The sequence below is a fragment of the Microbacterium trichothecenolyticum genome, from assembly GCF_030818955.1.
In the GTDB taxonomy this organism is placed as follows: domain Bacteria; phylum Actinomycetota; class Actinomycetes; order Actinomycetales; family Microbacteriaceae; genus Microbacterium; species Microbacterium trichothecenolyticum_B.
Map to the genome: position 1 here is coordinate 740,040 of NZ_JAUTBF010000001.1, position 230,686 is coordinate 970,725.

The 230,686-nt window shown below is 69.9% G+C and carries 205 protein-coding genes, 8 tRNA genes, 1 other RNA gene and 12 pseudogenes (2 of these 226 only partly in view); 133 read left to right on the forward strand and 93 right to left on the reverse strand.

The annotated features are described in order from the left end of the window. Positions 1–108, forward strand: the final stretch of a protein-coding gene (locus tag QE412_RS03530) for a DUF3145 domain-containing protein (protein ID WP_307480223.1). Its footprint begins 396 nt before the window's first position; only the last 108 of its 504 coding nucleotides appear in the window; its start codon lies beyond the left edge, outside the window; the stop codon is at positions 106–108. Positions 109–253: 145 nt separating this feature from the next. Here the strand turns inward: QE412_RS03530 and QE412_RS03535 are convergent, their stop codons facing one another. The 7 genes from QE412_RS03535 to QE412_RS03565 all read right to left on the reverse strand — a co-directional run bounded on the left by QE412_RS03535 (position 254) and on the right by QE412_RS03565 (position 8,265). Beyond that, positions 254–1,492 carry a beta-ketoacyl-[acyl-carrier-protein] synthase family protein gene (locus QE412_RS03535; protein WP_307480225.1) on the reverse strand — a complete coding sequence of 413 codons (1,239 nt, stop codon included), beginning with the start codon at positions 1,490–1,492 and terminating at the stop codon, positions 254–256. A gap of 69 nt (positions 1,493–1,561) precedes the next feature. Beyond that, on the reverse strand, positions 1,562–1,810 hold the full coding sequence (locus QE412_RS03540) for an acyl carrier protein (protein WP_013586517.1): 249 nt from the start codon (positions 1,808–1,810) through the stop codon (positions 1,562–1,564). Between the two features lie 69 nt (positions 1,811–1,879). Continuing rightward, positions 1,880–2,884: a beta-ketoacyl-ACP synthase III gene (locus tag QE412_RS03545; protein WP_307480227.1), complete on the reverse strand. Its 1,005-nt coding sequence runs from the start codon at positions 2,882–2,884 to the stop codon at positions 1,880–1,882. Further along, entirely contained in the window at positions 2,881–3,801 is a 921-nt protein-coding gene (locus QE412_RS03550) for an ACP S-malonyltransferase (protein ID WP_307480229.1), read from the reverse strand. Before QE412_RS03550 ends, QE412_RS03545 begins: the two co-directional genes overlap by 4 nt. A gap of 82 nt (positions 3,802–3,883) precedes the next feature. Next, positions 3,884–5,128, reverse strand: a complete 1,245-nt coding sequence (locus QE412_RS03555) for a PucR family transcriptional regulator (protein ID WP_307487008.1) — start codon at positions 5,126–5,128, stop codon at positions 3,884–3,886. Between the two features lie 76 nt (positions 5,129–5,204). Continuing rightward, positions 5,205–7,931 carry a pyruvate dehydrogenase (acetyl-transferring), homodimeric type gene (aceE, locus tag QE412_RS03560; RefSeq protein ID WP_307480231.1) on the reverse strand — a complete coding sequence of 909 codons (2,727 nt, stop codon included), beginning with the start codon at positions 7,929–7,931 and terminating at the stop codon, positions 5,205–5,207. Between the two features lie 261 nt (positions 7,932–8,192). Then, positions 8,193–8,265: transfer RNA gene (locus QE412_RS03565), tRNA-Val, on the reverse strand. 90 nt (positions 8,266–8,355) lie between these two features. Here QE412_RS03565 and QE412_RS03570 point away from each other — a divergent pair. From QE412_RS03570 to rnpB, 3 genes are all read left to right on the forward strand, one after another. Further along, positions 8,356–9,084, forward strand: coding sequence for a zinc ribbon domain-containing protein (locus tag QE412_RS03570; protein WP_307480233.1), 729 nt, complete (start codon positions 8,356–8,358; stop codon positions 9,082–9,084). A 15-nt stretch (positions 9,085–9,099) separates the two neighbouring features. Next, entirely contained in the window at positions 9,100–10,806 is a 1,707-nt protein-coding gene (locus tag QE412_RS03575; protein WP_307480236.1) for a bifunctional 3'-5' exonuclease/DNA polymerase, read from the forward strand. A 31-nt stretch (positions 10,807–10,837) separates the two neighbouring features. Then, positions 10,838–11,205, forward strand: an RNA gene (rnpB, locus tag QE412_RS03580) — RNase P RNA component class A. A gap of 64 nt (positions 11,206–11,269) precedes the next feature. Here rnpB and QE412_RS03585 read toward each other — a convergent pair. Further along, on the reverse strand, positions 11,270–11,515 hold the full coding sequence (locus QE412_RS03585) for a hypothetical protein (RefSeq protein WP_307480237.1): 246 nt from the start codon (positions 11,513–11,515) through the stop codon (positions 11,270–11,272). A gap of 81 nt (positions 11,516–11,596) precedes the next feature. After that, on the reverse strand, positions 11,597–12,007 hold the full coding sequence (locus tag QE412_RS03590; protein WP_307480239.1) for a DUF732 domain-containing protein: 411 nt from the start codon (positions 12,005–12,007) through the stop codon (positions 11,597–11,599). Positions 12,008–12,386: 379 nt separating this feature from the next. On the opposite strand from QE412_RS03590, the gene QE412_RS03595 reads away from it, so the two are divergent. After that, entirely contained in the window at positions 12,387–13,022 is a 636-nt protein-coding gene (locus tag QE412_RS03595; RefSeq protein ID WP_307480242.1) for a hypothetical protein, read from the forward strand. Next, positions 12,926–13,513, forward strand: a pseudogene (locus tag QE412_RS03600) (transposase); the annotation flags it as partial. The gene QE412_RS03595 and the pseudogene QE412_RS03600, both read left to right, overlap by 97 nt. Before the next feature lie 453 nt (positions 13,514–13,966). Here the strand turns inward: QE412_RS03600 and QE412_RS03605 are convergent. Further along, entirely contained in the window at positions 13,967–14,329 is a 363-nt protein-coding gene (locus tag QE412_RS03605) for a hypothetical protein (protein WP_307480245.1), read from the reverse strand. Positions 14,330–14,705: 376 nt separating this feature from the next. Beyond that, positions 14,706–15,491 carry a polyphosphate--glucose phosphotransferase gene (gene ppgK, locus QE412_RS03610; RefSeq protein ID WP_307480248.1) on the reverse strand — a complete coding sequence of 262 codons (786 nt, stop codon included), beginning with the start codon at positions 15,489–15,491 and terminating at the stop codon, positions 14,706–14,708. Between the two features lie 98 nt (positions 15,492–15,589). Here ppgK and QE412_RS03615 point away from each other — a divergent pair, with 98 nt between their 5' ends. Genes QE412_RS03615 through QE412_RS03625 form a run of 3 tightly spaced genes read left to right on the forward strand, consistent with a single transcriptional unit; the run spans position 15,590 to position 20,167 of the window. Further along, on the forward strand, positions 15,590–15,799 hold the full coding sequence (locus QE412_RS03615) for an SPOR domain-containing protein (protein WP_307480251.1): 210 nt from the start codon (positions 15,590–15,592) through the stop codon (positions 15,797–15,799). 26 nt (positions 15,800–15,825) lie between these two features. Next, positions 15,826–17,166 carry a type I glutamate--ammonia ligase gene (gene glnA, locus QE412_RS03620; protein ID WP_307480254.1) on the forward strand — a complete coding sequence of 447 codons (1,341 nt, stop codon included), beginning with the start codon at positions 15,826–15,828 and terminating at the stop codon, positions 17,164–17,166. A gap of 10 nt (positions 17,167–17,176) precedes the next feature. Then, entirely contained in the window at positions 17,177–20,167 is a 2,991-nt protein-coding gene (locus QE412_RS03625) for a bifunctional [glutamine synthetase] adenylyltransferase/[glutamine synthetase]-adenylyl-L-tyrosine phosphorylase (RefSeq protein ID WP_307480257.1), read from the forward strand. 49 nt (positions 20,168–20,216) lie between these two features. Here the strand turns inward: QE412_RS03625 and QE412_RS03630 are convergent, their stop codons facing one another. Beyond that, complete coding sequence (locus QE412_RS03630; RefSeq protein WP_307480261.1) at positions 20,217–21,908, reverse strand: long-chain-fatty-acid--CoA ligase; 1,692 nt, start codon at positions 21,906–21,908, stop codon at positions 20,217–20,219. 153 nt (positions 21,909–22,061) lie between these two features. Here QE412_RS03630 and QE412_RS03635 point away from each other — a divergent pair, with 153 nt between their 5' ends. Both QE412_RS03635 and QE412_RS03640 read left to right on the forward strand, forming a co-directional pair. After that, complete coding sequence (locus tag QE412_RS03635) at positions 22,062–22,904, forward strand: GNAT family N-acetyltransferase (RefSeq protein ID WP_307480264.1); 843 nt, start codon at positions 22,062–22,064, stop codon at positions 22,902–22,904. Positions 22,905–22,949: 45 nt separating this feature from the next. Further along, positions 22,950–23,216, forward strand: a pseudogene (locus tag QE412_RS03640) (DUF2277 domain-containing protein); the annotation flags it as partial. A gap of 985 nt (positions 23,217–24,201) precedes the next feature. On the opposite strand, the gene QE412_RS03645 reads toward QE412_RS03640, so the two are convergent. The 16 genes from QE412_RS03645 to QE412_RS03720 form a co-directional block, all read right to left on the reverse strand. Beyond that, positions 24,202–25,518, reverse strand: a complete 1,317-nt coding sequence (locus QE412_RS03645; protein WP_307480267.1) for a hypothetical protein — start codon at positions 25,516–25,518, stop codon at positions 24,202–24,204. 341 nt (positions 25,519–25,859) lie between these two features. Next, a complete protein-coding gene (locus QE412_RS03650) occupies positions 25,860–26,186 on the reverse strand; it encodes a hypothetical protein (protein WP_307480269.1) in 327 nt (108 codons plus the stop codon). Between the two features lie 65 nt (positions 26,187–26,251). Continuing rightward, complete coding sequence (locus tag QE412_RS03655; protein WP_307480272.1) at positions 26,252–27,007, reverse strand: hypothetical protein; 756 nt, start codon at positions 27,005–27,007, stop codon at positions 26,252–26,254. Next, complete coding sequence (locus QE412_RS03660) at positions 27,004–27,387, reverse strand: hypothetical protein (protein ID WP_307480275.1); 384 nt, start codon at positions 27,385–27,387, stop codon at positions 27,004–27,006. Before QE412_RS03660 ends, QE412_RS03655 begins: the two co-directional genes overlap by 4 nt. 67 nt (positions 27,388–27,454) lie before the next feature. After that, the gene (locus tag QE412_RS03665; protein ID WP_307480277.1) at positions 27,455–27,772 is read right to left on the reverse strand and encodes a hypothetical protein; all 318 of its coding nucleotides are present in this window, start codon (positions 27,770–27,772) and stop codon (positions 27,455–27,457) included. Then, complete coding sequence (locus QE412_RS03670) at positions 27,772–28,053, reverse strand: hypothetical protein (RefSeq protein ID WP_307480279.1); 282 nt, start codon at positions 28,051–28,053, stop codon at positions 27,772–27,774. The genes QE412_RS03665 and QE412_RS03670 overlap by 1 nt, the downstream gene beginning before the upstream one ends. After that, positions 28,050–28,226: a hypothetical protein gene (locus QE412_RS03675; protein ID WP_307480282.1), complete on the reverse strand. Its 177-nt coding sequence runs from the start codon at positions 28,224–28,226 to the stop codon at positions 28,050–28,052. The genes QE412_RS03670 and QE412_RS03675 overlap by 4 nt, the downstream gene beginning before the upstream one ends. A 32-nt stretch (positions 28,227–28,258) precedes the next feature. Further along, positions 28,259–28,331 (reverse strand) — tRNA-Arg (locus QE412_RS03680). A gap of 37 nt (positions 28,332–28,368) precedes the next feature. Next, entirely contained in the window at positions 28,369–28,752 is a 384-nt protein-coding gene (locus QE412_RS03685; RefSeq protein WP_307480284.1) for a hypothetical protein, read from the reverse strand. Further along, the gene (locus tag QE412_RS03690; protein ID WP_307480286.1) at positions 28,752–29,099 is read right to left on the reverse strand and encodes a hypothetical protein; all 348 of its coding nucleotides are present in this window, start codon (positions 29,097–29,099) and stop codon (positions 28,752–28,754) included. Before QE412_RS03690 ends, QE412_RS03685 begins: the two co-directional genes overlap by 1 nt. Next, positions 29,096–29,866, reverse strand: a complete 771-nt coding sequence (locus QE412_RS03695; RefSeq protein WP_307480289.1) for a hypothetical protein — start codon at positions 29,864–29,866, stop codon at positions 29,096–29,098. The genes QE412_RS03690 and QE412_RS03695 overlap by 4 nt, the downstream gene beginning before the upstream one ends. A gap of 49 nt (positions 29,867–29,915) precedes the next feature. Then, a complete protein-coding gene (locus tag QE412_RS03700) occupies positions 29,916–30,365 on the reverse strand; it encodes a hypothetical protein (protein ID WP_307480292.1) in 450 nt (149 codons plus the stop codon). Further along, on the reverse strand, positions 30,362–30,877 hold the full coding sequence (locus QE412_RS03705; protein ID WP_307480294.1) for a hypothetical protein: 516 nt from the start codon (positions 30,875–30,877) through the stop codon (positions 30,362–30,364). Before QE412_RS03705 ends, QE412_RS03700 begins: the two co-directional genes overlap by 4 nt. Next, entirely contained in the window at positions 30,874–31,137 is a 264-nt protein-coding gene (locus tag QE412_RS03710; RefSeq protein ID WP_307480297.1) for a helix-turn-helix domain-containing protein, read from the reverse strand. The genes QE412_RS03705 and QE412_RS03710 overlap by 4 nt, the downstream gene beginning before the upstream one ends. A 3-nt stretch (positions 31,138–31,140) precedes the next feature. Beyond that, positions 31,141–32,082: a hypothetical protein gene (locus QE412_RS03715; protein WP_307480299.1), complete on the reverse strand. Its 942-nt coding sequence runs from the start codon at positions 32,080–32,082 to the stop codon at positions 31,141–31,143. Between the two features lies 1 nt (position 32,083). Then, positions 32,084–32,257: a hypothetical protein gene (locus QE412_RS03720; protein ID WP_307480302.1), complete on the reverse strand. Its 174-nt coding sequence runs from the start codon at positions 32,255–32,257 to the stop codon at positions 32,084–32,086. Positions 32,258–32,379: 122 nt separating this feature from the next. Between QE412_RS03720 and QE412_RS03725 the strand changes: the two genes are divergently transcribed. Together QE412_RS03725 and QE412_RS03730 are read left to right on the forward strand one after the other, a co-directional pair. Further along, positions 32,380–33,090, forward strand: coding sequence for a helix-turn-helix domain-containing protein (locus QE412_RS03725; RefSeq protein ID WP_307480304.1), 711 nt, complete (start codon positions 32,380–32,382; stop codon positions 33,088–33,090). Then, on the forward strand, positions 33,065–34,147 hold the full coding sequence (locus tag QE412_RS03730; RefSeq protein ID WP_307480307.1) for a tyrosine-type recombinase/integrase: 1,083 nt from the start codon (positions 33,065–33,067) through the stop codon (positions 34,145–34,147). The genes QE412_RS03725 and QE412_RS03730 overlap by 26 nt, the downstream gene beginning before the upstream one ends. Before the next feature lie 46 nt (positions 34,148–34,193). Here the strand turns inward: QE412_RS03730 and glnA (QE412_RS03735) are convergent, their stop codons facing one another. Further along, positions 34,194–35,618 carry a type I glutamate--ammonia ligase gene (gene glnA, locus QE412_RS03735; RefSeq protein WP_307480310.1) on the reverse strand — a complete coding sequence of 475 codons (1,425 nt, stop codon included), beginning with the start codon at positions 35,616–35,618 and terminating at the stop codon, positions 34,194–34,196. A gap of 102 nt (positions 35,619–35,720) precedes the next feature. On the opposite strand from glnA (QE412_RS03735), the gene QE412_RS03740 reads away from it, so the two are divergent. Next, entirely contained in the window at positions 35,721–36,179 is a 459-nt protein-coding gene (locus QE412_RS03740) for an RDD family protein (protein ID WP_307480313.1), read from the forward strand. 48 nt (positions 36,180–36,227) lie between these two features. Here QE412_RS03740 and QE412_RS03745 read toward each other — a convergent pair whose 3' ends face one another. Further along, positions 36,228–36,938: a DUF4191 domain-containing protein gene (locus QE412_RS03745; RefSeq protein ID WP_307480316.1), complete on the reverse strand. Its 711-nt coding sequence runs from the start codon at positions 36,936–36,938 to the stop codon at positions 36,228–36,230. 120 nt (positions 36,939–37,058) lie between these two features. Here QE412_RS03745 and QE412_RS03750 point away from each other — a divergent pair, with 120 nt between their 5' ends. Then, positions 37,059–38,054 (forward strand): hypothetical protein, encoded by a 996-nt coding sequence (locus tag QE412_RS03750; protein WP_307480319.1) that lies wholly within the window; start codon positions 37,059–37,061, stop codon positions 38,052–38,054. Positions 38,055–38,071: 17 nt separating this feature from the next. Here the strand turns inward: QE412_RS03750 and sucB are convergent, their stop codons facing one another. From sucB to QE412_RS03765, 3 genes are read right to left on the reverse strand one after another with little or no spacing between them, the layout of a single operon-like run. Beyond that, a complete protein-coding gene (gene sucB / locus QE412_RS03755) occupies positions 38,072–39,772 on the reverse strand; it encodes a 2-oxoglutarate dehydrogenase, E2 component, dihydrolipoamide succinyltransferase (RefSeq protein ID WP_307480321.1) in 1,701 nt (566 codons plus the stop codon). Positions 39,773–39,826: 54 nt separating this feature from the next. Then, entirely contained in the window at positions 39,827–41,200 is a 1,374-nt protein-coding gene (lpdA, locus tag QE412_RS03760) for a dihydrolipoyl dehydrogenase (protein ID WP_307480324.1), read from the reverse strand. Beyond that, positions 41,197–42,663, reverse strand: coding sequence for a leucyl aminopeptidase (locus tag QE412_RS03765; RefSeq protein ID WP_307480327.1), 1,467 nt, complete (start codon positions 42,661–42,663; stop codon positions 41,197–41,199). Before QE412_RS03765 ends, lpdA begins: the two co-directional genes overlap by 4 nt. A gap of 86 nt (positions 42,664–42,749) precedes the next feature. Between QE412_RS03765 and QE412_RS03770 the strand changes: the two genes are divergently transcribed. From QE412_RS03770 to QE412_RS03780, 3 genes and pseudogenes are all read left to right on the forward strand, one after another. Beyond that, positions 42,750–43,676 (forward strand): proteasome assembly chaperone family protein, encoded by a 927-nt coding sequence (locus QE412_RS03770; RefSeq protein WP_307480329.1) that lies wholly within the window; start codon positions 42,750–42,752, stop codon positions 43,674–43,676. Positions 43,677–43,956: 280 nt separating this feature from the next. After that, positions 43,957–45,292: pseudogene (locus QE412_RS03775) on the forward strand (RNA polymerase sigma factor). Beyond that, the gene (locus QE412_RS03780; RefSeq protein ID WP_307480333.1) at positions 45,289–45,987 is read left to right on the forward strand and encodes a coenzyme F420-0:L-glutamate ligase; all 699 of its coding nucleotides are present in this window, start codon (positions 45,289–45,291) and stop codon (positions 45,985–45,987) included. The pseudogene QE412_RS03775 and the gene QE412_RS03780 overlap by 4 nt, the downstream one beginning before the upstream one ends. Before the next feature lie 310 nt (positions 45,988–46,297). Here QE412_RS03780 and QE412_RS03785 read toward each other — a convergent pair whose 3' ends face one another. Beyond that, positions 46,298–47,320: a sugar-transfer associated ATP-grasp domain-containing protein gene (locus QE412_RS03785; RefSeq protein ID WP_307480336.1), complete on the reverse strand. Its 1,023-nt coding sequence runs from the start codon at positions 47,318–47,320 to the stop codon at positions 46,298–46,300. Positions 47,321–47,365: 45 nt separating this feature from the next. Here QE412_RS03785 and QE412_RS03790 point away from each other — a divergent pair, with 45 nt between their 5' ends. Continuing rightward, positions 47,366–48,001, forward strand: a complete 636-nt coding sequence (locus QE412_RS03790) for an alanine racemase C-terminal domain-containing protein (RefSeq protein WP_307480339.1) — start codon at positions 47,366–47,368, stop codon at positions 47,999–48,001. Continuing rightward, a complete protein-coding gene (locus QE412_RS03795) occupies positions 47,998–49,041 on the forward strand; it encodes an alanine racemase (RefSeq protein WP_307480342.1) in 1,044 nt (347 codons plus the stop codon). Before QE412_RS03790 ends, QE412_RS03795 begins: the two co-directional genes overlap by 4 nt. 148 nt (positions 49,042–49,189) lie before the next feature. Here QE412_RS03795 and QE412_RS03800 read toward each other — a convergent pair whose 3' ends face one another. Then, positions 49,190–49,411 carry a DUF7455 domain-containing protein gene (locus QE412_RS03800; protein ID WP_292891556.1) on the reverse strand — a complete coding sequence of 74 codons (222 nt, stop codon included), beginning with the start codon at positions 49,409–49,411 and terminating at the stop codon, positions 49,190–49,192. Positions 49,412–49,574: 163 nt separating this feature from the next. Between QE412_RS03800 and QE412_RS03805 the strand changes: the two are divergent. Continuing rightward, a pseudogene (locus QE412_RS03805) lies at positions 49,575–51,648 on the forward strand (DNA gyrase/topoisomerase IV subunit B). 251 nt (positions 51,649–51,899) lie between these two features. On the opposite strand, the gene QE412_RS03810 reads toward QE412_RS03805, so the two are convergent. After that, entirely contained in the window at positions 51,900–54,368 is a 2,469-nt protein-coding gene (locus QE412_RS03810; protein WP_307480347.1) for a DNA gyrase/topoisomerase IV subunit A, read from the reverse strand. Positions 54,369–54,439: 71 nt separating this feature from the next. Between QE412_RS03810 and QE412_RS03815 the strand changes: the two genes are divergently transcribed. Continuing rightward, positions 54,440–55,567 (forward strand): alkaline phosphatase family protein, encoded by a 1,128-nt coding sequence (locus tag QE412_RS03815; RefSeq protein ID WP_307480349.1) that lies wholly within the window; start codon positions 54,440–54,442, stop codon positions 55,565–55,567. 29 nt (positions 55,568–55,596) lie between these two features. Here QE412_RS03815 and sepH read toward each other — a convergent pair whose 3' ends face one another. Next, positions 55,597–56,628 carry a septation protein SepH gene (gene sepH / locus QE412_RS03820; RefSeq protein WP_307480351.1) on the reverse strand — a complete coding sequence of 344 codons (1,032 nt, stop codon included), beginning with the start codon at positions 56,626–56,628 and terminating at the stop codon, positions 55,597–55,599. A 221-nt stretch (positions 56,629–56,849) separates the two neighbouring features. On the opposite strand from sepH, the gene QE412_RS03825 reads away from it, so the two are divergent. Next, entirely contained in the window at positions 56,850–57,143 is a 294-nt protein-coding gene (locus QE412_RS03825) for a DUF4193 domain-containing protein (protein ID WP_307480354.1), read from the forward strand. Here QE412_RS03825 and QE412_RS03830 read toward each other — a convergent pair. Beyond that, positions 57,118–57,609 carry a DUF3093 domain-containing protein gene (locus tag QE412_RS03830; RefSeq protein ID WP_307480357.1) on the reverse strand — a complete coding sequence of 164 codons (492 nt, stop codon included), beginning with the start codon at positions 57,607–57,609 and terminating at the stop codon, positions 57,118–57,120. The two genes, QE412_RS03825 and QE412_RS03830, sit on opposite strands and share 26 nt — an antisense overlap. A gap of 12 nt (positions 57,610–57,621) precedes the next feature. Between QE412_RS03830 and dut the strand changes: the two genes are divergently transcribed. From dut to dxs, 5 genes are all read left to right on the forward strand, one after another. Next, on the forward strand, positions 57,622–58,077 hold the full coding sequence (gene dut / locus QE412_RS03835; protein WP_307480360.1) for a dUTP diphosphatase: 456 nt from the start codon (positions 57,622–57,624) through the stop codon (positions 58,075–58,077). Further along, positions 58,074–58,682: a DUF3710 domain-containing protein gene (locus QE412_RS03840; protein WP_307480363.1), complete on the forward strand. Its 609-nt coding sequence runs from the start codon at positions 58,074–58,076 to the stop codon at positions 58,680–58,682. Before dut ends, QE412_RS03840 begins: the two co-directional genes overlap by 4 nt. Further along, a complete protein-coding gene (locus tag QE412_RS03845; RefSeq protein WP_307480367.1) occupies positions 58,679–59,434 on the forward strand; it encodes a DUF3159 domain-containing protein in 756 nt (251 codons plus the stop codon). Before QE412_RS03840 ends, QE412_RS03845 begins: the two co-directional genes overlap by 4 nt. 133 nt (positions 59,435–59,567) lie before the next feature. Continuing rightward, complete coding sequence (gene acnA / locus QE412_RS03850; protein ID WP_307480370.1) at positions 59,568–62,408, forward strand: aconitate hydratase AcnA; 2,841 nt, start codon at positions 59,568–59,570, stop codon at positions 62,406–62,408. 282 nt (positions 62,409–62,690) lie between these two features. Then, positions 62,691–64,640 carry a 1-deoxy-D-xylulose-5-phosphate synthase gene (dxs, locus tag QE412_RS03855; RefSeq protein ID WP_307480371.1) on the forward strand — a complete coding sequence of 650 codons (1,950 nt, stop codon included), beginning with the start codon at positions 62,691–62,693 and terminating at the stop codon, positions 64,638–64,640. Between the two features lie 369 nt (positions 64,641–65,009). On the opposite strand, the gene QE412_RS03860 is transcribed toward dxs, so the two are convergent. From QE412_RS03860 to QE412_RS03875, 4 genes are all read right to left on the reverse strand, one after another. Further along, positions 65,010–67,148 (reverse strand): 3-hydroxyacyl-CoA dehydrogenase NAD-binding domain-containing protein, encoded by a 2,139-nt coding sequence (locus QE412_RS03860; protein ID WP_307480374.1) that lies wholly within the window; start codon positions 67,146–67,148, stop codon positions 65,010–65,012. Further along, positions 67,145–68,353: a thiolase family protein gene (locus QE412_RS03865; protein WP_307480376.1), complete on the reverse strand. Its 1,209-nt coding sequence runs from the start codon at positions 68,351–68,353 to the stop codon at positions 67,145–67,147. Before QE412_RS03865 ends, QE412_RS03860 begins: the two co-directional genes overlap by 4 nt. Before the next feature lie 71 nt (positions 68,354–68,424). Next, positions 68,425–69,621, reverse strand: a complete 1,197-nt coding sequence (locus tag QE412_RS03870) for a ribonuclease D (RefSeq protein ID WP_307480378.1) — start codon at positions 69,619–69,621, stop codon at positions 68,425–68,427. Beyond that, positions 69,614–70,204 (reverse strand): DUF3000 domain-containing protein, encoded by a 591-nt coding sequence (locus QE412_RS03875; protein WP_373426525.1) that lies wholly within the window; start codon positions 70,202–70,204, stop codon positions 69,614–69,616. Before QE412_RS03875 ends, QE412_RS03870 begins: the two co-directional genes overlap by 8 nt. Positions 70,205–70,229: 25 nt before the next feature. Here QE412_RS03875 and QE412_RS03880 point away from each other — a divergent pair, with 25 nt between their 5' ends. Then, the gene (locus QE412_RS03880) at positions 70,230–71,447 is read left to right on the forward strand and encodes an alpha/beta hydrolase family protein (protein WP_307480384.1); all 1,218 of its coding nucleotides are present in this window, start codon (positions 70,230–70,232) and stop codon (positions 71,445–71,447) included. Positions 71,448–71,462: 15 nt separating this feature from the next. Here the strand turns inward: QE412_RS03880 and QE412_RS03885 are convergent, their stop codons facing one another. Then, entirely contained in the window at positions 71,463–71,903 is a 441-nt protein-coding gene (locus QE412_RS03885; protein ID WP_307480386.1) for a SufE family protein, read from the reverse strand. Between the two features lie 47 nt (positions 71,904–71,950). Next, positions 71,951–72,853, reverse strand: a complete 903-nt coding sequence (locus QE412_RS03890) for a sulfurtransferase (protein ID WP_307480388.1) — start codon at positions 72,851–72,853, stop codon at positions 71,951–71,953. A gap of 119 nt (positions 72,854–72,972) precedes the next feature. On the opposite strand from QE412_RS03890, the gene zapE reads away from it, so the two are divergent. From zapE to QE412_RS17665, 4 genes are all read left to right on the forward strand, one after another. Beyond that, complete coding sequence (gene zapE, locus QE412_RS03895; protein ID WP_307480390.1) at positions 72,973–74,010, forward strand: cell division protein ZapE; 1,038 nt, start codon at positions 72,973–72,975, stop codon at positions 74,008–74,010. A gap of 166 nt (positions 74,011–74,176) precedes the next feature. Continuing rightward, a complete protein-coding gene (locus QE412_RS03900) occupies positions 74,177–75,454 on the forward strand; it encodes an ammonium transporter (RefSeq protein WP_307480392.1) in 1,278 nt (425 codons plus the stop codon). 221 nt (positions 75,455–75,675) lie between these two features. Next, on the forward strand, positions 75,676–76,200 hold the full coding sequence (locus QE412_RS03905; RefSeq protein ID WP_307480394.1) for a type II toxin-antitoxin system PemK/MazF family toxin: 525 nt from the start codon (positions 75,676–75,678) through the stop codon (positions 76,198–76,200). A 174-nt stretch (positions 76,201–76,374) separates the two neighbouring features. Beyond that, positions 76,375–76,602, forward strand: a complete 228-nt coding sequence (locus tag QE412_RS17665) for a hypothetical protein (protein ID WP_373426526.1) — start codon at positions 76,375–76,377, stop codon at positions 76,600–76,602. A gap of 149 nt (positions 76,603–76,751) precedes the next feature. Here QE412_RS17665 and QE412_RS03915 read toward each other — a convergent pair. Continuing rightward, a tRNA-Val gene (locus QE412_RS03915) sits at positions 76,752–76,827 on the reverse strand. Between the two features lie 163 nt (positions 76,828–76,990). Here QE412_RS03915 and QE412_RS03920 point away from each other — a divergent pair. The 5 genes from QE412_RS03920 to QE412_RS03940 all read left to right on the forward strand — a co-directional run bounded on the left by QE412_RS03920 (position 76,991) and on the right by QE412_RS03940 (position 78,734). Further along, positions 76,991–77,063, forward strand: a tRNA-Gly gene (locus QE412_RS03920). Between the two features lie 65 nt (positions 77,064–77,128). Beyond that, positions 77,129–77,199, forward strand: a tRNA-Cys gene (locus tag QE412_RS03925). Between the two features lie 27 nt (positions 77,200–77,226). After that, positions 77,227–77,301 (forward strand) — tRNA-Val (locus tag QE412_RS03930). Positions 77,302–77,702: 401 nt separating this feature from the next. Next, positions 77,703–78,158: a PPOX class F420-dependent oxidoreductase gene (locus tag QE412_RS03935; RefSeq protein WP_307480396.1), complete on the forward strand. Its 456-nt coding sequence runs from the start codon at positions 77,703–77,705 to the stop codon at positions 78,156–78,158. Between the two features lie 192 nt (positions 78,159–78,350). Next, on the forward strand, positions 78,351–78,734 hold the full coding sequence (locus tag QE412_RS03940) for a DUF7882 family protein (RefSeq protein WP_307480398.1): 384 nt from the start codon (positions 78,351–78,353) through the stop codon (positions 78,732–78,734). A gap of 15 nt (positions 78,735–78,749) precedes the next feature. On the opposite strand, the gene QE412_RS03945 is transcribed toward QE412_RS03940, so the two are convergent. Then, positions 78,750–79,901, reverse strand: coding sequence for an SLC13 family permease (locus QE412_RS03945; RefSeq protein WP_307480400.1), 1,152 nt, complete (start codon positions 79,899–79,901; stop codon positions 78,750–78,752). Between the two features lie 9 nt (positions 79,902–79,910). Between QE412_RS03945 and thrS the strand changes: the two are divergent. From thrS to QE412_RS03960, 3 genes and pseudogenes are all read left to right on the forward strand, one after another. Beyond that, positions 79,911–81,973, forward strand: a pseudogene (gene thrS / locus QE412_RS03950) (threonine--tRNA ligase). Continuing rightward, on the forward strand, positions 81,970–82,536 hold the full coding sequence (locus QE412_RS03955; RefSeq protein WP_307480402.1) for an HIT family protein: 567 nt from the start codon (positions 81,970–81,972) through the stop codon (positions 82,534–82,536). The pseudogene thrS and the gene QE412_RS03955 overlap by 4 nt, the downstream one beginning before the upstream one ends. A gap of 55 nt (positions 82,537–82,591) precedes the next feature. Beyond that, positions 82,592–83,194, forward strand: a complete 603-nt coding sequence (locus QE412_RS03960; RefSeq protein WP_307480403.1) for a hypothetical protein — start codon at positions 82,592–82,594, stop codon at positions 83,192–83,194. Between the two features lie 75 nt (positions 83,195–83,269). Here QE412_RS03960 and pdxY read toward each other — a convergent pair whose 3' ends face one another. Both pdxY and QE412_RS03970 read right to left on the reverse strand, forming a co-directional pair. Continuing rightward, a complete protein-coding gene (pdxY, locus tag QE412_RS03965) occupies positions 83,270–84,124 on the reverse strand; it encodes a pyridoxal kinase PdxY (protein ID WP_307480405.1) in 855 nt (284 codons plus the stop codon). Next, entirely contained in the window at positions 84,121–85,464 is a 1,344-nt protein-coding gene (locus QE412_RS03970) for an aminotransferase class I/II-fold pyridoxal phosphate-dependent enzyme (RefSeq protein WP_307480408.1), read from the reverse strand. The genes pdxY and QE412_RS03970 overlap by 4 nt, the downstream gene beginning before the upstream one ends. A gap of 120 nt (positions 85,465–85,584) precedes the next feature. On the opposite strand from QE412_RS03970, the gene pdxS reads away from it, so the two are divergent. Beyond that, on the forward strand, positions 85,585–86,469 hold the full coding sequence (gene pdxS, locus QE412_RS03975) for a pyridoxal 5'-phosphate synthase lyase subunit PdxS (RefSeq protein WP_307480411.1): 885 nt from the start codon (positions 85,585–85,587) through the stop codon (positions 86,467–86,469). Then, entirely contained in the window at positions 86,459–87,076 is a 618-nt protein-coding gene (gene pdxT, locus QE412_RS03980; RefSeq protein ID WP_307480414.1) for a pyridoxal 5'-phosphate synthase glutaminase subunit PdxT, read from the forward strand. The genes pdxS and pdxT overlap by 11 nt, the downstream gene beginning before the upstream one ends. 120 nt (positions 87,077–87,196) lie before the next feature. Here pdxT and QE412_RS03985 read toward each other — a convergent pair whose 3' ends face one another. Beyond that, positions 87,197–87,619 carry an NUDIX domain-containing protein gene (locus tag QE412_RS03985; RefSeq protein WP_307480418.1) on the reverse strand — a complete coding sequence of 141 codons (423 nt, stop codon included), beginning with the start codon at positions 87,617–87,619 and terminating at the stop codon, positions 87,197–87,199. Positions 87,620–87,935: 316 nt separating this feature from the next. On the opposite strand from QE412_RS03985, the gene QE412_RS03990 reads away from it, so the two are divergent. Together QE412_RS03990 and QE412_RS03995 are read left to right on the forward strand one after the other, a co-directional pair. Beyond that, positions 87,936–88,745, forward strand: a complete 810-nt coding sequence (locus QE412_RS03990) for an alpha/beta fold hydrolase (protein WP_307480421.1) — start codon at positions 87,936–87,938, stop codon at positions 88,743–88,745. 415 nt (positions 88,746–89,160) lie between these two features. Further along, positions 89,161–89,544, forward strand: coding sequence for a thiol-disulfide oxidoreductase DCC family protein (locus QE412_RS03995; RefSeq protein ID WP_307480424.1), 384 nt, complete (start codon positions 89,161–89,163; stop codon positions 89,542–89,544). A gap of 450 nt (positions 89,545–89,994) precedes the next feature. On the opposite strand, the gene QE412_RS04000 is transcribed toward QE412_RS03995, so the two are convergent. Genes QE412_RS04000 through QE412_RS04010 form a run of 3 tightly spaced genes read right to left on the reverse strand, consistent with a single transcriptional unit; the run spans position 89,995 to position 91,261 of the window. Next, positions 89,995–90,426, reverse strand: coding sequence for a MepB family protein (locus tag QE412_RS04000; protein ID WP_307480427.1), 432 nt, complete (start codon positions 90,424–90,426; stop codon positions 89,995–89,997). Then, positions 90,416–90,868: an acetyltransferase gene (locus QE412_RS04005; protein ID WP_373426527.1), complete on the reverse strand. Its 453-nt coding sequence runs from the start codon at positions 90,866–90,868 to the stop codon at positions 90,416–90,418. The genes QE412_RS04000 and QE412_RS04005 overlap by 11 nt, the downstream gene beginning before the upstream one ends. Positions 90,869–90,895: 27 nt before the next feature. Then, positions 90,896–91,261, reverse strand: coding sequence for a VOC family protein (locus tag QE412_RS04010; RefSeq protein ID WP_373426528.1), 366 nt, complete (start codon positions 91,259–91,261; stop codon positions 90,896–90,898). A gap of 85 nt (positions 91,262–91,346) precedes the next feature. Between QE412_RS04010 and QE412_RS04015 the strand changes: the two genes are divergently transcribed. The 4 genes and pseudogenes from QE412_RS04015 (at position 91,347) to QE412_RS04030 (ending at position 94,017) form a co-directional block, all read left to right on the forward strand. Next, positions 91,347–91,487: a hypothetical protein gene (locus tag QE412_RS04015; protein WP_307480435.1), complete on the forward strand. Its 141-nt coding sequence runs from the start codon at positions 91,347–91,349 to the stop codon at positions 91,485–91,487. 104 nt (positions 91,488–91,591) lie between these two features. Next, positions 91,592–92,005, forward strand: coding sequence for a hypothetical protein (locus tag QE412_RS04020; protein ID WP_307480438.1), 414 nt, complete (start codon positions 91,592–91,594; stop codon positions 92,003–92,005). A 418-nt stretch (positions 92,006–92,423) separates the two neighbouring features. Continuing rightward, a complete protein-coding gene (locus tag QE412_RS04025; protein ID WP_307480443.1) occupies positions 92,424–92,594 on the forward strand; it encodes a hypothetical protein in 171 nt (56 codons plus the stop codon). Between the two features lie 229 nt (positions 92,595–92,823). Further along, positions 92,824–94,017 (forward strand): annotated as a pseudogene (locus QE412_RS04030) (IS3 family transposase). An 83-nt stretch (positions 94,018–94,100) separates the two neighbouring features. Here the strand turns inward: QE412_RS04030 and QE412_RS17670 are convergent. From QE412_RS17670 to QE412_RS04050, 5 genes are all read right to left on the reverse strand, one after another. Beyond that, entirely contained in the window at positions 94,101–94,322 is a 222-nt protein-coding gene (locus QE412_RS17670) for a PLDc N-terminal domain-containing protein (RefSeq protein ID WP_373426529.1), read from the reverse strand. A gap of 163 nt (positions 94,323–94,485) precedes the next feature. Then, complete coding sequence (locus tag QE412_RS04035; RefSeq protein WP_307480446.1) at positions 94,486–94,938, reverse strand: hypothetical protein; 453 nt, start codon at positions 94,936–94,938, stop codon at positions 94,486–94,488. Then, positions 94,935–95,219: a hypothetical protein gene (locus QE412_RS04040; protein ID WP_307480449.1), complete on the reverse strand. Its 285-nt coding sequence runs from the start codon at positions 95,217–95,219 to the stop codon at positions 94,935–94,937. Before QE412_RS04040 ends, QE412_RS04035 begins: the two co-directional genes overlap by 4 nt. Positions 95,220–95,222: 3 nt before the next feature. Continuing rightward, complete coding sequence (locus QE412_RS04045) at positions 95,223–95,645, reverse strand: hypothetical protein (RefSeq protein ID WP_307480451.1); 423 nt, start codon at positions 95,643–95,645, stop codon at positions 95,223–95,225. Further along, complete coding sequence (locus QE412_RS04050; protein WP_307480454.1) at positions 95,636–96,520, reverse strand: hypothetical protein; 885 nt, start codon at positions 96,518–96,520, stop codon at positions 95,636–95,638. Before QE412_RS04050 ends, QE412_RS04045 begins: the two co-directional genes overlap by 10 nt. A gap of 228 nt (positions 96,521–96,748) precedes the next feature. Here QE412_RS04050 and QE412_RS04055 point away from each other — a divergent pair, with 228 nt between their 5' ends. The 10 genes from QE412_RS04055 (at position 96,749) to QE412_RS04100 (ending at position 107,389) form a co-directional block, all read left to right on the forward strand. Beyond that, on the forward strand, positions 96,749–97,147 hold the full coding sequence (locus QE412_RS04055; protein WP_307480457.1) for a hypothetical protein: 399 nt from the start codon (positions 96,749–96,751) through the stop codon (positions 97,145–97,147). Next, the gene (locus QE412_RS04060) at positions 97,144–98,649 is read left to right on the forward strand and encodes a recombinase family protein (protein WP_307480458.1); all 1,506 of its coding nucleotides are present in this window, start codon (positions 97,144–97,146) and stop codon (positions 98,647–98,649) included. Before QE412_RS04055 ends, QE412_RS04060 begins: the two co-directional genes overlap by 4 nt. A gap of 72 nt (positions 98,650–98,721) precedes the next feature. Further along, on the forward strand, positions 98,722–99,480 hold the full coding sequence (locus tag QE412_RS04065) for a YebC/PmpR family DNA-binding transcriptional regulator (RefSeq protein ID WP_307480461.1): 759 nt from the start codon (positions 98,722–98,724) through the stop codon (positions 99,478–99,480). Between the two features lie 48 nt (positions 99,481–99,528). Beyond that, positions 99,529–100,131, forward strand: coding sequence for a crossover junction endodeoxyribonuclease RuvC (gene ruvC / locus QE412_RS04070; protein WP_307480464.1), 603 nt, complete (start codon positions 99,529–99,531; stop codon positions 100,129–100,131). A 9-nt stretch (positions 100,132–100,140) separates the two neighbouring features. After that, the gene (gene ruvA / locus QE412_RS04075; protein WP_307480466.1) at positions 100,141–100,761 is read left to right on the forward strand and encodes a Holliday junction branch migration protein RuvA; all 621 of its coding nucleotides are present in this window, start codon (positions 100,141–100,143) and stop codon (positions 100,759–100,761) included. Beyond that, on the forward strand, positions 100,754–101,800 hold the full coding sequence (ruvB, locus tag QE412_RS04080) for a Holliday junction branch migration DNA helicase RuvB (RefSeq protein WP_307480468.1): 1,047 nt from the start codon (positions 100,754–100,756) through the stop codon (positions 101,798–101,800). Before ruvA ends, ruvB begins: the two co-directional genes overlap by 8 nt. 80 nt (positions 101,801–101,880) lie before the next feature. Then, entirely contained in the window at positions 101,881–102,339 is a 459-nt protein-coding gene (locus tag QE412_RS04085) for a preprotein translocase subunit YajC (RefSeq protein ID WP_307480471.1), read from the forward strand. 47 nt (positions 102,340–102,386) lie between these two features. Further along, positions 102,387–104,093: a protein translocase subunit SecD gene (secD, locus tag QE412_RS04090; protein ID WP_307480474.1), complete on the forward strand. Its 1,707-nt coding sequence runs from the start codon at positions 102,387–102,389 to the stop codon at positions 104,091–104,093. Beyond that, entirely contained in the window at positions 104,093–105,079 is a 987-nt protein-coding gene (gene secF, locus QE412_RS04095; RefSeq protein ID WP_307480477.1) for a protein translocase subunit SecF, read from the forward strand. Before secD ends, secF begins: the two co-directional genes overlap by 1 nt. Before the next feature lie 60 nt (positions 105,080–105,139). After that, positions 105,140–107,389 (forward strand): RelA/SpoT family protein, encoded by a 2,250-nt coding sequence (locus tag QE412_RS04100; RefSeq protein WP_307480478.1) that lies wholly within the window; start codon positions 105,140–105,142, stop codon positions 107,387–107,389. A gap of 32 nt (positions 107,390–107,421) precedes the next feature. Here QE412_RS04100 and QE412_RS04105 read toward each other — a convergent pair whose 3' ends face one another. From QE412_RS04105 to QE412_RS04115, 3 genes are all read right to left on the reverse strand, one after another. Continuing rightward, positions 107,422–107,961 (reverse strand): hypothetical protein, encoded by a 540-nt coding sequence (locus QE412_RS04105; RefSeq protein ID WP_307480481.1) that lies wholly within the window; start codon positions 107,959–107,961, stop codon positions 107,422–107,424. Positions 107,962–108,026: 65 nt separating this feature from the next. Continuing rightward, positions 108,027–109,265 (reverse strand): DUF349 domain-containing protein, encoded by a 1,239-nt coding sequence (locus QE412_RS04110; RefSeq protein ID WP_444875326.1) that lies wholly within the window; start codon positions 109,263–109,265, stop codon positions 108,027–108,029. 390 nt (positions 109,266–109,655) lie between these two features. After that, the gene (locus QE412_RS04115) at positions 109,656–109,934 is read right to left on the reverse strand and encodes a dioxygenase (protein ID WP_307480484.1); all 279 of its coding nucleotides are present in this window, start codon (positions 109,932–109,934) and stop codon (positions 109,656–109,658) included. A gap of 119 nt (positions 109,935–110,053) precedes the next feature. On the opposite strand from QE412_RS04115, the gene QE412_RS04120 reads away from it, so the two are divergent. From QE412_RS04120 to QE412_RS04345, 46 genes and pseudogenes are all read left to right on the forward strand, one after another. Further along, entirely contained in the window at positions 110,054–111,472 is a 1,419-nt protein-coding gene (locus tag QE412_RS04120) for a replication-associated recombination protein A (RefSeq protein WP_307480486.1), read from the forward strand. Positions 111,473–111,658: 186 nt separating this feature from the next. Beyond that, positions 111,659–112,288 carry a 30S ribosomal protein S4 gene (rpsD, locus tag QE412_RS04125; protein ID WP_013586600.1) on the forward strand — a complete coding sequence of 210 codons (630 nt, stop codon included), beginning with the start codon at positions 111,659–111,661 and terminating at the stop codon, positions 112,286–112,288. Between the two features lie 256 nt (positions 112,289–112,544). Then, a complete protein-coding gene (locus tag QE412_RS04130; protein WP_307480489.1) occupies positions 112,545–112,829 on the forward strand; it encodes an ATPase in 285 nt (94 codons plus the stop codon). A gap of 61 nt (positions 112,830–112,890) precedes the next feature. Beyond that, positions 112,891–115,561, forward strand: a pseudogene (gene alaS, locus QE412_RS04135) (alanine--tRNA ligase). Beyond that, the gene (gene ruvX / locus QE412_RS04140; protein ID WP_307480493.1) at positions 115,558–116,040 is read left to right on the forward strand and encodes a Holliday junction resolvase RuvX; all 483 of its coding nucleotides are present in this window, start codon (positions 115,558–115,560) and stop codon (positions 116,038–116,040) included. The pseudogene alaS and the gene ruvX overlap by 4 nt, the downstream one beginning before the upstream one ends. Continuing rightward, positions 116,033–117,811: an endolytic transglycosylase MltG gene (gene mltG, locus QE412_RS04145; protein WP_307480495.1), complete on the forward strand. Its 1,779-nt coding sequence runs from the start codon at positions 116,033–116,035 to the stop codon at positions 117,809–117,811. Before ruvX ends, mltG begins: the two co-directional genes overlap by 8 nt. Then, the gene (locus QE412_RS04150; protein ID WP_307480497.1) at positions 117,805–118,641 is read left to right on the forward strand and encodes a shikimate dehydrogenase; all 837 of its coding nucleotides are present in this window, start codon (positions 117,805–117,807) and stop codon (positions 118,639–118,641) included. The genes mltG and QE412_RS04150 overlap by 7 nt, the downstream gene beginning before the upstream one ends. A gap of 4 nt (positions 118,642–118,645) precedes the next feature. After that, on the forward strand, positions 118,646–119,872 hold the full coding sequence (aroC, locus tag QE412_RS04155; RefSeq protein WP_307480499.1) for a chorismate synthase: 1,227 nt from the start codon (positions 118,646–118,648) through the stop codon (positions 119,870–119,872). Positions 119,873–119,969: 97 nt separating this feature from the next. After that, positions 119,970–120,458: a shikimate kinase gene (locus QE412_RS04160; protein ID WP_307487013.1), complete on the forward strand. Its 489-nt coding sequence runs from the start codon at positions 119,970–119,972 to the stop codon at positions 120,456–120,458. Beyond that, positions 120,455–121,531: a 3-dehydroquinate synthase gene (gene aroB / locus QE412_RS04165; RefSeq protein ID WP_307480502.1), complete on the forward strand. Its 1,077-nt coding sequence runs from the start codon at positions 120,455–120,457 to the stop codon at positions 121,529–121,531. Before QE412_RS04160 ends, aroB begins: the two co-directional genes overlap by 4 nt. Before the next feature lie 73 nt (positions 121,532–121,604). Continuing rightward, complete coding sequence (locus QE412_RS04170) at positions 121,605–122,063, forward strand: type II 3-dehydroquinate dehydratase (protein ID WP_307480505.1); 459 nt, start codon at positions 121,605–121,607, stop codon at positions 122,061–122,063. A 95-nt stretch (positions 122,064–122,158) separates the two neighbouring features. Beyond that, positions 122,159–122,719 carry an elongation factor P gene (gene efp, locus QE412_RS04175; protein ID WP_076675522.1) on the forward strand — a complete coding sequence of 187 codons (561 nt, stop codon included), beginning with the start codon at positions 122,159–122,161 and terminating at the stop codon, positions 122,717–122,719. A 2-nt stretch (positions 122,720–122,721) separates the two neighbouring features. Then, a complete protein-coding gene (gene nusB / locus QE412_RS04180) occupies positions 122,722–123,132 on the forward strand; it encodes a transcription antitermination factor NusB (RefSeq protein WP_307480509.1) in 411 nt (136 codons plus the stop codon). Positions 123,133–123,367: 235 nt separating this feature from the next. Then, positions 123,368–126,316 carry a DEAD/DEAH box helicase gene (locus QE412_RS04185; protein WP_307480512.1) on the forward strand — a complete coding sequence of 983 codons (2,949 nt, stop codon included), beginning with the start codon at positions 123,368–123,370 and terminating at the stop codon, positions 126,314–126,316. A gap of 103 nt (positions 126,317–126,419) precedes the next feature. Continuing rightward, entirely contained in the window at positions 126,420–127,982 is a 1,563-nt protein-coding gene (locus QE412_RS04190) for an MBL fold metallo-hydrolase (RefSeq protein ID WP_307480515.1), read from the forward strand. A 79-nt stretch (positions 127,983–128,061) separates the two neighbouring features. Then, a complete protein-coding gene (locus tag QE412_RS04195; RefSeq protein ID WP_307480518.1) occupies positions 128,062–128,520 on the forward strand; it encodes a GNAT family N-acetyltransferase in 459 nt (152 codons plus the stop codon). A 392-nt stretch (positions 128,521–128,912) separates the two neighbouring features. Next, entirely contained in the window at positions 128,913–129,377 is a 465-nt protein-coding gene (locus QE412_RS04200; RefSeq protein ID WP_307487015.1) for a DUF1345 domain-containing protein, read from the forward strand. 308 nt (positions 129,378–129,685) lie between these two features. Further along, positions 129,686–130,219, forward strand: coding sequence for a bifunctional pyr operon transcriptional regulator/uracil phosphoribosyltransferase PyrR (gene pyrR, locus QE412_RS04205; RefSeq protein WP_307480521.1), 534 nt, complete (start codon positions 129,686–129,688; stop codon positions 130,217–130,219). Positions 130,220–130,229: 10 nt separating this feature from the next. Beyond that, the gene (locus QE412_RS04210; protein ID WP_307480524.1) at positions 130,230–131,198 is read left to right on the forward strand and encodes an aspartate carbamoyltransferase catalytic subunit; all 969 of its coding nucleotides are present in this window, start codon (positions 130,230–130,232) and stop codon (positions 131,196–131,198) included. After that, complete coding sequence (locus tag QE412_RS04215) at positions 131,195–132,517, forward strand: dihydroorotase (protein WP_307480527.1); 1,323 nt, start codon at positions 131,195–131,197, stop codon at positions 132,515–132,517. The genes QE412_RS04210 and QE412_RS04215 overlap by 4 nt, the downstream gene beginning before the upstream one ends. Next, positions 132,514–133,017, forward strand: a complete 504-nt coding sequence (locus QE412_RS04220; RefSeq protein WP_307480529.1) for a PH-like domain-containing protein — start codon at positions 132,514–132,516, stop codon at positions 133,015–133,017. Before QE412_RS04215 ends, QE412_RS04220 begins: the two co-directional genes overlap by 4 nt. Continuing rightward, positions 133,014–134,183 carry a glutamine-hydrolyzing carbamoyl-phosphate synthase small subunit gene (carA, locus tag QE412_RS04225; RefSeq protein ID WP_307480532.1) on the forward strand — a complete coding sequence of 390 codons (1,170 nt, stop codon included), beginning with the start codon at positions 133,014–133,016 and terminating at the stop codon, positions 134,181–134,183. Before QE412_RS04220 ends, carA begins: the two co-directional genes overlap by 4 nt. Next, on the forward strand, positions 134,176–137,463 hold the full coding sequence (gene carB / locus QE412_RS04230) for a carbamoyl-phosphate synthase large subunit (RefSeq protein ID WP_307480534.1): 3,288 nt from the start codon (positions 134,176–134,178) through the stop codon (positions 137,461–137,463). Before carA ends, carB begins: the two co-directional genes overlap by 8 nt. Next, complete coding sequence (pyrF, locus tag QE412_RS04235) at positions 137,460–138,320, forward strand: orotidine-5'-phosphate decarboxylase (RefSeq protein ID WP_307480537.1); 861 nt, start codon at positions 137,460–137,462, stop codon at positions 138,318–138,320. Before carB ends, pyrF begins: the two co-directional genes overlap by 4 nt. After that, positions 138,313–139,218 carry a guanylate kinase gene (gene gmk / locus QE412_RS04240; RefSeq protein WP_307480539.1) on the forward strand — a complete coding sequence of 302 codons (906 nt, stop codon included), beginning with the start codon at positions 138,313–138,315 and terminating at the stop codon, positions 139,216–139,218. Before pyrF ends, gmk begins: the two co-directional genes overlap by 8 nt. A 166-nt stretch (positions 139,219–139,384) precedes the next feature. Continuing rightward, a complete protein-coding gene (rpoZ, locus tag QE412_RS04245; RefSeq protein WP_055837405.1) occupies positions 139,385–139,639 on the forward strand; it encodes a DNA-directed RNA polymerase subunit omega in 255 nt (84 codons plus the stop codon). Between the two features lie 121 nt (positions 139,640–139,760). Then, positions 139,761–140,954: a methionine adenosyltransferase gene (gene metK, locus QE412_RS04250; protein ID WP_307480541.1), complete on the forward strand. Its 1,194-nt coding sequence runs from the start codon at positions 139,761–139,763 to the stop codon at positions 140,952–140,954. A 69-nt stretch (positions 140,955–141,023) separates the two neighbouring features. Beyond that, positions 141,024–143,006, forward strand: a complete 1,983-nt coding sequence (locus tag QE412_RS04255) for a primosomal protein N' (protein ID WP_307480543.1) — start codon at positions 141,024–141,026, stop codon at positions 143,004–143,006. A 55-nt stretch (positions 143,007–143,061) separates the two neighbouring features. Further along, positions 143,062–143,979, forward strand: coding sequence for a methionyl-tRNA formyltransferase (gene fmt / locus QE412_RS04260; protein ID WP_307480547.1), 918 nt, complete (start codon positions 143,062–143,064; stop codon positions 143,977–143,979). Continuing rightward, complete coding sequence (locus QE412_RS04265) at positions 143,976–145,346, forward strand: RsmB/NOP family class I SAM-dependent RNA methyltransferase (protein WP_307480550.1); 1,371 nt, start codon at positions 143,976–143,978, stop codon at positions 145,344–145,346. The genes fmt and QE412_RS04265 overlap by 4 nt, the downstream gene beginning before the upstream one ends. Positions 145,347–145,486: 140 nt before the next feature. Then, positions 145,487–146,146, forward strand: a complete 660-nt coding sequence (gene rpe / locus QE412_RS04270) for a ribulose-phosphate 3-epimerase (protein WP_307480552.1) — start codon at positions 145,487–145,489, stop codon at positions 146,144–146,146. A gap of 262 nt (positions 146,147–146,408) precedes the next feature. Then, the gene (locus QE412_RS04275) at positions 146,409–146,672 is read left to right on the forward strand and encodes a phosphoribosyl-ATP diphosphatase (RefSeq protein WP_307480554.1); all 264 of its coding nucleotides are present in this window, start codon (positions 146,409–146,411) and stop codon (positions 146,670–146,672) included. Between the two features lie 43 nt (positions 146,673–146,715). Further along, positions 146,716–147,558, forward strand: a complete 843-nt coding sequence (gene hisG, locus QE412_RS04280) for an ATP phosphoribosyltransferase (protein ID WP_307480556.1) — start codon at positions 146,716–146,718, stop codon at positions 147,556–147,558. Next, positions 147,558–148,322 carry an imidazole glycerol phosphate synthase subunit HisF gene (hisF, locus tag QE412_RS04285; RefSeq protein WP_307480558.1) on the forward strand — a complete coding sequence of 255 codons (765 nt, stop codon included), beginning with the start codon at positions 147,558–147,560 and terminating at the stop codon, positions 148,320–148,322. The genes hisG and hisF overlap by 1 nt, the downstream gene beginning before the upstream one ends. Then, positions 148,319–148,657, forward strand: a complete 339-nt coding sequence (gene hisI / locus QE412_RS04290; protein ID WP_307480560.1) for a phosphoribosyl-AMP cyclohydrolase — start codon at positions 148,319–148,321, stop codon at positions 148,655–148,657. Before hisF ends, hisI begins: the two co-directional genes overlap by 4 nt. Further along, entirely contained in the window at positions 148,657–149,244 is a 588-nt protein-coding gene (locus tag QE412_RS04295; RefSeq protein ID WP_307480565.1) for a Trp biosynthesis-associated membrane protein, read from the forward strand. Before hisI ends, QE412_RS04295 begins: the two co-directional genes overlap by 1 nt. A 163-nt stretch (positions 149,245–149,407) precedes the next feature. Beyond that, positions 149,408–149,638, forward strand: coding sequence for a DUF6704 family protein (locus QE412_RS04300; protein WP_307480567.1), 231 nt, complete (start codon positions 149,408–149,410; stop codon positions 149,636–149,638). Between the two features lie 2 nt (positions 149,639–149,640). After that, positions 149,641–150,417: an indole-3-glycerol phosphate synthase TrpC gene (gene trpC, locus QE412_RS04305; RefSeq protein ID WP_307480570.1), complete on the forward strand. Its 777-nt coding sequence runs from the start codon at positions 149,641–149,643 to the stop codon at positions 150,415–150,417. Beyond that, on the forward strand, positions 150,414–151,745 hold the full coding sequence (trpB, locus tag QE412_RS04310) for a tryptophan synthase subunit beta (RefSeq protein ID WP_307480572.1): 1,332 nt from the start codon (positions 150,414–150,416) through the stop codon (positions 151,743–151,745). The genes trpC and trpB overlap by 4 nt, the downstream gene beginning before the upstream one ends. Further along, positions 151,742–152,533 (forward strand): tryptophan synthase subunit alpha, encoded by a 792-nt coding sequence (gene trpA / locus QE412_RS04315; protein WP_307480575.1) that lies wholly within the window; start codon positions 151,742–151,744, stop codon positions 152,531–152,533. The genes trpB and trpA overlap by 4 nt, the downstream gene beginning before the upstream one ends. Positions 152,534–152,543: 10 nt before the next feature. Beyond that, the gene (gene lgt, locus QE412_RS04320) at positions 152,544–153,548 is read left to right on the forward strand and encodes a prolipoprotein diacylglyceryl transferase (protein WP_307480578.1); all 1,005 of its coding nucleotides are present in this window, start codon (positions 152,544–152,546) and stop codon (positions 153,546–153,548) included. A gap of 51 nt (positions 153,549–153,599) precedes the next feature. After that, entirely contained in the window at positions 153,600–158,177 is a 4,578-nt protein-coding gene (gltB, locus tag QE412_RS04325; protein WP_307480581.1) for a glutamate synthase large subunit, read from the forward strand. Next, a complete protein-coding gene (locus QE412_RS04330) occupies positions 158,170–159,636 on the forward strand; it encodes a glutamate synthase subunit beta (protein ID WP_307480584.1) in 1,467 nt (488 codons plus the stop codon). The genes gltB and QE412_RS04330 overlap by 8 nt, the downstream gene beginning before the upstream one ends. A 55-nt stretch (positions 159,637–159,691) precedes the next feature. Then, the gene (gene pyk / locus QE412_RS04335; protein ID WP_307480587.1) at positions 159,692–161,137 is read left to right on the forward strand and encodes a pyruvate kinase; all 1,446 of its coding nucleotides are present in this window, start codon (positions 159,692–159,694) and stop codon (positions 161,135–161,137) included. Between the two features lie 79 nt (positions 161,138–161,216). Next, positions 161,217–161,297, forward strand: a tRNA-Leu gene (locus QE412_RS04340). Positions 161,298–161,368: 71 nt separating this feature from the next. After that, a complete protein-coding gene (locus QE412_RS04345; protein ID WP_307480589.1) occupies positions 161,369–161,989 on the forward strand; it encodes an ANTAR domain-containing response regulator in 621 nt (206 codons plus the stop codon). 57 nt (positions 161,990–162,046) lie between these two features. Here QE412_RS04345 and QE412_RS04350 read toward each other — a convergent pair whose 3' ends face one another. Next, the gene (locus QE412_RS04350) at positions 162,047–162,478 is read right to left on the reverse strand and encodes a hotdog fold thioesterase (RefSeq protein ID WP_307480592.1); all 432 of its coding nucleotides are present in this window, start codon (positions 162,476–162,478) and stop codon (positions 162,047–162,049) included. A 72-nt stretch (positions 162,479–162,550) separates the two neighbouring features. On the opposite strand from QE412_RS04350, the gene polA reads away from it, so the two are divergent. From polA to QE412_RS04375, 5 genes are all read left to right on the forward strand, one after another. Next, the gene (polA, locus tag QE412_RS04355) at positions 162,551–165,190 is read left to right on the forward strand and encodes a DNA polymerase I (protein ID WP_307480595.1); all 2,640 of its coding nucleotides are present in this window, start codon (positions 162,551–162,553) and stop codon (positions 165,188–165,190) included. Between the two features lie 50 nt (positions 165,191–165,240). Continuing rightward, the gene (locus tag QE412_RS04360) at positions 165,241–166,917 is read left to right on the forward strand and encodes a DUF885 domain-containing protein (protein ID WP_307480598.1); all 1,677 of its coding nucleotides are present in this window, start codon (positions 165,241–165,243) and stop codon (positions 166,915–166,917) included. Positions 166,918–167,014: 97 nt separating this feature from the next. Further along, a complete protein-coding gene (locus QE412_RS04365) occupies positions 167,015–168,067 on the forward strand; it encodes an LLM class flavin-dependent oxidoreductase (RefSeq protein WP_307480601.1) in 1,053 nt (350 codons plus the stop codon). Next, the gene (locus tag QE412_RS04370; RefSeq protein WP_307480604.1) at positions 168,064–169,398 is read left to right on the forward strand and encodes an MFS transporter; all 1,335 of its coding nucleotides are present in this window, start codon (positions 168,064–168,066) and stop codon (positions 169,396–169,398) included. The genes QE412_RS04365 and QE412_RS04370 overlap by 4 nt, the downstream gene beginning before the upstream one ends. A gap of 112 nt (positions 169,399–169,510) precedes the next feature. Continuing rightward, a complete protein-coding gene (locus QE412_RS04375; protein WP_307480607.1) occupies positions 169,511–170,275 on the forward strand; it encodes an SGNH/GDSL hydrolase family protein in 765 nt (254 codons plus the stop codon). A 35-nt stretch (positions 170,276–170,310) separates the two neighbouring features. Here QE412_RS04375 and QE412_RS04380 read toward each other — a convergent pair whose 3' ends face one another. After that, complete coding sequence (locus QE412_RS04380) at positions 170,311–171,372, reverse strand: hypothetical protein (protein ID WP_307480610.1); 1,062 nt, start codon at positions 171,370–171,372, stop codon at positions 170,311–170,313. Between the two features lie 97 nt (positions 171,373–171,469). Here QE412_RS04380 and QE412_RS04385 point away from each other — a divergent pair, with 97 nt between their 5' ends. The 6 genes from QE412_RS04385 (at position 171,470) to QE412_RS04410 (ending at position 175,281) form a co-directional block, all read left to right on the forward strand. Then, entirely contained in the window at positions 171,470–172,273 is an 804-nt protein-coding gene (locus QE412_RS04385; protein WP_307480614.1) for an SDR family oxidoreductase, read from the forward strand. Positions 172,274–172,567: 294 nt separating this feature from the next. After that, complete coding sequence (locus QE412_RS04390) at positions 172,568–172,933, forward strand: DUF7882 family protein (protein ID WP_373426531.1); 366 nt, start codon at positions 172,568–172,570, stop codon at positions 172,931–172,933. Between the two features lie 145 nt (positions 172,934–173,078). Beyond that, positions 173,079–173,318, forward strand: a complete 240-nt coding sequence (locus QE412_RS04395) for a hypothetical protein (protein WP_307480616.1) — start codon at positions 173,079–173,081, stop codon at positions 173,316–173,318. A 9-nt stretch (positions 173,319–173,327) separates the two neighbouring features. Beyond that, the gene (locus tag QE412_RS04400) at positions 173,328–173,609 is read left to right on the forward strand and encodes a hypothetical protein (protein WP_307480618.1); all 282 of its coding nucleotides are present in this window, start codon (positions 173,328–173,330) and stop codon (positions 173,607–173,609) included. Positions 173,610–173,717: 108 nt separating this feature from the next. Beyond that, positions 173,718–174,647 (forward strand): AEC family transporter, encoded by a 930-nt coding sequence (locus QE412_RS04405; protein WP_307480620.1) that lies wholly within the window; start codon positions 173,718–173,720, stop codon positions 174,645–174,647. 85 nt (positions 174,648–174,732) lie between these two features. Then, a complete protein-coding gene (locus QE412_RS04410) occupies positions 174,733–175,281 on the forward strand; it encodes an HdeD family acid-resistance protein (protein ID WP_307480623.1) in 549 nt (182 codons plus the stop codon). Positions 175,282–175,330: 49 nt separating this feature from the next. Here the strand turns inward: QE412_RS04410 and QE412_RS04415 are convergent, their stop codons facing one another. Beyond that, positions 175,331–177,301 carry a S9 family peptidase gene (locus tag QE412_RS04415; RefSeq protein WP_307480626.1) on the reverse strand — a complete coding sequence of 657 codons (1,971 nt, stop codon included), beginning with the start codon at positions 177,299–177,301 and terminating at the stop codon, positions 175,331–175,333. Between the two features lie 2 nt (positions 177,302–177,303). Then, positions 177,304–178,069: pseudogene (locus QE412_RS04420) on the reverse strand (SDR family oxidoreductase). 184 nt (positions 178,070–178,253) lie between these two features. On the opposite strand from QE412_RS04420, the gene QE412_RS04425 reads away from it, so the two are divergent. Next, the gene (locus QE412_RS04425) at positions 178,254–179,051 is read left to right on the forward strand and encodes a glycerophosphodiester phosphodiesterase family protein (protein ID WP_307480628.1); all 798 of its coding nucleotides are present in this window, start codon (positions 178,254–178,256) and stop codon (positions 179,049–179,051) included. Positions 179,052–179,159: 108 nt separating this feature from the next. Continuing rightward, positions 179,160–179,531, forward strand: coding sequence for an RNA polymerase-binding protein RbpA (locus QE412_RS04430; protein ID WP_307480630.1), 372 nt, complete (start codon positions 179,160–179,162; stop codon positions 179,529–179,531). Between the two features lie 15 nt (positions 179,532–179,546). Here QE412_RS04430 and lnt read toward each other — a convergent pair whose 3' ends face one another. The 9 genes and pseudogenes from lnt to QE412_RS04475 form a co-directional block, all read right to left on the reverse strand. After that, entirely contained in the window at positions 179,547–181,142 is a 1,596-nt protein-coding gene (gene lnt, locus QE412_RS04435) for an apolipoprotein N-acyltransferase (protein WP_307480632.1), read from the reverse strand. Next, positions 181,139–183,613, reverse strand: coding sequence for a DEAD/DEAH box helicase (locus QE412_RS04440; protein WP_307480635.1), 2,475 nt, complete (start codon positions 183,611–183,613; stop codon positions 181,139–181,141). The genes lnt and QE412_RS04440 overlap by 4 nt, the downstream gene beginning before the upstream one ends. After that, entirely contained in the window at positions 183,610–184,371 is a 762-nt protein-coding gene (gene tatC, locus QE412_RS04445; protein ID WP_307480638.1) for a twin-arginine translocase subunit TatC, read from the reverse strand. The genes QE412_RS04440 and tatC overlap by 4 nt, the downstream gene beginning before the upstream one ends. A gap of 63 nt (positions 184,372–184,434) precedes the next feature. Then, positions 184,435–184,689, reverse strand: a complete 255-nt coding sequence (tatA, locus tag QE412_RS04450) for a Sec-independent protein translocase subunit TatA (protein ID WP_307480641.1) — start codon at positions 184,687–184,689, stop codon at positions 184,435–184,437. Between the two features lie 113 nt (positions 184,690–184,802). Continuing rightward, positions 184,803–185,792, reverse strand: coding sequence for a helix-turn-helix transcriptional regulator (locus QE412_RS04455; RefSeq protein ID WP_307480643.1), 990 nt, complete (start codon positions 185,790–185,792; stop codon positions 184,803–184,805). After that, entirely contained in the window at positions 185,789–186,781 is a 993-nt protein-coding gene (locus QE412_RS04460; RefSeq protein ID WP_307480645.1) for a helix-turn-helix transcriptional regulator, read from the reverse strand. The genes QE412_RS04455 and QE412_RS04460 overlap by 4 nt, the downstream gene beginning before the upstream one ends. A 30-nt stretch (positions 186,782–186,811) precedes the next feature. Beyond that, entirely contained in the window at positions 186,812–187,759 is a 948-nt protein-coding gene (locus QE412_RS04465) for an FKBP-type peptidyl-prolyl cis-trans isomerase (protein ID WP_307480649.1), read from the reverse strand. Between the two features lie 9 nt (positions 187,760–187,768). Next, positions 187,769–188,828, reverse strand: a pseudogene (locus tag QE412_RS04470) (tRNA (adenine-N1)-methyltransferase). Beyond that, on the reverse strand, positions 188,825–189,523 hold the full coding sequence (locus QE412_RS04475) for an HAD family hydrolase (RefSeq protein ID WP_307480652.1): 699 nt from the start codon (positions 189,521–189,523) through the stop codon (positions 188,825–188,827). Before QE412_RS04475 ends, QE412_RS04470 begins: the two are co-directional and overlap by 4 nt. Positions 189,524–189,622: 99 nt before the next feature. On the opposite strand from QE412_RS04475, the gene QE412_RS04480 reads away from it, so the two are divergent. Continuing rightward, positions 189,623–190,489, forward strand: coding sequence for a PAC2 family protein (locus QE412_RS04480; protein WP_307480655.1), 867 nt, complete (start codon positions 189,623–189,625; stop codon positions 190,487–190,489). Positions 190,490–190,543: 54 nt separating this feature from the next. Here QE412_RS04480 and QE412_RS04485 read toward each other — a convergent pair whose 3' ends face one another. Next, complete coding sequence (locus tag QE412_RS04485) at positions 190,544–191,392, reverse strand: undecaprenyl-diphosphate phosphatase (RefSeq protein WP_307480657.1); 849 nt, start codon at positions 191,390–191,392, stop codon at positions 190,544–190,546. Between the two features lie 8 nt (positions 191,393–191,400). Beyond that, complete coding sequence (locus tag QE412_RS04490) at positions 191,401–192,702, reverse strand: M20/M25/M40 family metallo-hydrolase (RefSeq protein ID WP_307480659.1); 1,302 nt, start codon at positions 192,700–192,702, stop codon at positions 191,401–191,403. Positions 192,703–192,973: 271 nt separating this feature from the next. Here QE412_RS04490 and QE412_RS04495 point away from each other — a divergent pair. The 5 genes from QE412_RS04495 (at position 192,974) to QE412_RS04515 (ending at position 196,667) form a co-directional block, all read left to right on the forward strand. Beyond that, positions 192,974–193,059 (forward strand) — tRNA-Leu (locus tag QE412_RS04495). Positions 193,060–193,277: 218 nt separating this feature from the next. Continuing rightward, complete coding sequence (locus tag QE412_RS04500) at positions 193,278–194,219, forward strand: metal ABC transporter solute-binding protein, Zn/Mn family (RefSeq protein WP_307480661.1); 942 nt, start codon at positions 193,278–193,280, stop codon at positions 194,217–194,219. Further along, on the forward strand, positions 194,216–195,007 hold the full coding sequence (locus QE412_RS04505) for a metal ABC transporter ATP-binding protein (RefSeq protein ID WP_307480664.1): 792 nt from the start codon (positions 194,216–194,218) through the stop codon (positions 195,005–195,007). The genes QE412_RS04500 and QE412_RS04505 overlap by 4 nt, the downstream gene beginning before the upstream one ends. After that, positions 195,004–195,873 (forward strand): metal ABC transporter permease, encoded by an 870-nt coding sequence (locus tag QE412_RS04510; protein WP_307480667.1) that lies wholly within the window; start codon positions 195,004–195,006, stop codon positions 195,871–195,873. Before QE412_RS04505 ends, QE412_RS04510 begins: the two co-directional genes overlap by 4 nt. Then, positions 195,873–196,667 (forward strand): metal ABC transporter permease, encoded by a 795-nt coding sequence (locus QE412_RS04515; protein ID WP_307487020.1) that lies wholly within the window; start codon positions 195,873–195,875, stop codon positions 196,665–196,667. The genes QE412_RS04510 and QE412_RS04515 overlap by 1 nt, the downstream gene beginning before the upstream one ends. 117 nt (positions 196,668–196,784) lie before the next feature. On the opposite strand, the gene QE412_RS04520 is transcribed toward QE412_RS04515, so the two are convergent. Both QE412_RS04520 and QE412_RS04525 read right to left on the reverse strand, forming a co-directional pair. Continuing rightward, positions 196,785–197,864 (reverse strand): VIT1/CCC1 transporter family protein, encoded by a 1,080-nt coding sequence (locus QE412_RS04520; protein WP_307480669.1) that lies wholly within the window; start codon positions 197,862–197,864, stop codon positions 196,785–196,787. A 150-nt stretch (positions 197,865–198,014) separates the two neighbouring features. Beyond that, positions 198,015–199,956, reverse strand: a pseudogene (locus QE412_RS04525) (DEAD/DEAH box helicase). Positions 199,957–200,576: 620 nt separating this feature from the next. On the opposite strand from QE412_RS04525, the gene QE412_RS04530 reads away from it, so the two are divergent. Next, positions 200,577–201,437 carry an SGNH/GDSL hydrolase family protein gene (locus QE412_RS04530; protein ID WP_307480671.1) on the forward strand — a complete coding sequence of 287 codons (861 nt, stop codon included), beginning with the start codon at positions 200,577–200,579 and terminating at the stop codon, positions 201,435–201,437. Between the two features lie 194 nt (positions 201,438–201,631). Here QE412_RS04530 and QE412_RS04535 read toward each other — a convergent pair whose 3' ends face one another. The 9 genes and pseudogenes from QE412_RS04535 to QE412_RS04570 form a co-directional block, all read right to left on the reverse strand. Continuing rightward, positions 201,632–201,979, reverse strand: coding sequence for a phosphopantetheine-binding protein (locus tag QE412_RS04535; protein ID WP_307480673.1), 348 nt, complete (start codon positions 201,977–201,979; stop codon positions 201,632–201,634). Between the two features lie 3 nt (positions 201,980–201,982). Continuing rightward, positions 201,983–202,426, reverse strand: a pseudogene (locus tag QE412_RS17675) (non-ribosomal peptide synthetase); the annotation flags it as partial. 16 nt (positions 202,427–202,442) lie between these two features. Continuing rightward, positions 202,443–204,698 (reverse strand): annotated as a pseudogene (locus QE412_RS04540) (condensation domain-containing protein); the annotation flags it as partial. Next, entirely contained in the window at positions 204,695–209,263 is a 4,569-nt protein-coding gene (locus QE412_RS04545) for a condensation domain-containing protein (RefSeq protein WP_307480677.1), read from the reverse strand. The gene QE412_RS04545 and the pseudogene QE412_RS04540, both read right to left, overlap by 4 nt. Next, positions 209,256–212,636: an amino acid adenylation domain-containing protein gene (locus tag QE412_RS04550; protein ID WP_307480679.1), complete on the reverse strand. Its 3,381-nt coding sequence runs from the start codon at positions 212,634–212,636 to the stop codon at positions 209,256–209,258. Before QE412_RS04550 ends, QE412_RS04545 begins: the two co-directional genes overlap by 8 nt. Before the next feature lie 8 nt (positions 212,637–212,644). Continuing rightward, positions 212,645–213,424, reverse strand: coding sequence for a 4'-phosphopantetheinyl transferase family protein (locus QE412_RS04555; RefSeq protein ID WP_307480681.1), 780 nt, complete (start codon positions 213,422–213,424; stop codon positions 212,645–212,647). After that, complete coding sequence (locus QE412_RS04560; RefSeq protein WP_307480684.1) at positions 213,421–214,188, reverse strand: thioesterase II family protein; 768 nt, start codon at positions 214,186–214,188, stop codon at positions 213,421–213,423. Before QE412_RS04560 ends, QE412_RS04555 begins: the two co-directional genes overlap by 4 nt. Then, positions 214,185–215,978 (reverse strand): AMP-binding protein, encoded by a 1,794-nt coding sequence (locus QE412_RS04565; protein WP_307480687.1) that lies wholly within the window; start codon positions 215,976–215,978, stop codon positions 214,185–214,187. The genes QE412_RS04560 and QE412_RS04565 overlap by 4 nt, the downstream gene beginning before the upstream one ends. A 73-nt stretch (positions 215,979–216,051) precedes the next feature. Then, entirely contained in the window at positions 216,052–217,065 is a 1,014-nt protein-coding gene (locus QE412_RS04570; protein WP_307480689.1) for an ABC transporter substrate-binding protein, read from the reverse strand. Between the two features lie 155 nt (positions 217,066–217,220). On the opposite strand from QE412_RS04570, the gene QE412_RS04575 reads away from it, so the two are divergent. Beyond that, positions 217,221–218,036: a siderophore-interacting protein gene (locus QE412_RS04575; RefSeq protein WP_307480691.1), complete on the forward strand. Its 816-nt coding sequence runs from the start codon at positions 217,221–217,223 to the stop codon at positions 218,034–218,036. Here QE412_RS04575 and QE412_RS04580 read toward each other — a convergent pair. From QE412_RS04580 to QE412_RS04595, 4 genes are read right to left on the reverse strand one after another with little or no spacing between them, the layout of a single operon-like run. Then, on the reverse strand, positions 217,967–219,244 hold the full coding sequence (locus QE412_RS04580; protein WP_307480694.1) for an isochorismate synthase: 1,278 nt from the start codon (positions 219,242–219,244) through the stop codon (positions 217,967–217,969). The genes QE412_RS04575 and QE412_RS04580 overlap by 70 nt on opposite strands. After that, positions 219,241–219,978, reverse strand: coding sequence for an SDR family oxidoreductase (locus QE412_RS04585; RefSeq protein ID WP_307480697.1), 738 nt, complete (start codon positions 219,976–219,978; stop codon positions 219,241–219,243). The genes QE412_RS04580 and QE412_RS04585 overlap by 4 nt, the downstream gene beginning before the upstream one ends. Beyond that, positions 219,975–221,282: a lysine N(6)-hydroxylase/L-ornithine N(5)-oxygenase family protein gene (locus tag QE412_RS04590; RefSeq protein WP_307480700.1), complete on the reverse strand. Its 1,308-nt coding sequence runs from the start codon at positions 221,280–221,282 to the stop codon at positions 219,975–219,977. The genes QE412_RS04585 and QE412_RS04590 overlap by 4 nt, the downstream gene beginning before the upstream one ends. Then, positions 221,279–221,929: an isochorismatase family protein gene (locus QE412_RS04595; protein WP_307480703.1), complete on the reverse strand. Its 651-nt coding sequence runs from the start codon at positions 221,927–221,929 to the stop codon at positions 221,279–221,281. The genes QE412_RS04590 and QE412_RS04595 overlap by 4 nt, the downstream gene beginning before the upstream one ends. A 202-nt stretch (positions 221,930–222,131) precedes the next feature. On the opposite strand from QE412_RS04595, the gene QE412_RS04600 reads away from it, so the two are divergent. Further along, complete coding sequence (locus QE412_RS04600; protein WP_307480706.1) at positions 222,132–223,133, forward strand: FecCD family ABC transporter permease; 1,002 nt, start codon at positions 222,132–222,134, stop codon at positions 223,131–223,133. Then, positions 223,130–224,158: a FecCD family ABC transporter permease gene (locus QE412_RS04605; RefSeq protein WP_307480708.1), complete on the forward strand. Its 1,029-nt coding sequence runs from the start codon at positions 223,130–223,132 to the stop codon at positions 224,156–224,158. Before QE412_RS04600 ends, QE412_RS04605 begins: the two co-directional genes overlap by 4 nt. Positions 224,159–224,225: 67 nt before the next feature. On the opposite strand, the gene QE412_RS04610 is transcribed toward QE412_RS04605, so the two are convergent. Continuing rightward, positions 224,226–224,837, reverse strand: a complete 612-nt coding sequence (locus tag QE412_RS04610) for a LysE family translocator (protein ID WP_307480711.1) — start codon at positions 224,835–224,837, stop codon at positions 224,226–224,228. Between the two features lie 75 nt (positions 224,838–224,912). On the opposite strand from QE412_RS04610, the gene QE412_RS04615 reads away from it, so the two are divergent. Both QE412_RS04615 and QE412_RS04620 read left to right on the forward strand, forming a co-directional pair. Further along, positions 224,913–225,716: an alpha/beta fold hydrolase gene (locus QE412_RS04615; RefSeq protein WP_307480714.1), complete on the forward strand. Its 804-nt coding sequence runs from the start codon at positions 224,913–224,915 to the stop codon at positions 225,714–225,716. Positions 225,717–225,774: 58 nt separating this feature from the next. Beyond that, entirely contained in the window at positions 225,775–226,923 is a 1,149-nt protein-coding gene (locus tag QE412_RS04620) for an NAD(P)/FAD-dependent oxidoreductase (protein ID WP_307480717.1), read from the forward strand. 28 nt (positions 226,924–226,951) lie between these two features. On the opposite strand, the gene QE412_RS04625 is transcribed toward QE412_RS04620, so the two are convergent. After that, positions 226,952–227,758: a TrmH family RNA methyltransferase gene (locus QE412_RS04625; protein ID WP_307480720.1), complete on the reverse strand. Its 807-nt coding sequence runs from the start codon at positions 227,756–227,758 to the stop codon at positions 226,952–226,954. 195 nt (positions 227,759–227,953) lie between these two features. Between QE412_RS04625 and QE412_RS04630 the strand changes: the two genes are divergently transcribed. The 3 genes from QE412_RS04630 (at position 227,954) to QE412_RS04640 (ending at position 230,119) form a co-directional block, all read left to right on the forward strand. Next, complete coding sequence (locus tag QE412_RS04630; protein ID WP_307480724.1) at positions 227,954–228,802, forward strand: Sir2 family NAD-dependent protein deacetylase; 849 nt, start codon at positions 227,954–227,956, stop codon at positions 228,800–228,802. A 98-nt stretch (positions 228,803–228,900) separates the two neighbouring features. Beyond that, a complete protein-coding gene (locus QE412_RS04635) occupies positions 228,901–229,488 on the forward strand; it encodes a histidine phosphatase family protein (RefSeq protein ID WP_307480727.1) in 588 nt (195 codons plus the stop codon). A 157-nt stretch (positions 229,489–229,645) separates the two neighbouring features. Next, a complete protein-coding gene (locus QE412_RS04640) occupies positions 229,646–230,119 on the forward strand; it encodes an Lrp/AsnC family transcriptional regulator (protein ID WP_307480729.1) in 474 nt (157 codons plus the stop codon). Positions 230,120–230,148: 29 nt separating this feature from the next. On the opposite strand, the gene QE412_RS04645 is transcribed toward QE412_RS04640, so the two are convergent. Then, positions 230,149–230,686, reverse strand: partial view of an EamA family transporter gene (locus QE412_RS04645; protein WP_307480732.1) — the 3' portion only. The gene runs 455 nt beyond the window's last position; only the last 538 of its 993 coding nucleotides appear in the window; its start codon lies off the right edge, out of view; it ends in the stop codon at positions 230,149–230,151.

Genomic DNA, 230,686 nt, shown 5'->3' on the forward strand with positions numbered 1-230,686 from the left:
CAGCGCGAACTCGACATCGCCCTGGGGTCGGCCTGGGACGAGGAACTCGAACCGTTCCGTCACGCCGGCCACGACCAGCAGATCGTCTGGCTGCACAAGGTCGGATAAGACGTCGGGCGGGGGAGGCGCCACTACCGGAGGCCGGTGATCGCCCCCGGCATCGGGACCGCGTATCCCTCGCCCGATCAGAAGAAACGCCCTCCGGCATCCTCGATCAGATCGAAGGATGCCGGAGGGCGCTCGTCGTGCGGCCTCAGACCGACGCGATGGCCACGACGGCGTTGTGCCCACCGAAGCCGAAGGAGTTGCTGATCGCGAGCTGGTCGCCCGCGCCGAGCTCGATCGGTGAACCGGAGAGGGCGAAGGGCACCTCGGGGTCTTGCTCGGTGAGGTTGATGGTCGGCGGGGCGACGCGGTTCTGCAGCGCGAGCACCGTGAAGATCGCTTCGAGCGCACCCGTTCCGCCGAGCAGGTGGCCGGTGGAGGACTTGGTCGCCGACACGGGGATCTCGTCGATGCGCTCACCGAACACCGCACGCAGCGCCTGGTACTCGTTCGGGTCGCCGACGGGGGTCGAGGTGGCGTGGGCGTTGATGTGCGTGACGTCGTCGACGGACGCGCCGGCCATGTCGAGCGCCATGCGCACGGCACGCGCCGCGCCGCGACCCTCGGGGTCGTTCGCGGTGATGTGGTACGAGTCGGCCGTCACGCCACCGCCGACGATCGAGGCGTAGATCTTCGCACCGCGCGCCTTGGCGTGCTCCTCGGTCTCGAGGATCAGCACGCCCGCACCCTCGCCCATGACGAAGCCGTCGCGGTCGATGCTGGCCGGACGCGAGGCCGTCTCGGGGGAGTCGTTGCGCTTGGACAGCGCCTGCATCGACGCGAACGACGCGATGGTGATCGGGTGGATGGCCGACTCGGTGCCGCCGGCGATCACGACGTCGGCGAGACCGTCGCGGATGTGCTGCACCGCGTTGACGATCGACTCGGTGCTCGACGCGCACGCCGAAGCCACGGTGCGGGCGAACGCGCGGGCGTTGAAGTGCAGCGACAGGTTGCCCGCGGCAGCGTTGGGCATGAGCATGGGCACCGTCATGGGCATGACCCGACGGGGGCCCTTCTCACGCAAGACGTCCCACGCGTCCAGCAGCGTCCAGACGCCGCCGATGCCGGTGGCGAAGTCCACCCCGAGACGGTCGGGATCGATGTCGGGCGCACCCGCGTCTTCCCACGCCTCTTTCGCCGCGACCAGAGCCAGCTGCGACGACGGGTCGAGGCGCTTGGCCACCGGACGCTCGAGGACGGTCTCGGGTCGCACGAGCGCCTCGGCGGCGAAGGTGACGGGAAGCTGGTACTTCTCGACCCACTCGTGCTCGAGGGTGCGCGCGCCGGAGGTGCCGGCCAGCAGGGCGGACCAGCTCTCGGGTGCCGTTCCGCCGATAGGCGAGGTGGCGCCGATGCCGGTGACGACGATGCGGGGTGTGCTCATGAGGTGCGAAATCCTTGCTGCGGACCGATGGGACCTGAGCGGTGGGGGCCGAAGCCCCCACCGGGAGAATCAGGCCTGGTTCGAGGTGATGAACGTGACGGCGTCGCCGACGGTCTTGAGGTTCTTGACCTCGTCGTCGGGAATGGTCACGCCGAACTTCTCCTCGGCGTTGACGACGATCGTCATCATCGAGATGGAGTCGATGTCGAGGTCGTCGGTGAACGACTTCTCGAGGGCGACCTCGTCGGCCGAGATGCCCGTCTCGTCGGTGATGAGCTCGGCAAGGCCGGCGAGAACCTCGTCGTTGGTGAATGCCATGATGTCTCCTGTTGTGTCGGGGATGAGGCCCGATGGGCCCCGATCAGTTTAGGGTTCGATGACGCTGCGTCAGGGAAGCACGACGACCTGCGCGCCGAAGACCAGACCGGCACCGAAGCCGATCTGCAGCGCGAGTCCGCCGCTGAGCTCGGGATGCTCCTCGAGCAGGCGGTGAGTGGCGAGCGGGATGGATGCTGCCGACGTGTTGCCCGTGGTCTCGATATCGCGACCGATGACCACCGTCTCGGGCAGACCGAGCTGCTTGGCGAACTCGTCGATGATGCGCATGTTCGCCTGGTGGGGGACGAACGCTGCCAGGTCGCTCGGCTCGATGCCCGCGGCCTCGATCGCCTGACGGGCGACCTTGACCATCTCCCACACAGCCCAGCGGAAGACCGTCGGGCCTTCCTGGCGCAACGTCGGCCACGGAGCCGTGCCGTCGCGGAACTCGGTGAGGGTGGCGTTCATGCTCACGGCGTCGGCCTTGGAACCGTCGGAGCCCCAGATGGTGGGTCCGATACCCGGGGTGTCGCTGGGTCCGACGACGACCGCGCCCGCACCGTCGCCGAGAAGGAACGAGATGCTGCGGTCCGTCGGGTCGACGATGTCGCTGAGCTTCTCGGCGCCGACGACGACGACGTGCTTCGCGAGCCCGCCACGGATGAGCGCATCGGCCTGACCCACGCCGTACGCGAACCCGGCGCACGCGGCGTTGACGTCGTAGGCTGCGGCGGGGTTCGCGCCGATGCGGTCGGCGACGATGGCGGATGCCGACGGCGTCTGCTTCGGGTTGCTGATGGTCGCCACGATCACGGCGTCGATGTCTTCGGGCGCGACGCCCGACTTCTCGACGGCCTCGCGGGCGGCTTCGGAGGCCAGGTCGATGGCATCCGTCTCCTTGTTCGCGCGGACGCGCGTGACGATGCCGGTGCGTTGACGGATCCACTCGTCGCTGGAGTCGATGGGCCCGACGAGGTCGTCGTTGGGCACGAAGTTCTCGCCGCGGGCAGCGCCGTACGAGTAGATGCGCGTGTGGGCCGGGCCCTGCAGCTGACGGAGGGTGGGGGTGCTCATGCCTGGTCTTCCTTCAGGAGTGAGACGGCCGCGTCGAGGTCGTCGGGGGTCTTCACCGCCACGGTCGGCGTGCCGCGCAGGGCGCGCTTGGCGAGCCCGGTGAGGGCGCCCGCGGGGGAGAGTTCGATGATGCCGGTCACGCCGTGCTCGGCGAACGAGGCCATGCAGCGATCCCAGTGCACGGGTGAGGCGACCTGTGCGACGACGAGATCGAGCGCTCGGCGGCCCTCCGTCACGACGGAACCGTCGGAGTTCGTCCACAGGGTCGTCGTGGGGCCGGAGACCGCGACATCGGCGGCTGCTGAACGCAGCGCTTCGACGGCGGGCTCCATGAAGCGCGTGTGGAACGCCCCGGCGACCTGCAGCGGAATGACGCGAGCGCCGCGTGGCGCCTCGGCCGCGAGTTCGTCCAGCGCCGGCAGCTCGCCCGCGGCGACGATCTGTCCGCCGCCGTTGTAGTTGGCGGGGGTGAGTCCGAGCGCGTCGAGGCGTTCGAGCACGGTCTGCTCGTCGCCACCGACGACGGCGCTCATGCCCGTCTCGACCGCGGCGGCCGCCTCGGCCATCGCCCGACCGCGCAGGCCCACGAGGCGCAGCGCGTCGGCGTCGCCCAGGACTCCGGATGCCGCCAGCGCGGCGATCTCGCCGACGGAATGCCCCGCGACTCCGGCGACGGGCGTCTCGATGCGCTCGTTCAGCGCAGCCCACGACAGCAGGCTCGCAGCGACGATCAGCGGCTGGGCGACGCTCGTGTCGCGGATCTGATCGGCATCCCATTCGGTGCCGGCTGCCACGAGGTCGACGCCAGCTTGTTCGGAGTAAGCGGCGAGGCGCTCACGCGCCCCGTCGAGCTCGAGCCATGGCGTGAGGAACCCGGGGGTCTGCGACCCCTGCCCGGGGAAGACGGCGATGATCACCGTCCCATCCTGCCAAGGATCGAGCGTCGGCTTATGGAGGTATCGACACAGATATGCGGCGTGTCTTTGTGCGAGCCGTGCATCACCGTCCGGCGGACAGGCGCCGACCGGCCGGCCCGCGGCGCCTCGTGGCATCCGTCCCGATCGAGCCGAGGATCAACGCGGTCTGCAGGATCAGCGCCTCGCGGGGGCCCGTGGCATCCCACCCGATGACCTCCGACACGCGCTTCAAGCGGTAACGCACGGTGTTGGGGTGCACGTACAGCTCACGCGCGGTCGCCTCGAGCGAGCGGCCGTTGTCGAGATAGCTCCAGAGCGTCGAGACGAGGTCGGCACTGTGCTCGTGCAGGGGGCGGAACACGCGGTCGACCAGCGTCTGCTTCGCCACCGCATCGCCGGCCAGCGCCCGCTCGGGGAGCAGATCGTCGGCTTCCACCGGCCGTGGGGCGTTGCGCCAGGCGCGCGCGACGGCGAAGCCCGCCAGGGCGGCTCGGGCGCTCTGTCCGGCATCGACGAGAGCTGCCACCGGCGGGCCGAGCACGAGGTGGCCCGACCCGAAACCGGGCTCGAGTCGCTTGGCGATCTCGGTGAACGGCAGTTCTGAGGCGTCATCGCCGTGACGGGCGGGCACGTCAGCGCGCCCCAGCACGAGCACCAGACGCGATCCCTGCACGCCGATCAGCACGTCGACGCCGAGTTTGCGCGCGGTGCGCCGCACCTGGTCGACGTCGAACTGCGGGGGAGTGGTGCCCACGAGCACGGCGACCTCGCCGTGGCCGTGCCATCCGAGCGCGGCGATCCGGCTGGGGAGTTCGTCATCGGCCTCGCCGGTGAGGATCGAGTCGACGACGAGCGCTTCGAGCCGCGCATCCCACAGCCCGCGGGCCTCGGCCGCACGCGCGTACACGTCGGCGGCCGCGAAGGCGACCTCGCGCGAGTACAGCAGCATCGCCTCGCGCACCGTCTTCGAGCGACCCGCGACGCGCTCTTCCATCACCTCGACGGTGACGCGTACGAGCTGGAGCGTCTGCGTGAGGCTCACGCTGCGCAGCAGTTCGCGGGGCGCCGCGGCGAAGATGTCCGAGGCGATCGCGGGAGTGGATGCCGGATCCTCGACCCACTGCGTGAACGACGTGATGCCGGCCTGTGCCACCAGCCCGACGGCTGACCGCCTCGCCGGGGGCATCCCGGCGTACCAGGGCAGCGTCTCTTCGAGGCGCTGGATGGTCGCGGTCGCAAGGTCGCCGGAGATGCGGCGAAGCCAGGCGAGCGTGTCGGCCTTGTCGCGCGCGGCGGCATCGGCCCCGAGCGCCGCGGGGTCGTCCACGTCACCACTGACGCGATCGGGACCGACCCCGCCCGAGAGGGAAGAATCGGTCCCGATCGACAGATCACTCACGCCGTCAGGCCTCGCCGCCCGCGTTGCCGCTGGTGCCGGCGTTGACGTCGTGCAGGCGGTACTTCTCGATCGCCTGTCCGATGACCGAACGGTCGACCTTGCCCTCGTCAGCCAGCGCCTGCAGGGCGCGGACGGCGAGCGAGGGGCCGTCGATCTTGAAGTACCGGCGCGCGGCGGCACGGGTGTCCGAGAAGCCGAAGCCGTCGGCGCCGAGCGTCAGGTAGCGCTGCGGCACCCACTGGCGGATCTGGTCCTGGACCGCGTGCATCCAGTCGCTGACCGCGACGACCGGGCCCTCGGCATCCCGAAGCTTCTCGGTGATGTAGGCCGTGCGGGGCTCGGCGTCCGGGTGCAGGAAGTTGTGCTCGTCGGCGGCAAGGCCGTCGCGGCGGAGCTCCGTCCACGAGGTCACCGACCAGACGTCGGCGACGACGCCCCAGTCGTCCTTCAGCAGGCGCTGGGCCTCGAACGCCCACGGCACACCGACACCCGACGCGAGCAGCTGGGTGCGGGGACCGTCGCCTTCACCGGTCGAGACACGGTGGATGCCGCGGACGATGCCGTCGACGTCCACGTTCTCGGGCTCGGCCGGCTGTACGTACGGCTCGTTGTAGACCGTGATGTAGTACATGACGTTCGGGTCGGAGTGCTCCCCGCCGTACATGCGCTCGATGCCCGAGCGCACGATGTGCGAGATCTCGTACCCGTACGCGGGGTCGTACGAGACCGTCGCCGGGTTCGTGGATGCCAGCAGCTGCGAGTGTCCGTCGGCGTGCTGCAGGCCCTCACCGGTCAGCGTGGTGCGACCGGCGGTCGCGCCGATGATGAAGCCTCGCGCCATCTGGTCGCCGGCGGCCCACTGGGCGTCGCCCGTGCGCTGGAAGCCGAACATCGAGTAGAAGACGTAGACCGGGATGAGCGGCTCGCCGTGCGTGGCGTACGACGTGCCCGCCGCGGTGAACGCCGCGAGGGCGCCCGCCTCGTTGATGCCGACGTGGATGATCTGGCCCTGCGGGCTCTCCTTGTACGCCAGCAGCAGCTCGCGGTCGACGGAGGTGTAGTGCTGACCCTTGGGGTTGTAGATCTTCGCCGTCGGGAAGTACGCGTCCATACCGAACGTGCGCGCCTCGTCGGGGATGATCGGCACGATGCGGTGCCCGAAGTCCTTGACCCGCAGCAGGTCCTTCAGCAGACGGACGAACGCCATGGTCGTGGCGATCTCCTGCGTGCCGGAGCCCTTCTTCGGAAGCGCGTAAGCCGCGTCCCCGGGGAGCTCGAGGCCGACGTGCGTCGAGCGTCGCTCGGGCAGGAAGCCGCCCAGCGAGCGGCGACGCTCGAGCATGTACTTGATGGTCTCGTCCTGGGCGCCGGGGTTGTAGTACGGCGGCTGGTACGGGTTCTCTTCGAGCTGCGCGTCGGTGACGGGGATGTCCATCGCGTCGCGGAACGACTTGAGGTCGTCCAGCGTCAGCTTCTTCATCTGGTGCGTGGCGTTGCGGCCCTCGAAGTGGGGGCCCAGACCGTAGCCCTTGATGGTCTTGGCGAGGATGACCGTCGGCTGCCCCTTGTGCTCGGCCGCAGCCTTGAACGCCGCGTAGACCTTGCGGTAGTCGTGGCCACCGCGCTTGAGGCCCCAGATCTGCTCGTCGGTGTAGTCCTTGACGAGCTCGAGGGCGCGGGGGTCGCGACCGAAGAAGTTCTCGCGCACGTAGGCGCCGTTCTCCGCCTTGTAGGTCTGGTAGTCGCCGTCGGGCGTGGTGTTCATGAGGTTGAGCAGCGCACCCTCGGTGTCGCGGGCGAGCAGGTCGTCCCACTCACGGCCCCAGACGACCTTGATGACGTTCCAGCCGGCACCGCGGAAGAAGCTCTCGAGCTCCTGGATGATCTTGCCGTTACCGCGGACGGGGCCGTCGAGGCGCTGCAGGTTGCAGTTGATGATGAAGTTCAGGTTGTCGAGACCCTCGTTGGCCGCGACCTGCAGCTGACCGCGGCTCTCGACCTCGTCCATCTCGCCGTCGCCGAGGTAGGCCCACACCTGCGAATCGCCGACGTCCTTGATGCCGCGGTTGGCGAGGTACTTGTTCGACATCGCCTGGTAGATGGCGTTGATCGGGCCGAGGCCCATCGACACCGTCGGGAACTGCCAGAACTCCGGCATGAGGCGGGGGTGCGGGTAGGAGGGGATGCCGTTGGGGGCCTGCGACTTCTCCTGGCGGAAGCCGTCGAGCTGCGCCTCGGTGAGCCGGCCCTCGAGGTACGCGCGGGCGTAGGCGCCGGGGGAGGCGTGGCCCTGGATGAAGATCTGGTCGCCGCCCGAGGGGTCGTCGAGACCGCGGAAGAAGTGGTTGAAGCCCACTTCATAGAGGGCGGCCGACGAGGCGTAGGTCGAGATGTGGCCACCGACGCCGATGCCGGGGCGCTGCGCGCGGTGCACCGTGACCGCGGCGTTCCAGCGGATCCACTTGCGGTAGCGGCGCTCGAGCTCCTCATCACCGGGGAACTCCGGCTCGCTCTGCTGCGAGATGGTGTTGATGTAGTCGGTGGTCGGAACCATCGGCACGTTGAGGTGCAGTTCCTTCGAGCCCTTCAGAAGGCTCAGCATGATCTCGCGCGCGCGGGCGGGGCCCTTCGCCTGGACCAGCTGTCGCAGGGATTCCTGCCACTCCCCGGTCTCTTCCGGGTCGCTGTCCTGCGGCCCCTGCGAATACGGATCCTGGTCGTGAACAGTCACGGAAGACCTTTCGTCGTCTGGCAGGTCATGCCAGAGAATCGCCATACGAGTGCGGCAACCCTTGTCTGCTCCGCACAATCAACCATCGTCCACCCTAGCGAGTCGCGGGGACATCGGATGCGCGTCGGTGGCCCCGTGCTCGTGTCGCCGCGCGAGACAGCTCGATGTCGAGATGTCGACGATGGTTCGAGTCGCGCGGAGGGATGCGCCGGGGTCCGCGCCGCTGATGATCTCGCACAGAGTGAGGTCGTGAACGGAGAGTGGGCCCTGCCGGGATCGAACCGACGACATCCACGGTGTAAACGTGGCGCTCTACCAGCTGAGCTAAAGGCCCGGGATGCCACGAGTCTAGCGTCCGTCCCACGTGCGGCCGTGCGGTCATACCGTGCCGCCGATGTCGGAGGCCCGGGGTAGCGTGGAACCCGTGAATGCCGATCCCGCCGACCAGCGCAAACTGCTCGACCTCGCCGACCTCGACGCGCGTATCCGGCGCGATGAGAAGGTCGCGGGCAACCCGCCCCAGGCCGAGCGCGTGCGGGAACTCATCGCGCAGCGGTCCGTGCTGTCGCAAGAGCTGGCGACCCGAGCCAATACGCGTGACGACATCACCGCCGAACTGAAGCGGCTCGAGTCCGACGTCGCCGTCGTCGACGCCCGCATCGCGCGCGACACCGAGCGCCTCGCCGCGTCGTCGAACCCGAAGCAGGCGCAGGGGTTCGAGAGCGAACTGGCCTCGCTCGGCCGCCGCAAGAGCGATCTGGAAGACGCCGAGATCGCGCTCATGGAGCGCCTCGAGGCAGCCGACGCCGCGGTCGCCGAGCAGGAAGCGCGCATCGCCGAGACCAACGCCCTGGGCGCGCAGCTCAGCGCCGAAGCGAAGACCACCGTCGCCGACGCGACGACCCGTCTCGAGGGCGCACGTCGCGATCGCGATGCCATCGCGGCATCCGTCCCCGGCGATCTCCTGGCGCTGTACGAACGGCTCGCCTCCCGCGGCAACGGCGCCGGTCTGCTGCGCGCGGGCGCCTGCGAGGCGTGCCGGATGGTGCTTCCGCCGAGCGACCTTGCCACCGTACGCCGGGCGCAGACCGACGAAGTGGTCTTCTGCCCCGAGTGCGGCGCGATCCTCGTTCGCACCGAAGAATCTCGATGACCCCGTACGGCGTCCGTGGCGTCTGACACGGTCGTCGTCGGGCGCACCACCTCGGGGCGCGCGGCCCTCATCGACCTGGATGCCGACGGCACGGCCCGCGGCATGACCGAGTTCGACGAGTCCGATCTGCCCGCCACCATCGCATCACGTGAGACTGCGGGCGAGGTGCGGTGGGTCTGGGCCGACACCGCCGAGATCTACGGCCGGCTCCTCGCCACCGGCGTCCGCGTGGCCCGCGCGTGGGATCTCCGTCTCGTCCACGCCATCCTGCGCGACGCCGTCGCCGTCTCCGAAGACCACGGCCTGCGTGCCGCCACGGCATGGGATGCCGACACCTCGACCCCCAGCCCCGGTGACACGCTCTTCGACCTGGGGGAGCCGGCATTCGCAGTCCCGCACAGCGCCGACGCCGCGCTTACGGAGTATGCCCGGCAGACCGCGGCGATCGCCTCGTCGCGCACGCCGGGGGCGCTCCGCTTACTGTGCGCCGCGGAATCGGCGGGTGCACTCATCGCCGCCGAACTTCACGTCGCCGGCGTGCCGTGGAGCGTCGAGGCCCACGTCGACCTGCTGGAGCGGGAGCTCGGCCCACGTCACGGGGGTGCCCTGCCCGCGCGCATCGAGCAGACCGCCGCCGTCGTTCGCGCAGCTCTCGGTGACCCGTCGGCCTCGCTCGACTCGCAGCCGCGCCTGCTGCGCTCGCTCCACCGTGCGGGCCTGATGGTGCAGTCGACGAGCAGATGGGAGCTGGCGGAGCACGACCATCCCGCCGTCGCCCCGCTCATCGCCTACAAGAAGCTCATGCGGCTGTACACCGCGAACGGCTGGGCGTGGCTCAACGACTGGGTGCGCGACAACCGGTTCCGCCCGGTGTACGTGCCCGCGGGCGTGGTCACGGGACGCTGGGCGTCATCGGGAGGCGGAGCACTGCAGATCCCCCGCAACCTCCGTACCGCCGTGCGCGCCGACCCGGGATGGACCCTCGTCACGGCCGACGTCGCACAGCTCGAGCCCCGGGTGCTCGCGGCCATGGCGCGGGACACGGCGCTGGCCGAAGCGGCATCCGGTCGAGACCTCTACGCCGGTATCGTCGAGCGCGGAGCCGTCGGCACTCGTGCCGAAGCCAAGCTCGCGATGCTGGGGGCGATGTACGGGGCCACGACGGGCGAGAGCGGGCGGCTGCTTCCCCGCCTTCGCCGCACCTTCCCGCGGGCCATGCGGCTCGTCGACGACGCCGCCCGCACCGGCGAGGACGGCGGCGTGGTGCACACCTGGCTCGGTCGTACGTCGCCCGCGGCGGGAGAGTCGTGGCGCGCGCTCCAATCCCTCGCGAGCGACGCCGCGGCATCCGGTGTTGACGAGACCCGCGCCCGGCGCTCCGCCCGCGACCGAGGCCGCTTCACGCGCAACTTCGTCGTGCAGGGCACGGCGGCCGAGTGGGCCCTCGCGTGGCTGGCCGACCTGCGCGCGCGCCTCTCCGCCTTCCCGGAGGTGGATGCCGCCCGCGCGGCGCCCGCCTCGGGTCCGGTGTTCGCACGAGCACCGCACCTGGCGTTCTTCCTCCACGACGAGATCGTCGTGCACACCCCCGTCGAGCACGCGGAGGCCGTGGCGACCGCGGTGCGGGAGTCGGCGGCATCCGCAGGTCGTCTGCTCTTCGGGACGTTCCCGATCGACTTTCCCCTCGATCTGCGGATAGGGGATACCGCCGAGAAGGGCTGAGGGGCCGCCCCGGTAGACTGGAGCGTGCGAATGGGTCGGCTGGACGGTCGCGTCACGGGTTCGCTCGTGCCGAGGAACGTCCGGGCTCCACAGGGCAGGACGGTGGGTAACGCCCACCCGGAGCAATCCGCGAGACAGTGCCACAGAGAGCAGACCGCCTCGGCCCCTCGGGGTGCGGGGTAAGGGTGAAAGGGTGGTGTAAGAGACCACCGGGGTCGTGGTGACACGACCCGCACGGTAAACCTCGTCCGGAGCAAGGCCAGACAGGGGATGACGACGCGGCTCGCCGAGTCCCCGGGTAGGCCGCTGGAGCGGCACGGCAACGTGTCGCCGAGAGAGATGACCGTCCACGGGGCTCACGCCCCCGGACAGAACCCGGCGTACAGGCCGGCCCATTCGCCTCACACGTCTCGCGGACTATGCCCGAGCGCACCCGTCAGAGAGCTCCGCGCCGCCCCGCGCCTCACGGGCACAAGTACAGGTGCGCCGCGCGCGAGAGCGCGTCGATGTCGCCACGGTCGGAGACGATGACCTCTCCGATGCTGATGGTGGTCCGCGTCGCGCCGTCGAGGGGCCAGCAGATGTCGAGTCCGGTGCGAACGAGGGCGTCATCGTTCGCCTTCGCGATCGCGCCGTCGGCCACGGCGGCGCCGCGTAGCGAGACGAGGTAGTCGCCGGTGTGTACCGCGACGCCGGGGCTGAGTGTCAACTCCGGCGCGGATGCGGCACATCCTGTCAGAGCCAGGACGACGATCCCCGAACCTCCCGCGACGAGGCGCCGCCCGGGGGGTCACCGGCAGAGCGAGAGCGTCGCGGCTTCGACGATGGCGATGGCGTCGGCACCGCCGGCGGTCAGCGTCGTTCCCGCGAGCTTGACCTGCACCTTCTCCTCATCGACGCCCTGGGTGAGCTGATCGCACACGGCTTTGCCCGCCGCGAGCAGATCCGCGTCGGAGGCGGAGTGGACGGGGCCGGACGAGGTGGCGTCGGCCCGCGCGTCGGAGAGGTACGTGGTCTCGTCAACGGGCGCATCCGTGGGGTCTCCGCCGACGATGATCGTCGAGTTCCCGTTGGTGAAGGTACCCGTCTGACCGGGAGTGATCGTGATGGATTCGTGCTTCGTCTCCGCGGTGACTCCGGTGCAGCCGGAGAGGGTCAGCAGGGCGAGAACGGACGCGGTCAGGGTGAGAGTGCGCTTCATGCGCCTCACCCTAACCAAACGGCGAGTAACCTGAGTGCCCCCTGAGTATTACTACTCAACCGGCCGAGAATGTGCGCGCGGCGTCAGCGACGACGACGGCATCCCTCTCACGTGACGGCGGGCAGCGCCTTCGGCACCGGAAGGCGGTAACGGCTCGACAGCGCCGTCACCCCGCTGACCAAGACACCCTCTCCGCTCAGATCAGGTGTCCGCAGAAGCGGCACCAGTTCCCCCCGGGTGTGAAAGACGCGCCATTCGCCGTGGATTGGCTTCTCGTATCTGGCAGCGTTTTCGTACTGTCCGTCCGAATACCACCGATCCGAGGGGGAAATCAGTGAAGAGAACGTCCCTAAGTGTTGTCGCCGCTATCGGGGCCGTCATGCTGGCCATTCCCACGACAGGCGCCGCCACCGGAGACACCAGCAACGTCGTCGACGAACCGCCTGTCAATCACTTTGATGCTGCGCCGACCAGGAGCCCCGATGAGCGCGCGCTCACCGCTCCCCCCGTCACAAGCGAGATGGTCGAGATGACCACGAAGATCGACAGCCTCTACGAGGGTGATCCGCGCTACAGCGCGGTCGAGTTCACCAAGGATCGCTCGCTGACGATCGTTTGGTGGCACGGTGAAGTACCCGCTGAGTTGGAGAGCATCGTCGCGTCGGCAGAGGTTCCCATCGAGGTGCGCCAGACGGCGTACCTTCCTGGCGACCTTCGCGACGCCGTGCAAACGGTCTTGGCAAGTGACCAAGCAGCAGCGGCCGGCGTTCTGGGAGGCGGACGGGCTGCGGACGGCAGCGGGATAGAGCTCACCCTGGCGCCTTCCGGTTCCGATCGCGCGAGCAACACCGTGGAGGACCGCCTCGAGAGTGTGTCCGAGTTTCCTGTGGCGATCATCCACGAGGACATCACTCCGCTGACCCCCCGGAGGTCTTCGGGCCGTGGCAAACGGTATGGACCTGGCATCAGTGGATGGCAACTGACGGCACGTGGGAAAAGGCGCACGCCAAGCTGACCGCGGCGGCGGACGCGGCAGGACTGGTCGACTGGTCCTTGTCGGTGGACTCCACGATTGCTCGCGCTCGTCGACGGCAACGGACTGCCTCTCGTGACGCTGATCAGCGCCGGGCAGGCCGGTGACTCACCCATGTTCCTGCCGCTGATGGCGCAGCTGCGTGTCGGCCGCGATGACGGGCGACCGCGGACGCGGTGCGCGGCGACAAGGCCTATTCGTCTCGCGCCATCCTCGGGCACCTCCGCGCCCGCGGCATCAAGGCTGTGATCCCGGAGCCGGACGACCAGAAGGGGCACCGGAAACAACGAGGATCACGCGGAGGCCGGCCCGTTGATCTGGACGTATTGGACGACAAGCATCGGAACGTCATCGGGCGCCGCTACTGCCACATCAAGCAGTGGCGAGGGCTGGCCACCCGCTACGACAAGCACGCCGTGATCTACCGCGCTGCGGTGGTCCTCAATGCCGTCATCGCCGGGAGTCGGATCGTCTTCGGCCAGGCCGTCCCACTTGACCAGCAGCCCCTGGAAAAACACCGAACCGTCGGTGCGCTCGACCGAGAACACGTTGTCAGCGATCCAGCCCCACGGGGTTTCGTTTCCCCCGCCCGCCATCGCAACCGACCCACTGCCGACCAGGAGAACGGAAGCCGCAGCGCTTGCACCCCACACGCGCAGCCGTCGGCCGCTACGTGCGCGTGCCTCTCGGAGGATTCGCGCGCGGTGATCCGAGAGTCCCTCGACGCTCGCTAGGCGGGGTGCGGCATCTCGAATCCGCGTGTCCAGGTCGAGATCGTTCATGAGTGTCGCCTTCCTGAAAGAAGTTTCACTCAGTACATGGCCGCAGGACCCCGAACTGTCCACCTGGCTTACGAGACGCAGAATCTCACCAGAGCGCCGGTCGGAGAGCGCAGCCGCGTTCCTCGACTGGCTCTCTGCGCGGTGTCACGCCCAGGCGGGAATCCACGCAACCGCCACGAAAGCAACGAGACCGGTCGAAAGCACCAGCGCAACTCCCGCTCCCACCGCCCAGGGCCCCCGGCGAAAGAGCGTGACGGACGCGGCAACCGCGACAGCAGACGTCATCCCCAGTACGACCGTCGACACGACGGCCGCATCGAGCCGATCGCTGACGAAGCAGTTGCGTGGCCCAGGGTAGGTGAGGACGCATACATCCGGGCCCGTCGGCACGGCAACGGACCAGATCAGCACAACAGCCGCGACCGCACAAAGAGCCATGATCGACGTCCCCACGATCAGGATCGGCGCGGCTCGACCTGCCGTCAGATTCCCATCGCGAACGCCCATACGCTGATCGTAGGAGTGCATCCACTCGCCCGGCGTGCGTGGAGACAGAAGGGGGCGTCGCATTGAGTACACGTCGACTCCGCGCCGAATACCTATCGACACTCCTGTCGCCCCCCCCCGCCTCAGGAGGGTCGCCGCGTGTCCGGGTGAAGGGATGCGTGTCTCGTGCAGCCCCGGGGTGAATTTCGTAGTTATGTTCTACGATCGACCACGGCCGGAGATCCCGCGCGAGGGCAGCCACTGGGCACCGGTGATGTGGCGCAACGCCGTCAGCGTGCGCCGAATCGACGAAGCCGCCTGATCGTCCGCCAGCCGCTCAGCGCCATCGCGCCGCGCCGACGCCGTGGCATCCGTGGTCGGGAGGCGCCGACCGGGCTTACTTCACCGCAGGGAGCGCCTCGGGCACGGGAACCGCGAGCGACGCCGCCCCGATGATGCCCGCGTTGTTGCGGTGCTTGGCCGGCACGATGGGCGCCCGCAGCTTCAACAGTGGCAGGAACTGCTCGGAGTGCTTCGACACTCCGCCGCCGACGACGATCAGATCGGGGCTGAAGAGGAACTCGACGTAGTCGTAGTACCACTGCAGACGCTTCGCCCACTTCTCCCACGACAGTTCGTCGCGCTCCATCGCGGAGTAGGCGGCGAAGTACTCGGCATCCTTCTTATGGCCCGCGCGCTGCAGATGACCCAGCTCGCTGTTGGGAACGAGCACACCGTCGTACATCATGGCCGAGCCGATGCCGGTGCCGAGGGTGGTGAGAATGACCAGCCCGTTCACGTCTTTCGCGGCCCCGTAGCGCACCTCGGCAATGCCGGCTACGTCGGCGTCGTTGGCGAAATGGATGCCGCGCGACAGGCCGTCTTCGAAGAACTTCTCCGCCTCGAAGCCGATCCACGACGACGACACGTTCGCGGCCGACAGCGTCTTGCCGCTCTTCACGATGGCGGGAAACGCCACGCCGAGCGGAAGATCCGCGGGCGCCTCGAGGGTTTCGAGTACCTGATGCACCGCGGCCAGCACATCGGCGGGCTCGGCTCCGGCGGGGGTCGCGACCTTCACCCGGTCGCTGATGAGCTCTCCGGCATCCAGATCGACGATTCCCGCTTTGATGCCGGTTCCACCGATGTCCACTCCGACCGCACGCGATGCATTCGTTGCCATACCCTCCAGCCTAGCCAGCCGCGCGGTCGGGATCAGTAGGATCGGAGGGTGCACCGGCGGTTCCGCGCCGAGACGCGAGACCCATCGAAGGAGCCATCGTGAGCGACGAGAGCAACAAGTACTGGTACAACCTCGAGACCAAGCAGGTCGAGCAGGGCTTCGCCTCTCCGATGGTCGATCGCGCAGGCCCCTTCGACACCGCCGAAGAAGCGGCCCGCGCCCCCGAGCTCCTGCGTCAGCGCTCCGAGCAGTGGAACGAAGACGACGCCCGCGACGCGAACTGGGGCTCCGACGGCGCCACCGCCTGACGGCCGCACCGAAACGAGGAATGACGATGGACAAGCAGCGCGATTTCGTCCTGCGGACGATCGAGGAACGGGGCGTGAAGTTCGTCCGCCTCTGGTTCACCGATGTGGTGGGAACGCTGAAGTCGGTGGCGATCGCCCCGGCCGAGGTCGAGGGCGCTTTCACCGAGGGCCTCGGCTTCGACGGTTCGGCGATCGAGGGGCTCACGCGCTCCTACGAATCCGATCTGCTCGCACACCCCGATCCGACGACGTTCCAGATCCTGCCCTGGCGCGGAGAGATCGACCCGACCGCGCGCATGTTCTGCGACATCACGACGCCCGACGGCCAGCCCGCGGTCGCCGACCCCCGGCATGTGCTCAAGCGCACGCTCGCCAAGGCCGCTGACGCGGGGTTCACGTTCTACACGCATCCCGAGATCGAGTTCTACCTGCTGAAGTCGTCGCAGCTGGGCTCGGACGGGCGCCCGCAGCCGGTCGACTCCGCGGGATACTTCGACAACGTCCCCGGCGGCACGGCACACGACTTCCGTCGTCGCTCCGTCCGGATGCTCGAGGACCTCGGCATCTCGGTCGAGTTCAGCCACCACGAGGGCGGACCGGGACAGAACGAGATCGACCTGCGCTACGCCGACGCGCTGACCACGGCCGACAACATCATGACGTTCCGCACCGTCGTCAAAGAGGTGGCGATCGAGCAGGGCGTGTACGCGACGTTCATGCCCAAGCCCATCAGCGGTCAGCCGGGCAGCGGCATGCACACGCACCTCTCGCTCTTCGAGGGCGACATGAACGCCTTCTACGAGGAGGGCGGGCAGTACCAGCTGTCGAAGGTCGGCCGTCACTTCATCGCGGGTCTGCTGCGCCACGCCAGCGAGATCTCGGCCGTGACCAACCAGTTCGTCAACTCCTACAAGCGTCTGTGGGGCGGCGACGAGGCACCGAGCTTCATCTGCTGGGGGCACAACAACCGTTCCGCCCTCGTGCGCGTCCCGCTGTACAAGCCGAACAAGGGCCAGTCGACGCGCGTGGAATACCGTGCACTGGACTCGGCGGCCAACCCGTACCTCTCGTACGCCCTGATGCTGGCCGCCGGTCTGAAGGGCATCGAAGAGGAGTACGAGCTTCCCGCCGAGGCCGAAGACAACGTGTGGTCCCTGACCGACTCCGAGCGGCGTGCGCTCGGGTACGCTCCGCTCCCCGCGAGCCTCGACCAGGCCCTCGAGCACCTCGAGGAGTCCGAGCTCGTCGCCGAGACGCTGGGCGAGCAGGTGTTCAAGTACGTGCTGCTCAACAAGCGCCGCGAGTGGCAGCAGTATCGAGCCCAGGTCACGCCCTTCGAGCTCGAGAGCAACCTCGAAGCCCTCTGACGGGCGCGCCATGACCTCGGGCGACCGCACTTCCGCGCTCACCGCCCTCGCCCGCACCGGCTTCTCGCGGCTCGCCGAAGCAGACACGCTACTCGGCGAGCTCGCCGATGTCGTCGGTGTGGACCGAGCGGATGCCATGCAGCTCGCGCAGCGTGTCGCCGACCCCGACCGCGCACTCCTGGCGATCCTGCAGGTCGCCCGGCGCGATGCCGACGCCGTGCGCCGCAACGCCGCCGACCCCGGCTCCTGGCGTGCCCTGTGGGACATCGTCGGCGCCTCCGACGGCTTCGCCGAGTTCTACCTGCGTCATCCCGCCGAGCTCGCGCACCTGTCGGGCGCCGGGCTCACCGTTCCCGACGAGCAGACCATGCGCGCCGAGCTGCTGGCATCCGTGGGCGACGTCGACGGGTTCGCGTCGGATGCATCGGATGCCGCCTGGGTGGCGCTCCGCGTGCGCTACCGCCGTCTGCTCGCCCGCATCGCCGCCTACGATCTCGGCCAGGACGATCCGGCGGCCGCGATCCCGGTCGTCTCGGCGGCGCTGGCAGATCTCGCCGGGGCCGCGCTGGAGGCATCGCTCAGCGTCGCCCGCGCCCGTGTGACGGGCTCCGCTCCGGCCTCCTTCCCGCGCGCTCAGGTGGAGGCCACGCGGTTCGCCATCATCGCCATGGGAAAGACGGGGGCGCGCGAGCTCAACTACGTCAGCGACGTGGACGTGATCTTCGTCGGCGGCTCGGCCGATGACGAAGTGGTCTCCGAGGCACGGGCCATCGACATCGGCACCCGCCTGGCGGTGCAGACCATGCGGGGCATCTCCGGCCCCGAGATCGAGCCTCCGCTGTGGGAGGTCGACCCGAACCTGCGACCCGAGGGAAAGCAGGGTGCGCTGGTGCGCAGCCTCGCCTCGCATGAGCAGTACTACGCCCGCTGGGCGAAGAGTTGGGAGTTCCAAGCGCTGCTGAAGGCCCGCACGATCGCCGGCGACCCGGTCCTGGGTGCGGAGTACGTCCATGCCGTCCAGCCTCTGGTGTGGCACAGTGCCGCGCGCGAGAACTTCGTCGAGGGCGTGCAGAGCATGCGCGAACGCGTCACCGACCACATTCCCGCGGGAGAGGTCACCCGTCAGCTGAAGCTCGGGCCGGGTGGAATCCGCGATGTGGAGTTCACCGTGCAGCTGCTGCAGCTCGTGCACGGCCTCACCGACGAGCGGATTCGTCAACGCGGCACCCTCGACGCATTGGACGCGCTGGTCGCGGAGGGATACATCGGCCGCTCCGAGGCGGAAGCGTTCGGGCGCGACTATCGGCTGCTCCGCCTGCTCGAGCACCGGCTCCAACTGCGGGGCCTGCGTCGCACCGCGCTTCTTCCCGAGAAGGACGACGATCTGCGGGTCCTCGCGCGCGCCACGCGCCTGGCCGACACGGCATCCGGCATCCAGGCCGTGTGGGAGGGCATCAAGCGCGAGGTCCGCGACATCCACGTGCGGCTGTTCTACCGGCCCCTGCTCTCGGCTGTCGCGGCGCTGCCCGAGGGCGAGCGCACGCTGTCGACCGAGCAGGCCCGCGATCGCCTCGCCGCGATCGGCTTCCGCGACCCCGCCGGGGCGCTCCGCCACATCGGCGCACTCACGAGCGGTCTGAGCCGGAAGGCGACGATCCAGCGGCACCTCATGCCGATCATGATCCGCTGGTTCGCCGATGGCGTCGACCCCGACTACGGGCTGCTCGTCTTCCGGCGCATCAGCGAGCGGCTCGGCAACACCCCCTGGTTCCTGCGCATGCTGCGTGACTCGGCGGGTGCTGCCGAAAGGCTCACCCACGTGCTGTCGTGCTCGCGCTACATCGGCGAGCTGATGGAGTGGATCCCCGAATCCGTCGCCTGGCTCGACGACGACGCCCTGCTGCGCCCGCGGAGCGGAAAGGCCCTGCAAGAGGAGGCGCGGGCGATCCAGACCCGGTGGGACAACATCGACGACGCGATGCGCTCGGTGCGGGCGCTGCGTCGACGGGAGATGCTCCGGGTGGCTATGGCCGCCGTGCTCGGAACCGTGTCGCTCGAGGAATTGTCGGACGCGCTGACGACCATCACCGAGGTCACCATCCAGGCGACCCTGCGGGCGGTGCGGCGCGTAGTCGTGCCTCCCGAAGACGACGACCTCGACTTCGCCGTCATCGCGATGGGGCGTTTCGGCGGGCGCGAAATCGGTTTCGGCTCCGACGCTGACGTGATGTACGTCTATCGCGCCAACGGCGTCGACCAGCACCGGGCCAGCCAACTGGCTCTCAAGCTCGTCGCCGGTCTGCGCGAGCAGTCGGAGGATCACCGTCTGCCCCTCGACCTCGACGCGGAGCTGCGACCAGAGGGACGGAGTGGCCCGCTCGCCCGCTCGATCGAGGCGTACGCCGAGTACTACCGGCGTTGGTCGCTGTCGTGGGAGGCGCAGGCACTGCTTCGCGCCCGCGGCGTCGCCGGGAGCGTCAAGCTCATCACGGCGTTCCTCGAGCTCGCGGATGAGGTGCGTTACCCGTCGGCGGCCGATCAGAACGGTCTGCGCGAGATCCGCCGCATCAAGGCGCGGGTCGAGAACGAGCGTCTTCCGCAGGGGGCCGACCCCGCACGCCATCTGAAGCTCGGCCCGGGGTCGTTGAGCGATGTCGAGTGGCTCGTGCAGATCATCCAGCTGCAGCATGCGCGCTCCGTACCGGCGCTGCGCACGACGTCGACGCTTGGAGCCTTGAGCGCGGCCGTGGAGGCCGGTCTCGTTCCGGCCGACGCAGCGGACAAGCTCGCGGCATCCTGGCACCTCGCCAGCCGTCTTCGGTCGGCCAACACCCTGCTTTCCGGCCAGACGAGCGATGTCCTCCCCGCGGACCGTGCTCGTCTCGATGGCATCGGACGCATCCTCGAGTACCCGCCACGCTCCGCGACACGCGTCGAGGAAGACTACCTGGGCGCGACCCGCCGAGCGCGACGCGTCTTCGAGAAGCTCTTCTACGGTTGAGCCGGTCGGGGAAGGATGCCACGGGCCCGGGGCGTGGCATCCCTCCGTGTCAGGACATGAGGCGCTCGCGCACCTCGCGACGCAGGACCTTGCCGATCAGGGAGCGTGGCAGGTCGTCGACGATGATCACCCGGCGCGGGACCTTGTACGCCGCCAGGCGTGTCCTGCAGAAGTCGCGGACCGCGTCTGCCGGGAGGTCGACGCCGTCGCGCACCACGATCGCCGCGGCCACGTCCTCGCCACCCCGGGGCTTGGGAAGCGCGACGACGGCGGCGGCCTCGATGTCCGGATGCGCGACGAGGACGTCTTCGACCTCGCTGGGCGACACGTTGAAGCCACCCGTGATGATGATCTCCTTCAGGCGATCGACGATCGTGACGAATCCGTCGGGGGAGACCGAGGCGATGTCTCCCGTACGCAGCCAGCCGCCGTCGAGCAGCGTCTCCGCGGTGTCCGCCGGGCGGTTCCAGTACCCCTGGAACACTTGGGGGCCGCGCAGCAGCAGTTCACCCGTCTCCCCGAGGGGGACGTCGTTCTGCGGGGCGGCGGGATCGACGACACGGATCTCCGTGCTGGGGAAGGGCACTCCGACGGTGCCCGGGCGACGCGAGGGACCGATGGGGTTGCCCAGGGCGACGGGGGAGGACTCGGTCATCCCGTACCCCTCGACGAGCAGGCCGCCGGTCGCGGCCTCCCAGCGGTCGACCGTCGCGACCGGGAGGCTCATCGCCCCGGAGATCGCGAACCTCACCGTCGAGAGATCGATGGAACCGCGGGCCGCGGCGCGCGCGAGCTGGTCGTAGATCGGCGGAACGGCCGGGAGGAAGGTCGGCGGGCTCTTCCGGATCGCGGATGCCACGAGCTCGAGGTCGTACTTCGGGAACAGCACAAGCCGGGCACCGATACTCATCGCGAACGTCAGACACAGGGTCAGCCCGTACGCGTGGAACAGGGGGAGGACTCCGTAGAACGTCTCTTTCCCGTCTCGAAGCCCTGGGACCCAGGCGCGACCCTGCATGGCGTTCGCGCGCAGGTTGGCGTGGGTCAGTACTGCCCCTTTCGGGCTTCCGGTCGTGCCGCTCGTGTACTGCAGCAGAGCGATGTCGTCGAGCCGCGGGCCCGCGTGCTTGCGGGAGAGCGCGCCGTGGCCGAGCAGCGTCTCCCAGGGGCGCGCTCGCTTCGACCTCGGCGCGGCGGTCAACTGGGCGCGGGCCTCGCGGGCCTTGCGGACGGGAAGCCGGAGCGCGAGGCGCTTTGCTCGCGGCATGGCCGTGGTGATGTCGACGGAGATGACGTGTTCGAGCGCCAGGTCGGAAGGGAACTCGGCGACGACGTCGGCGATCTTGTCCCACACGATGGCGAAGCGGGCGCCGTGGTCCTCGAACTGGTGCCGCAGCTCGCGGGGCGTATAGAGAGGGTTGTGCTCGATGACGATCGCACCGAGCCGCAGGGCGGCGTAGAACGCCACCACGTGCTGGGGACAGTTCGGGAGGACGAGGGCGACCCGATCGCCCGCGCGGACGCCGAGTCGGCGCAGGCCCTCGGCCGCGCGGTCGATCAGGCGTCCCAACTCGCGGTACTCGGTCACCCTGCCGAAGAACTCGAGCGCGGGTCTCTTGCCGTATCGCGAGACGCTCGCGGCCATCATCTCGGGCAACGTCTGCGTCGGCTCATCGATCTCGGACGGCACGCCGTCCGCATAGGAGCTCAACCAGGGACGCGAAGAGTAGGGCAGGGACATGGCATCCATCCTCTCGTCCCGCGCCGACATCATCGTGGCGCGGCACCTGTGGGGATGCGGGGAGCCTGCGACCGCGCCCCGGCTGAGCGCGCGGACGAGGGAGCGGATCAGCCGGGGGCGTACGCCGAAGGCTCGGCATGGTTCGATGGGCCCATGCAGTTCCGACCCCTGACCGAGGACGATGTCCTCTCGTCTCCGCCCTGGTGGCACGACCGCCGTCTCGCGCCCGACCGCTGGCGGGACGACGAGACCAGGTCGGCTGTCGCGGTCGACCGCGGCGAGATCGTCGCCGCCGGCGCGATCTGGCTGTCCCGCGTGCACGATGGTCGTTTCTGGGTCGACATCGTCGTGCATCCCGAGATGCGACGACGGGGGATAGGCACAGCCGTTCTGCGTCACCTCGCGACGTTGCGCTCCCGCGACGTCCCGTTCGCCGCTCGTGGCTACGTCGACGACGAGGCACTGCTCTTCGCTGACGCGCGAGGAGCCGTGACCACGCAGATCGTCCCGCCCGCGCGGGTCGACCTGTCCGCCCGGACGTTCTTGCGCTCGCACGCGCAGGTTCAGCCTCTCGCGGGTATCGAGAGAAGCCGGGTCGAAGCCGCGAATGCGGCGATGTACCGCTGGACGCACGAGACCTGGAGTCCGGTCCGCGTCGGCTTCGAGGCCGCCCTCAACGAGGACCTGTGGGACGTTCTCGACGTGGAGGCCTCCGCCGCCGCCGTGGACGACCAGGGCCGGATCTCGGCTGTCGCCCTCACCTACCGCGACAGCGATCCGCCCCTGATCGTCGCCGAGACGACGCGGCGCCATCAGGCTGCAGGAGAGCGCCTGGTGGAGGGATGCATCCGTCGCGCTCTGGCGATCCTCGCCCACCGAGGGGTGACGACGGTCGATTTCGACGGTCACGTCAGCGACCCGCACTTCCTGCCCGCGCTCGCTCGACTCCAGCCGACCGGGCGATGGTTCCGACTGGTCGAGATCCCGACACCGTGATCGCGGCCCCTCGCGGCAAGGCCGCCACGGGCCTGACCTGTCGCCATGTGCCGCAAAATCGTCCCGCTCCATAATTTCGCACCTCCGGCGACGGATGCCGAGTGCCATGACGCCGCGCTGCAGTTCGTCCGCAAGATCGTGGGGACGACGAAACCCTCACGGACCAGCCAGGACGTCTTCGACCGCGCGGTGGCCGAGATCGCGGCATCCGTTCGTCATCTCCTCGACGACCTGGTGACGAACGCCCCGCCGAAGATCCGCGAGGAGGAGGCGGCGAGGCGACAGGCGCGGTCAGCGGAACGCTACGAGGCGATCCGGGTGTTCCAGGAGCAGAAGCGGGCGCGGCGCACGAGCCGAGTGCCTTCGCCCGGACAGCCGCTAGCCCTCGGCGTACCGCTCGAACAGGGGAGTGGCATCCGGGCTCTCCAGATCCGGATACCGGTGTCTTCCGCAACCGCGCGGAGCGGGCCGTGCAGCTGTTCGAGGAGGGCCGCGGCGTCGCCGGGCTCGCACGTGGACGTCGCACGGAGTTCGAGGACATCGATCGTGCCGTCCGCCGCACTGCCCGGCATCATGTCGACGTCCAGACGCGACACCTTCGCCGCCGGCTTGCCGGCAACGATCACGATGTTGTCGATTCCCTCCCCGTACGTGAGGGAGGGAATCGACCTGCCACCCGTTCTCCACCATCCACGCGCGCAGATCCGCCATGCGCTGGGCGCCCCGACCGTCGAAGGAGAAGCCCTCCGGAAGCTTCCGGCGCAGAAAGAACTCATAGCCGTCGGCACAGGCCTCTGGGATGTCGCCATACTCTCCAACGCGCCACTCGCCGGCGTAGAGCTGCTTCTGCACGTCGGCCACCGCGCTCTTGAAGGCGAGGTTCGCGGCCCGTGCTTCGTCGAAATCCGCTTCGGGCGCCTGTGAGCCCCCGCATCCGGTCACGAGCGTCGCCGTGATAACCGCACCCGCGCCCACGACGGTCCACCTGCCGCGTCGATGTCCGATCATGCGCGCCCCCTCGAGCTCCTCCAATCACCCAGCCAATCACACGCCGCCCTTTCGCCCGGGCGAATTTCCGCGGCCCGCGAAAACGTCGACGCCCGCCCCCGCGAAACGGCGGGGACGGGCGTCGACGTGGATGATCGGGCGATCAGACCCCGAAGTACAGCTCGAACGAAATGAGGGTGTCCGTGACCTGTAGGGAGTTGTTGGCTACAGCGTAATTCCGCGGTTCAATGCGGGTCGGTTTATGGCACGTATTGGCTCGTGGTGAAGGTTCCGCGGACTTTTCGCGGACTCAGGACGCCCGTCGTGCAATGCGCCCCTTCCCGAAGTTGAGGCCTTCCTTCTGCCCCCACTTCGAGACGGTGGAGGCGGTGACGCCGAGCTCCGCGGCCATGGCGCGGGTGGAGTAGCCGGCGTCGTACAGTTCGCAGGCGCGGGCGGTGTCGAAGGTGGATGCCGCGCGGTCGCGGGTGAGACCGGATCTTGTGCGCCAGGCGTTCACGGTGCCGACGGCGACGCCGAGCGTGGCCGCAATCTCGGCGGGGGTGCTGCCTCCGTCGTGCAGCTCGCGCGCGCGGGCCTGGTCGAACTTTGACCGGCCGGCGAACGTCAGGCCCTCACCCTTGGCCCAAAGCGACACCTGTTCGCGGTGCACGCCGAGCTCGGCGGCGATCGCCGTCGCCGTCGCCCCGGTGTCGAAGAGAGCGCGTGCCCGGTCCGTGTCGAGATCCAGTGTGTTGCGGTTGCGGCGTCCCATCATCTCGGTGTTGACGGCATCGACCGCGGAGGCGTGGAAGTAGGACGTGACGACACCTTTCGGGCCGCGGGAGGTCGCTGAGGGCGTCAGGAACCCCTTCTCGACCCATTTCCGCACACCCCGCTCGCCGAGGCCGACGCGCTCCGCGGCTTGTGCGAGCGTCAGCAGCGGGTTGAACCATTCCCGGACGGGTCCGAGGACCTCTTCGTCGTCATAACGCGCGTACGAGCCTGCTGGAGCGTTCGGGAGGGCGCCCGCGCCGGGGTGTACGAACCGGTGCCGGTTCTCGAGCCCCCACCGGCGCATCGCGTCCCTCACAGACCACCGCTCGCGCACCCCGTCTTCGTCTTCGGGATGGTCGTCGAGCACGAGGGGTCCGAGCCACCCCATGGCGACGTGGTCGTTCTGCAGCTGCTCGAGGCCGGCGGAGAAGTACCGGGTTGCTTCCTCGAGCGCGTGGATGGCGTCGGTGACGTCGTCGCGGCCGGTGGCCTGTGGGCCGGGGGTGGAGCGGGTAGTGACGACGCTGTCCCAGTTCCAGCGGGACTGCCCGCCGTCAGTCATGGTGCGGAGGCGGGTGAGTAGCTCGGGCGCGTCGCTCAGGAGCTTGTTCGCGCGCCCCCAACACTGATCGCACACGAGGGACCGGTCGCGGCAGACGCTCGGCGCGCAGCCCCTGCAGGGCGGGGTGTAGGTCTCGCCGACGTCCTCGGCGTGAGCGCGCCGGGCGAGTTCGTCAGGCTCGAGGTTCTCGCAGACGGCCCAGTGCTGCCGAGCGCATCCCCGGATGCAGTTCCTGGCTCCGGTGTCATCGATGCCGAAGACGGTACCCACCTCAGACAGTAAAGACATACCCGGTATTAAATACCCTGGATCGCTTTGCATGGGCAGGACGCGCCGCTGCTCGCTTTCCACGTGGCAACCGTCACTTTCCAGCGCGCGCAGCTTGACGGGGCGGGGGACAACCAGCGGAAAGACGCCCGAGCCGCCGGGCTGCGCCTCTCCGCTGGCAAGTCGAGGGTGCACAGGTGGAAAGTGTCCTGGTGGAAAAACCCGGGGAGAGATAGGCCGAATGCCGAGGGAGTGCCTGGGCGGTGGGGGGAGGGGTGGGGTGCCCCTGGTCGGCTGCGACCATCCCGGTAGAACGACGAAGGCCCCCAGTGATGGGGGCCTTCGGTTGTGCTGCGCGCTTGTCACACATGGGCATTGAGGATGAGTTGCTGTAGTAGTTCGTGGGTGGACGCGAACCCGACTCCGACGAAGGTGCAGTCGTCGAAGGTTGCATCTTTGGCGTCTATGGCGCCCATCACTTCGGTGCGTCCGGCTTCGAGAGTCCAGAGGATGCTTTCGACACTCCCGCCGACGTTGGTGGTTCCGCCGAAGATGACGTTGCCGTGCAGTAGTAGCACCGCGGGCCCGAGGAAGGTGACGTTGCGGGCGTGCATACCTTCCAGTGAGAATCCGCCGGGTGGCAGCAGGTCGACGATGCGGACGGTGGTGTTGCTGATTTCGAGTCCCATGAGGGGGCGCCTTTCGGTTGGTGTCGGGGACGGTAGTAGTCGGGTCCGACATTGGTGGGGTGTTTTCAGGCAGTGAGGCCGGCTGCTTCGGCGGAGATCTTCACGACCTCGTTGGTGTTGGTGAGCCCGAGGAGTTTGATGCCGTCGAGTGAGTCGACTTCGCGGATGCCGAGCATGCTCACTGCGTCTGGTGACACCTGGACGGCTTTGGAGCCTGCGAGGAGGGTCGCGAGTGCGTCGCCTACGGTGACGGCGCTGGTGCCGTTGCGGAGGCCGATCGCGCTGGGGTTGGAGTACAGCTTGGACCCGTTGGAGAACAGCGCGGCGCCGCCGTCTGTCGATGGGTCGAGGGTCATTGATGTGCCGATGTGCGCGACTCCTGTGGCGCCGTCGATGACGATCTGGTTGGCGCCGACGCCGACGATGATCTTGTTGCCTTCGAGTCGCACGTTGCCCATGGTGAGGGTGCCGGCTCCGCCGTCGAGGATGATGCCGACAGGGCCTTGCCCGATCATGATGCGGCCGCCACCGATGGGGCTGATGAGGACACCGCCGACGCGGATGACGCCGCCGCCGAGAACTTCCCAGTCACCCGCAATAGAGCCGGGGCCCGTCCAGTCGAAGGTGCCTTCGCCTTTCAGGAGTGCCCCGCCCTCGAGCAGCAGGATCGCGCGGATGAGACGGAGTCGTCCGTCCGAGATCGACGCGTTCTCAAGAAACGACCCTGACTCAAGCTTGCGCAGCCGGTAGAAGATGTCTTTGATCCACCCGACGACATCGTTCAGATTTTGGCTCATTGGTTTCCTTTCGAGATTGGTCACCAGATGGGTGAGCAGATGACGACGCGGTGGGTCGTCGTGGTGGTGGCGAGCTTGGCTCGCGCTTCGGCGAGAGTGAGGTTGCCTTTGTACTGGTTGCACTTGCGGTGCATGAGGTGGCAGTTCTCCCGGTCGTACGGGGACCCTCCGCGCGAGCGAGGAATGTCCTCGTCCACCTCACCCCGCATCGGGTGAGGGACGCATCCCGTGCAGTCGCGGGTGGGACACTTGCTACCGTGCTGGCCGTGCTGGACGGTGATTGTCGGGTTGACGGGTTTGTCGCACAGGGCGCAGGTGCTCTCTTCGGCTCGTACGCGCTTGACCAGGGCGCGTCTGCGGGCGCCGTTGGCGTTGGTGGTGGTGTAGGTGCCGCGTTCGGTCACGGTGTCCCTTCTGGTAGTGCCGGTGCCCTCGGTGGCAGTGGTCCGAGGGCACCGGCGGTCGGTGGCGTCAGGGGGTCTCGTGCTGAGCCTCGGCGAGCTGCTGCTCGTACATGCCGAGCCTCATGCGGAGGCCGCTATCCACGGCCTTCTCGAAGCGCTGGCGTTCGTCGGGACGGTCGGAGTCGCGCAGGGCGATGAGGCGGTCCATCTCGGGGTCGCGTTTCACTGCCTCGTCGCCGGCCCATCCGTCGAACTGTGCGCGGGTGGCGTCGTCGATGGGTTTGCCGGGGTCGACCCGGGTGAGCTTGTCGGGGGTGGCGTGCCACGCCTTGGTGGTGCTGTCGTACCAGCCCTTCGCGGGGCTGTAGTCGCCGTGGTTCGGCATCAGATGCGGTTCCTCTCGATGTGGTCCCACTCGGTCTTTCCGAGGTGGTCGGGCTGGCTCGCGCCGGCGGGCTCGAGCGTGGTTTCCCAGGCGGCGCCCTGCTGCTGTTCGGCGTACGGGCCGGTGGTCTCCGGCGGGGGGACGATGTCGCCGGCGGCGGTGCGCACCTCGTGGGCGCTGCAGTCGACGCAGTGCGTCGCGATCACGCCCTGCTCGGGGTGTTCGGTGATGTCGAGGCGGTCGGAGGGGCATCCGTCCGCGTGGGTGAGGGTGGTGCTCATTCGGTGTCCTTCAGGTCGTGGACGGGGATCCCGTCCTGGTTGGTGGCCTCGACGTCGACCAAGACGACTCGGCCGTCCGCTGTCGGCTGACGCCGGAGGCCCTTGGGCTGCAGCGTTAGATCGAGGTTGGGGTAATCGCCGTCAGGTCCGGGATCGAGAGCGTCAATCGCCATGCGGTGTCCTTTCGTGTGGTCTGGGTGTCGCGTCCCCTCGGCAGGATTCGAACCTGCGCGGCGCCGGGTAGAAACCGGGTGCTCTGTCCGCTGAGCTACGAGGGGGAGCGACATCGCGCTGGGAACGTGATGTCGTGGCGGGTCAGGGCGTGTAGGCCCTCCCCGCCCAGAAGCCTGCCGGTGGCCGCGCCAGGCGGGCGTAGGCGTCGCACTGCGCGCGGATGCGGCACACCGTGAGGCACGTGGTCTGCATTTCGAGCCGATCGGCCGCGGGGAGTGCCTCGGTGACGTAGCGGAGGTCGGTGTCGCACGGTGGCTCCCAGACCGCCATCGCGCGGCCGAGCTGCTCGTATTGCTCGATCGCGGTCGTGTGGCGGTCGTAGTCGTCGGCCGCGGACCGGTCAGCCATGGCTTGCTCGAGCTCGGCGCGGATCATGACCATGCCGGGCTGGCCGGGGACGGCGACCAGCTCGAGCTCTTCGCCGGTCGTGACGTCGGTGACGCGGGTGGGGGTCTCGGTGGTCATCAGTAGCAGCCGTTCTCGCAGCGGTCGTCTCGGTCGCCGGCGGGGTGGTGGTCGCGGCAGGATCCGAGCTCGTCGCTCAGACTGTGCCGGTGCGGGCGGCACTGCTCGCGAGTCCGGACGTCGGCGTACAGGCGGTCGCGACGGGCATGCTCAGCGGCGGTGCGCAGGTGCGCCGGGGTGGGTCGTCGCGAGTCGGTCCGGTAGTGCGTGTTCAGCCCCTCGACGGCGTCTGCGTAGTCCAGGTCGCTGAGCAGCGGTTCCCAGGCCTCAAGGGTGAGCACGTCAACATCGCGGCCGTCGACGACCGCCATGCGGGTGAGCAGCATCGTCAGCTCTTCGGTCTTCAACCTTCCAGCCCCTTCGGTCGGAGGGTCGTCACCGGCGCCAGGCCGCCGCGCGAGGCGATGAGCTGCTGACCGGCGCGCGCGATTGCGGTTGCCCGGTCGGTGGGCGTGGGTCGGCCAGTGCCGCGGGGTCCGTCGAGCGCGTCGTCCCACCCGTCGCGGTTGAGCCACGTCGCCGGGTGCGGGATGAACTCGGTGGAGGGGCGGTGTGGGTTGTCGCGGTAGTCGATCGCGGCTGCGGTGATGGTCTCGGCCGTGGCGCGCTTGAGCGCCTTGGCCCAGGCCTTGCGTGCGTTCGGCTTGGCGACCTTGCGCGGCCATGCGGCCCAGAACTCGTCGAACGGGTCGATGCCGTCGATGGTGTTCAGATCACCAGCAGGGGGTTTGGGGGTGTACTGAGTGTTCATCTGAATGTTCCTCTGAATGTTCTCTTCTGCTACCGCTGTCGACTGGGTAGGCGCCGGTCGAGAGCGGGTTAGGTCGCCGCTGTCAGCCAAGTAGGTTGAGGGCCTAGTAGGTTCACGGCCTACTTGGCTGACAGCGGTGTAGGTGGGGTCCACGACGATGAGATCCGAGGTGCGATAGCCACCCGCGCCGGTCCGTCGATGGCGCTCGATGATGCCCATCCGCTCGAGCGTGGAGAGCCCCTTCTGCACGAAGTCCTGCGACGCGCTGACCATGGCGGCGATGGTCTGCTGGCTGACGAAGGTCTTGTGCGTGGCGTCCAGCGTGCGATGACAGACGGCGACGAGCACGACCTTCTCGCGCATGGCGAGATGGTCTTGCGCGTACGCCCATTCCGCATCTTTGAAACCCATGTCAGACGTCGCGCTCCCGGAGCTCGTCGTCGACGGAGGGGAGGCGGCGCAGCACGACACCCTTGGCTGCGTCGACCTGATCGGCGAGGTTGGTCAGTGCTCGTGCGACCGATCGCGCGGATGTGGTGCTCATGGAGTGGGTGACCATGTTGCGGGCATCCATCAGCACGATCGGGTCGGGGCATCCGGGCTCGCCCTTGTCGAGGGTGACCATGTTGGCCACGTACTCGGGGTTCTCCCGCTCGGCATCTTCGCGGTCCCAGGCGTCAGCGAGTGACAGAAGACGGACAGCGATGGCGCGCGCCGTGCCGCGGTCGAGGCTTGGGTCGTCGAGCCGGTCGACGTAGATGCCGGCGAACACTCCCGTGTTGGGGTCCATGGCGCGGTGGATGTATTCCTCCGCGGTTTCCTGGTCGAACGGGTCCAGGTTGGGGATGGTGATGGTCTTCAAGAGTCGGCCTGCTTTCGTGTCGTGTCGATGCGCTTGGCGCGCAGTCCGCGGGTGTCGACGATGTACTCGTCTTCGTCGCGGTCGGTGATGTGAGCGAGCACCCGATCGGTGGCGGCGACGGTGATCATGTAGACAAAGCGGGGTCGGTCGCCGTAGCGCTTGTTGATCTCAAGGAACCGTTCAGCGGTTGCCAGGGAGCCCGTCCAGGCAAGTCGGTGTGCGTACTGGGGTTCGGACGCCCGGTAAAGCGTGAGTGGCGCCTGTGGGCGCTCGGCGGGCTTGCAGTCCTCCGTGTACCCCGCCGCCTGAAAAAGCTCGATCCACGTCAACTGGGTGAGCGCCCGGAAGGGTTGCTTTGCCGACGACCACACGTAGGGCACTGCTGCCGAGAGCTCGGCACCCGTCAGACGACCGGAGTAAAACCAGTCGAACAGGAGCGCCGGACCCTCGTGCGACCCGGTCCGGGTGGCGGCGCGGAGGAACGGCGACATGTTGTCAAAGTCGACGCTCAACTCGTCGCCGCCTCGGGTGCCAGGGCGCCGGTCATCACGTCGAGGACGTCGATGTCGTACACGCGGCTGAACGCGCTCAGCATCCCCAGGGTGATGTCTCGTTGGCCGTTCTCGATGCGCGAGACGGTTGATCGCGAGAGCTGCAATCCCTCGGTTGCCACGCGCTGAGTGGCCACGGTCTGCGTCATGCGGAGAGCGAGGCGAGCGCCGCGCAGTGTGCACCCGATCGTGCAGGTGTATTCCGTCTGCCTCTTCGCCACGGATCAGCCCTCCGTCATCTGGAGCAGGGCACCCGTGGGGATACCGGCGTCGGTCGCCGTTTTGTTGAGGGCGCTGACGGTGATGGTCTCACCCAGCAGTGCGGCGGCGGCTACGAGATCCGTCCCGATCTGAGCGATCTCGTCGAGAGCGAAGGCGTTGTGGTCTTCGGTCGGCACTGTGACGCGCACAACGGGCTTTCCTTCGAAACGGAACGTGTCACCGTCGACGAAAACGCTCTGCTCGATCATGACCGTGCCCACCGTGCGTTCGAAGACGATCATGTCCACCGCGGCCCGGTTGCCCTGTCCGCAGACGTCAACCCATGTCAGATCCGGGTCGGCCCAGTCCGGCCGGACCTTGCTGACCGCCTCGGAATGACCGCTCAACCACTGCTCCTGCAGCTCCTTATGCGCAGACGCCAGATCCATCAGCGCTGACGTGACCTCCCACGCGAGGTAGTTCGCGGTCCCGTCCTCGTTGGGCTCGCCATCCATCAACCACAGCCCTCCGGCGACGAAAAGGTAACCCTCGTTGACGAGATAGCAATTCGGAAAGGCCCGGCCGAACCTGCGGTAGTCGAAGTCGCCCATCTGTTCCGGCCACCATCCTGCAGGGGTGCCGGCACCGTCGGTGAACATCTGTTGTCCCGTCGCGAGGTCGTACGCGCGGATGACGTAGAAGTTATCGAGGTCATCGGGCCGCTGGACGCGAACACAGTCCCGGTCCACCCAGAGGGCATCACCCTCGGGAAGCATGGCCGGCACCGGATCGGCTGCGCGGATGTCGAAGTCCCCGGCCGCGTAGAACAAGTGACGCAGGCTCTCGTGGATGTCAGTGGTCTGGGGTACGGTATTCATGACTGATCCCTCTGCTAGCTGGTTGGTGGTTCGGTTTTCGCCCTCTGTCCCGGTTGCACCCGGGGAGAGGGCTTTCTTCTTGTTCACTTCAGACGCCCGTCAAGAAGTCGGCGATGTCTTCGGCCGTGCTGACGCGGCGACCGCCGACCAAGCGGGATCTCAGCGCCTTGGTGGACCAGAGCCAACGCACTGCTGCCTCCGTGCGCCTGATCTCCGTCGCCACTTCCGTGCAGAAGTAGACCTTGGGGATTGTGGTTGTCATAGCTCCTCCGTGGTGTGTCTTTTTGACACGTTCGAGGTGCCTGGCGTGCCACCTCGATCCGTTGCCGTGACCGTATCACGGACGTGGCGAGAAAATCCACCACGGCCCCTTAGGGTGTCGTTATGGCACACCTCGGCGAGACCGTGAACGCGCGAATCAAGCAGTTCCGCCTCATGAACGGCATCAACATGCAGGAGCTGGCGGAGAGAGCGGGTATCAGTCGGGCCGTCGTCGTCAACATCGAACGCAATCGGAAGACGGATCTCACGTTCTCGGAGCTCGTCGCGATCGCAGATGCCCTGGGTGTACCTCTCGTGGCGCTCGTCTACGAGGTAGAAAAGCCAAGAAAGGCAATCCAGGTGGGCCGCCACGAGATGGACGTGTTCAACGCCGTGCGCACCCTCGTCGGAGAGGGCGAAACGATCTGGGACATCCACGACACACCCTCGACCGACTACGTTGCGGAGGTCTTGGATGCCACTGCCAAATTAGACGAGGCTCAGACGCGGCTTTTCTCTCTCGCATCTAATCTTTTCTTCTCGGTGCTACGTGGGACTGGCATCGAAGAGATGGTCTCCGTGCTGCTGAGCAACTCGTACACGCACAAGTCTCCTGAAGTTCAGACGCTCCTGAATGAAACCCTCGCGGAGCACGACCGAGCGAGTTATGCACTCTTTCTGATCGAGCAGATCGGTACCGAGACGCAGCGGTGGAAAGAGGCCGCATCGGCGCTTCGCGCCCTCGGCGGCGAGCCAGGCACCTTCTTGGACGCGCAGCACGTGTGGCAGAACACGGAAATTCTCGACGATGGCATCGATCAAGCAACGCCCTGACGGCGTGTGGCGCGCACGCTACGTCGGGCCGGACGGCAAGGAGTACGCGAAGCACGCGAAGCTGAAGCGCGACGCGCAGGCGTGGCTGGATGACGCCACCGCAGCTATGCAGGCGGGGACATGGGTGGACCCCCGCACGTCGAAGATGACCGTGGGGGAGTGGCTCGACACGTGGGAGGCCGGCTACGCCGGAAACCGCCCCGGGACGGTCAAGTCTGCAGCCACGCACCTCAAGCTCATCCGCGCGAAGTTCGGGACTCGGCAGCTGCGCAGCATCCGGTCATCGGACGTGAAGACGTGGATGGCCGAGCTCGCCGAAAAGTACGCGCGATCGTACGTCTACGCGATCCACCGGCGCCTGGCGCAGGTGTTCACGGATGCCGTCCACGATGGCGTGGTGGCGCGATCTCCGGTCTCGAGGCGTACGAGCCCTCCGGCAGCGTCTCAGCGGCCCTACGTGGCCACCACGGCGCAGGTGTGGGCCCTCTACGACGCCCTCCCACGCGCGTACCGCAACATGCTGCTGCTCGGAGCGTTCGCGGGGCTCCGACCCGGCGAGATCGCAGCGCTGAAACGGTCCGACGTCGACTGGGCTGCGCCGTCGATCGAGGTACGCGCGCAGCACGACGGCGCCGAGCTCAAGACAGAAGCATCGGCCGGGGTCGTGCCAATCCCAGGGGACCTGGCGACTATGCTCAAGGCTGACGCGGGGGAGAGCTATATCGTTCCCGGCGTCTTCGGCCGCGGCGTCACGGCATGGCACCTGAACGACGTGTGGGCGACGACGCGCGCCACGATTGAGGGTCTTCCGGAGGGGTTCCGGATCCAGGATCTCCGTCACTACTTCGCGAGTCTGCTCATCGCTGCCGGCCTCGATATCAAGGTCGTACAGACACGGATGCGGCACGCCTCCCCGGTCATCACGCTTCGCACCTACGCACACCTGTGGCCGGACACGGATGACACGTCGCGCGCGGCCGTGGCGAGCGTTTTGAGCGCGCGAAAGAGCCCCCCGGGTGCGGACCCGGAGGGCTCTTCGTTAGCTTCTGCGGACTGAACGCGGACTAGAGACCGTGAATGCCCCGGAATCCCGGCGCTGGTGGTCAGACCCCGAAGTACAGCTCGTACTCGAAGGGGTGCGGGCGCTGAGCGATCGGCTGGATCTCGTTCTCGATCTTGTACTCGATCCAGGTCTCGATGAGCTCCTCGGTGAAGACGCCACCGGCGAGCAGGAACTCGTGGTCGGCGCGGAGGGCCTCGAGCGAGTCGAGCAGCGAGTTCGGGACCTGCGGGATGTTCTTGGCCTCTTCGGCGGGGAGCTCGTAGAGGTCCTTGTCGACGGGCTCGTGCGGCTCGATGCGGTTCTTGATGCCGTCGATGCCGGCCATGAGCTGGGCCGCGAACGCGAGGTACGGGTTGCCCGAGGCGTCGGGGGCGCGGAATTCGATGCGCTTGGCCTTGGGGTTCGTGCCCGTGATCGGGATACGGATGGCCGCGGAGCGGTTACCGGCCGAGTACACCAGGTTGACCGGCGCCTCGAAGCCCTTCACCAGACGGTGGTAGCTGTTGAGGGTCGGGTTGGTGAAGGCGAGCACGGCGGGGGCGTGAGCCAGGATGCCACCGATGTACCAGCGCGCGATGTCGGAGAGCCCGCCGTAACCGGTCTCCTCGTAGAACAGCGGCTTGCCGTCGTTCCACAGCGACTGGTGCGTGTGCATGCCCGAACCGTTGTCGCCGAAGAGCGGCTTCGGCATGAAGGTGGCGACCTTGCCCCACTCTTCGGCGGTGTTCTTGACGATGTACTTGAACTTCAGGATGTCGTCGGCCGCGTGCACCATGGTGTCGAAGCGGTAGTTGATCTCGGCCTGGCCGCCGGTGCCCACCTCGTGGTGCGCGCGCTCGAGGATGAGGCCGGCCTCGATGAGCTTCAGGCTGATGTCGTCGCGCAGGTCGGCCTGCTTGTCGACGGGCGAGACGGGGAAGTACCCACCCTTGTAAGGGGTCTTGTTGGCGAGGTTTCCGCCCTCTTCCACGCGGCCCGTGTTCCAGGCGCCTTCCTCGGAGTCTACCGAGTAGAAGCTCGCGTTCTGCTTCACTTCATAGCGGACGTCGTCGAAGATGTAGAACTCAGCCTCGGGAGCGAAGTACGCGGTGTCGGCGATGCCGGTCGACGCGAGGTACTTCTCGGCCTTCTTGGCGACCTGACGCGGGTCCTTCGAGTAGATCTCACCGTTGCGCGGGTTGTAGATGTCGAAGACCATGACGAGCGTCTTCGCCTCGCGGAACGGGTCGAGGTACGCCGTCGTCACGTCGGGGATGAGCTGCATGTCCGACTCGTGGATGTTCGCGAACCCGCGGATCGACGAGCCATCGAACAGCTGTCCGACGGTGAAGAACTCCTCGTCGACGGTCGAGGCGGGGATGTTGAAGTGCTGCTGCACACCAGGAAGATCCGTGAAACGGATGTCGAGGAACTTGACGTCCTCGTCCTGGATGAACTTGAGCACCTCGGACGAATCTTTGAACATGAAGACTCCAGAGGTAGAACATTCGGGATCGGGCCGACCTCGGCCAGCCTCCTCGACCCTATACAGAACCGGTGTCTCTGCGATATCTCGGATGTTTCCGGCATGTTACGCGGGCCCGATTACGCTGGTGCCGTGAGCGTCCCCGTAGACAACGAGTACCCGGGCCAACGGCTCGGCCTTCCCCGCGATGGTCGCGGCTCCATCGCGCGGCCGGGACGTCGTATCGCGGCGCTCCTGATCGACGTCGCCAGCGCAGGGCTCATTGGCTTCGCCTTCTTCTCCTCTCCGGATCCGGTGACCGGTGTGCCGTTCGCAAACCCGCTTGCGACGAACCTCATCTTCTTCGTCGTGCAGATCCTCTTCATCCCCCTCATCGGCGGCAGCCCCGGGCACCGCCTCATGGGAATGCGTCTGGAGCTGGCATCCGGAGGATGGGTCGGCCTCTGGCGCCCGATCGTGCGCACGGTGCTGCTGGCACTCGTGATCCCGGCCGTGGTCTGGGACGCGGATCAGCGCGGCCTGCACGACAAGGCGGTCGGAACCCTCCTGGTACGGTCCTGAGATGACGAAGGCCCCCGCTCGAGCGGGGGCCTTCGTCATCTCAGGACATCAGCGGGGACGCGGTGCGCGCATCTTGGTGGGGTCGACGCCCTTCGGGATCGGCAGCGACGACAGTCCCTGCGACACCGACGAGATGCGCTTGATGACCGCAGCCATGGTGGCGCGATCGACCTTCTTCGGCAGCGCCTTGATCGTCGATGCGAGCTTGGCGATCTCGACGTCGTCGTCACCGTGTCCGACGTAGAGCACCGTCACCGGCACGCCCGATGCGACGCGCTGCACGCGACCGCGTTCCTCGCCGACCAGACGCGTGAGACGGCTGCGGTTGCCCTCGCCGATCAACACCACACCGCCACGGCCGACGGCCCGGTACAGCGCCTCCTGGGTGCGAGGATTCACGGCGACGGGGTTCTCCGAGGCCTGCCAGTGACGGCCGAGGGAAGACGACAGCACGTGCCCGGTGGCACCCGGCATGCCGTCGATCTTCTTGTACATCGCCGTGGTCGACAGGCGCGTCATGGTGATCATGGATGCCAGGATGCCGGTGAGCAGGCCCGTCACACCCCACAGGATGATGCTCCATACCGCGGGCGGCGGGATGAGGAATCCGACGACGACGCCGAGCGCAATTCCGACGAGCACGATGGCCGCCAGCAGGAAGGGCAGCCACCGATACTCCTTCTGCGTGAAGGTGTAGAGGGTTTTCAGCTGCGAGAAGAAGCCCGGACGCTTCTCGGGCGTGGAAGTGCGAGCGGCCATAGGAACGATTCTATCTTCGCCGCCGGTGGCCCCTCCTCCCCACACGGTCGATCGTCGGGTTCATCCCCATTCGGCCCTGTGGCCCGTCGTCGCGTCGCGCGACTCCTGCAGCATCGCCGTATGCACAGCGGCACCTCTTCCGTCCTGGCCGAACCCCTCGACGCCTACGTACGACGCCGCGCCCGCAGCGCTCTCGCGCTCTCAGACGGAGAAGCGACCACCGCGGCGGTCGGGCTGCTTCGCGGATGCCGCGGCGCCGGCGACCAGACACGCACCGTGTGCTGGTGGCTCACCGCCGAGGGGCGCCCGACGATGATCGACGACGAGGACGGCTCCGATCCACTGACCGCCACCGCCGAATGTCTGCAGGCGCTCACCCACCTGATCACGGCGCCGGCGACCCGCGCGCTGTTCGACGTGGCGCGAGCGAGCATCCTCGAGCGTCGAACCGACGTCTCAGAAGACGTCGAGAAACGCCTGTTCCGCCACGCGCCGCCGCGTCCGCTCGTGCTCGGACCGCTCGCGCCCGTTGTCGAACCGGTGCCGACCGCCACCACGCCGCACGCTCCAGGGGAGGGGCTTCTCGCGCTGGTCGACGCCGATCTCTCCGATGCGATCCGCTCTGCCGCGCGTGACCTGCGTGACCGGCTGCGCGCGTCGCGGGCACTGCGCCTGACGCTCTCGGCCCTCGGCGGTACAGCGGTGGCGGTCGTCGCCGTGCTGGCCTTCTCCGCGCCGGAGAGTGGGTCGTCCAGTGCAAGCTCCGTCGTCGAGTCCGACGCGATCGCCAGCCCCGTGGCATCCACTGTCGAGACCGAGCCGCGCGTGCCCCTGTCCGACGACGTGGTGGAGGCCGCCCGCGCACTGCTCGCGCGCGCGTCGTCGTGCGCCGTCGGCGAGCACTGCTCGAGTGACGTCTGGGAAGACGGAGAGCAGACGGGTGACGCACTCATCCCCGTCGACGAGGCGACCCGCATCGAACTCATCGACGACTTCGGCGGCGTCACCGTCGTCCGCGTCGGCGACCCGGGGACGGGCCAGTACGTCACGCTCGTGAGTCGAAACGACAGATGGCTGGTCCGCGCCGTCAGAACGATCGCGGACCAGCCATCATGAGCTGGTGCTCGACAGGATCAGATGCCGAGGTCTCCCTCGAACTGCGCGGCCTCGAGACGAGCCTTGACGGCGCCCAAGAAGCGAGCGGCGTCGGCGCCGTCGATGATGCGATGGTCGTACGACAGCGCCAGGTAGACGTACGAGCGCACGGCGATCGCGTCTTTGCCGTCGACCGAGACGATGCCCGGCTTCTTCACGACCGCGCCCAGGCCCAGGATGGCCGACTGGGGCAGGAAGACGATCGGCGTGTCGAACAGCGCCCCACGCGAACCGGTATTGGTCAGCGTGAAGGTGCCGCCGGCAAGCTCGTCGGGCTTGAGCTTGTTGTCACGCGTGCGCGCCGCGAGGTCGGCGATCTCCCGAGCGAGCTGTGCGATGTTCTTCTCGCCCGCGTTCTTGACGACCGGGGTGAGCAGTCCGCGCTCGGTGTCGACCGCGATCGAGACGTTCTCGTGCGCCGGGTAGACGATCTCGTCGCCCTCGACCGTGGAGTTGATGATCGGGTACGTCTTCAGCGCCTCGACCGCGGCGATCGCGAAGAACGGCAGGAACGACAGCTTGTCGCCCGTCTTCTGCTGGAACTCGCCCTTCGTACGGTCACGCAGGGCCGCGAGCTTGGTGACGTCGACCTCGACGACGGTCGTCAGCTGGGCCGTCGCCTGCATCGATGCGACCGCACGCTCGGCGATCACCTTGCGCAGACGCGACATCTTCTGCGTCGTGCCGCGCAGGGGCGAGACCTCGACGGGCGCCGATGCGGCCGGCGCCGCGGCCGCGGGAGCCGCGGCGGGGGCAGACTTGGCAGCCTCGGCGGCCTTCAGCACGTCTTCCTTGCGGATACGGCCGCCGACACCGCTGCCCGTGACCGACTTCAGGTCGACGCCCTGCTGCTGAGCGAGGCGACGCACGAGCGGCGTGACATAGGTGACGTCGTCGTTCGACGACGCGGAAACCGACTGCTCGGCGGGCTTCTCGGGGACGGGGGCCGGCTTCGCCTCCGCGACCGGAGCGGGCGACTGCGCCGGCTGCTCGGCGGGCTTCTCTTCGGCGACGGGCTGCGCGGGAGCCTCGGGCTGCGCGGGAGGCTCGGGCTGCGCTGCCGGAGCAGCGCCGCTGCCGATGCGCGCGAGGGTGGCACCGACATTGACCGTCTCGTCTTCCTGAACGAGGATCTCCTGCAGCGTTCCCGCGACGGGCGAGGGGATCTCGGTGTCGACCTTGTCGGTCGAGATCTCGAGCAGCGGCTCGTCGACCGCCACGTCATCGCCGATCGCCTTGAGCCAGCGGGTGACCGTTCCCTCGGTCACGCTCTCGCCCAGTTCGGGCAGCTTGACCTCGGTGGAGTCTCCCGATTCGGCGGGGGCGGCGGGGGCAGCCTGCTCGGCCGGTGCAGCCTCGGCGGGGGCAGCCTCCTGGGCGGGGGCGGCCGGCTCGGCAGCGGACGCAGCCTCGGGAGCGTCACCGGACGAGGCGCTGCCCGATCCGTCGCCGATCTTGACGAGGACGGCACCGACCTCGACGGTCTCGTCTTCCTGCACGAGGATCTCCTCGATGACGCCCGAGACGGGCGAGGGGATCTCGGTGTCGACCTTGTCGGTCGAGATCTCCAAGAGACCCTCGTCCTCCTGGACGGTGTCACCGACCTGCTTGAGCCAGCGGGTGACCGTTCCCTCGGTGACGCTCTCGCCGAGAGCGGGGAGGACGACGGAAGTGCTCATGGATATGTCTCCTTCGTACCGGATGCGGTACCTAGCTTAGTGACCGGTTCGCGGTCAGAGTGCGTGCAGGGGCTTGCCGGCCAGGGCCAGGAAGGCCTCGCCGAGCGCCTCGCTCTGTGTGGGGTGGGCGTGGATGAACGGGGCGATGTCTTCGGGGTGCGCCTCCCAGCCGACGGCGAGCTGCGCCTCGGAGATCAGTTCGCCGACGCGGTCTCCCACCAGGTGGGCGCCGACGACCGGCCCGTCGACACGACGGACGATCTTCACGATGCCGGAGGTGCCGATGATCTCACTGCGTCCGTTGCCGGCGAGGTTGTACTCGTAGGCACGCACGGCCTCGGAACCGTAGCGCTCCTGCGCCTGCGCCTCGGTCAGTCCCACGGAGGCGACCTCGGGGTGCGAGTACGCGACGCGGGGGACGTCGGCATCGGGGACGAGAACGGGCGAGAGGCCGGCAATCTCCTCGGCGACGAAGATCCCCTGCTGGAAGCCGCGGTGGGCGAGCTGGAGTCCCGCGACGATGTCGCCGACGGCCCAGACATGCGGCACCGCGGTTCGCAGCCGCGCGTCGGTGCCGACGAAACCCCGGTCGAGGACGACCCCGGCTTCCTCGAATCCGAGGCCTGCGGTGGCGGGACCGCGTCCGACGGCGACCAGGGCGAAGTCGGCGACGAGATCCGTTCCGTCATCGAGCGAAACAGTGACCTCGTCCGTGCTCTGCGTGAGCGACGAGAACCTCTTGCCGAGGCGGAAAGCGATGCCCCGCTTGCGGAAGGCGCGTTCGAGTGCCTTGCTCGACGCGACGTCCTCCGCGGGCAACAAGTGCGGGAGCGCCTCGACGATCGTCACGTCGACACCGAACGAGCGCCACACGCTCGCGAACTCGACACCGATCACGCCACCGCCGAGAACCACCACGCTTTCCGGGATCACGTCGAGTTCGAGGGCCTGCTCACTGGTCAGCACACGACCCCCGATCTCCAGGCCCGGAAGACTGCGGCTGTACGAGCCGGTGGCGAGGATGACGTCGGTCCCGCGATACACGTCGTCGCCGACGCGGACGGCCGGTCCTGCCTCGAGCGAACCCGTCCCGTTGACGACACGGATGCCGCGGGCCGAGATCAGTCCTTCGAGACCCTTGAACTTCTTGGCGACGATGCCTTCGCGGTATGCGCGAACGCGCAGGGGGTCGATTCCCGTCAGCGTCACGTCGACACCGATTTCGGCAGCTGTCCGCGCGGCATCGGCAACCTCGCCCGCGTGGAGCAGGGCCTTCGTGGGGATGCAGCCGCGGTGCAGGCACGTCCCGCCGAGCTTGTCCTTCTCGACGAGCACCACGTCCTTGCCCAGTTCGGCAAGACGCAACGCGGCGGCGTAGCCACCGCTCCCGCCGCCGAGCACGATGACGTCGGCCGAGTAGTCGGTCACCGCTCGCCGTCCGCAGCCAGCAGCTCGATGAGGGAGCGGACCGTCGCTCCCGTGACGCCCTTGTCGGTGTATCCGAACGGCGCGGACTTGTTCATACCCACGCCGGCGATGTCGAGGTGCACCCACGGGATACGCGGCGCGTCGGCTTCGTCGGACACGCGTCCGACGAAATGGCGCAGAAAGAGTCCGGCGAACAGCGATCCACCCGCCGGGTCGCCGATCTTCGCGTTCTGCAGATCGGCGATGGGGGAGTCGAGGTCGTCGACCATGTGGTCGGGCAGTGGCAACTGCCACGCGAGTTCGGCGGCGCGCCCCGCGGCGGCCAGGTACTCGGCGACGGCCGCCTCTTCGCCCATCACGCCGGTGTGGCGCGTCCCGAGGGCGACGGTGATGGCACCGGTCAGCGTGGCGACGTCGACGATGAGGTCGGGGTTCTCCCGGCTGGCGGCGACGAGACCATCGGCCAGCACGAGACGGCCTTCAGCGTCAGTGTTGAGCACCTCGACGGTCGTGCCATCGAGCGTGCGGAGCACGTCGCCGGGGCGGGTGGCGCGTCCCGAGGGCATGTTGTCGGCGATGCAGAGCCACGCGCTCACCCGCACCGGCAGAGCCATCTCGGCGGCCGCCCGCAGCACGGCCAGAACGGTGGCCGCGCCGCACATGTCGTACTTCATACCGACCATCGACGCTGCCGGCTTGAGCGACAGCCCGCCGGTGTCGAACGTGATGCCCTTGCCGACGAGGGCGACATGACGCTGGGCGCCGGCGGGCGCGTAATCGAGGCGCACGAGTCGGGGCGGGCGATCGGAACCCTGGCCGACACCGAGGATGCCGCCGAAACCGCCGTCACGCAACGCGTCCTCGTCGAGCACCTCGACCTCGACCGGCAGCGCGGCGACGGCGTTCACGGCGGCATCGGCGAAGTCCGCCGGCCCCAGCCACTCGGCGGGCGTGGTGACGAGGTCCTTGACGAGAGCCACGGCGCCGGAGATCGCCGCGACCGCGGCCACATCAGCCTCCGACGGCGCCGCCGGTGTCGACACCGTGACGCGGGACGCGCGGGGCTTCGGCGCCTTCTTCTTGTATCCCGCGAAGCGATAGCCGCCCAGCGAGGCCCCCTCGGCGAGGGGGCGCCAGGGCGCCTCGACCAGAGCCTGCACAGCGACGTGGTCGAACCCGGTCAGCTGGCGCAGGCCCGTCCCCGCGGCATCGCGCAGCGCCGCGTCGCCGGGATCCGTGCCGACACCGACGACCGCCACGGGCACGTTCACCCCCGGCACGTGCACGCGTTGGAAAGATCCGGGAGCGCCCGTGAAGCCCACCGCCGACAGGGCGGCGCGCAGGCCGTCCCACCCGTGAGGGTCGGGGGCGTCATCCGAGAACGGGGCGGAGATCAGCAGGATCGCATCGGCCGGGAATTCACGAACGGAGGCATGGGTATGCGCTACGGAAGGGAAGGGCATGGCATCCATCCTACGGAGCAGCGTGTTCGCTAGGAGCGGGACGCTCCGTCGCCCGGTGCATCCGAGACGGCTCTTAGAGTGGAGACATGTCCCCTTCCGCCCCGCTGTACGACCGCGCTCCATCCGCGCCGCCCGTGCCGTCGGGCCTGCCGTTGGTGATGGCCCTCACCGGCTTCACCGATGCGGGTGGGGCCGTCTCGCGTCTCGTCGAATACTTCCGCAACGACCTCGAGCCCCACGCGCTGTTCGTCTTCGACAACGACGCGCTGCTCGACTATCGCGCGCGGCGTCCTCTGATCACCTTCGACGAGGATCACCTGACGGACTACCGCCCGGCACGCCTCGAGCTCTCGCTCGCGCACGATTCTCTGGGTCATCCCTTCCTGCTGCTGGCGGGGTACGAGCCGGACTTCCTCTGGGAGGCGTTCGCCGAGACGGTCCTCGAACTCAGCGCGGCACTGCAGGTGTCGTCGATCACGTGGGTGCACGCCATCCCGATGCCGGTTCCACACACACGTCCCATCGGGACCACCGTGAGCGGTACTCGCCGCGACCTGGCAGAAGCGCACTCGGTCTGGCGCCCGCACACGCAAGTCCCCTCGACGGCGGGCCACCTCCTGGAGTACCGCTTCGCCGAGGCGGGAGCCAAAGTCGCGGGCTTCGCCCTGCTCGTGCCGCACTATCTCGGCGATACGGAGTACCCGGCCGCCGCCCTCGCGGGTCTCGACAGCCTCACCGTCGCCACCGGCCTGGTGTTCTCGGGGGAGGTCCTGCGCGAGGAGAACCGGGAGTTCCTCGGCAAGGTGAGCGAGCAGGTCGAAGGCAGCGAGGAGCTGACCCGCATGCTCGAGGGCCTGGAGGAGCGATACGACGCCTATATGGCCGGCTCGACCCAGGCGACGCCGATCATCCACACCGGTGATCTGCCCAGCGCCGATGAGCTCGCGGCCGAGCTCGAGCGCTTCCTCGCCACGCGTCCGGGCGATGACGATCGGCGCGGCCGGCTCGGCTGAATCCTGGCCCGGGGCTCGGCGTCGCAAGAGGCTGCGCCCCGTTGGCGTGCGTCGATGTCATGGCCTCCGGGAATTCCCTTGACCGTATCGGCGTTGTCTACGCACAGACCCCCGGTCGCGTCAAGTCCCGGTCCGGGGATATGAGACAATGAAGAACCTGACCCGTTGTCAACCGGTTGAGGAGCTCCCGCTCTTCCGCTCGGGACTTGACAAGGGTCTTACTAGTGTCCGAGAACGACCGGCGGCCGTGCAACGTACGTTCCCGGTTGAAAGGCGAAACGTGGCAGACACGACAACCAAGACCCGCTCCCGGAGTGCGAAGGACACCGACCTCGAGAACTCCGAGGAAACCGTGACGGCGTCGACGACGACGACCGCGAAGAAGGCTCCCGCCAAGAAGGCTCCGGCCAAGGCGAAGGCTGCGCCCGCCAAGGCCAAGACCAAGGCGAAGAAAGACGACGACCTCGACGACGACGAGGACATCGACGACGAAGACGAGGTCGAACTCGAAGCCGACGACGCGGACGATTCCGACGACTCCGACGACGAGGCGAAGCCCGCGTCGAAGAAGTCGGACGACGACAGCGACGACGATGACGAGGCCCCCAAGCCTGCCGCCGAGGCGCTGCCCACCGGCGCGATCGTCATCTCCTCCAGCGACGAAGACGACGTTCCCGTCTACTCCGCGCAGATCACCGGCGCCACGGCCGACCCGGTCAAGGACTACCTGAAGCAGATCGGTAAGGTCCCGCTGCTGAACGCGGCCGAAAGAGGTCGAGCTCGCCATGCGCATCGAGGCGGGCCTGTTCGCCGAAGAGAAGCTGTCGAACATGTCGCCGGCGGAGAAGACGAGCCAGCTCGGTCTCGACCTGCAGTGGGTCGCCCGTGACGGACAGCGCGCGAAGAGCCACCTGCTCGGCGCCAACCTCCGCCTCGTCGTCTCGCTCGCCAAGCGCTACACCGGTCGCGGCATGCAGTTCCTCGACCTGATCCAGGAAGGCAACCTGGGCCTCATCCGTGCGGTCGAGAAGTTCGACTACACGAAGGGCTTCAAGTTCTCGACCTACGCCACCTGGTGGATCCGTCAGGCCATCACGCGCGCCATGGCCGACCAGGCCCGCACGATCCGCATCCCCGTGCACATGGTCGAGGTCATCAACAAGCTCGCGCGCGTGCAGCGCCAGATGCTGCAGGACCTCGGTCGCGAACCCACCCCAGAAGAGCTGAGCCGCGAGCTCGACATGACCCCCGAGAAGGTCATCGAGGTGCAGAAGTACGGCCGCGAGCCCATCTCGCTGCACACGCCCCTCGGTGAAGACGGCGACAGCGAGTTCGGCGACCTCATCGAAGACACCGAGGCGGTCGTCCCGGCCGACGCGGTGGGCTTCACGATGCTGCAGCGTCAGCTGGAGTCGCTCCTCGACTCGCTCAGCGAGCGTGAGGCGGGCGTCATCCGCATGCGCTTCGGCCTGGGCGACGGTCAGCCCAAGACCCTCGACCAGATCGGCGACACGTTCGGCGTCACGCGTGAGCGCATCCGCCAGATCGAGTCGAAGACGATGGCGAAGCTCCGCCACCCCAGCCGCTCGCAGTCGCTCCGGGACTACCTCGAATGAGCGGCGAGGCCAACGCCGGCAAGGCGCTCACCCGTTCCGTCGACGGCACCTCGTACGCCCGCATCCCGATCCGCACGCGGGTCGTCATGCCGGGTGACGACCTCGACGCCTTCATCCTCGAATACGCGAAGGATGCCGTGCAGCCGGGCGACCTGCTGTTCGTCACCGAGAAGATCGTCGCGATCACCCAGGGCCGCTCGTACAAGCTCGACGCGATCACGCCGCGCAAGCTCGCGCTGTTCCTTTCGAAGTACGTCACCCGCACGCCCTACGGCATCGGCCTGGGAATGCCCGAGACGATGGAGATGGCCCTGCGCGAGTGCGGAACACCCCGCATCCTGTTCGCCGCGGCCGTCTCGGCCGTGACGAAGAGCTTCGGCCGCAAGGGCGATTTCTACCGCATCGCGGGCGATAAGGCCCGCGCGATCGACGGCCCCACCAGCGGCACCATCCCGCCGTACAACCAGGCCGTCGTGCTCGGCCCGGAACGTCCGCGCGAGGTGGCCGCCCGCCTCAAGTCGCTGCTCGGCGGCGACCTGCAGGTGGCAGTGGTCGACATCAACGACCTGGGTGGCAACATCCTCGGCTCGACGCTCGACAAGGCTGGCGAGAAGCGTCTGGTCGCGATCCTGAAAGACAACCCGCTCGGCCAGGGACACGAGTCCACGCCGCTCGGCATCGTCCGCCGCGGCTGACAACGCCACGCAGAAGGCCCGCCCCGTTCACGGGCGGGCCTTCTGCGTCTGCGGCGCGCACAACTCCTGCACCGACACGCCGGGTGGACGCCCCCGCACCCGGATACGGGCGCTCACGCGGGTTGTGTGTTGCCCGGCCGCCCGCGTCACCCGTCCGCGGCGTGATCGCCGGCACAGCTCCTGCAGAGTCACCACGCATCGCGCCGTCGGCCGAGCCGGGGGCACTTCTGCGCAGGAGTCGTGCTCAGACGCGACCGCGCGCACAGCGGAAGGCCCGCCCGAACGGGACGGGCCTTCGCGGCATCCGGGATCAGAACCCGATGGCCGCCCGGTAGCGCGGCTTGTGGCCGGTGCGGATACCGGTGACGCTCGGCTTGTTCTCGTAGACGCCAGCGCCCCAGTTGCCCTCGACGAGTACCGGGCCGTCGGGGCCGACCACGATGTCCCAGCCGACGTACTGCACCTGGGGGACGACGCGCGCGACCTGGTCGACGAAGGCCTTGACCTCGTCGATCATCGGCAGCTGGAAGTCGGCGATGCGCACGCCCGAATCGGGGTGCACCTCGTGCACGTGGCCGTGCGAGTCGTATCCCGCGCCGAGGGCGTGCCCGTTCTCGTCGAGCATCGTGTAAAAGCCGCCGAAGGTCATCTGGTCGCTGACCGCGCCACGGCCGAACTTCTGCGCCATCGCGAGGATGTGCGTCTTCTCGCCGTCGAAGAACGCGGTCACGCGGGTGGTGTTGACCGTACCTGGGCAGACGGCCGCGAGGTCGTCGTGCTGGCGGATGACCTCCTCGACGAGGATCTCGCCGCGCTCGAGCAGTCCGCGGTGAAACGCGGTCCAGTCCTCGACCTCGGCGGCGTGATAGCGATGCACGCCGGTGCCGGCCTGACCGACCGGCTCCTTGGTGACGATCGTGCCCAGCCGCTCGGTGAAGGCGCGCAGGTCGTCGGCGTTGCCGGCATCCACCACCATCCAGTCGCGGCGGAGGAAGTCGCTGAAGCGGCGGTCGAAGGCGACCTTGTCTTGGAAGATTCCGCGAAAGTCGGGGTGGTCGTACTTCTGCGAGATCTGATTCGACACGGGGTGCGTCATGTACGTCGCACGCTCGGCCGGGGTGAGGATCGCGAAGTCGTAGTCGATGTAGTCCTGGAATCCGACGTTCTTCACGCCGGCCTGAAACAACATGTCGGCGACGACGAGCGGCATCGACTTGCCGTGTTGCGCCGAGGCTTCCTTCGCGCGCTCGATGACCGAGCCCACGTCGATGCGGCGGGCACGATCGGCGAGGTAGCGCAGACGGGTGACGGGGGAGAAGCCCTGGCTTGGCATGCACGCTCCGGGGTCGGGGAAGACGGACCCCGTTAGTCTAGATGCGTGACCTCCCCACTCCCTGTCCGTGCGCCCGGCGCCGGGGGAGTCGCACCGGTCGCGCTCGTCTCCATCGCGGCTCTGCGGCACAACGCTCCACTGGCAGCGGGTGGCGACGACGACGTTCTCGCCGTCGACGGGTGGGGTCACGGCGCCGCGTGGGTGGCATCCGTGCTGGCCGAGCTGGGAATGGATGCCACCGGGCTCGACGCCGCGACCCTGTACGGCCTCCCGGGCTCTCACGCGCGGCCGGTCATGTCGCTGCGAGGGCGGGCGCTGGGGACGAAGTCGCTGCTGCGCGGTGAGGGGGTGTCGTACGGCTACACCCACCGCGCACCGCACGACACGACCGTCGCACTCGTCACGGGCGGGTACGCGCAGGGCGTGGTCCGCGCGCTCGGCAACGCCGTCACGGTGTCGATCGACGGACGGCGTCACCGCATCGTCGGTCGCGTCGCCATGGACGTCAGCGTGGTCGACATCGGTGACGCCGCGGTCGAGCGGGGCGCCGAGGTGGTGTTCTTCGGCGAGCCGAGCGAGGGGCATCCCTCCCTCGAGGAGTGGGCGGATGCCACGGGCTGGCGCGCGGGCGAGATCGTCGCCACCGTGGGGGTCCGTGCTGAACGTCAGGTCACGCCGTGAGCGTCGAGTACCGCATCGACCTCGACGCCTTCGACAGGAACCTGCGTCGCATCCGCGAGACCATCGCACCGGCAGCCCACATGCTCGTGGTCAAAGACGACGCGTACGCTCACGGACTGGCGGTGCTCGTCGAACGCGCATGGCGTGAAGGCGTCCGTTGGTTCGGCGCATTCGACGTGGCCACAGGCGCCGCCGTTCGCGCGGTCGTGGGGCCCGACGCGCGCATCTTCGTGTGGCTCATCGGCGGTGTCGACGACCTCGCCGCGGGCATCGCCGCCGATCTCGATCTGGGGATCGGCGACGAGGCGCTGCTCGACGATCTCGCGCGTGTCGATGCCGGCCGCACAGCTCGCGTTCACCTCAAGATCGACACGGGGCTGCACCGCAACGGCATCCGTCCCGAGCGCTGGGAGGCCGCGCTCGCCCGCACCACCGCTCTGGTGGCCGGGGGGCGTGCCGTTCTCGAGGGTCTGTGGTCTCACATCTCCGAGGCCTCGGATGCCGATGACGACGACGCCCGCGCGCTGTTCCTCGCCGCGAGGGCGGCTGCTCGCGCGGCCGGTCTCGCGCCGCGCTTCTCGCACCTCGCCGCCAGCGCGGCCGGATTCGCGCGCGGGGAGTTCCGCGAAGACATCGTGCGTGTCGGGGCGTTCTCGTACGGCATCCGTCCCGCCGGGGGACCGGGCGAGGCCGAGCTCGGAATCGAGCCGATCGCGACTCTGGTCGCGACGGTGACGCACACCGGCCCCGACGGCGTGCGCGTCGACGTGGGGAGCCTCCACGGTCTGCCCGGCGTGCTCGCGGGTCGATTCGACGTCGTCACCCCCGCGGGCCCTCGTCGGGTCACCGCAATCGGGCCGACCTCGCTCACGGTGACGCCCTGGGGCTCCGCCGCGGCGGGTCAGGAGGTCGTCATCCTCGGGCGGGGCGCGGCGTGCACCGCGACCGACCTCGCCGAACTGGTCGGCACCATCGGCGAGGAGATCGCTCTCCGGATCTCGCCCGTGATCCCGCGCGTGTACGACAGAGACACGCACTGACGACGCGGCGCGCGGCCGCGCTCCGCCGACCATCCGCCGCTGCCTGTTCGGGCATCGGCACGACCAGACACGCGCCGGTGCCCGAACGCGGAACGGGCCCCGAGCCACCCTCGAGGGAGTGGCGCGGGGCCCGTTGCGATGAATGGTCTCAGTCGGCGGCGTGAAGGCGTGCCGTCTCGTCGTGCCACGACGTGGCGACACTGCGGAGCTTCTCTTCGTACTTGCGGCCGTGGTGCGCGCAGAACAACAGCTCACTGCCGTTCACCTCGGCGGCAATGTACGCCTGTGCGCCGCAGGAGTCGCAGCGATCCGCCGCCGTCAGGCGGTGATCGAGGACGGCTGACGCGTCGGGTGCAGTCGTGGTGGTCATCTCGGGTGCCCTCCTCAAGTGGTCGTTGGGCGAGTCTCCATATACAACCACGCGGATGTTTCCCCTATGCCGCGGCTTGATCACATTTCGCTGTGCGCGTACGACGACCCCACCGCGCTGTGTGTCTGGCAGGGGATGTCGGCGACCCCGATTACGCTGGGAGATCGTGACGTCCGAGTACTCCGCCCATCATCTCCAGGTTCTCGAGGGCCTTGAGGCCGTTCGCAAGCGCCCGGGCATGTACATCGGCTCGACCGACTCCCGTGGTCTCATGCACTGCCTGTGGGAGATCATCGACAACTCCGTCGACGAAGCACTCGGCGGACACGGCTCGCGCATCGACATCGTGCTGCATGCCGACGGCAGCGTCGAGGTGCGCGACCGCGCCCGCGGCATCCCGGTCGACGTGGAGCCGCGCACGGGCCTCACCGGTGTCGAGGTCGTCTTCACCAAGCTGCACGCCGGCGGCAAGTTCGGGGGCGGCTCGTATGCGGCATCCGGAGGTCTGCACGGTGTGGGTGCCTCGGTCGTGAATGCCCTGTCGGAGCGCCTCGACGTCGAGGTCGACCGCGGCGGCAAGACCTACGCCATGTCGTTCCACCGCGGCGAGCCCGGCCTGTTCGCCGGCGATTCGCCCGACTCGGCCTTCACCCCGTTCGAGCGCAGCAGCGAGCTGCGCGTCGTCGGCAAGGCCCCGCGTGGCGTCACCGGCACGCGTATCCGTTACTGGGCCGACCGTCAGATCTTCACGAAAGACGCCGCATTCGGGCTCGACGAGCTCGTGCAGCGCGTGCGGCAGACGGCGTTCCTCGTTCCCGGTCTCGAGATCGTGGTGCTCGACGAACGCGGTGAGGAGCGCGTCGAGACCAGCTACCGCTTCGACGGCGGCATTTCGGAGTTCGCCGACTTCCTCGCCCCCGACGCCGCTGTCACCGACACCTGGCGCCTGACCGGCACCGGCACGTTCACCGAGACCGTTCCCGTCCTGCAGCCCGGCGGTTCGATGGTGCCGACCGAGGTGCAGCGTGAATGCGAGGTCGACATCGCCGTGCGTTGGGGGACGGGCTATGACACGACCACTCGCTCGTTCGTCAACATCATCGCCACCCCCAAGGGCGGCACGCACCAGCAGGGCTTCGAACAGGGCCTCATGAAGGTTCTGCGCGCACAGGTCGAGCAGAACGCCCGCAAGCTCAAGGTCGGAAACGACAAGATCGAGAAGGACGACCTTCTGGCCGGCCTCACCGCGGTGTTGACCGTGCGTCTGCCCGAGCCGCAGTTCGAAGGCCAGACCAAAGAGGTGTTGGGCACTCCCGCGGTCCGTCAGATCGTGGCATCCGTCGTCGCGAAAGAGCTCGCCGCCCGTTTCGCCTCACCCAAGCGCGACGACAAGGCGCAGACGGCGCTGCTTCTCGAGAAGGTCGTCTCCGAGATGAAGGCGCGTATCTCGGCGCGCACGCACAAAGAGACCCAGCGCCGCAAGAACGCGCTCGAGTCGTCGTCGCTCCCGGCCAAGCTCGTCGACTGCCGCTCCAACGACGTCAACGACTCCGAGCTGTTCATCGTCGAGGGCGACTCGGCGCTCGGCACCGCCAAACTCGCCCGTAACAGCGAGTACCAGGCACTGCTGCCCATTCGCGGCAAGATCCTCAACACGCAGAAGGCCTCGATCAGCGACATGCTGTCGAACGCGGAGTGCGCGTCGATCATCCAGGTGATCGGGGCCGGTTCGGGCCGCTCGTTCGATCTCAGCGCCGCACGATACGGCAAGATCATCCTCATGAGCGATGCCGACGTCGACGGCGCGCACATTCGCACGCTGCTGCTCACGCTCTTCTTCCGGTACATGCGTCCGCTCGTCGAGGAGGGGCGCGTCTTCGCCGCGGTGCCCCCGCTGCACCGCGTCGTCGTGATCAACCCCGGCACCAAGCCCAACGAGACGATCTACACCTACAGCGAGCAGGAGCTACACGCGCTCCTCACCAAGCTCAAACGCGGCAACAAGCGCTGGCAGGAGCCGGTGCAACGGTACAAAGGGCCTGGGCGAGATGGATGCCGATCAGCTCGCGACCACGACCATGGACCGTGCCGGGCGGACGCTACGCCGTGTGCGGGTGCAGGACATGGAGGCCGCGGCATCCGTGTTCGACCTGCTCATGGGCAGCGACGTTGCGCCGCGGCGCGAGTTCATCATCGACTCGAGCGATCGGTTGGCGCGCGAGCGTATCGACGTCTGACGCCGAGGCGGGTCGGCTTGGCGCCGGGCGGGAGGTTTGGTCCGCGGCGGAGGTGGCGCCGCCGGTGGCGTGCCGTCCGGCGGAGTTCGGGCCCCACACGCCGTGATGCCGTCGCCTCGAACGGCGTGTCGCCCACCGCCTCCGCCTGACGGCGCGGGCGGTCGGGCTCGGGATCGTGCCGACCCGCGCGCACTCCGCATGACGGCACGCGCGGCATCGCACCGACGCGCGGTGCCGTGCCCTGCTTCTCGTCAGCGGACGACGGTGCCGATCGCGCCGATGACGGCGTCGAGCGGCTGGCCCGACGCGTCGCGTTTGGCCCCGCCCTGGGGCAGGGTGCGTGCCGAGCCGTCGGGCCCGATGGCTCGCGGCTCGACGCCGACCCACGCGAGCACGAGAGCGTCCTCGCCGCGCAACAGACGCTGGGCGCGGACGCCGCCGGTGGCGCGTCCCTTCGCGGGGTACTCGGCGAACGCCGACACCTTCGCGCTGCCCGCGTCGGTACCAGGCAACGCCGTCGACGAGCCGGCGACCGTCACGACGACGGCGTCGAACGCCGACGCGCCGACCACGGCGAAGGCGATCACGCGCGCCCCATCGGACAACCGGATGCCGGCCATGCCACCGGCCGATCTTCCCTGCGGCCGCACCGACGAGGCGTCGAACCGCAGGAGCTGGGCGTCGCTGGCCACGAAGACGAGCTCGGCGTTGTCGCCCGCGGGCGCGGCACCGACCACGCGGTCGCCGTCGCGCAGCGCGATGATCTCGATCTCGTCTTTCGTGCCGAGCTCGCTCGCCGCCACGCGCTTGACCACACCCTGCTGGGTACCGAGCGCGATCGTCGGAGTGTCGGCGAGGGGCACGAGTGCCACGACCGTCTCGCCCTTCGCGAGCGCCAGATACTGCTCGACCTTGGTGCCGGCCGCGACCTGTACGGAATTCGCCGGGACCGATGGAAGGTCGACGGGGGAGAATCGCACGAGCCGACCGGCCGATGTCACGGCTCCGATGTCGCCACGCGTGGTCGTATCGACCGCGGAGCGGATGGCATCGTGCTTCGAGCGACGCGTGGGCGGCACGACGCCACCGCCGGGTGCGTCGGCGATCAGCTCTGCACGCACCATGCGTCCGGTCGCGGTCAGGTACACGCGGCAGGGAGTGTCGGCGATCTGCAGGTCGGCGGCGGCCGCTGCGGCGCGAGAAGAGCGCGGCTGCACCGGTCCGCCGTTGAGGAGCATCGTGCGCCGGGGTGTCCCGTACGCCTCCGCCGCGGCATCCAGCTCCTTCGCGACCTGCTGGCGCAGCAGCGTCTCGCTGCCGAGCAGCTCGACGAGCTGGGCGATCTCGGCGTTCAACTGGTCGCGCTCGGCCTCGAGCTCGATCCGCGAGAACTTGGTGAGGCGGCGTAGACGCAGCTCGAGGATGTACTCAGCCTGCGGGTGCGAGAGGTCGAACACCTCCTGCAGCTTCGTGCGCGCCTGCTCGCCGTCGTCGGAGGAGCGAATGACCTGGATGACCTCGTCGATGTCGAGGATCGCGATGAGCAGACCCTCGACGAGGTGCAGGCGCTCGCGCTTGCGCGCCAGTCGGTACTCGCTGCGCCGTGTGACGACCCGGAGACGGTGATCGATGTACACCCGCAGCATGTCGCGCAGACCGAGCGTCTGCGGCTGGCCGTCGACGAGTGCCACGTTGTTGATGCCGAAGGAGTCCTCGAGCGGAGTCAGCCGGTAGAGCTGCTCCAGCACCGCCTTCGGGTCGAAACCGGTCTTGATGCCGATGACAAGGCGCAGGCCGTTGTTGCGGTCGGTGAGATCGGTCACGTCGGCGATACCCGTGAGCTTTTTCGCCTGCACGGCGTCTTTGATCTTCTCGATCACGCGCTCGGGGCCGACGAGATACGGCAGCTCGGTCACGACGATGCCGGTGCGGCGCGGTCCGAGCGACTCGATCGAGGCCTTCGCCCGGGTGCGGAACGTTCCTCGACCATTCGTGTAGGCGTCTTTGATGCCGTCGAGCCCGACGATGATGCCGCCGGAGGGTAGATCGGGGCCCGGGACGAACTCCATGAGTTCCTCGACCGTGGCATCGGGGTTCTGCAGCAGGTGGGTGGCGGCGCCCACGACCTCGATGAGATTGTGCGGCGCCATGTTCGTGGCCATACCGACCGCGATCCCCGTCGCGCCGTTCACGAGCAGGTTGGGAAACGCCGCGGGCAGGACTTCGGGCTGCTGGAACTGTCCGTCGTAGTTGGGGATGAAGTCGACGACGTCTTCGTCGAGGTTCTCGGTGAGGGCGAGAGCGGCAGCGGCGAGGCGCGCCTCGGTGTACCGGGGGGCGGCCGGTCCGTCGTCGAGCGAGCCGAAGTTGCCGTGCCCGTCGACGAGGGGCACGCGCAGCGAGAAGTGCTGCGCGAGGCGCACGAGGGCGTCGTAGATGGGGGCGTCGCCGTGGGGGTGGAGCTTTCCCATCACCTCACCCACGACGCGGGCGCTCTTCACGTGCCCTCGGTCGGGACGCAGCCCCATCTCCGCCATCTGGTACAGGATGCGCCGCTGAACGGGCTTCAGCCCGTCGCGGGCGTCGGGCAGCGCGCGGGAGTAGATCACCGAGTACGCGTACTCGAGGAACGACCCCTGCATCTCGGTCGAGACATCGACGTCTTCGATGCGCTCGGCGACGGCGGACGACGCGGGGGCGGAGGAACGGGAATCGGGCATAGGTGCGGCCTCGGGTCGGGCGGGCGTCACGGCAGAACGGGGGCGGCGGGTCGTGTGGGAGACTGGCCCCGATGTCACTCAGCCTACCGGCGGACCCGCCGCGCTCCCGGAGCCTCACCGGTGTGGTGACCCAGACGATCGCCGCCCTGACGGGTGACAGCGACTGGTTCGCCCCCGCCCGCAGCGCGATCGTGTTCGTCGTCGACGGACTCGGAGCGCACAACCTCGCCGCCCGGCGCGGCCACGCGAGGTTCCTCGCCTCGGTGGGCGGACGCCGCGACGTCGCGCGCACGGTCTTCCCCTCCACCACCGCCGCCGCGCTGACGAGTCTCCTGACCGGCACCGACCCCGGCGCGCACGGGATCGTCGGCTACCGCGCGCGCGTGCCCGGTACGAACCGGGTCCCGAATCAGCTGCAGGGCTGGGACACCGACGGCCTCGACCCCCGCACCTGGCAACGTCGTCGCCCGCTTCTCGAGCAGTGGGCGGATGCCGGACGTCCCTGCTTCGTCGTGTCGCGGCCGAGCTACGCCGGCACCGGGTTCACCGAGGCGACGCTGCGCGGCGCTGAGCTGGTGTCATCCGACGACGTCGACGAGCGCGTGCGCATCGCCGCCGACCTCGCGGCGCGGCATCCGGGGGCCATGGTCTACCTCTACGCTCCCGAACTCGACACGGCGGGTCACCGCGACGGGTGGGAGTCCGACCGCTGGACCGACGCCCTCGAGACGCTCGACGCCGCCGCCCGCCGCCTCGCGGCCTCCATCGACCCCGGCACCGGTGTGCTGCTCACCGCCGACCACGGCATGGTCGACGTGCCCGCGCACAAGCACGTGCTGCTGCGAGAGGGCGATGCGCTGCTCGACGGTGTCGCCCTCATCGGCGGCGAACCCCGGATGCTGCACCTGTATGCAGAAGACGGACGGGCGGATGCCGTGGCCGCGGCGTGGAAGCAGCGTGAGGCGTCGCGTGCCTGGGTGCTGACGCGCGCTGAAGCCGTCGAGGCCGGACTGTTCGGTGCGGTCGACGACGAGGTCGTGCCGCGGATCGGCGACGTGCTCGTCGCGGCGCGCGGACGCTTCGCCTACTACGACGACCGCGAGGCCGACAAGCGGCCGCAGCGCATGGTGGGGCAGCATGGCTCGCTGACCGAGGAGGAACGCATCGTGCCGCTGCTGCGGCTGGGGGCTTTCGCCTGACCACGAAGACGCCCGACGAGTCGAGAACCTCAGCTCTCGTCGGTGCGCGCCCCGAAGACGATCTCGTCCCACGAGGGCATGGACGGGCGTCCCTTGGTCCGGCGCGAAGAGTCGGACGTCGTCTGCGCGGAGTTCTCCGAAGCGGACGCCTCATCGGCATCCGGGGTCTGTGGGGCCTCCGCCGCGTCGAACAGCGCGACGGGCGGGCTCGTCGGACGCGGCGCGGGATCGCTCTCGATCAGTCCGGGCAGCGGCTCGCGCTGACCGCGGCGCCGACGCAGCGCTTCGAGCAGGTCGGCCGTCTCCGACGAGGCGAGAGGCGCATCGGGCGCACGTTTGATCGCCGCGGCCTGGACGGCGGGGGCGACGGGGCCGGTCGCCTCGACTCCCGGCTCGTCGTCGATGTCGAGGCGGCGCGGGCCGAAGGCTCCGCTGTCGAAGCGCGAGTCGTCCTTCGAGACGGCGTCGAGAGCGCGCAGGCGCGGAATGAGCCCCTCGGGGAGCGAACCCTGCCGCGACAGTTGGATCGCGTCGGCATTCTGCGGCGACAGGCTGCTCCGACGCGGATCGAAGCTCCAGCGTGCGTCGTGTTCGATGCCGTTCGCGGTGAACTCGAGCTTGACCATCCAGCCCGAGCTCTCTTTCCAGCTCGTCCACCGCTCGGCCGATGCGCCGGCTTCGGTCAGCTTCGCCCGCACAGCGGCGCCGAAGGTGATCGGCGCGTCATGCTCGAGAGCACCCCCCAGCAGCACCGGGACGGCGAGAGCCTGCCCCACGACGTGCTCGCGCTCGGCGAGCACCGGCCGCTCGAAGCGCTCGACGTCTTCGACGCGGGCGTTCAACAGGGTCGCCACCTCGCGCGCCGAGAGACCCGCGCGGATGTGTGCCTGGATCTCGCGCGGGCTCGGACGCGAGGAACGGTCGTCGTCGCTGCGGTCACGACGCGCGCGGCGCGCTTCGGCGCGCAGCACCTCGTCGAGCGGCAGGGCGAAGCGTTCGCCCGCCTGTGTCGCGACGACCAGGACGTCGTCCTCGGTGCCGATGACTTTGAGCTGCTCCATGCGAAACACCCCTCCGATCTGCGGTCGACGCCCATGCTGACACGCCCGCCGCACGGTTTCGGGAATATCGCGGGCGCGCCGCGAGTTTCACGCGTGGCCCGATGCGCAACCCGCCCCGGAGCATTTGCTTATCGAGGTCGGGTCATGCAAACTATGGCCGCCCGATCGGGCACCCGATGGGGCACAGCACCACAAAACACCGGAAGTAGAGACCTGCACGCATGGCAACCGATTACGACGCACCGCGCAAGACCGAGGACGACAGCGAGTCGATCGAGGCCCTCAAGGAGCGCGTGCCCGACAAGGCGTCGGGGTCGATCGACAACGAGGATGCCGACAACCCCTCGGGCTTCGAACTGCCCGGCGCCGACCTCTCCGACATCGAGCTCGATGTCGTCGTGCTTCCCGCTCAGGAAGACGAGTTCACCTGCATGAACTGCTTCCTGGTGAAGCACCGCTCGCAGATCGCCGAAGAGAGCGGCTCGGGCTTCATCTGCCTGGAGTGCGCAGCCTGACCTGAGCACGCTGGATCGCCGCGACCAGGCGATCCGGCGTGCGGGTGGACACCACCCACGTCGGCGTCGGGTCGTCGGGATCGGTGACGGGAACCGTCACGACGCCGTCGATCCCACCCCGGATGACGTGCCAGGCGCGGTGGTCGAGACCACTCCCGCGCGCCGTGCGCGCCTCGTCGGCCGAGACGCCGACCGGCGCCCCCAGCAGGTCGACGGGGATGTGGGCGCGCCCCGCCCGCAACTGACCGTCCCGGACCTCCACGACGGGGGAGACCGCGACCAGGCCCACCACGATCGCCACCGAGACCACCAGGCCGATGAACAGCGCCAGCGTGGTGTCGAGCGGTGAGAAGACCAGCGCCGCCATCGGGCCGCACACGGCTGCGGCGACGAGCGCCCACAGCGACGGGCTGAGACGCTCGCGGTAGTCGGCTGCGGTGCGGATGCCGCACCCCCTCTTCTGCATTACCCTCGTGGGGTGACCGAAACGGTGGACGTCCCCATTGTCGCATCCGACCTCCCGGTCTTCGCCCACCCCGGCGATGCCGGAGCCGACCTGACCGCTGCCGAGGCCGTGCGCCTCGAACCCGGTCGACGTGCGCTCGTCGGCACGGGCGTGCGCATCGCCCTGCCGGAGGGATTCGCGGCGTTCGTGGTGCCGCGCAGCGGTCTCGCCGCGAAGCACGGCATCACGATCGTCAACGCGCCGGGCACGATCGACGCGGGTTACCGCGGCGAGATCAAGGTGGCCCTGCTGAACACCGATCTCGACGAGGCGTACGACGTCGCGGTGGGCGACCGCATCGCTCAGCTGATCGTCATGCCCGTTCCGCCCGTCCGTTTCCTCCCCGTCGACGAGCTCCCCGAGAGCGTCCGCGGCGAGGGCGGTTTCGGTTCGAGCGGCTACCAGAGCCTCCAAGGGAGCACCCGATGACCGACACCGACCAGCCCGGGACCGACGTGGCCCCCGCCGCCAAGAGCGCTCCGCTCGACCGCGAGACCTCCGGCCCGTTCGACGAGGCCGAGGCGAATCCCGTTCGCCCCTACATCGACCTCGGCGGCATCAAGATCCTGCCGAGGGAGGGCCTCAACCTCCGTCTCGAGGTCGAGGAGCAGACGAAACGCATCGTCGCCGTCGGTCTCGACTACGCCGATTCCACGCTGCAGGTGCAGCCGTTCGCGGCACCGCGTTCGAGTGGCCTGTGGGAAGAGACGCGCGAGCAGATCCGCCAGCAGGTCAAGCAGCAGGGCGGCCGGGTCGAAGAACGCGAGGGTCCGCTCGGACCCGAGCTGCTCGCCGAGGTCCCGGTCATGGCCGGTGCCGACGGGGCCGCCAAGCGGCTCGCGCGCTTCGTGGGTGTCGACGGACCGCGTTGGTTCCTGCGCGGCGTCGTGGGCGGGGCGGCGACGTCCGACGTCGAGGCCGCAGCGGCCATCGAAGACCTCTTCCGCTCCATCGTCGTGGTGCGCGGCACCTCGCCCATGCCGCCGCGCGACCTCATTCCGCTCCGGATGCCGTCGACCCCCGCCACCGCATGAGCGACGAGTCCGCGCGACCCGGGGCCGACGACGCGCGCGTCCCACTCGACCCGCCTTCGGCCGCCGAGAGTGTCGGTGCGGCGCTGGGGAACGCCGCACGCCGCGCGGGCCTCGACCCGGCGAGGCACGGCTCGACCGGCGCGGCCGTGTGGTCCGCGATGGGCGGGTGGCGCGGCATCCTGGAATCGGTCCTGCCGTCGCTGGCGTTCGTGGTGCTGTTCACCGTGACCATCGATCCTGAGACGCGCCAGGGCAACCTGTGGTTGAGTCTCGGGGTGTCCGTGGGACTCGCCGTGCTCTTCACCCTGGCGCGCCTCGTGGCGAAGTCGCCCCCGGGCGCCGCCATCGGCGGTCTGCTCGCCACGGCGGGCGCGGCGATTCTGGCCCTGGTGACCGGTCGCGGCCAGGACAACTTCGTGCTCGGGTTCTTCACCAATGGCGCCTACGGCACGGCGTTTCTCGTGTCCGCGCTGATCGGGTGGCCCCTCATCGGACTGGCTGCGGGCTACTTGCTGGGGGAGGGCACCGCGTGGCGCGCCGACCGCCGCAAGCGCCGCGCCTACACGTGGTTGTCGATCTCGTGGGCCGCTCTCTTCGCCGCGCGGCTCATCGTGCAGCTGCCTCTGTACTTCGCGGGCGATGTGACCGCGCTGGGCACCCTGAAGATCGTGATGGGACTTCCGCTGTTCGCGCCGATGCTGGCGGTCACCTGGCTCGTGGTGCGCACCCTCTCCCCTCGCCGCGAGTCCTGATATTATCTTGACATCAAGATAAATCCGTCCCCCCGAGCGGTTAGGTCGACCTTCCTGGAATCGACCTCGCGGCGCGGGGAAGATGGAGAAATGCGGGCCGACGCCTGCGCATTCGCCGACGAAGGAGACGATCGTGTCCACGGTTGACAGCTTCGGTGCCAAGAGCACCCTGACGGTCGGCAGCACCGACTACGAGATCTTCCGGATCGACACGGTCGCCGGTCACGAGAAGCTCCCCTTCAGCCTCAAGGTGCTGCTCGAGAACCTGCTGCGCACGGAAGACGGTGCCAACGTCACCAAGGAGCAGATCGAGGCCCTCGGTTCGTGGGTTCCCACGGCCGACCCCGACACCGAGATCCAGTTCACGCCCGCCCGCGTGGTCATGCAGGACTTCACCGGTGTGCCCTGCATCGTCGACCTCGCCACCATGCGCGAGGCCGTGACCGCCCTCGGCGGCGACCCCAACAAGATCAACCCGCTCTCCCCGGCCGAGATGGTCATCGACCACTCGGTCATCGCCGACCTCTTCGGCAGCGAGAACGCCCTCGAGCGCAACGTCGAGATCGAGTACGAGCGCAACGGTGAGCGGTACCAGTTCCTCCGCTGGGGCCAGACGGCGTTCGACGACTTCAAGGTCGTCCCCCCGGGCACCGGCATCGTGCACCAGGTGAACATCGAGCACCTGGCCAAGGTCATCTACGACCGCACGGTCGACGGCGTCCTGCGCGCCTACCCCGACACCTGCGTGGGCACCGACTCCCACACCACCATGGTCAACGGCCTCGGCGTGCTCGGCTGGGGCGTCGGCGGCATCGAGGCCGAGGCCGCCATGCTGGGCCAGCCCGTGTCGATGCTGATCCCGCGCGTCGTCGGCTTCAAGCTCTCGGGCGAGATCCCCGCCGGCGTAACGGCCACCGACGTGGTGCTCACCATCACCGACATGCTGCGCAAGCACGGCGTGGTCGGCAAGTTCGTCGAGTTCTACGGCGAGGGCGTCGCCTCGGTGCCGCTCGCGAACCGTGCGACCATCGGCAACATGAGCCCCGAGTTCGGCTCCACCGCCGCGATGTTCCCCATCGACGACGTCACGCTCGACTACCTGCGCCTCACCGGTCGCGACGAGCAGACCGTGGCGCTCGTCGAGGCGTACGCCAAGGAGCAGAAGCTCTGGCACGACCCGGATCGCGAGCTCGTGTTCAGCGAGTACATGGAGCTCGACCTCGGCACGGTCGTCCCCTCGATCGCCGGCCCCAAGCGCCCGCAGGACCGCATCCTGCTCTCCGAGGCGAAGTCGCAGTTCGAGAAGGACATCCTCAACTACGCCGGCGGTGCGGTCTCCGACTCGCTCGTCGACCTCGAGGTCGACGGCACGTTCCCGGCCTCCGACCCCGGTTCGGTGCCCGGCGAAGAGCACGAGCACGTCACCGAGAGCGAGGTGCTCATCTCGTCGGGCCACCCCGCGAACGCCTCCAACCCGGTCAAGGTCACCACCCCCGAGGGTCAGTCGTACCTGCTCGACAACGGTGCGGTCACCCTCGCGGCGATCACCTCGTGCACCAACACCTCGAACCCCTCGGTCATGATCGCGGCGGGCCTTCTCGCCAAGAACGCCGTCGACAAGGGCCTGAAGCGCAAGCCCTGGGTCAAGACGACGCTCGGCCCCGGGTCGAAGGTCGTCACCGACTACTACGAGAAGTCCGGCCTCGACAAGGCGCTCGAGGGCCTCGACTTCTACACGGTCGGCTACGGCTGCACGATCTGCATCGGAAACTCCGGTCCGCTCATCGAAGAGGTCTCCGAGGCGATCAACGAGAACGACCTCGCCGTCACCGCCGTCCTCTCGGGCAACCGCAACTTCGAGGGTCGCATCAGCCCCGACGTGAAGATGAACTACCTGGCATCCCCGCCGCTGGTCGTCGCTTACGCTCTCGCGGGCTCGATGAACTTCGACTTCGAGACCGACGCCCTGGGCAAGGATCAGAACGGCAACGATGTCTTCCTCAAGGACATCTGGCCGGCCCCCGACCAGGTGCAGACGATCATCGACGCGTCGATCTCGCGCGAGCAGTTCATCCAGCAGTACGCCACCGTCTTCGAGGGCGACGAGCGCTGGAAGAACCTCCCCACGCCGACCGGTCCGGTCTTCGAATGGGATGCCGACTCCACCTACGTGCGCAAGGCTCCCTACTTCGACGGCATGTCGATGGAGCCCTCGCCGGTCACCGACATCACCGGCGCGCGCGTCATGGCGACGCTGGGCGACTCGGTCACGACCGACCACATCAGCCCGGCCGGCAACATCAAGGCGGGCACCCCGGCCGCGCAGTACCTCACGGAGCACGGCGTTGCGCAGAAGGACTTCAACTCGTACGGCTCGCGTCGTGGCAACCACGAGGTCATGATCCGCGGCACGTTCGCCAACATCCGTCTGAAGAACGAGCTCACGGCCGCCGTCAACGACGGCACGGTCGTCGAGGGTGGCTACACCCGCGACTTCACACGCGAGGGCGGCCCGCAGTCGTTCATCTACGACGCGAGCCAGAACTACCAGGCGCAGGGCACCCCGCTGGTGATCTTCGGCGGCAAGGAGTACGGCTCGGGCTCGTCGCGCGACTGGGCGGCCAAGGGCACGAACCTGCTCGGCGTGAAGGCCGTCATCACCGAGAGCTTCGAGCGCATCCACCGCTCCAACCTCATCGGCATGGGAGTCGTCCCGCTGCAGTTCCCCGCCGGTGAGAGCTGGAAGTCGCTGGGCCTCGACGGTACCGAGATCGTCTCGATCGAGGGCATCGAGCAGCTCAACGAGGGCGTCACGCCCAAGACCGTGAAGGTGACCGCCGAGCCGAGCGAGTTCTCGCCCGAGGGCAAGCAGACCGTCACGTTCGACGCGATCGTGCGCATCGACACCCCGGGTGAGGCTGACTACTACCGCAACGGCGGCATCCTGCAGTACGTGCTGCGTTCGCTGGTCTGATCACGCCGAACCGTCCGAGCGCCCGTCCCGATCGTCGGGGCGGGCGCTCGCGCGTCGCCGCATGGCATCCCATCGACAAAGGCTCGCTCGACGCCGGAACGCTCTCCGCCCCATGTCATCGGGGCGGCGGGGCTTCTCTCGCGGACCATCGGATGCCGGTGGGCACCGCGTCGAGACCAGCATTCGTCGTGCCCCGCAAGCCGTTGCCGGGACCTCCGCAGGTGCCGAGACTAGAATCGACCCGTACGCGCGTCCCCGCGCGCACCGCACGAGAGGAGTCGTATGGCTCTCCTACCCGGCATTCACGGACCCCGTGACCTCGACGATCTGAGCCCCGACCAGCTGCGTCAGCTGGCGGCCGAAGTTCGCGCGTTCCTCGTCGAGAACGTCGCCCGCACCGGCGGCCACCTCGGTCCCAACCTCGGCGTCGTCGAGCTGACGATCGCCCTGCACAAGGTCTTCGACTCACCCGCCGACCCCATCATCTTCGACACGGGACACCAGTCCTACGTGCACAAGATGCTCACGGGCCGACAGGACTTCGCGAACCTCCGTTCACGCGGTGGCCTCGCGGGCTACCCGCAACGCTCCGAGAGCGAGCACGACATCGTCGAGTCCTCGCACGCATCCAGCTCGCTGAGCTGGGCCGACGGCGTCTCGCGGGCCTTCCACCGCACCGGCCGACGTGACCGTCACGTCATCGCCGTCGTCGGTGACGGCGCGCTCACCGGCGGCATGACGTGGGAGGCACTGAACAACATCAGCGACGACAACGACCGCAACCTCGTCATCGTCGTCAACGACAACGGTCGCTCGTACGCCCCGACGATCGGTGGCATGGCGCGCTACCTGAACCGTGTGCGCACGAACGACGCGTACCGCACGCTGCACCGCGGTTCCGACACGCTCTTCCGCCGCCTCGGACCCGCTGCGCGCGCGGTGTACCGCGGTGTGCGCGGTGGCACCCACGGCTTCCTGTCGCGCTTCACGAACAACGAGGCGCTCTACAGCAACCTCGACATCAAGTACCTCGGCCCGATCGACGGACACGACTTCGACGTGCTGCTGGAGACGCTCGAGCTCGCCAAGTCGTACGGCGCTCCGGTCATCGTGCACGCCATCACCGACAAGGGCAGCGGGTACGCGCCTGCCCTCAGCGACACCGCCGACCAGTTCCACGCCGTCGGCAAGATCGACCCGATCACGGGCGAAGCCGTAGGCTCCGGCGGCGGCACGCAGTGGACCGACGTCTTCGCCGAGGAGCTCACCGCCGTCGGCGCCGAGCGCGACGACGTCATCGCGATGACCGCCGCGATGCTGCGCCCCACCGGCCTGCAGCAGTTCGCCGAGCGTTTCCCGGAGCGCGTGTACGACGTCGGTATCGCCGAGCAGCACGCCGTGGCATCCGCCGCCGGTCTCGCCTTCGGCGGCCTGCACCCGGTCGTCGCGATCTACGCCACCTTCATGAACCGCGCCTTCGACCAGGTCATGATGGACGTCGCCCTGCACAAGGCCGGCGTGACGTTCGTGCTCGACCGCGCGGGTGTGACCGGCCCCGACGGCCCGAGCCATCACGGCATCTGGGATCTGGCGATGCTGCAGCTCGTCCCCGGCATCCGCATCGCTGCTCCCCGCGACGCGGCGCGTCTGCGCGAAGAGTTCCGCGAGGCGACGGCCGTCGAAGACGCGCCCACCGTCGTGCGGTATCCGAAGGGCAATGTGCCCACCGATGTCGAGGCGATCGAACGTCTCCCCGACGGCGTCGACGTGCTCGCCCGCGGGTCGAGCGAGGATGTGCTGCTGGTCGGCATCGGTCCGATGGTGCACCTGGCGCTCGAGGTCGCGGAACGCCTGCGCGCCCAGGGCATCGGCGCGACGGTCATCGACCCGCGGTGGGCGATCCCCGTTCAGCCGTCGGTCATCGACCTCGCTCGCGAGCACCGTCTCGTCATCACCATCGAAGACGGCATCCGCGTGGGCGGCGTCGGTACCCGCGTGCGCCAGGTGCTGCGCGAGGCCGGCGTCGACACGGCGGTCGACGAGCTCGGCATCCCGGATGAGTTCATCGACCACGCGACGCGCGAGCAGATCCTCGAGGATGCCGGGCTCACGGCATCCAAGATCGCGCACGACGTGGTGGCACAGGTGCTCGGCACCCGTATCCCGGTCGCCCGGCAGACGCCGACGGGCTCGATCCCGACGATCGAGGAGTGGGAGAAGTCCCGGCCGTAACGCCGGAGACGCCCGCATAACAGGCGATCGCGCCAGAACAGGCCCCAGCACTCCCCACGCCCTGCTCTGGCACGACAGGCTGCGCCCACCGAGCTCGCACGCTCCCGCACCGCCCCGCGCGAAACCAGGGGATCACTCCAGAACAGGCCGCACCGGCTCCGCGCCACCCTGTTCTCGCGCGATCACCTGCGCCCGCCGACCCAGGCAACCCCGGGCGCCGCCCCGCGCGAAACCAGGGGATCACTCCAGAACAGGCCGCACCGGCTCCGCGCCACCCTGTTCCCGCGCGATCGCCTGTCTCCACCGACCACCGCGACCCCGCGAAACACAGCGGCGCCGTCCCGAGGAACGGCGCCGCTGTGCCGGGGGTCAGCCGTCGACGCCGCGGATGGGCGGGTGGTGGAACATGTCGCCGAAGGCGCGCTCCGACGCGCCCTCGCGGTCGAGGTAGGGCGAGGCCCCGCCGTCGATGAACGGCCAGCCGGCGCCGAGGATGAGGCACAAGTCGATGTCCTGCACCTCGGGAACCACGCCCTCATCGAGCATGATCTTGATCTCCTGCGCCAGGCCGTCCTGCACGCGGGCGAGGATCGTCTCGGGCGCCACCGGGGTCTTGCCGGTGACGAGCACCTTCTGCGCGGCCTTGGTCCAGCCGGTCACGCGGCCGCCTTTGTCCTTCTCGACGACCTCGGGCAGCGCCGCGAGCTCGTGGAAGTTCTCCGACGCGAAGAACCGGTCGGGGAAGGCGTGCGCCATCGTGTCCTGCACGTGGGCGGCGACCTTCCAGCCGACGAGGTCGATGAGCTGGAACGGGCCCATCGGCAGGCCGAGCGGCGCGAACGCCTTCTCCACCGTCGCGATGGGGGTGCCCTCGTACACAGCCCGGGCTGCCTCGCCCATGACTTTCGCCAGCAGGCGGTTCACGACGAAGCCCGGGGCGTCGGCGGTGAGCACCGCGTTCTTGCCCAGGCCCTTGGCGACCACGAAGGCGGTGGACAGCGCCGCGTCGGACGTGGCATCCGTCTTCACGACCTCGATGAGCGGCATGACCGCGACCGGGTTGAAGAAGTGGAAGCCGACGAGGCGCTCGGGGTGCTGCAGCACGGAGCCGATCTCGGCGACCGACAGCGACGACGTGTTCGTGGCGAGGATGGCGTCGTCCGCGACGATTCTCTCTACGCCTGCGAACACGTCCTGCTTGACCCCGACCTCCTCGAACACTGCCTCGATGACGAAGTCGCAGTCCGCGAACTCGCTGCGATCGGTCGTCCCGTGCACGAGGGCTCGCAGCTGGTTCGCGGTGTCGCCGTCCAGACGACCCTTAGCCTCGAGCTTGCCGATCTCCTCGTGAATGGATGCCACGCCCTTGTCGACGCGGCCCTGATCGAGGTCGGTGATGATCACGGGCACCCGCAGCTTCCGCACGAACAGCAGCGCGAACTGCGACGCCATGAGCCCCGCACCGATGACGCCGACCTTCGTGACCTTCTTCGCGAGCGCCTTGTCGGGAGCTCCGACCGGACGCTTCGCGCGCTTCTGCACGAGATCGAAGGCGTACATGGATGCCGCGAACTGGTCGCCCGAGATGAGGTCGGCGAGAGCCTCGTCCTCGCGGGCGAACCCCTCGGCCTTCGTGCCGCTCTTGGCCTTGTCGAGCAGGTCGAGCGCGACATAGGGGGAGCGGGGGACGGTACCGATCTTCGACTCGAGCATGTTGCGAGCCATCTTGATCGCGATGGGCCACTTCGTGAGGCGCTCGAGCTTGCCCGGCTCGTTCTTGCGCTCGACGCGCACGCGGCCGGTGAGCACGCCATCGGCCCAGCGCAGCGAATCCTCGAGGTAGGAGGCCGCCGGGAAGATGGCATCCATGATCCCGAGGTCGAACGCCTGCTGCGGCTTGAGCATGCGGTTCTGCTTGAGCGGGTTCGAGACGACGACCTCGAGGGCGTTCTCGATGCCGATGAGGTTCGGCAGCAGGTAAGCGCCGCCCCAGCCGGGGATGATGCCCAGGAACACCTCGGGCAGCGCGATCGCGGCCGCCGAGGCGTCGACCGTGCGGTAGGTCGAGTTCAGCGCGATCTCGAGGCCGCCGCCGAGAGCGAGGCCGTTGACGAACGCGAACGACGGCACGCCCAGGTCGGACAGCGAGCCGATAACCTGGTGTCCGCGCTGCGCGATGAGGCGCGCGATGTCTTTCGACGGCAGCTTCGCCACGTCCGACAGGTCGGCGCCGGCGGCGAGGATGTACTGCTTGCCGGTGATCGCCACCGCGTGGATCTCACCCGCGGCCGCACGCTGCTTCAGCGTCGCGAGGGTCTCGCCGAGCTCGGCGAGCGTCGCGGGCCCCAATGTGTTCGGGCGCGTGTGGTCGCGCCCGTTGTCGAGGGTGATGAGCGCGAGCACGTTGCCCGAGGGCAGGCGCACGTCGCGGACGGGGGAGTGGGTGACGACCTCGCCGGCCGTGAGGGCGTCGAGCGGCGTGAAGTCGATGGTCGAGTAGTCGGTCACTTGCGCTTCTTCTTTCCGTCGAAGAACGGGTTCTCCCAGATGACCGAACCTCCCTGCCCGAGACCGACGCACATCGCGGTCAGGCCGTACCGCACGTCGGGACGCTCGGCGAACTGCGCGGCGAGCTGGATCATGAGACGGACCCCGGATGCCGCCAGCGGATGGCCGACGGCGATGGCACCGCCCCACGGGTTCACGCGCGGGTCATCGTCGGCGATGCCGAAGTGATCGAGGAGCGAGATCACCTGGATGGCGAACGCCTCGTTCAGCTCGAACAGGCCGATGTCGTCGATCGTCAGGCCGGCCTTCTTCAGCGCCTTCTCGGTCGAGGGGATCGGGCCGATGCCCATGATCTCGGGCTCGACGCCGGCGAAGGCGAACGACACCATGCGCATCTTGGGCGCGAGGCCGAACTCCTTCACGGCGTCGGCGCCGGCGAGCAGGCTGATCGTCGCGCCGTCGGTGAGGGGCGACGAGGTCCCCGCGGTGACGCGACCGTGCGGACGGAACGGCGTCTTCAGCGTGGCGAGGCCTTCGAGGGTCGTCTCGGGGCGGCGTCCCTCGTCCTCGGTGGCGAGGCCCCAGGCGCCGTCGGCGTTCTTCACGGCGACCGGCACGAGGTCGGGCTGGATCTTGCCCGCCTCGTACGCCGCCTGCACCTTGTGTTGGCTGGCGACACCGAAGCGGTCGGCGCGCTCCTTGGTCAGATGGGGGAACCGGTCGTGGATGCGCTCGGCCGTCACGCCCATGTTGAGGGCGCCCGGGTCGACGAGCTTCTCGGCGACGAAACGGGGGTTCGGGTCGACGTTCCCGCCGATGGGGTGACGCCCCATGTGCTCGACGCCGCCCGCGAGCGCGAGGTCGTACATGCCGACACCGATCGACGCGCCCATCGTGGTGACGCTCGTCATGGCGCCGGCGCACATGCGCTCGATCGCCAACCCGGGAACGGTCAGGGGCAGTCCCGCGAGGATCGCCGCCGTGCGTCCCAGAGTGAGTCCCTGATCACCGGTCTGCGAGGTCGCGGCGATCGCCACGTCGTCGATCCGGTCCTTCGGCACATCGCCGTTGCGCTCCATCAACCCGATGATCGCCTTGACCACGAGGTCGTCGGCGCGGGTGTTCCAGTACATGCCCTTCTCGCCGGCGCGCCCGAAGGGGGTACGCATTCCGTCGACGAAGAAGACGTCCGTCATCTCGGCCACTCTGCCTCCATTGTTTGGGATGTCCCCAGCCTAGGAACTGGGCGTCGGCAGGTGGAATCGGTTGTTCGAACCTACGAATCCGCGCCCGGAGCCGGGTCGACCGCGTTGCGGGAAGCTACAAAGCTATCGACGATCACCTGTGCAGTCTGCTCAATCTGCCACTGCCGGGCGCCAAGCTCCGCGAGAGCTGCGCCGACCGTCCCGACCGTCACTTCGGCGGGCGGCGACCAGGCCACACGCCGCAGTATCTCGGGTGTCAACAAGTTCTCGGTCGGCATATGCAGTTCTTCTGCACGTGCCTCGACGGCGGGCCGTGCAGCCTTCAGCCGCGCGTCGGCTTCGGGGTTACGGTCGACCCACGCCCGCGGCGGAGGGAGCGTGTCACTCGGCACCCGATCGGCGGGAAGATCGGTGGTCTCTCGGCCGGCCACGATCGCGTTCCACCAGCGGTCCAGCTGCGTGCGGCTCGCGCGTCCGTTGAAGTCCTTCACGCCGGCGAGTACTTGCTTGCTCGCCGGGTCGGCGAGGACCGCGGCGACGAGAGCGCGGTCGGGTACGAGGCGCCCCGGCGCGACGTCCTGCTCGCGCGCGTAGTCCTCTCGCGCCTGCCACAGCGATCGCGCAACCGCGAGGGCTTTGCGTCCCCGTACCGCGTGTAGCCCGCTGAGGCGGCGCCAGGGGTCGTCGCGGGGCGGTTTGGGCAAACGCTCCAGGACCGCCTGGAACTCCTGGCGAGCGAACTCGGTCTTGTGCTGCTCTTCGAGCTCGGCGACGAGCACGTCGCGCACGTCGATGAGGTGCTCGACGTCGAGAGCGGCGTATTCGAGCCAGGATGCCGGGAGGGGCCGCGTCGACCAGTCAGCCGCCGAGTGCGCCTTGGCGAGCGTGATCCCCAGCGTGTGCTCGACCACGGCGCCGAGCCCGACCCGCTCGCGGCCGAGCAGACGCGAGCCCAGTTCGGTGTCGAAGATGAGCGGCGGCTCGAGTCCCCGCTCACGCAGGGAGGGAAGATCCTGGCTCGCCGCGTGGAACACCCATTCGGTGTCTCCGATGGCCGCCTGCAGGGGGCCGAAATCGTCGATGGTGGACGGATCGAACAGGAAAACGCCCGCCTGGCGACGGAACACCTGAATGAGGTACGCGCGCTGAGAGTAGCGGAAGCCGGATGCACGTTCGACATCGACGGCAACGGGGCCGGTGCCCGCGGCCAGCTTCTCGCAGGCGGCGCTCAGCCCCGCGGCATCCTCGATGACGACGTACTCAACCACGCGTGGGCCTCCGGGCTCCGAGAACAGCGACACCCTCCGACCCCGGCGGGAGTCCGGCGAGCATGCACACAAGCTCCGCCCACGCCTCGAGGTGCGGACGGAAGGGACCGCGCGGCGTCCATGACGCGCGAAGCTCGATCTGCGACCCCTCGCCCTGTGCGGCGAGGGCGCCGAAGCCGGTGGAGAGGGTCTTGGTGGCGGTGCCGGACTCGGAGTGGCGCTCGGCGCCGCGCGAGTCGAGGGCATCGATGAGCCACGACCAGGCGACCTCGGCGAGCAGGGGATCGACGCCGATCTCCGGCTCGAGGGGCGCCTGTGCGAAGCACACGATGCGCCAGGCTCCGCCCCAAGGCTCGGGCTCCTCGGGGTCGTGCAGCAGAATGAAGCGGCCCGTGCCGAACGGGGAGTCGGTCGCGTGCGCCTCGGGCCGCACGTCGCCGGCCAGGGCGAGAGCGAACGGGGCGAGACCCGCGGGAGCGGGGATCTCGCGCACCACCAGATCGTCACGGAACGTCGTCGCGCGAACCTCGTCGGCCGCGCGCGCGAACGGGCCGGCGGCGTCCGCGGGGCGCTGGTCAGTCACGGCCACAGACTAGAGTGAGGCCACGATGAACGCTTTCAGGCGCGCCGCGGGTCCCCGCGCATCGCGGCGATCGATCGCCGGTGTGCGGATCGCCCTGTCCTCCCTCTCGGTCGCGTTCGGGCTGTCCTCCGCAGCGCTGGCGGCAGTCTCACTGCGCGTCGCACGCACCGTGGTCACACCGGCGGGCCGCGTCCCGAACGTGCGGATCGTCTCGCTCGATGCCGCAGCGCAAACGATCACCCTCGAGCGCACCCCTGACACGGCCCTCCCCGGTCGCTACGGGCTGTTCACCGTGGGCAGCGCCGACTACCTCCGGCTGGGTGCGGTGGTCGGGGGAGACGAGTCGACCGTCACGCGCAAACTCCTCACCCACGTGCCCGCCGACGGCGACCTCGCCCCCGAGGCGGCTTTCAGCGGGTGGTACTTCGACCAGCCGGAGCAGCTTCACCTCCCGTACCGATCGGTGACCATCCGCACCGCGGTCGGTCCGTGTCCGGCATGGGAGTTCCCGGCCGCGCACGACACCGACGTCTGGGTGATCCAGGTGCACGGGCGCGGGACCACGCGGGCCGAGACGCTGCGGGCCGTGCCCGTCTTCCACGACCTCGGCATCACGAGCCTCGTTGTCTCGTACCGCAACGACGGCGAGGCCGCGCGCAGCCGTACGGGCACCTACGCGCTGGGGGCGACAGAGTGGCGGGATCTGGATGCCGCGATCGGCTACGCCCGACGAAACGGTGCACGTCGTGTGATTCTGATGGGGTGGTCGATGGGCGGCGCCCTGGCCTTGCAGGCGGCATTCGACTCCCCGCACGACGACGTCATCGCGGGCCTCGTGCTCGAGTCGCCCGTCGTCGACTGGCGCACCGTGCTCACGTATCAAGGCCGCATGATGAAGCTGCCCGCACCGGTGTCGCGGTTCGCGCAGTACCTTCTCGGGACCGCCTGGGGCGCCACTCTCCTCGGCAGCGGCGCGCCCATCCCGCTCGACCAGCTGGACGGCGTCGCCCGCGCGGGCGAGCTGCGCGAACCGGCGCTGATCCTGCACAGCGACGACGACGGGTTCGTACCCGCCGACGCCTCGCACGCCCTCGCGGCGGCGCGCCCCGACCTGGTCACCATGGAGACCTTCGAGATCGCGCGGCACACCAAGCTGTGGAACTACGACGAGACGCGCTGGTCGGATGCCATTCGCACCTGGGTCCGCGCGCGCGGACTGTCCCGCGAGGATGCCGACGCCTGAGAGCGCCGGACGGTCTCAGGCTCCGCGCTTGGCGCGCACCTGGCGCTTGGCGCGCATGAGCATGCCGGTCATACCGGCGATGCGCAGCGGGCTCACCGCGCGGGTGAGGCCGATGCTCTGCGGGAAATCGTCGGGTACCGCGAGCATCTCGTCGGCTGTGAGCCCGGTCAGTCCCTGCGCGAGGATGCTCGCGAAACCTCGGGTGGTCGGCGCCTCGGCCGGTGCGGTCGCGTGCATCGCGACACGGTCGTCATCGTCGACCGTGACGATGATGTAGACCGGCGACTGGCACTCCGCGACGCGTTCGCACATCTCGGGGTGGTCGGTGTACTCGGCGGGCACCGCCGGCAGCTCTTGCGAGAACTCCAGCAGCAGCTGCAGGCGATCGGGCTCGTCGAGCTCGAGGAACTCCTCGCGGATCTCGGCGAGGCGGGCGGGGAGGGCGTTGTCGGACATCTCCGTCATCCTCCCACGCCCTCACCCGCCGGGATCGACGCGCGAGCTCAGCGCCCCGGAACCTCGCCGGGCTCGGCTCCCGTGACGATCGGCACGCGCACCGCGCTGCCCCACTCCGTCCACGAGCCGTCGTAGTTGCGCACGTCTTCGAAGCCCAGGAGGTGCTTCAGCACGAACCAGGTGTGGCTCGATCGCTCACCGATCCGGCAGTACGCCACGACCTTGTCGCCGTCGCTCAGTCCCGCACCGTCGCGGTAGATGGCATCCAACTCTTCGCGTGACTTGAACCCGCCGTCCTCGGCGACGGCCTTGGCCCACGGGACGCTCTGAGCCGTCGGGATGTGTCCGGCGCGCAGCGCACCCTCTTCGGGGTACGCGGGGGCCGACGTGCGCTCGCCCGAGTACTCCTCGGGGGAGCGCACGTCGATGAGCGGGTTGCCGAGATGCGCGAGCACGTCTTCCTTGTACGCGCGGAGCACGGAGTCGTCGCGCTCGACGACGGGGTAGTCGGTGCGCGCGGGCGTGCTGGCATCGGTGGTCAGCGGCCGCCCCTCGGCGATCCACTTGTCGCGGCCGCCATCGAGCAGGCGCACGTCCTCGTGCCCGAACAGCGAGAAGACCCACAGGGCGTACGCGGCCCACCAGTTGTTCTTGTCGCCGTAGATCACGACGGTGTCGTCACGGGAGATGCCCTTGCGGCTGAGGAGCTTCGCGAAGCCCTCTCCGTCGACATAGTCGCGCACGATGGGGTCGTTGAGCTCAGTGTGCCAGTCGACTTTGACCGCTCCCGGGATGTGCCCGGTCTCGTACAGGAGCACGTCTTCGTCGGACTCCACGACGACGAGGCCGGGCTGGCCCAGGCGTTCCTGGAGCCACTCGCCCGTCACGAGCCGGCCGGGCTCGGCGTAGGCGGCGAACTTGTCGGACGTGGTGTCGAACTCGACGGTCACGGGAGTCTCCTCGGTCGGGGCGGGCGATGCAGCGGCATAGGGTGGACACCGCACCTTTGACCCTAGATCGGGCCGTCGGGGCACGCACTCCTCCCGTAAGACTTGGACACAGGACGGCCATGACCTCTACGCCCGCGACGACCGGCCTCATCCATCTGACCGAGCGCGAGCCCGCCGTGTCGGGGGCCGAGATGGTGAACGCGCTGGTGCCGCCGCCGCAGTTCGACGGCGCGACGTTCGAGTCCTATCGAGCGGATGCCGCTTACGCGTCGCAACAGGAGGCGAAAGAGCTGCTCCAGGCGTTCGCGGGCAGGCAGTCGACGCCGGCGAAGAAGGGCGGTTTCTTCCGCCGCGCCGAGAAGACGCCGCCGGTCAAACCGGGGGTCTACCTCGACGGCGGATTCGGCGTCGGCAAGACCCACCTGCTCGCCTCGATCTACCACGCGATGCCCGCCCGCCGGAAGTACTTCGGCTCGTTCATCGAGTACACCGCCCTCGTCGGGGTGCTCGGGTACGCCAAGGCCGTCGAGCTCTTCCGCGGCAGCGACCTGCTGTGCATCGACGAGTTCGAGCTCGACGATCCGGGCGACACGATGGTGATGACCCGTCTGCTCGGCGAGCTGGTGGCATCCGGGACCCGCCTCGCCGCGACCTCGAACACTCCGCCGAACGCCCTCGGAGAGGGGCGGTTCGCCGCTCAGGACTTCCTGCGCGAGATCCAGTCGATGTCGGACAGCTTCCGAACGATCCGCATCGACGGCACCGACTTCCGTCAGCGCGCCATCGACGGCGAGGCCCGCGTGCTCAGCGAGGACGAATACCGGGATGCCATCGAGGGCGCCGCTGCCGGGGGAGTGGCATCCGATGACGCCTTCCTCGACCTGATCGGTCACCTGGCCCGGGTGCACCCCTCGCGCTTCATCCGTCTGATCGACGGCCTCGACACCATCGGGTTGCGCGACGTGCACGTTCTGCACGACCAGTCGGCGGCCCTGCGTCTGGTCGCATTCGTCGACCGCGCTTACGACGCACAGATCCCGATACGAGCCACCGGCGCGCCGTTGAGCAGCGTGTTCAGCGACGAGATGCTCGCGGGCGGCTACCGCAAGAAGTACCTGCGGGCCATCTCGCGCCTGGTCGCCTTGACGCATTCATAGAGGCAGCTCATCGTCGGCTCACGGATTCACGAAACGTGATCTTTACAAACTCGACCCCTACGTAACGCGCCTGTAACACAACGCGAACGCCGACGGTAACCCGCGATGGGAACACTGAGAGAACCCGACGCTACACCTGCGTCCCCGCAGAGAGGTTCCCTCCGAGATGGATCAAGGCAACACCGCATTCATCCTGTTAGCAGCCGCCCTGGTGCTGCTCATGACACCAGGACTCGCATTCTTCTACGGCGGCCTCGTCAAGGCCAAGAGCGTCATCAGCATGATGATGATGAGCTTCGGCGCCATGGGCCTCATCGGAGTCCTGTGGGTGCTGTACGGCTACTCGATCGCTTTCCCCGCCACCGAGGCCGGCACCACGCAGTTCCCCTGGACGATCGACACCGCCGACTTCGGTCTCGCGAGCGCGATGACCATCCCTGACGGCGCCACCTACCCGCCCCTGGCCTTCGTCGCGTTCCAGGCAACGTTCGCCATCATCACCGTGGCGCTGGTCTCAGGCGCCATCGCCGACCGCGCCAAGTTCGGCTCGTGGATGATCTTCGCGGCCATCTGGGCCACGGTCGTCTACTTCCCCGTCGCGAGCTGGGTCTTCAACTTCGGCCTCAACACCGAAGACGGCTCGTTCTCGTACGGCGGCTGGATCACGCACGGCCTGCAGGACGTCTTCGGCGTCGGCGCGATCGACTTCGCCGGTGGAACCGCGGTGCACATCAACGCCGGTGCGGCGGCTCTCGCCCTCGCCCTGGTGCTCGGCAAGCGCGTCGGCTTCCAGAAGGGCGCTCACGTCCCCCACAACCCGCCGTTCGTCCTGCTCGGCGCGGGCCTGCTGTGGTTCGGCTGGTTCGGCTTCAACGCCGGCTCCGAGCTCGCCGCCGACGGCACCGCCGCGCTGGCCTTCGTGAACACCATCGCGGCTCCCGCCGCAGCCCTGCTGTCGTGGCTGATCGTCGAGAAGATCAAGGACGGCAAGCCCACCTCCGTGGGTGCCGCTTCGGGTGCCGTCGCCGGTCTCGTCGCGATCACCCCCGCGTGCGCCGCTCTGACGCCGTTCTGGGCGATCATCCTCGGCCTCCTCGCGGGTGTCGTCTGCGCCCTCGCCATCGACCTGAAGTACAAGCTCGGCTTCGACGACTCACTCGACGTGGTCGGTGTCCACCTCGTCGGTGGTCTGCTCGGAACGCTGTACATCGGCTTCTTCGCGACCAACACCGGCCTCATCAACAGCGGCTCGTTCAACCAGCTGATCGTCCAGGCGATCGCCGCCTTCGCGGTCCTCATCTACTCGTTCGTCCTGGCCTTCATCATCGGCTTCGCGATCGAGAAGACGATCGGCTTCCGCGTGAAGAACGAAGACGAGATCGCCGGCATCGACACCGTCGTGCACGGTGAAGAGGGCTACGTCCTGAGCGACGCCCGCGCCTGATACCGCTTCACCCCCGAACGGGGCGTCACCGATTCGTCGGTGGCGCCCCGTTCGCCGTGAGCGGGTGCACTCGCCCGCACGGTCGCACGCGATCAGCACCGCGTCGCCTCGCGGTCGATGACGCGCTCCGTCTGTACCCGTCACGCCGCATCCGGTGTGCGGATGGCCGGGGTAACGGGATGCCACGACTCCGCGGAACGCGGTTGCCTAAGGTGTGAGGTATGGGAACCGCCTCTCGTCTCGTGTCGGCCGTGCGGGGGATCTTCCGTACGGTCTCGCCCTCCCGCCCGGCCGCACCCCCGACGACTCAGCACCGCTCCGCCGGTTCACCGGCGCCGACTGTCGGGCAGACGGTCGAGATCGACCCGCCGCGTCGCCTGACGATCACGTACGCGCCCCAGCGTGACAATGCGCCCGACGGCGGTGAGATCGTGTGGACATGGGTGCCCTACGAAGAGCGGGACGGTCGCGGAAAGGACCGCCCCGTGCTCGTCATCGGACGAGCGGATGCCACCCACTCGTACGCTGTGCGCTTGACGAGCAAGCCGCACGACGGCGACCGACAGTACCTCGCACTGGGCACGGGGGAGTGGGACCCCCAACGACGCCCGTCGTGGGTCGACGTCGAACAGGTCTACCTCGTGCACGACACCGGCATGCGTCGCGAAGCCGCCGCACTGGACCGTCAGCGCTTCGACGCGATCGCGGCAACGCTGGCGGCCCGGTACGGGTGGCGCCGAGGATGACGAAGCAACCTCACCCACGCTGACGGATCGCTGCGTCGAACGCCTGCGTCAGCCACGGGATGAAAGACGCCGCGCCGCTCGCCGTGAGGTGGTCGGAGTCACGTAGGCAGCGCCACCGCCGCGGACGGGGGGGCAGACCTTCGCGTCGCGGGAGACGTCGGTCACGTCCACCACGTGCGCGTCATGAGCGTGCGCGTGCGCGCCCTGACCCGCCGCGCAGAGGAACGGTTCGCCCTCAGCCTCGTCCGACCGACGACGCCCCGTGGGAGGGGGACACACCGCCGGTACTGGACGCGCGTGTGCGCAGCCCTGGGCCGGGAATGGTCGGAGGACGACGACGAGATCGACTTCGAACGCTTCTGCGTCGTGTGGCCGCCCGAGAGGGCCGACGTGAGGGCCTGAGGTGGGAGCGTCGACGACGACCTCCGTGATGATGCGGCGGGATCTCCCGGTTGTGGCCTGCGCTTTCGCGGGGAGCGCTCCACATTCGACCCACGGAACCGCACTGACGTACACGAGGAAGAATGGCCCCGACTGACAAGGGGTTTCTGTGGTGGGCGATGCCGGACTCGAACCGACGACCTCTTCCGTGTGAAGGAAGCGCGCTACCAACTGCGCCAATCGCCCGCATCCCGAACGGGACTCATCGATCGTACCGGATGCCGAGGAGTGCTTCGAACCACATCGACCCCCGAGAGTGGAGACACGCGCGGGCCGCGCCCCGTTTTGCGCACGCGCTCAGATCGGGTAATGTCTTACGAGTGCTCGGGGCAAGCCCCGGGAACGAAATGCGGATGTAGCGCAGTTGGTAGCGCACAACCTTGCCAAGGTTGGGGTCGCGAGTTCGAGTCTCGTCATCCGCTCGAGTGGAGGAATCTCTGTACGGTCAGCCGGCAGAAGATTACGACACGTGGGTCGAACCACACACGGTGGCGTGGCCGAGCGGCTAGGCACCGGCCTGCAAAGCCGTTTACACGGGTTCGAATCCCGTCGCCACCTCAACTCACAAGAGAACAGCCTGTATAGGCGCGATTGGCGCAGCGGTAGCGCGCTTCCCTGACACGGAAGAGGTCACTGGTTCGATCCCAGTATCGCGCACCATATAAAACCCCCGGCTCGCCGGGGGTTTTTGCGTTGCCTCGGTCTTCTTCCCGGGTGGGAACAGCGGCGCCGTAGCGCACATCCGCCCGGCGTACGTCCCAACCCCCAGGCGGCCCGAGACGCCATGGTGCGCGCGGCCGATCGGTTTCGAACGAGACGCACTTGCGTGGACGCCGAACGCTCCGCATTCGGGCCGCCAGGATGTCTTTTCGTGAGCAGGGAGACAACGGCGTCTCCCTCGCAACCGGGCGAAGACTGGAGACTCCCGCCCCAGGCAGGGGGTGCCGAGGGGGCGGGGCGGGAGTCCTCAAAAGGATACACGATTGTCCCCCAAATGGGGGACACGAGCCTGGAGCCCCGCGCCCATCCGCACCCACGTCGACACGGGCGAGCGTGAGGCGATGGCGCAACCCTCCGACGCGCGTCCCGGACAGCGCTACCGTGAGGACCTGAGCGTCCCCGACACCCGCTGGCGCGAGATCGCGGCATCCCCCTTCGTCTCGCTGGGCACCTACCGCAAGAACGGCGACGTCGTCGCCGTTCCCGTGTGGATCGCCCGTGAGGGCGACGAACTCGTCGTGACGAGCGAACGCAACACCGGCAAGGTCAAGCGCCTGCGCAACGACGGGCGGGTGACGCTGCGCCCGTGCAGTCGGATGGGTGCCGTGGCGCCCGACGCCATCACGGTCCAGGCGCGCCCTCGCATCGCCGCCGCGGCACCCGAAGACCGCCGAGCCGATGCCGTCCTGCACCGCAAGTACGGTCTGCAGTATCGACTGATCCTCGGGTTCGAGGCTCACGTGCGTCGGGTGCAGCACAAACCGGGCGACCGGGTCATCATCCGGATCTCGCGCTGACGACGCGCTCGCTCCGGACGTGCGGCGCAGGGAGCTGGCCGGATACCGCATGCCGTCGCAAAGGGGGTTTGTCGAACCCGACGATCCGCGAGACTTTATCGAGGAAAGATGCGGTCGACACCCCCCGGCTACCGCGTTCGACATTCTCGCCCAGGGATGCGCGGCCCCGGTTCGTCGACCCGTGAGGATCTCATGGGCAAATTCATCTACGACAACAACATCAAGGTCGACTTCGAAGACCGTCTTCTGGCGCACCTTCAGGCCGTGATCCTCGCCAAGGTCCGCCGTGGGGAGAGCTTCCCCTTCACGTGGAAGGACGACATCAGCACCGGCGGCGGCCGCACGACGGTGTACATCCATCCGCATGTGTCACTCGTCTTCAAGTTCCACGGCAGCCGGACGCCGCAGCTGAGCACGCCGTGGTTGCACGCGCTGACCTACAACGCCAATTCGGGCCGTGGGCTGTACATCGTGACCGAGCCCGACGACTTCGCCCCCCGCGAGAGCACGCGGCGCGAGGAGATGGTCTTTCGTGAGGTGCCCCACGGTGAGGAACCCCCGGCCCAGATCAGATGAAGGCTGGAGCCCCTGTCACAGCGCGAGCGGCAGAACTCCGAGCAGCAGGATCAGCGGGGCGATCACGGCGCCGAGGGCGATGAAGCGGCTCCACCGCACCTCGACGCCCGCGGCACGCAGGCGCTCGTGCCACAGAAGCGTCGCCAGCGATGCCCACGGCGTCACGATGGGCCCGGCGTTGACGCCCACGAGCAGGGCCGCCAACCGCGCGGGAGAGCCCGCGACGGACTCCAGCGCCAGGTAGGCGGGGAGGTTGTTGATCCCGTTGGCCACCAGAGCACCCACACCGGCCACCTGCCACAGTGCGCGGAGGTCGTCGCCCGTGCCGGCGAGCAGCGCGGTGATCCGCCCGATGCCGAGCGCCTCCAGCGCGCCGACGGCCAGGAACAGTCCGCCCGCGAAGACCAGGAGCGACCATGGCACGAGACGGATGCCGAGCGCCCGGGGCGCGCGCCACGCGAACACCGCGACGAGTACGACGGCGGCACCGAGGGCCGGCATCCACGGTTCGAGTCCGATCACCAACAGCGGCAGCAGAGCGAAAGTCACCACGCCCGACACCCGCAGCAGCACCGGATCCGACACGGTGGGGGACGCGGCATCCGGGTACGTTCTCGGCAGGCGACGCAGGAACACGAGCGTCAGCACCACCACCGACACCGCGATCACGATCAGCGCCGACGGCCCCAGCATGGCGAGGAAGGCCACGGGGTCGTGCCCGCCGCCCAGCGCCTCGGATGCCAGCAGGTTGGTGAGGTTGGACACGGGCAGCACGAGCGAGGCGGTGTTGGCGAGCACAACGGTGACGAAGGCGAAGGGCAACGGATCGAGCCGACGCGCGACGGCCATCGAGACGACCACCGGCGTCAGGAGGACGGCCGTGGTGTCGAGCGAGAGGAATGCGGTCGCCACCGTGGCCAACCCCACCACGAGCACCCACAGCGCCGCGGTTCGCCGCCGCGCGAGCCGGGCGAGGCGTGCGGCCACGACGTCGAACAATCCGGCCTTCGATGCGAGCTCGGCGACGACCGTGACGGCGACGACGAAGAGCAGGATCGGCCATACCCGGTCGGCGACTTCGATGGCGTGATCCGCGGGGAGAACGCCGGTGAGCAGCGCGACGATGCCGAGGATCCAGAGCACGCCGCCGATGATGGCCAGAGTCACCGCTCCACTATGGGGCACCGCGCGTGCAATGCGGGCCACGCCCCGCCGGGTAGCCTGGAACGCGACCCTTTCAGGAGATGTGCTGTGACTGATTTTCCCGCCGATGGCTTCGCCCTCTTCCCCGACCGTTCGGTTGTCGCCCTGCGCGTCAACGGGGAGTTGAAAGACCTGGCCACGACCGTGACGGCCGATGACCAGGTCGAGCCGGTGACCATCGACAGCGCGGACGGGCTCAACATCCTGCGGCACTCCACGGCGCACGTGCTCGCGCAGGCAGTGCAGCGTGTCAAGCCCCAGGCGAACCTCGGCATCGGCCCGCCGATCACCGACGGCTTCTACTACGACTTCCAGGTCGACGAGCCCTTCACCCCCGACGACCTCAAGGTCATCAAGAAGGAGATGGAGCGCATCGTCCGCGAGAACCAGCGCTTCGTGCGCCGCGTCGTCAGCGACGACGAGGCCCGCACCGAGCTCGCCGACGAGCCGTTCAAGCTCGAGCTCATCGGGCTGAAGGGCGGGTCGGCCGAGGCCGCGGAGGGCGCCTCGGTCGAGGTCGGCGCCGGCGAGCTGACCATCTACGACAACGTCACCCGCGACGGCGAGACCGCCTGGAAAGACCTCTGCCGCGGACCCCACGTGCCCGGCACCCGTCTCATCGGCAACGGCTGGGACCTCACCCGCATCGCCGGCGCCTACTGGCGCGGCAGCGAGAAGAACCCGCAGCTGCAGCGCATCTACGGCACCGCCTGGCCCACCAAAGACGAGCTCCGCGCCTATCAGCAGCGCCTCGAAGAGGCTGCCAAGCGCGACCACCGCAAGCTCGGCAAAGAGCTCGACCTCTTCTCGTTCCCCGACGAGATCGGCTCGGGCCTGAGCGTCTGGCATCCGCGCGGAGGCATCATCCGCGGCGAGATGGAGCAGCACGCCCGCCGTCGGCACATCGAGGGCGGCTACACCTACGTGTACACGCCGCACATCTCGAAAGAAGACCTCTTCCTCACCTCGAACCACCTCGTGACGTACAGGGACGGGATGTTCCCGCCGATCGTCATGGATGAGGAGCGCGACGCCGACGGGCATGTCACCAAGCAGGGCCAGGACTACTACCTGAAGCCCATGAACTGCCCGATGCACATCCTCATCTACAAGGAGCGTGCGCGCAGCTACCGCGACCTGCCGATGCGCCTGGCCGAGAACGGCACCGTGTACCGCAACGAGCTCTCGGGCGCCCTGCACGGCCTGACCCGGGTACGGGGTTTCACCCAGGACGACTCGCACCTGTTCGTCACCCCGGAACAGCTCGAGTCCGAGGCGACGCGCGTGCTGGAGTTCGTCATCTCGATGCTCCGAGACTTCGGTCTCGACGACTTCGAGCTCGAACTGTCGATGCGCGACGACGAGAAGTCGAAGTGGATCGGCAGCGACGAGTTCTGGGAGTACTCGACCAACGCCCTGCGCAACGTCGCCGTCGCCTCGGGTCTGAAGCTCACCGAGGTGCCCGGCGAAGCCGCCTTCTACGGCCCGAAGATCGACCTCAAGACCCGCGGGATGCCATCGGCCGCACCTGGCAGCTGTCGACGGTGCAGGTCGACCCCAACCTGCCCGAGCGCTTCGGCTTGGAGTACACCGGACCCGACGGCGAGAAGCACCGCCCGATCATGATCCACCGCGCCCTGTTCGGGTCGATCGAGCGCTTCTTCGCGATCCTGCTCGAGCACTACGCCGGCGCCTTCCCCGTGTGGCTCGCGCCCGTTCAGGTCGTGGCCGTGCCGGTGGCCGCCGAATACGGCGACTACCTGCAGGACATCGTCGCCGACCTCACGACCAAGGGCGTCCGCGCCGAGACCGACCACAGCGACGACCGCATGCAGAAGAAGATCCGCACGCACACCACGCAGAAGGTGCCGCTCATGCTGATCGCCGGCGAGCAGGACCGCTCGAACGGCACGGTCTCGTTCCGCTTCCGCGACGGCACGCAGCTCAACGGCATCCCCGTCGACGAGGCGGTCGCCCGCATCACCGGCGCGATCGCGGCCCGCACGCTCGTGAACACCGCGGAGGACCTGGCGTGACGAACGACCCGGATGCCGTCGCGGCCGATGAGTCGTCGCTCGTCGATGCCGCGACGCTTCCGGGCGTGCCCGACGAGTTCCAGCGCCTGTGGACGCCGCACCGTATGGCGTACATCTCAGCGGGCCGCGAGCCCATGGAGCAGAACTGTCCGTTCTGCGCGGCACCCGACAAGTCGGACGAGGACGGCCTGATCGTCGCGCGCGGCACGACCGCGTACGTCCTGCTCAACCTCTTCCCGTACAACTCCGGCCACCTACTCGTCTGCCCGTACCGCCACATCGCGACCTACGACCAGGCGACCGACGAAGAGGTGGCCGAGATCGGCGCCCTGACCCAGCGCGGCATGCGGGTGCTGCGGGCGACCTCGCGCTGTGAGGGATTCAACCTGGGTATGAACCAGGGGGCGATCGCCGGCGCGGGCGTCGACGCGCACCTGCACCAGCACATCGTGCCGCGGTGGGCATCGGACGCCAACTTCTTCCCCATCATCGCCAAGACCAAAGCCTTGCCGCAGCTCCTGGGCGACGTTCGGCGCACGGTGGCGGAGGCCTGGGGGGCCTGAGGGCGTTATCCACAACCCCTCGGCACGCACGCCGACCGGTGGCTAGCGTGAGTGGATGAACGCTCGCCCTCGTCTTCTCGTACTCCCGCTGCTGGTCGCGGCTGTGCTCTCGAGCACCAGCGGTTGCATCCCCCTGCCGAGTCCTCTCTCACCCGATGCCGCGCTGTCGTCATCGCCGACGCCGACGAGCGAGGCGGGGGAGGAGTCCGACGTCTCTTCCCCACCGGATGCCGATGCACTCGGTGACGCGTTCGTCGAGCGCGAGGAGTTCTTCCGCGAGCAGCAACTGCCCACGGACGGCTCCCCGCTGGTCGCGGTGACACCGGCCCAGAAGGAGTTCATCGCGCAGCAGCGGGCGTATATCGAGAGCCAAGGGGCATCGTGGTCGGCGCAAGACGAGAACATCGCCCTCGCCCTCGCGGCCGATGCCTGCGAGACAGCGATCCTCAACGCGCACCGGGTCGATGCGAGCGTGTTGCAGAGCCACGTCGTTTCCTCGCCGTTGTTCGCGGCGATCCTGCCGAAAGACGCGGATGCCGCCACCCGCGCGGCCGGCGAGCGCAACGTGGCGAGCGTCATGGTCTTCGGAACGTCGTTCCTCTGCCCCGACGATGCCCCCGCGTGGCAGTCCGCGTACACCGAGGTGTACGGCGGCTGACGGCGCCTGACGGCGGGCGTCGCGAGGGGCCGTGCGGGCGAACCGTGGCCGTCGGCGGGCCTCGGCCGGAGGGTCTCAGCGCACGCGGCGCACCGAGAACTGCAACCGCGGGTGCGCGTAGGCCTCTTGCGATTCGATGAGCCGCAGCTCGCGCGACCCCGACTCGTAGGTGTTCGTCAACAGGTCGAAGACGCTGGACGACGTACGCGCCAGGGCGTCGGCCGCATCTCCGCCGCTGCGGCGGTAGTGCGCGGTGAAGAGCGCAGCGGTGACGTCCCCCGAGCCATTGGCCTTCATCGGGATGAGCGGGGTCTGCACGATCCACGCGCCGTTGTCGTCGACGACCATCGTCTCGATGGTGTCGGGCTCGCGGTCGGGGCGCTCGACACTGGTGACGAGGATCGTGCGAGGACCGCGGGCGCGCAGCGCGTCGGCCGACTCGAGGGTCGAATCGATGCTGTCTGGCTCGGTGCCCGTGAGAAAACCCAACTCGAACTGGTTGGGGGTGAGGATGTCGGCGACCGGTACGACGCGCTCGCGCAGCAGCTCGGGGATGGCGGGGGCCACGAAGCACCCCGACTTGGCGTTGCCCATCACGGGGTCGCACGCGTAGACGGCATCCGGATTCGCCTTCTTCACCCGCGCAACGGTGTCGATGATGACGTCGGCGATGCCTTCACCGCCCTGATAGCCCGAGAGCACGACATCGATCTCGGGGAACACCCCGCGGTCCTCGATCCCGGCGATCACCTCTGCGACGTCGTCGGGAGAGATCAGCGGGCCGCGCCACGCGCCGTACCCGGTGTGGTTGGAGAAGTTGACCGTGTAGACGGGCAGAACCTCGACGCCGATGCGCTGGAGAGGGAAGACGGCGGCGGAGTTGCCGACGTGTCCGAACGCGACGGCCGACTGGATCGAGAGAACCTTCATGTCTCGATCCTTCCACCTCGGGCGGGGGCGCGCCGTGCGCCCGCGGCGACGGCGATGTCGTCGGCGAGGGCCGCCGCGGCGTCGGCATCGAGATCGTGCACGGTCAGTCGCAAGAACGCCCCGGTCGGTGCGGGGGAGAGGAAGAAGGGGTCCCCCTCGCGCACGAGCCATCCGCGTCGCATCAGCTCTTCCCGCACGCTGGCGGCGGGGACCGGAAGGGGAACCCAGAGATTCAGGCCGTCGCCGGGGCTCACGGGGAGCCCGCGATCGGTCAGCGCGCGGGCGAAGACCGCGTTGCGCTCGGCGTAATGAACGGCGGCGCGTTCGATGTCGGCCCGCACGGCGTCGTCGGTCACCAGCGCGAGCGTCATGCGCTGCAGGATATGACTCACCCACGTGGTTCCCGGGGTCAGACGCACGGCCAGCCCGTCGGCGGTGTCGGGATCGGATGCCGTGACCGCGAGGCACGTGTCGGGTCCGAGGAACTTCGACATGGAGCGGATGCGAGCCCACCGGCGCTGCGCCGGCCCGATGACCGAGTGCAGCGGCATCCGCGAGAGGAGCGAGAAGTGGTCGTCCTCGATGACGAGGACGTACGGGTGATCGGCCAGGACATCGCGCAGCGCTGCGGCGCGGGCGGCGCTGAGGCTCGCGCCGGTGGGGTTGTGCGCGCGCGGCGTGCAGATGACCGCGCGCACCCCCGCCTCGAGGGCGGCCCGGAGCCCATCGACGGTCATGCCCTCGGCATCCACCGCGACGGGGACCGCCCGGTACCCGCCCGTGCGTACGGTGTGGAGGGCGGAGAGGAAGCAGGGGTCTTCGAGTGCCACCGCGTCGTCGCGCTGCAGCGCCTGAGCGAGGAGGCGCTCGATCGCATCGCTCGCGCCGCTGGTGACGGTGATGCGCAGGTCCTCGTCGCGGGGGAGCTGGTCGGCCATCCACTCGCGCGCCCACGCCTCGAGCCCCGGGTCGATGACGGGCTCGCCGTAGAGGACGGGCCGCGTCGAGCGGGCGAGAGCGGCGGTGGGGTCGGGGATGAGGGCGGGGTCGGGATTGCCGGTTCCGACGTCACGCAGCACGGTGTCGGGCGCGTACCCCTCCTGCGCGACGCTGGCACGGTCGGCCACGCGGGTCCCGCCGCGGCCGCGCGCCTCGACGAGGCCGGCCTGCGCGAGTTGCCGGTAGGCCGCGACGACCGTGTTGCGGTTCACGCCGAGCTCGGCCGCCACGGCCCGGACCGAGGGCAGGAGCGTCCCGGGCGTGAGATCGCCGCGCTCGATGCGCTCGCGCAGGTCGGCGGCGATACCGGATGCCGAACGGCCGGTCATGTCGATGGTCATACGCCCCCCCTGGGTCGTCGTCCAGCCTATGTCCTGAGCCATGCTACGGTTTGGCCTAAGCCAATACATCGCGCCCCGAAGCGCGAACCATCGCGCCCCCGCGGGCGGAACGGAGCAGCCATGACCGACACCGGAACCTCGCGCGTCAAGCGCGGCCTCGCCGAGATGCTCAAGGGCGGCGTGATCATGGACGTCGTCACCGCCGAACAGGCCCGCATCGCCGAGGACGCCGGCGCCGTCGCCGTCATGGCGCTCGAGCGCGTGCCCGCCGACATCCGCGCTCAGGGCGGCGTCGCGCGCATGAGCGACCCCGACCTCATCGACGACATCATCGCCTCGGTGTCGATCCCCGTCATGGCGAAGGCCCGCATCGGTCACTTCGTCGAGGCGCAGGTCCTGCAGGAGCTCGGCGTCGACTACATCGACGAGTCCGAGGTGCTCTCGCCGGCCGACTACATCAACCACATCGACAAGTGGAACTTCACCGTTCCCTTCGTCTGCGGAGCCACGAACCTGGGCGAGGCCCTGCGCCGCATCACCGAGGGCGCGGCCATGATCCGCTCCAAGGGCGAGGCGGGCACCGGCGACGTGTCGGAGGCGACCAAGCACATCCGCACGATCCGCGCCGAGATCAACGCGCTGCGCGCCAAGACGAAGGACGAGCTGTACGTCGCGGCCAAGGAGCTGCAGGCCCCGTACGAACTCGTCGCCGAGATCGCCGAGACGGGGAAGCTCCCTGTCGTGCTGTTCACCGCCGGGGGAGTGGCCACGCCCGCCGACGCCGCCATGATGATGCAGCTCGGGGCCGACGGCGTGTTCGTCGGCTCGGGCATCTTCAAGTCGGGTAACCCCGCCCAGCGTGCCGCGGCGATCGTGAAGGCCACCACCTTCCACGACGACCCCAAGGTCGTCGCCGAGGCCTCGCGCGGCCTGGGCGAGGCGATGGTCGGCATCAACGTCGCCGACCTGCCCGCGCCGCACCGCCTCGCCGAGCGTGGCTGGTAGCGCCCGCGTCGGCGTGCTCGCCCTGCAGGGCGACGTGCGCGAACACCTCGCGGTGCTCACCGCCCTCGGCGCCGACGCGCGACCCGTGCGTCGGCCCCAGGAGCTCGCCGCCGTCGAGGGGCTCGTGCTCCCCGGCGGCGAGTCGAGCGTCATCGACAAGCTCGCCCGCGCGTTCGGGATGCAGCAGCCCATTCGCGAGGCGATCGCAGCCGGGATGCCGATGTATGGCACGTGCGCGGGCCTCATCCTTCTCGCGGACCGCATCGACGGAGCCATCGAAGGACAGCAGACGTTCGGCGGCCTCGACGCGCGCGTCGCCCGCAACGTCTTCGGCAGCCAGACGGCCTCGTTCGAGACCGACCTCGACGTCCCCACCCTCGGCGACCCGCCGGTGCACGCGGTCTTCATCCGTGCGCCCGCGGTGACGGAGTGGGGACCGGATGCCGAGCCCCTGGCATCCCTTCCCGACGGACGTGTCGTGGCGATCGAGCAGGGGGCCCTGCTCGGCACGGCGTTCCACCCGGAGTCGACGGGCGAGACGCGCTTCCATGCGCGCTTCCTCGACCGCGTGCGCAACCGACGCGGCGCGGACGTCGTCGCATCGTAAACTGGAGCAATGTCCGGACGCCTCGCATGACGAGGGTCACGGGCCGGAGCATGTCGCGCGACCTCAGACTCGGATGAGGACTCGAGTCGATACCTCAATCGCCCGCGAGACACTGCTCACCTACTGCGTGAGCGACTCGAGCAGGTGCGCGGTGCCCGTCGGGTAGAGCGGACGGTCCATTGTGCTGATCGGCGCCCACACGACCGGACTTCCTTCATCGAGTACATGCAGTTCAGCGTCGAGCGGCACCGCCTCGATCTCGGCGGACTCGACGGCGAAAACGTGAGCGATCTCGTGACCCCGGTTTCCCTCGTACACGAAGATGTTCTCGACAACTGCGAGCAGTGTCACCCGCCCCAGTTCGACGCCCAGCTCCTCATCGAATTCACGACGCAACGCCTGTTCCGCGGTTTCTCCGAACTCGATGCCGCCACCGATGGCTCGATGAAAGTCCTCACCCTCCACGGCGTCCGTCCCGTTCAGCACGAGAACGTGCCCGGCCTTGACCGGGAGTCCGACGGAGATGTTTCGGATGGAGGCCATGCGATTGACCCTAGGACGGGCGGTGGAGTGTGTCACTCGACCGCGCTGAGCCCGAGGAGACGGCCGCTGCCGCGGGTCGGCGCAGCGGGCAGAGGGTCGCGACATAGATCGCCGCGGGCTCGCAGCATCCCAGGATGAAGTTGCAGCATGTCCATGGATCCCACATGACGGGGGATACGGATCACCCGGCGCAGACGTCATGCGATCTGCGGAAGGACGTCCGCACCGTCACGCCGTTCTGGTCACAAAAGTCGCTGCCGGCGTGGGACGGGTGCTGCATGATGGAGCAATGTCGTCGGGATCGAACCGTCATCCTGTGGTGCTGCTTCACGGCTGGCCGGTCACAGAGGGGCACTGGCGGCATCTGACCCCGCGGCTCGAGCAGGCAGGCTTCGACGTCGTCCCCGTTACGCTGCCGGGTCTCGGCGCAGCACCTGAGGAAGACCAGAGCCTTCGGAAGGCCGACCTCGCCCACTGGCTGCGGTCGTTCCTGGATCGACGGGGGATTACGCGCTTCGCACTGATCGGCCACGATTGGGGCGCGACGGTCGCCGTGCTCCTCGCCGGCGAGCTGGGCTCTCGTGTCACCGCGCTCGTCATCGAGGAGGAGATCCTCCCCGGAATCGATATCGACATCCCCGCCGCAGGCCGTGACCACTATCCCGAGTGGCACGGACCCTTCAACCGCGCCGTCGGTCTCGCCGAACGCCTCGTCCCGGGACGCGAGGCTGTGTACTACGGTCTATTCCTTCAGCAGAGCGCAGGCCCGGCAGGACTCGACGATGACGTGACGCGGTCGTACGTGAATGCCTACTCCGCGCCGGGTGTTTCGGAAGCAGGGTTTGGCTACTACCGCACCCGCTCAGACGACGTCAACTATGTTCGGCGTCTGCTCACTCGACGCATCACGCCGCCGGTGCTAGCGATCGGCGGACGGTTCGCCATGGGCTCCGCCGTCGGGGACGGCATGCGCGCCGTGGCTGAGGATGTGACGAGCGTCGTTCTCGACGACTCCGGGCACTACCCGCTCGAGCAGGAGCCCGAGGAGGCCGGACGCGCGGTCATCCAGTTCCTTCGCAAGCGTCACGACAGAACGAGCACCGTCGTGGCACGCGGTCAGACATGACGGCCGCGGGGACGGATGGACCATGTGCGCCACAAGAACGTCCATCGCGCGTCACCCACGATAAAGTTGCCCTATGTCCATAGTCGCCGCACAAAGGGGGATACGGATCACCCGACATTCGCCACATAAAGGGGGATACGGATCATCCGACGCGGCGGCCGGGGAAAGCATTCTTCGCGCGGCTATAGCGGTCGCCGAACGCACACGCTTCTGCGTATTAACGGCCGGGGCGCGAGCCCGCCCTCTCAAACCGGGCCGCCTCTGAGTAGCAAAAATTCTCAGCGAGCACTTTCGCGTTGGCGGTCGCGAGCCGCTCGTCTGACAGTTGAAGGCGCAGCAGCTCTCGAATCCGCGCATTTGTGTTCGAATGATCGTTACTAAGCGCGAAGGTGGGGCCGCCGCTACAATCAGCGGCATGACGCAGCACCAAGCGATGCTCGTGTACGACGGTGACTGCGCATTCTGCACGACATGGGTGACCCGCCTCAAGAACACCCTTGGCGTGTTCCCCGAGGCGCAGCCCTGGCAATGGCTTGATTTGAAACAGTTCGACCTCACAGATAGCGATGTGAGAAGCGCTGCCTGGTTCTTCCGGGGTGGCGAGGCATTCCGGGGACATGCTGCATTCGGTGCAGTCTTGCGCATGCAAGATTCGCTCGGCTTGAGATTCCTCGGGAACCTCCTCGTGACTCCACCGTTCTCGTGGCTCGCGAGAGTTGGATACTTCTTCATTGCTCGCTACCGGCATCGCCTTCCGGGAGGAACACCTGCCTGCGCGATGCCGAATCAGCGAAGCTAAATCAGACCCTCGGCGCGAAAATTCTCGACGCGCTCCCGAAATCCCATCCGACGCTCGCGTTGGTGCGCCGCCCATAGGTTCGGCGGGTCCCCCTCGTCCATGCCGGCGCGATGCGGCCGCTCCGGCCGCTGATCGCCCGCGTGATCGTCGATCCGAAGCGACCCGCCGGGCAGCGCCAGATTCTGCGCTGAACAATCATCCCGGCGTAAGAGGACGACGCCGAACCCGGTACCTAAGCCCCAGAAGCACAAGAGGCCCGCGGCTTGGTAGCCGCGGGCCGTTCGTAACCCACGATAAAGTTGCCCTATGTCCATGGGCGCCACGTAACGGGGGATACGGATCTCTGATGCGCTCGCGAACAAGAGCTGCGCGTCAATGGCATAAGGGGCAGCGACCACGCCGAAATCTGTGCTGCCGGGACTTACACGAGCGCACCCGCTCGCGACGAATTCAGAACTCTTGGAACGCGCGGGCTCGAATACGTTGCGTGCTCACGGCTTGGGCGTTGAGTGCGACACACCAACTCGGATACACCCGGAACCCGCGCTTGCCGGGCCCCTTCCCCGACGTCACACCCAGTTCGACGAGATGCGCAGCTGTGGAACGAAACATCCCGCGTCTGTCATTCTGCGCGACGAAGACGAACAGCCCCGCCGCAGGATCCAGGTCGCCGAACGGAATGATCTTCCCCTTCGCATCCCGTCGCCAAAATGCGACGAAAGCTCCCGACTTGGTGGGCGTGTTCCGTGCAGTCCGGATGTGCCAGGCGTCCGCATCTATCTGCACGATCCCAGACTCGTAGTCGCTGCTTTGGGCCTCGGGGATCACCTCGGCGGCCACTCCCATCGCCGCGGAGTAGACCGCAAAGGCATCAAACTGCATGCGGCCGCGCATTCTCGCATGGACGAGTGAGGCGCAGGTGGAGCAACGGATACGGGCGACCGGCCTCGTCGGTCGCGCTGCGATTGACGACCTCGAATCCGCGATGGGCGTAGAAGCCTGCGGCCGAGACGTTCTGCTCGTTGACATCGACTTTCGTCACACCGTGGTTCTCGACCGCATGCGCGAGCAGAGCCGTGCCGACACCCCCGCCGTGCTGCGCCGCGTCGACGAACAGCATCTCCAGCACTCCGTCGAGCACACCCGAAAATCCCACCGGTCGACCTTCGCGCTCGGCGACCGACAGAACGACGGCGGGAAAGTAGTCGGACTGCAGCCGGGCCTCGATCTCCTCTCGATCCGCCTCGGCGAGGAAGTCGTGCGTCGCATAAACGGCCCCGCGCCAGATCTCCGCGAGCCACGGGTACTCTTCCGGTCCCCTCACAGACCGGATGGTCAGCGGTTCCATGAACTACCGGTTACTGAGGGCGAGTCGATTACCCTCACTGTCTCGTAACTCGGCGACGATCAGCCCATCCGCAACCTCCTGAGCGGGGTACAAGATCGACCCACCGAGTGCCCTCACACGTCCCAACACGTCCTCGACGTCGTCGACCGTCACGTACACCCGGGTGCCGTCGATGGACGGCACATACGACTCGCCTTCCATGAGAGCGATGACCGCGCCCTCGGCGTCCGAGTCCTCATCCAGAACGCAGCAGGGGTGCGCGTCGATGACCGTTCGACGCAGCGACACACCGAACAACTGTCCGTAGAAGTAAGCCGCGCGGTCCAGATTCTCCACGGGAATCTCGATATATGTGGCTCGCACCCGCATCGCTCTCCGCTCCCTCAAAGACCTCTACGATCGCACACATGGCGAAGCGCGTTCGAACGAACCTCACCTCCCCCTCGTCGCGTGGATGGCGGTCATCGTCGCCGTGGTGTACCTGATCGTCACCAGCGGGATTCTGTCGCTGATCTTCGATTCGGACGTCGAGTCGGGCGGCGGGGAGCGGCCGACCGCTCATGCCTCCTCGGGTGAAATTCGCTTGTCGGTCTGACATTCAGCGCGTATTTTCCCCACCGATGTGGGTCGCAGGGCGATCATCGCCAACCGCCGATCCGAAAACGTCGCTGCATCTCCGCCCACGAAAGGTTTCGAGCCATGAGAATCCGAGGGTTCGGCGTCGTGGCGGTACTGCTCAGCAGTTCTCTCCTCGTCGCCTGCACCCCGCCCGTGCTCGCGTGCCCCGCGATCGGGTTCGTCTACACGGACCCCGTGAAGCTCGAGATCAGCTCGGAGGCCCTGGGCGACGGCAGCGTGGCAGCGTGTTTCGGGTCAGGATGCGAGCCGACCGCGATCGTTCGTGGCGAGGACGGGACGTGGGAGGTTCCGCCCGTGGCGCCGTACGTCGCCTCGGACACCGTAGGCCTGGACCCCGGGGATCACATCCGGATCGTGGTCGTCGACGGTTCGGGAGAGGTCACCCGTGACGAGGTGATCGAGATTCCGTACACCACCACCTCGGACGGGTTCTGTCCCGGCCCCATCGAGTTCCACCCTGTCGTTCTGTCGTGACCTGCTCTCAGGCTTCCCCGTCGCCAGATCGCGGCGACGACGGCATGGCGCGCGACATGATCGCGCACGCGCGCCGCGCGGCGACCTCGATGACGGCGGGGTGCCCGCTGCCGGCAGCCGCTGGGCCCGTTGTCCATCTGCCGTAATGTTGGGTGCATGTCCATCAACGCCCAGTGACCTGGGTTACGTGCGGCCGCCGTCAGGCGATCGGGCGGCCCTCGCAGGCGAGAGTGGCAACGCCGCGGATCAGCGCGGGAGCGTCTTCGTGGGGAGGAGCCCTCCGCTCTCAAACAACCCGAGCGTGGGAACGACGTAACGCGGTGGACGACACCGAGTCGATCACATGTGGCGGAGACGGCGGCAGTCGAGGTCTCGGCGTGCGCTTCGTGGCGGAGCTGGTCAGCACTAGTTTAGGGTCATGAGCAAAAGGCCTTCCAAAGCAAGAGCGGCGATCGCCGTCGCCCTGATTCTCGGGGCTGTGACGATCGCCGCTCTTTTGGTAGCGGTTGCCTTCGGGGTTTTCGCAGGGGATACGCTTCAGTGCTACATGCCGAACGACAACCGCACCTTCACGCCGGTCTGCTCGTGAAGGTCAGTAATTGGTGTTCGTCATGAGGGTAAGGCCGCCATTCATGTTCGCGATTGCAGGGTAGATCGGGGAGATCAGGGCCGTTCGTGAGCACTTCCGGCCGTTGCACTGCAAGCCTTCGCAGGAAGTACCACCGTTTCGGATGCCGGAAATGATTCCCGGGACTGCTGCACGAGTAGGTGACATCTGATCTGGCTTGCCCGCGGGGTGGGCCTGGAAGGATGCCATCGTGCCAAAGCCCTACCCGTCCGAGTTCCGTGACGACGTCGTGCGCGTCGCCCAAAATCGCGAGCCCGGCGTGACGATCGAGCAGATCGCGGAAGACTTCGGTGTTCATCCGATGACACTGCAGAAGTGGTTGCGTCGCGCTGACATCGACTCGGGCGCCAAGCCCGGCCAGTCACGGTCCGAGTCCGCGGAGATCCGTGAGCTGAAGAAACGGAACCGGCTTCTCGAGCAGGAGAACGAGGTCCTTCGTCGGGCTGCGGCGTACTTGTCGCAGGCGAACCTGCCGGGAAAAGGCTCTACCCGCTCGTGACGGAGCTCGCCGCTGCAGGGATCCCTGTGACGGTGACGTGTCGGGTGCTCAAGCTCTCCCGCCAGCCCTATTACCGGTGGTTGGCGAACCCCATCACCCCGAGTGAGGTGGTGGAGGCGTATCGCGCGAACGCGCTGTTCGATGCCCACCGCGATGACCCCGAGTTCGGGCACCGGCTCCTCGCCGACGAGGCCCGCGACAACGGCGAGGCGATGTCGGACCGGACCGCATGGCGGATCGCCTCCGCGAACGGCTGGTTCAGCGCGTTCGGCAAGCCCAAGCGCGGCAAGCACCGCAAGCCGGGCCCGCCGGTTCACGACGAACCTCTGCGCCGTCGTCGACGAGCACGGCCAGACCCGGCACGTGTTCGCCGCGGACGCGCCGAACGAACTCTGGCTCACAGACATCACCGAGCATCGGACCGCGGAGGGCAAGCTCTACCTCTGCGCGATCAAGGACGTGTACTCCGGCCGGATCGTGGGGTACTCGATCGACTCCCGGATGAAGTCGCGCCTGGCCGTTCAGGCGCTCGAGAACGCCGTTGCGATGCGCGGCGACGTCGCCGGTTGCGTCGTGCATTCGGACAGGGGATCTCAGTTCCGCAGCCGGAAGATGCTCCGCGCACTGGCCCGTCACCGCATGGTCGGGAGTATGGGCAGAGTCGGGTCGAGCGGAGACAACGCGGCCATGGAGAGCTTCTTCGCGCTGCTACAGAAGAACGTCCTCGACCGCCGCTCGTGGACCACCCGCGAGCAGCTACGCATCGCGATGGTGACCTGGATCGAGCGAACCTACCACCGCCGCCGACGTCAGGCCCGCCTGGGCCGTTTGACGCCCATCGAGTTCGAGACCATCATGAACACGACCGCCGCACTGGCGGCGTGACTAGGAACTGTCACCTATCCGTGCAGCAGTCCCCTCTCGACTGCCATGCTGGTACAGCGAATCTGCTTTCTGAGACATGCGCGTCAGCCCGCGTCCTCTACACGACGTCGTTTCCGCGGGCGCGCCATGAACCATGCAATCGGGCCCACCACGGGCAACAGCACCGCGACCAAGATCCAAGGTGCTCGAGCATCGGTGGACAGCTCCGCGTTGCGCGAAATGCTCACGAGCGAGGCAACCAGCAGAACCGCGGCCGCTACTAGGAGCACTGACCACAGTAGGTCAGGTGTAGCTAGTGAGAACATAATGCCCCTTTCGTCGACCTATCTGACTTTCTGCTGCCCAAGCTAGCTGATGTAAGCGTTTATCAGCCCGCCGGACAATCGCAGACGCGAGGATGTTCCCGCATTAGAAACATTTAATCCTCCGATCGAGCCACCTCGCTCAAGCCATCCAGGGCACTCCTCGCTACCCGGATAGCGTGGAGCGGTACTCGCGCCTGGTGAGGGGGCGACCCTCGGCGTCCGCGGGGACGGTCTGCACGTTCAGCACGCCCAGGAAGGACGACACGACGGTCAGGCCGACGGTGACAAGCGACGCGACGTGCGCCACGGTGTCGGAGCCGACGAGCCCGAACGCGAGGCCGACAGCGCCGCCCGCGGCCGCGAAGCCGTAGACGAGCCCGCGGCCCGTGACGTCGAACCAGCGCGCGGCCGCGGAGCCGCGCAGCAGGGCGAGCGAGAGGAGGCCCTGCGCCAGCGCGAGGCCGGAGCCCGCGAGGCCCACCACGGCGGCCGACTGGCCGTCCGTGATGAGCCCCGCGGTGACGCCGAGCGTCGAGAGCGTGCCGAGCGCGGCGTGGAGCGCCTGGCGGCGAGCATCCGTGAGCCATGCCCGGAGGCGATCGAGAGTCTTCTTCATTCCATGTCCTTTCGACGGTGGTAGGTAGGCCAGGCGGGGATATCCGCGGGATCGACGCACGGGGCCTCGAGCAGCACGCGGCGGCACGCCGAGGCGTGCTCCTCCGCCAAACGACGCCGGTAGGCCTCCTCGTCGACATCCCGCCGCACGCGATCAATCTCGCGGCGCTGGCGGCCCGCCCGGCCGGTGAGTGCGCCCCACAGCGCAGCCGCGATCTTCGGCACCAGGACGGTGCCCCCTACAGCGGTCAGCAGCAGCGCGGCGTCACGAGCGATGTCCATGCGTCACCTCCGGGGCTCGAAGTCGTGCCCCCGGATCAGCAGCAGACGAACGATGTAGAACAGCAGCGCGACGATGAGCACGCCGAGCTGGGTCAGGAGCGAGCCGGACGACTGGAAGTGCAGCGTCGCGACGACGACGCCATAGATGCCGATGCCGAACAGGCACGCCCCGACGGCCGCGCGCTCGAGCTGCCAGTACCCCGGCAGGACGGTGAGCGCGCCGACGGAGCCGCCGACGATCCAGAAGACCGCCCACGAGACGGAGAGGATCGGCCCGAGAGCGCCCTCGATCGTCGTCGGCGGGTTCGTCAGCGTCGCGACGCCCGTGCAGAGCGTCACGACGTAGCCGAGCAGGAAGACCACGCGCAGCACGCGCGGCTCAGCGATGCGGCGCCATGCCCGGCGGGCCGCGCGGATCAGTTCCACGGGAGGCGGAACTTCACGACGGCCCAGAGCAGGTACTTGGCCGTCTCGTATCCGCCGATGCCGTCGACCGCGAGCGTGCCGTAGCCGTTCTTGGCGGCCATCGCCTGCTCGAACCGCACGATTTCCTGCGTCCGCGGGCCGTCCTGGCCGTCGACCCCATCGGGGCCGAGATCGTGGCCGAGCGCGGCGGCGAGCCGCTGCACGTAGCGGACCCACGTCGAGCCGTAGCGCGAGCGCGCGGGCTGGCCGGGCGTCTCGTCCGGGCGAGCCCGGTAGTTGAGGAACGCCCAGAGGAGGTAGGTCACCGTGTCGGGGCCGCCGATCCCGTCGCGAGCGATGCGCCCGAAGCCGTTCCCTTCAGCCGCGCCCTGCTCGTGGAGGACCGCCGCCTGGGTGGCGAGGCCGTCCTTGCCGTCGCGGCCGCCCGTGTTGTGGCCGAACTCGCCGAGCAAGTCCTGAGTGAACAGGACGAAGCCGCCGCCGTAGCGGGCGCGGGCGGGGAAGTTCTCGCCGGAGCCGCCAGCAGCGCCGCCGCCGCGGAACTCGAAGTGCACCGGGTCGGTCTTCGGGTAGGGCTGCACGAAGCCGTAGGGGCCGCACACAGCGGTGAAGCGGGCGGGGTCGGCCACGTCCACGGCGATGCCGCCGTTCGCGACGTGGTTGGAGCGCTCGGCGGGCCGAGCGGGCTCGTACAAGTACGGGGGCCGGTTGGCCGGGCCGCCCTGATCCCAGCGCCGGATGAGGCCGTTCTGCGACTCGACGGAGCGGCCCGCCGAGTTGACGCCGAACACGCCGTGATCGTCCTCGAGGCGATCGAATGCGGCGGCCGCGTCATCGCGCAGCCAGTGGCCGCGGTGGTTCTTGAGGGTAGCCATTTCGTTCCTTTCGATGGCATGACAAAGGCCCCCACCGCGGGATGCGATGGGGGCCGGGACTACGCACTTTGCTTCGGCCGGCGCGGGGGTCGGCTGAGCAATATGCGCAGGGTTCTAGCGGACGACGGTCTACACCTCATCGGCGGTTGCTGCCTCGACCGGGGTGGGGGAGGCCCAGGGGGGCCGGACTGATATACGAAACCGAAGAGATTGCGATCACCCGAAGAAATGCACAGCACTACCATCCGGGCCGGGGAGGTCTACGGCCCGAACTACGACCCGACGCCCGAGGCCGCGAAGCACGGCATCCAGATCGTGCACGACCTCGACGCCGACGACGCGGGCGAATGGCACCCTGAATCTCGGACCATCCGCGTTCGTACCTCGGATCGCTCGCACTTCCGCAGCACCGCCACCTATCAACTCGCCTATGCGCTCGACCCCGGCGCGACGCGGGAGAGCGCGGTGGCATTTGCCATGAGCCGCTTGGTCGATAGCGAAGACCTTGCGGAGCTGGCCACCGTGACGAACGACCCCACCCTGTTGGCGAAGATCCTTCGCGTCACCCCGGGCCTCCTGCGTACGCACCTCGAAATCAACGTCGGATCGCGGGTGGCGGTCGGATGAGCGCCCGGATCACACGCCTTCCGGCTCCGGCCGTAGAGCGCGCCGTGATCTACCTACGGCAGTCGACCTATAAAGAGGAGTCGATCAGCCTCGAAGTGCAGGAACAGGCCGCCCGCCAGCACGCCGAGGAACAGGGATACACCGTCGTCGGAGTCGAGTCCGATCCTGGCATCACCGGGCGGTCCTGGAAGCGCCGTGCGGGCGTGCAGCGCGCCATGAACGCGCTCGAAACGGGAGAGGCCGAGGTCGTCATCGTTTGGCGCTGGTCGCGCCTCAGCCGCAGCCGCCGGGACTGGGCGGTCGCGGCGGACATGGCCGATGTCGTCGGGGGACGCATCGAGTCAGCGACCGAGCCGAACGATCGGACGGCGGCCGGACGGTTCGCCCGCGGCGTGATGACCGAACTCGCCGCGTTCGAGTCCGAGCGGATCGGGGAGCAGTGGGCGGAGGCCCCGGCGCATCGCATCGCCCGCGGCCTCCCCGCCACGGGAGGCCCCCGGTTCGGCTACCAACAGGTCGACGGTGCCTACGTCGTCGATCCCGTGACCGGCCCCGCCCTCGCCGAGCTGTACCGGCTTTATCTGGGCGGATGGGGGAGCGTCCAGCTCGTCCGTTGGCTCCACGAGCGCGGGATCATGCGCGGCAAGGACAACGACCGGCCGTGGAAGTATCAGGACGTCTTGCAGACGATGGATGCCGGGTTCGGAGCCGGGCTCCTCGTCCGCACGCCGCCGAAGCCGAAGGGCACGAACATCTCGACGCCGAAGATCGCCGTCTGGCTTCGCGAGTTCCGGCCCGGCGCACATGAGCCGGTGATCGACCGCGCGACGTGGGACGCCTACGTCGTCGCCCGACGCGCCCGCAGCCGCCACTCGGCCCCGATGCTCTCCGGCCTCCTTCGCTGTATGGATTGCCAAGGAGCGATGAGCGGGCAGAGCGTCACCGGCAAGCGCGGGTTCTACCGATGCACCCTCGGCGCGAGCACGACGAGCGTCCGAAGCGTTCAGGTGTACATGGACGTCCTCGACGCCGCGGTGGAAGAGTGGGTGCTGGCGTTCGCCGACAGCATCAGCTTGCAGCGCGAGGCACAGGAGCAGACGACGGAGCACGGGAACCGCGTGCAGATCACCGCGCGGCGCGCGCAGCAGCAGCTCGGTCGGATTGAGGACCGCCTCGCGAGACTCACGCTCAAGTACGTGGATGACGCGATCCCGCGCGACATGTACGAGCGCCTCCGCGCCGAGCTTGAGGCGGAGCGCGACGACGCCGAGCGGCGCGTGCAGGATGCGACGAGGAACCCGGTGCGGGATGCCGCCCCGGCGGCCGTGTCGCCCGATCTGCGCCGCCAGTGGCAGAACATGACGCCGAGCAAGCGCAACCACGTTCTGACGCCGCTGATCGCCCGCGTCGAGGTGTTTCCGGTGCGGCCCGCCGGACAGCGCCATATCCCGCGCTGGCGCATCGTCCCGGCGTGGGAGGATGACGCCGACACGGGGGAGTAATCGAGCAACGACAAGAGGCCCGCGGTCTACCAGCCGCGGGCCTCGTTGTCTATCTACCGTTATGTTGGGTACATGTCCGGACACTCCAAATGGGCCACGACCAAGCACAAGAAGGCGGTCATCGACTCCCGCCGCGCCAAGTCGTGGGCCAAGCTCATCAAGAACATCGAGGTCGCGGCGAAGCTCGGTGGAGCCGACCTCCAGGGCAACCCGACCCTCTTCGACGCCGTTCTCAAGGCCAAGAAGACCTCGGTCCCGAAAGACAACATCGACCGTGCGATCAAGCGCGGCGCCGGCATCGGCGGCGAAGCGGTCGAGTACTCCTCGATCATGTACGAGGGCTACGGACCCAACGGTGTGGCCTTCCTCATCGAGTGTCTGACCGACAACAAGAACCGCGCCGCGGCCGAGGTGCGTACCGCCCTCAGTCGTAACGGCGGCACGCTCGCCGACCCCGGCAGCGTCGCGTACAACTTCAGTCGCAAGGGCGTCATCGTGGTCCCGAGCGAAGGCACCAGCGAAGACGACGTCATGCTCGCCGTGCTCGAGGCGGGCGCTGAAGAAGTCGAGCCGCACGGCGAAGGCTTCGGAGTCATCACCGAGGCCTCCGACCTCGTCTCGGTCCGCAGCGCCCTCCAGGATGCCGGTATCGAGTACGACTCCGCCGACGTGGAGTTCGTCCCCTCGCTCAAAGTCGAGGTCGACGCCGACACCGCGCGGAAGGTGTTCCGCCTCATCGACGCGCTCGAAGACAGCGACGACGTGCAGAACGTGTACACGAACTTCGACCTCAGCCCCGAGGTACAGGCCGAGCTCGAGAACGACGAGTAAGGGCGCGCCCTGCCGTCCGCCACGCCCCCTGCGCCTAGCGTGGGGGGCGTGTCTCGTTCTCTGCGCGTCCTCGGCATCGACCCCGGGTTGACGCGCTGCGGCATCGGCATCGTGGACGTCTCGGCGAACCGCACGGCATCCCTCGTCCATGTCGGTGTCGTGCGTTCGGCGACCACCGACCCGATCGAGAAGCGACTGGCCGCGATCGCCGCCGGCATCCGCTCCGTGTTGCGCGAGCACGACCCGATGGTCGTCGCCGTCGAGCGGGTCTTCGCGCAGAACAACCGACACTCGGTGATGGGCACGGCCCAAGCGAGCGGTATCGCACTGCTGCTGGCCGCCGAGCACGGCATCCCCGCCGCCACCCACACGCCCAGCGAGGTCAAGGCGGCGATCACCGGCTACGGCTCGGCCGACAAGCTCCAGGTGCAGACGATGGTCGCCCGCGTGCTGCGGCTCGACGCGCTGCCGCAGCCCGCCGACGCGGCAGATGCCCTGGCCATCGCGCTCTGTCACGCCTGGCGCGGGGGACCGGCGACGCCGGCCGGCGGAACGACGCTCACCCCCGCGCAGAAGGCGTGGCGGGATGCCGAGAAGCGGCGTTCTCCACAGCCTCGTGTCGCTCGAACACATGTACGAAGCGACGCGTAAGCTGGGCGCATGATCTCTTCGCTGCACGGGACGGCGGCTCACGTCGCCGACGACTCGCTGGTCGTGGTGGTGGGCGGTGTCGGCTTCTCGGTCGCCGTGACGGCACAGTTCGCCCGCACGGTGCACATCGGCGACGACGTGCACCTGCACACCAACCTCATCGTCCGCGAAGATGCGCTCTCGCTCTACGGCTTCGAGAGCCGCGAAGAGCTCACCGTCTTCACGCAGCTCATCGGCGTCACCGGCGTCGGCCCCAAGTCCGCGCTCGGCGTGCTCTCGTCGCTGACGGTACCGCAGATCGCCCAGGCCGTGGCAGACGACGACGACGCACCGTTTCGCCGCGTCTCGGGCATCGGCCCGAAGACCGCGAAGCTCATCGTGGTGCAGCTGGCCGGCAAGCTGTCCGTGGTGCCGACTGCCGCCCCCGCGGCCGTCTCCGCCCAGGGACAGGTGCCAGTACAGGTGACGCAGGCGCTCGTCGGCCTCGGCTGGAGCGAGCGCACGGCGGCGGAGGCCGTGGCATCCGTCGCCGAGAGCGCCTCCGACGCCGACCGCGCCTCGGTCCAGAGCTTGCTGCGTCTCACGCTCGCCCTGCTCGGTCCCGCACGCAAGGAGACGGTGGGTGGCTGACGTCCGCGACGCCGGCGCGCCCGACGACGAGACCGAGCTCGCGATCGAGGGGGCGCTACGCCCGACGTCGCTGGCCGAGTTCGTGGGGCAGCAGAAAGTGCGCGGCCAGCTGCAGCTGTTGCTCGACGCGGCGCGCATCCAGCAGCGCTCACCCGACCACATCCTGCTGTCTGGTCCCCCGGGCCTCGGCAAGACGACGCTCGCCATGATCGTCGCGCACGAGAGCCGGCGCCCCCTGCGCCTCTCGAGCGGACCGGCGATCCAGCACGCGGGCGATCTGGCCGCGCTGCTGTCCTCGCTCACCCCAGGCGAAGTGCTCTTCATCGACGAGATCCACCGCATGGCCCGCTCGGCCGAAGAGATGCTGTACCTCGCGATGGAGGATTTCCGCATCGACATCATGGTCGGCAAAGGGGCCGGGGCGACCAGCATCCCGCTCGATCTGTCGCCCTTCACCCTCGTGGGCGCGACGACGCGGGCGGGACTGCTGCCGAACCCGCTGCGCGACAGGTTCGGCTTCACGGCGCACCTCGAGTACTACGAGCCCGAAGAGCTCGAGCGCGTCGTGTCCCGCTCCGCCGCCATGCTCGACGTGGGGCTTCCGGGGACGGCGCGTTCCGAGATCGCGCGGCGCTCCCGCGGCACGCCCCGCATCGCCAACCGCCTGCTGCGGCGCGTGCGCGATTACCTCGTGGTGCACGGGCCGTCGGTCGGCGCCGACGACGGCGACGCCGATGTGCGCACCGTCGATGCCGCGCTCGACCTCTACGACGTGGATGCCATCGGACTCGATCGCCTCGACAGAGCCGTGCTCGATGCCCTCGTCCGCCGTTTCCGCGGCGGGCCGGTGGGCCTCAGCACGCTCGCCGTGGCTGTGGGCGAAGAGCCCGAGACGATCGAGTCGGTGGTCGAGCCCTACCTGGTGCGCATCGGGTTCATGGGGCGCACCCCTCGCGGACGCGTCGCAACGCCAGAGGCCTACGATCACCTCGGCGCCCCCCACCCCGACGGCCTGCTCCGATTCAGCCAGGGGTCATGACCTATACTCGGCGGGGGATTCCCCGACCCCCGCAAGGCAGTGCCACACGGCGCGCCTGACTCGAAAGGTGCACCGCCTCGATGGATATCGCACGGTTCTTCGCCGATTACGGCATCGTCATCCTGCTCATCGGCCTGCTGGTCTTCATGTTCTGGAGCTCGCGCCGCCGCATGCAGAAGCAGAAAGCCGAGATCGAGCAGAAGGCACGCGAGACCGTACCCGGCGCCGAAGTCCTCTTGCAGGGCGGCCTGTACGGCACCATCGTCGACTACGACGGAGAAGACCTCGACAAGCCCGCTCACGTCGAGATCGCGCCCGGCGTGGTCATCAAGGTGCACAGCCAGGCCGTGCTGCGCATCGTCAACCCGGCTGAGGGCTTCGTCACCGAAGACGACTACATCGAGGCCGAAGAGACCGAGGCCGAGTACGTCGCAGGCGTCGCCGACGGCGACATCACCTCGATCAGCGACGATCACCGCGCCGCGCGCCAGAACGCCGCCGAGGCCGAGCCGACCGACAAGGATCGCCCGCAGGCCTGACACCCCGGCATCCCGTCCCGTTCACCGCCGCACAGAAAGCCGACTCCGTGGCGCCCTCGACACCCGTCCGTCACGCCTGGCGCGTTCTGACCGGATTGCTTGCCATCACCGGCGTGCTCTTCGGCATCAACGCGCTTGGCGTGTACGTCTTCCACGCCAGTTCTTGGACCCCCGAGCTCGCGCTCGACCTCCAGGGCGGCACGCAGATCATCCTCCAGGCACAGACCACCGATGGCGCAGCGCCCGAGAACGAGCAGCTGCAGCAAGCCGTGTCGATCATCCGCCAGCGCGTCGACGCCTCGGGCGTCGGCGAGGCCGATGTGGCGACCGAGGGTGGGCGGAACATCGTCGTGCAGATCCCCGGTGAAGCCGACGAAGCGACGCGCGAACGTATCCAGAGCTCCGCGCAGCTGCAGCTGCGCCCGGTGCTGTTCACGGGTTCGCCCGCCACGACGTTCGTCGGACAAGACGGCAACACCACGCCGTACCCCACCCCTGCCCCCGACCTGCCGGCCACGCCCACCGCGTCGCCCACCAACGCGAGCGACACGGCGTGGATCACGCCCGCCCTGCAGGCGCAGTTCCTCGCGTACGACTGCGCGAACCCGCCGAGCAACCCCGCCCACGCGCCGGCCGATCAGCCGATGATCACGTGCGGCGTCGGCGACTCGACGAAGTACATCCTCGGTCCCGTCGAACTCGACGGCACCGACATCACCAACGCGACCAACGGCCAGGAGCAGAACACCGGTCAGTGGGCCGTGAACTTGGTCTTCAACGACCAGGGCACCCAGAAGTTCGCCGAGATCAGCCAGCGTCTGTACGGAGCGCAGCCCCCGCTCAATCAGTTCGCGTTCGTCCTCGATGGAAAGGTCCTTTCGGCTCCGTCGATGAACGGTCTGATCGTCGACGGTCGCCCCAGCATCACCGGCAGCTTCACCCAGGAATCGTCGAAGGCCCTCGCCGACCAGCTGAAGTACGGCGCCCTGCCGCTCAGCTTCACCGTCGTCAGCTCCGACACGGTCTCGGCCACCCTCGGCTCACAGCAGCTGCAGGTCGGCTTCATCGCCGGCCTCATCGGTCTCGGACTGGTGGCGGTGTACTCGCTGATCGTGTACCGGGCGCTCGGAACCGTGATCATCGCATCGCTCGCGGTCATGGCGGTCCTGACCTATGTCGCGCTGTGCATCCTGGCGTGGCGAGCGGGCTTCCGCCTGTCGCTCGCCGGCGTCGCCGGCCTGATCGTGACGATCGGATTCACCGCGGACTCGTTCATCGTGTACTTCGAACGCATCCGCGACGAGCTCCGCGACGGCAAGTCGATCACCGCGGCCGTCGAAGACGGATGGTCGCGCGCCAAGCGCACGATCTACATCTCGAAGTCGATCAACATCCTCGCGGCTGTTGTGCTGTACATCCTCGCCGACTCCACGGTGAAGGGATTCGCTTTCACGCTGGGGCTGACGACCGCGATCGACATCCTCATCTTCGTCCTCTTCACGCACCCCGTCATGCAGCTGCTGGCGCGCACACGGTTCTTCGGCAACGGCCACCCGCTGTCGGGGATGGACCCGAACGCACTGGGGGCCGTCTACCGGGGCCGGGCCCAATTCCGCGCGCCGGTCGCCGACGCCGGTCGCGTGAAGCGTTCGCGCGGCGAAGCCCAGCGGCGCCAGACGATCGCCGAGCGGAAGCAGGCCGAACTGGCTGCGGCCCAGAGCGATAGCCGCTCCACGAAGGAGGGAGACGCCTGATGCGCTCCATGTCGCAGCTCGGTAACGACCTCTACTCGGGGAAGACATCGTTCCCCTTCGTGCAGCGTCGACGCCTGTGGTTCATCATCGCCGCGGTGCTCGTGATCAGCGCGGCCCTCGTGCCGCTTGTTCGTCCCGTACAGTTCTCGATCGAGTTCACCGGCGGATCCCAGTTCACGGTGTCCAACCCGGCATCGTTCGACCAGGCCACCGCGACGCAGGCGGTCACGTCGGTCGTTCCCGGAGCGACCACGCGCGTCACCACGATCAGCGATCAGGCCGTTCGCGTGCAGACCGATCAGATGGACAACGACCAGACGCAGGCGGTCGCCGCAGCTCTCGCCCAGGCGTACGACGTGCCGGCTTCCGAGGTCACCAACTCGTTCATCGGACCCACCTGGGGCAGCGACGTCACGCGTCAGTCGCTGTGGGGTCTGTCGATCTTCCTGGCCCTGACGTTCCTCATCCTCGCGCTGTACTTCCGCACGTGGAAGATGTCGGTCGCGGCGATCATCGGCCTCGTCGACGTGCTGGTCATCACGATCGGCGTGTACGCGGTGTTCGGCTTCGAGATCTCCCCGGCGGCCGTGATCGGCTTCCTGACGATCCTGTCGTACGCCCTGTACGACACCACCGTCGTCTTCGACAAGGTGCGCGAGAACACCCGAGAAGACGGCGAGATCTCGGGTCGAACCTTCGCGGAGTCGGTCAACCTCGCGGCGAACCAGACGCTGATCCGTTCGATCAACACCACCGTCGTGGCGATCCTCCCCGTCGGCGCCATCCTCTTCATCGGTGTGCCGCTCGGAGCCCGTACGCTCAGCGACATCTCGCTGTCGATCTTCGTCGGCACCATCGTCGCGGCGTACTCGACGCTGTTCGTGGCCGTTCCGATGTACGCGCTGCTGCGCGAGAAGGAGCAGCCGATCGCCCAGCGCGACGCCCGCGTGCTGGCCGCCCGTGAGAAGGCGGGCATCCCGGCCTGAGCCAGGAGCCCGCCCCTCGGGGCGTAGGATTGATCGACTGACCGAAGAAGAGGGGGAGCGATGACGGAGACCGCCTCTTCTGCGCCGCCGCCGTCCTCGCTACGGCGCCTCGTGCCCCGCATCTTCTCCAGAGCGGCACGCCGCGACGACGTAGACAAGCTCCTTCGGACCGTGCGCACGCACCACCCCAAGGGCGATCTCGCCATCATCGAACGCGCATACGCGGTCGCTGACAAGGCACACGACGGTCAGAAGCGGCAGAGCGGCGAGCCGTACATCACGCACCCGCTCGCCGTCGCACAGATCCTCGCCGAGCTCGGACTCGGACCGAAAGCGATCGCCGCGGCCCTGCTGCACGACACCGTCGAAGACACCGGGTACCCGCTCGACGAGCTGGCGGCCGATTTCGGCGACGAAGTCGCGATGCTCGTCGACGGAGTGACCAAGCTCGACAAGGTCAAGTACGGCGACAGCGCTCAGGCCGAGACCGTGCGCAAGATGATCGTCGCGATGTCGAAAGACATCCGCGTGCTTCTCATCAAGCTCGCCGACCGCCTGCACAACGCGCGCACGTGGGGCTTCGTGCCCCCGCACAAGGCGGCGAAGAAGGCCACGGAGACGCTCGAGATCTACGCCCCGCTGGCCCATCGTCTCGGCATCCAGGCCATCAAGAGCGAACTCGAAGACCTGTCTTTCGCGGTCATGCACCCCAAGCTCTACGCGGAGATCGAGAGCCTGGTCAAGCAGCGCACCCCGCAGCGCGAGCAATATGTGCAGAACGTCATCGACGCCGTCGACGCCGATTTACGCGAACTGCGCGTGCGCGGCCGAGTCATGGGCCGGCCGAAACAGCTCTACTCGGTCTACCAGAAGATGGTCGTGCGGGGCCGTGAGTTCGACGATATCTACGACCTGATCGGCATCCGCATCCTGGTCGGCACCGTGCGCGACTGCTACGCGGTGCTGGGGGCGATCCACGCCCGATGGACTCCTCTGCCCGGGCGGTTCAAGGATTACATCGCCACCCCGAAGTTCAACCTGTACCAATCGCTGCACACGACGGTCCTCGGTCCGGGCGGACGCACGGTCGAGATCCAGATCCGCACGCACGAGATGCATCAGCAGGCCGAGTTCGGTGTCGCGGCCCACTGGAAGTACAAGGAGCGCATGGCCGGCGGCAAGCCGGATGCCAAGGCCGTCGACGCGGACATGGCGTGGATCGCGCACATCTCCGACTGGCAGGCCGAGACAGCCGACCCGGGGGAGTTCCTCGACTCGCTGCGTTTCGAGATCGGCGCGAAAGAGGTCTACGTCTTCACGCCCAAGGGCCGCGTGATCGGCCTGCCGACGGGGGCGACCCCCGTCGACTTCGCGTACGCCGTGCACACCGAGATCGGCCACCGCACCATGGGGGCGAAGGTCAACGGGCGCCTCGTGCCGCTGGAGTCCACGTTGCAGAGCGGCGACGTCGTGGAGGTCTTCACCTCGAAGAACCCCGACGCCGGCCCCAGCCAGGACTGGCTCGGGTTCGTCAAGAGCACACGCGCGCGCAACAAGATCCGCGGCTGGTTCACGAAGGAGCGGCGCGAAGAGGCCATCGAACAGGGCAAGGACTCGATCGCCCGCGCGATGCGTCGCCAGAACCTTCCCCTGCAGCGTCTCATGAGCCAGGACTCGTTCACCGAGGTCGCGCGGCTCTTCCACTACGAAGACGTCTCGGCGCTGTACGCGGCGGTGGGCGAAGGCCACGTCTCGACCCAGTCCGTCATCGAGAAGGTGACGGCGCTCGTCAACGTCGAAGAGGCCAACACCGGACCGATCGACCTCCCGGTAGGGCGCAGCCGAGCGCCGCGCGGCGGCGATTCGGGTGTGCTCGTCCGCGGTGCACCCGACATCCTGGTCAAACTCGCGAAGTGCTGCACCCCCGTCCCCGGCGACGACATCGTCGGCTTCGTCACGCGCGGCAGCGGCGTCTCGGTACACCGCGGCGACTGCACGAATGTCCGTGCGTTGAAGGAAGAGCCCGACCGTCTGATCGACGTGGAGTGGGCACCCACCACGAAGAGCGTCTTCCTGGTACAGATCCAGGTCGAGGCGCTCGATCGGTCGGGGCTGCTCAGCGATGTCACCCGTGTTCTCAGCGAACACCACGTCAACATCCTGTCGGCGACCGTGTCGACGACGAACGACCGATTGGCTCTGAGCAAGTTCGTCTTCGAGATGGGCGACACAGTGCATCTCGATCGCGTGCTCAACGCCGTTCGCCGTATCGACGCCGTCTACGACGTCTACCGCGTCACCTCGTCGTAGGTCGCAGCCCCGAGCCGGGCGACAGCCGCCCCTCACCCCGTCGGGCATGCCCGGAGAACGACTCCGGCCCGGCGGCCGTAGGGGAAACGCGGGTGCGTGGCGAGCCATTCGCGCGCGGCTGCCGCCATGCCGGGATCTTCCCGTGCCCACGCTGTGGCGATCTGCACCTCGGACGGCTCCGCGGAGCGGGCCAGATCGACGAGCGTGCGCGTCGGTGTACTCACATGCACCCCCGCGATCGAGACGATATCCGCGCCCTCCAGACGCACGTCGTGAAAATGCGCCCGCGCGGTGGGGCGAACACCTCGCCGCGCGGCCCCCACGCGCTGCGCGTGGTGACACGTCGGCTCCAGAGGCACCTGCCCATGTATCCACGCCGCGCTGGCACGCACCGCCGCCCACCGCCCGCCGAGAAGGGGACTCAGACTGCGTGCGCGCATCCACGGGGTCTCGACGGCATCGGCCGGCACGAAGCCCTCGCCGAGGGCGACGAGGCAGCCGTCGAGACACGCGGCGGTCAGTTCGGCGAGCGACAGACGCTCGTCGGCGAAGAAGAGGAAGGGCGACACCACCCCGCCAGTGTGGCGCGTGGTGTCGCCCTACCGTGGCGACCCGTGAGGATCTGTGGAGAACCGGCTCAACCGCCGAGCGCGCGCAACCAGGTGCGCCGCGCCTCGAGCGCTTCGGATGCCTGCGCCGCCGCGCGCTTGTCGCCGCGCGCGGTAGCAGCGGCCACCTCGGCTTCCAGTTTGTCGATGGCGTCGGTGAGCTGACGCGTCATGTCGTTGGCGCGCGCCTTCTGCTCGGGATCGTTCCGCTTCCAGTCGGCGTCCTCTCGGGTGCGCACGCTCTGTTCGATCTTGCGGAGGTCGTCGTCGAGGGCGCGTTCCTTTTCACGGGGGAAGATCCGGCCGATCTCGTCCCACTGCCGCTGGATCGCGGTGAGCTTCTGGCGAGCGGTGGCGAGGTTCTTCTCGTCGACGAGCGGCGCGGCCTGCTCGAGCAACGCCTTCTTCTGCTCGATCTTCTCTTTCGACGCCTCCGCGTCGGCCGACTCCCGCTCGATACGAGCACCGTAGAGCGCGTCACCGGCGGCCTTGAAACGTGCCCACAGCGCATCGTCGACCTTGCGACCCGCGCGCCCCGAGGCCTTCCACGCCTCGAGCAGATCGCGATAGGCGCCGATGCCCTCTTCGCCGCGCGGCGCGAGGGCCTCTGCTCGCTCGACGAGACGCGTCTTGGTGTCGCGGGCGGCCTTATGCGTGTCGTCGAGCTGCGAGAAGAATTCCCGACGGTGACGGTCGACGGTGGCACGCGCGTCGCGGAAGCGACGCCACAACTGCTGAGCCGTCGACTTCGACAGGCGCGGTCCGTTCTGCTGGTGCGCCTGCCAGCGGTCGAAGAGCGCAGACATGTCTGCGGTCATCTGCTTCCACTGCACCGTCTGCGGATCGCGGGCAGCCAGCGCCTCGGCTTGCTCGACGATGGCCGTGCGCTCGCGAACGGCCTCCTCGACGGCTTCCTTGGCGGCGGCGGCCTCGCTCTCGCTCGCCTCGGCGAGTTCGGAGGTCAACGCATCGAGTCGAGAAAGCAGCGCGGACAGATCGCCGACGGCGGCCGCACCGTCGACCTTCGCGCGCACGGCCTTCGCGGTGGAACGCAGGTCGCTGGCGGAGGCACCCCCGCGACGGTGACGCACCTCGAGGAGGGTCACCTCGCCGGCGAGGTCGGCGAACTTGCGCTCGAAGTAGGCGAGCGCCTCGGCGGGGGTGCCATCGGGGTACTGACCCACGACACGCCACTCGTCGCCCTCGCGCACGGAGACCGTGCCCTCGTCGTCGACACGACCCCAGGGCACAGACGGTGCGCTCGACACGGCGGCGCCAGCCGGAGCCGACGGCACGGGCGCGCCGGGACGCGGGCGGGCGACGGGCTTCGCCGACGGGCGGGGGCCGGGTGCGGCAGGAGCGATCGTGGGCTCCGCGGTGTCGGAGACCGGCTCGACGGCGTCGGAGGCCGCTTCGGTCTCGCCGACGGCCGAATCAGCCGCCACGGCATCGCGGTCGACCAGGTCGCCGGACGCCTCGGCCTCGGGCGCGGTGGAGGGAACGAGTTCTCCGTCGCTCGCGTCGTCGCGCGGGTCGGAGTTCTCGGGGGTGGGAGCGGAAGTCACGGATAGCACCTCATCGCGGCAGGACCGCCTGGGGGAGAAGGACCCTCCGAGCCTAGTACGAGCCGCAGGCGCGGAACAGGATCGCTCCCCGGCTCACCCGGCCGGTGCAGAGGTCGGCGTCGCCGAAGCGGACGTCGGCTCGGGCGTCGGCGCGTCGGAGACGGCGGGAGCGGGAGCGCCGGGACCCGCGACGAAGTACGCCGTCTGCAGCGCGCATGCCCCCAGGATGACGACGAGCCCGACCCCGAGGCCGATCACATTGTCGCGGCGACGGCGCCGCCTCTGCCGCTCGTGCAGCTCGACCCGCGCACGATAGGCGCGGGCACGCTCGCGCTGCTCCTTCGTCTGGCGGTCTTTTCCCCGTGTCACCACATCGACCTCCTGCTCGGACCGGCGAAACGATCCTACGCACCGGCGCACCCACCGCCCGCGCACGGGCGCGTTGCGAACTGGCACCGGCCGCTGTCGGAGGCCCCGGCTAGCCTGGGGAGGTGACCAGATCCTCCGCTCTCTTCCAGGGCCAGACCCCGCTGGCGGTGCGCATGCGCCCGGTGAGCCTCGACGAGGTCGCCGGGCAAGGGCACCTGCTGCGGCCCGGCTCGCCATTGGTCACCCTCGCCACCACCGACTCGTCGGCATCCGGTTCCGCCGTGTCGGTGATCCTGTGGGGGCCTCCGGGCACCGGGAAGACGACGTTGGCGCAGGCGATCGCACGGTCCTCCGGCCGGCGCTTCGTGGAGTTGTCCGCCATCACGGCGGGAGTGAAAGACGTGCGCGAAGTCATGCAAGAGGCGCTGACGCAGCGCGATCTGTACGGACAGTCGACCATTCTCTTCCTCGACGAGATCCACCGTTTCACCAAGGCGCAGCAAGACGCGCTCCTTCCCGGCGTCGAGAACGGCTGGGTCGTGCTCATCGCCGCGACCACCGAGAATCCCTCCTTCTCCGTCATCTCGCCTCTCCTCTCCCGGTCGCTGCTGCTCACGCTGCGACCGTTGGGCGACGACGACCTCGGAGCCCTGGTCGATCGCGCCGTCACCGATCCCCGCGGCCTCGCGGGTCGCGTCATGCTCGACGATGAGGCACGCGCAGCGCTCGTGCGCCTGGCTTCCGGAGACGCCCGCCGCGCTCTGACGGCTCTCGAGGCTGCGGCAGCGGTCGCGGCTGACGACGCCGGCTTGTCGTCGCCGACCGCCCCGCCCGACGACGACGATTCCGACGACGACGAACCGGATGCCGAGACCCCCGCCGTTGGCGAAGACCCCGCCGAGCCGCCGGTCGTCACCGCCGATCACATCGCCCAGGCCGTCGATCGCGCCCTTCTGCGCTATGACCGCCAGGGCGACGAGCACTACGACGTGATCAGCGCCTTCATCAAGTCGGTGCGTGGATCGGACCCGGATGCCGCGATCCACTATCTGGCCCGCATGATCGAGGCGGGGGAGGATCCGCGCTTCATCGCCCGGCGGTTGGTGATCTCGGCCGCGGAAGACGTCGGGATGGCCGACCCGCAGGCCCTGCAGATCGCCGTCGCCGCAGCCGACGCCGTGGCCTTCATCGGCATGCCCGAGGGTCGCATCCCGCTCGCCGAGGCCACCGTGTACCTCGCGACGACCGCGAAGTCCAACGCCGCGTACAACGCCATCAACGCCGCCATCGCCGACGTGCGGGCCGGTGGGTTCGGGCGCGTGCCGATGCATCTGCGCGACGCGCACTATCCGGGCGCGAAACGCCTGGGCCACGGCAAGGGATACAAGTACGCGCATGACAGCGAGATCGGCATCGTCACCCAGCAATACCTTCCCGATGAGCTGCGCGGGCGCCGGTACTACGAGCCGACGAACCACGGCGCCGAGCGCGACGTGTCGGTACGTCTGGAGAAGATCCGCCGCATCCTCGACGGGAAATGACGTGGCCATCGGTGGTATCCGCCCGCTCTGGTAGCATGAATCGGCTCGAAACAGGGTTTTCGGGCATCCCCTCCTTCCTGTGATCACCTTCCGGTGCGCCCCGGCGTGCGCTCCGGATCGGGCGGAAGGGGGCGATACGCCCGCGAGCCGCGAAACGCGCGGCCGCGTCATCGGAAGGAGAACTTCGTGACCACGAAGTCTCAGGACCGCCGCAAGGTGCGTCTGTCGCGCGCCCTCGGCGTCGCACTCACCCCCAAGGCCGCCCGTTACCTCGAGAAGCGTCCCTACGCTCCGGGTGAGCACGGCCGCACCAAGCGCAAGGCCGACAGCGACTACGCCGTGCGTCTGCGCGAGAAGCAGCGTCTGCGCGAGCAGTACGGCATCCGCGAGAAGCAGCTGCGCATCGCGTTCAACGAGGCCCGCCGTACCGACGGCCTGACCGGTGAGAACCTGGTCGAGCTGCTCGAGATGCGCCTGGACGCCCTCGTCGTGCGTTCGGGCTTCGCCCGCACCACCGCGCAGGCTCGCCAGCTCGTCGTGCACCGCCACATCCTGGTCGACGGCCAGCTCGTGGACCGCCCGTCGTTCCGCGTGAAGCCGGGTCAGCAGATCCACGTCAAGCCGAAGAGCGAGGGCCTCGAGCCCTTCCAGGTCGCCGCCGCCGGTGGGCACGCCGAGGTGCTGCCCCCCGTTCCCGGTTACCTCGAGGTCGACCTCTCGACGCTCCAGGCGAAGCTCGTGCGTCGCCCCAAGCGCGCCGAGGTGCCCGTCACGTGTGACGTGCAACTCGTCGTCGAGTACTACGCCGCCCGCTGATCCCAGCGAGCACGGAAGGGCGTCGGGTTTTCCCGGCGCCCTTTCCCGTCGTCGGGTCGGGCTCTCGCCCGACCCATTGTCATTCCACGCCATTCCCGTTGTCATTCCCGGCCGCGCTCCCGCGTCGCCGCGGCCACTCCCGGGACATCCCGGCCGGGCGCATGTCATCCACTCAGAAGCCGGTCGCGCGCGGCGAGGGGGCCGTCGCCTACGATGAAGAATGCCGCGACCGCGGCGTCGTATCGAGGAAGAAGTGGTGATCGTGAAAAGCCTCGTCTGGTTCGCGTTGGGCATCGCCGGCGGCTTCGTCGCCGCGCACCTCGTCAACAAAGACCCTCGCGGACAGGAACTGCTCGCGCAGCTCGACTCCCGCATCGGTGAATTCACCGATCACATGAGCGACGCCTACCACCAGCAGGAGACGCGGCTGTCCGAGATCATCGACGACGCGAAGGGGGTCGCCGCCGCCGTCGACCGCTCGACCGAGGTCCTCGACGACACCACCGCCGACGCCAAGAAAGCCGTCTCTTCCTCCGACTGACCACCCGACCCTCGGTCCCCACCGCCGGGGCCGTTACCGCTCGCGCACGGAAAGACCCGACATGAAAACCGCCGAGATCGCCCAGCGCTTCCTCGACTTCTTCGAGAAGAAGAACCACACGATCGTCCCTTCGGCCTCGCTCGTCACCGACGACCCGGCTCTGCTGTTCACCGTCGCGGGCATGGTGCCCTTCATCCCGTACCTCAGCGGTGTCGTGCCGCCGCCGTACCCGCGTGCGGCCGACGTGCAGAAGTGCATCCGCACCAACGACATCGAAGAGGTCGGCAAGACCCCCCGCCACGGCACCTTCTTCCAGATGCTCGGCAACTGGTCTTTCGGGGACTACTTCAAAGAGGGCGCGATCCGCTTCGCGTGGGAGCTGCTCACCTCCCCCGAGTCCGAGGGCGGCCTCGCCTTCGACCCGAAGGACCTCTGGGTCACCGTCTACGAAGAGGACGACGAGGCGCACGACCTGTGGCGCCGTCTCAGCACCCTGCCCGAGGAGCGGATCCAGCGCCTCGGAAAGGACACGAACTACTGGTCGACCGGTCTGCCCGGTCCCGCGGGTCCCTGCTCGGAGATCTTCTTCGACCGCGGTCCCGCGTACGGCATCGACGGGGGACCCGCCACCGACGACGACCGGTACGTCGAGATCTGGAACCTCGTCTTCATGCAGTACGAGATCACCAACGTGACCTCGAAGTACGACTTCGACATCGTCGGCGAGCTCCCTGCCAAGAACATCGACACCGGCATGGGCTTGGAGCGCATCGCGTTCATCAAGCAGGGCGTCGACAACATGTACGAGACCGACCAGGTGCGCCCTGTCCTTGACCTCGCGGCATCGCTCGCGGGGAAGCAGTACGGCAACGAGTCGCACGAAGACGACGTACGACTGCGCATCGTCGCCGACCACGTGCGGTCCTCGCTCATGCTGCTCGCCGACGGCGTGACACCCTCGAACGAGGGACGCGGTTACATCCTGCGCCGCATCATGCGCCGCGCCATCCGTTCCATGCGTCTGCTGGGCGTCGAGGGGGCGACCTTCCCCCAGCTGTTCGCCGCCTCGCGCGACGCGATGAAGGAGTCCTACCCCGAGGTCGAGACCGAGTACCGCCCGCCTCTCGGCGTACGCGATCGCCGAGGAGCAGACCTTCCTGCGCACGCTCGCGGCGGGCTCCGCCATTCTCGACCAGTCGGTCGCCGAGGCCAAGGACGGCGGGAGCACCACCCTGTCGGGTTCCGAAGCGTTCCTCCTGCACGACACCTACGGTTTCCCCATCGACCTGACGCTCGAGATCGCCGAGGAGGCCGGCCTCTCGGTCGACCGTGGCGCCTTCGATCAGCTCATGCAGGAACAGCGCGCACGCGCGAAGGCTGACGCTCGCGCCCGAAAGGGCGCCATCGCCGACCAGAGCGCGTACCGACAGTTCCGCGCGATCGGCGAGACGGTCTTCACCGGGTACACCGAGCTGCAGACCGAGTCGACCGTGCTCGGCATCCTCGTCGACGGCCACGGCACCGACCGCGCCGCGGAGGGGCAGATCGCCGAGATCATCACCGCCGAGACGGCGTTGTACGCCGAGTCCGGCGGCCAGGTCGCCGACAAGGGCACCATCGTCGGCCCGGGCTACGAGCTCGAGGTGCTCGACGTGCAGCGCCCGGTGCCCGGACTGATCAGCCACACGGTCGAGGTCACCACGGGCGAGGTGTCGGTGGGGGCTGCGGCCACGACCATCGTCGACGCGCTGAACCGACACGCTGCGCAGCAGGCGCACTCGGCGACGCACCTCGTGCACGCCGCCATCCGCGACACGCTCGGACAGTCGGCGACACAGACCGGATCACTCAACCGTGCCGGCTACATGCGCTTCGACTTCAGCTGGAGTGCGGCGCTCTCACCCGAGACACGCACCGAGATCGAGGAGATCGCCAACAACGCGGTGCGCGACAACCTCGAGGTCACCACGCGCGTGATGTCGCTCGACGAGGCGAAGGCCGCCGGCGCGATGGCCCTGTTCGGCGAGAAGTACGGCGACACCGTGCGCATGGTCGACATCGGCGGCCCCTGGTCGCGCGAACTCTGCGGCGGCACGCACGTGGCCCGCAGCTCCGAGATCGGCCTGGTGAACCTCGTCGGCGAGCAGTCTGTCGGCGCCTCGAACCGCCGTGTGGAGGCTCTCGTCGGTCTCGACGCCTTCCGCGACCTCGCGGCCGAACGTGCGATCGTCTCGCAGCTGTCGACGTCGCTCAAGACGCCGCGCGAGCAGCTCACCACCCGCATCGCGGAGCTGTCTGCGAGCCTCAAGGCCGCCGAGAAGAAGATCGCCGCCTTCGAGGCGCAGGCCCTGACGAATCGCCTTCCGCAGCTCGTCGAATCGGCCGTGGTCGTCGGCTCGGTGCGGGTCGTCGCCGAGAGCCTCGGCGAGGGCGCGTCGGCCGACGACGTGCGCTCGCTCGCGCTCCAGGTGCGCGACCGCCTGGGATCGGACCCCGTCGTCGTCGCTCTGGCCTCGGTCGCGGGTGGGCGCGCGACGGTCGTCGTCGTCACCAACGACGCCGCCCGCGATCGCGGCCTCGCCGCCGGCGCGCTGGCCAAGGCCGCTGCAGGTGTGCTCGGCGGTGGCGGTGGGGGACGCCCGGATGTCGCACAGGGCGGCGGAACCGATGCGGCGGCCCTGCCCCGGGCGCTCGAGGGCATCGTCGCCGACGTGCGGGCGACCACCGCGTGACCGACTTCCGGCGCGGCATCCGCCTCGGGATCGATGTCGGGCGGGCCCGCGTAGGCGTGGCCCGCTCCGACCCGGACGGAGTCCTCGCCGTGCCCGTGGAGACGGTTCCGCGCAAGGGAGAGCCCGTCCGCCGCATCGCCGCGCTAGCCGCTGAGTACGAGGCCTTCGAGGTGCTGGTCGGTCTCCCCTTGAACCTGCGCGGAGAGGACACGCCCTCGACGACCGACGCACGGGCGTTCGCAACAGCGTTGGCCACGGCGCTGCCGATGCCGGTACGCCTCGTCGACGAGCGGCTCAGTACGGTCTCGGCGCACGGCGCGCTGCGGGAGGCAGGGCGCTCCCAGCGGGAGTCTCGTAGCATTGTGGACCAAGTCGCCGCCGTGGTGCTTCTGCAGCAGGCGCTCGACGTGGAGCGACAGTCCGGTGCCCCGGCCGGACCCGCCGTCACACCGGGACAGGAGCCCGACCGACATGCCTGAGAACGATTCCCCCCCGAACGACTCTCCCGAGAACGACAGGTTCGCCGACCTGTTCGGGCGTCTTCCCGACCCGCGCACCGGCGCTCGTGCTGCATCGCCCGACGCGGCCGGCGCTGCGCCGTCGCGCCGTGCCGCGCGCGAAGCGCGCCGCGGCACGACCGGCCCCACCCCGACGTCGGCGAGCGGCTCTGCACCGGCGACAGGGAAGACGGCCGCCGGCGCCGGCGAAGACGCCCGTGCACCGCACGGCGTCGGGGACCCGGGTGCGACGCCCGCGCCCTCCCGGTCGCGGGAGACCACGTCGGTACCCGCTCCGCGCGCGGCAGCCGCCGCGACGCCAGATGCCACGGCTCCCGCGACCGCGCCGAACCCGCCCACCCGGCGACCCGACGCCGCGCGCCGCGCCCAAGAGCCCGGACCCCGACGCACCGCCGCTCCCGCGGGCCCCGGCATCTCGGCATCCACCGCCGCCCCGGCGGGTCGAGCCGACGCCGCCCGGCGCGCCGAGGAGCCGCATATCGACGAACCGGCACGAGAGCGCACGGCCGCGCTCGTCGGCGCCGCCGTCGCGGCGGCTCCGACGACCCCAGCCCACGGAGCGACCGGCTCGGGTTCGCTCGAAGACCTCTTCACCGGCGAGACCACGACGCACGAGATCGGCTCGCCGCCGCCGCGCCCGGCGAAGAAGCGGCGTCGTGTCGGCGGCTGGATCGCGCTGGGCGTGGTCGTGCTGATCCTCGGCGGCATCGTCGGCGGCGGCGTCGCCCTGTGGAACACGTACGGCGAACGCGTGCAGGCATTCTTCGGGGCGAGCGAACCTACCGATTTCGAGGCCGGCCAGGCCACGGGCGAGGCGCGTATCACCATCGTCGCCGGCGACACGGGAGAGTCCGTCTCACCCAAGCTGTTCGAGGCGGGTGTCACGAAGGCCTCGAACTCGCTGTACACGTTCATGGTCGACAACGGCGTGGTCTTCACCTTCCAGCCCGGCGTCTACAAGCTGCAGCAGCAGATGACCTCCGAAGCGGTGCTCACCGCTCTGCGCAATCCGGCGAACCGCCTCAACTACTCCGTGCAGTTGCGCGAGGGTCTAACGCTGAACCAGTCGCTCGAACTCATCTCGGAGCAGATCGGCATCCCGCGCGCCGACCTCGACGCCGCCGTCGCGGACCCGTCGCAGTACGGCGTGCCGGCCTCGAGCCTCGAGGGATGGATCTTCCCCGCCACCTACGACTTCGACGAGGGCGTCACCGCCCGACAGGTGATCCAGCGCATGGTGCAGCGGACGATCCAGTCGCTCGACACCGCGGGGGTTCCCGTCGACGATCGCGAGCGCATCCTGATCATCGCGTCGATCATCGAGCGCGAGGCGCGCAGCAGCGACGACTTCTACAAGGTCTCGCGGGTCATCGAGAACCGCCTGCAGCCGAGCAATCAGGAGACCTTCGGCAAGCTCGAGATGGACTCCACGGTGCAGTACGGCGCGGGCGAGATGGGCAGCGGTTCGGTGAGCACCTCGACCGAGGCCCGCAACGACGACAACCCGTGGAACACCTACATCCACCCCGGGCTGCCGGTCGGACCGATCGCGAACCCGGGTGATCTCGCCATCGACGCCGCCATGAAGCCGGTCGACGGTCCGTGGCTGTACTTCGTGACCGTCAACCTCGACACCGGTGAGACCGTGTTCACATCGACCTACAGCGAGCACGAGAAGGCCGTCGCGCAGTGGCGCGCGTGGTGCGCCGACAACCCCGACTCGGGATGCTGAACGCACCGCCGCGCCTCGCCGTCTGGGGCGACCCGATCACGCACTCGCGGTCGCCCCGACTGCACGCGGCGGCGTACGGTGCGCTCGGCCTGGACTGGGAGTACGGCCGCGAACGCGTCGGCGAGTCCGCGTTCGCGGCGCGCGTCGCGGAGCTGGATGCCACCTGGCGCGGCCTCTCGCTCACGATGCCGCTCAAGCAGGTCGCGGCTCGTACCGCGGTCTCGCTCGACGACGACGCGCGCCTGACCGGCGCCGTGAATACGTTCCTCCTCACCGCCGACGGTCCGCGCGGCTTCAACACCGACGTCGGTGGCCTCGCGCGGGCGCTTCAGGAGCACGGGGTCGGCACTCCCCGCAGGATCCGTGTGCTCGGAGCGGGAGCGACCGCGACCTCGGCGGTGGTGGCGGCGTGTCGCGCGGGTGCGGCAGAAGTCGAGGTGCGGGCGCGTCGCGTCGGCGCGGCCGAAGCGCTGCAGAGGCTGGGAACCGCTCTCGGTCTCGACGTGCGCATCGGCGCCCTCGAATCCGCAGACCTCGATCCCGTCGACGCCACGATCGCGGCCCTTCCCGGGGGAACCGACCTGGGCGCGGTGGCCGACGCCCTGGCATCCACCTCGGGGCCCCTCGTCGACGTCGTCTATGGCGGATGGCCCACGCCGCTCGCACAGGCGTGGGAGCGCGCGGGCGTCGCCGCGCACGACGGGCTCGGGATGCTGCTGCACCAGGCGCTGCTGCAGGTGCGTGTCTTCGTCGCCGGCGACCCCGCGCTTCCGCTCGACCGCGAGGACGCGGTGCTGGCCGCAATGCGCGCCGCGCTCGTGGGAGACTAGACGAATGCTTCGCGTTCTCACGGCCGGCGAGTCCCACGGCCCCGAACTCATCGCCCTCATGGAGGGGATGCCGGCCGGCGTCCCCATCTCGTCCGCGCAGATCCGTGCCGAGCTCGCGCGCCGACGCCTCGGTTACGGCCGCGGCTCGCGCATGAAGTTCGAGGAAGACGAGCTGTCGCTGTCGACGGGCATCGTGCACGGCTTCACCATCGGCAGCCCCATCGCGCTGCGCATCGGCAACACCGAGTGGCCGAAGTGGACCGAGGTCATGAGCCCCGAGCCCGTCGAGCTCTCCGACAAGTCGCGCGGTCGCGGCGCGGCGCTGACGCGTCCGCGTCCCGGCCACGCCGACCTCGTCGGCATGCAGAAGTACGGCTTCGACGAGGCCCGCCCGATCCTCGAGCGCGCCTCGGCGCGCGAGACGGCGGCGCGTGTGGCGCTCGGCGCCGTCGCCCGTTCGTTCCTCGGCGAGCTCGGCATCCGTCTGGTCAGCCACACGCTGTCCATCGGTCCCGTGCGCGTGCCCGAGGACGCCCCGATCCCCGCGCCCGACGACGTCGACCGCCTCGACGCCGACCCGTTGCGGTGCTTCCACCCCGAGACCAGCGCGGCGATGGTCGCCGAGGTCGACGACGCGAAGAAGGCCGGCGACACGCTCGGCGGTGTCGTCGAGGTGCTCGCCTACGGCCTGCCGCCCGGGCTCGGCTCCCACGTGCAGTGGGATCGCCGACTGGATGCCAAGCTCGCCCAGGCGCTCATGAGCATCCAGGCCATCAAGGGCGTCGAGGTCGGCGACGGCTTCCTCACCACCACACGCCGTGGTTCGCAGGCCCACGACGAGCTGTTCGCGACGGAGGACGGCATCACGCGCTCGTCCGACCGCGCGGGCGGTACCGAGGGCGGCATGTCGACCGGCACCGTGCTGCGCGTGCGCGCCGGCATGAAGCCGATCGCCACGATCCCCAAGGCGCTGCGCACGGTCGACGTCGCCACCGGCGACACCGCGGCCGCGCACCACCAGCGCTCCGACGTCTGCGCGGTCCCGGCCGCCGGTGTGGTGGCCGAGGCCATGGTCGCGATCACCCTCGCCGACCAGGTGCTGCAGAAGTTCGGCGGCGACAACATCGTCGAGACGCGTCGCAACCTCGACAGCTACCTCGCGAACCTCCCCGAGACGCTGCGGAGCACCGACGCGTCCGACGCCGCGCTGCTCGCGCATGACCTCGCCTGAGCCGGTGACGCTCGATCCGTCCGACGCCGACTCCGCGAAGCCGGAGGTCCCGGGCGCGGACGCTGCGCTCGATGCGGCCATCGTGCTCATCGGGCCGATGGGCGCGGGCAAGACCAGCGTCGGCCGCCGCGTCGCCCGCGCACTCGAGGCCTCGTTCACCGACACCGACAAGCTCGTGGTGCGCGATCACGGGCCCATCCGCGATCTGTTCCTCGCCCACGGCGAGGCGCACTTCCGCGCGCTCGAGCGCGAGGCCGTCGCCGAGGCCCTGGCCCGGGGCGGCGTCGTCGCGCTCGGCGGGGGAGCGGTGCTCGACCCGGTGACCCGCGAACGCCTGCGCGAGCACCACGTCGTGCTGCTGACCGTGGCCGCGCACGTCGTGGCATCCCGGATCCACGGCGACGAGCGTCCCCTGCTCGACGGCGAGGACCCCGTGGCCCGCTGGCAGCGCATCTTCGACGAGCGGCGGCCCGTGTACGAGCAGACAGCCGACATCGCATTCGACACCTCGTCGGGCCCGCTCGCGCGGGTCGTCGACGACATCGTGGCCTGGGCACGCCGTGTGCCGGCCGGAGAGACGGCATGACCGACACCACCACCATCAGCGTCGCCGGTGACGCCGGCTACGACATCACGATCGGCCGCGGACTGCTGGCCGGCCTCGGCGACGTGCTGCCCGCCGCGGCGCAGAAGGTGCTCATCGTGCACCCGCCGACGCTTTCTGCCCAGGCCGAGGCGCTGCGCGCCCAGCTGATCGGTGACCGGCAGGTGCTGCTCGCCGAGATTCCGGATGCCGAGGCCGGCAAGCGCGTGGAAGTGGCGGCGTTCTGCTGGCAGGTGATGGGCCAGGCCGACTTCACCCGGACCGACGCCGTCATCGGCTTCGGCGGGGGAGCGGTCACCGACCTCGCCGGCTTCGTCGCGGCCACCTGGCTGCGCGGCGTCGCGCTCGTGCAGGTGCCGACGACCGTGCTCGGCATGGTCGACGCGGCCGTGGGTGGCAAGACCGGCATCAACACCGCGGAGGGCAAGAACCTCGTCGGGGCGTTCTGGCCGCCGGTGGCCGTCGTGTGCGACCTCGACCTGCTCGAGACTCTGTCGAAGAACGAGGCGACCGCCGGGTTCGCCGAGGTGGTCAAGGCCGGCTTCATCTGGCATCCGGAGATCCTCGACCTCATCGAAGCCGACCCCGAGGGGATCGTCGACCCGCGCGGCGACGCGTTCCGCCGCTGCGTCGAGCTCGCGATCGACATGAAGGCGCGCGTCGTGGGGGAGGACCTGCGGGAGGCGGGGCTTCGCGAGGTGCTGAACTACGGGCACACCCTCGGCCACGCGATCGAGCACGCCGAGCGGTACCGCTGGCGCCACGGTGCGGCGATCTCGGTGGGCATGGTCTTCGCCGCCGAGCTGTCGCGCCTGGCCGGCCGCCTGTCGGACGAGGTCGCGCAGCGGCACCGCACCGTGCTCGAGTCTCTGGGTCTTCCGACCACCTACCGCGCCGGTGCCTTCCAGACGCTCAAGGCGACGATGCAGCGCGACAAGAAGAGCCGCGGCAGCATGCTGCGCTTCATCGTGCTCGACGACCTCGCGCGCCCGACCGTGCTGCAGGCGCCCGACGAGTCGCTGCTGTTCGCGGCGTACCAGGAAGTCGGGGCGTAGGTTCGCTGACGCCCCCGGCGCGCGCCTGTGGGGCGCGTCACCGACCAGGGACAGCGCTGATAGCGTGCCCGACATGACCACGCCCCGCCGCCTGCTGCTCCTCAACGGGCCGAACCTGAACCTCCTCGGCACGCGCCAGCCCGAAATCTACGGCTCCGACACCCTCGCCGACGTCGAGCGGGTGACGGCCGCAGCCGCCGCCGCGCACGGATTCGAGGTCCGCGCGCTGCAGAGCAACCACGAGGGCGTGCTGATCGACGAGATCCACGCCGCGCGCCGGGACTGCTCCGGCATCGTGATCAACGCCGGGGGACTCACGCACACCTCCGTCGCGCTGCGCGACGCCCTGGCATCCGTGGATCTTCCCGTCGCCGAGGTGCACATCTCGAACATCAAGGAGCGCGAGAGCTTCCGGCACTTCTCCTACATCGAGGACGTCGCGGCCGTGCACGTGATCGGCGAGGGCGTCCCGGGATACGCGCGGGCGGTCGATCTGCTCGTCGAGGTGATCACGGGGCGCGCCGACGGCTGACCGATCCCACCTCCGGCGGGGCATCGCGTAGACTCGACCGCTGGGCGTGCGCCAGAGCGCCGCCTCTCCTCACACGAAACGGAACATCGGCACTCATGGCATCCACCGCAGACATCAAGAACGGCGTCGTCCTGAACATCGACGGTCAGCTCTGGAGCGTCGTGGAGTTCCAGCACGTCAAGCCCGGCAAGGGCGGCGCGTTCGTGCGCACCAAGCTGAAGAACGTCATGAGCGGCAAGGTCGTCGACCGCACGTTCAACGCCGGCGCCAAGGTCGACCTCGAAAACGTCGACCGCCGCGACTTCACCTACCTCTACAACGACGGTGAGGGCTTCGTCTTCATGGACGTCGCCGACTACGACCAGATCACCGTGGGCGCGGCCACCGTCGGCGACGCCGCGAACTTCCTGCTCGAGAACCAGCAGGTGCAGATCGCGCTGAACAACGGCAACCCGCTCTACATCGAGCTGCCGCCGTCGGTCATCCTCGAGGTCACCTATACCGAGCCGGGCCTGCAGGGCGACCGCTCGTCGGCCGGCACCAAGCCCGCCACCGTCGAGACGGGCTACGAGATGCAGGTGCCCCTGTTCCTCGAGACCGGTACGAAGATCAAGGTCGACACTCGCACCGGCGAGTACCTCGGCCGCATCAGCTGACGTTGAGCGCCCGCACCAAGGCGCGAAAGCGCGCCCTCGACATCCTGTTCCAGGCCGACGTCCGCGGTGAGGAACTGCCGATCATGCTGGCCACCGAGGCCAAGCGCGCGGCATCCGAGCCCGACCGGCAGGCCTCGTGGCTGTACGCGCGCGACATCGTCGACGGCGTGATCGACAACCGCGACGCGATCGACGAGCAGATCACCACGTTCGCCAAGGACTGGTCGCTGCAGCGCATGCCCGCCGTCGACCGCGCCCTGCTGCGCATCGGCGCGTGGGAGATCCTCTACAACGACGAGGTGCCCACGGCCGTCGCGATCGACGAGGCCGTGGAGCTCGCGAAGGAGTTCTCCACCGACGACTCCGGCTCGTTCGTGCACGGCGTGCTGGCGCGGATTGCGCGCTCTTCCTGAACACGCGGCACCTTCTGCGACGCGGTCCCGGCCTCACGCCGGTGGCCGCGTCGCGGCGTTTTCGGGCGGTGGGCGGGGCGTCGGGCGCGCACGCGGCGGTGCCGGTGGGACGCATAAACGCGATTCGCGCGCGTAAACACGGTGTGCACGCGTTTCTGTGCGCGGATGGCGTTTATGGCTGCGGGATGCCCGGGATCGCGCAGCCGATGTCGGAGGCACCGGGCAGGATGCTTCCGTGACCACGTGGCGTGACCTCCTCCCCGGCACCGAGCCGCTTGCGTTCGAGGCGCTCGCCCTCGGCGTCGAGCTGCGCCAGCGCGAGGCCTACGACCCTTCCCGCTGGGAGGCCCGCGCGGTCGTGCCGGTGACCCCGCGGCTGCTCGCCCAGCGGCAGGACGACCTGCAACTCGTCGCGCGTCCCCTCGTGCGCGGCGCCCGCGAGGCCTGGATCAAGGCGGATGCCGCCTGGGACACGGTGCGCCGCTCCACCGGCCGGTTCGACCCGGCGCACGTGCGCTGGTTCGCCGAGCTGCACGCGCTGGCGCAGGCGTTGCGGACGACGGGGCCCTTCGCCGCGTCCGGCGACACGGTCGCCCTCGACACCGTCGACTCGCCCCTGCTGTGGCCGCACCTGGCCGGGGCGGCGGGGCTCGGCATCCCGATCGTGTCGATGCACCCGCAGCAGAGCGTGCGCCTGGGAGTCGAAGCCGTGGCCCGCGTCGCCCTCGAGGCGGCCGGCGGGGGAGCGCTCCGCGTCTCGGCCGACCTCGAGATCGACGGGCACCGGGTGGATGCCGCCCACGCCCGCGCCATCGGCACGTCGGGGCTGTTCGCGTACGAGCTCGATCGGGATCCCGTGCCGCTGGTGCTCGCCGCCGTCGAGCTTCCTGCGCCGCTGCCATCGCTGATCGGTCGCGCGGCGGTCGAAGTGCCGGCGGCCGACGCGGGGGAGTTCGTCGGCGAGGTCTATCCGCGGCTGGCCCGGCGGGCACCGTTGTCGGTGGGAGCGGGGGTGCCGCCTCCGCCGCCGGCACGGCCGACGCTCACGGTCGAGGTGTCCTACCTCGACGACGACGCCGTCGCCTACACGCTCGAGTGGGCATACCCGGGCGGATTCCGCGCCGCGTACGACGGCGGTGACGGACCGGAGCGGGACCCGCGCGCCGAGGCGCAGATCGGTGAGCGGTTCGAGACGGCGTGGATGGCGGCATCCGATCTGCCCGTCGCCGGCCGTGCGAAGCTGCGCGACGCGGATGCCGCGGTGTTCGCCGCCCGCGTGCTGCCCGCCGTCGACGTGCTCGACGAGGTGCGGGTGCGCACGCGGGGCACGCGGCCCGCGTTCCGCGAGCTGCGCGGCGACCCGACGCTGCGCATCACCGCCGTCGAGTCGCTCGACCGCGACTGGCTCGACCTCGGCATCGTCGTGACCATCGACGGACGGCTCATCCCGTTCGGAATGCTCTTCAGCGCCCTCTCGCGCGGCCGCACGCGCATCAAGCTGTCGGACGGGGCGTGGTTCTCGCTCGCGCACCCCGCGCTACAACGGTTGCGCGATCTGCTCGAGGAGGCCGCGACGCTCGACGAGTGGGAGACCGGTCCGCGCCTGCCACGCACGCACCTGGCACTGTGGGCCGAGTTCGAAGACCTCGCCGATCAGTCCGAGGCCGCGGTCGAGTGGCGCGGACTCGCGCGGGCGCTTCGCGACGTCGCCGACGTCCCCGCCGTGCCAACGCCGCCCGGGTTCCGCGCCGAGCTGCGCCCGTACCAGCGCGAGGGGCTGTCGTGGCTCGCGCTGCTGCACGCGCACCGGCTCGGCGGCATCCTGGCCGACGACATGGGGCTCGGAAAGACGCTGCAGCTGCTCGCGCTCATCGCGCATACCCGCGCGCGCGGCGACGGACGCCCGTGGTTGGTCGTCGCGCCCACGTCGGTGCTGCCGACGTGGCGCGACGAGGCCGCGCGCTTCGCCCCCGACCTGCGCGTCACCGTCGTCGAGGCGACGGCCGTCCGCCGCGACCGCACGATCGCCGAGATCGCGGGCGACAACGACGTGGTGGTGGCGTCGTACGGGGTCGTCCGCGCGGATGCCGGGGAGTTCGCCGTTCCGCACTGGTCGGGCGTCGTGCTCGACGAGGCGCAGTTCGTGAAGAACCCCGCGACGCGCATCCATCGCGCGATCGCCGCGCTGACCACCGACGCCGTGTTCGCCGCGACCGGCACCCCGATCGAGAACGGCCTCGACGACCTGTGGGCGCTGCTCGCCCTGACCGCGCCGGGACTGTTCCCCTCGATCCGGCAGTTCCGCGAGGACTACACCCGCGCGATCGAGCAGCTACCCACCGACGCCCCCACCGAGCTCGCGGCGCACGCGGCGAGCGCGCACCGCGAGAGAATGCTCGAGCGTCTCCGCCGACGCGTGCGGCCGTTCCTCCTGCGCCGCACGAAAGACGTCGTGGCATCGGACCTGCCGCCCAAGCAGGAGCAGGAGATCGCCGTTTCCCTGGGCCCCGCCCACCAGGAGGTCTACGACCGGGTGCTTCAGCGCGAGCGGCAGAAGGTGCTCGGCCTGCTCGACGACCTCGACCGGCAGCGGTTCATCGTGTTCCGCTCGCTGACGCTGCTGCGCATGCTCGCGCTCGCGCCGGGGCTCGTCGACGAGCGCGACGCGCACCTCGGGTCCGCCAAGCTCGACGTGCTGCTCGAGCGCCTGGTCGAGGTCGCCGCCGAGGGCCACCGGGCGCTGGTGTTCAGCCAGTTCACCTCCTTCCTCGACATGGCAGCCGAAAGACTGGATGCCGCGGGCCTCGCGTACGCGCACCTCGACGGCAGCACGGCCCGTCGCGGCGAGGTGGTGGCGGGGTTCCGCGAGGGCGAGGCACCGGTGTTCCTCATCAGCCTCAAGGCCGGGGGCTTCGGGCTCACCCTCACGGAGGCGGAGTACGTGTTCGTGCTCGACCCGTGGTGGAATCCCGCCGCCGAGGCCCAGGCCGTCGACCGTGCCCACCGCATCGGCCAGGACAAGAGCGTGTTCGTCTACCGGCTCATCGCCGCGGGCACGATCGAAGAGAAGGTGCTCGCGCTGCAGCGCCGCAAGGCGGCCCTGTTCGACGCGGTCATCGACGACGGCGAGGCCTTCGCCGCGGCGCTCGACGCCGACGACATCCGGGGGCTGCTCGGGCCGTGACGGCCGGGTCACGGCATCCATCGTCGGAACCCGCCGCGCCCACCGCCCACTCAGGCACCCCCCGCGTAGACTCGACAGGTTCCGTCCACGACACAGGAGCGACATGAGAATCACCGGCCTCGGCCACGCGGGCATGTTCATCGAGACGGCGGGCGGCAGCATCCTGTGCGACCCCGTCATCGGTCCGAGCTTCTTCGGCTCGTGGTTCCCGTTCCCGGATAACCGTGCGCTCGAGTGGGAGCGCTTCGGCCAGGCGGACTTCCTGTACATCTCGCACCGTCACCGCGACCACTTCGACCCGGCGCTGCTTGAGCGCTATGTCCCGAAAGACGTCAAGGTGCTCCTGCCCGAGTACCCCACCGATGACCTCGAGCAAGACCTGATCTCCCTCGGGTACACCAACCTCGTCCGCACCGAGGCGGGCGTCCCGCTGCAGTTCGGTGATCTGAAGCTCATGGTGACGCCGCTGCGCGCGCCCTCCGACGGCCCCATCGGCGACTCGTCGCTCTCGGTCGACGACGGCACGGCATCCATCCTCAACCAGAACGACTCGCACCCCCTTGATCTGGAGAAGCTGTTCGACTTCGGCAAGCCCGACGCGTACTTCACCCAGGTCTCGGGTGCCATCTGGTGGCCCATGGTCTATGACCTGCCCCAGGATGCCAAGCAGAATTTCGCGCAGCTCAAGCGCGACGCGCAGAACAAGCGCGCGATGTACTACATCGACAAGGTGGATGCCGAGCACGTCTTCCCCATGGCCGGGCCGCCGATGTTCCTGCGCGAGGCGTTGTTCCGCTACAACGGCACGGGGCTCGAGAACGACTCGATCTTCACCGATCAGCGTGAGTTCCTCGCCCACATGAAGGAGCAGCGCCCCGACCAGAAGGGCTACCTGTTCCTGCCCGGCACCGAGGTCGAGGTGCAGGGGTCCGACGTCACCGTCACGCAGACGCTCTACACCGATGACGAGATCGAGCACGTCTTCGGCGACAAGTGGAACTACCTCGCGGAGCAGCGCGACAGCCGCCAGGCCGAGATCCAGGCCGAAGAGGCATCCCGCGCCGAGATCATCCCGCCGGCCGAAATGCTCGCGGCGCTGAAGGAGTGGTGGGAGCCGCTGCTGCGTCGTGCCCGCACGATCCGCAACGGCGTCGGGGGAGCGGTGCGCTTCCGCATCGGCGAGCTCGACATGGTCGTGGACTTCCCGAAGGCAAAGCTGCGCGAGTACGCGGGCGAGGAGTGCATCTACTGGTACACGATCCCCGCCGACCTGGTGTCGACGAACATCCGTGACCACGAGATCGACTGGTCGAACTCGATCTTCCTGTCGATGCAGTTCGAGGTGGGCCGCTCCGGCAAGTTCAACGAGTTCCTCACCACGTTCCTCAAGTGCCTCTCGCGCGACCGCATCGAGTACGTCGAGAACTGGTACGCCGAGCAGTCGGATCAGACCGAAGACGCCGAGATCGACGGCTGGACCGTGCAGCGCCGCTGCCCGCACCTGCGCGCGGACCTGACGAAGACCGGCAAGATCGAGAACGGCGTGCTCACCTGCTCGCTGCACGACTGGAAGTGGGACCTTGCGTCGGGCCGGTGCCTGACGACCACGGGTCACCCCATCCGGTCGACGCCTAGCGCGGCCGCGGCGGAGGTCGCTGCGGGCTGACACGGACATGGGATGCCGGAACCCCGGTCTGGAGCAGCGCCGTGCCGCTGACCCTGGCACGGGATGCCACGACCCTCGCGTGACGCGGGAGCGATGCCGCGCCGCCGACGTGCCGGCGCTCACCGCGTTTCTCCGCGAGGTCGACCTGACGTTGAGCAGCCTCAACGCCCCCGAGGTACGGCTGTGGATCGAGCGGGATGAAAGCGGCGCGGTCGTCGGGAGCACCGGCTACGAGCTCAGCGCCGACGGTGCGCACGCGCTCATCCGCAGCGTTGCCGTCGCCCCGGCGACCCGGTCTCGCGGGCGCGGCACGGCTCTGGCCCGGTTCGCCCTCGACCAGGCGGCCGCCGAGGGTGCCCGCACCGCCTGGCTGTTCAGCCGCCGTTCGGGCCCGTTCTGGCAGAGTCTGGGCTTCGTCCCCGCCGACCGCGAAGAGCTCGCCGCTGCGCTGACCGACACCCACCAGGTGAGACTCTTCACCGAGACCGGTCAGCTCGGCACCGAGGTCGCCTGGAACCGCCGCCTGCGGCAGATGTGACGCGGTCGCTCTGGCTGGATCTGACGCCGTCGGTCGCGGTCGATCCCGTGAGCGGGTCGGGTGCGACCTCTCCCCCCGGGAGGACGATCCGGCGCGCGGCGTCGGCCGTGCGGCATCCGTCCTCCGTTCCCGTGGTCCCGCCCAGACGAGCAGCGCCAGAGCTGTCCAGCCCATTCGCCACGCGCGGTACGGGCTGCGACGGTGCTCCCTCGCTACCAGGGGAGCAACCATGTCGCACATCACACGCAAGGCGGCGATCGCCGCGATCGTCGGGGTGCTCGTCGGGCTCATCCCCGTCTTCCTCGGCGCCACCGAGCTCGCGCCGCTCGTCGGTTGGGCGGTCGCCGCCGCCGTGTTCCTGACGTGGGCGTGGACCGTGGCCTGGCCCGCCGATCCCGAGAAGACCCGTCGCCTGGCGACCCAAGAGGAGCGCGCGCAGACTCGTCGACACGCTCATCATCGGGGTGACCTTCGTCGGCCTGATCGGCGTGGTGCTGGCTCTTATCCGCAGCCAGCAGAAGGACCCGATCGGCTCGGCCTGCGCCATCCTTGCGGTCGTCGGCGTGGTCGCGTCGTGGGCCGTGGTCAACACCGTCTACGCGTTCAAGTGCGCCCGCATGTACTACCTCGACGACACCCACCGCTTCGACTTCGACCAGGAAGAAGACCCGTCGTACAGCGACTTCGCGTACGCCGCATTCGACATCGGCATGTCGTACAGCTTGAGCAGCGTGACCCAGTCGTCGACGCCCTCGCGTCGCGTCGCGTTCGGGCACGGCCTGCTGGCGTACTTCTACGGCACCTTCGTGGTCGCGGTGTCCATCAACCTCATCACGAGCCTTACGCAGTCGGGCTGACGAGGCGGCAGGTCCGCACCCGCCGGGCGGGCAGCGCGGCATCCACGCATAAACGCAATCCGCGCGCATAAACGCGGGGAGAACGCGTTTATGCGTGCCGATCGCGTTTATGCGTGCGTCATGAGCCCCGGGATGCCGTCACCTCGACACGGACGCGTGACCTCGGCCCCGGGCCACCCCGCGCATGCACCGCCCGCGCCCCACACACCTCGCCCACGCCCGCCATCGGCCCGGGCCACCCGCTAAGCTGGACCGAGAACCACAGCAACCTTTAACACCGTCCCGTGAGGCGGAGAAGGGAGCAGCGGATGAGTACGCGCACCGTCATGCACGATGCCGACATCGCCCGCGCTTTGACGCGCATCTCGCACGAGATCCTGGAGTCCAACAGAGGACCGGAAGGACTCGTCCTCCTCGGCATCCCGACCCGCGGAGTCACGCTCGCCGAACGCATCGCCTCGCTGGTCAGCGAGTTCGGCGGCACACAAGTCCCGGTCGGCTCGCTCGACGTCACGATGTACCGCGACGATCTGCACCGCAACCCCACGCGGGCACCGCGCAAGACCGAGATCCCCGCCGGCGGCATCGACGGCAAGGTCGTCGTGCTCGTCGACGACGTGCTGTTCTCGGGTCGTAGCATCCGCGCCGCCCTCGACGCCCTGCAGGACATCGGCCGCCCCGCCGCGGTGCGCCTGGCCACGCTGATCGACCGCGGCCACCGCGAGCTGCCGATCCGCCCCGACTTCGTGGGCAAGAACCTCCCCAGTGCGCGCGACGAGCGCGTGAACGTGCGCCTGGCCGAGACCGACGGCGCCGAGTCCGTCACGATCGAGGGGCGGTGACGATCGAGTCATGAGACACCTGCTCGACACCCAGCACCTCTCGCGCGACGAGGCCCTGACGATCCTCGACGTCGCCGAGGACATGGCCGACACCCAGCGCCGCGAGGTCAAGAAGCTCCCGACGCTCCGCGGCAAGACCGTGGTCAACCTCTTCTTCGAGGACTCCACCCGCACGCGCATCTCGTTCGAGGCCGCGGCCAAGCGCCTCAGCGCCGACGTCATCAACTTCTCCGCGAAGGGCTCCAGCGTCAGCAAGGGCGAGTCCCTGCAGGACACCGCGCAGACCCTGCAGGCGATGGGGGCGGATGCCGTGGTCATCCGCCACGGAGCCTCCGGCGCCCCGCGCACCCTCGCCACCAGCGGCTGGATCACCGCCGGGGTCGTCAACGCCGGCGACGGCACGCACGAGCACCCCACGCAGGCGCTGCTCGACGCGTTCACCATCCGCAAGCGCCTCTTCGGCGACGACAGCCGGGGCCGCGATCTCAGCGGCATCCGGGTCACGATCGTCGGAGACGTGCTGCACTCGCGTGTCGCCCGCTCGAACGTGTGGCTGCTGCACACCCTCGGCGCGCACGTGACGCTCGTCGCCCCGCCGACCCTCGTGCCGCAGGACGTCAGCGGGTGGCCGGTCGAGATCGACTACGACCTCGATCACGCGATCGCCGCCGGACCCGACGCGCTCATGATGCTCCGCATCCAGCTCGAGCGCATGTCGGCGGCGTATTTCCCGACTGAACGGGAGTATTCGCGACGCTACGGGCTCGACGCACGACGCCTGGCGGCCCTGCCGACCGATAGCATTGTCATGCACCCCGGTCCGATGAACCGGGGTCTGGAGATCTCCGCCGAAGCCGCCGACTCGCCTCGTTCGACGGTGCTCGAACAGGTCACGAACGGCGTCTCCGTGCGAATGGCCGTGCTGTACCTGCTGTTGGCAGGGGAGCGGCCCGACACCGAGAAAGAGGACCTTCGATGAGCCACGCCACCCCCCAGACCCTGCTGGTCCGCGGCGCGCGCGTCGAGGGTCAGGATGCCACAGACCTCCTCGTCCGTGACGGCGTCATCGCCGAGACCGGCACCGGTCTGTCGCACGAGGGCGCCACTGTCATCGACGCCGACGGGCTCATCGCCCTGCCCGGCCTCGTCGACCTGCACGTGCACCTGCGCGAGCCCGGGTTCGAGGCATCCGAGACCGTCCTCACCGGCTCCCGCGCCGCCGCCGCGGGCGGCTTCACCACCGTCTTCGCCATGCCGAACACCTCGCCCACGGCCGACACCGCCGGCGTCGTCGAGCAGGAGCTGGCGCTCGGTGAGGCTGCCGGCTACGTGCACGTGCAGCCCATCGGCGCCGTCACGGTCGGGCAGAAGGGCGAGCGCCTCGCCGAGCTCGGCGCGATGGCCGACTCCCGCGCCCGAGTCCGCGTCTTCAGCGACGACGGCTTCTGCGTCTTCGACCCGCTCATCATGCGCCGGGCGCTGGAGTACGTGAAGGCGTTCGACGGCGTGATCGCCCAGCACGCGCAAGACCCGCGGCTCACCGAGGGCGCCCAGATGAACGAGGGCGCCGTCTCGGCCGAGCTCGGCCTGACCGGCTGGCCGGCCGTCGCCGAGGAGTCGATCATCGCCCGCGACGTGCTGCTGGCCGAGCACGTGGGCTCGCGCCTGCACGTGTGCCACCTCAGCACCGCAGGCTCGGTCGACATCATCCGCTGGGCCAAGAAGCGCGGCGTGAACGTCACCGCCGAGGTGACCCCGCACCACCTGCTCCTGACCGACGAGCTCGTGCGCGACTACGACGCCCGGTACAAGGTCAACCCGCCGCTGCGCCGCGAAGAAGACGTGATGGCCGTGCGCGAGGGTCTCGCCGACGGCACGATCGACATCGTCGCCACCGACCACGCGCCGCACCCCGCCGAGGCGAAGGCCTGCGAGTGGTCGGCGGCGGCGAACGGCATGGTGGGTCTCGAGAGCGCCCTGCGGGTCGTGCACCACGCCATGGTCGAGACCGGCCTGCTCGACTGGGCCGATGTCGCCCGCGTGATGTCGGCGACCCCGGCGCGCATCGGTCGCCTCGACGGCCACGGTACCCCGGTCGCCGCGGGGCAGCCCGCGAGCTTCACGCTGTACGACCCCCGCCCGTCGCGCACCTTCGGTCTCGACGACCTGCGCGGCCGCAGCAAGAACTCGCCCTACCTCGGGCGCGAGCTGCCCGGCGAGGTGCGCTGGACCGTGCGCGCCGGCATCCCGACCGTCGTCGACGGCGCGCTGCTCGACGCGCCGGGAGTGCTCGCGTGACGCGCGAGGGCGCCCTGCTCGTCATGGCCGGTGTGGCCGTCGTCGTGCTGGCCCTGCTCGCCTGGGCCTGGGCGCGACGAACGCGGCGCGATGCGCGCTACACCGCCCCGGTGGGGGAGCTGCCCGACGACGCCGTCCAGACCGCGGTGTTCTCGGGGCTCTACGTCGCCACGACCCGGCACGACGAGCCGCTCGAGCGTCTCGCCATCAAGGGTCTCGGCTTCCGCTCCCGCGTCGACGTCACCGTCACCACGGCCGGCGTCGCCCTCGACCTGCCGGGCCAGCCCCGCATCGCGCTCACCCGCGACCGCCTGGTGGATGCAGCCCAAGCCACCGTCGCGATCGACCGCGTGGTCGAACCGGACGGCCTGACCCGCGTCAGCTGGCGCATCGACGACGACACCGTCGTCGACACCTACCTCCGCCCTCAGGACGCCTCGGCGAAAGCCCTCGCCGACGCGATCCGCCCCCTCCTCCCCACGACAGGAAGCGACGCATGACCGCCCTGATCACGACAGACCCCGCCGTCCTGGTCCTCGAAGACGGCACCCGCTACACCGGCCGCGCATACGGCCGGCGCGGTGAGACCCTCGGTGAGGTCGTCTTCGCCACCGGCATGACCGGGTACCAGGAGACGATCACCGACCCGTCCTACGCCGGCCAGATCGTGCTGCAGACCGCCCCGCACATCGGCAACACCGGCGTGAACGACGAAGACCCCGAGTCCCGCCGCATCTGGGTCGCCGGCTACGTCGTGCGCGACCCCTCGCGCATGGTGTCGAACTGGCGCGCCAACCGCTCGCTCGACGACGCGCTCGTCGAAGACGGCATCGTCGGCATCTCCGGCATCGACACCCGCGCCGTGACCCGCCGCATCCGCTCCTCCGGGAGCATGCGCGGCGGCGTCTTCTCCGGCGAGTTCGCAAACCTGGATGCCGACGAGCAGCTGCGCCGCGTGCGCGAGGCCCCGGGCATGGCGGGCCGCAACCTCTCCGCCGAGGTCTCGGTCACCGAGGTCGAGGTCACCCCCGCCACCGCCGAGCGCATCGGCAACCTCGCCGTGCTCGACCTCGGCGTCAAGCAGTCCACGATCGACAACCTCGCCGCCCGCGGCTTCGACGTGCACGTCTTCCCGCAGTCGGCCACGATCGAGCAGATCCGCGCCATCGAGCCCGTCGCGGCGTTCTACTCGAACGGCCCCGGCGACCCCGCGGCATCCGACCAGCACGTCGAGCTGCTGCGCGCCGTGCTCGGCGACGGACTGCCGTTCTTCGGCATCTGCTTCGGCAACCAGCTGCTGGGTCGCGCCCTCGGCTTCGGCACGTACAAGCTGCCGTTCGGGCACCGCGGCATCAACCAGCCCGTGCTCGACAAGACCACCGGTCGTGTCGAGATCACCTCGCAGAACCACGGCTTCGCCGTCGACGCGCCGCTCGACCAGGTCGTCGACAGCCCGCACGGATTCGGTCGCGTCGAGGTCAGCCACATCGGCCTCAACGACAACGTCGTGGAGGGCCTGCGCGCCCTCGACATCCCCGCGTTCAGCGTGCAGTACCACCCCGAGGCCGCTGCCGGACCCCACGACGCCAACTACCTGTTCGACCGCTTCCGCGACATGGTGCTCGCGAACATTCAGACCAACTCGGAGACTCAGAAGAATGCCTAAGCGCGACGACATCCACTCCGTCCTCGTCATCGGCTCCGGCCCGATCGTCATCGGTCAGGCCTGCGAGTTCGACTACTCCGGCACCCAGGCGTGCCGCGTCCTGCGCGAAGAGGGGGTGCGCGTCATCCTCGTCAACTCCAACCCGGCGACGATCATGACCGACCCCGACTTCGCCGACGCGACCTACATCGAGCCCATCACCCCCGAGGTGATCGAGTCGATCATCGCCAAGGAGAAGCCGGATGCCATCCTCCCCACCCTCGGTGGGCAGACGGCCCTGAACGCCGCGATCCAGCTGCACAAGCTCGGCATCCTCGAGAAGTACGACGTCGAGCTCATCGGCGCCGACTTCGAGGCGATCAACCGCGGTGAGGACCGCCAGATCTTCAAGCAGCTCGTGCTCGACGCGGGCGCCGACGTCGCGGACTCCGTCATCTGCCACACGATGGACGAGCTGCTCGCCGGTGCCGAGAAGCTCGGCTACCCGCTGGTCGTTCGCCCCTCGTTCACGATGGGGGGCCTCGGCTCGGGCTTCGCGTACGACGAGGCCGACCTGCGCCGCATCGGCGGCGCGGGCCTGCACGACTCGCCCACCACCGAGGTGCTGCTCGAGGAGTCGATCCTCGGGTGGAAGGAGTACGAGCTCGAGCTCATGCGCGACACCCACGACAACACCGTGGTGGTCTGCTCGATCGAGAACGTCGACCCCGTCGGCGTGCACACCGGCGACTCGATCACCGTCGCTCCGGCGCTGACGCTCACCGACCGCGAGTACCAGAAGATGCGCAACATCGGCATCGACATCATCCGCGCCGTCGGCGTCGACACCGGTGGCTGCAACATCCAGTTCGCCGTCGACCCCAAGACCGGGCGCATCATCGTCATCGAGATGAACCCGCGCGTCTCGCGCTCGTCGGCGCTGGCGTCGAAGGCGACGGGCTTCCCGATCGCCAAGATCGCCGCCAAGCTCGCCATCGGGTACCGCCTCGACGAGATCCCGAACGACATCACCAAGGTGACCCCGGCGAGCTTCGAGCCCACGCTCGACTACGTCGTGGTCAAGGTGCCGCGCTTCAACTTCGAGAAGTTCCCCGCCGCCGACACCACGCTCACCACCACCATGAAGTCGGTGGGTGAGGCGATGGCCATCGGCCGCAACTACACCACGGCCCTCCAGAAGGCGCTGCGCTCGCTCGAGAAGCGCGGCTCCAGCTTCCACTGGGGCGAGGAGTCGCGTTCGGTCGACGAGCTGCTCGAGATCGCGAAGACCCCGACCGACGGCCGCATCATCGTGCTGCAGCAGGCGCTGCGCCTGGGCGCCACGCCCGAGCAGGCGTTCGATGCGACGGCGATCGACCCGTGGTTCATCGACCAGATCGTGCTGATCAACGAGGTCGCCGAGTTCATCGGCGCGGCCAAGAAGCTGGATGCCGACACCCTCCGCCTGGCGAAGGAGCACGGTTTCAGCGACGCCCAGATCGCTCAGATCCGCGGCATCGACGAGGCCGAGGTGCGCGAGAGCCGCTACGCGCTCGATGTGCGCCCGGTCTACAAGACCGTCGACACCTGCGCGGGGGAGTTCCCGGCCCTGACGCCGTACCACTACTCCTCCTACGACGCCGAGACCGAGGTCACGCCCTCCGACCGCACGAAGGTCGTCATCATCGGCTCGGGTCCCAACCGCATCGGCCAGGGCGTCGAGTTCGACTACTCGTGCGTGCACGCGTCGTTCGCGCTGTCGGATGCCGGGTACGAGACCGTCATGGCCAACTGCAACCCCGAGACCGTGTCGACCGACTACGACACCTCCGACCGCCTGTACTTCGAGCCGCTCACGCTCGAGGACGTGCTCGAGGTACTGCACGCCGAGAGCCAGTCCGGCACCATCCTCGGCGTCGTCTGCCAGCTCGGCGGTCAGACGCCGCTGGGCCTGGCGAAGGGCATCGAGGCCGCGGGCTACACGATCCTCGGCACCAGCCCCGAGGCGATCGACCTCGCCGAGGAGCGCGAGCTGTTCTCGCGCTTGCTCGACGACGCCGGCCTCGTCGCGCCCCGCAACGGCACCGCGATCGACGTCGAGGGCGCCGTGCAGGTGGCCGAGGAGATCGGCTACCCGGTGCTCGTGCGCCCGAGCTTCGTGCTCGGCGGGCGCGGCATGGAGATCGTCTACTCGACCGAGGCGCTGCGCGACTACTTCGTGCGCGTCGCCGACCAGGCCATCATCGGCCCCGGGCTCCCGCTGCTCGTCGACCGCTTCCTCGACGACGCCGTGGAGCTCGACGTCGACGCACTGTTCGACGGCACCGACCTGTACATCGGCGGCGTCATGGAGCACCTCGAAGAGGCCGGCATCCACTCCGGCGACTCCTCGTGCACGCTGCCGCCCGTCTCGCTCGGCCGCACCGAGGTCGACCGCGTCCGCGCGGCGACCCTCGCCATCGCCAAGGGCGTCGGCGTCCGGGGCCTGTTGAACGTGCAGTTCGCGATCTCGGCCGGCGTGCTCTACGTCATCGAGGCGAACCCCCGCGCGAGCCGCACCGTGCCGTTCGTGTCGAAGGCGCTCGGCATCCCGCTCGCCAAGGCCGCCAGCCGCATCATGGCCGGCAGCACCATCGCCGAGCTCATCGCCGAGGGACTGCTCCCCGAGAACGACGGCTCGCGCGTTCCGCTCGATGCGCCCGTCGCGGTCAAAGAGGCGGTGCTGCCGTTCAAGCGGTTCCGCACCGCCGACGGTCGCACCGTCGACAGCGTGCTCGGGCCCGAGATGCGCTCCACCGGCGAGGTCATGGGCATCGACCGCGACTTCCCGACCGCGTTCGCGAAGTCGCAGGAGGCCGCGTACGGCGGGATGCCGACCTCGGGCACCGTGTTCATCTCGGTCGCCGACGCCGACAAGCGCGCCGTCATCCTGCCCGCCCACCGGCTGCAGGAGCTCGGCTTCGAGCTCATGGCGACCGAGGGCACGGCCGAGATCCTCGCGCGCAACGGCATCCGCGTGCAGGTCGTCGAGAAGTACTCCGAGACGCAAGCCACCGGTGAGCAGAACGTCGTCGACCTCATCAACGCCGGCGAGATCGACATGATCGTCAACACCCCTTCGGGCGGCACCGCGCGCGCCGACGGTTACGAGATCCGCGCCGCGGCGGTCGCCGGCGACAAGGCGTTGTTCACCACGATGGCCGTCCTCGGTGCCGCGGTGAGCGCTCTGGGCGCGATGAAGGACGGCTTCGACGTCCGCAGCCTGCAGGAGTACGCCATCGACCGCGCGGGCCGTTTGTGAGCGAGACGTTCGGCCAGCGCCTCAGCGCCGCCCTCGATCTGCACGGCGCCCTGTGCGTCGGCATCGACCCCCACGCCGCGCTGCTGTCGGCGTGGGGGCTGGATGCCACGGCCGAGGGCGCGCGCGAGTTCGGCCTGCGCACGGTCGAGGCCGCCGCGGGCCGCGTCGGGGTCGTGAAGCCCCAGGTCGCGTTCTACGAGCGGTACGGCTCTCGCGGTTTCGCGGCACTGGAGGACGTCATGTCTGCCGCGCGTGCCGCCGGGCTGCTCGTGATCGCCGACGCCAAGCGCGGTGACATCGGCACGACCATGGAGGGCTACGCCCACGCGTGGCTCGAGCCCGGATCACCCCTCGAAGCGGATGCCGTGACCCTGTCGCCCTACATGGGCGCCGACTCGCTGCGCGACACGCTCTCGCTGGCGATACACAACGGCAAGGGCGCGTTCGTCCTGACCGCGACGAGCAATCCCGAGGCCCGCCCCGTGCAGAGCGCGATCGTCGACGACACCCTCGCCGTCGGTGATCACGAGCACGTGGCGGCGCGCGTGGCGCACGACGTCAACGAGGCGAACATCGGCGCGCCCGGTGCACTCGGTCCCGTGGGCGTCGTCGTGGGTGCCACGGTCGAGCGTGCGGCGTTCGGCCTCACCGACGTGGCCCTCGCGGGCATGCCGATCCTCGCGCCCGGCTTCGGGGCGCAGGGCGCCGAGCCCGCCGACCTCGTCCGCCTGTTCGGTTACGTCGCGAAGGGCGTCGTGGCGAACGAGAGCCGCAGTATCCTCGCGGTCGGCCCCGACCGTCTCGCTACCCGCATCGACCAGCGCGCCGCGCTGTACCGGGAGTCCTCGCATGGCTGAGAATCGCCGTCCGCCCGAGGTCGATCGCGCGGCCGCGTCGCGCCGTGCCGTCGAAGCGCGTCGCGAACGCGCCGCACTCAAGCGCGACGTGTCGACGCGCGTCATCACGCCACAGGAACTGCTGCGCCGCGGTCTCGCCGCGCCCCTGTCGGCGGCCGGTGCGATGCGCGTGACCGAGTTCCTCACCGCCATCCCCGCCATCGGCGAGAGCAAGCGCGACCGTATCCTCGCCTCGCTCGGCATCTCGCCGGTCAAGCGCCTCGGCGGTCTCGGCACGCGTCAGCGCGACGCGCTGCTCGGGTTCCTCGACGCGCGGTGGCCCGAGCCGGGTCCGCGCGAGGGTCGCAGTCGCCTGATCGTGCTGGCGGGCCCGACGGCGGTCGGCAAGGGCACGGTGGCCGCCCACATCAAGGAGAACTACCCCGAGATCCATCTCTCGGTCTCGACGACGACGCGCGCGCCCCGCCCCGGCGAGGTCGAGGGGGAGCACTACTATTTCGTCGACGACGCCGAGTTCGACCGGCTGGTCGCCGCGGGTGAGCTGCTGGAGTGGGCCGTCGTGCACAACCAGAACCGGTACGGCACGCCGCGCGCCCCGATCGAGCGGGTGCTCGCCGAGGGCGGCACCGCTCTGCTCGAGATCGATCTGCAGGGCGCCCGGCAGGTGCGGGCCGCCGATCCGTCGGCGACCCTGGTGTTCCTCCTCCCGCCGAGCTGGGACGAGCTCGTGCAGCGCCTCGTCGGACGCGGGACCGAGGATGCCGAGGAGCGCGACCGGCGCCTGCGCACCGCTCGTGTCGAGCTGGCCGCGCAGAACGAGTTCGACTACCGCGTGGTCAACGACGAGGTCGCGCGCGCCGCGGCCGAGGTCGTGGCCCTCGCCGCCGCGCAACGCTGAGGCGGCGGCGGGGCCTCACCGCCCTTGCGATCCGCCCCGGAACAGCCGATCACGACCCGCCTGGCGCCCCTCGGCACGGACTCAGCCGGTGTCAGCTAGAATCAGAGGATGCTTCGGCGCTCCCGGCGCCGCATCCACCCCATCCCGCCGAACCAGGAGGTTCCCCATGGCCGGACGTGACAAGGGCATCATCGACCCGCCCATCGACGCTCTGCTCGACAAGGTCGACTCGAAGTACCAGCTCGTCATCTACGCGTCCAAGCGTGCGCGACAGATCAACGACTACTACTCCGACCTGCACGAGGGAAACCTCTTCGACAACGTGGGCCCGCTGGTCGACTCCACCGTCGAAGACAAGCCCCTCACGATCGCACTCCACGAGATCCACGAAGACAAGCTGCGCCTGCGCGCGGCGGAGTAATCCGCAGTCCTGTCCTTCACAGTCGTGATCTGTTCACAGATGTGACGATGCCCCGGACGGCTCGCCGCCGTCCGGGGCATACTTGTGCCCGTCCCCAGCCCGCCAGTAGTCCGGAGCCGTCTTGAGCGATCTGCGCCTGTTCACATCCGAGTCCGTCACCGAAGGACACCCCGACAAGATCTGCGATCAGATCTCCGACAGCATCTTGGATGCCATCCTCACCGACGACCCCACCGGGCGCGTCGCCGTCGAGACCCTCGTGACGACCGGACTCGTGCACGTGGCCGGTGAGGTGTCGACGAGCGCCTACGTCGAGATCCCCGCGATCGTACGCGGCGTCGTCAACCGCATCGGGTACACCTCGAGCGACACCGGCTTCGACGGCGAGTCGTGCGGCGTGTCCGTCTCGATCGGCGCGCAATCGTCCGACATCGCCGCCGGCGTCAACAAGGCGTTCGAGCAGCGCGAGCGCGGCTCCGTCGATCCCCGCGATCTGCAGGGCGCGGGCGACCAGGGCATCATGTTCGGATTCGCCACGAACGAGACCCCGCAGCTCATGCCGATGGCCGCGTGGACCGCTCACCGCATCGCCGAGCGACTGGCATCCGTTCGCAAAGACGGCACCCTGCCGTTCCTCCGCCCCGATGGCAAGACACAGGTCACTTTGGGCTACGACGGCTTCACACCGCGCAGCGTGGACTCGGTGGTGCTGTCGACGCAGCACCACCCCGACATCTCGCAGGAAGACCTGCGGGCGCAGGTGCAGGCCGCGGTCATCGACCCGGTCCTGGCCGAGACGGGTCTCGAGCTGCCCGATGTGAAGTACTACATCAACCCGGCCGGCCCCTTCGTCATCGGCGGCCCGAAGGGCGACGCCGGTCTCACCGGCCGCAAGATCATCATCGACACGTATGGCGGAGCCTCGCGCCACGGCGGCGGTGCCTTCAGCGGCAAAGACCCGTCGAAGGTCGACCGTTCCGCCGCCTACGCCATGCGCTGGGTCGCCAAGAACGCCGTCGCCGCCGGCCTCGCCGACCGCCTCGAGGTGCAGGTCGCGTACGCGATCGGCAAGGCCAACCCCGTGGGCCTGTACGTCGAGTCGTTCGGCACCGCGCACGTGGCCGACGAGGTGATCGTCCGCGCCATCCGCGACGTGTTCGACCTGCGCCCCGCGGCCATCGTCGACCAGCTCGACCTGCTCCGCCCGATCTACGCGCAGACCGCGACGTACGGCCACTTCGGCCGCGAGCTCCCCGACTTCACCTGGGAGCGCACCGACCGCGTCGACGAGCTGCGCGCGGCCGCCGGGCTCTGACGGTGGCGCAGGCGCCGCGCAGGGCGTCTCCGCTCCCGCGGCGGGGCTCGCGCACGGGGGAGTCCCGCGGTGAGTAAGCGCCGCGTCGCCCGCGTGCAGCTCGAATCGCCCGTCCCCCAGCTCGACCGCCTCTTCGACTACGCCGTCCCGCATCCCCTCGTGGCCGATACGGCACCGGGTGTGCGGGTGAAGGTGCCGTTGCGTTCCGCGGGCCGCATGATGGACGCCTTCGTGGTCGACGTGGTCGCCGACGACGGCACCGAGCGGCCCCTGTCGTCGATCGAGGCGGTGGTATCGCCGATGCCGGTGCTGCCCGAACGGTTGTACACCCTCGCGCGGCGCGTGGCCGATCGCGCCGCAGGATCAGTGAGCGACGTCCTGCGCCTGGCCGTGCCCAAGCGCATGGTGAGGGCAGAGAAAGCGTGGGCGGCAGCACCCCCGCCCGAGATACCCGAGGTGGTCCCGGCATCCGGCTCCCGCGCGGAACAGCTGCTCGCGCCCTACCCGGGACTGGCCGCCGCGCTCGACGCGGGCGAGCGGGTGGCGCTCGATGCCCCGCCGTACCCGAGCGGCGACCTTCCGCGCGGGGCATGGGCCGACCTGCTCGCCGCCGCCGCCGTGCGCACCCTCGCTCGGGGTCGCAGCGCCGTGCTCGTCGTGCCCGACTACCGCGACCAGGCGCAGGTGCTCGCCGCCCTCGCAGAGCTCGTGACCCCGGATGCCATCGTGCGCGACGACGCGGACCAATCCGGCCCCGCCCGCTACGCGCAGTACCTGCGCACCCTGGCGCCCGTGCCGTGCATCGTCGTCGGTCGCCGCTCCGGCGTCTACGCCCCCGCACATGACACGGGTCTCGTCGCGATCTGGGACGACGGCGACTCGCTGCTGTCCGAACCGCTCGCCCCGGGTGTCCACGCGCGCGACGCGGCGCTGGTCCGCCAAGAGCTCGAGCACTCGGCGCTGCTGTTCGCCGGTCATACCCGCACGACCGATGTGCAGCGGCTGGTCGAGGTGGGCTACGTGCGCGAGATCGCGCAGACCCGGCGCCCCAGCCCGCGTGTCGTGCTCAGCGCGACGCGCGAGGGCGAGCAGCGACAATCGCGCGTGCCCTCCTCGGCGTTCGCCGCGGCCCGAGAGGCTCTGAAGAGCGGGCCGGTACTCGTTCAAGTCGCCCGCCCCGGGTACGCGCCATCGCTCGTGTGCGCCGACTGCCGTCGACCCGCCCGGTGTCAGCACTGCGCGGGCCCCCTGCGCGCGGCCCGCCCCGGCGCGACGCCGGTGTGCGCCTGGTGTGGACGCAGTGCCCACGCGTGGACATGCGGGCACTGCGGCTCCGCCAAACTGCGCATGGCGTCGTCGGGCAGCGAACGCACCGCCGACGAGCTGGGTCGCGCGTTCCCGAACACGCGGGTGATCGTGGCCGACGGGACGCATCCCGTGGCCGAGGTCGACGCACACCCCGCTCTCGTCATCGCCACGCGCGGCGCGGAACCGCTCGCCCGCGGGGGCTATCACGCCGTGATCCTGCTCGACGGCGACCGCATGCTGCAGAACGAGGCGCTGCGCATCGGCGAGCACTGCCTGCGGTGGTGGTCGAACGCCGCCGCCCTCGCCGCTCCCGGCGCGCCCGTGCACCTGGTCGGCGTCGCCGGGCCCGTCGCCCGGGCTTTGGCGACCTGGACTCAGCCCGCGTATGCCCGCGCCGAGTTGGCCGATCGCGCTCCGCTGCGCATGCCACCGGCCGTACGCGTCGCCAGCGTCGACGGACACGCCCGCAACGTCGACACGCTGCTGGCGTCTCTGCGAGAGAGCGTGCCCGACCTCGATCCGCTGGCCGTGCTCGGCCCGGTCGACACGTCGGAGAGCCCCGACGTCGCCACCTCCCGCGCGCTCGTGCGCTTCGACTACGCCCACGGCCGGGCGGTCGCCGACGCCCTGCGGGCGGGCGTGATCGCCGACGCCCTCCGGGCCCGCAAGCCGCGCAAAGACCGCGGGCCGAAGCCGCGCAGTACGCTCAGAGTCCGCCTCGACATCCCCGAGCCCGACCTCTGAGCGCGGCACGTCGCTTCGCCGCACCCGCCCGCTCACACCCCGTCTGAGGAGAACCATGCGCCTCGTCTTCGCCGGCACCCCCGCCGTCGCCGTCCCTTCGCTGCGAGCTCTGGCATCCGGGCCGCACGAGATCGCCGCGGTCGTCACCCGCTCCGACGCCCCTCTCGGGCGCAAGCGCGTGTTGACGCCGTCGCCCGTCGCCCAGGCTGCAGACGAGCTCGGACTCCCGGTGATCAAGGCCGACCGCCTCGACGCCGACGCGACCGATCGCATCGCCGCCCTCGCGCCCGAGCTGGGGGTGATCGTGGCGTACGGCGGCCTGGTGCGCGAGCCGCTGCTGTCCACCCCGGCCCACGGCTGGATCAACCTGCACTTCTCGCTGCTTCCGCGCTGGCGCGGTGCCGCACCCGTGCAGCGGGCCCTCATCGCGGGCGACACCGTGACCGGCGCGAGCGTGTTCCAGCTGGTCGCCGCACTCGACGCGGGCGACGTGTTCGCCGAGGAGCGCTACGAGATCCCCGGCGGAGCGACCGCGGCCGACGCGCTCGACGACCTGGCGGACCTCGGGGCGCCGCTGCTGGCCCGCGTGGTCGACGGCATCGCCGAGGGAACCGCCGTCGCGACGCCGCAGCAGGGCGAAGCGACGCTCGCCCCCAAGCTCACGTTCGAAGACGGCGCCCTCGACTTCGCCCGCGACGCCCAGAGCCTCCTGCATCGCATCGCCGGGGTGACGCCCGAGCCCGGCGCGCACACCACCCTCGACGGCGCACGGTTCAAAGTGCTGCGTGCCACCCCCACCGACGCGCCCCCCATCCCGCCCGGGCACGTCGTGGCATCCGGCAAAGACGTCCTCGTCGGCACGGCGACGACCCCGCTGCGTCTCGAGAGCGTCCAGCCGGCCGGCAAGGCAGCGATGGACGCGGGCGACTGGTTCCGCGGCCTGCGCACGAGCGATCCGGTGCTCGGCGCATGAGCGTGCAGGGAGCGCGCGCCGTCGCCTACGAGGTGCTGCGCGCCGTCTCGGACGACGGGGCGTACGCAAATCTGCTCCTGCCGCACGCGATCGTGCGCGCGGGTTTGGATGCCAAAGACGCCGGCCTCGCGACAGAACTGACGTACGGGACCCTGCGCCGCCGCGGCACGTACGACGCGATCATCGCCGTGGCCGCCGACCGGACCGTCGACCGCATCGCCCCGGCCGTCCTCGACGCGCTGCGACTCGGCGTGCATCAGCTGCTGTCGACGCGTGTCGCCTCGCACGCCGCCGTGAACGAGTCGGTCGAGCTCGCACGCCGCAACGGCGGCGGCAAGGGCGCCGCGGGATTCGCCAACGCGGTGCTGCGCCGCATCTCGCGCGACAACCCGGGGGAGTGGATGCAGCGCATCGCCGCCGCGGCACGCAGTGACGACGAGCGCATCGGCGTCACCACCTCGCACCCGGTGTGGATCGTGCGAGCACTGCGCCGGGCGCTGACCGCCGAGGGTCGCGCCGACGAACTCGACGGCCTGCTCGAGGCCGACAACGTCGCCCCGCGCGTCGCGATGATCGCGCTGCCCGGTCTGGCCGAGGTTCCCGACGACGCGACCCCCGCGCGGTACGCCCCGAGCGCGTTCACCACTCGCGGCGGAGACCCCGAGCACCTCATCCGCGCCTCCGACGGGCGGATCCGCGTACAGGACGAGGGGTCGCAGCTCGCCGCCCTCGCCCTGAGCCGTGCCATGCCGATCCGCGCGGGGGAGCGGTGGCTCGACCTCTGCGCCGGCCCGGGCGGCAAGACGGCCCTGCTGGCCGCCGAGGCCCTCGCGGCAGGTGCGCATCTCGACGCCAACGAGATCGCGCCGGCGCGTGCCGGCCTCGTGCGCCACGCCGTGGCATCCGTCCCCCTCGACGTCGAGGTGAGCGAGGAGGACGGACGCGAACGCGCGGCCCACTCGCCCGAGGCGTACGACCGTATCCTCGTCGATGCGCCGTGCACGGGGATCGGTGCGCTGCGCCGCCGGCCCGAGGCGCGCTGGCGGAAGACCCCCGCCGATGTTCCCGACCTCACCGCGTTGCAGCGAGAACTGGTGCTGGCGGCGTTCGAGGCCCTCACACCGGGCGGTGTCGTGGCGTACGTGACCTGCTCTCCGCATCTGGCCGAGACCTCGGGCGTTCTCGCCGAGGTCAGGCGCGAGCTCGGCGACCGGGTCGAAGAACTCGACGCCCGCGCGATCGTGCGGTCGGTGTCGGTCGACGACATCGACCTGCCCGCCCAGGCCGACGGCTCGCTGCGCGCTCAGCTCTGGCCGCACCGCCACGGCACCGACGCGATGTCGATCGCTCTCCTGCGCAAGCGCTGACCGCACCCGTCCCCTTCCTGTTGAGTGTCCAAGACACGCCGCATCCGTCCGGCACCGTGCGGCGTGTCTTGGACACTCGACGAGCGGAGCGCGCCGCGCTCGCGCAGGGCCGCGCGGTCGGGCGCGCCCATAATGGGTGAGTGCCCCGCATCAACCCGAGCATCCTCGCCGCCGACTTCGTCAACATGCAGGCCGAGCTCGCGCGCATCGCCGGCGCCGACTTCGTGCACGTCGACGTCATGGACAACCACTTCGTGCCGAACCTCACGTTCGGGCCGCAGATGGTGGGCCGCATCCAGGAGACCAGCCCGGTGCCACTCGACGTGCACCTGATGATCGACGATCCCGACCGGTGGGCTCCGGCCTACGCCGAGTTGGGCGCGGCGTCCGTCACCTTCCACCTCGAGGCCGCGGCATCCCCGATCGCTCTTGCCCGTCAGCTGCGTGCGATCGGTGCCCGTGCGGGCGTCGCCGTCAAACCCGGCACCCCGGTCGAGAACCTCTTCGATTCGCTCAACGAGTTCGATCAGATCCTCGTGATGACGGTCGAGCCGGGCTTCGGCGGGCAGTCGTTCATGCCCGAGACCATGCCGAAGCTCCGCGCCCTCGCCGATGAGGCCAAGCGCCGCGGATCGAACGTGTGGCTGCAGGTCGACGGCGGCATCGGGGAGTCGACGATCGCGCAGGCCGCCGAGGCCGGAGCCGATACGTTCGTCGCCGGCTCCGCCGTGTTCGGCGCCGACGATCCCGACCGGGCCATCCAGTCGCTGCGTGCCGCGGCGGCTCGACACCACCACTGAGCGACCCGGCATCCCCGTCGCGCACGCCGGTGCTGTCCGCCGGCGCTCACGAGCCGGTCGCCCGTCCGCACCGCTGGCGCCGGCTCGCCACCGCACCGCCGGCCGCCCTCCCACGCATAAACGCGATCGACGCGCATAAACGCGCTCTCCCCGCGTTTCTGCGAGCAGAAAGCGTTTATGCGTGTCAGACGCCCGACACACCTCCCGCCTCACGCGCACCCCGCGGCACCGCCCACCCCCGCCGACCCGATACCCTGGATGCGTGAAGACCTTCGACGACCTGTTCGCGGAACTCAGCGCCAAGGCCGTCGAGCGACCCGCCGGCTCCGGCACCGTGGCCCAGCTCGATGCGGGCGTGCACGCGATCGGCAAGAAGATCGTCGAAGAGGCCGCCGAGGTGTGGATGGCCGCGGAGTACGAGTCCGACGCCGCCGCCGCCGAGGAGATCTCGCAGCTGCTGTACCACCTGCAGACGCTCATGCTCGCGAAGGGCCTGTCGCTCGAAGACGTCTACCGACATCTCTGAGCCCGCGCCCCGCCCCGCTCACTCCAACACGAAAGCCCCCGTCATGCTGCGCATCGCCGTGCCGAACAAGGGGTCGCTCGCCGAGACCGCCGCCGAGATGCTCTCGGAGGCCGGTTACACCGGACGACGCGACTCGAAAGACCTTTACACCGTCGACCCCGTCAACGAGGTCGAGTTCTTCTACCTCCGTCCCCGTGACATCGCGACCTACGTCGGCTCCGGTGCCCTCGACGTCGGCATCACCGGCCGCGACCTGCTGCTGGATGCCCGCATGCCCGGCGCCCGCGAGGTCGAGTCGCTCGGCTTCGCCGGCTCCACGTTCCGCTTCGCGGGTCGCCCCGGCCGCTTCACCGACGTCGAAGACCTGCAGGGCCTTCGCGTCGCCACCGCCTACCCGGGCCTCGTCGACGCCTTCCTCGACGAGCGCGGCGTCGCCGTCGACATCGTGCCGCTGGACGGCGCGGTCGAGTCGGCCGTGCAGCTCGGAGTGGCGGATGCCGTCGCCGACGTCGTCTCGACCGGCACGACGCTGCGCCAGGCGGGGCTCGAGATCTTCGGACCCGTGCTCCTCGAGAGCGACGCGGTGCTCATCGCCGGTCCCAACGACGTCGAGGGCACCGAGACGTTGCTGCGGCGCCTGCGCGGAGTCCTCGCGGCCCGCAAGTACGTCCTCATCGACTACGACCTGCCGACGGCCCTCATCGACCAGGCGATCGCCGTCGCCCCCGGGCTGGAGTCGCCGACGATCTCGCCGCTGCGCGACCCGGAATGGGTCGCCGTGCGCGTCATGAGCCCGCGCCGCGACGTCAACCGCGTCATGGACGAGCTGTACGCGATCGGCGCGCGCGCGATCCTCGTCACCGAGATCCTCGCCGCGAGGCTCTGATGACTCTCGCGCGTCGCGTCATCCCGTGCCTCGACGTCGCGGCCGGCCGCGTCGTGAAGGGCGTGAACTTCCTCGACCTGCGCGACATGGGAGACCCCGTCGAACTGGCGAAGCTGTACTTCGAGCAGGGTGCCGACGAGGTCACCTTCCTCGACGTCACCGCGACCGTCGACGAGCGCTCGACCACGTACGACGTGGTGCGCCGCACCGCGGAGCAGGTCTTCATCCCGCTCACCGTCGGCGGGGGAGTGCGCTCCGCCGACGACGTCGCGCGCCTGCTCGCGGTCGGCGCCGACAAGATCGGCGTGAACTCCGCCGCGATCGCGCGTCCGGACCTGATCGACGAGATCGCCGACCGCTTCGGCGCGCAGGTGGTCGTGCTGTCCCTCGACGTCAAGCGCGCGGCATCCACGCCGTCCGGCTTCGTCGTGACGACGCACGGCGGCCGCACCGAGACCACCCTCGACGCCCTCGAGTGGGCACGCGAGGCGGTCGAACGCGGCGCGGGCGAACTGTTGGTCAACTCGATCGACGCCGACGGCACGAAGCAGGGCTTCGACCTCGAGCTCGTCCGCCTCATGCGCCAGGTCGCCGCCGTCCCGGTCATCGCCTCCGGCGGTGCGGGCGCTCTGGAGCACTTCGCCCCCGCCATCCAGGCCGGCGCCGACGCCGTGCTCGCGGCATCCGTGTTCCACTCCGCCCAGCTCACCGTCGGACAGGTCAAGGACGCCATGGCGGCCGAGGGGATCGAGGTGCGCCGATGAGCGTCGAGCGCGTCACGTACAACGCCGACGGCCTGGTGCCGGCGGTCATCCAGCAGTTCGACTCGCGCGAGGTGCTGATGATGGGGTGGATGGATGCCGAGGCCCTGAACCGCACGCTGACCACCGGCCGCGTGACGTTCTGGTCGCGCTCGCGTCAGGAGTACTGGCGCAAGGGCGACACCTCGGGCCACATCCAGCTCGTGAAGGGCGCACGCCTGGACTGCGACGGCGACACGCTGCTGATCGAGGTCGACCAGATCGGCGCGGCCTGCCACACCGGCGACCACACGTGCTTCGACGCCGACGACCTGCACCCGGTCGTAGGAGAGCGCTGATGCGCCGCGCCCGCTCGACGGCGGTGCTCGCGATGCTCCTCGCCGGGGCGATCGGTGTGATCGCCTCGACGCAGACCTGGATCGAGGTCACCCTCGACGACGGCGCACAACAGACCCTCGCCGTGCCGGGCGCCGACGCGCTGCCCGTGCTCACCCCGTTGAGCCTGGCCGCTCTGGCTCTCGGCGCGGCCCTGTCGATCGTCGGCCCGGTCATGCGCTACGTCTTCGGTGCTCTCGGCCTGCTGATCGCCGCGTTCATGGGCGTCGGCACCGTGCAGATGATCGTCGCCACACCCGTCGCCGCAACGGCGGCCACGGTCACCGAGGCCACCGGCATCTCGGGAACGGATGCCGTGGCCTCCCTCGTGACGGACATGTCGCTCACCCCATGGCCCGTCGTCACCCTGCTCGCTCAGATCGTGCTCGCGGCAGCCGCGGCGTTCACCCTTGCCACGGCGCACCGCTGGACCTCGGGCGCGAGCCGCAAGTACCGCACCGCCGCCGAGGCCGGGGGAGACGCGGGTCGCCCGCACGACGCGATCGACTCGTGGGACGACCTGTCGCGCGGCGACGACCCCACGGCCTGACGTCTTCGCCATCCCACGCGAACCGGACGCGCGCAAGCCATCATCGCCGCGAGAGCACCGCCGGACCGCACGACATCGAGACGTCGCGCCAGCAGCCCACCCGCGCTTCGATAGACTGAGTCGACGCTTTCCCCCGCGCCCACGCGCGACTGTAAGGAGCCCCATGAGCAACCCCATCGGCGATCCCGGCCACGGACACTCGCCCGCCGCCTGGACGGCCGTGATCATCATGCTCGTCGCCTTCACGCTCGGCACGCTGTTCTTCTGGCTCGACATGCCCGTGCTCGTGTGGGCCTCGGTGGCTCTGCTCGTCGTCGGCGCGATCGTCGGCTGGGCCATGGGCAAGGCCGGTTACGGCGCGAACGGCGACAAGTACCAGCCGAAGGCGCACTGACCGTGCTGGCCGATCTCACGGCCGGGGCAGTGGAAGATGCCGAGCAGCGCGCTGAGGCGCGGTCGCTCGCCGATGTCGAACGCGAGGCCCTCGCGCAGACGCCGCCGCGCGACGCCCTGGCCATGCTCGCCCCCGCCGACCGCGTGAAGATCATCGCCGAGGTCAAGCGCGCGAGCCCCTCGCGCGGCGACCTCGCCGCCATCCCCGACCCCGCGCGACAGGCTCGCCTGTACGAAGAGGGCGGTGCTTCCGCCATCTCGGTGCTCACCGAGGGCCGCAAGTTCAAGGGCAGCCTCGCCGACCTCGAGGCCGTCCGCGCCGCCGTCGGCGTGCCCGTGCTGCGCAAAGACTTCATCGCCACGCCCTACCAGGTGCTCGAGGCCCGCGCGTCGGGCGCCGATCTGGTGCTGCTCATCGTCGCCGCCCTCGACCAGAAGACGCTGACCGAGCTGTACGGCCTCGTCACCGATCTCGGTATGACCGCCCTGGTCGAGACGCATTCCGCCGACGAGCTCGAGCGCGCCGCCGACCTGGGCGCGAAGCTCATCGGCGTCAACGCCCGCAACCTCTCGACCTTCGAGCTCGACCGTGACCTGTTCGGCTCACTGGCCGACCGCTTCCCGGCCGATGCGGTCAAGATCGCGGAGTCGGCCGTGCTCACACCGGCCGACGTCGCCCACTACCGCGCCGCGGGCGCCGACGTCGTGCTGGTGGGCGAGGCTCTCGTCACCGGCGACCCGGTCGCCACGCTCCGCGCGTTCCTCCAGGAGACACCATGACCACGCGCCTGCGCGAACAGAAGGGACCGTTCTTCGGTTCCTTCGGCGGCCGTTACATGCCCGAGTCGCTCATCGCCGCGATCGACGAGCTCACCGCGGTCTACGAGTCGGCGATGGCCGACCCGGAGTTCCACGCGGAGCTGACCGCGCTTCTGCACGACTACGCCGGGCGCCCGTCGGTGCTGACCGAGGTTCCGCGCTTCGCCGCGCACGCGGGCGGCGCCCGCGTGTTCCTCAAGCGCGAAGACCTCAATCACACCGGGTCGCACAAGATCAACAACGTCCTCGGCCAGGCGCTGCTGACCAAGCGCCTCGGCAAGACCCGCGTCATCGCCGAGACCGGCGCGGGCCAGCACGGCGTGGCGACGGCCACCGCCGCGGCACTGTTCGGCCTGGACTGCGTCATCTACATGGGCGAGGTCGACACCGAGCGCCAGGCGCTCAACGTCGCCCGCATGCGTCTGCTGGGTGCGGAGGTCGTCCCGGTGACCACCGGCTCGCGTACCTTGAAGGATGCCATCAACGAGGCGTATCGCGACTGGGTGGCGTCGGTCGAGACGACGAACTACATCTTCGGCACCGCCGCGGGGCCGCACCCGTTCCCCGCCATGGTCCGTGACTTCCAGAAGATCATCGGCGAAGAGACGCGGGCACAGTTCCTCGACCGCCTCGGCCGTCTGCCCGACGCGGTGTTCGCCTGCGTCGGTGGCGGTTCGAACGCGATCGGCATGTTCGACGCCTTCCTCGACGACGAGGGTGTCGCGCTCTACGGCGTCGAGGCGGCCGGCGATGGCGTCGACACGCCCCAGCACGCGGCCTCGATCGAGCGCGGTCGCCCCGGCGTCTTGCACGGCGCACGCACCTACGTGCTGCAAGACGAAGACGGCCAGACCATCGAATCGCACTCGATCTCCGCGGGTCTCGACTACCCCGGCGTCGGTCCGGAGCACGCGTGGCTCCACGACATCGGGCGGGCGCACTACATCCCCGCCACCGACGACGAGGCGATGCAGGCTCTGCGTCTGTTGTCGCGCACCGAGGGCATCATCCCGGCCATCGAGTCCGCGCACGCCCTTGCCGGGGCCCTGCGCGTGGGGCGTGAGCTCGGACCGGATGCCGTCATCGCGATCTGCCTGTCCGGCCGCGGCGACAAAGACATGGACACCGCCGCGCGCTACTTCGACCTGTACGACGCCGATCACGCGCCCGAGCACGCCGAGGGCCGCGTGCAGACGCGCGCCGCCGACGCGGTGGCATCCGCCCCCGGCTCGCCCGTCGACGTGACGCCGGCACCCGATGCCGCGAGCGGTGCGGGGGTCGAGCTGTGACCTCGCGCGTCTCCGCCGCAATCGAGGCCGCCCACGCACAGGACCGCGGCGCGTTCGTCGGCTACCTTCCGGCCGGCTACCCCGACGTCGCGACGAGCATCGAAGCCGCCGTCGCTCTCGCCGAAGCCGGCGCCGACGTCATCGAGCTGGGCCCGCCGTACAGCGATCCCGTGATGGACGGGCTCGTGATTCAAGAGGCCACGCAGGTCGCGCGCGAGAACGGCTTCCGCATGCCCGATCTGTTCACGATCATTCGCGAGGTCTCGGCGCGCACCGACGTTCCGGTCCTGGTGATGGCGTACTGGAACCTCATCGAGCAGTGGGGCGTGGACCGGTTCGCCGACGATCTCGCCGCCGCGGGCGGCGCGGGCCTCATCACGCCGGACATCACCCCCGAGGCTGCCACCGACTGGATCTCGGCGAGCGAGCGCACCGGCCTCGACCGCGTGTTCCTCGCGGCCCCCACCTCGTCGGACGAGCGCCTCGAGATGATCGTCGGGGCCTCGACCGGCTTCGTCTACACCGTCTCGACCATGGGTATCACGGGGGAGCGCGCCAGCCTGGATGCCGCAGCCCGCCGCCTCGTCGAGCGTCTGCGCACGTTCGGGGTCGAGCACGCCTGCGTGGGCATCGGTATCTCGAACGCCGCACAGGTGGCCGGTGTCGTCGACTACGCCGATGGTGCCATCGTCGGCACGGCGCTGGTGAAAGCGCTGCGCGACGGCGGAGTCGAGGGGTTGTCCACTCTCGCTCGGGAGCTGTCCGCGGGCACCGCGCGGCGCGCCTAGACTCGTTCGCATGACGTTCGCCCTCTCGAGCGCCGCCTCCGGCGTGCTCGCCAGCATCCCGAGTCCGTCGATCTCCTACGTCGACCTCGGTCCGCTCCGCATCCACTTCTATGCCCTGTGCATCGTCGCGGGCATCATCGTCGCGATCTTCCTCACGAACGCGCGCCTGACGCGTCGAGGAGCCGAGAAGTGGGTCGTCATCGACATCTGCCTGCTGGCGGTGCCGCTGGCGATCGTCGTCGCCCGTATCTACCACGTGCTCACGCACGCGGGCTTCTACTTCGGCCCGGGCTCGAACCCGTGGAACATCACCCAGCCCGGCTCGGTGTGGGCCATCTGGGAGGGCGGCATCGCCATCTACGGCGCGCTCATCGGCGGCGCCATCGGCGCCATCCTCGGCTGCAAGTGGACCGGAATCCGGTTCTGGACCTTCGCCGACGCGCTCGCTCCGGGCCTCATCATCGCCCAGGCGATGGGGCGCTTCGGCAACTGGTTCAACCAGGAGCTCTTCGGCCAGCCGACCGACCTGCCGTGGGGTCTCGAGATCGCTCCCGGGAATCCGGCCATCCCCGTCGGACTGCCAACCGGCACGCTTTTCCAGCCGACTTTCCTGTACGAAGTGCTCTGGAATCTGGTGGGCGCGGCGGTCATTCTCTGGGTCGGCAAGAAGTTCACGCTGCAGTGGGGAAAGCAGTTCGCGATCTACCTCGTGTGGTACTCCGCGGGCCGCATCGTCTGGGAATCCATCCGGATCGACCCCAGCGACATCATTCTGGGACTGCGCACCAATGTGTGGGCCGCGATCATCGGCGTCGTGCTCGGGATCGTCATCTTCGTCGTGCAGTCGCGTCGTCACCACGGCCTCGAGCCGTCGCCGTACGCGCCGGGGCGAGAATCCAAGGCTCCCGGGGTTGTAGACTCAGGCGACCCCTCTGACTTCGTCGACGTGAGCGAGCCGCCCGCGACGAGCGAGACCGTCGGCACCAGCGCCACAAGCAGCCCCGCCACGAACTAACATCTGGGCCGACGTCGTCCCATCCGAAGCATCAACGTGAGGACGGTTGATATGGCTTCCAGCCTGCGTTCCGACACCGTCGGAGGCTCATTCCCGGCCCGACAGGGAATGTACGACCCGTCGTTCGAGAAAGACGCCTGTGGCCTCGCCATGGTGGCGACTCTCCGCGGCGAAGCCGGTCACGACATCATCGATCTGGCACTGACGGCGCTGCGCAATCTCGAGCACCGCGGCGCCATCGGCTCCGACGCCGGCACCGGCGACGGCGCGGGCATCCTCACGCAGATGCCCGACGCGTTCCTTCGTGCCGTCGTCGACTTCGACCTGCCGCCGGTGGGGGAGTACGCCGCCGGAATGGTGTTCCTGCCGCTCGGCCACGACGAGCGCACCGCCATGAAGGCCGGGATCGAAGAGATCGCCCGTCACGAGAACCTCGTGGTGCTCGGCTGGCGTGAGGTGCCGGTCGAGCCCGAGAACCTCGGCAAGCTCGCTTACGAGGCGCGCCCGGCGTTCGAGCAGCTGTTCGTTTCGCGCCCTGCGGTGGGCGACCAGCCCGCCCTGTCGGGCATCGCGCTCGACCGTCGTGTCTACCGTCTGCGAAAGCGCGCGCGTCACGAGCTCGACGCCTACTTCGTCTCGCTGTCGAGCCGCACCCTCGGGTACAAGGGCATGGTCACGACGCTCCAGCTCGAGCCGTTCTACCCCGACCTGCAAGACGAGCGCTTCGCCTCCGAGCTCGCCGTCGTGCACTCGCGGTACTCGACCAACACGTTCCCGTCGTGGCCGCTCGCGCAGCCGCTGCGCATGCTCGCCCACAACGGTGAGATCAACACCGTCAAGGGCAACCGCAACTGGATGCGTGCCCGCCAGTCGCAGCTCGAGTCCGCGCTGATCGGCGACGTGCGTCCGCTGCTGCCGATCTGCACCGAGGGCGCCAGCGACTCGGCATCCTTCGACGAGGTGCTCGAGCTCTTGACGCTCACCGGCCGGAGCCTGCCGCACGCGATCATGATGATGGTCCCCGAGGCGTACGAGAAGCAGGCCACGATCGCCCCCGATCTGCGCGCCTTCTACGACTACCACTCCATGCAGATGGAGCCGTGGGACGGCCCCGCCGCGCTCATCTTCACCGACGGAACCCTCGTCGGCGCCACCCTCGACCGCAACGGTCTGCGTCCGGGACGCTGGACCGAGACCACCGACGGCCTCGTCGTCATCGGTTCCGAGACGGGCGTGCTCGACTTCGCCCCCGAGCGCATCAAGCGCCGCGGGCGCCTGCAGCCGGGCCGCATGTTCCTCGTCGACACCGCCCAGGGCCGCATCGTCGAAGACGAGGAGATCAAGGCGGAGCTCGCCGCGGCGCAGCCGTGGCAGGAGTGGCTCGACAAGGGCCGGGTCAAGCTCAGCGAACTGCCCGAGCGCGAGCACATCGTGCACCCCATCGCCTCGATCACCCGCCGCCAGCGCACCTTCGGCTACACCGAAGAAGAGGTGCGCCTGCTGCTGACCCCGATGGGCCAGGGCGGCGCCGAGCCGCTGGGCGCCATGGGCAGTGACGCGCCCGTCGCCGTGCTGAGCGACCGTCCGCGCCTGCTGTTCGATTACTTCACCCAGCAGTTCGCGCAGGTCACCAACCCGCCGCTGGACTCGATCCGCGAAGAGGTCGTCACCTCGCTGTCACTGGGACTCGGTCCCGAGCGCAACCTCCTCGACTGGGGCCCGGAGCACACCCGCACGGTGACGCTCGACTTCCCCGTGATCGACAACGACGAGTTGGCAAAGATCCAGCACATCGACACCGCCCTCCCGGGCCGCTCGTCGGTGACGATCCGCGGTCTGTACCGCGTCGAGGCCGGTCACAAGGGTCTGCAGAAGCGCCTCTCGCAAATGTGCTCCGAGGTCGACCAGGCCATCGAAGACGGCGCCGAGTTCATCGTGCTCAGCGACCGTGACTCGAACAAAGACCTCGCGCCCATCCCCTCGCTGCTGATGATCTCGGCCGTGCACCACCACCTCATCCGCAAAGAGACCCGCATGAAGGTCGGTCTCGTGGTCGAGGCCGGTGACGTGCGCGAGGTGCATCACGTGGCCACCCTCATCGGTTTCGGTGCCTCCGCGGTCAACCCGTACCTCGCGATGGAGACCGTCGAGTACCTCGTGCGCGCCGGATTCATCACCGGCGTGACCCCCGAGAAGGCCGTCAAGAACCTGATCTACGCGCTCGGCAAGGGCGTGCTGAAGATCATGTCGAAGATGGGCATCTCGACGGTGTCGTCGTACGCCGGTGCTCAGGTCTTCGAAGCCGTCGGTCTCTCGCGTGAGTTCGTCGACGCGTACTTCGCGGGCACCGAGTCGAAGCTCGGCGGTGTCGGACTCGACGTCATCGCCGCCGAGAACGCCGCACGTCACGAGTACGCCTACCCCGAAGACGCCGCGGCGCGTGCGCACGAGCGCTTGTGGACGGGCGGCGAGTACCAGTGGCGTCGCGACGGGGCTCCCCACCTGTTCAACCCCGACACGGTCTTCCGTCTGCAGCACGCCACGCGCGAACGCCGGTACGACATCTTCCGCGAGTACACGCAGCTGATCGACGACCAGGCCCACGAGCTGAAGACGCTGCGCGGCCTGTTCGGGCTGCGCACGGGCGTCCGCCCGGCCGTGCCGATCGACGAGGTCGAGCCGGTCTCGGCGATCGTCAAGCGTTTCTCGACCGGGGCGATGAGCTACGGCTCGATCTCGAAAGAGGCTCACGAGGTGCTCGCCGTCGCGATGAACCAGATCGGCGGCAAGTCGAACACCGGCGAGGGCGGTGAGGACGTCGACCGTCTTCTCGACCCCACCCGTCGCAGCGCCATCAAGCAGGTGGCATCCGGTCGCTTCGGCGTCACGAGCCTGTACCTCACCGAGGCCGACGACATCCAGATCAAGCTCGCCCAGGGCGCCAAGCCCGGCGAGGGCGGTCAGCTGCCGCCGACCAAGGTGTACCCGTGGGTGGCGCGCACGCGTCACGCCACCGCGGGCGTCGGGCTCATCTCGCCGCCGCCGCACCACGACATCTACTCGATCGAAGACCTGAAGCAGCTCATCTTCGACCTCAAGCGCGCCAACCCCAAGGCCCGCATCCACACCAAGCTCGTCAGCCAGTCGGGCATCGGTGCGGTCGCGGCCGGTGTGGCCAAGGCGCTGAGCGACGTCATCCTCGTGTCGGGTCAAGACGGCGGCACGGGCGCGAGCCCGATGAACTCCCTCAAGCACGCGGGCACGCCGTGGGAGCTGGGCCTGGCCGAGACGCAGCAGACGCTGATGCTCAACGGCATGCGCGACCGCGTGGTGGTGCAGGTCGACGGTCAGATGAAGACCGGTCGCGACGTCATCATCGGAGCGCTCCTGGGCGCCGAGGAGTTCGGCTTCGCCACGGCCCCCCTCGTGGTGTCGGGCTGCATCATGATGCGCGTGTGCCACCTCGACACGTGCCCCGTGGGCGTCGCGACGCAGAACCCCGTGCTGCGCTCGCGCTTCACCGGCAAAGCCGAGTACATCGTGAACTTCATGGAGTTCATCGCACAGGAGGTGCGCGAGTACCTCGCCGCTCTGGGCTACCGCTCCATCGACGAGATCGTCGGTCGCACGGAGCTGCTCGATGTCAACGAGGCGATCCAGCACTGGAAGGCGCGCGGTCTCAATCTCGCGCCGATCCTCGAGGGCCCCCGCTTCGCCGACGACGAGCCGCGCCGCCACGGTCGCGACCAGAACCACGAGCTCGACGAGCACTTCGACGTGCAGCTCATCGAGCGCGCACAGGACGTGATCGCGCACGGCGGTCAGATCACGATCGACCTGCCGATCCGCAACACCGCGCGCGCGGTGGGGACCATGCTCGGCCATCACGTCACCAAGGCGCGCGGCGAGCACGGTCTCCCCGAGAACTCCATCGACGTGCGTCTGACCGGATCGGCCGGACAGTCGTTCGGCGCGTTCATGCCCGCCGGCATCACGCTGCGCCTCGAGGGCGACTCGAACGACTACGTCGGCAAGGGCCTGTCGGGCGGCACGATCGTCGTGCGGCCGCCACGCTCGTCGAGCTTCGAGGCGTCGCAGAACGTCATCGCCGGAAACGTCATCGGCTACGGCGCCACGCAGGGACAGATGTTCCTCAACGGTGTCGTGGGCGAGCGCTTCCTCGTGCGCAACTCCGGTGCCACCGCGGTCGTCGAGGGCGTGGGCGACCACGCGCTCGAGTACATGACCGGCGGTCTGGCCGTCATCCTGGGTGCCACGGGCCGCAACCTCGGCGCCGGCATGTCGGGGGGACAGGCCTACATCTACAAGCTCGACCGCGACCTGGTGAACCGCGAGGCACTGGCATCCGGTGAACTCGTGCTCGGTGCCCTCGGATCGGGGGATGCCGAGATCCTGCGCGACCTGCTCGAGAAGCACGTCGCGGAGACCGATTCCACGCTGGCCCGTCGTCTGCTCGACGACTTCGAGGTCGAGGTGGACAACTTCGTCCGGGTGCTGCCGCGCGATTACGCCGCTGTGCTGCAGACCCGCCAGGAGGCGGTGGCCGAGGGGCTCGACCCCGACGGCGACGTCGTCTGGACGCGCATTCTGGAGGTGACGGGTGGCTGACCCGAAGGGCTTTCTCAAGACCACGGAGCGCGAGCTCCCGAAGCGTCGACCGGTGCCCGTGCGCATCATGGACTGGAAAGAGGTGTACGAGCCGGGTGATTCGGCCGTCATCAAGCGCCAGGCCGGTCGGTGCATGGACTGTGGCATTCCGTTCTGCCACAAGGGGTGCCCGCTCGGGAACCTCATCCCCGAGTGGAACGACCTCACGTGGCGCGGCGAGGGTCGCGCGGCGATCGAGCGCCTGCACGCGACCAACAACTTCCCGGAGTTCACCGGGCGCCTGTGCCCTGCTCCCTGCGAGAGCTCGTGCGTGCTGGGGATCAACCAGCCGCCCGTGACCATCAAGCAGGTCGAGGTCTCGATCATCGACGAGGCGTTCTCGAACGGCTGGGTCGAGCCCGAGCCGCCGGAGCGCCTGACCGGTAAGACGGTCGCCGTCGTCGGCTCCGGCCCCGCCGGTCTCGCCGCCGCGCAGCAGCTCACGCGCGCCGGTCACACGGTCGCGGTGTTCGAGCGCGACGACCGCATCGGCGGTCTGATGCGCTACGGCATCCCCGACTTCAAGATGGAGAAGCGCCACCTCGAGCTGCGTCTGCGTCAGATGCAGGCCGAGGGCACACGCTTCCGCGCGGGCGTCGAGATCGGCAAAGACATCTCCTGGAGCGACCTGCGCGCACGGTACGACGCGGTCGTCGTCGCCACCGGCGCGACGGTGCCGCGCGACCTGCCCATCCCCGGCCGCGACCTCGAGGGCGTGCACTTCGCCATGGAGTACCTCGTCGAGGGCAACAAGGCCGTCGCGGGCGACCAGGTCCCGCAGCAGATCACGGCCGAGGGCAAGCACGTGGTCGTCATCGGCGGCGGCGACACCGGCGCCGACTGCATCGGCACCGCGCACCGCCAGGGCGCGCTGAGCGTGACCAACCTCGCGATCGGCAAGCAACCGCCGTCCGAGCGTCCGGCGGATCAGCCGTGGCCGATGATGCCGAACCTGTTCGAGATGGCCTCGGCCCACGAAGAAGGCGGGGAGCGCACGTTCCTCGCCTCGACCGTGGAGTTTCTCGGCAACGCCGCGGGAGAGGTCCGCGCGCTGCGGGTGGCCGAGACGGAGTACGTCGACGGTCGCCGCGTGCCCAAGAGCGGCACCGAGCGCGAGATCCCGGCCGACCTGGTACTCATCGCGATGGGCTTCACCGGTCCCGAGCGCGAGCACCTGGGCGACCAGCTGGGCACGCGTTTCACGAATCGCGGCAACGTCGAGCGCGACGCCACCTACGCCACGTCGACGCCGGGCGTCTTCGTCGCGGGCGACGCCGGTCGCGGCCAGTCGCTCATCGTGTGGGCCATCGCCGAGGGCCGCGCGGCCGCCGCCGAGGTCGACACGTTCCTCATGGGCGAGACGGTGCTTCCCGCGCCGGTGCGCCCGACCGATGTCGCCATCGGCCTGCTGCCCGCCTAAGCTGGCAAGGGCCGATCCGGCCACTTCCCGAAATCCTCACGGAGCTTGAAAACGGATGAGACGCGCCAAGATCGTCGCAACACTCGGGCCCGCCACGTCGTCGTATGAGATGGTTCGCGCCATCATCGACGCCGGGGTGGACGTCGCCCGACTCAACCTCAGCCACGGAGACTATTCCGTGCACGACGCCAACTTCGCCAACGTGCGCAAGGCGGCCGAGGACGCCGGCCGACCGGTCGCCGCCCTCGTCGACCTGCAGGGCCCGAAGATCCGCCTCGGCAAGTTCGAGAACGGTCCGCACGACCTGCTTCCCGGCGACATCTTCAAGATCACCGTCGAGGACATCCTCGGCACCAAGGAGATCGTCGGCACCACGTTCAAGGGCCTCCCGCAAGACGTGCGCCCCGGCGACTTCCTGCTCATCGACGACGGCAAGGTCCGCGTCGAGGTCGTCGAGACCGACGGCACGGTCGTGACCACCCGCGTCGTCGTCGGCGGCCCGGTCTCGAACAACAAGGGCATCAACCTGCCCGGTGTCGCGGTCAACGTCCCCGCCCTGAGCGAGAAGGACGAGGCCGACCTGCGCTGGGGTCTGAAGGCCGGTGCCGACCTGATCGCGCTGTCGTTCGTGCGCGATGCCAAGGACATCGAGCGCGTGCACGAGATCATGGCCGAAGAGGGACGCTACGTGCCCGTGATCGCCAAGATCGAGAAGCCGCAGGCGGTCGACAACCTCGAGGAGATCATCGACGCCTTCGACGGCATCATGGTCGCCCGAGGCGACCTCGGCGTCGAACTGCCGCTCGAAGCCGTGCCGATCGTGCAGAAGCGCGCGGTCGAGCTGGCCCGCCGTATGGCCAAGCCCGTCATCGTCGCGACGCAGATGCTCGAGTCGATGATCAACAGCCCGGTGCCCACGCGCGCCGAGACCAGTGACGTCGCCAACGCCGTCCTCGACGGCGCGGACGCGGTCATGCTCTCGGGCGAGACGAGTGTCGGCGACTACCCGGTCGTCGTCGTCGAGACCATGGCCCGCATCGTGGCCTCCACCGAGGAGCACGGGCTCGAGCGCATCGCGCCGCTGACGAACAAGCCCCGCACGCAAGGTGGCGCCATCACTCTCGCTGCCGTCGAGGTGGCCGACTTCGTCGAGGCGAAGTACCTGTGCGTGTTCACCGAGTCGGGCGACTCCGCTCGTCGAATGTCGCGTCTGCGTTCGACCATCCCGATGATCGCGTTCACGCCCGAGCCCGGCATCCGCCGTCGCCTCGCGCTGACGTGGGGCGTGCGCTCGACGCTGGTGGAGCACGTGTCGCACACCGACAAGATGTTCCTCCAGGTCGACGACTACCTGCTCGCGAACGACCTGGCCAAGGTGGGCGACAAGGTCGTGGTCATCTCGGGTTCCCCTCCCGGGATCGCGGGCTCGACCAACGACCTGCGCGTTCACCGCGTGGGCGATGCCGTGCACGGCGCGGCTCCCGGTTACAAAGAGGTCTGAAGCCTGCTCGCGACGCGCGTCGGGGCTTCCCGGCGCGCGTCGTCGCGTTCTCTCCCGCTAGGTTGGGAGCAACACACTTGCCGGTGTGGCGGAATGGCAGACGCGGAGCACTCAAAATGCTTTGTCGAAAGACGTGTGGGTTCGAGTCCCACCACCGGCACCCGTTATCGCACCCCGCCCTGTCGGGGGCCGCATCCGGGCAATGTCCCCTCCCAGAAGTAGGATGGTTCCGTGACTGATCAAGAAGCCGTTCCCGCCAGCGCCCCGGCGGCTCCCCGCCGCGTCGTCGTCGCGGAAGACGAGTCGCTCATCCGCCTCGACATCGTCGAGATCCTCCGCGACAACGGCTTCGACGTCGTCGGTGAGGCCGGCGACGGCGAGACCGCCGTCCAGCTCGCCACGGAGCTGCGCCCCGACCTCGTCATCATGGACGTGAAGATGCCGCAGCTCGACGGCATCAGCGCCGCCGAGAAGCTCAGCAAGAACCACATCGCCCCGGTCGTGCTGCTCACCGCCTTCAGCCAGAAAGAGCTCGTCGAGCGCGCCAGCGAGGCCGGCGCCCTGGCGTACGTGGTGAAGCCCTTCACCCCGAACGACCTGCTGCCCGCCATCGAGATCGCGCTCGCCCGTCACGAGCAGATCATCACGCTCGAGGCCGAGGTCGCCGACATGGTCGAGCGTTTCGAGACCCGCAAGCTCGTCGACCGTGCCAAGGGCCTGCTGAACGAGAAGATGGGCCTGAGCGAGCCCGAGGCGTTCCGCTGGATCCAGAAGGCCTCGATGGATCGGCGTCTCACCATGCAAGACGTCGCGAAGGCGATCATCGAGCAGCTGGCCCCGAAGAAGGGCTGACCGCAGCTTCGTGAGAAATGGATGCCACCTCGGTGGCATCCATTTCTCGTTCCGGGATCAGACCGCGGGGGCGTTCTTGATCATGTTCGTGATGCGGATAGTCGAACAGCGCCGCCCCTGCTCATCGGACACCGCGATCTCGTGCACCGTGAGGGATCGGCCGAGGTGGATGGGCGTGCACACACCCGTGACGACGCCCGATGTCGCCGAACGGGTGTGCGTGGCGTTGATGTCGACGCCGACGGCGACGCGCCCGGCACCGGCGTGGAGGTTGGCGGCCATCGAGCCGAGGGATTCGCCGAGCACGACATAGGCCCCGCCGTGCAGCAGGCCGATGGGCTGGGTGTTGCCCTCTACGGGCATGGTCGCGACGCAGCGGTCGACCGAGAACTCCACCCACTCGATGCCCATCTTCTCGGCGAGGGCGCCCATTCCGCGCCGCTTCGCCCAGTCGAGGCCGGGACTGGTGTCGGGTGTCGTAGAGCTCATCGTCGCCTTCGTCGGGTCGCGGTCATGGGGCCGGGCCGGGGGAGTGTCCGTGGTCCTCGTTAGGCTGGAGGGGTGACGGATGCCGAAAAGCCTACTCTCCTCGTCGTCGACGGCCACTCGTTGGCCTACCGGGCGTTCTACGCCCTGCCGGTCGACAACTTCTCGACGAAAGACGGCCAGCACACCAACGGCATCTACGGCTTCCTGTCGATGTTCGTCAACCTCGTCAAAGCCGAGAAGCCGACCCACCTGGCGGTCGCCTTCGACACGTCACGGCAGTCGTTCCGTACGCGCGAGTACGCCGAGTACAAGGCGAACCGCAGCGAGTCGCCCGCCGAGTTCAAGGGCCAGATCCCGTTGCTGCAGGACTGCCTGCGCGCCATGGGCGTGCCGGTGCTGACGAAAGAAGACTTCGAGGCCGACGACATCCTCGCCACCCTCGCGACGCAGGGTGAGGCGCAGGGCTTCGAGGTGCTGGTGTGTTCGGGCGACCGCGACACCATCCAGCTCGTCACCGACGACGTCACGCTGCTGTACCCGAACGTGCAGGGAGTGTCGCAGCTGAAGCGCTACGACACCGACGCGGTGATCGAGAAGTACGGTCTCCCCCCCGCGCAGTACCCCGACATCGCGGCCCTGGTCGGCGAGACCAGCGACAACCTGCCCGGTGTGCCCAAAGTCGGCGAGAAGACCGCAGTGAAGTGGCTGACGCAGTGGGGCTCGCTCGACGCCCTGCTCGACAATGCCGACAAGATCACCGGCGTCGTCGGTAACAACCTGCGCGAGCACCTCGACGGCGTCAAGCGCAACCGCTCGCTCAACCGCCTGCTGCGCGACGTCGAGCTCGACGTCGGTCCCGCCGACCTGGCGGTGCGTCCCCTCGACGGGCAGGCCGTACGCGATATCTTCGCGCGCCTCGAGTTCCGCACGCTCCTGCCGCGAGTGTTCGACGCACTCGGTGGCGAGGGCGGCGACGCCGCCGAAGAGACGACACCGACCGCGACCGCTCCCACTCCGACCACTCTCGACGGCCCGGCGCTGGCGACGTGGGCCGACGCAGCCGACGGTGCGGTCGGCGTGAGCATCGCGCTGCTGGGCGGAGATCCCGTGCGGGTCGGCCTCGCCACCGCCGACAGCGCCGCCGAGGCCGACTGGACGCCCGCGGTGCGCGAGGCCCTGGCCGCCTGGCTGGCCTCCGACGCCCCCAAACTGTTCGCCGATGCCAAGCCCCAGGTGAAGGCGCTGGCCCGACAGGGCGTCGCCGTCGCGGGGATCGCGACGGACGTCGTGCTCGCCGGTTGGCTCGTACGCCCCAGCTTCCCCGACAAGACGCTCGCCGACCTCGTGCAGCGCTTCCTCGACGAAAAGCTCCCCGAGTCCGACCCCACCCAGCTGGTGCCCGAGACCGAAGGCGCGACACCGGGCCAGCTCGCGTGGTTCATCCGTCGCGTGGCCGAGGCGCAGCGCGCCGAGATGCCCGACAGCGTGGCCCGAGTGCTCGACGAGATCGAGCTGCCGACGCTGACGGCACTGGCCGACATGGAGCTCGCCGGCGTCTCGGTCTCGCACGACAAGCTGTCGAGCTTCTCGAACGAGCTCGCCGCGCGTGCCGACGCCCTCGCCGCCGATGCGTACGCGGCCATCGGCCACGAGGTGAACCTCGGCTCGCCGAAGCAGCTGCAAGAGGTGCTGTTCGACGAGCTGCAACTGCCCAAGACACGCAAGACGAAGAGCGGATACACGACGGATGCGGCGGCCCTCGCCGACCTGCAAGAAAGCGCGCCGCATCCCTTCCTCGACCTGCTGCTCAAGCACCGCGAGGCGACCAAGCTCAAGCAGATCATCGACGCCCTCGACGCCGCCACGGCGCCCGACGGTCGCGTTCACACCACCTACGTGCAGACCGGCAGCCAGACGGGGCGCCTGTCGAGCACCGATCCCAACCTGCAGAACATCCCGATCCGCACGGAGGAGAGCCGCCGCATCCGGGCGGCCTTCGAGGTCGGCGAGGGCTACGAGACTCTGCTGACGGCCGACTACTCGCAGATCGAGATGCGGATCATGGCGCACCTGTCGGGCGATCCCGGCCTGATCGAGGCGTTCAACTCCGGTGAAGACCTGCACCGCTTCGTCGGCGCGCGCGTGTTCGGCGTCGAGCCGGCCGACGTGACCCCGGCCATGCGCACGAAGGTCAAGGCCATGTCGTACGGCCTGGTCTACGGCCTGTCGGCCTTCGGGCTGTCGAAGCAGCTGCGCATCGAGCAGTCCGAGGCCAAGAAGCTCATGCTCGAATACTTCGCCCGCTTCGGCGCCGTGCGCGACTACCTGCGCGGCTCTGTCGAGCAGGCCCGGCAAGACGGCTACACCGAGACCATCTTCGGCCGGCGTCGGCCGTTCCCCGACCTCACGAGCATGAATCGCGTGCTGCGCGAGAATGCCGAGCGGGCGGCGCTGAACGCTCCCATCCAGGGCAGCGCCGCCGACATCATGAAGGTCGCGCTCTTCCGCGTCCGCGACGAGCTGACATCCGCTGGTCTGCGTTCGCGAGTGCTGCTGCAGATCCACGACGAGCTCGTCGTCGAGGTCGCCGCGGGGGAGTGGGATGCGGTGGAGCGGATCGTTCGCGCGCGCATGGCCGACGCCGCCGAACTGTCGGTGCCGCTCGACGTACAGATCGGTCGTGGCGGCGACTGGGACGAAGCGGGGCACTGACCGGCCGCGGCGAAGATGCGACGCCGCTTCGGCTTCCCTAGGCTCGAAGGATGACTGACGTACAACGCACCCCCACGCCGATCGACACGATCGCCGACGCGTGGGTCGACACCCTCGCCGAGCGCATCCCGACGCTGGCGACCTACATCGGACGCGACGAGTACAACGCAAGCTTCGGCGACTACAGCCCCGACGGTGCCGAGGCCCTCGTGGGCGATGCCCGCGCGACGAAGGCCGCCCTCGAGGCCGCCGAGCCCGTCGACGCGATCGACACGGTCACGAAGATGGACCTGGTGCGCGAGCTCGATCTCATGATCGAAAAGCACGAGGCGAAGACGCACCTGCGGGATCTGAACGTCATCGCTTCTCCCGCGCAGGACATCCGCGCGACCTTCGACCTCATGCCGACGGCCACCGTCGATGACTGGGCCACGATCTCGACGCGGATGAAGGCTCTGCCCGCCGCGGTCGAGGGGTACGTGCAGACCCTGCGTCGCGGCATCGCCGAGGGCGTCGTCCCCGCTCGTCGACAGGTGCGCGAGGTCCTGGCGCAAATCGGTCGCTACACCGCTGACACGGGCTTCTTCGCCGAGTTCGTCGCGACCGCCGCCCCCGCCGAGGGACAGCTGCCCGCCTCGCTCGCTCGCGAACTCGACCACAACGCCGGCGCCGCGCGCGTGGCGTACGACGCGCTCGGGTCGTTCCTCGCGTCCGAGCTCGCCCCCGTCGCGGGCGAGACCGACGGCGTCGGACGTGAGCTGTACGCCCTGCACTCGCGCCACTTCCTCGGTGCCGAGATCGACCTCGACGAGACGTACGAGTGGGGCGTCGAGGAACTCGCGCGCATGGTCGCCGAGCAGGAGGCGATCGCGAACGAGATCCTGCCCGGCGCCACCGTGGAAGAGGCCGTCGCGTTCCTCGAGAAGGACGAGTCGCGCAAACTCCGCGGCACGAAGGCCCTGCAGGAGTGGATGCAGCGCACGAGCGACAAGGCCGTCGAGGAGCTCGGGCGGACGCACTTCGACATCGCCGAGCCCATCCGCAAGCTCGAGTGCATGATCGCTCCCACCAATGAGGGCGGCATCTACTACACCGGCCCCACCGACGACTTCTCTCGGCCCGGTCGCATGTGGTGGTCGGTGCCCGAGGGCGTCGACACCTTCGACACGTGGCGCGAGCTGACCACGGTCTATCACGAGGGGGTTCCGGGCCACCATCTGCAGATCGCGCAGGCCGTCTACAACCGCGCCGAGCTCAACTCGTGGCGGCGCCTGCTGGCGGGCACGAGCGGACACGCCGAGGGGTGGGCCCTGTACGCCGAGCGCCTCATGGAGCAGCTCGGCTACCTCGACGATCCCGCCGACCGCCTGGGCATGCTCGATGGCCAGCGGATGCGGGCTGCGCGCGTGGTGCTCGACATCGGCGTGCACCTGGGCAAGCCGCGCCTGGACGGCACCGGCGTCTGGGATCACGACTACGCGCTGGCCTTCATGCTCAAGAACGTCAACATGAGCGAGGAGTTCGTGCGTTTCGAGGTCAACCGCTATCTCGGCTGGCCCGGCCAGGCGCCGTCGTACAAGGTGGGTCAGCGCATCTGGGAGCAGGTGCGCGACGACGAGCAGGAGCGCCGCGGCGCGGCTTTCTCGATGAAGCAGTTCCACACGCGCGCCCTCGAGATCGGCGGCGTCGGTCTCGACACGCTGCGTGCTGCTCTGGCATCCGTGTGAACCTCGAGGGGCGTCGCGAAGTGCGGCGCCCCTCGGCGATGCGGGGGAATGTTTCGGCCTCGCGTAAAGTTCATTCATCCGAATGCAAGGAGACCTCATGGACGCCACCCCCGTCGAACTGGGTATCGACACCTTCGGAGACATCTCTCGCGGCCCCGACGGATCGCTGCTGTCCGACGCACAGACCATCCGCAACGTCGTCGAGCAGGCGACACTCGCCGACCAGGTCGGGCTGTCGTTCTTCGGCGTGGGGGAGCACCACCGCAAGGACTTCGCCGTCACGAGCCCCGAGATCGTGCTGGCCGCGGCCGCGGCGCGCACGAGAGACATCCATCTCGGCACCGCTGTCACGGTGCTGTCGTCCGATGACCCGGTGCGTGTCTACGAGCGCTTCGCGACCCTGGATGCCATCTCGAACGGTCGTGCCGAGGTCATCCTCGGGCGCGGGTCGTTCATCGAGTCCTTCCCCCTGTTCGGTTACGACCTGAGCGACTACGAGCAACTGTTCGAGGAGAAGCTCGAACTGTTCTCGCTCCTTCTCGACGAGAAGCCGGTCACGTGGTCGGGACGCACGCGGGCCGGCCTCCGAGATGCCGATGTGTATCCGAAGACCGAGAACGGCCTGACGGCGTGGGTCGGTGTCGGGGGTTCGCCCGAGTCGGTCGTGCGCGCCGCGCGCTACGGCTACGGCCTCGTGCTCGCCATCATCGGGGGATCGTCGGCCCGCTTCCGGCCGTTCGCCGACCTGTACCGCCGGTCGCTGCAGGAGTTCGGCAAGCCCGCGATGCCGATCTCGGTGCACTCACCCGGTCACGTCGCCGAGACCGACCAGCAGGCCTGGGACGAGGCCTACGAGGGCGTGGCCGAGCTGAACAACACCATCGGACGCGAGCGCGGATGGCCCGCGTACGACCGCCTGCGGTTCCAGCACGACGTGGGACCGGAGGGGTCGATGTACGTGGGGTCACCCGAGACGGTCGCGACGAAGATCGCGGCGACCGTCCGGGGCCTCGGCGCCTCGCGCTTCCAGATGAAGTTCGCCAGCGGCTCGATCTCACACGACCGCCTGATGTCGGGCATCGAGCTCTACGGCACCCGTGTGCTGCCCCTCGTGCGCGAGATGCTCGCCGACGCCCCCGTCGCCTCGTGAGCACCCACACCGACACCGTGCGGGTGTCCGAGCGTCTCGATGCTCTGCCGTTCACCCGGCGTCATGCGAAGATCCTCGGCGGGTCGGGGCTCGGCTGGGCCCTGGATGCCATGGACGTCGGGCTCGTCTCGTTCATCATCGCGGCCCTGAGCGTGCAGTGGCAGCTCGCCCCCGCCGAGGCGTCGTGGATCGCCTCCGCGGGCTTCGCGGGCATGGCGATCGGAGCGAGCCTGGGCGGACTGCTCGCGGACCGGTTCGGACGACGTCAGGTCTTCGCGCTCACGCTGCTCGTGTACGGCCTCGCAACGGGCGCCAGCGCGCTCGTGGGCGGCCTGGCCGCACTGCTCGTGCTGCGCTTCGTGGTGGGTCTCGGACTCGGCGCCGAGCTGCCCGTCGCCTCCACCTATGTCAGCGAGTTCGCCCCGGCCCGTATCCGCGGCCGTCTCATCGTCTTCCTCGAGGCGTTCTGGGCGATCGGCTGGACCGCCGCCGCTCTCATCGGCTACCTCGTGGTGCCGTCGTCGGCCGACGGCTGGCGGTGGGCATTCGCCCTCGGGGCGATCCCCGCCGTTTACGCCCTCATCGTTCGATGGAGCCTGCCGGAATCGCCGCGCTGGCTGGCCGCACGGGGGCGCAACACCGAAGCCGTCGCCATCGTGCGCGATCTCGAGGCCGCCGCAGGTCGCATCTCGCTCGAGCCCGCGGCGGAGGGGGTCGCGGCATCCGCTCCCGCCCCGCGCGCTCGGGTCGGCGCACTGTGGGCGCCCGCGCTGCGTGCGCGCACCGCGAGCCTGTGGGTGCTGTGGTTCTGCGTGAACTTCTCGTACTACGGCGCGTTCATCTGGATCCCGACGATCCTCGTCGCGCAGGGCTACGACCTCGTGCGTTCGTTCGGGTTCACCCTCGTCATCACGCTCGCCCAGCTGCCCGGGTATGCGGTGGCGGCGTGGCTCATCGAGGCGTGGGGACGGCGGGCGACGCTCGCCACCTTCCTCGCCGGTTCCGCCGTGGCGGCGGTGCTGTTCGGCACGGCCACGGGGGAAGCCGCCGTCATCGCGACGGGCATGATGCTGTCGTTCTTCAACCTCGGTGCCTGGGGTGCGCTGTACGCCGCGACCCCCGAGACGTACCCGACGTCGCTGCGGGCCACCGGTGCCGGGTGGGCGGCCGGGGTGGGCCGTATCGCGTCGATCCTCGCGCCGCTGTCGGTTCCGCCGCTGCTGGGCCTGGGCGGTGCGCCGCTGCTCTTCGTCGTGTTCGCGGCGTTCTTCGCCGTCGCCGTGGTCGCCGCGCTCTTCCTACGTGAGCAGTGCGGCCGCGCGCTCGCCTGACGCCCCGCGCCCGCCCCACCCGTTGAGCGTCCAGGAAACGCCGTAACCATGGCGCGTATAGCGGCGTGTCTTGGACGCTCGAGGCCACCCGGCGCGCGCGTAGGCTCGGGGGATGGCATCCGTGCGCTACGTCGCGATCGGCGACTCGTTCACCGAAGGGGTCGGCGACGAACTACCCGACGGCACCGTGCGGGGGTGGGCGGACCTCGCCGCGCAGGGATGGGCGGATGCCGCGGGGGAGCCGATCCAGTACGCCAACCTCGCGATCCGCGGCAAGCTCATCCGACCGATCGTCGAGCAGCAGCTCGAGCCGGCGCTGGCGCTGAAGCCGACGCACCTGTCGTTCAACGGCGGCGGCAACGACATGCTGCGCCCGCGCGCCGACCTCGAGGGCATCGTCGGCCTGTTCGAGCACGTCCTGAGCCGGTGCGACGAGGAGGGCGTGCGGCTCATCGTGCTGTCCGGGGCGAACCCGTCGGCCGGTCTGCCGCTCGGCCGGGTGCTGCAGACGCGGGGCGACCGCCTGTCGTCCGCCGTCGAGAAGCGCCTGTCCGCGCGCGACGACGTCATCACCGCGTACAACTGGTTCGACCGGGAGCTGGCCGGCGGCGAGTTCTGGTCGGTCGACCGTCTGCACATGAACCCGCGCGGTCACCACCGCGTGGCAGCGCGCGTTCTCACCTCCCTCGGGCTGCAGGCCCCGGGGGAGTGGTGGCGTCTGCGCGACATCCCCGAGATCGAGCGGCTGAAGGGCTCGGCGTACTACCGGGAGCACGTGGCCCCGTGGGTGCGACGGCGCCTGACGGGCACGTCGTCGGGCGACAACCGGCAGGCGAAGTTCGGCGGCGGATGGGTGCAGCTCTCGCCGGGAGGGTGAGAACGGCTCCATCGACGCGGACGCGCCTCAGCCCGTCACCCCGCGCGGCACTCCGCGCTGAGGGAGAAGTGCAGCAGCCCGTCGATCGTGGTGCGATCGCGCGCCGAGAGCCGCACGACCCCGTCGTCCCGCAGGTCCTCCTGCATGGCGCGGTCGTGGAAGAAGCCGGCGGCATCCCACGCCGCGAGGACCGCCTCGTACGACGCGGCATTGTCGTCGGTGGCGAATGCGAGGTCGACGCCGGTGGTTCCGTCACAGGGGAGATCGCTCGCCGACGGGGCGCGCACGGGGGAGCCCGTGGCATCCACCGCCGTTCCCTGCGCGGCCTCCAGGGTCACGGCCGCCATCCGCGCCACCCGCTCACGGGAGTCGCCGACCGGGGCGGGCGCCGGGCCCTCCTCGGCGTCGACGATCGGGGACGAGGTGGGCGCGGGCTCTGCCAGCGGGTCGATGCCTCCCGCAAGCCCACACCCCGTCTGCGTGGTCAGGCGCGGCAAGACGAAAGAGGGTTCGGACGCCGTGCTCAGATGCTCTGTGCGGCTTTGGAACGTGTTCCACACACGCAGGGTGTCGCCCTCCGTGACGGCGAGGTACGACTGCTGAGAGAGGGGCTTGTGCCCGTCGTCGACGCTCGTGCGACCGACCTCCGTCCCGACGACCCCGTCCCGGCGGAGCACCGTGCCGGACGCCGCGAACAGGAAGGATCTCTCGCTCACCACGTACCCCGTGTCGCATCCGTCCGCGACGATCGGCGTGACCGACTCGTCCAGAACGAGAAGGCTCAGACCGCCGAGAGCGACGGCCGCGACCGCCACGATGCGCAGCGGCGCCAGGAGGAGCCACCACCATCGCCGGGCGGGCACGGCGAACACGATCACAGCGAGTAGGACGACGGATGCCACGACACAGACGGTGATGATCACGTCGCCCGTCCACGGCCCGACGATGACGATCTGCCTGCCCTCGCTGTTCAGCGATATCGGCCACACGACCGCGATGACGGCGAGCATCAGCAGATATGCGACGCTCGCCACGAGCACGGTCCGGCGGCGCCCCCTGCTGACGCTCCCCGGTGGCATCCCGGTTTCTTCCCCCACGCGTCCACCCTGGCAGCGCTTCCTGGGCGATAGCCGGGCCTCGCCCCTCATCGCGCACGCATAGCCTCGACAAAGGTCGGGGGAGAAGAATGAGCGCATGACTCTCGCCATCGTCACCGGAACATCCAGCGGTATCGGCCTCCACACCGCCGTCGGCCTCGCCCAGCGAGGTGTCTCGGTCGTCGCCACCGTGCGCGACCCCGCTCGCGCGGAGGCGCTGCGATCCGCGGCATCCGATGCCGGCGTCGAGCTCGACATCCGCGCCCTGGAGGTGACGGATGCCGAGGCCGCCCGGGCGCTCGTGGAAGCGGTGGGGCCCGTCGACATCCTGGTGAACAATGCCGGTCGCGGCGCCGTCGGAACGCTCGAGCAGCTCACCGACGAACAGCTGCAGGAGCAGCTCGAGACCAACTACCTCTCCGTCGCGCGTCTGACCCGCCTCGTCCTGCCCGGAATGCGCGAACGGCGAAGCGGCCGCATCGTGACGGTGACGAGCGTCGGGGGAGTGATCGGGCAGCCGTTCTCCGACGCGTACTGCGCGTCGAAGTTCGCCGTCGAGGGGCTCATGCAGTCGCTCGCCCCGGTGGTCGCCCCCTTCGGGATCGACGTGTCCATCGTCGAACCGGCCGCGGTGGCGTCGTCGTTCGTGGACTCGGTGCACCGCGCGACCCCCGGTCCGTACGCGGCGCAGCAGCAGGCCTACCTCGACCGCGCCGCCGCGTCGTTCGCGAACGCGCAGCCGGCGGACGAGGCGGCCGAGACCGTGATCGAGGCCGCGACCACCGACGACCCCCGCTTCCGCTGGCAGACGTCGGAGGCCGCCGTGCGTTTCGCCGGCCTGTCGATCAGCGACCTGTCGGGGGCGCGGGTTCTCGACGTCACCTCGAACTGGGTGCGCTGACGCGAGCGGTCTGCCCGACCGCGTAGGGGACCGAGACGTCGGCGATGAACGGGGGCGGTCACGACGACGCGAGGTCCGTTTCTCATCGCTCGCTCGCACCACGAACTGACATAATGTGCATTATCGGCATCATCGCGTGTGGGCACGACAAGTCATCGTCCGTGCGCGGGGCCCTATCCCACCGACCCACGTTGACGCAACGGGGATGCGGCGCGACTCGGCGTGATCGACCGTAGCGAGAGACCGTCACGTGGATGTAAACGTCCTCTCGCCGAGGGCTCACCGCGCGACCGGATGGAGACCGACATGGGCAAATTTATCTACGACTCGGCGACCAAGGTCGAGTTCGAGGACCGGCTGCTGGCTCATCTGCAAACCGTCATCATGTCGAAAGTGAGACGCGGCGAGTCGTTCACCTTCACCTGGAAAGACGACCTCTCCACCGGCGGCGGGCGTACGACCGTCTACATTCACCCGCACGCATCGATACAGTTCAAGTACCACGGCAGCCGAGAGCCGCACATCAATCCGGCCTGGCTGCACGCGCTCTCTTTCAACGCGAATTCGACGCGAGGCCTTTACGTCGTCTCGGAGCCCGACACGATCGCGCACGATCTGCCACGGGGCAACGAGATGGTGTTCGGCGAAGTCATCCGGTGACGCCCGGCGTCGACGCCGATCACTATCGACGCCGGCACAGCCGGCCCGCTACCCCCCACGCGGAACTCCCCGCCGAACCTAGAGTTCCCAGGGGGCGCCAGGGTGCGCCGGGGGTGCGCCGGGGGTCGACGATCAGGAGGAACCGGTGAGCCACCCGCGCGAGACATCGATGCTCCACGCCGGCGACACGCTCGACGGGCGGTACCTCCTCACCGACCGCATCGGTTGCGGGGGCATGGGCCGGGTGTTCCGCGCACGCGACACCGTGCTCGAGCGCGATGTGGCCGTGAAGCTCTTCCACACGACCGCGCGGACGACCCCGATGCGGCCCGACGCCTGTCGGAAGCGCGAGTGCTCGCAGCGCTCGCCCACCCCTCTCTCGTGACGCTCTACGATGCTCGGCTCGACGCCGACGAGCAGGTCTACCTCGTCATGGAACTCATCGACGGGCCCTACCGAGACGATCGACGGTGGGAACGAACCGGTCGCGCTCGCCCCACCCGTACCCGCCGCACCTCCGGCCACGCCCGGCGAACGCAGCGATGCCGGCAACGGCAACGGCAACGGCAACGGCAACGCAAGCGGAAAGGGCAACGGCAAGAGCACCGGGAAGGGCGACAACGGCAACGCGGGCGAGAAGGGCGGCGGCCCGGCGTCGAACGGCGGCAAGAAGTAGTCCGAGAGTCCCGGCCCGGCGACCCACCGCACCGCAGCCGGCTCGGGCGCGCAGTACGCTCGAACCGATGCTCTCCTCCCCCGCCCGCACCGCCCGGGTGTTCCGCGCGTGACCGGTGTCCTCACGGGCTTCGCGGTCGTCGGCCTCGCCGTGGTCGTCGGCTACGTCATCGCCCGCATCGACCTGCTCGGTCCGCACGCACGGCACGTGCTCAGCCGCCTGACGTTCTTCGTGCTGTCGCCGTTCCTGCTGTTCACGGTGCTCGCCCGAGCCGACGTGGCGACGCTGTTCTCCGCGCTCCTGCCGGTGTCGATGATCACCGCCGGACTCATCATCGTCGTGTCGCTGCTGGTGTCGATCCTGCTCTTGCGCCGTCCCGTCGGCGAGACGGTGATCGCCGCGCTGTCGGCCGGTCAGGTGAACAGCAACAACATCGGCATCCCCATTTCGCTGTACATGCTCGGCAATGCGGCGTTCTCGGCGCCCGTGATCCTGTTCCAGTTGCTCGTTCTCATGCCGCTCGCCCTGGCTGTCCTGGATGCCGCGACCTCGGGGTCGCGCTCGATCGGGCGCATCGTGACGCAGACGGCGAAGAACCCCATGCTCGTCGGCTCCGCCCTCGGCGTGCTCGTGGCGGTGTTCCGCGTCGACCTGCCGCCGATCGTATTCGACCCGCTGCATCTCATCGCCGGCGCATGCGTACCCGTGCTGTTGATGTCGTACGGAATGTCGCTGTACGGCCAGCGGGTGCTCACCGAGCCCGGACGCCGTGTCGACGTGGTGGTGGCCTCGGTGCTGAAGCTCGTGACCATGCCGCTGCTGGCATGGGTGGTGGCGATCTGGTTCGGGCTCCCCGACGAACAGGTGTTCATCGTCGTCGTGCTCGCGGCCCTCCCCACGGCCCAGAACGTGTTCAACTTCGCCCAGCGCTACGGTGTCGGCGAGATCCTGTCCCGTGACGTGGTATTCATCTCGACGGTCGGGTGCCTGCCCGTGCTGTTCGCGGTGGCCCTCCTCCTCGACCCCTCCCCCGGGTGACGAGGCGAGACGACATGGTTCGCGCCGCTTCACCCTGAGGTCTAAGGTGAGCACTGTTCACAGCTTTCACTCAGAAAGGCTCGCCATGTCGTCGTCTACCACCAGCCCCGCCGTCGGCGCCGTCCGCACTGCGCTCGGTGTCAGCGGGGCGCTCTCGCTCATCATCGGCCTTCTCATCCTGCTCTGGCCGGGCCGCACCGCCGAGGTAGCCGTCGGCATCATCTCGATCTACGTCATCATCGCGGGCATCGTCAACATCGGCATCGGCCTGTTCTGGCGCTCGGGTTGGGCCCGTCTCGGGTACATCGTGCTCGGGGTGCTGTTCATCGTCGCGGGCATCTTCTCGTTCTTCAACCTTCCCGCCACCACCGCGTGGTTCGGCGTCTTCATCGGCACCCTGGTCGGCATCCTGTGGATCATCGAGGGCGTCGTCTCGCTCACCACCGTGAACCACAACTCGAAGGCCCGCGCGTGGACGATCTTCTTCGCGATCATCAGCATCCTCGCCGGCATCGTGCTGCTCGTATCGCCGCTGATCGCTGGGCTCACGCTGTTCATCCTGATCGGCGTCTCGCTCGTGATCATCGGCGTCTTCCAGATCGTCCGCGCGATCCAGTTCGGCAAGGCCGCGTAACACCGAACGAGAAGGGGACCGGATGCCACGGCATCCGGTCCCCTTCTCGTCATGCGGTCGGGAGGTGTCTGCGCCACCACTCCAGCACCGCGTCGAAACGCTGCACCCGATGCTGCGGGCGACCCCCGCGGGTCAGCTCGTGGTCCTCGCCGGGGAAGATGAGCATCTCGGCCTCGGTCCCCTGCTGCTTCAGCGCCGCGTAGTACCGCGTCGCCTGTTCGAGCGGGCAGCGGAAGTCGAGCTCGGAGTGCAGCACGAGCGTGGGCGTGCGCACCTGGTCGACCACCGCCATCGGGCTCTGCGACGCCACGAGAGCGGGGTCGGTGCCGACGTACTCCTGCCCGAAGAACGAGCCGATGTCGCTCGAGCCGGGGAAGGCGGTCGGGTCGAGGAACCCGCGCTCGACGATCGCGCCGGCGAAACGGTGGTCGTGCGCGATGACCCAGGCCGTCATGTATCCGCCGTACGAGCCGCCCATCACGCCCACACGATCGCCGTCGAGGCGAGGGTCGGCCGCGACGACGCCGTCGAAGAAGTCCATGACGTCGAAGAAGTCGAGCGTGCCCATCCGCTGGCGGATCGAGCGGCCGTGCTCCCGGCCGTAGCCGGCACTGCCGCGCGGGTTGCTGTAGACCACGGCGTACCCGGCGTCGACGAGCACCTGCGTCTCGTCGAAGACGTGCACCCCGTACGAGGCGTAGGGCCCACCGTGGATCTGCAGGATCACCGGGAACGGTCCCTCCCCCGCGGGAGTGGCGACCCACCCGTGCACGGGGTAGCCGTCGCGACCGGTGATCTCGTGCTCGACGGGCACGACGACACCCCGCTCGCGCACCGACGCACCGAAGTCGGTGAGGGCGCGCACCTCGCGCCCCTCCACGAGCACGAGCTCCCCGAACGACTCCGGCGAGGCGACGGATGCCACGACCCGGCCGTGCCTCACCGCATGGCCGTTGACCTCGAGGTCTCCCCCGAGCACCTCGGTCACCTCTCCCCCGCGCGTGACGCGCAGCAGGCGGACGCGACCGCGCGTGCGGTCCTGGACGAGAATATCGGCGCCGTCGAACGAGACGTGGCTGCCGACCTCGCCGAGGTCGACGGTCCCGGCGTCGGTAAGCCGACGCGGGCCCTCGGCGTCGAGAACGTACAACGCGACGCCGGGGGCGACGAAGTCCATGCCCCCGGGTCCCACGTCGTTGGCGAGCAGGAAGAGCGTGCCGTCGGGGGCGACCGCGACCTCGGAGATCGACAGATCGGTCGCGGTACCCAGCACCTCGCGCTGCGCGCCGCCGTCCACGGCGATCGCGATGACCCGGTCGCGCAGATCGCGGCGATCGGTCTCGATCACGTCGGGAACGCTGAGCAGCTCGTTGCCGTCGGTCGTCCACACCACGCCGCTCCAGCTGGTGTCACCGTCGGTCAGCCGCGTGGGCTCGGCGGCGACGACCCGCTTCTCGGGGGCGTCGAGCGCCGGGGCGGGCGCGTAGAACGGCTCCGCGTCGGTCGACGGCGCGTCGACGACGAAGAGATGGCTGGGACGGTCGAGATACCCGAGACCGTTCGCGTGCCACCGGATGCCGGTGATCCGGCGCGGCGGCTCGGCCGCGGCATCCCGGCCCTCGACGGTGCCGTACCGGCCCTGCTCGGGGACGCGCGCCGAGAAGGCGATGCGGATGCCGTCGGGCGACCACGCGAGGTCGGTGACGCCGCCGGGCTGGTCGGTGACCTGCACGGGCTCGCCGCCCGTCGCCGGGGCGACGAACACCTGCGCACGACCGCGCTCGTCGGCACGGAGGAACGCCACCGTCCGGTCATCGGGCGACAGGCGCGGCGAACGGTCGGCGACGCCGCGCGTCAGGCGTCGGGGCGCGCCGCCGGGGAGGTCGACCCGCCAGAGTTGGCCGACACCACGATCGGCGGCGAGGTCGGGGCGCGATGTGGCGAAGACGGCGAAGGCGCCGTCGGACGACAGGGCCGGACGACCGACGGAGACGAGCGCCTCGATATCGATCGGGCGCATGCTCACTCGCCTCCGAACGAGTCCGTGTCTCCGACGAGTCGGGTGTTGTCGGCCGGCACGGGGTCGACCGCGGCACGGGCGACTTCGGCGGCGAACTCCGCGACGTTGTAGAGCTTGCCGGCGTCCTCGCGGCGCGCGCGCGATGGCACCGGGATTGGCACGCTCGAGCAGCGTCGCCGTGATCGTGCCCTCGATCATGTCGCCCGAGACGACGGTGAAACCGATGCCGCGCTCTTCGAGGGCAGGAATCCGCTCGCGCAGCGCGTCTTCGCCCGCACGCTTGGACAGCGCGACCGGCTCGTACTCCGGCATCGTCGGGGTGGTGCGGATGAAGTGCGCCTGGTGGCTGGTGACGAAGACGACGCGCGCGTCGGCGTTGAGCAGCGGCAGGGCCGTCTCGAGCACGTTGACCTGCGCGTCGCGGTTCAGCAGCAGCGCGTAGTCCTCGGCCATGCCGGACTCCATGCCGCCCGAAGCGTTGAGCACGAGGATGTCGAGTCCGCCGAACGTACGCTGCACCTCGTCGAACATCGCCTGCACCGACGCGGGGTCGGTGAGGTCGGCTCCCACGACGAGCGCCTCGACGCCCAACCCTCGCAGCTGAGCCGCCAGCTTCTCCGCGCGCGGCGCCTTGTTGCGGAAGTTGATGACGACGTTCGCGCCGGCCTCGGCGAAGTAACGCACGGTGTCGGCGCCGATGCCGCGCGACGAGCCGGTGACGAGCGCGGTCTTGCCGCTCAGGGAGCCGGAGGGAAGGGTCTGGGACACGGATTCTCCTGACGAAATGGGGATGTGCGGCCGTGAACCGGGGGTGCTCGGGCCATCCCCCAGCCTATCGACCCCGCCCCCGCACCGGCGTCCGCGCACACGCCCACGAGCCCGACGGCGCCGTCGTCCAGCCCCGGCGAACCCGTCACGCGGACATGCTAGGTTTCGCCCGGAGGCCCCGAACATGACCGCACCGCCCGCCGCCCGGCATCCGTATCTCGCGCCGGACGGACCGCGAGTCCTGGCCCATCGCGGCTTCGTCTCGCCCGACGCCGCCGCGCACGGCGTGGCGGAGAACTCTTTCGCCGCGGTGGCCGCGGCGCACGCGGCCGGTGCCGCCTACGTCGAGTCGGACTGTCATGTCACGGCCGACGGCGAAGTGGTGCTGTTCCACGATGTCGACCTGCGGCGGGTCGCGGAGGATCCCCGCGCCGTCGCCGACGTCCGCCTGCGCGAGCTCGAGGAACTGATGTCGGACCGCGGCGGCTTGATCACGCTCGCTCAGGCGCTCGACGCCTTCCCCGCGCTGCGCTTCAATCTCGACGTCAAGGCGGCCGACGCCGCAGAACCGGTCGGTCGGCTGGTCGCCGCGCACGCCGAACGCGTGCTCGTGACCAGTTTCTCGGACGAGCGGCGCCTCGCCGCCCTCGAGGCCGCCCGTCGCGCGGGGGCTGCCCGCCGCCCCGCCACCTCGCCCGGCTCGACGACGATGGCGCGCCTGCTCACGGCCCGGGCGCTGCGCCAACGCCAGCGCGTGCGATCGTTGCTGGCGGAGCTCGATGCCCTTCAGCTCCCCGAGCGGCAGCGCATGGTCCCGGTGGTGACACGTGGGTTGATCCGCGACGCGCACGCCGCGGGCGTCGAGGTGCACGTGTGGACCGTGAACGCCCCCGCCGACATGGAGCGCCTGCTCGACGCCGGCGTCGACGGTCTCGTCACCGATCGCGCCGACGTCGCCCTCGCGCTCGTGAAGGGATGGTGAACGCAAGCTGTCTGAGCATTCTCTGTGAAACCCGCCCAGCTACCCGCGGTTCGAATAAAGCGCACAGGTGCGAGCGTTATACATGGGGACCGACGAGAGGACCACACAATGGCAGACCGCAGTCTCCGCGGCATCCGACTCGGCGCCCAGAGCCTCCAGAGCGAAGACGGCGTCGTGTTTCACGACCGTGCACAACACACCTACATCTGCAGCACCTGCGGACGCGACACCGTCCTGACCTTCGCTGCCGACGCCGAAGTTCCGGAGTCCTGGGAATGCCGCACGTGCGGCGCCGAGGCCCTTCTGCGCATCGGCGAGGGCACCGCGACCGTCGACCACTCGGGCGACAAGGCCGCCCGTACGCACTGGGACATGCTGCTCGAGCGCCGCACCATCCCCGAGCTCGAAGAGCTGCTCGAAGAGCGCCTCGCCTTCGTGCGTGCCCGTCGTGGTGCAGGAAACGAGAAACTCAGCGCCTGACGCTGACCGAAGAATTCAGACGCCGGCCCTCTCGGGGGTCGGCGTCTTTCTCGTGCTCCGTGAGCGGATCGCCACGACGAGTCCCGCGGCGAGCAGCGCCGCGATGGCGCCCCACCCCAGGACGATCTTGACGGCGGGACCGATCACGACGGCGGGCGTCAGGCCCTCGCGCAGTGGCACATCGGTCAGCATGTGCCCGGCCACGTCGATCGGCAACTGATCGAGCGTCGCGCCGTCGGGAGCGATGACCTCACTCGTGCCCACGGTCGACAGATTCACCACGGAACGCCCCGTCTCGATCGCCCGCATACGCGCGAATGCGAGCTGTTGCAGATTCTCGTCGGTGCCGCGGAAGTCGGCGTTGTTGGTCTGGAACATGTAGACCTGCGCACCCTCGGCGGCCCCGTCCCACACCACGTCGTCGTAGATGACGTCGAAACAGATCGCCAGGCCGATGCCCACACCGTTCAGATCGATCAGAGGAGGAGCCGTGCCGGGGGTGTACTCGCGACCGATCAGGCCGATGAGGTCGGGCGCGAAGGGCTCCCAGAACGCCCGGTCGGGCACGTACTCCCCGAACGGCACCGGATGCCGCTTGTCGTACGTTCCGCCTCGCTGACCGTCCTGCGTCCACAGCAGCGACGAGTTGAACAACTGCGAATCGCGCTCGGTGACCGCCGACAGCAACACCGGGGCGTTCACCCGGCGCGACAGCTCGTCCAGCGCCGCCGCCGTGGCGGGGTTCGACGTCGGATCCGAATCGACGCCGCCCTCGGGCCACAGCAGCACGTCCATCTTCTGCCCGAAGAGCGGGACGGATGCCGTGAGCTGAGCGTTCAGCACGGCGTTTCGCGTGCGGTGGTCGAAGTACCCCGCAGGCCCGTTGCCCTGCACCGCGCCGACGCGCAGCGAACCGGCCGCCGTCGTGGGGAACTGCGGCAGCGACAGCAGCACGACGAGCACGATCGCGGCCGGGACGGCACGCGTGAGGCGGCGGAGCCGTCCGCTGCGCACGTACTCGATCGCCATCGCGCACAACATCACGACCAGGAAGGACAGGCCCGACATCCCCACCCACGACGCCACCTCGGCGAAAGGGCCGTTGACCTGCGAGACACCGATGCGCCCCCACGGGAACCCGCCGTACGGCCACGAGCCGACGATCTGCTCGCGCAGCGTCCACAACCCCGCCACGAGCGCCGGCAGCAGCACGAGCCGGCCGAGCGTTCCCGGCGCGATCCGCGGCATCCACCGGTAGGCGAGGGCGATCGGCGCGGCGAACAACGCCGTCAGCAGCGCCTCGAGCATCGACAGCGCCATCCACGGGATCCATCCGAGGTAGCGCGCCGTGAAGAGCAGGTTGACCGAGAAGAAGGCCGCACCGAACAGGAACCCGACGAGCATCGAGGACCACACACCCCGGCCCGCCAGGACGACCAGGGAGAGCCCGACGGCGGGCAGCGCCATCGGCCACCACGCCAACGCGGGGAAGGCGGTGACCAGCAGCAACCCCGCCACGACCGACAGGGGAGCCGCGAACGCCAGACGCAGCACCGGCGGGGGCGCGGCGGCGAGCCGGAGGCGGCCGGCGCGTGCCGACACCCCGCTCACGCCGACGTGTATGCGACGATGCCGCGCCGCACGGAGTCGAGAGCCGTCCGCGCCGTCTTGGCCAACGCGGGCTCGGCGACCAGCGAGATCTGGTCGAGCAGGTCGATGGTCTGCTTGGCCCACCGCACGAAGTCGCCCGCCGCCATGTCGGCCAGCGTCAAGACGCTGTCCAGCGGCAGACCCCTCGCCCACGCGTGCATGGCGGGAGCCAGCCCCGACGCCGGCGATTCCGACCCGGGCAGACGGCGGTCGCGCTCGAGGTCGTCGAGCTCCTGCCAGAGCGTCTGCGTGGCATCCAGGGCGGCGCGGAAAGCTCCACGGGGAAGGCCTCGCTCCCCCGGCCCGGCTTCGTCGCGCCGCGGTTCGTAGACGAGGCAGCAGGCCAGCGCCGCCAGCGACGGCCCGTCGAGGCCCTTCCACAGCCCCTGACGTAGCGACTCCGCGACGAGCAGGTCGCGCTCGCCGTAGATGCGGCGCATCGTGCGGCCGGCCGGGGTGAGGACGGTGGTACCGTCGTCGTCGATCGCGACGTACTCGAGAGCGCCGAGCACGTCGACGACGCGATCGAACACGCGGGCCACGGTGCGGGTGCGCTGGTCGATCTGCTGCCGCGTCTTGTCGGTGGAGCGCTTGAGCTTCCAGTACCGCTCCGCCCAGCGCGCGTGCGCCTCGCGGTCGGGACACGCGTGGCACGGATGCCGCTGCATCCGGCGCCGCAGCGACTGGATCTGCTGCTGCCGCTCATCGCGCAGCCGTCGGGGGGCGGTGGCGTCACGGCGGTTGATCTTCTCGAGATCGCTGAGCTCACGGCGGATCGTGGAGTACTCGCGGAAGTCACCGCGGTCGCACGTCATGGCCTGCTCGTACCCGGCGAGGGACTCCTCGGCATCCTTCACCTGACGCGCGAGCCCGACGACCGAGCGATCGGCCTGGAACTGGGCGAACGAGGATTCGAGGATCTCGCGGGCGCGGGCGCGCCCGAACTGGTCGATGAGGTTGACGGCCATGTTGTACGTGGGCCGGAAGCTGGAGTTCAGCGGGTACGTGCGGCGCGAAGCGAGGGCGGCGACCGACTGCGGGTCGAGGCCCTCGGTGAACTGCACGACCGCGTGGCCCTCGACGTCGATGCCGCGGCGGCCGGCGCGACCGGTGAGCTGGGTGTACTCCCCCGACGTGATCGCGACGCGGGCCTCGCCGTTGAACTTCTCGAGCTTCTCGAGCACGACCGTGCGCGCGGGCATGTTGATGCCGAGGGCGAGCGTCTCGGTGGCGAAGACGACTTTGACGAGCTTGCGGCGGAAGAGTTCTTCGACGACCTCTTTGAAGGCCGGCAGCAGCCCGGCGTGATGGGCGGCCATGCCGCGCTCGAGGTTTTCGCGCCACTCCCAGAAGTGCAGGACGGCGAGGTCTTCGTCTTTGAGGGTGAAGGTCAGCTCGTCGACGATCTGGCGGATCTCGGTGCGCTCCTCGGCCGAGGTGAGCCGCACGTTCGCGCGCCGCAGCTGCTGCACGGCGGCGTCGCAGCCGGCGCGGCTGAAGATGAAGAAGATGGCGGGCAGCAGGTGGTTGCGCTGCAGCAGCTCGACGACCTCGGGGCGGTCGATGCGCTCGATGCGGGGCGCCTGTGACGCCCGCGTCGGCTTGTGCCCGCTCCACGACTGACGACGTCCGCCGGCGTGCCGCTGCGAGCGGTACTCCTGCGCGCGCCGGTTGTTCTCGAACCCGCCCGCGTTGCCGCCGCGGATGCGCAGCAGCTCCTGGTTGACCTGCGCGGTCGCCACGCCCGCGCGGTCGTCGAAGAGCGGCAGCAGGTCGCCGCGCACGAGCACGTGCTGCTCGAGGGGAACCGGCCGCGTCTCGGACACGATGACCTCGGTGTCGCCGCGCACGGTATCGAGCCAGTCGCCGAACTCCTCGGCGTTGGACACCGTCGCCGACAGCGACACGAGCTTCACCGACGGCGGCAGGTGGATGATCACTTCCTCCCACACCGCTCCGCGGAAGCGGTCGGCGAGGTAGTGCACCTCGTCCATCACCACGAAGCGCAGGCCGCGCAGCGCCGGCGAGTCGGCGTACAGCATGTTGCGCAGCACCTCGGTGGTCATCACGACGATGCGCGCCGAGGCGTTGATGTTCGTGTCACCGGTGAGAAGACCCACCTGGTCGTCGCCGTAGACGTCTTGGAGCTCGTGGAACTTCTGGTTCGACAGGGCCTTGATGGGCGTGGTGTAGAACGCCTTGTCGCCGGCCTCGAGCATCGCCAGGTGGATCGCGAACTCGCCGACGATCGTCTTACCCGCGCCGGTGGGGGCGGCCACCAGCACGCTGCGGCCGTCCTCGAGGGCGTGGCATCCGGCGATCTGAAAGTCGTCGAGCTCGAACCGCTGCATCTCGGCGAAGTCCGCCGTGTGCGGGTGCGTCGAACGCGCCGCGGCACGAGCGAAACGCTCGGCGGGGCTCGGGGCGCTCACGCGACGGGCCCGGACGGGAGGTCGAGCACATCGGCGCGACGCGCCTTGCGCCGATCGAAGAGCATCGACAGGCCCGCCGCCGCGAAGAAGAGCACGACGAGGATGCCTGCGAGCAGGAGCATGCTGACGATGTCGGCCGCGGGGGTCGCCAGCGCCGAGAACACCGTCGCGATGAGAATCGCGACGCGCCAGCCCTCGAGGATGGCTTTGCCGCTCATCACGCCTGCGACGTTGAGCGCGACGAGGAACACCGGCAGCACGAACGCCACACCCACCACGATCATCAGCTTGAAGACGAAGTCGTAGTAGTCGACGGCGTTGTAGAAGTTCACACCGCCCTCGGGAGTGAAGCCCCACATCAGCTCGATCACGTGCGGCACGATCAGCAGACCGACCCAGCACCCGAGGAAGAACAGGGGAACGGCGGATGCCACGAACGCCACGGTGTAGCGGATCTCTTTGCGCGTGAGCCCGGGCATGATGAACGCCCAGATCTGCCACAGCCACACCGGGGCCGAGAGGAAGATGCCGATCGAGAACGCGATGCGCATGCGCAGATCGAACGCCGACGTGACCGACGTGAAGTTCAGCGCCGAGAAATCGTCGCCGCGGCGCGCCGCGATCTCGCGGATCGGCTCGGTGATGAGGTGGATGATCGGGTCGGTGATGACGAACGCCACCACCATGCCGACCACGAGCGCCGCGGCGGCGATCATGAGCCGCTTGCGCAGCTCGACCAGGTGAGCGCCGATCGACATACGCTTATCGCGCCGCGGACCCTCCGGCACGTCGATCCGCGGCGGTCCCGCTGTCGCCACGCGTCAGATCGCGGTGTCGTTCGACCTGCGCGGCTCGGGAGCCGCCGTCGACGCCGTGCCGGTCTCGGGCGCGCGCGGCGCCTCGGTCGACGAGGCGGAGACCTCGTCGTCGCGCTTCATCTCTTTCATCTCGTTCTTGAAGACACGAGCGGACTGGCCGACGCTCTTGGCGAGCGCGGGGAGCTTGGTGGCACCGAAGAGCAGCACCAAGACGGCCAGAACGATCAGCAGGTGCCATCCGGTCAATCCCTGAAGCATGAGGACTCCTCTTTTCGTTCGGGCGTTCGCACCAGTCTAACCCGCACGTCCCGATCGGGGCCCGACCCGCGCCGAGCTCGCACGACTCGGTGCGGATGCTCAGGACGACGCCCCTACGGCCCCTCGCGGTGCGGCTCGCCGCGGTACTGCGCCAGGCCCGCCGCCGCCCATTCGGCCGCGGCACGGCGCGCGCCCGCGGGCTCGATCAACTCCACCTCGCCACCGCGACGTGCCGCGAGGCGCTTCAGGCTCTGCTCGTCGGCGAGGCGCAGGGATGCCACGGCCGTGTCGTCGTCGACATGTTCGACCTCCGCGCGCTCGAGGTAATCGGCCAGTAGGGGGGCCACCGCGCGAGGGAAACGGAATCGCGCGACGACCTCGTCGTCGGAGGGAGCGAACAGCTCGGGGACGGGGTCGCCACCGTGCACGGCGGGGATATCGGTGAGGGCGGCGTCGCTCACACGGTCGAGGTGGAAGGTGCGCACCGCCCGCCGCATGTGACACCAGCCCTGCAGGTACCACTGACCGTTCGCGATGTGCACCTTGATGGGGTCGACGGTGCGTGCCGTGGGCCCGGCACCGGGCGCGCGATACGTGAAGGTCACGGCGACCCGGGAGCGCAGCGCCTCGTCGACCACGTCGCGCACGCCGTCGACGGGACCGGGAGCCACGATGACCGGCGCGGGGGTGGCCGCCGCGCCCCGTGCGAGCTTCGAGAGCAGTCCGGTGACGAGATCGCTGTCGCCGAAGCCGGGAAGGCTGCGGGCCAGCTGCAATCCCGCGAGCAGCGCCGCCGCCTCGCGAGCGGTCAGGCGGGGTGAGCGTTCGAGGCCGACGGTGTTGGTGATGGCGATCACGTCGTCGCGGTCGAGCAGATCCCAGTCGATGTCGAAGAGGTCGTGGGGCAGCTGCCAGTACCCGCTCTCCCCCGGGAGACCGATGACGGTGAGACGCTCGACCATCGCGCGCATCTGCGCCGGTGTCACGTCGAAGTCGGCGGCCGCCTCGGCCACCGACACCTCACCCTTGCCGAGCAGGTAGGGCACGAGCTGCAGCAGGAGGGCGGCGCGATCGAGCGCCGCGACAGGACGATCGGTGCTCATCGGATCCCCCCGTGCAGCGCCAGGGTCGCCTCGAGACGACGCATCACCTCGGCGCGCAGATCTGCGGGGGCCACCACGCGCACCTCCGGACCGTACGACGCCAGCTCGTCGGCGAAGACGTGCATGTCGACGTAGGGCACCACGATGCCCTGCGGAGCCTCCTGAGCGCGGCGGGCGAGCCGCAGCGCCGCCTCGGTGCCGGGGTGCACCTCGAGCAGCGCGCGCTGGCGCTCGGCCACCGCGCGCAGCCCCGCCAGCGCACGCTCCCCCGCTCCCTCGCGCAGAGCCGGGGGGAACTTCGTACGCGTCACGGTCACGTCGCCGATGATGCGGGCCAGCAGGAAGGTGCGGTCGGCATCCATGTTCAGGTCGAACCCGTACACGTGCCAGCGCGCCTCGTACTCCACGAGCGCGAGCGGACGGATACGTCGCTCGTGGGGACGCCCCTCACCGGGACGCAGGTAGGTGAAGGTCACGACGCGACATTCCTCGATCGCGCGCTGCAGCGTGGCGAACGAGGCGTCGCGCACGCGGATACGGGGCGCATACCCGATGATCGGCTCGTCGACGGCGTTGCCCAGGGCACGGATCTTGCGCAGACCGCTGCGGGCGTCGGCCGACAGCGACTCCGTTCCCCACACACCGCCCGCGATGTTGAGCAGGGCGACCTCGGCGGGGCTGAACGTGATGTCGTCGGGCAGGGAGTACTCGGCCGTCGGCACGCGGTAGCGCGCCTCGCGCAGGTCGTCGGGGTCGGTGCGGTTGCCGATCGTCTCGATCGGCACGCCGAGACCGCGCAAGCTCTCTTTGTCGCGCTCGAACATTTTCTCGAGCGCGTCCTTCGACGCCCCGGCCTCGAGCTGTTCGCGGTACCCCGCCACCGAGGACAGGATCGTGTCCTTGGTCAGCCCCTGCTCGGTCGCCATGAGGGCGACGACGAGGTTGACGAGGCGCTCCTCGGGAGCGCTTCGAGGCGAGGTGGCGGGCACCCGCCCATCCTAGGCGCCGGGGGCGACGGGTCAGCCGACCGTGCCGAGGATGTCGACGACGTAGACGAGAGCCTTGTCGGCGGGTGCCTGCAGCACTTGCTGATCCTGAGCGGTCTGGTCGGCCGGTACCACGACGAGCACCTGCGAGCCCACGGTCTGCCCGTCGAGGGCGGAAGCGAGGGCGGACGGCAGCTGCGAGATCTGCGCCTGGCCGGGAGCACCGTTCTCCCACGTCGAGGCGAACGTGGTCTTGGCGCCCCACGCCACGCCCTGGAGGTGGATGATCACCGAGGAGTCGGCGTTCACCACGTCGCCGTCGCCCTTCTTGATGGTCTGCGAACGCACCTCGGTGGGCGCGTCGCCCGCGGGGATGACCACCCCGGGCTGGCCGTCGGGCGCGCGCACGACCGCGGGCATTCCCGAGTCGGCGTTGTACTGGTCGGCACCGTCTGCGGCGGGCAGGAACACCTTGCGCACGTCGAGCACGAGGATCGCTCCGTCGCCCTCGCCGAGGCCGAAGCCCTGCGCGCCCTGGGTGCCGACCTGGTCGCCCGGGATGGCCACGGCCACACGAGAGCCCTCGGCGACGCAGGTCAGCAGCGGCGCCAGAGCCGGCACGGCCTGGGTGAGCCGAACGATCGGGGTGGCGGATGCCACGTCGGGGGCGTAGCGCGTCGCCCCGACCTGCTCGCCGGTCGCCGCGTCGAGAACCGTCACGTCGACGAGCGCGAGCTGCGAGTCGGTGGTGATGCGCTGGCCGTCTCCCTCGATGAGGGTCTGCGTGCCCGCCTGCGTGGGGTTGAAGGGCGAGCGCACCGAGATCGTCGGCGTCGTCGCGAAATCACCCGTGACATCGACGACCGAGGCGAGGGCGCTGTCGGTCGGTGTGGGGCACGAGGACGCGGCGGAGGCCGAGCATCCGACGAGGCCGAATCCGGCCAGAGCGGTCACGGCCACGAGAGCGGGGAGTCTGCGCACCGGATCAGTTTAGGCGGTCGGGCGGGACTCCCCCGCCGCCTCACCCGCGTCCGCCGTCGGTGACGCCTCGCCGTCCGCCTCGACGACCCCGGAGGGACGCACGGCATCCGCGGCCTTCTGCGCCTCCCGCACGCGCTTACGGAGGTTCTTGTCGGTGATCTGGCGATCGCCCACGGCTCCGGGGCGTCCACAGCTCCACGTCTTCGTCGCCGTAGCTCGACTTCGACGCCCGGCGCTTCACCTCGGGCGGCACGGCACCGGGTGCGAGACGACGGGCCGTGATCAGGAAGCCGGTGTGCGCGACCATGCGATGGTCGGGACGCACCGCGAGCCCCTCGACGTGCCACCCGCGCACCATCGTCTCGCTGGCATCCGGTTCGGTGAACAGTCCCGTCGCACGGATGTATTCGGCGACCCGGCTCAGCTGCGTGGCGGTGGCGATGTAGCAGAGCACCACGCCGCCCGGGGTGAGCGCGTCGGCGGCGACATCGATGCACTCCCACGGCGCGAGCATGTCGAGCACGATGCGGTCGACGGATGCCGGGGCCACCGCATCCGGGAGACTCTCGACGAGATCGCCGACGATCACCTGCCAGGTGTCGGGCAGTTCGCCGTGGAAGGTCTGCACGTTGGCGCGGGCGACGTCGGCGAACTCCTCACGACGCTCGAACGACAGCAGTCGCCCCGCGGGGCCGATCGCGCGCAGCAGCCACAGCGACAGCGCGCCGGAGCCGACACCCGCCTCCACGACCGTCGCGCCGGGGAAGATGTCGGCCTGCGCGAGGATCTGCGCCGCGTCTTTCGGGTAGACGATCGCGGCTCCGCGCGGCATGGACATGACGAAATCGCGCAGCAGGGGACGCACCGCGAGGTAGTCGTGACCGGAACTGTTGGTCACGACGCTGCCGTCGGGCTGATCGACCAGCAGCTCGTGCTTCAGCACCCCGTTGTGGGTGTGCAGCTCGCCGGCCTCGCGCAGGGTGATCGTGTGCATGCGGCCCTTGGGCCCCGTCAGCTGCACGCGGTCTCCGATGCGGAACGGTCCGCTCAGGTGGGGGGTCTCGCTCATCGGGTCACTCGCGTCTCGGTCGGGAAGGCGGGGGCGTGCGCCGCATGGAGCGCGCGCAGGTCGGTGGCGGTGCGGCCCGCGAGGCTCGGCCAGAGCGCGTGCGCTCCGACGCCCTCGAGCGGAACCATGAGCGGGACCCCGAGCGACACCGCGCCGCTGGCGATCGCCGAGCGGAGTCCGTTGGGCGAGTCCTCGATCGCGACGGCGTCGGCGATGTCGACCCCCAGGGCCGCTGCCGCCTGCAGATACGGGTCGGGGTAGGGCTTGGGGCGTTCGACGTCGTCGCCGGCGACCACGATGTCGAAGGCGGGGAAGTCGATGAGCTCGACGATCGACAGCGCCATGCGACGCATCGACATCGTCACGAGCGCCGTCTTGACGCCGGCCGCGCGCAGGTCGGCGAGCAGCTCTCGCGCGCCGGGGCGGAACGGCACACCCGTGTCGGCGAGCTGGCGCAGCACCTCGTCGGTGAGGTAGGCGATGATCTCGTCGGCGCTCCATGGAACGCCGGCGCCCTGCAGGAGCCGGGCGGAATCCTCGAGCGCGAGCCCCACCATGCCCAGGGCCTGCTCGTGCGTCCACGTGCCCCCGAAGCGCTCGACGAGCGGCACCTCGGCGGCCATCCAGTACGGCTCGGTGTCGACGAGGGTGCCGTCCATGTCCCACAGGACCGCAGCGAGGGCGGAAGAAGTCATCGTGCCATCGTATCCAGCGGCCCGGGCCGCCCCGTCCGGCCGGGAGCGGGCGCGTGCGCCTATTCTGGAAGCCAGCCCCGACGGGGCAGAGGAGGTTGCGTGGACGCACTGGGTCGCCGGATCATCGTCGCCGCTTTCGACGGCTGGAACGACGCCGGAGAAGCCGCGTCAGCGGCGGCGGCGTTGCTGCGCGCCGACGCCGAGTACGAAATCGTGCACACGGTCGACCCGGAGCTGTACTTCGACTATCAGTACACGCGCCCCCAGATCGGGCTGGATGCCGAGGGGCGACGCACCCTCACCTGGCCCGAGGCGAAGCTGCTGCGCCCCGTCGACCGCACCGACGACGCCGAGATCTGGCTGCTCGTGGGCGTCGAGCCCGCGCGGGCGTGGCAGGCCTTCGCAGCGGAGTTCATCGACGTCGCCCTGCGCGAGGACGTCACGGGTTTCGTCGCGCTCGGTTCGATGATGTCCGACGTGCCGCACACGCGACCGATCTCGGTCTTCGCCGGCAGCGACAACGACGGCGTCCGCCAGTCGCTCGGCCTCGAGAAGAGCCTGTACGAGGGGCCCGTCGGCATCCTGAGCGCGATCGGCCACGCGGCCGAGGGCGTCGGCATCCCGACCGCGAGCCTGTGGGCCAGCGTTCCGCATTACGTGGCCGGCCACACGCCGTCGCCGAAGGCGACCCTCGCCCTGCTCGAGCGGCTCGAGTCCATCACCGGCATCGCGGTGCCCCGCGGCGACCTCGAGACCGAGGCGCGGGCGTGGGAGGCCTCGATCGACGCGGCTGCCGCCGACGACGACGAGATGAGCGATTACATCCGCCAGCTCGAGCAGACGCGCGACACCTGGGACTCCCCCGAGGCCTCGGGCGACGCGATCGCCCAGGAGTTCGAGCGGTACCTGCGCCGCGGCGGCGACGGGCCGACCAAGCCCGGTCGCGACGATCCGCCGCGCCGCTGAGCACACGAGAAAGGCGCCGCCCCCGAGGGGACGGCGCCTTCGTCGTAGGGACTCTCAGCTGGTGATGACGGTCGACACCGCGGGGATCACGCCCAGCGAGAGCAGGACGATGATCAGGAGGCCGAGCGCGACGCGGTAGATCACGAAGGGCAGGAAGCTGCCCTTCTTCAGGTACTGCATGAGGAACGCGATCACGACGTAGCCGACCACGAAGGCGATGACCGTGGCCAACGCCGTCTCGCCGAGGTTGTAGGGGCCGGTGCCCTCGTCGAAGCTCTTGTACAGCTCGTAGAAACCGCTCGCGAACACCGCGGGCACGGCGAGCAGGAACGAGTATTCGGCGACCGCGGTGCGCTTGTAGCCGAGGGCACGGCCGAGGGTCGTGGTGGCGCCCGACCGCGACACGCCGGGAACGAGGGCGAGGGCTTGAGCGAAACCGAAGGCGAAGCCGTGGCCGACGTTCAGATCTTCGAGCTCGCGACGACGCTTGCCGTAGTGGTCGGCGACGCCGAGCAGGATGCCGAAGACGATGAGCACGATGGCCGTGATCCACAGGCTGCGGAAGTTGTCGCGGATGAGGCTCTGCAGCAGGAACCCGAGCGCGGCGATCGGGAGCGTGCCGATGATGATGTACCAGCCCATGCGGGCGTCGGGGTCGTTGCGCGGCACGCGGCCGGTGAGGGACAGGAACCAGCGCGAGATCACGCGCGCGATCTTCTTGCGGAAGTACAGCAGCACCGCGAGCTCGGTGCCGATCTGCGTGATCGCGGTGAAGGTCGCACCGGGGTCGGTTCGCGACGGGAGGAACTCGCCCACGATGCGCAGGTGGGCGCTGGAGGAGATCGGGAGGAACTCGGTGAGGCCCTGAACGAGCCCGAGGATGATGACCTCGAAGATATGCATGCGGTCCTTCAGTACGTCCGGAGGAGGTCGGCGAGAACTCGTCGACCGAACTCGAGCGCGTCGACGGGGACGCGCTCGTCGACACCGTGGAACATCCCGGTGAAGTCGAGGTCGGCGGGGAGTCGCAACGGCGCGAATCCGTAACCGGAGATTCCGAGGCCCGCGAGGGCCTTGTTGTCGGTGCCGCCGCCCATCAGGTAGGGGATGACGGGGACACCCGGGTCGTGGCGATCGAGCTGCGCGACCATCGCGTCGACGAGGTCGCCCGAGAAGGGGACTTCGAGACCGATGTCCTGGTGGACGATCTCGATGTCGATGTGCGGGCCGACGATCCGGCGGATGTCGGCGAGGGCGGCCTTCTCGGTGCCCGGCAGGACGCGCACGTCGATGAGCGCCTCGGCACGATCGGGGATGACGTTGTGCTTGTACCCCGCGGTCAGACCCGTCGGGTTGGTCGTGGTGCGCAGGGTGGAGCGGATGAAGCTGGATGCCGCGCCCGTGCGCAGGGCGAGGGAATCCGGGTCGCCCGCGTCGTCGCCGGTGATCTCGGCCAGCTTCGCCAGAAGCTGCGTGGTGGTGTCGGTGAGGCGGATCGGCCACTGCGTGCGGCCCAGGGCCGCGACGGCCTCGGCCAGAGCGGTCACGGCGTTGTCGGGGTGCAGACCGCTGCCGTGGCCGGCGCGGCCGCGCGCGACGAGCTTGATCCAGACCAGACCCTTCTCGCCCACCTGCAGCAGATAGGCCCGACGGCCGCCGACGGCGATCGAGTACCCGCCCACCTCGCTGATCGCCTCGGTCGCCCCCGCGAACCACTCGGGGCGCTCCTTCACGACCCGCGCCGAGCCTTCGACACCGCCGTTCTCCTCGTCGGCGAAGAACGTCACGATGATGTCGCGCTCGGGCTGCTCGCCCGCGCGCAAGATGTCGGCGACGGCGGTGAGGATCATGGCATCCATGTCCTTCATGTCGACCGCGCCGCGGCCCCACAGAACGCCGTCGCGGATCTCGCCCGCGAACGGGTCGACGCTCCAGTCCTCGGCCACGGCCGGGACCACGTCGAGGTGACCGTGCAGGACGAGCGCCGGCTTGTCGCGGTTGCGCCCGGGAACCCGCGCGCAGACGTTGGTGCGACGCTCGACGGGCTCGTAATACTCGGCCGTGAGGCCGAGGGACTCGAGATAGGCGCCGACGTATTCGGCGGCCTCGCGCTCGCCCTCGGCGCGCCCGCCCCCGTAGTTCGACGTGTCGAAACGAATGAGGTCGGAGGCGAGGCGGGCGACCTCGGGGACGTCGTTCTCGAGCTCGGGCATGCGCACTACGGTACCCGGGGCGCCGGGCCGCCTCCGTCGCACGTCGTCGCGCGTCGCGCGGGTGACACCGCTCGAGCGTGGTCGTGGCGGGTTCCTCGACGGCGAGGGCGCGGGCGGGTCGGGCGGGTCGGCGACCCGCGCGCGACGGCCGCGGCCGGTCGGATCCGACGACGCCGAACACCGAGACGCGCCCGGGGAGCCGCGTCGGTTCGAGCGGGGCGTGCGAGCGTGGTAATGTCATTCCTCGTTGCGCAAGCGACAAACACCCAATGCGCGGGTGGCGGAATAGGTAGACGCGCTAGCTTGAGGTGCTAGTGCCCGTATTAGGGCGTGGGGGTTCAAGTCCCCCCTCGCGCACAGAACGACGAAGAAGGCCCCGGGTTGACCCCGGGGCCTTCTTCGTCGTTCTGCGGGAGCGGTGCGGTTGTTCCACGGCTCCCGGGGGCATTCCGTTGCTGGCTCCGGCACCGCGTTTCCAGCGAATCGATAGCGGGCACGTCGGGCGCGGATAGAAGGACGTCATACCGTCTTCTCGATAAGCGTTCTCAATAGGAGCGCTCGAGAAGGGACCCGATATGAACCTCGCCCGAACCTCTGCCCTCGTCGCCTCCGGTCTGGCCGTGCTGACCGTCGCGCTGGCCGGCTGCTCCGGGGGCGGCGGGACCACAGCGGAGACGAAGACCTCCGCCGCACCACCCATCCAGGTCGTCGCGGCGGAGAACGAGTACGGCGACGTCGTCGAGCAGATCGGCGGCGACCACGTCTCGGTGACCTCGATCATGAGCGATCCGAACACCGACCCTCACAGCTTCGAAGCCAGCGCGACGGTCGCCCAGCAGGTCGCGCAGGCCCAGTTGATCGTGCAGAACGGTCTCGGTTACGACGACTTCATGACCGACCTCGAGCAGGCCTCCCCCAACGACGCCCGCAAGCTCGTCGTGGCTCAGGACGTGCTCGGGTTGCCCGACTCGACCGAGAACCCGCACCTCTGGTACGACCCGAAGACCATGCCCGCCGTCGCCGCCGCCATCGCGAAGGATCTCTCGGCGCTCGATCCCGCCGACGCCTCCACGTTCTCCCAGAACCTCACAACCTTCACGGCCTCGCTGTCGAGCTGGACCGATGCCCTGTCGGCGTTCGCCAAGGCCCACCCGAGCACGCCCGTCGCGGTGACCGAGCCGGTCGCCGATGACATGCTGCAGGCGGCCGGCGTCGACGTGAAGACGCCGTGGAACCTGCAGGCCGCCATCATGAACGACACCGATCCGTCTGCGCAGGACACCGCCACCCAGGAGGCGCTGTTCACCGGCAAGCAGGTCAAAGCCTTCCTGTACAACCAGCAGGTCACCGACGACACGACCGACAAATACCTGCAGTTGGCCAAAGACAACGGCATCCCCGTCGTCGGCGTCTACGAGACGATGCCGCAGGGCTACCGCTACCAGGACTGGATGACCGCGGAGCTGAAGGCCCTCGAAGCGGCGGTGACGCAGGGCACCTCGACCGAGCACCTGTGAATCCGGGACTTCCCCACCCCGACTCCGCCGCCGTCGTCCTGATGGCGCGCGGGGTCGGGGTCCGCCTGGGCGGCGCCACCGTTCTCGACGACGTCGACCTCGACGTCCCCGCCGGGTCGATCGTCGGACTCATCGGCTCCAACGGCGCCGGCAAGACGACCCTGCTGCGGGTGCTCCTCGGCATCCTGCGCCCCCACGTCGGGTACGTGCAGCGACCCGACCGGCGGGCCGGCATCGGGTACGTGCCGCAGAAGATCAGCCTCGATCCCCACGCGCCGCTGCGCGCCCGCGATGTCGTCATGCTGGGCCTCGACGGAGCGCGCCTCGGTGTCCCGCTGCGCCGGCGCCGCCTGCGCGCGGCCGTCGACGAGGCGCTGGACGCCGTCGGGGCGACAGCCTTCGCCGACGCGCGCGTGGGCGAGCTGTCGGGCGGCCAGCAGCAACGCGTGCTTCTTGCGCACGCGATCGTCAGTCGCCCCGCGCTCCTGCTGCTCGACGAGCCGCTGGCGAGTCTGGATCCGGTGAGTGCGCGTGACGTCGTCGTACTGTTGGACGCGCTGCGCGAGCGCACGGGCGTCGCGATCGTCGTCACCGCGCACGATCTGACCCTGCTGTTGCCGGTGCTCGACCGCGTGGCCTACCTCGCGGAGGGACGGGCCGCGGTGGGCACACCGGCCGAGGTCGTCCGCGACGACGTCTTGAGCGCGCTGTACCGCAGACCGATGCGCGTGATCGAGGCGGCGGGCCGCACCTTCGTCATCGCCGACGACGACGGGCCGGCACGATGAGCGCGCTGTTAGGCGCCTTCTTCGCGAGCTCGACGGTGCAGACCGCGCTGACGGTGGGGACCGTCGTCGCGACCGTGACGGCGGTGGTCGGGGTCTTCACGATCACGCGGGGGCAGTCGTTCGCGGGGCATGCGCTCGCCGACATGGGGGCCGTCGGCGGATCAGGCGCGTTTCTGCTCGGGATCAGCCAACTGTGGGGCTTCGTGCTCGCCGGGGTCGTCTCGGCCGTCGTCATGGAGAGCATCGGCACCCGCCGACTGGCCGGGCGCGACGTCGCCACGGGGGTGGTGTTCGGCGCGGGAATGGGCCTGACCGCGCTCTTCCTCGCCCTCGACACCCTGACGGCGGGCTCCAGCAACGCCGCGGTCGCCGTGCTGTTCGGCTCACTGTTCTCGATCGACACCCGGCTCATCCCGGTCGTCGTGCTGCTCGGGACCATCACGCTGGTGATCGTCGGCGTCACATGGCGGTGGCTGACGCTCGAGACGCTCGACCGTGACCTCGCGGCCGCGCGTGGCGTGCCCGTGCGGCTGACCGGCATCCTGTTCCTCATCGCTCTGGCTCTCGCGGTGCAGCTGTCGTCGCTGTCGATCGGCGCGATCCTGTCGACCGCGCTGCTGATCGGGCCGGCAGCGACCGCGCTGCTGTGCACGCGTCGACTCGGCGTCGCGGTGGCACTGTCGATCCTGATGGGGATCGCGCAGGTGTGGGTCGGGTGCCTCGTCGCGTTCGCCAGCTTCGAGTGGTTCGGGGGCAAGAGCTGGCCGGTGAGCTTCACGATCGTGGCCGCGGTGTTCCTGACCTACGTCGCGGCTCGTGTCATCCGCGCCGCGGTGCCTTCGGTGTCGCGGACGGTGGTGGCGTGATGTTCGCGCCGTACCTGCTCACCGCGTGGGTGAGCGGCACCGTGGTGGCTGTCGTGGCGGGAGTCGTGGGGTTCTTCGTCGTGCTCAGAGGGAACACGTTCTTCGCGCACGCCGTCCCGCACGGCGCGTTCGCGGGCGCCGCAGGAGCGGTGCTGATCGGTGTCGATCCGCTGCTGGGTCTGGGAGCGTTCGCGGCGGCGGGGGCGATCGGCATCGTGCTTCTCGGGAGGCGGGCGCGTCACGACGTCGTCACCGCCCTCACCCTGGTGACGATGCTCGCGCTGGGGGCCCTGTTCCTGAGCAGATCGCGCGAGTACGCCGCCGAGGTGTTCGCGCTGCTGTTCGGGCAGATCCTCGGCGTCGCTCCCGGCCAGATCGCCACGATGCTCGTCCTCGGCGCCGGGTGCCTCGCGATCCTCGCGCTGGTGGCACGGCCCCTGCTGCTGGCATCCGTCCTTCCGTCGCTGGCCGCGGCCCGCGGGGTGCGCGTCGGCGCGATCGACCTGGTCTTCGCCCTCGTGGTTGCCGCGGCGACGACGGTGAGCGTTCCGGTCGTGGGGGCGCTGCTCATGTTCGCGCTCCTGGTCGGCCCGCCCGCCGCCGCGCAGATCCTCGCGCGCACACCGGGTCAGGGCCTCGCGCTCTCGCTCGGCCTGACGCTCGTGACCGTCTGGAGCGCGATCGCCCTCTCGGTCGGCACCGACCTGCCGATCGGGTTCTTCGCGACGGCCATCGGCGCGGTGCTGTACGCCGCTTCGCGGCTGCTCGCACGGGCGCGTCGCCGTGTGCCGTGACATCCGGATGCCGGGGCCCGGGGCGGCGTAAACGCGGTCCGCGCTCATAAACGCGGGGACGGACCGTTTATACGCGTGAATCGTGTTTATGCGTGACGGGACGCCACGTCGCACGGGTCAACCGGCCGACACCCCGAACAGCAGACCCAGCACATACGTGACCGCGGCCGCACCGAAACCGATCGCGAGCTGACGCAGACCGCGCTTGAGCGGCGAGGTACCCGACAGCAGGCCCACCATGGCACCGGTCGCCATGAGCGCCGCGCCGACGAGCGCGAGTGCGACGACGACCGCGACGACGCCGGAGAGCCCCAGGATCCACGGCAGCACCGGGATGATCGCGCCCGACGCGAAGAACAGGAAGCTCGACACCGCCGCGCCCCAGTCGCTGCCGACGACCTCGTGCGACGACTCCCCCGGCGCGACGCCCGCCGGCGCGCGCCCGGCCTGCGCGGCGGTGACGACGTCGCGGGCCTTGGCGAGGGCCTCGTCGGGGTCCATGCCGCGCGTGCGGTACACGAGCGCGAGCTCGTTGGCATCCAGGTCCAGGTGCGGCAGGGCGGAGTCGGCGAAGTCGCTCTCTTCGGTGGCGGCCAGCAGCTCGCGCTGCGAGCGCACCGAGACGAACTCGCCCGCACCCATCGACAGCGCGCCGGCGAGCAGGCCCGCGATGCCGCTGAACAGCACGAAGCCGGGGGCGACGCCGGTGGCGCCGATGCCCATCACGAGGGCGAGGTTCGACACGAGACCGTCGTTGGCGCCGAAGACGGCGGCGCGGAAAGTGCCCGACAGTCGGCGGCGCCCACGGGCGGCGAGACCGCGTACGACCTCGTGGTGGATGCGTTCGTCGGCGGCCATCGCGGGCGTGGCGTAGGGCTCGTCGGCGTAGGGCGAGCGGGCTTCGGCGTTCTGGGCGAGCGCGAGGACGAAGATCGATCCGAAGCGACGCGCCATCCAGGCCAGCAGACGGGTCCCGATGCCGGGCACGGGCAGGCGTTGCGGGGTCTCGCCGAGCAGGTCGATCCAGTGCTGCTCGTGGCGTCCCTCGGCATCCGCCAGCGCGAGCAGGATCGCCTTCTCCTCACCGGTGCGGCGAGAGGCCAACTCGCGGTACACGCGTGCTTCGGCGCGCTCGTCGACGAGATAGCGGGCCCAGCGACGGCGGTCGCGGGCGGTGGGGGTGGCGGCGGTCGGCACGGTGCTCCTTCGGGTCGTCGACAACCGTAATGAAGCGGATCGGCCCCCTCGGGCGCGTCGTCCGATACTGCCAGCATTTCGGGGCTCCGAAGCCCCAGGAAAACAGGGATGCCGCGGAGCCTTCGCCCCGTGTACGCCTGTGCCGGCGTGTTAGGAATGCACGCGCTTGCGGAGGAGATCGATGCGCGCCTGCAGCTGCGCCACGGTGGCGTGCGAGACGGCGGGGCCGCCGCAGATGCGTCGGAGCTCGGCGTGGACGAGGCCGTGCGGCTCGCCGCTTTGGCGGGCATACAGCCCGACCATCGTGTTCAGCAGCTGCCGCTGTTCCTTCAGGGTGCGGTGCAGCGGCGCGGGGAGGCCGCCCTCATCGACGCTGGGCGGTTCGACGCCGCTCTCCTTCTCGTTCGCCTCGCGCGTGGAGCGGTGTCGCGACTGCCGCGTCGCGCGCGACATGAGCACCTCGTGCACCTGCTCGGGCTCGAGAAGCCCCGGGATGCCGAGGAACTCCTCCTCCTCGATCGTCCCGGGCACGGCGAGCTGACCGAACTCCTGCCCGTCGAACATCACGCGATCGAAGTGGGCGAGCGAGCCGAGGGCCTGGTACTCGAACTCCTGCTCGAGCGCGTCGGAGGCTTTGTCCTCGCGCTCGGCGGCATCCATCATGTCTTCTTCGGCGTTCCACTGGTCTTCCGCGTCGCTGTCGCGGTCGAGGGCGTGCTCGCGCTGCGCCTCCATCTCACCCGCGAGGGCGAGCAGCTGGGGGACGTTGGGGAGGAAGACGCTCGCGGTCTCACCTCGGCGACGGGCGCGCACGAAACGTCCGATGGCCTGGGCGAAGAAGAGCGGGGTGGACGCGCTCGTGGCGTAGACGCCCACCGCGAGGCGCGGCACGTCGACGCCCTCGGACACCATGCGGACGGCGACCATCCAGCGGCTGGTGCCCTTCGAGAACTCCTCGATGCGGCTCGAGGCCTCGGCCTCGTCGGACAGCACGACGGTGACCTTCTCGCCGCCGATGTCTTCGAGGATGGCGGCGTACGCGCGCGCGGCCGTCTGGTCGGTCGCGATGACGAGACCCCCCGGCATCCGGAACCGTCTCGCGCACCTCGGTGAGGCGGCGATCGGCGGAGCGGAGGACGGCGGGGATCCAGTCGCCGTTCGGGTCGAGCGCGGTGCGCCAGGCCTGCGCGGTGATGTCCTTGGTGTTGTCCTGCCCGAGCTGGGCCTCCATCTCCTCCCCCGCCTTGGTGCGCCAGCGCATCTGACCGGCGTACACGAGGAAGAACACGGGGCGGACGACGCCGTCCTCGAGGGCGCGCTTGTAGCCGTAGGCGTAGTCGGTCCGCGAGAGCCGGATCCCCTTGGCGTTCGGGTGGTACTCCACGAACGGGATGGGCGCGGTGTCGCTGCGGAACGGCGTCCCCGACAGCAGAAGTCGGCGGGTCGCGCGGCTGTACGCCTCGCGCAGGGCGTCGCCCCAGCTGAGGGCGTCGCCACCGTGGTGCACCTCGTCGAGGATGACCAGGGTCCTGGCATCCATCGTCAGGCGCTGGTGCACCTCGGCCTTGACCGCGACCTGGGCGTAGGTCACCGCGACGCCGTGGTACTGCCGCGAGGGCGTGGCGTGACGATTGGAGAAGAACGGATCGAGACGGATGCCGACGCGCGCGGCCGCCTCGGCCCACTGGGTCTTGAGGTGCTCGGTGGGGGCGACCACGACGATGCGGTCGACGACTCCGCGACGCATGAGCTCGGACGCGAGGCGGAGGGCGAACGTCGTCTTACCGGCGCCGGGGGTCGCGGCGGCGAGGAAGTCGCGGGGACCCTTGCCCTCGCCGTCGGGTCCGTCGAGGCCGAAGTAGAGGTCGAGCGCCTCGGCCTGCCACGCGCGCAGGCGCTGGGCGGTACCCCAGGGCGCGCGCTGCGGGAACGAGGGCGAGAGGTGCTCGGCGGCGAAGGAGCCGAAGTGGGGCTCGGTGCCGTCGGCGGGCGCGGCGTCGGAGACGTCGGTGAGGGCACCGTCGACGGAGGCGGCAGCGGGCGCGGGGTCTGCGGGCGCCGCGTCGAACGGGCGCGGCGCGTCGCCGGGAATGGGGTGGTCGGCGACCGGGGCGGAGGCGTGGCTCGGGTCGACGGGGGTGAGAGCGGGGGCTGGTGCCACGGCGGATGCCGCCGGGGCGGACGGGGCAGATGCCGCCGGGGCGGACAGGGCAGGGCGGGGCGCGGGGCCGGGGCTCGCGACCGGCCCCGGGGATGCCACAGGGCCGGGACTCGCCACACGGCCGGGGCTCGCGACCGGCCCCGAGGATGCCACGGGGCCGGGGCTGGCGACGCGCGGTGGGGGCACGGCATCCGGGACGCCGGGGGTGTGCGGGAGGTTCGGGGTGCGGGCCTCTTCTTCCAGCATCGAACCTCCTTCCCGTGCGTGCGCGAACATCCACGATAGGCGAACCGGATCGGTCGTGGCGTCGGGCTGTGAGTCGTTCCGCCGCCTCACCGGCGATAAACGCGATCCGCACACATAAACGCGGGGAGAACGCGTTTCTGCGCGTGGATCGCGTTTATGCGTGCGCCACCCACGGGCGCGTCGGGGCGCAGCGCGTCGGGGTGTGTCTGCTCGGCGGAACGGCGCCGACGAGCGGTGGGGCGGAACGCGCCCGCCCTCTGGGGCGATGTCGGAAGCCGGGGATAGCCTGGGGGTCGGAGGTTTCGATGACACTCGATCCGCACTCGCCCCGCACCTCGCCCTCGCCCGACAACCACGGCCCTCACCCCTGGCGCCGGTACGTCGCTCTCGGCGACTCCTTCACGGAAGGGATCGGCGACCCCCTGCCCGACGGCGGCCACCGCGGGTGGGCCGACCGCGTCGCGGAGGTGCTCGCCGGGCAGGTCGACGACTTCGCCTACGCCAACCTCGCCGTACGGGGCAAGCTCATCGGGCAGATCGTCGCCGATCAGCTCGAACCGGCGCTCGCACTCAGCCCCGATCTCGTCACGTTCTCGGCCGGCGGGAACGACATCATCCGTCCGGGCAGCGATCCCGATGCCGTGGCCCAGCAGTTCGAGGATGCCGTCATCCGCCTGCGCCGCGACAACGCCACCGTCGTCGTGTTCACGGGCATCGACACCGAGTTCACGCCGGTGTTCCGCGGCATCCGCGGCAAGGTCGCGATCTACAACGAAAACATCCGCGCGATCGCCGACGCCCATGACTGCGTCGTCGCCGACCAGTGGGGCCTGAAAGAGGTGCAGGACATGCGCTTCTTCGACGACGACCGCCTGCACTACAACTCCCTCGGCCATCACGAGGTCGCGCGCATGGTGCTGCGGGCGCTGAACGTCCCGAACGACCTACAGCCGATGCAGCCCGAGGCCCTGACCGCGACCACGTGGCGCGCCGCGCGCGAGAAAGACCTCGTGTGGGCGCGGTCATACCTCGTGCCGTGGGTACTGCGGCGTCTGCGACACCAGTCGTCGGGCGATCACGTGCAGGCCAAGCGTCCCGAACCGCTGCCGGTCATCACGCTCGCGCCGGAGAAGGATGCCGGGGCCCCGCCGGAGACACACGTCTGACGCGCGGCCACCCGGCGCCGTCTCGCGCGGCTCACGCCCACGGCTCGACCCACGGCCATCCGTCCCGCACGGCGGGATGTCACCCGCCCGACCCCGCAAACCACACGGCACGCGAAACACACACGGCACGCGAGCACACCCGCACACGAACACACCCGCGCATGAACCGCACCCCACGCGGACCCCGCACCCGGTCACGCGAACGTGCTGACACCGTTCACTGCGGCGGCGACCCCCGCGAGCGTGCGGTGACTCAGCACGTCGGCGATCGTCGCCGAGACTCCCCGCGCGGCGAGGGCGTGGGTGAACGAGACGAGGTCGATGCTGTCCATCCCGGCGTCGAGCAGGTCGTCGTCGCGGCCCACCGAGTGGCCGAGCACGGCTTCGGCGGCCTCCGCGAAGGCGTCCTCGACGGCGGAACCCGGCGCGTCAGCGGGAGCCGGCGCTGCGTCGGGTTCCAGAGCCTGCAGGGCGCGCGCGTCGAGCTTGCCGTTCGCCGTCAGGGGCAGCGCCTCGACCACAACCGCGTCGGCGGGCACCATGTACCCCGGCAGCACCGCGGCGAGCTGCGTGCGGAAGCGAGCGGCATCCGCGAACCGGGGGAACGGGCCCGCCTCGTCGGTGACGAGGAAGGCGCGCAGCACGGTCCCCCGGGCGCGTGACCGGGGCAGCACGGCGGCGTCTCGCACCCCGTCGAGACCACGAACGGCGGTCGTGACCTCGCCGAGCTCGATGCGGTGCCCGCGGATCTTGACCTGGTCGTCGGAGCGGCCGAGGTACGCCAACCGCCCGTCGGGGCGCAGCCGGACGAGGTCGGCGGTGCGGTACATGCGTCCGCCGCACTGGAAGGGGTCGGCGACGAAGCGCTCGGCGGTGAGGGCCGGGCGCGCGGCGTACCCGCGTGCGAGCTGCGGGCCCGCGAGGTACAGCTCGCCCACGGCGCCCACGGGCGTCGGCCGTAGCCGCCGGTCGAGCACGTACGCGCGCATCCCGGCGACAGGGCTGCCCCAGCACGACCTCGTCGGTCTCGCTCATCACGGCCGACACGGCGTCGACCGTCGTCTCGGTGGGACCGTAGAAGTTCATCGCGCGCACCGGCGACCGCCCGAGCGCACGCCACGCGTCGCCCCCGACCGCCTCTCCTCCGAGACCCAGCACACGCAAGCGCTCGTGCACGGGACTGTCGGCGGGCAGGCAGGCGTGCAGCGTGGGCGAGAGCTCGATCATGGTGATACCGCGCCCCAGAATCTCGGCTTCGAGGCGAGCCGGATCGCGCAAGGTGTCGGCATCGAGGAGTTCGACGCGGTGCCCCGAGAACAGCGCCAGCAGCGGCTGCCACGACGCGTCGAAGCCGAACGACCACGCGTGCCCGACGGTCAGCGTCCCCGGCGCGGCGCCGGCGTAGGCCCGCTCGGCGTGATCGGCGTGAAGGGCCACGATGCCGCGGTGCGTCGCGACGACACCCTTGGGCTCTCCCGTCGAGCCGGAGGTGAAGATCATGTACAGCGCGTCGTCGGGGTGCACCTCGACGACGGGCAGGGCGGCATCCACGGGCTCGACGGCGGGGAGGTCGCGCCACGGCGAGACGCCGACGACCGCGCGGGGGTCGGCGAGGCGTCGGATGGCGTCGAGTCGTGTGTCGGGCAGCGCCGGGTCGAGGTACACCGCGCACGCGCCCGCCCGAGCGATGCCGAACAGCGCCTCGACGACCTCGAGCGATCGCGGTAGGGAGATGCCGACCACGTCTCCCACGCCGATTCCCGCGGCGGCGAGGCCGGCGGCGAGACGGGTGGTGCGATCGTCGAGCTCGCGGTAGGTCCAGGAGCGGGCGCCGTCGGCGAGGGCGACGGCGTCGGGGAGGGATGCCACGGCCCCGGCGAACAGCTCGGGAACGGTGCGACGGTCGTCCGGCGCGGTGACGGACACACGCCCGCCGAGAGGGGTGTCATCCACGGGATCGGACGCGCGAACATCGCCCGCCAGCCGCGCCCACGCCGCGCGGTCCACCGCGCGTTCGGCCCGGATGCCGTTCACCGGCGCGGCGGGAGCGTCGACGATCTCGTCCAGCGCCGCCCGCCACATATCGGCGAGCTCTCCCGCGGTGAAGCCGACGAGTTGGGCGGCGCGCACCTCGACGTCGACCACGAGGCGTCCGTCGATGACCGCGGGGGCGACGACGAGCGGATAGTGGGTGAGGCTGTGCGCTTCGGCGCGGCGGACGGCGGCATCCGGAGCGAACCCTGTGCCGTCATGACGCGAGACGGGTGCGTTCTGGAACACCAGAAGGGTATCGAACAGCGATCCGACGCCGGCGGTGCGGGCGATCGCGCGCAAGCCGGGGTGCGCATGCGCGACGTCGACGGCGAAGTCGGCCTGCAGCCGGTCGAGCGCGCTCGCCACGGGAGCATCGTCGAGCGCCACCCGCACCGGCACGGTCGTGATGAACAGACCCACCATGTTCTCGCTCCCGACGAGCTCGGGGTCACGGCCCGACACGGTCGTGCCGAAGACGACGTCGTCGCGGTCGGTCAGCCGCGACAGCATCACCGCCGTGGCGAGCTGCGTGAGCGTGTTGAGGGTCACATTCTGGGCGCGGGCGAACGCCAGCAGGCGATCGGTGTCGGATGCCGACCACGTGCGCTGCTCGGTCGTGGCGGCACCGAAGCGGCCGTCGCCGGGCTCGGTCGCTCGATCGGCGAGTTGCAGCGGAGTCACATCGCCCACGCGCGCGCGCCAGTGCGCGAGCGCCGCGGTCTCGTCCTTCTGCTGCACGTGGAGCACCTGGTCGCGGAAAGGCCGCACGGCGGGCAGCGGGGCACCGGCGTAGGCGCGCTGGATCTCGTCGACGACGATGCCGAACGACCAGCCGTCGAGCGCGATGTGGTGACCGGTGAGCACGATCTCATCACCCGCGTCGGCGTGGACGAGGCTCACGCGCAGCAGGGGTCCGGTGCGCACGTCGAATCCGCGCCGGCGCTCCTCGGCGGCGATCGTCGACCCCTCGCCCGAGCGCTCCTCGACGGGGATCGTCCCTGCCGCGGGGATGACGTGGACGGGGTGCGGCAGGCCCTCGTCGACGAAACGCCCGAGGACGACCGGGTGCCGCATCGCGACCGTGTCGACGGCGGAGCGCAGGCGGGCGGCATCCACCCTCCCGTCGAGTTCGAGACGCACCTGGATGACGTAGGCGTCGTCGGTCTCGGCGGCGAGGGCCAGCATGCCGCGCTGCAGAGGAGTGGCTTGCAGGACGTCGAGGATCATCGAACATCTCCGATCAGGGCGGCAAGGAGTTCGGCGCTCAGTCCCGAGGCCGACAGCGGGGCGCTCTCGGGCGCCGGGGAGGGTGTCACCGTGGGCTCCAGTGCGCCCGCGAGATCGACGAGCACGGGGTGCGCGAACACCTGGCGGGGGGCGGCGGCGAGACCGCGCTCCCGGAGGCGCGCGACGAAGGCGATCGACGAGATGCTGTCGCCGCCGAGGGCGAAGAACGACGCCTCGGGCGCGGGATCCGGGATGCCGAGCACCTCGGCCGCACACGCGAGGACGACCTGCAGGGCGTCGGGAGACCCGGGACTCGTCCCCACGGAGGCGGTGCGTTCGCGGGGCGGCTCGTCGCGGTCCGGAACCGCCGCGCGTGCCTGGCCACGAGGGATCGGCAGGCCCTCCAGCGTTCCGGTTCCGTCGTCGTCGGCCAGCGCGCCGATCACGGCCAGCAGCCGCTCGGTGAGGCGGGCGACGGTGCGCGGGGAGAACAGCGCCGTGCGGAAGGCGACACCGCCGCGAAGGCCCTCGGCGTCGTCGATGAACTCGAAGGACAGCTCGAACTTGGCGTGCGTGCGCTCGGGTTCGGCGATCTCGTAGGCGATCTCGCCGCCGGGGTGCGGGAGGGTGCCGCGCAACTCTCCCCCGCTGTGCAGCTGCACCATGGTCGTCGCGAGCGGACTCAGGCCGCTCGAGCGGTCGGGGCCGACGGCGAGCACGACCTGTTCGAACGGCACCGCCTCGTGCTCGAGGGCTTCGACGAGCGTCTCGCGCACCGAGACCACGAGCGCGTCGAGCCGTGAGTCGGCGGGAACACGATGCCGCAGCACGACCGTGTTCGCGAGCATGCCGACGACCTCGGTCGTGCGCTCGTCGCGCCCCGCCACGGGGACGGCGACGAGCACCTCGTCGCTCCCGCCGAGCCGCGCGAGGGTTGCGACGACCGCGGCCTCGAGCACCGCGAACAGGCTCGAGCGGGTGCGACGGGCGACGGCGCGAAGCCCCGCGGCGGTCCCGGCGGCGATCGTGAACGCGTGCCACCCTCCATCGGCGGGCGCGAGGGGGTCCGGCGCATGATCGGGGGCGACGGGAAGCCCCGCGGGCGCGTCGGCGAGTCGCTCACGCCAGTAGGTCAGCGAGGCGTCCGCCGCGGGGCGCTCGATTGCCAGGTCGAGGGGCGACGGCGCGGGGGTCGTCCACTCCGGCGCGTGGCCCTGGGCTCGGGCCGCGTAGGCGGCGGCGAAGTCGCGGAGCAGGATGCCGGTCGACCACTCGTCCGCGACGAGGTGGTGCAGCAACAGCCCCAGCGAGCGGCCGCCGTCGGTGAGCACCGCCCGCACGCCGAGCTCGCGGTCCAGGTCGAAGCCGCGGCGGAGGTCGTCGGCATCCGTCGACCACCAGTCGAGGTCGTCGAGCCGTTGCGTCGACACCGCGCGCTGCCGGGGGTCACCGTCGACGACGTCGACGAGCACGCGCAGACCCTCGTGTCGCAGGAGCACGTCGCGCACGGCGGCGCGCAGGGCGTCGGCGTCCGGGGCGGCGGTGAAACGCAGCACGTACGGGATGGCGTAGCCGAGGCCGCCGTCGTCGAAACGGTCGAGGAACCAGATGCCGCGCTGCTGCGGGAGCAGGGGAACCGCGTCGGGAAGCGCGAAGCCGGCGGAGCTTCGCGCGTCGGGCGGCGCGGGCAGGTCCGATCCCGCGGCCCCACGACCCCCGGCCACCGCGCCGAGCGCCCGCGCCGTGGGGTGGGCGAAGAAGTCGCCGATCCGTAGCCCCTCGACGCCGCGCGCGCGGAGCGTCGCGATGACGCGCGTAGCGAGCAGGGAGTGCCCGCCGGCGTCGAAGAAGTCGTCGTCGGGACCGAGGTCGGGAGCTTCCAGGGCATGACGGAACGCCGCGAGCACGGCATCCGCCCGCTCGGTGAGCGCGACGTCGTCGGGAACCGTCGCGGGGCGCACCGACTCCGCGACCTCGACGGCCGCCGCCGCGACGGACGCCGGACGCAGCAGCAAGGCGTCGCGCAGCAGACGCACGGCGGGCTCGTCGGCCTCGGCGTCCGCGAGGGCCTCGACGGCCGCGCGCAGGGCGTCGAGCAGCGCACGCGCCGCGGTCTCGGACACGTCGGCCGACCACGTCACCTCCAGCGCGGGCGTCGCACCCTCGCGGACGGCGATCGTGATCCCCGGCTCGGTCGCCAGCGGGGGCAGCTCGATCTCGCGGGCCCCGGCGTCGCCGAGGAGGGCGGAGCCGAGCACGTCCCCGACCCCGACGAGCAGGAACCCGGGGCGCTCGCGCAGCGCGGGCTGCGTGCGGCGGATCAGCTCGATGGGCACGACGCCCCCGGCGGTCGCGGCCCGCACGGCCTCGACGGTCCGGGCGGTGAGGGACGCCACCGTGTCGTCGTCGCGCACCCCGAGGCGCAGGGGCACGAGGTTGCCCCGCGCGCCCACGGCGAGAGCACCCATGCCCTCGACGTCGAGCACGGGCAGGTCGATGACCCCGTCGGCGCGACCGGTCGCGGCCGTCAGCACCGCGGCGACGGCGACCGCAACGGTGTGCAGGCCGCCGGCGCCGGTGCGGGCGCTCGCCACCGCGATGCGCGGGAGTTCGGCGCGGAGGCGACGGATGCCGTGCGCCTCGGCCCCGACCGGCTGTGGCTCCGCGGCCGAACGCTGCCAGGCCGCGGGAAGCGTCAGCGGCGTCGCCCCGTCGAGCGTCGCGCGCCAGCGCTCGAGCACGGGCGCACTGCCCGTCCCGCGCAGCCAGCGCACCTTCTCGGCGGCGAACCTCCGGTACGCGCCCCGGTCGATCGCGGGCGCGTCGCCGTCGTAGTGCGCGCTCACCCGGGTGAAGAACGGATGCCAGGAGGCGTCGTCGAGGGCGATGTGATGCCCGATGATGCCGAGCACGAGGGAGCCGTCGCGCGTGTCGATGAGCGAGACCCGCAGCGGCGCCTCGGTCGCGAGGTCGAAGGCGACGCGCGCGCGGTCCAGCATGTGCGTACGCACCTCGTCGGGATCGAGGGCGAACCGCTCGACGGCGATCGCGTCGGGGGTGAGCTCGCGGGGCCGGACGCCACCCTCCACGGCATCCCACACCGTGCGAAGAGACGGGAAGTCCTCGATCGTGCGGCGCAGTGCCGCAGCGAGCCGGTCGGCGTCGACGTCCCCGTCGAAGCGCACGGCGAGGGCGACCGCGGCCGTCGCGGCGTGCGGGTCGATCTCGTGCAGCAGCCACATGCGCTCCTCGGACGGCGAGGCGACCACCTCGTCGACCGGCGCGGGGGCGGCCGCGGGAGCAGCGATCCCGCGCGCCTTGAGCAGCGCGTCCATGCGGGCACGCTTCGCGCCGCTCAGCAGCGACGACGCGCGCGCGGCGGGCCGAGGACGCCCGACCGCGTCGAGGCGCCGGGTCGCGGCATCCAGGATGTCGTCCACCGTCTCGAGCGCGAGGGCGTCGACGGCCACGTCGGCCGTCAGGACCAGGGCGCCGTCGCTCTCTGCGAGGCGGATGTCGAGCGCGACCTGGGGCGTCGCGGTCCAGGCGGCGACCGGGGCGGGGGTCTCGGGCCAGGTGAGGCCGTTCGTCACGACGACCGGGCAGGCCACGGCCGTGCGATCGCGGCGCGCGAGGGCGGTGGCGACCGAGGGACCGTCGGGTCCGTCGAGGCGGGCGAACAGCTCCGCCTGCAGCACGCGGGCGCTCGCGACGGCGTCGGCCGGGTCGGCCCCGGCGCCCACGACGACGAATCCGGCGAACGGGCCCACCGGTGTCTCGCCGCTCCCGCCCGCCGTCGGCACCGACAGGCGCACCGGGCCGCCGGAACGCGCAGCGAGCTCATCGCCGATCGCGCCCGCGACGACAGAGTGTGCCGACAGGCCCGCCGCTCCCCCGGCGAGCACCGCGCGCCGCCAGATCGCGGCGTCGACGACGCGCGACAGGCGCTCGGTGCGGATCGGTCCCAGACCGTCGAGCGCCGCGAGCCAGGGCAGGCGGGGAGCGGCGGGCAGGTCGTCGGCCGCGCGCTGTGCCCGGTCGGCGTCGACCGCCACGGGCACCGCGCGGAGGGCATCGAGCAGCCCGGTCGGGGCCGGCGGCAGCTCGAGCGTCGGGTCGGCCAGCAGCCTCGCCGCCTCGGTGATCACGCGGGCGAGCCCCTGCCCGTCGAGCGCGAGGGCGTCGGAGCACAGCACCACCGCATCAGAGTCGTCGCGGCGGACGTGCACGACCTCGACCAGCGCGTCCAGCGGCCGGGGCGTGGTGCGCAGTCCCGCCAGCAGGTCGGTGAAGGCGGCACGGCCCCGGCCGCGGAGGTCCACGGTGCGCAAGACGTCGGCCGCATCGGCGACGCTCTGCGTCTCACCGTCGATCCGTAGCCGCAACGCCTCGTGGCGTCGGACGAGGGATGCCACGACCTCGCGCACGCGATCGGCGTCGACGTCGCCCTCCCAGACGCGGACGTCGAGCATCCCGGTGCCCCCGAGGGGCGCGGCGCCGTCGCGCGCGGCGAGGTACGCCCGCTGCAGCGGGGTGAGGGGCGCGGTGCTCTCGCGCTCAGACATCGGCGCCCTCCGTCACGAGCTCGACGAGCAGTTCGGCGATCACGTGCACGTCGTCGCCGCCGCGGTCGGCGAGCACGGCCGCGATGCGGCGGGGCGTGCGCGCCTCGAACAGCTCGGCGACGGTGAGATCGGTCACCCGCAGTTCGTCGCGCAGAGCAGCGACGCACGCGACGGCCTGCACCGAGTCGCCGCCGATGCGGAAGAAGTCGTCGTCGGCCGAAAGACCCCCGGCCCCGACCACGTCGGCCATGACGAGGGCCACGGCCCGCTCGAGCGCCGTCTCATCGGCGGCGGCTGTCGTGGGCATCGCGGTCCGCGATGCGGCCTCGGCCAGCGCGGCGCGGTCGATCTTGCCGTTGACGGTGAGGGGCAGGCGATCCACGAGCACGATGACCTCGGGAATCATGTACGCGGGCAGGCGCTCCGCGAAGGCCGCGCGGACGGTCCGCTCGTCGATCGCCGCACCGGCGCGGCGCGCCACGGTCACGGCGAGCACGCCCGACCGCACGGGCAACAGCGCCGCGATCGCCCGGTCGACGCCCGGCACGCCGTCGAGCGCGCGCTCGACCTCGCCCAGCTCGATGCGGTATCCGCGCAGCTGGATCTGGTGGTCGCGGCGCCCGTGGAACTCGATCACCCCGTCGGGGCGGTAGCTCGCGAGGTCGCCCGTGCGGTACCACCGCACACCGTCGTGGGCGACGAACCGGTCACTCGTGCGCTCGGGGTCGCCCCGGTAGCCCTGCGCGACGCCCGCTCCCCCGATCCACAGCTCGCCGACGACGTGGTCGGGGCAGTCCTCCCCGCGCTCGTTGACGACGCGGCAACGGACGCCGGCCATCGGCACGCCGTAGGGGACGACGGCCTCGGGGTGATCGGCATCCGGTTCGTGGACGGTCGAGTGGATCGCCGTCTCGGTCGTGCCACCGAGTCCCGCGAAGCGCACGCCGGGCACACGCGCGAGGAAGGCCGCGGCTGTCGAGCCGGGCACCCAGTCGCCCCCGGTGATCACGGTGCGAACGCTCGCGAGCTGATCATCGGATGCCGCGTCCAGCAGCATCCGCAGCAGGGCGGGCGCCGCGTTGACCACGGTGACGCCGTGGCGCTCGATCAGCTCGGCCCAGGCGAAGGCGTCGCCCGTGTCGGCGGCCTCGGGCATGACGACCGAGCCGTCGAGGGCGAGCGGGGCGAACAGGTCGTACACCGACAGGTCGAACTGCAGCGACGACAGGGCGATCGTGCGCTCGTCACCGGTGAGGCCGAAATGCGCGGCGATCGCGTCGATCGTCGCCGCCGCCGCGGAGTGCGGCACCTCGACGCCCTTCGGCTCGCCCGTCGAGCCCGAGGTGAACAGCACGTAGGCGATCGCCGACGGCTCGACCGGTACCGGGGCGTCGAGGGGAACGGCATCCCCCGCCACCGCGAGCACCGGCACGTCGACGCCCTCGGCCGCGCCCACGAGCGCCCGGGCGCCGGAGCGGGCGAGGATGCGGTCGCGGCGGGCGGCGGGATCGTCGACGTTGATCGGCACGTAGGCCGCTCCCGCCGCGAGCACGCCGAGCACCGCGATCGCCTGGTCGACGCCCTTGGGAAGCCGCACCGCGACCGTGTCGCCCACGCCGATGCCGATCGCGGCGAGTCGTGCCGCGAGGGTCAGCGCCCGCTCGGCGAGCTCGCCGGCGGAGGTGAGGGTGCCGCGCGCCGAGCGGACGGCGACGCCGTCGGGGTGCGAGCGGGCGCGGGCGAAGAACGCGTCGTGCAGGGTGCGGGCGGCGGGTGCGGGCACGTCGTGCGCGGTGCGCCGCTCGAGCTGTCCGACCGGGAGGGGCACGGCACCCTCGCCTCGGTCGGTCACGGCGTCGATGAGGTCGATGAACGCGCGGAACATGTCGTCGATCACGCCGGGCGGGAAGGCGTCGCGCCGCACGTCCCAGTTGACGAGCATGCCCTCGGCGACGTCGACGACCTGCGCGTCGAGCTCGACCTGCGGGCCCTGCGAGATGATCCACGACGGCGTGCCGAACGCTCCGAGGACCCGCTCCGAGAACAGGCGGCCGAGGTTCAGGCCCGAGGTGAAGACGATGGGCGCGAGCACGGGCTCGCCGGCCGCGCGGCCGAGGTCGCGGAGCACGTCGAGCCCGCCGTACGCGGCGTGGTCGACGGCCGCGTGCAGCTGGCTCTGCAGTCGCCGGGCGCGCTCGGCGAACGACTCCGCAGCGGTGTGGTCGACGGCGAGGAGCACCGAGGTGGTGAAGTCGCCGACGAGGTCGTCGACGTCGGGCACGACGGGCGCGCGCGTGAAGAGCGGCACGTTCAGGAGGAACCGCTGCTCGGTCGACCAGCGCGCCACGACCTCGGCGAAGGCGGTGGCGAGCACGACCGAGGGCGTCACCCCGAGGCTCCGGGCGCGCGCGGCGAGGGCGTCGGCGCGCGCGTGGTCGAGGGTCTCGGCGAGGCGCACGCTGGCGTGCGGGTCGGGTCGGTCGCCCTCCGCCCGCGCGGGCAGCGCCGGGGCGCCGGGGAACGCGGGCACCCGCTCGGCCCACCACGCCCGGTCGCGCTCGCGGGTCGCGGGGTCGGCCTCGACGGCGAGGTACTCGCGGTAACCGGGGTGCGCGGGGGCACCGAGCGCCGCGTCTTCGTCGTACGCGCGGGCGAGGTCTTCGAGCACGCGGCGGTAGCTCTGCGCATCGGCGGCGAGCATGTCGACGTCGACGTGCAGGCGCGTGCGGCCGCCGGGCAGCAGCGTGAGGGCCACCTGCACGACCTGTCCGTCGCCGACGTCGAGCATCTGGTGCGAGCGCTCGTCGCGCAGACGCTCCAGCTCGCGCGCGGCCGCGGCGTCGTCGAGGTGGCTGAGGTCGTCGAGCCGGAACGGCGCAGAGACCGCCGCCGCGGGCACGATCCACTGCATCGCGTCATCGGTGAAGGCCGCGCGCAGCATCGGGTGACGCGTCACGAGCGCGGTCACCGCGCGCGAGAGACGGTCGGGGTCGATGCCGTGACCGTCGAACTCGACGTACAGGTGCGCGGCGACCCCGCCCAGGCGGTGCTGCGTCTGCCGACCGCTCCAGTACGCGTGCTGCATGGGGGCGAGCGCGAAGCGGGGATCGTCGTGCACGGCGGAGCGCGCGACCTCTCGCGCGACGGGCGCCTCGGCCCCGGCGAGCAGGCTCTCCCATGCCGCGACCGTGGGGTCGGCGGCCAGTGCCCCGAAGCCCACCTCGGCCCCCTCGGCGCGCCACCGCTCGGCGAGGCGAATGATGGCGAGCGAGTGCAGCCCGTGCATGAGCAGGTCGTCGGCGGGCTCGATCTCGTGCGCGGCGATGCCCAACTGGTCGGCGATCTCGGCGGTGATGCGGGTGCGGTCGAACACGGTTCTCCTCAGACTCCAACGGGGACGGAAAGACGGATGCCGACGCCGTCGGCGCCGGGAACGAGATCGCCGGCGTCGACGACCTCGGGAAGGAAGGAAGGGATGCCGAGGCGCTCGGCACCGGGGAGACTCGAGGCCTCGGCGCGCACGGCCAGCGCGCCCGGCAGCCCGCCCACGTCGAGATCGACGAGGGCGAGCTCCGCCGCGGGGGCCAGTCCGCACGCGACGACGGCCGGGCGTGCGTCGGCCGGGGCGAGGGTCAGGTGTTCGGGGTCCGCGACGAGGCCCACGCCGAGGCACTTCACCACGGCCTCGCGCCGCACCCACGCGGTGGCGAGCGTGGCGGAGGTCCACCCGGCGTGCGGCCGCTCGGCGGCGGGAAGGTAGGCGGCGACGGCGTCGGTGGCGGCGTCGGTGGCGGTGGCCGGGCGCGTCCCGGTGGGGAGTGCCGGTCGGGACGCCCCACCGATCCCCGCCTCGACGTCCACGCCCACGTCGCCCTCCGACCGGTAGGCCACGAGCACCACGCCGCCGGAGTGGGCGATCGAGATTCCGCCGGCGGCATCCGGGGTCCACGGCATGCCGGCGCGAGGGTCACCGGCCGGGCGCACGGCGATCGTGACGTCACCGGGCGCGCGGCCGGTCGCTGCGGCGACGAGCACGCGAGCGAGGACGCGCCCGGTCGTGAACTCGGCGGCGCGCGCCGGGCGCATCACCTCGAGGCGCGCACGCTCGCGGGAGCTCAGCCACGGGTGCCCGGGCTCGAGCGCGCGGGCCGCGACGATCACGCGCCCACCGCCGTCCGCACGCGCGACAGCAGCAGCTCGGGGTGGTCGAAGAGGGCGAAGTGTCCGCCGTCGAGCACCAGCGTGCCGTGATCGATCGCGCCGGCCGCGAGCAATGGCATCCATTCGGCGACCGCGGCCGGGCCCGCGACGGGGTCGTCGCGCCCGGCGACGGTGAGCAGTCCCCCCGCGCGCAGGGGGCCGCGCTCGGCGTCGGCGGCCGGGCCGGGGCGATCGAACTCGGCCGCGGCGGTGAGGTCGCCGCGCAGGGCCCGGATCGCGACCGTGAGGAAGGGCTCGTCGGCGAGCAGCACCTCGGGCGTGCCGCCGAGTCGCCGCAGCCACGCGCGCCACGCCTCGCGGTCGTCGTCGGCGGGGAGGCGTCCGCCCCGGCGTCGTCCCGGAGCGGGCCGCCCCGAGAGCACGAGGAGGTCGACCGGGATGAGAGCCGACAGCGCGGCCGCGAGCGAGGCGCCGAAGCTGTGACCGAGCAGCACCGTCGGGGTGTCGTCCGCCGTCACCTGCCCGAGCACGCCGGTGAACGCCGCGACGAACTCGGGGTACGACGTCAGGGGCTCCTCGGCGACGCGCGTCTCGTGACCCGGGTACTGCAGCGCGACGATGTGCGGCGGGTCGGCGAGACCGGCGCCGAGGCGCGCGTAGGCACCGGCCGATCCGCCCGCGTGCGGCAGGCACACGAGCCGCCACGCGGCGTCGGCCGAACCGCTCACCCGAGCGATCGCGCCGAGGTCGATCGTGCGGGTCACCGTGCGGCGCTCTCGGGCGTGCGCTGGCGCACCTTGCTCACCTTGCCCACGCCCGTGGTCGGAAACGCCGCGACGAACTCGATCGTGTCGGGCAGCTTGAAGCGCGCCACACCCCGGTCCGCGAGGAACCGGCGCAGCTCGATCGCCCGCGGCGCCTGTTCGAGGTCGCGGCGCGGGATGACGTAGGCGGCGATGCGCTCGCCGAGGGTGTCGTCGGGCACCCCCACGACCGACACATCGTGCACCACGGGGTGGCCCAGCAGGAGGTTTTCCAGCTCCTCGGGTGCCACCTTCTCGCCGCCGCGATTGATCTGGTCCTTCGCGCGGCCCACGACCCGGATGTAACCCCGGTCGTCGACCGAGACGAGATCGCCCGTGCGATAGAAGCCGTCGGCGGTGAACGCCGAGCGGTTGACGGCATCGTCCGCCAGGTAGGCGCGGATCGTGTACGGCCCACGGGTGAGCAGGTGCCCGGGCGTGCCGGTCGGCACCGGCTGGTCGTGGTCGTCGACGACACGCACCTCGTCGTCGGCCGAGATCGGCCGCCCCTGCGTGGTGACGATCGTCTCCTCGTCGTCGTCGAGACGGGTGTAGTTCACGAGCCCCTCGGCCATGCCGAACACCTGCTGCAGCGTGCACCCCAGCTCGGGTCGGACCCGCCGGGCGACGGCCTCGCTGAGCTTCGCCCCGCCCACCTGGATCGTGCGCAGCGACCGCAGCCGCTCGCCGTGCGTGGCATCGAGCCACGCGATGAGCAGCGGCGGCACGAGCGCGACGGTCGTCACGCCGTGGCGTTCGATCAGCGGGAAAGCGATGTCGGGGCTCGGGGCCGGGCACATGACGACGCAGGCGCCGACGGCGATCGCCCCGAGGATGCCGGGCGAGCTCATCGTGAAGTTGTGCGATGCGGGCAGCGCGACGAGCATCACGCTGTGCTCGTCGAGCCCGCAGATCGCGGCGCTCTCGCGCACCGAGTAGAGGTAGTCGTCGTGCGTGCGCGGGATGAGCTTCGGCCCGCCCGTCGTTCCGCCCGACAGCTGCAGGAAGGCGACGGCATCCGGTCGTGCCGGGCTCTCGCGGCGCGAGGCGGGCGCGGGGGCGTCGAGATCCGCGGATGCCACGAGCAGCACGCGTACGCCGGCGGGAGCGCCGCGGCCGGCGATGCCGGCGTAGTCGGCGTCGGCGGCGTCGGCGGGGCGACCGAGGGTGAGGATCGCGCGCGCCGCCGAGCGCGTGGCGATGTCGGCGAGCTCGCGCTCGCGGTGGGCGGGGAGCGCGAAGACGGGCAGCGCCCCGAGCAGGGCGAGCGCGAACACCGCGACGGGGTGCTCGGCGACGTTCGGCAGGAAGAGCACGACGCGGTCGCCGCGGCGGATGCCGTCGTCGGCGAGGCGCTCGGCGAGGGCCCGGACGGCTCGGTCGAGGCCGTGGTAGTCGAGCACGCGGTCGCCGTCGATCACCGCGGGGCGCGAGCCGAAGCGCTCGACCGCGGCGTCGAGCAGGTCGGTGAAGGTCTGGCCGATCCAGTGCCCGCGCGCGCGGTGGGCGGCAGCGACGTCGTCGGGGTAGGCCCGGAACGTCCGCAGGGCGTGCTCGACGCGCAACGACGCCGGACGCAGGTCGGTCCACGCCTCGTCGACGACACGCAGCGCGTCGGGGCGCGGCAGCGGCTCGGTCACCGCGGTCCAGCCCGCGGGCAGGGGCGGCCCCACCGGCCAGAGCGAGCGCTGGCCCTCGTCGTTCACCAGCACGTGGAAACGGGCGTCGGGGTCGTCGAAGGGATTCGGCATCGGGGGGAACCTTTGTATGGAAGAGCGAAGAGGAGACGGTCGTGGCGGGCGCGGGCCCGCCACGACCGGTGCGTCAGGAGCCGGTGATGGCGCTGAACGCGTACGAGGTGTTCAACGGCGACGGGTTGCGCAGGGCAGCGATCTGCACCATCGACAGGTCGACGACGTGACCGTCCTTCACGGCCGACAGCGTCGGGAACACCGCGCTGTTCTGCCAGGCCGTCTTGACGTCGGCGCTGAGGAAGGCGATGTACATGCGGTCGGCATCGGCCTGGTCGACGGTCTCGAACGACAGGCCCGCGGCACCTGAGCCGTCATCGAGCGAGGGAAGAGCGGCCGCGGTCGGGCTGAACGTCATGCCCAGGGCGTCGAAGGCGCGGACGCTGCCGTCCTCGGGGTCGTTGACGACCTTGAGGGCGTTGGGCGTGGCGAGCGAGAGCGTGTAGGTCTGCCCCTTGAGCTCGGGGTGGCTCTTCCCGGCGTCGGCGAACGTAGCGGTGTCGGCGTCGATGAGCGGCTGCACGGCATCCGTCTTTCCGAGTGCTTCGGCGATGAGCGGCGCCTCGACCTTCCAGTCGAGGTGGTGGATGTTCTTCGCGCTCGGGCCGACGACGGGGGCGATTGCCGAGAGGGCGGCGTAGTTCGCCTCGAGGTCGACGTACGAGGTCGCGACGATGAGGTCGGGGTGCAGGGCCGCGATGGCCTCGAGGTCGAGGGGCGCGCGGTCGGCGCCGGCCGCCGCGGTCTGGATGAGCGTGGGCGTCGTGGTGAGCTTCGGGGCGAGCCACGGAGCGATGCCGGACTTGTCGAACGGGAACGCGGAGGTCGCGACGGGCTCGACGCCCAGCGCCGTGACGATGTCGGCCTCCATCCAGCCGAGGGTCACCACGCGCTCGGGAGCGGCGTCGATCGTCGCCTGGCCGTAAGCGTGGTCGACCGTGACGGGGAACCCGCCCGAGGTGGCTGCGGGCGTGCTGCCGGCGTCGGCGGCACCTGTGGCGCAGCCCGACAGCAGCGCGGCGCTGACCGCGAGAGCGGCGGCCGCGGCGACCGCGCGGGCCGGACGGAGGAAGCGGGCGAGAGACATGGAACTCCTTCGGGTGGTGTGCTGTGTGTGTCGGGAGCGGGATGCCGGGCGTCGGCCATCACGCGATCCCGGAAGTAGGTTAGCCTAACCTAATACGCTGCCGCGCCTCCTCGGCGTGGCGTCGAAGAAAAAGCCCGACCATCGAGAGGATCCCCATGAGCCGCAGCCTGCGCCTGACCGAGAACCAGCGCGACGTGATCGCCCATCCGGCCCACGCACACGGCTTGGCGGACGAGATCTCTCTCGTGCGGGATGCCGCGGAGATCTCGCCTATCGTCACGCGCGTGACGATCGACCTGGGCGGTACGCCCGACGCGGCGGAGTGGGCGAAGCCGAACACCGCGATCCGCATCGAGGTCCCCGCGCTCGACGACGACGCCGCGCTCGTCTCGCGGGTCTACACCGTCCGCCGCTTCGAGGCTCCGCGCACGATCGAGGTCGACGTCGTGCGGCACGGTCACCGCACCCCGATGACGGCGTGGCTCGCCGGCATCCGCCCCGGTGACAGCGTGCGCGTGATCGGTCCGCGCACGCACCTGCTGCCCGCCCACGACGGGCGCCCGATCGAGCTCGTCGCCGACGACTCCGCGCTTGCGGCCGTGGCCTCGATCCTCGCGGCGTGGCCCGCGGGCAGTCGCGGGCGCGTGCGCACGACGAGCCGAGACGACGTGGTGCTGGCGCAGCTGCCGTCCGTGCCCGACGTGTCGGTCGAGCGCATCGTCGACGTCGCTGCCGTCGAGGCGCCGCTCGGCTCGGTGCTGTGGGCCGCCGGGGAGCGCGACGACATGCGGGCGCTGCGCGCGCGGTGCCTCGCCTCCGGCATGGACAAGGGCGACCTGCGCGTCTTCGGGTATTGGAAGAGCGGCGTGAGCAACAGCGTTATCGACGCCAAGCGTCTCGATCACTTCGCCGCGCTCCTGAAGGCGACCGGCTCGACCGACGGCGCCGACGACTTCGACATCGACATCTGAGACACCGGTGTCCGAGCCCCCGGCTCCGAGGATCCGGGCGCCGAAGCCCCCCGCACCGCAGATACCGACATCTGAGACACCGGCTCCGCGGCGCCGAGCGCGCGCAGGAGGGTGCGGAACTTCGCGCCCGTCTCCTCGATCTCGCGCTCGGGCTCGGAGTCGGCCACGATCCCCGCGCCCGCGAAGAGCCGGATCGTGCGCCCGACGATCTCGGCGCTGCGGATGCCGAGAGCCCACTCCCCGTCCCCCGTAACGTCCGTCCAGCCGACGGGACCGGCGAACGGTCCGCGCGGGACCGGCTCCAGCGACCGGATCGCCGCGACCGCGTCGGCCGTGGGCACGCCGCCGACGGCCGGGGTGGGGTGAAGGGCCAGCGCGAGCTCGGCGGAGGTGACCGTCGGGTCGTCGAGCACGCCCTCGATGGTCGTGCCGAGGTGCCACATCGTCGGCGTCGCGACGACGTCGGGGCGATCCGGTACGCGCAGGCTCCGGCAGAACGGCTCGAGGGCGGCGGCGATCGCATCGACGACGAACCGGTGCTCGCCCAGGTCTTTCGTCGAGGCGGCGAGAGCCGCCGCCCGCGCCCCATCGACCTCGGGGTCGGCGCTGCGCGGCAGCGATCCCGCGAGCGGGACGCTGCGCACCGCCGTGCCCACCCGGCGGATCAGCAGCTCGGGGCTCGCGCCGAAGAACACGCGCGGGTCGGCGGTCGTGCCGAGGTCGAACGCGAAGCCGAACGCGGTCGGATTCGCATCGAACAGCGCCTGCACGAGCGCGGCGCGCGGCACGTCGGGCGGCAGGTCGGCGACGAGGGTGCGCGCGAGCACGACCTTGTCGAGTCGTCCGGAGCGCAGGGCGTCGAGCGCCTCACCGACGATCTCGCCGAAGACGTGCGCCTCCGGCTCGGGCACGAAGCGCAGGCCGAAATCGCGCGCCGCGGTGGCGGCCACGGCGGTACGCGCCCGCACGCCGTCGCGGGCCGTCTCCGTCGTCGCGACGCGCTCGGGCACGATCAGGCGCGCATCGTGCGCGGGGTCGAAGCCGAGCGAGCCCAGCACGAGGGGCGCGCCGTCGTCGTGCGCGGCCGCGATGCGCTGCAGCACCGGGGCCGTGGCATCCGTCCGCCGTCGCCCGAAGGCGACGACCGTGCGCTGGCTGCCCCGGTAGATCGCGGAGGCGCCGCCGGGGATGGGGGCGAGCGCGCTCATGCTCCGAGCCCCGCTCCCCCGTCGACCGTGAGCGTCTGCAGCGTCACGTGCCGCGCCTCGTCCGAGACGAGGAACCCGACCACGTGAGCGACGTCGGCCGGATCGGCGATGCGCCCGAGCGGGATGCCGAGACGGAACGCCGCCGCATCTCCCGCCACCACGTCGTCGCGGCCGGCGCCGGTGACGGCGCGGAAGTCGCGCTGCATCGCGGTGTCGGTGGAGCCGGGGGCGACGATGTTGCACCGGATGCCGTGCGCCGACGCCTCGAGCCCGAGGGTGCGCACGAGGGCGTTGGCGGCCGCTTTCGAGGCACCGTAGGCGGCCATCCCCTCGCGCGGGATCGTCGCGGCGTTGGAGGTGACGGCGACGAATGACCCGCCGCCCGCCTCGATGAGGTGGGGCATCGTGGCGCGCGCGAGGGCGAGCACGCCCCCGGCGTTGATGCGCACGAGATCGAGCAGGTCGTCGATCGAGGTCTCCCGCGCGGATGCCACGTGGAACACGCCCGCCACGCTCACGGCACCCGCGAGGGGTCCGAGCCGGTCGCGGGCCTCGGCGACGGCCGCCCCCAGCGCGGCCTCGTCGGTGACGTCGGCGACGAGCGGAATCGCGCTCTCCACGGCCTCGGGCCGCGCGCGGTCGATCGCGGCGACCGAGAACCCCCGCGCGACGAGATCGGCGACGACGGCGCGGCCGATGCCGCCCGCCGCTCCCGTGACGACGACGGCGCTCACGAGACGCCGTTTCCGACGAGGGCATCGGCGAGCGCACCCCGGCGCCCCCGCACGCGCCGCGCGTCGAGCGATTCCGCGATCTCGCCGGCGCGCACGGCGACCGCCGACAGCAACGACGATGTCAGCCCGTGCGTGTGTTCGGTTCCGCCCTGCAGGTACACGGCGGGGGCGAACGCGTCGTCGGTGCGCAGGCGGTAGTCGCGCTCGACGATGACGCGGCCCTGTTCGTCGCGCGCGAACCGTGCGGCGAGCGCGGGCAGCAGGTCGTCGACCGAGACGGGCTCGTACCCGGTGGCGAAGACGACGGCATCGACCTCGAGCTCGCGGGTCGTGCCGCGCGATTCGTCGCGGACGCTCAGGGTGACGCCGTCGGGGCCGTCCACGACGCGCTCGACACGGCTGACGTTCTCGACGTGCAGGCGCCGGGCGCCCCGCACGGTCTCGGCGTACTCCCGCCGGTACAGCTCCTCGATGAGGTCGAGGTCGACGACCGAGTAGTTGGTGTTCGCGTGCACGCGCAGCAGTCGCTCGCGGATGTCGGCGGGGGCGCCGTGGAACTCGTCGATGGTCGCCGGGTCGAAGATGCGGTTGGCGTAGGGGCTGTCGTCGGCGGGGGCGAACCCGAAGCGTCCGAAGATCGCGTGCACCGCGGCATCCGGATACCCCGCGTGCAGATACTCGACGATCTCGGCCGCGCTCTGGCCGGCGCCGACGACCGCGAACCGTCCGTGGGCGGATGCCGGGAGCCCCGCGAGCGCGGAGAGGAACGCGTCGGAGTGCCAGACGCGCGGCGACGGCTCGACGTCGTGGGGCAGGCGGGGGCGGAGGCCTGCTCCGACGACGATGCTGTCGGTCTCGACGCTCTCGCGATGGCCCGCGCGCACGATGTCGACGGCCAGGGCGTCGACCCGGTCGCCGGCGCCGACGGGGCGGACTCCGACGACCTCGGTGCCGTAGTCGCACACGGGGGCGATGCGCGCGGCGGCCCACTGCAGGTAGTCGTGGAATTCGAGACGGGTCGGGAACGACGTCTTGAGGTTGATGTAGTCGATCAGGCGGCCCTGCTCGTGCAGGTAATTGACGAAGCTGAAGGAACTTTGCGGGTCGCGCAGGGTCACGAGGTCTTTCAGGTGGTTCACCTGCAGCGTCGCGCCGGGCAGCAGCATGTCGCGATGCCATCCGAAGCACTCCTGGCGCTCGAAGAACCGCGTCCGGCCGGTGTCGCCGCGTTCTTCCAGCGCGATCGCGAGGGCGAGGTTGGAGGGGCCGAATCCGATGCCGACGGCGTCGTAGCGCGCGGTCATCGGGGAACCGCCGCCACGGCGCCGGCGAGCGCCCGCGACACCTGGTCGGCGGTGGTGACGACGCCGCAGCGGCGGGCGACGTACGACAGCGCCATCTCGTGGTCTTCGCGCGAGAAGTCGGCGACCGCGTCGGCGACGAGGAACGCCTGCCGATCGCCCATGAACGCGCTCGCCGCGGTCATGAGGCAGCCGATGTGCGCGTACACGCCGGTGATGACGATCTGGTCACGGCCGAGGTCGGCGAGCAGGTCTTCGAGGCCCGAGCGCACGAACGCGTCGTACCGCCACTTGGTGAGGCGGTGGTCGTGCGCGCGCGGTGCGAGGTCGCCGATGATGCGCTCGCCGGCGCCGCTCGGCACGCCGGCGCCCCAGAGGTCGAGCTGCAGCCCCCGTTCGACGGGGGACTGCCCGCCGGGCTGGGCCGTATAGACGACGGGAACGCCCGCGGCGTCGGCGGTCTCGCGCAGGCTCTGGATCGCCGCGACCGCGGGGGCGAAGGGCTCGGCGCCGCGCACGAACGCGCCGGCGAAGTGCTCCTGCATGTCGTGCACGAGCAGGACGCTCCGTTCCGGATCGATGCGCCAGTCCAGCGTCGACGCGGGGATCTCGGTCGGCGCGGTGTAGGGCCGGATGCGGGGAAGAGCCATGGGCACCCTCTCGTCTCGGGTCGGCTGCGGTCGGTGCAGCTGGGGGGACGGCCCTCCGATCGGGGGCCGGGGCGGCTCGTCGATGCAAGCCGGCGCCCGAGCAAGTAAAGTTAGGCTAACCAAACCTTGTCAAGCGTGCCCCGACCGAGAGGACCCCGGCGACGTGACGCTCTTTCGCGTGCCCGCACGGCGGGATTTCCGGATGCCACAGCTGCGGCGCCGACGCCGCGCGGCGATCCCGCTGCTTGCGCTGGCCCTGCTCGCCGCCGTGGCCCTGAGCCTGGCTTTCGGGGGTCGCGAGATCTCGTTCCCGGCCCTGATGGACGCGGTCTTCTCGCCGGACACCTCCGACCAGTCGGCCGTCGTGTGGGGGCTCCGCGCCCCGCGGACCGTGGTCGGGATCCTCGCCGGGGCAGGTTTCGCCGTGGCGGGCGCGCTGATCCAGGCCGTCTCGCGCAACCCGCTCGCCGAGCCCGGCATCGTCGGGGTGAGCGCCGGCGCGGGTTTCGCCGTGACCCTCGCCGCGGCGGTGTGGGGCATCGCCTCACCTTCCGCGGTGGCGGGCGTGGCTTTCGTCGGCGCCCTGCTCACCACGGCCGTCGTGCTGGCGATCGGCCGGGCCGGACGCCCGGGCGGCTCAGCCCGCATGCTTCTGGCCGGGGTCGCGATCGCCGCGATCCTCGGCGGCCTGTCGACGGGCATCGCCCTGCGTGACACCACGGCGTTCACCGCCGTGCGCAACTGGGCGCTCGGCTCGATCGTCGCGACCGGGTACGACGAGGCACGGGTCATGGGCCTGGTCATCGCGGCCGGGGTGGCGCTGGCGTTCGCGTGCGCCCCGGGCCTCAACGCCCTCGCCCTCGGCGACGAACTCGCAGCCTCGCTCGGTACCCGCGCGGCATGGGTGCGCGGCGCCGGCGTCGTCGCGATCGCCCTGACCGCCGGCGGGGCGACGGCCCTGACCGGCGGGATCGTCTTCCTGGGGCTCATGGTGCCGCACGCGATGCGCTGGATCGTCGGCCCCGATCAGCGGTGGATCCTCGCGACGTCGCTGCTGGCCGGCCCCGCGCTCGTGCTCGTCGCCGACGTCATCGGGCGGCTCATCGCCGCACCCGGGGAGATCCCCGTGGGCGTGGTCGTCGCGGTCGTCGGGGCGCCGGTGCTCATCGCGATGGTCCGTCGTCGGGAGGTGAGCGGACTGTGACCGCGGTCGCCGACACCACCCGACCGGCGCCCCCGCGCCGCCGCGCCACGCGACGCGTCGCCCTCGTGACGGTCGGGCTCTTCCTCGCCGCCACCGCGCTCGCGGTCCTGTCCCTCACGCTCGGGAAGTACCCCATCGCTCCCGACCGCCTCCTCGCCCTGGCCCTGGGCACCGGGAGCGACTTCGAGCGGCTCGTGCTCGTCGAATGGCGTCTGCCGACGGCGATCGCCGCGGTCGTGTTCGGCGCCGCCCTGGGACTCGCCGGCGCGATCGTCCAGCGCCTCACCCGCAACCCGCTCGGCTCGCCGGACCTCGTCGGCATCGACGTGGGCGCCTTCACGGGCGTGGCGATCGCGATGATCCTGCTCGGCACCAAGGGCTTCTGGCAGGTCGCCGCCGCGGCCTCCCTCGGCGGTCTGCTCACCGCCGCGCTGGTGACGGTGCTCGCGTATCGGGGCGGACTGTCGACGTTCCGCCTCATCGTCGTCGGCGTCGCGGTGGCCGCGGCGCTCGGTTCCGTCAACGCCTACCTCATCACGCGCGCCGATGTGGGCGACGCCATGTCGGTCGGGCTCTGGGGAGCGGGCTCGCTCACCCGCGTGTCGTGGGAGAGCCTCGCACCGAGCGTGGTGATCCTCGTACTCGTCGGCGCCGCGGCGCTGCTCACCACCCGGTCGCTGCGCAGCCTCGATCTCGGCGACGACGTCGCCACCGCTCACGGCGTCGCGGTCGTGCGCTTGCGTCTGACGCTGATCGCTCTCGCCGTCGTCTTGACCGCGGTCGTGACCGCCAATACCGGTCCGCTCGCGTTCGTCGCGCTCGCGGCTCCCCACGTCGCCCGGCGCCTCGCTCCCGGTACGGGGCTCATCCCGGCGATCAGCGCCGGGGCGTTCCTCCTCGCCTCCGCGCAGCTCGTCGCGCTCGTGCTGGCTCTCGCGGGTATCGCCGCTCCCGTGGGTCTGGTCACCCTCTCGCTCGGCGGTGCGTACCTGCTGACGCTGCTCGTCGGCGCGCGGCGGCGGTGAGCGGGCCGGATCGCGCGAGTCATGGCATCCCCGTTCCCGAGGGACAGGGGCGAGGGATGCCGTGGACTCAGCGGCTCTCCAGCGCCAGGCGCCCCGCGAGCAGCACGTACGTCGCCGCGAAGGTGCGGCGCAGCCACGCCATGACCTTCGGGCGCGTGATGACCTGGGCGCGCATCGCGGCGGCGAAGACGCCGTACAGCGCGAATACGACGAACGTCAACGCCATGAACACCAGGCTCAGACCGATCATGTGCCAGGTGCCGTCCGCCTCGCCCGCGGGGACGAACTGCGGGAGGAACGCGAAGAAGAAGATCGTGAGCTTCGGGTTGAGGAGGTTGATGAGCACCGCCGTGCGGATGACCCGCCAGAACGAGACGGGGGTGCTGTCGGCATCCACCTCGATGAGCGAGCGATCGCGCCACACCTGCCACGCGAGGTAGAGCAGATACGCCACGCCCAGCCATTTGATGGTCTGGAACGCGACCGCGGAGGCGTTGAGGATCGCGGCAAGGCCCGTGATGGCGGCGATCATGTGCGGGACGACGCCCAGCGTGCAGCCGAACGCGGCGATCACGCCGGCCCGCGAACCGCGGGAAAGACCCGCGGCGATCGAGTACACCGCACCGGTGCCGGGTGTGGCGACGACGACCAGGGTGGTCAGCAGGAACGCAATGCTCATGGGGAGGCCTCTCGAGTCGATTGCTTCCGCACAGTACCGCAACGCAGGACGGAAAACGCATGCGAAGCTGGCTCGGTGAGCCTCGCCGATCTGCCCTTCACCGTCTCACCACTCGGCACGGCCACGGGCGACCCCGCGATCGTTCTCCCGGGCGGGCCGTGCCGAGGGGTGGAGTACCTCGCCGATCTTGCCGGTCTCGGCGACGACCGGGCGCTCGTCGTGCTGCATCCGCGGGGCACTCCGACCACCGGCGGTCTCTCGCGTGGGTGGTGGACCGACGCTGACGACGTCGTGCTCCTCGCCGACGCGCTCGGGCTCGACCGCGTCGACCTCGTCGGCCACTCCGCCGGCACGCGGCTCGCGCTGGCGACGGCGGCCCGATACCCGGATCGCGTCCGCTCGCTCGCGCTCATCACCCCACCGGCGTCGTGGCTGACGGGAACGGCATCCGACGCCGAGGCCCTCCTCGCCGACGCCGAGCCGGAGGTCCGCGCGGGCTACCGGGCGCTCACCGACGACGACGCCGAGACCGCCAAGGCCTTCCGGGAGCAGTTCCTGCGCCAGGCGCCGGCGTCGTACGCGCACTGGACGGCCCGCGAGAGTGGGCACGCCCGCGTCGGACGGATGGATCGGGATGCCGCGCACGCGTGGTTCCGCGACATCCCCGCCGACGCGGCGGGACGCGTCCTCGGCGCGGATCTGCCGCCCGCGCTCGTCATCGGCGGCGACCGCGACCTCCTGACGGGCGTGGCGCCGGTGCGGGCCTACGCCGACGTTCTCGGCGCCGGCCTGACGATGCTCGCGGATTGCGGCCACTACCCCTGGATCGAGCAGCCCGACGCGTTCCGGGCGAGCCTGAGGGCGTGGCTCCGACGCTGAAGGCCGGGGCTTACCGCCCGTGACATGATCGATGCCGCCACACGGAAGAAGGAGCAGCATGCACGTCGTCGTCATCGGAGCGGGCATCGTCGGAGTGTCGGTCGCGCGCGAGCTCGTCACGCGCGGGGTTCACGTGACGGTCCTCGAACGCGACCGCGGCGCGCAACGCGGGTCGACGGCGTTCGCCCCCGGCTTCGTCGGCATCTACAACGACGCACCGGTCCTGACCGAGCTCGCGCGCGCGTCGGTCGATGCGTACCGCGACATGGCATCGTTCTCCCCGTCGGGAGGTCTCGAACTCGCGACGACGCCGGAGGGGGCCGACGCGCTCACGCAGCGCGTCGAGGGTGCTCGGCGAGCCGGCCTCGCGGCCACGATGAACGACCCCCGGCCTCTTCCGTCATTCGTCGACGAGCAGCGGGTGATCGCCGTCGCCCGGTACGACGACGACGGCGTCACGACGCCGCACCTGCTCCGCGGCGAGGTCCGGACCGTGGCCGAGGCCGCCGGGGCGCGCTTCGTGGACGGAACCGAGGTTGTCGGCATCCACAGCGAACCCGGCCGGTGGCGCGTCGACACGGCCGATCACGGCGCGCACACCGCGGACCAGGTCGTGCTCGCCGGCGGCGTCTGGGGCCCGGGGCTCTCCCGGCTGGTCGACGTCGAACTGCCGCTCGTCCCCGTCGCGCACCCGTACGTGTACGCGGCCGCCCAGGCACCGGTCGTGGCCCCGGGCCCGTTCGTCCGCTGGCCGGAGCACCACGTCTACGCCCGCGCGCACGGGGACACGCTCGGCATCGGCAGTTACGACCATCACCCTCTGCCGGTCGATGAAGACGACCTGCGCGGAGGCGCGGGGCTGTCGTGGAACACCGCTTTCGAGGCGCCAATCGACGAGGCGCAGCGCCTGCTGCGACCCGCGGCGCGGTTCACACCGTCGCACCGGGTGAACGGCGTCTTCGCCATGACGCCCGACAACCTGCCCTTCCTCGGCGCGGTCCCGGATGCCGCGGGCGTGTGGATCGCACAGGCGATCTGGGTCACGCACGCCGGTGGCTCCGCCCGCGCGCTGGCCGCCGCGATTGTCGACAGCGTGGCTTTGCCCGCGGAGCTCACCGTCGATCGCTTCGCCGGCGAGAGCGCCGACGGCCTGCGCGCGTCGGCACTGCGCCTGTATCGCGACATCTACGCCAACGACGCGATCTGAGCCCTCGGCGACGACCCTCGCGCCCGCCTCAGCGCCGCCCGCGCCCCAGCTCCCACAGCGCGACCGCGCTCGCCGCGGCGACGTTGAGCGAGTCCACTCCCCCGGCCATCGGGATCGTGACGACCGTGTCGGCGGCTTCCAGCGCGCGGCGCGAGAGGCCGTCACCCTCCGCTCCCAGCAGCAGCGCGACGCGGTCGTGCCCCGCGGCCGAGAACGCGTCGAGCGTGACCGCGTCGTCCGAGAGCGCGAGCGCCGCGAGGTGCAGTCCAGCTCCGTGCAGCAGCGGTGTGGCATCCGACCACTCGGGCAGCCGCGTCCACGGCACCTGGAACACCGTGCCCATGCTCACCCGCACGCTGCGCCGGTAGAGCGGGTCGGCGCAGCGGGGCGTGACGAGCACGGCATCCGCACCGAGGGCCGCCGCCGAACGGAAAGCCGCCCCGATATTCGTATGGTCGACGATGTCCTCGAGCACGACGACGAGCCGCGCGTCTCTCACGACGTCGGCGACGGATGCCAGGACGGGGCGATGCATGGATGCCAGCAGCCCCCGGTGCACGGTGTACCCCGTCACTCGCTCGGCGATCTCGGCCGCGACGACGTACACCTCGGCATCCTCACCGACGAGAGCCAGGGCGTCGGCGAGGAACTTCTCCTGCACGAGCACGGAGCGCGGGCGGTGTCCGGCACGGAGGGCCCGGTCGAGCACCTTCGACGACTCGGCGATGTAGAGCCCGCCCGCGGGCTCGCTCACCCGCCGCAGCGACACGTCGGTGAGGTCGCGGTAGTCCGCGAGGCGCGGGTCGTCGGCGGAGTCGAGGGGGATGACGGGCATCATCCCATCGTGCCACCCACGCCCCCCTCCCCCCTCCCCCCTCCCCCCTCCCCCCTCCCGTTGAGTGTCCACAACACGCCGCACGACACCACGCGGCCGCGGCGTGTCTTGGACACTCAACGTTCCTCACGCCCGCACCGCCCGGCGCCTCCCGCGCCCGCGCCCCGCCCTAGACTCGGTACGACGGAGGTGTGCATGACCGACACGACGAAGGATGCCGAGTCCCTGGCATCCATCGATCGAGCTGTCGAGGTGCTCACGGGCCGCCGCATCGCCGTGCTGACGGGGGCTGGCGTGTCGACCGACTCGGGCATTCCCGACTACCGCGGCAAAGGTGCACCCACGCGCACGCCGATGACGGCGCAGCAGTTCCTCGCCAGCGCCGAGGCGCGGCGCCGCTACTGGGTGGGCAGCCACCTGGGCTGGAAGGTGTTCGCGGCGGCCGAGCCGAACGACGGTCACCGCGCGCTCGCCGACCTCGAGGCCGCGGGCGTCGCCAACGGTGTCGTCACGCAGAACGTCGACGGCCTGCACGTGCGCGCCGGCAGCGGACGCGTCGTCGAACTGCACGGCACGATGCGCCGCGTCGGGTGCCTGCACTGCGGGCAGGTGTTCGATCGCCGCGACCTGGCCGAGCGCGTCGAGGCCGACAATCCGTGGATCACACTCCCCGAGAACGTCGAGCTCGGTCCCGACGGCGACGTCACGCCGGCGTCGGCCGACGGGTTCATTGTGCCCGCGTGCTCGGTGTGCGGCGGCATGCTGAAACCCGACGTGGTGTTCTTCGGCGAGTACATCCCGGTCGAGAAGTTCCGCGAAGCCGAGCAGCTCGTGCACACGAGCGAAGCCCTCGTCATCGCGGGGTCGTCGCTGGTCGTGAACTCCGGCATCCGTCTCGTGGAGCGCGCGCGGCGGCGCCGCCTGCCCGTGGTCATCATCAACCGGGGCGAGACGCGGGCCGATCGCCGTGCGGCGGTGAAGATCGACGGCGGTACCACCGATGTGCTCCGCGCGTTCGCACAACGCCTCCCCGGCCTGCTGTAACACCAGAGGTCCGCGCACCCGCCGCCCGGTGCCGGCGCCCGGGCACGTATGGCCGGCCGGGGCCCGCTCGTGGGTCTCCCGCAGGTTAGGCTCGGACCGTGACGATCCTGACCCTCGTACGCCACGGCGAGACCGACTGGAACTCCGGCGGGCGCATCCAGGGCTCGACCGATATCCCCCTCAACGACACCGGCCGTGCCCAGGCGCGCGAGGTCGCCGACGTTCTCGCCGCCGAGTACGCGGGTCGCGAGGTCGTCGTCGTCTCGAGCGACCTCTCGCGTGCCGCTGAGACTGCCGACCTGATCGCCGCCGCGCTCGGCACGACCGTGAGCCGCCGCCTGCCGGGCCTGCGGGAACGCTCATACGGCGAGGCCGAGGGTATGGACGCGCCGACCTTCTCCGACACGTACGGTGCGTGGCAGTCGGCCGACGTCCCCGGCGCCGAGGCGTGGCCGGTGGTGCGCGAGCGCGCGCTCGCCGCGATCGCCGAGGTGGTCGCCGAGACGCCGGAGGGCGTCGACGTCATCGCCGTGGCGCATGGCGCGCTCATCCGCGAGGTCATCGCGTCCGCCACCGGTGGGGCCTTTCCCCGCGAGGGCGAGCGCCTGCCGAACTGCTCGGTCACCACGTTCCGCCTCGACGGCGACGCATGGGAGATGCTGGCGTACGCCGGCGTCGCCGGCTGACGCGACGGCCGCGGGCCGCCTCGCGCGGGCGAACGTGATCGAGGGCCCGGCGGAGCCCCCGATGGGGCCGACGGAATGCAGGCCGCTCAACACCTCTGCGTGATCGTGAGCACTGTGCTTCGTGCGCCGGCCAGAAGCACTGCTAATGTTTCGCACCATGAACAAGCTCGACGCGGTCGACCTCGACCTCCTCCGCGCCCTGTCGGCCGACCCGCGCGCGACGGTGGTCGCCCTGGCCGAGACGTTGGGCCTGTCCCGCAACACCGTGCAGGCGCGCATGAGCCGCCTCGAGCGCGGCGGCGTCTTCCTGTCGTACGAGCGCACGCTGTCGGCCGAAGCCCTGGGCTTTCCGATCGAGGCGTTCCTGCAGGTGACGGTGCGCCAGGCGGAGCTGCCCGCCATCCGCGAGGAGCTCGCGAAGGTTCCCGAGGTGCTGCAGGCACACGGGCTGAGCGGTCAGGTCGACCTCCTCGTGCGCGTGGCCTGTCGCGACACGCAGCACCTGTTCGACACCGACGCCCGTATCCTCGCGATCGAGGGCGTCGAGCGCACCGAGACCTCGCTCGTGATGGGCGAGGTGATCGGTTACCGTGTCAGTCCGCTGATGCAGTTGGCGCGCGACGGCCTCTGAACCCGACCGTTCCCTTCCCGGACCGCTCGTCAGGGCGCCGGCACCACCGGGATACTCGCGGTCTCGGTGCGCTGCTCGGTCGGGCTGCCGGCATCCATGCGCACCAGCACCACGCCGACGAGGATGAACGCGCCGCCGACGAACTGGATCGGTGCGGGCGTCTCGCCCAGCAGCAGCCACGCGAAGCCGAGCGCGAAGAGCACCTCGCTCAGGCCGACGAACGACGCCAGGCGCGACCCGATCAGGGGCACGGCGATGACCCCGAGGGCGTAGCCGAGCGTGGTCGCCACGCCTCCCACCCACAGCAGGGGCAGGATGCCGGGAACCTCGAGTCCCGCGAGCGTCACCGTGATCGAGGGGGCGGCGAAGGGCAGGACGCCGACGGCCACGAGCACGCCGATCATCAGCGTGCCGGTGAGCAGACCGCCCGCGGCCAGGGCCAGCGGCGGCAGGTCGTCTCCTGCGCGGGCGGCGATGACGAAGTAGGCCGCGGCGCAGACGGCGGCGCACAGGGCGAACACGGTACCCAGGAGGTCGAAGCGGGCCCCGCTGATGTCGACGACGAGC

What these genes read in the sequence shown, in the direction of transcription:
- QE412_RS03535 (WP_307480225.1), bottom strand. Translation starts at nt 1,492, where the DNA reads ATGAGCACACCCCGCATCGTCGTCACCGGCATCGGCGCCACCTCGCCT.
- QE412_RS03540 (WP_013586517.1), bottom strand. Translation starts at nt 1,810, where the DNA reads ATGGCATTCACCAACGACGAGGTTCTCGCCGGCCTTGCCGAGCTCATC.
- QE412_RS03545 (WP_307480227.1), bottom strand. Translation starts at nt 2,884, where the DNA reads ATGAGCACCCCCACCCTCCGTCAGCTGCAGGGCCCGGCCCACACGCGC.
- QE412_RS03590 (WP_307480239.1), bottom strand. Translation starts at nt 12,007, where the DNA reads ATGAAGCGCACTCTCACCCTGACCGCGTCCGTTCTCGCCCTGCTGACC.
- QE412_RS03595 (WP_307480242.1), top strand. Translation starts at nt 12,387, where the DNA reads ATGCTGGCCATTCCCACGACAGGCGCCGCCACCGGAGACACCAGCAAC.
- QE412_RS03605 (WP_307480245.1), bottom strand. Translation starts at nt 14,329, where the DNA reads ATGGGCGTTCGCGATGGGAATCTGACGGCAGGTCGAGCCGCGCCGATC.
- ppgK (WP_307480248.1), bottom strand. Translation starts at nt 15,491, where the DNA reads ATGGCAACGAATGCATCGCGTGCGGTCGGAGTGGACATCGGTGGAACC.
- glnA (WP_307480254.1), top strand. Translation starts at nt 15,826, where the DNA reads ATGGACAAGCAGCGCGATTTCGTCCTGCGGACGATCGAGGAACGGGGC.
- QE412_RS03625 (WP_307480257.1), top strand. Translation starts at nt 17,177, where the DNA reads ATGACCTCGGGCGACCGCACTTCCGCGCTCACCGCCCTCGCCCGCACC.
- QE412_RS03630 (WP_307480261.1), bottom strand. Translation starts at nt 21,908, where the DNA reads ATGTCCCTGCCCTACTCTTCGCGTCCCTGGTTGAGCTCCTATGCGGAC.
- QE412_RS03635 (WP_307480264.1), top strand. Translation starts at nt 22,062, where the DNA reads ATGCAGTTCCGACCCCTGACCGAGGACGATGTCCTCTCGTCTCCGCCC.
- QE412_RS03645 (WP_307480267.1), bottom strand. Translation starts at nt 25,518, where the DNA reads ATGTCTTTACTGTCTGAGGTGGGTACCGTCTTCGGCATCGATGACACC.
- QE412_RS03650 (WP_307480269.1), bottom strand. Translation starts at nt 26,186, where the DNA reads ATGGGACTCGAAATCAGCAACACCACCGTCCGCATCGTCGACCTGCTG.
- QE412_RS03665 (WP_307480277.1), bottom strand. Translation starts at nt 27,772, where the DNA reads ATGCCGAACCACGGCGACTACAGCCCCGCGAAGGGCTGGTACGACAGC.
- QE412_RS03670 (WP_307480279.1), bottom strand. Translation starts at nt 28,053, where the DNA reads ATGAGCACCACCCTCACCCACGCGGACGGATGCCCCTCCGACCGCCTC.
- QE412_RS03675 (WP_307480282.1), bottom strand. Translation starts at nt 28,226, where the DNA reads ATGGCGATTGACGCTCTCGATCCCGGACCTGACGGCGATTACCCCAAC.
- QE412_RS03685 (WP_307480284.1), bottom strand. Translation starts at nt 28,752, where the DNA reads ATGACCACCGAGACCCCCACCCGCGTCACCGACGTCACGACCGGCGAA.
- QE412_RS03695 (WP_307480289.1), bottom strand. Translation starts at nt 29,866, where the DNA reads ATGCGCGAGAAGGTCGTGCTCGTCGCCGTCTGTCATCGCACGCTGGAC.
- QE412_RS03720 (WP_307480302.1), bottom strand. Translation starts at nt 32,257, where the DNA reads ATGACAACCACAATCCCCAAGGTCTACTTCTGCACGGAAGTGGCGACG.
- QE412_RS03725 (WP_307480304.1), top strand. Translation starts at nt 32,380, where the DNA reads ATGGCACACCTCGGCGAGACCGTGAACGCGCGAATCAAGCAGTTCCGC.
- QE412_RS03730 (WP_307480307.1), top strand. Translation starts at nt 33,065, where the DNA reads ATGGCATCGATCAAGCAACGCCCTGACGGCGTGTGGCGCGCACGCTAC.
- glnA (WP_307480310.1), bottom strand. Translation starts at nt 35,618, where the DNA reads ATGTTCAAAGATTCGTCCGAGGTGCTCAAGTTCATCCAGGACGAGGAC.
- QE412_RS03740 (WP_307480313.1), top strand. Translation starts at nt 35,721, where the DNA reads ATGTTACGCGGGCCCGATTACGCTGGTGCCGTGAGCGTCCCCGTAGAC.
- QE412_RS03745 (WP_307480316.1), bottom strand. Translation starts at nt 36,938, where the DNA reads ATGGCCGCTCGCACTTCCACGCCCGAGAAGCGTCCGGGCTTCTTCTCG.
- QE412_RS03750 (WP_307480319.1), top strand. Translation starts at nt 37,059, where the DNA reads ATGCACAGCGGCACCTCTTCCGTCCTGGCCGAACCCCTCGACGCCTAC.
- sucB (WP_307480321.1), bottom strand. Translation starts at nt 39,772, where the DNA reads ATGAGCACTTCCGTCGTCCTCCCCGCTCTCGGCGAGAGCGTCACCGAG.
- QE412_RS03765 (WP_307480327.1), bottom strand. Translation starts at nt 42,663, where the DNA reads ATGCCCTTCCCTTCCGTAGCGCATACCCATGCCTCCGTTCGTGAATTC.
- QE412_RS03770 (WP_307480329.1), top strand. Translation starts at nt 42,750, where the DNA reads ATGTCCCCTTCCGCCCCGCTGTACGACCGCGCTCCATCCGCGCCGCCC.
- QE412_RS03780 (WP_307480333.1), top strand. Translation starts at nt 45,289, where the DNA reads ATGAGCGGCGAGGCCAACGCCGGCAAGGCGCTCACCCGTTCCGTCGAC.
- QE412_RS03785 (WP_307480336.1), bottom strand. Translation starts at nt 47,320, where the DNA reads ATGCCAAGCCAGGGCTTCTCCCCCGTCACCCGTCTGCGCTACCTCGCC.
- QE412_RS03800 (WP_292891556.1), bottom strand. Translation starts at nt 49,411, where the DNA reads ATGACCACCACGACTGCACCCGACGCGTCAGCCGTCCTCGATCACCGC.
- QE412_RS03810 (WP_307480347.1), bottom strand. Translation starts at nt 54,368, where the DNA reads ATGCCCGATTCCCGTTCCTCCGCCCCCGCGTCGTCCGCCGTCGCCGAG.
- QE412_RS03815 (WP_307480349.1), top strand. Translation starts at nt 54,440, where the DNA reads ATGTCACTCAGCCTACCGGCGGACCCGCCGCGCTCCCGGAGCCTCACC.
- sepH (WP_307480351.1), bottom strand. Translation starts at nt 56,628, where the DNA reads ATGGAGCAGCTCAAAGTCATCGGCACCGAGGACGACGTCCTGGTCGTC.
- QE412_RS03825 (WP_307480354.1), top strand. Translation starts at nt 56,850, where the DNA reads ATGGCAACCGATTACGACGCACCGCGCAAGACCGAGGACGACAGCGAG.
- QE412_RS03830 (WP_307480357.1), bottom strand. Translation starts at nt 57,609, where the DNA reads ATGCAGAAGAGGGGGTGCGGCATCCGCACCGCAGCCGACTACCGCGAG.
- QE412_RS03840 (WP_307480363.1), top strand. Translation starts at nt 58,074, where the DNA reads ATGACCGACACCGACCAGCCCGGGACCGACGTGGCCCCCGCCGCCAAG.
- QE412_RS03845 (WP_307480367.1), top strand. Translation starts at nt 58,679, where the DNA reads ATGAGCGACGAGTCCGCGCGACCCGGGGCCGACGACGCGCGCGTCCCA.
- dxs (WP_307480371.1), top strand. Translation starts at nt 62,691, where the DNA reads ATGGCTCTCCTACCCGGCATTCACGGACCCCGTGACCTCGACGATCTG.
- QE412_RS03880 (WP_307480384.1), top strand. Translation starts at nt 70,230, where the DNA reads ATGAACGCTTTCAGGCGCGCCGCGGGTCCCCGCGCATCGCGGCGATCG.
- QE412_RS03885 (WP_307480386.1), bottom strand. Translation starts at nt 71,903, where the DNA reads ATGTCCGACAACGCCCTCCCCGCCCGCCTCGCCGAGATCCGCGAGGAG.
- zapE (WP_307480390.1), top strand. Translation starts at nt 72,973, where the DNA reads ATGACCTCTACGCCCGCGACGACCGGCCTCATCCATCTGACCGAGCGC.
- QE412_RS03900 (WP_307480392.1), top strand. Translation starts at nt 74,177, where the DNA reads ATGGATCAAGGCAACACCGCATTCATCCTGTTAGCAGCCGCCCTGGTG.
- QE412_RS03905 (WP_307480394.1), top strand. Translation starts at nt 75,676, where the DNA reads ATGGGAACCGCCTCTCGTCTCGTGTCGGCCGTGCGGGGGATCTTCCGT.
- QE412_RS03935 (WP_307480396.1), top strand. Translation starts at nt 77,703, where the DNA reads ATGGCGCAACCCTCCGACGCGCGTCCCGGACAGCGCTACCGTGAGGAC.
- QE412_RS03940 (WP_307480398.1), top strand. Translation starts at nt 78,351, where the DNA reads ATGGGCAAATTCATCTACGACAACAACATCAAGGTCGACTTCGAAGAC.
- QE412_RS03960 (WP_307480403.1), top strand. Translation starts at nt 82,592, where the DNA reads ATGAACGCTCGCCCTCGTCTTCTCGTACTCCCGCTGCTGGTCGCGGCT.
- pdxY (WP_307480405.1), bottom strand. Translation starts at nt 84,124, where the DNA reads ATGAAGGTTCTCTCGATCCAGTCGGCCGTCGCGTTCGGACACGTCGGC.
- QE412_RS03970 (WP_307480408.1), bottom strand. Translation starts at nt 85,464, where the DNA reads ATGACCATCGACATGACCGGCCGTTCGGCATCCGGTATCGCCGCCGAC.
- pdxS (WP_307480411.1), top strand. Translation starts at nt 85,585, where the DNA reads ATGACCGACACCGGAACCTCGCGCGTCAAGCGCGGCCTCGCCGAGATG.
- QE412_RS03985 (WP_307480418.1), bottom strand. Translation starts at nt 87,619, where the DNA reads ATGGCCTCCATCCGAAACATCTCCGTCGGACTCCCGGTCAAGGCCGGG.
- QE412_RS03995 (WP_307480424.1), top strand. Translation starts at nt 89,161, where the DNA reads ATGACGCAGCACCAAGCGATGCTCGTGTACGACGGTGACTGCGCATTC.
- QE412_RS04000 (WP_307480427.1), bottom strand. Translation starts at nt 90,426, where the DNA reads ATGCAGTTTGATGCCTTTGCGGTCTACTCCGCGGCGATGGGAGTGGCC.
- QE412_RS04010 (WP_373426528.1), bottom strand. Translation starts at nt 91,261, where the DNA reads ATGCGGGTGCGAGCCACATATATCGAGATTCCCGTGGAGAATCTGGAC.
- QE412_RS04015 (WP_307480435.1), top strand. Translation starts at nt 91,347, where the DNA reads ATGGCGGTCATCGTCGCCGTGGTGTACCTGATCGTCACCAGCGGGATT.
- QE412_RS04020 (WP_307480438.1), top strand. Translation starts at nt 91,592, where the DNA reads ATGAGAATCCGAGGGTTCGGCGTCGTGGCGGTACTGCTCAGCAGTTCT.
- QE412_RS04025 (WP_307480443.1), top strand. Translation starts at nt 92,424, where the DNA reads ATGAGCAAAAGGCCTTCCAAAGCAAGAGCGGCGATCGCCGTCGCCCTG.
- QE412_RS17670 (WP_373426529.1), bottom strand. Translation starts at nt 94,322, where the DNA reads ATGTTCTCACTAGCTACACCTGACCTACTGTGGTCAGTGCTCCTAGTA.
- QE412_RS04035 (WP_307480446.1), bottom strand. Translation starts at nt 94,938, where the DNA reads ATGAAGAAGACTCTCGATCGCCTCCGGGCATGGCTCACGGATGCTCGC.
- QE412_RS04040 (WP_307480449.1), bottom strand. Translation starts at nt 95,219, where the DNA reads ATGGACATCGCTCGTGACGCCGCGCTGCTGCTGACCGCTGTAGGGGGC.
- QE412_RS04050 (WP_307480454.1), bottom strand. Translation starts at nt 96,520, where the DNA reads ATGGCTACCCTCAAGAACCACCGCGGCCACTGGCTGCGCGATGACGCG.
- QE412_RS04055 (WP_307480457.1), top strand. Translation starts at nt 96,749, where the DNA reads ATGCACAGCACTACCATCCGGGCCGGGGAGGTCTACGGCCCGAACTAC.
- QE412_RS04060 (WP_307480458.1), top strand. Translation starts at nt 97,144, where the DNA reads ATGAGCGCCCGGATCACACGCCTTCCGGCTCCGGCCGTAGAGCGCGCC.
- QE412_RS04065 (WP_307480461.1), top strand. Translation starts at nt 98,722, where the DNA reads ATGTCCGGACACTCCAAATGGGCCACGACCAAGCACAAGAAGGCGGTC.
- ruvA (WP_307480466.1), top strand. Translation starts at nt 100,141, where the DNA reads ATGATCTCTTCGCTGCACGGGACGGCGGCTCACGTCGCCGACGACTCG.
- QE412_RS04085 (WP_307480471.1), top strand. Translation starts at nt 101,881, where the DNA reads ATGGATATCGCACGGTTCTTCGCCGATTACGGCATCGTCATCCTGCTC.
- secF (WP_307480477.1), top strand. Translation starts at nt 104,093, where the DNA reads ATGCGCTCCATGTCGCAGCTCGGTAACGACCTCTACTCGGGGAAGACA.
- QE412_RS04100 (WP_307480478.1), top strand. Translation starts at nt 105,140, where the DNA reads ATGACGGAGACCGCCTCTTCTGCGCCGCCGCCGTCCTCGCTACGGCGC.
- mltG (WP_307480495.1), top strand. Translation starts at nt 116,033, where the DNA reads ATGCCTGAGAACGATTCCCCCCCGAACGACTCTCCCGAGAACGACAGG.
- QE412_RS04150 (WP_307480497.1), top strand. Translation starts at nt 117,805, where the DNA reads ATGCTGAACGCACCGCCGCGCCTCGCCGTCTGGGGCGACCCGATCACG.
- aroC (WP_307480499.1), top strand. Translation starts at nt 118,646, where the DNA reads ATGCTTCGCGTTCTCACGGCCGGCGAGTCCCACGGCCCCGAACTCATC.
- QE412_RS04160 (WP_307487013.1), top strand. Translation starts at nt 119,970, where the DNA reads ATGGGCGCGGGCAAGACCAGCGTCGGCCGCCGCGTCGCCCGCGCACTC.
- aroB (WP_307480502.1), top strand. Translation starts at nt 120,455, where the DNA reads ATGACCGACACCACCACCATCAGCGTCGCCGGTGACGCCGGCTACGAC.
- QE412_RS04170 (WP_307480505.1), top strand. Translation starts at nt 121,605, where the DNA reads ATGACCACGCCCCGCCGCCTGCTGCTCCTCAACGGGCCGAACCTGAAC.
- efp (WP_076675522.1), top strand. Translation starts at nt 122,159, where the DNA reads ATGGCATCCACCGCAGACATCAAGAACGGCGTCGTCCTGAACATCGAC.
- QE412_RS04190 (WP_307480515.1), top strand. Translation starts at nt 126,420, where the DNA reads ATGAGAATCACCGGCCTCGGCCACGCGGGCATGTTCATCGAGACGGCG.
- pyrR (WP_307480521.1), top strand. Translation starts at nt 129,686, where the DNA reads ATGAGTACGCGCACCGTCATGCACGATGCCGACATCGCCCGCGCTTTG.
- QE412_RS04210 (WP_307480524.1), top strand. Translation starts at nt 130,230, where the DNA reads ATGAGACACCTGCTCGACACCCAGCACCTCTCGCGCGACGAGGCCCTG.
- QE412_RS04215 (WP_307480527.1), top strand. Translation starts at nt 131,195, where the DNA reads ATGAGCCACGCCACCCCCCAGACCCTGCTGGTCCGCGGCGCGCGCGTC.
- carA (WP_307480532.1), top strand. Translation starts at nt 133,014, where the DNA reads ATGACCGCCCTGATCACGACAGACCCCGCCGTCCTGGTCCTCGAAGAC.
- carB (WP_307480534.1), top strand. Translation starts at nt 134,176, where the DNA reads ATGCCTAAGCGCGACGACATCCACTCCGTCCTCGTCATCGGCTCCGGC.
- gmk (WP_307480539.1), top strand. Translation starts at nt 138,313, where the DNA reads ATGGCTGAGAATCGCCGTCCGCCCGAGGTCGATCGCGCGGCCGCGTCG.
- rpoZ (WP_055837405.1), top strand. Translation starts at nt 139,385, where the DNA reads ATGGCCGGACGTGACAAGGGCATCATCGACCCGCCCATCGACGCTCTG.
- fmt (WP_307480547.1), top strand. Translation starts at nt 143,062, where the DNA reads ATGCGCCTCGTCTTCGCCGGCACCCCCGCCGTCGCCGTCCCTTCGCTG.
- QE412_RS04265 (WP_307480550.1), top strand. Translation starts at nt 143,976, where the DNA reads ATGAGCGTGCAGGGAGCGCGCGCCGTCGCCTACGAGGTGCTGCGCGCC.
- hisG (WP_307480556.1), top strand. Translation starts at nt 146,716, where the DNA reads ATGCTGCGCATCGCCGTGCCGAACAAGGGGTCGCTCGCCGAGACCGCC.
- hisF (WP_307480558.1), top strand. Translation starts at nt 147,558, where the DNA reads ATGACTCTCGCGCGTCGCGTCATCCCGTGCCTCGACGTCGCGGCCGGC.
- hisI (WP_307480560.1), top strand. Translation starts at nt 148,319, where the DNA reads ATGAGCGTCGAGCGCGTCACGTACAACGCCGACGGCCTGGTGCCGGCG.
- QE412_RS04295 (WP_307480565.1), top strand. Translation starts at nt 148,657, where the DNA reads ATGCGCCGCGCCCGCTCGACGGCGGTGCTCGCGATGCTCCTCGCCGGG.
- QE412_RS04300 (WP_307480567.1), top strand. Translation starts at nt 149,408, where the DNA reads ATGAGCAACCCCATCGGCGATCCCGGCCACGGACACTCGCCCGCCGCC.
- trpB (WP_307480572.1), top strand. Translation starts at nt 150,414, where the DNA reads ATGACCACGCGCCTGCGCGAACAGAAGGGACCGTTCTTCGGTTCCTTC.
- lgt (WP_307480578.1), top strand. Translation starts at nt 152,544, where the DNA reads ATGACGTTCGCCCTCTCGAGCGCCGCCTCCGGCGTGCTCGCCAGCATC.
- gltB (WP_307480581.1), top strand. Translation starts at nt 153,600, where the DNA reads ATGGCTTCCAGCCTGCGTTCCGACACCGTCGGAGGCTCATTCCCGGCC.
- pyk (WP_307480587.1), top strand. Translation starts at nt 159,692, where the DNA reads ATGAGACGCGCCAAGATCGTCGCAACACTCGGGCCCGCCACGTCGTCG.
- QE412_RS04350 (WP_307480592.1), bottom strand. Translation starts at nt 162,478, where the DNA reads ATGAGCTCTACGACACCCGACACCAGTCCCGGCCTCGACTGGGCGAAG.
- QE412_RS04360 (WP_307480598.1), top strand. Translation starts at nt 165,241, where the DNA reads ATGACTGACGTACAACGCACCCCCACGCCGATCGACACGATCGCCGAC.
- QE412_RS04365 (WP_307480601.1), top strand. Translation starts at nt 167,015, where the DNA reads ATGGACGCCACCCCCGTCGAACTGGGTATCGACACCTTCGGAGACATC.
- QE412_RS04375 (WP_307480607.1), top strand. Translation starts at nt 169,511, where the DNA reads ATGGCATCCGTGCGCTACGTCGCGATCGGCGACTCGTTCACCGAAGGG.
- QE412_RS04385 (WP_307480614.1), top strand. Translation starts at nt 171,470, where the DNA reads ATGACTCTCGCCATCGTCACCGGAACATCCAGCGGTATCGGCCTCCAC.
- QE412_RS04390 (WP_373426531.1), top strand. Translation starts at nt 172,568, where the DNA reads ATGGAGACCGACATGGGCAAATTTATCTACGACTCGGCGACCAAGGTC.
- QE412_RS04400 (WP_307480618.1), top strand. Translation starts at nt 173,328, where the DNA reads ATGCTCGGCTCGACGCCGACGAGCAGGTCTACCTCGTCATGGAACTCA.
- QE412_RS04410 (WP_307480623.1), top strand. Translation starts at nt 174,733, where the DNA reads ATGTCGTCGTCTACCACCAGCCCCGCCGTCGGCGCCGTCCGCACTGCG.
- QE412_RS04415 (WP_307480626.1), bottom strand. Translation starts at nt 177,301, where the DNA reads ATGCGCCCGATCGATATCGAGGCGCTCGTCTCCGTCGGTCGTCCGGCC.
- QE412_RS04425 (WP_307480628.1), top strand. Translation starts at nt 178,254, where the DNA reads ATGACCGCACCGCCCGCCGCCCGGCATCCGTATCTCGCGCCGGACGGA.
- QE412_RS04430 (WP_307480630.1), top strand. Translation starts at nt 179,160, where the DNA reads ATGGCAGACCGCAGTCTCCGCGGCATCCGACTCGGCGCCCAGAGCCTC.
- tatC (WP_307480638.1), bottom strand. Translation starts at nt 184,371, where the DNA reads ATGTCGATCGGCGCTCACCTGGTCGAGCTGCGCAAGCGGCTCATGATC.
- tatA (WP_307480641.1), bottom strand. Translation starts at nt 184,689, where the DNA reads ATGCTTCAGGGATTGACCGGATGGCACCTGCTGATCGTTCTGGCCGTC.
- QE412_RS04455 (WP_307480643.1), bottom strand. Translation starts at nt 185,792, where the DNA reads ATGAGCACCGATCGTCCTGTCGCGGCGCTCGATCGCGCCGCCCTCCTG.
- QE412_RS04475 (WP_307480652.1), bottom strand. Translation starts at nt 189,523, where the DNA reads ATGACTTCTTCCGCCCTCGCTGCGGTCCTGTGGGACATGGACGGCACC.
- QE412_RS04485 (WP_307480657.1), bottom strand. Translation starts at nt 191,392, where the DNA reads ATGCATATCTTCGAGGTCATCATCCTCGGGCTCGTTCAGGGCCTCACC.
- QE412_RS04490 (WP_307480659.1), bottom strand. Translation starts at nt 192,702, where the DNA reads ATGCCCGAGCTCGAGAACGACGTCCCCGAGGTCGCCCGCCTCGCCTCC.
- QE412_RS04500 (WP_307480661.1), top strand. Translation starts at nt 193,278, where the DNA reads ATGAACCTCGCCCGAACCTCTGCCCTCGTCGCCTCCGGTCTGGCCGTG.
- QE412_RS04510 (WP_307480667.1), top strand. Translation starts at nt 195,004, where the DNA reads ATGAGCGCGCTGTTAGGCGCCTTCTTCGCGAGCTCGACGGTGCAGACC.
- QE412_RS04515 (WP_307487020.1), top strand. Translation starts at nt 195,873, where the DNA reads ATGTTCGCGCCGTACCTGCTCACCGCGTGGGTGAGCGGCACCGTGGTG.
- QE412_RS04530 (WP_307480671.1), top strand. Translation starts at nt 200,577, where the DNA reads ATGACACTCGATCCGCACTCGCCCCGCACCTCGCCCTCGCCCGACAAC.
- QE412_RS04535 (WP_307480673.1), bottom strand. Translation starts at nt 201,979, where the DNA reads ATGGTGCCCGCCGACGCGGTTGTGGTCGAGGCGCTGCCCCTGACGGCG.
- QE412_RS04545 (WP_307480677.1), bottom strand. Translation starts at nt 209,263, where the DNA reads ATGTCTGAGCGCGAGAGCACCGCGCCCCTCACCCCGCTGCAGCGGGCG.
- QE412_RS04565 (WP_307480687.1), bottom strand. Translation starts at nt 215,978, where the DNA reads ATGCCGAATCCCTTCGACGACCCCGACGCCCGTTTCCACGTGCTGGTG.
- QE412_RS04570 (WP_307480689.1), bottom strand. Translation starts at nt 217,065, where the DNA reads ATGTCTCTCGCCCGCTTCCTCCGTCCGGCCCGCGCGGTCGCCGCGGCC.
- QE412_RS04575 (WP_307480691.1), top strand. Translation starts at nt 217,221, where the DNA reads ATGAGCCGCAGCCTGCGCCTGACCGAGAACCAGCGCGACGTGATCGCC.
- QE412_RS04580 (WP_307480694.1), bottom strand. Translation starts at nt 219,244, where the DNA reads ATGAGCGCGCTCGCCCCCATCCCCGGCGGCGCCTCCGCGATCTACCGG.
- QE412_RS04590 (WP_307480700.1), bottom strand. Translation starts at nt 221,282, where the DNA reads ATGACCGCGCGCTACGACGCCGTCGGCATCGGATTCGGCCCCTCCAAC.
- QE412_RS04595 (WP_307480703.1), bottom strand. Translation starts at nt 221,929, where the DNA reads ATGGCTCTTCCCCGCATCCGGCCCTACACCGCGCCGACCGAGATCCCC.
- QE412_RS04600 (WP_307480706.1), top strand. Translation starts at nt 222,132, where the DNA reads ATGCCACAGCTGCGGCGCCGACGCCGCGCGGCGATCCCGCTGCTTGCG.
- QE412_RS04610 (WP_307480711.1), bottom strand. Translation starts at nt 224,837, where the DNA reads ATGAGCATTGCGTTCCTGCTGACCACCCTGGTCGTCGTCGCCACACCC.
- QE412_RS04620 (WP_307480717.1), top strand. Translation starts at nt 225,775, where the DNA reads ATGCACGTCGTCGTCATCGGAGCGGGCATCGTCGGAGTGTCGGTCGCG.
- QE412_RS04625 (WP_307480720.1), bottom strand. Translation starts at nt 227,758, where the DNA reads ATGCCCGTCATCCCCCTCGACTCCGCCGACGACCCGCGCCTCGCGGAC.
- QE412_RS04630 (WP_307480724.1), top strand. Translation starts at nt 227,954, where the DNA reads ATGACCGACACGACGAAGGATGCCGAGTCCCTGGCATCCATCGATCGA.
- QE412_RS04640 (WP_307480729.1), top strand. Translation starts at nt 229,646, where the DNA reads ATGAACAAGCTCGACGCGGTCGACCTCGACCTCCTCCGCGCCCTGTCG.